The 230,686-nt window shown below is 55.7% G+C and carries 192 protein-coding genes, 2 tRNA genes, 1 riboswitch and 1 other annotated feature (1 of these 196 cut by a window edge); of the genes, 80 read left to right on the top strand and 114 right to left on the bottom strand.

Translation table 11 applies throughout. The features are described 5' to 3' along the window. The 8 genes from NIM72_RS05040 to NIM72_RS05075 all read right to left on the bottom strand — a co-directional run. Nucleotides 1-499, bottom strand: the 5' portion of a protein-coding gene (locus NIM72_RS05040) for an alpha-D-ribose 1-methylphosphonate 5-phosphate C-P-lyase PhnJ (protein WP_253419095.1). The gene continues 350 nt to the left of window position 1, outside the view; 499 of the gene's 849 nt are visible here — the first part of the coding sequence; it begins with the start codon at nt 497-499; its stop codon lies off the left edge, out of view. After that, nucleotides 492-1,568 (bottom strand): carbon-phosphorus lyase complex subunit PhnI, encoded by a 1,077-nt coding sequence (locus tag NIM72_RS05045; RefSeq protein WP_161736014.1) that lies wholly within the window; start codon nt 1,566-1,568, stop codon nt 492-494. Before NIM72_RS05045 ends, NIM72_RS05040 begins: the two co-directional genes overlap by 8 nt. Further along, the gene (gene phnH, locus NIM72_RS05050) at nt 1,568-2,143 is read right to left on the bottom strand and encodes a phosphonate C-P lyase system protein PhnH (protein WP_090959849.1); all 576 of its coding nucleotides are present in this window, start codon (nt 2,141-2,143) and stop codon (nt 1,568-1,570) included. Before phnH ends, NIM72_RS05045 begins: the two co-directional genes overlap by 1 nt. Beyond that, the gene (phnG, locus tag NIM72_RS05055) at nt 2,143-2,589 is read right to left on the bottom strand and encodes a phosphonate C-P lyase system protein PhnG (RefSeq protein ID WP_161736015.1); all 447 of its coding nucleotides are present in this window, start codon (nt 2,587-2,589) and stop codon (nt 2,143-2,145) included. Before phnG ends, phnH begins: the two co-directional genes overlap by 1 nt. Then, nucleotides 2,589-3,302 carry a phosphonate metabolism transcriptional regulator PhnF gene (gene phnF / locus NIM72_RS05060; protein ID WP_222925471.1) on the bottom strand — a complete coding sequence of 238 codons (714 nt, stop codon included), beginning with the start codon at nt 3,300-3,302 and terminating at the stop codon, nt 2,589-2,591. Before phnF ends, phnG begins: the two co-directional genes overlap by 1 nt. Nucleotides 3,303-3,538: 236 nt before the next feature. After that, on the bottom strand, nt 3,539-4,348 hold the full coding sequence (locus tag NIM72_RS05065) for a Brp/Blh family beta-carotene 15,15'-dioxygenase (RefSeq protein WP_253419097.1): 810 nt from the start codon (nt 4,346-4,348) through the stop codon (nt 3,539-3,541). Then, on the bottom strand, nt 4,345-5,058 hold the full coding sequence (locus tag NIM72_RS05070; RefSeq protein ID WP_161735922.1) for a bacteriorhodopsin: 714 nt from the start codon (nt 5,056-5,058) through the stop codon (nt 4,345-4,347). Before NIM72_RS05070 ends, NIM72_RS05065 begins: the two co-directional genes overlap by 4 nt. 659 nt (nt 5,059-5,717) lie before the next feature. Further along, nucleotides 5,718-6,818 (bottom strand): mechanosensitive ion channel family protein, encoded by a 1,101-nt coding sequence (locus NIM72_RS05075; protein WP_222925311.1) that lies wholly within the window; start codon nt 6,816-6,818, stop codon nt 5,718-5,720. 416 nt (nt 6,819-7,234) lie between these two features. Here NIM72_RS05075 and NIM72_RS05080 point away from each other — a divergent pair, with 416 nt between their 5' ends. Next, nucleotides 7,235-9,421 carry a bifunctional diguanylate cyclase/phosphodiesterase gene (locus NIM72_RS05080; RefSeq protein WP_253419113.1) on the top strand — a complete coding sequence of 729 codons (2,187 nt, stop codon included), beginning with the start codon at nt 7,235-7,237 and terminating at the stop codon, nt 9,419-9,421. 93 nt (nt 9,422-9,514) lie between these two features. Here NIM72_RS05080 and NIM72_RS05085 read toward each other — a convergent pair whose 3' ends face one another. From NIM72_RS05085 to NIM72_RS05095, 3 genes are read right to left on the bottom strand one after another with little or no spacing between them, the layout of a single operon-like run. After that, nucleotides 9,515-10,201, bottom strand: a complete 687-nt coding sequence (locus NIM72_RS05085) for a cysteine hydrolase family protein (protein WP_161735926.1) — start codon at nt 10,199-10,201, stop codon at nt 9,515-9,517. Further along, nucleotides 10,182-11,498: a cytosine permease gene (locus NIM72_RS05090; RefSeq protein ID WP_161735927.1), complete on the bottom strand. Its 1,317-nt coding sequence runs from the start codon at nt 11,496-11,498 to the stop codon at nt 10,182-10,184. The genes NIM72_RS05085 and NIM72_RS05090 overlap by 20 nt, the downstream gene beginning before the upstream one ends. Continuing rightward, a complete protein-coding gene (locus tag NIM72_RS05095; RefSeq protein WP_161735928.1) occupies nt 11,495-12,931 on the bottom strand; it encodes an amidase in 1,437 nt (478 codons plus the stop codon). Before NIM72_RS05095 ends, NIM72_RS05090 begins: the two co-directional genes overlap by 4 nt. A 366-nt stretch (nt 12,932-13,297) precedes the next feature. On the opposite strand from NIM72_RS05095, the gene NIM72_RS05100 reads away from it, so the two are divergent. Together NIM72_RS05100 and NIM72_RS05105 are read left to right on the top strand one after the other, a co-directional pair. Next, on the top strand, nt 13,298-13,867 hold the full coding sequence (locus NIM72_RS05100; protein ID WP_161735929.1) for a hypothetical protein: 570 nt from the start codon (nt 13,298-13,300) through the stop codon (nt 13,865-13,867). Next, nucleotides 13,851-14,072, top strand: a complete 222-nt coding sequence (locus NIM72_RS05105) for a hypothetical protein (RefSeq protein ID WP_010670899.1) — start codon at nt 13,851-13,853, stop codon at nt 14,070-14,072. Before NIM72_RS05100 ends, NIM72_RS05105 begins: the two co-directional genes overlap by 17 nt. A 92-nt stretch (nt 14,073-14,164) precedes the next feature. Here NIM72_RS05105 and NIM72_RS05110 read toward each other — a convergent pair whose 3' ends face one another. The 24 genes from NIM72_RS05110 to NIM72_RS05225 form a co-directional block, all read right to left on the bottom strand. Further along, nucleotides 14,165-15,007, bottom strand: coding sequence for an oxidoreductase (locus tag NIM72_RS05110; protein WP_161735930.1), 843 nt, complete (start codon nt 15,005-15,007; stop codon nt 14,165-14,167). 98 nt (nt 15,008-15,105) lie between these two features. Then, nucleotides 15,106-16,887: a thiamine pyrophosphate-requiring protein gene (locus NIM72_RS05115; protein ID WP_253419116.1), complete on the bottom strand. Its 1,782-nt coding sequence runs from the start codon at nt 16,885-16,887 to the stop codon at nt 15,106-15,108. Between the two features lie 62 nt (nt 16,888-16,949). Further along, nucleotides 16,950-18,908, bottom strand: a complete 1,959-nt coding sequence (locus NIM72_RS05120) for a hydantoinase B/oxoprolinase family protein (protein ID WP_222925304.1) — start codon at nt 18,906-18,908, stop codon at nt 16,950-16,952. A 1-nt stretch (nt 18,909) separates the two neighbouring features. Then, nucleotides 18,910-20,955: a hydantoinase/oxoprolinase family protein gene (locus tag NIM72_RS05125; RefSeq protein WP_253419132.1), complete on the bottom strand. Its 2,046-nt coding sequence runs from the start codon at nt 20,953-20,955 to the stop codon at nt 18,910-18,912. An 18-nt stretch (nt 20,956-20,973) separates the two neighbouring features. Further along, nucleotides 20,974-21,420: a GNAT family N-acetyltransferase gene (locus NIM72_RS05130; protein WP_253419135.1), complete on the bottom strand. Its 447-nt coding sequence runs from the start codon at nt 21,418-21,420 to the stop codon at nt 20,974-20,976. A 252-nt stretch (nt 21,421-21,672) separates the two neighbouring features. After that, complete coding sequence (locus NIM72_RS05135; protein ID WP_010247853.1) at nt 21,673-22,185, bottom strand: Lrp/AsnC family transcriptional regulator; 513 nt, start codon at nt 22,183-22,185, stop codon at nt 21,673-21,675. Nucleotides 22,186-22,350: 165 nt separating this feature from the next. Continuing rightward, entirely contained in the window at nt 22,351-23,667 is a 1,317-nt protein-coding gene (gabT, locus tag NIM72_RS05140) for a 4-aminobutyrate--2-oxoglutarate transaminase (protein ID WP_161735935.1), read from the bottom strand. Between the two features lie 113 nt (nt 23,668-23,780). Next, a complete protein-coding gene (locus tag NIM72_RS05145) occupies nt 23,781-24,914 on the bottom strand; it encodes a M20 aminoacylase family protein (protein ID WP_253419138.1) in 1,134 nt (377 codons plus the stop codon). A 1-nt stretch (nt 24,915) separates the two neighbouring features. Next, nucleotides 24,916-25,842: a glyoxylate/hydroxypyruvate reductase A gene (locus tag NIM72_RS05150; protein ID WP_253419141.1), complete on the bottom strand. Its 927-nt coding sequence runs from the start codon at nt 25,840-25,842 to the stop codon at nt 24,916-24,918. Beyond that, complete coding sequence (locus NIM72_RS05155) at nt 25,842-26,684, bottom strand: GNAT family N-acetyltransferase (RefSeq protein WP_253419145.1); 843 nt, start codon at nt 26,682-26,684, stop codon at nt 25,842-25,844. Before NIM72_RS05155 ends, NIM72_RS05150 begins: the two co-directional genes overlap by 1 nt. Nucleotides 26,685-26,695: 11 nt before the next feature. Beyond that, on the bottom strand, nt 26,696-28,027 hold the full coding sequence (locus tag NIM72_RS05160) for an FAD-binding oxidoreductase (protein ID WP_161735948.1): 1,332 nt from the start codon (nt 28,025-28,027) through the stop codon (nt 26,696-26,698). Between the two features lie 138 nt (nt 28,028-28,165). After that, complete coding sequence (locus NIM72_RS05165; protein WP_253419148.1) at nt 28,166-29,830, bottom strand: ABC transporter ATP-binding protein; 1,665 nt, start codon at nt 29,828-29,830, stop codon at nt 28,166-28,168. Continuing rightward, nucleotides 29,827-30,678: an ABC transporter permease gene (locus NIM72_RS05170; RefSeq protein ID WP_161735940.1), complete on the bottom strand. Its 852-nt coding sequence runs from the start codon at nt 30,676-30,678 to the stop codon at nt 29,827-29,829. Before NIM72_RS05170 ends, NIM72_RS05165 begins: the two co-directional genes overlap by 4 nt. After that, nucleotides 30,675-31,631 carry an ABC transporter permease gene (locus NIM72_RS05175; protein WP_010247875.1) on the bottom strand — a complete coding sequence of 319 codons (957 nt, stop codon included), beginning with the start codon at nt 31,629-31,631 and terminating at the stop codon, nt 30,675-30,677. The genes NIM72_RS05170 and NIM72_RS05175 overlap by 4 nt, the downstream gene beginning before the upstream one ends. A gap of 41 nt (nt 31,632-31,672) precedes the next feature. Beyond that, complete coding sequence (locus NIM72_RS05180) at nt 31,673-33,280, bottom strand: ABC transporter substrate-binding protein (protein ID WP_161735942.1); 1,608 nt, start codon at nt 33,278-33,280, stop codon at nt 31,673-31,675. Nucleotides 33,281-33,361: 81 nt separating this feature from the next. After that, complete coding sequence (locus NIM72_RS05185; protein WP_161735943.1) at nt 33,362-34,639, bottom strand: FAD-binding oxidoreductase; 1,278 nt, start codon at nt 34,637-34,639, stop codon at nt 33,362-33,364. A gap of 10 nt (nt 34,640-34,649) precedes the next feature. After that, entirely contained in the window at nt 34,650-35,318 is a 669-nt protein-coding gene (locus tag NIM72_RS05190; protein ID WP_161735944.1) for a haloacid dehalogenase type II, read from the bottom strand. A gap of 27 nt (nt 35,319-35,345) precedes the next feature. After that, nucleotides 35,346-36,815, bottom strand: a complete 1,470-nt coding sequence (locus tag NIM72_RS05195; RefSeq protein ID WP_161735945.1) for an aldehyde dehydrogenase — start codon at nt 36,813-36,815, stop codon at nt 35,346-35,348. Nucleotides 36,816-37,262: 447 nt separating this feature from the next. Beyond that, nucleotides 37,263-38,720, bottom strand: coding sequence for an NAD-dependent succinate-semialdehyde dehydrogenase (locus NIM72_RS05200; protein WP_161735946.1), 1,458 nt, complete (start codon nt 38,718-38,720; stop codon nt 37,263-37,265). Between the two features lie 160 nt (nt 38,721-38,880). After that, complete coding sequence (cbl, locus tag NIM72_RS05205; RefSeq protein ID WP_013358380.1) at nt 38,881-39,840, bottom strand: HTH-type transcriptional regulator Cbl; 960 nt, start codon at nt 39,838-39,840, stop codon at nt 38,881-38,883. A 943-nt stretch (nt 39,841-40,783) separates the two neighbouring features. After that, nucleotides 40,784-41,701 (bottom strand): nitrogen assimilation transcriptional regulator NAC, encoded by a 918-nt coding sequence (gene nac / locus NIM72_RS05210; RefSeq protein WP_161736886.1) that lies wholly within the window; start codon nt 41,699-41,701, stop codon nt 40,784-40,786. Nucleotides 41,702-42,154: 453 nt separating this feature from the next. Beyond that, nucleotides 42,155-43,180 (bottom strand): ABC transporter permease, encoded by a 1,026-nt coding sequence (locus tag NIM72_RS05215; RefSeq protein WP_190285965.1) that lies wholly within the window; start codon nt 43,178-43,180, stop codon nt 42,155-42,157. Nucleotides 43,181-43,203: 23 nt separating this feature from the next. Beyond that, on the bottom strand, nt 43,204-44,688 hold the full coding sequence (locus tag NIM72_RS05220; RefSeq protein WP_098052921.1) for a sugar ABC transporter ATP-binding protein: 1,485 nt from the start codon (nt 44,686-44,688) through the stop codon (nt 43,204-43,206). Between the two features lie 32 nt (nt 44,689-44,720). Then, nucleotides 44,721-45,644, bottom strand: coding sequence for a sugar ABC transporter substrate-binding protein (locus NIM72_RS05225; protein ID WP_033733168.1), 924 nt, complete (start codon nt 45,642-45,644; stop codon nt 44,721-44,723). Between the two features lie 505 nt (nt 45,645-46,149). On the opposite strand from NIM72_RS05225, the gene NIM72_RS05230 reads away from it, so the two are divergent. Further along, nucleotides 46,150-46,225: transfer RNA gene (locus tag NIM72_RS05230), tRNA-Asn, on the top strand. 88 nt (nt 46,226-46,313) lie between these two features. Here the strand turns inward: NIM72_RS05230 and NIM72_RS05235 are convergent. The 3 genes from NIM72_RS05235 to NIM72_RS05245 form a co-directional block, all read right to left on the bottom strand. Then, entirely contained in the window at nt 46,314-46,616 is a 303-nt protein-coding gene (locus NIM72_RS05235; protein ID WP_033733169.1) for a helix-turn-helix domain-containing protein, read from the bottom strand. Nucleotides 46,617-46,620: 4 nt separating this feature from the next. Then, on the bottom strand, nt 46,621-46,974 hold the full coding sequence (locus tag NIM72_RS05240; protein ID WP_253419151.1) for a type II toxin-antitoxin system RelE/ParE family toxin: 354 nt from the start codon (nt 46,972-46,974) through the stop codon (nt 46,621-46,623). Nucleotides 46,975-47,259: 285 nt separating this feature from the next. After that, nucleotides 47,260-48,348 (bottom strand): YncE family protein, encoded by a 1,089-nt coding sequence (locus NIM72_RS05245; RefSeq protein ID WP_253419154.1) that lies wholly within the window; start codon nt 48,346-48,348, stop codon nt 47,260-47,262. Between the two features lie 425 nt (nt 48,349-48,773). Here NIM72_RS05245 and fhuE point away from each other — a divergent pair, with 425 nt between their 5' ends. After that, nucleotides 48,774-50,936, top strand: coding sequence for a ferric-rhodotorulic acid/ferric-coprogen receptor FhuE (gene fhuE / locus NIM72_RS05250; RefSeq protein WP_253419157.1), 2,163 nt, complete (start codon nt 48,774-48,776; stop codon nt 50,934-50,936). A gap of 153 nt (nt 50,937-51,089) precedes the next feature. Here fhuE and NIM72_RS21550 read toward each other — a convergent pair whose 3' ends face one another. From NIM72_RS21550 to NIM72_RS05265, 3 genes are all read right to left on the bottom strand, one after another. Next, nucleotides 51,090-51,257, bottom strand: coding sequence for a hypothetical protein (locus NIM72_RS21550; RefSeq protein WP_371876272.1), 168 nt, complete (start codon nt 51,255-51,257; stop codon nt 51,090-51,092). Between the two features lie 303 nt (nt 51,258-51,560). Then, nucleotides 51,561-52,862, bottom strand: a complete 1,302-nt coding sequence (locus NIM72_RS05260; protein ID WP_253419160.1) for an LLM class flavin-dependent oxidoreductase — start codon at nt 52,860-52,862, stop codon at nt 51,561-51,563. 45 nt (nt 52,863-52,907) lie between these two features. Then, complete coding sequence (locus NIM72_RS05265; protein ID WP_253419163.1) at nt 52,908-53,978, bottom strand: iron-containing alcohol dehydrogenase; 1,071 nt, start codon at nt 53,976-53,978, stop codon at nt 52,908-52,910. A 255-nt stretch (nt 53,979-54,233) separates the two neighbouring features. Here NIM72_RS05265 and NIM72_RS05270 point away from each other — a divergent pair, with 255 nt between their 5' ends. The 3 genes from NIM72_RS05270 to NIM72_RS05280 are packed head-to-tail and all read left to right on the top strand — an operon-like array spanning nt 54,234 to nt 57,234. Then, nucleotides 54,234-54,776 (top strand): GNAT family N-acetyltransferase, encoded by a 543-nt coding sequence (locus tag NIM72_RS05270; protein WP_253419166.1) that lies wholly within the window; start codon nt 54,234-54,236, stop codon nt 54,774-54,776. Next, on the top strand, nt 54,776-55,930 hold the full coding sequence (locus NIM72_RS05275) for an amidohydrolase (protein WP_253419169.1): 1,155 nt from the start codon (nt 54,776-54,778) through the stop codon (nt 55,928-55,930). Before NIM72_RS05270 ends, NIM72_RS05275 begins: the two co-directional genes overlap by 1 nt. Further along, on the top strand, nt 55,927-57,234 hold the full coding sequence (locus NIM72_RS05280) for an MmgE/PrpD family protein (protein WP_253419172.1): 1,308 nt from the start codon (nt 55,927-55,929) through the stop codon (nt 57,232-57,234). The genes NIM72_RS05275 and NIM72_RS05280 overlap by 4 nt, the downstream gene beginning before the upstream one ends. On the opposite strand, the gene NIM72_RS05285 is transcribed toward NIM72_RS05280, so the two are convergent. From NIM72_RS05285 to NIM72_RS05300, 4 genes are read right to left on the bottom strand one after another with little or no spacing between them, the layout of a single operon-like run. Continuing rightward, nucleotides 57,231-59,516: a molybdopterin-dependent oxidoreductase gene (locus NIM72_RS05285; RefSeq protein ID WP_253419175.1), complete on the bottom strand. Its 2,286-nt coding sequence runs from the start codon at nt 59,514-59,516 to the stop codon at nt 57,231-57,233. The two genes, NIM72_RS05280 and NIM72_RS05285, sit on opposite strands and share 4 nt — an antisense overlap. A 31-nt stretch (nt 59,517-59,547) precedes the next feature. Further along, entirely contained in the window at nt 59,548-60,309 is a 762-nt protein-coding gene (locus NIM72_RS05290; RefSeq protein ID WP_253419178.1) for an amino acid ABC transporter ATP-binding protein, read from the bottom strand. Next, nucleotides 60,302-61,225, bottom strand: a complete 924-nt coding sequence (locus NIM72_RS05295; protein WP_253419181.1) for an amino acid ABC transporter permease — start codon at nt 61,223-61,225, stop codon at nt 60,302-60,304. The genes NIM72_RS05290 and NIM72_RS05295 overlap by 8 nt, the downstream gene beginning before the upstream one ends. Then, nucleotides 61,222-62,118 (bottom strand): ABC transporter substrate-binding protein, encoded by an 897-nt coding sequence (locus tag NIM72_RS05300; RefSeq protein WP_161736724.1) that lies wholly within the window; start codon nt 62,116-62,118, stop codon nt 61,222-61,224. Before NIM72_RS05300 ends, NIM72_RS05295 begins: the two co-directional genes overlap by 4 nt. 678 nt (nt 62,119-62,796) lie before the next feature. Here NIM72_RS05300 and NIM72_RS05305 point away from each other — a divergent pair. Further along, entirely contained in the window at nt 62,797-64,719 is a 1,923-nt protein-coding gene (locus NIM72_RS05305) for a methyl-accepting chemotaxis protein (RefSeq protein ID WP_253419184.1), read from the top strand. Between the two features lie 337 nt (nt 64,720-65,056). Here the strand turns inward: NIM72_RS05305 and NIM72_RS05310 are convergent, their stop codons facing one another. After that, on the bottom strand, nt 65,057-65,323 hold the full coding sequence (locus NIM72_RS05310; protein WP_161736853.1) for a hypothetical protein: 267 nt from the start codon (nt 65,321-65,323) through the stop codon (nt 65,057-65,059). A gap of 405 nt (nt 65,324-65,728) precedes the next feature. Between NIM72_RS05310 and NIM72_RS05315 the strand changes: the two genes are divergently transcribed. After that, nucleotides 65,729-66,427 (top strand): RluA family pseudouridine synthase, encoded by a 699-nt coding sequence (locus tag NIM72_RS05315; RefSeq protein ID WP_161736851.1) that lies wholly within the window; start codon nt 65,729-65,731, stop codon nt 66,425-66,427. A 16-nt stretch (nt 66,428-66,443) separates the two neighbouring features. Here the strand turns inward: NIM72_RS05315 and NIM72_RS05320 are convergent, their stop codons facing one another. Beyond that, a complete protein-coding gene (locus tag NIM72_RS05320; RefSeq protein ID WP_161736850.1) occupies nt 66,444-66,983 on the bottom strand; it encodes a DUF2058 domain-containing protein in 540 nt (179 codons plus the stop codon). A 151-nt stretch (nt 66,984-67,134) separates the two neighbouring features. Between NIM72_RS05320 and NIM72_RS05325 the strand changes: the two genes are divergently transcribed. The 3 genes from NIM72_RS05325 to NIM72_RS05335 all read left to right on the top strand — a co-directional run bounded on the left by NIM72_RS05325 (nt 67,135) and on the right by NIM72_RS05335 (nt 70,076). Continuing rightward, nucleotides 67,135-67,767 carry a TetR family transcriptional regulator gene (locus NIM72_RS05325; protein ID WP_161736849.1) on the top strand — a complete coding sequence of 211 codons (633 nt, stop codon included), beginning with the start codon at nt 67,135-67,137 and terminating at the stop codon, nt 67,765-67,767. A gap of 83 nt (nt 67,768-67,850) precedes the next feature. After that, a complete protein-coding gene (locus tag NIM72_RS05330; protein WP_253419192.1) occupies nt 67,851-69,233 on the top strand; it encodes a D-arabinono-1,4-lactone oxidase in 1,383 nt (460 codons plus the stop codon). Nucleotides 69,234-69,245: 12 nt separating this feature from the next. Next, nucleotides 69,246-70,076 (top strand): glycosyltransferase family 8 protein, encoded by an 831-nt coding sequence (locus NIM72_RS05335; RefSeq protein WP_253419195.1) that lies wholly within the window; start codon nt 69,246-69,248, stop codon nt 70,074-70,076. Between the two features lie 93 nt (nt 70,077-70,169). Here the strand turns inward: NIM72_RS05335 and NIM72_RS05340 are convergent, their stop codons facing one another. Then, the gene (locus tag NIM72_RS05340; RefSeq protein WP_253419198.1) at nt 70,170-71,291 is read right to left on the bottom strand and encodes a Gfo/Idh/MocA family protein; all 1,122 of its coding nucleotides are present in this window, start codon (nt 71,289-71,291) and stop codon (nt 70,170-70,172) included. A 333-nt stretch (nt 71,292-71,624) separates the two neighbouring features. Between NIM72_RS05340 and NIM72_RS05345 the strand changes: the two genes are divergently transcribed. From NIM72_RS05345 to NIM72_RS05390, 10 genes are all read left to right on the top strand, one after another. Continuing rightward, a tRNA-Asn gene (locus NIM72_RS05345) sits at nt 71,625-71,700 on the top strand. 532 nt (nt 71,701-72,232) lie between these two features. Then, entirely contained in the window at nt 72,233-73,366 is a 1,134-nt protein-coding gene (locus NIM72_RS05350) for an LLM class flavin-dependent oxidoreductase (protein ID WP_253419201.1), read from the top strand. Further along, nucleotides 73,363-74,217 (top strand): ABC transporter substrate-binding protein, encoded by an 855-nt coding sequence (locus NIM72_RS05355; protein ID WP_253419204.1) that lies wholly within the window; start codon nt 73,363-73,365, stop codon nt 74,215-74,217. The genes NIM72_RS05350 and NIM72_RS05355 overlap by 4 nt, the downstream gene beginning before the upstream one ends. Beyond that, on the top strand, nt 74,214-75,164 hold the full coding sequence (locus NIM72_RS05360; RefSeq protein WP_253419224.1) for an aliphatic sulfonate ABC transporter substrate-binding protein: 951 nt from the start codon (nt 74,214-74,216) through the stop codon (nt 75,162-75,164). The genes NIM72_RS05355 and NIM72_RS05360 overlap by 4 nt, the downstream gene beginning before the upstream one ends. A 22-nt stretch (nt 75,165-75,186) precedes the next feature. After that, a complete protein-coding gene (locus NIM72_RS05365; RefSeq protein WP_253419227.1) occupies nt 75,187-76,236 on the top strand; it encodes an LLM class flavin-dependent oxidoreductase in 1,050 nt (349 codons plus the stop codon). A 315-nt stretch (nt 76,237-76,551) separates the two neighbouring features. Then, nucleotides 76,552-78,213, top strand: a complete 1,662-nt coding sequence (locus NIM72_RS05370; RefSeq protein WP_161734391.1) for an ABC transporter substrate-binding protein — start codon at nt 76,552-76,554, stop codon at nt 78,211-78,213. Nucleotides 78,214-78,266: 53 nt separating this feature from the next. Further along, on the top strand, nt 78,267-79,226 hold the full coding sequence (locus NIM72_RS05375) for an ABC transporter permease (RefSeq protein WP_161734393.1): 960 nt from the start codon (nt 78,267-78,269) through the stop codon (nt 79,224-79,226). Then, nucleotides 79,226-80,173: an oligopeptide ABC transporter permease gene (gene opp4C, locus NIM72_RS05380; protein WP_167493445.1), complete on the top strand. Its 948-nt coding sequence runs from the start codon at nt 79,226-79,228 to the stop codon at nt 80,171-80,173. The genes NIM72_RS05375 and opp4C overlap by 1 nt, the downstream gene beginning before the upstream one ends. Continuing rightward, complete coding sequence (locus NIM72_RS05385; protein WP_253419230.1) at nt 80,170-81,150, top strand: ABC transporter ATP-binding protein; 981 nt, start codon at nt 80,170-80,172, stop codon at nt 81,148-81,150. Before opp4C ends, NIM72_RS05385 begins: the two co-directional genes overlap by 4 nt. Beyond that, the gene (locus tag NIM72_RS05390; protein WP_253419233.1) at nt 81,147-82,217 is read left to right on the top strand and encodes an ABC transporter ATP-binding protein; all 1,071 of its coding nucleotides are present in this window, start codon (nt 81,147-81,149) and stop codon (nt 82,215-82,217) included. Before NIM72_RS05385 ends, NIM72_RS05390 begins: the two co-directional genes overlap by 4 nt. Before the next feature lie 130 nt (nt 82,218-82,347). On the opposite strand, the gene NIM72_RS05395 is transcribed toward NIM72_RS05390, so the two are convergent. The 3 genes from NIM72_RS05395 to NIM72_RS05405 form a co-directional block, all read right to left on the bottom strand. Beyond that, a complete protein-coding gene (locus NIM72_RS05395; protein ID WP_253419236.1) occupies nt 82,348-83,559 on the bottom strand; it encodes an MFS transporter in 1,212 nt (403 codons plus the stop codon). Nucleotides 83,560-83,796: 237 nt separating this feature from the next. Next, nucleotides 83,797-86,016 carry a catalase/peroxidase HPI gene (katG, locus tag NIM72_RS05400; protein WP_253419239.1) on the bottom strand — a complete coding sequence of 740 codons (2,220 nt, stop codon included), beginning with the start codon at nt 86,014-86,016 and terminating at the stop codon, nt 83,797-83,799. A 444-nt stretch (nt 86,017-86,460) separates the two neighbouring features. Then, nucleotides 86,461-87,483, bottom strand: coding sequence for an LLM class flavin-dependent oxidoreductase (locus NIM72_RS05405; protein ID WP_253419241.1), 1,023 nt, complete (start codon nt 87,481-87,483; stop codon nt 86,461-86,463). A 208-nt stretch (nt 87,484-87,691) separates the two neighbouring features. Here NIM72_RS05405 and NIM72_RS05410 point away from each other — a divergent pair, with 208 nt between their 5' ends. From NIM72_RS05410 to NIM72_RS05425, 4 genes are all read left to right on the top strand, one after another. After that, nucleotides 87,692-88,654 (top strand): fatty acid desaturase, encoded by a 963-nt coding sequence (locus NIM72_RS05410; protein WP_253421995.1) that lies wholly within the window; start codon nt 87,692-87,694, stop codon nt 88,652-88,654. After that, complete coding sequence (locus tag NIM72_RS05415) at nt 88,647-89,420, top strand: phosphate/phosphite/phosphonate ABC transporter substrate-binding protein (protein WP_253419244.1); 774 nt, start codon at nt 88,647-88,649, stop codon at nt 89,418-89,420. Before NIM72_RS05410 ends, NIM72_RS05415 begins: the two co-directional genes overlap by 8 nt. A gap of 180 nt (nt 89,421-89,600) precedes the next feature. After that, nucleotides 89,601-90,515 carry a ketopantoate reductase family protein gene (locus NIM72_RS05420; protein ID WP_161734405.1) on the top strand — a complete coding sequence of 305 codons (915 nt, stop codon included), beginning with the start codon at nt 89,601-89,603 and terminating at the stop codon, nt 90,513-90,515. Between the two features lie 126 nt (nt 90,516-90,641). Beyond that, nucleotides 90,642-91,703, top strand: coding sequence for a LacI family DNA-binding transcriptional regulator (locus NIM72_RS05425; RefSeq protein WP_253419246.1), 1,062 nt, complete (start codon nt 90,642-90,644; stop codon nt 91,701-91,703). Nucleotides 91,704-91,791: 88 nt separating this feature from the next. Here the strand turns inward: NIM72_RS05425 and tmaR are convergent, their stop codons facing one another. The 3 genes from tmaR to dacD all read right to left on the bottom strand — a co-directional run bounded on the left by tmaR (nt 91,792) and on the right by dacD (nt 94,759). Next, nucleotides 91,792-92,118: a PTS system regulator TmaR gene (tmaR, locus tag NIM72_RS05430; protein WP_004571340.1), complete on the bottom strand. Its 327-nt coding sequence runs from the start codon at nt 92,116-92,118 to the stop codon at nt 91,792-91,794. A 160-nt stretch (nt 92,119-92,278) separates the two neighbouring features. Next, a complete protein-coding gene (locus tag NIM72_RS05435) occupies nt 92,279-93,337 on the bottom strand; it encodes an FUSC family protein (protein ID WP_161734409.1) in 1,059 nt (352 codons plus the stop codon). 258 nt (nt 93,338-93,595) lie between these two features. Then, the gene (gene dacD, locus NIM72_RS05440) at nt 93,596-94,759 is read right to left on the bottom strand and encodes a serine-type D-Ala-D-Ala carboxypeptidase DacD (RefSeq protein WP_202604973.1); all 1,164 of its coding nucleotides are present in this window, start codon (nt 94,757-94,759) and stop codon (nt 93,596-93,598) included. Between the two features lie 569 nt (nt 94,760-95,328). Here dacD and sbcB point away from each other — a divergent pair. Beyond that, nucleotides 95,329-96,756, top strand: coding sequence for an exodeoxyribonuclease I (sbcB, locus tag NIM72_RS05445; RefSeq protein ID WP_161734413.1), 1,428 nt, complete (start codon nt 95,329-95,331; stop codon nt 96,754-96,756). Between the two features lie 60 nt (nt 96,757-96,816). Here the strand turns inward: sbcB and NIM72_RS05450 are convergent, their stop codons facing one another. The 5 genes from NIM72_RS05450 to ltnD form a co-directional block, all read right to left on the bottom strand. Next, nucleotides 96,817-98,172, bottom strand: coding sequence for a GntP family transporter (locus NIM72_RS05450; RefSeq protein WP_161734415.1), 1,356 nt, complete (start codon nt 98,170-98,172; stop codon nt 96,817-96,819). A 124-nt stretch (nt 98,173-98,296) separates the two neighbouring features. Then, on the bottom strand, nt 98,297-99,082 hold the full coding sequence (locus NIM72_RS05455; protein ID WP_161734417.1) for an HPr family phosphocarrier protein: 786 nt from the start codon (nt 99,080-99,082) through the stop codon (nt 98,297-98,299). After that, complete coding sequence (locus NIM72_RS05460; RefSeq protein ID WP_161734419.1) at nt 99,082-99,726, bottom strand: aldolase; 645 nt, start codon at nt 99,724-99,726, stop codon at nt 99,082-99,084. The genes NIM72_RS05455 and NIM72_RS05460 overlap by 1 nt, the downstream gene beginning before the upstream one ends. Further along, a complete protein-coding gene (otnK, locus tag NIM72_RS05465) occupies nt 99,719-100,981 on the bottom strand; it encodes a 3-oxo-tetronate kinase (protein ID WP_161734421.1) in 1,263 nt (420 codons plus the stop codon). The genes NIM72_RS05460 and otnK overlap by 8 nt, the downstream gene beginning before the upstream one ends. Beyond that, on the bottom strand, nt 100,981-101,886 hold the full coding sequence (ltnD, locus tag NIM72_RS05470) for an L-threonate dehydrogenase (RefSeq protein WP_253419249.1): 906 nt from the start codon (nt 101,884-101,886) through the stop codon (nt 100,981-100,983). The genes otnK and ltnD overlap by 1 nt, the downstream gene beginning before the upstream one ends. 267 nt (nt 101,887-102,153) lie before the next feature. Here ltnD and ygbI point away from each other — a divergent pair, with 267 nt between their 5' ends. Then, on the top strand, nt 102,154-102,915 hold the full coding sequence (gene ygbI, locus NIM72_RS05475; RefSeq protein ID WP_253419251.1) for a DNA-binding transcriptional repressor YgbI: 762 nt from the start codon (nt 102,154-102,156) through the stop codon (nt 102,913-102,915). Between the two features lie 49 nt (nt 102,916-102,964). Here the strand turns inward: ygbI and NIM72_RS05480 are convergent, their stop codons facing one another. Together NIM72_RS05480 and NIM72_RS05485 are read right to left on the bottom strand one after the other, a co-directional pair. Beyond that, nucleotides 102,965-104,323 carry an APC family permease gene (locus tag NIM72_RS05480; protein WP_161734426.1) on the bottom strand — a complete coding sequence of 453 codons (1,359 nt, stop codon included), beginning with the start codon at nt 104,321-104,323 and terminating at the stop codon, nt 102,965-102,967. A gap of 403 nt (nt 104,324-104,726) precedes the next feature. Further along, on the bottom strand, nt 104,727-106,142 hold the full coding sequence (locus NIM72_RS05485) for a glutamine synthetase family protein (protein WP_161734428.1): 1,416 nt from the start codon (nt 106,140-106,142) through the stop codon (nt 104,727-104,729). A 204-nt stretch (nt 106,143-106,346) separates the two neighbouring features. On the opposite strand from NIM72_RS05485, the gene puuD reads away from it, so the two are divergent. Genes puuD through NIM72_RS05500 form a run of 3 tightly spaced genes read left to right on the top strand, consistent with a single transcriptional unit; the run spans nt 106,347 to nt 108,961 of the window. After that, complete coding sequence (gene puuD / locus NIM72_RS05490; RefSeq protein ID WP_253419254.1) at nt 106,347-107,114, top strand: gamma-glutamyl-gamma-aminobutyrate hydrolase; 768 nt, start codon at nt 106,347-106,349, stop codon at nt 107,112-107,114. Then, complete coding sequence (gene puuR / locus NIM72_RS05495; RefSeq protein ID WP_161734432.1) at nt 107,107-107,664, top strand: HTH-type transcriptional regulator PuuR; 558 nt, start codon at nt 107,107-107,109, stop codon at nt 107,662-107,664. The genes puuD and puuR overlap by 8 nt, the downstream gene beginning before the upstream one ends. Nucleotides 107,665-107,683: 19 nt before the next feature. Further along, nucleotides 107,684-108,961, top strand: a complete 1,278-nt coding sequence (locus NIM72_RS05500; protein WP_161734434.1) for an FAD-binding oxidoreductase — start codon at nt 107,684-107,686, stop codon at nt 108,959-108,961. A 168-nt stretch (nt 108,962-109,129) separates the two neighbouring features. On the opposite strand, the gene NIM72_RS05505 is transcribed toward NIM72_RS05500, so the two are convergent. Continuing rightward, on the bottom strand, nt 109,130-109,957 hold the full coding sequence (locus tag NIM72_RS05505; RefSeq protein WP_253419257.1) for an SDR family oxidoreductase: 828 nt from the start codon (nt 109,955-109,957) through the stop codon (nt 109,130-109,132). A gap of 179 nt (nt 109,958-110,136) precedes the next feature. Here NIM72_RS05505 and hisL point away from each other — a divergent pair, with 179 nt between their 5' ends. The 13 genes from hisL (at nt 110,137) to NIM72_RS05570 (ending at nt 120,671) form a co-directional block, all read left to right on the top strand. After that, on the top strand, nt 110,137-110,184 hold the full coding sequence (gene hisL / locus NIM72_RS05510; RefSeq protein ID WP_100396937.1) for a his operon leader peptide: 48 nt from the start codon (nt 110,137-110,139) through the stop codon (nt 110,182-110,184). Further along, nucleotides 110,160-110,280: a sequence feature (His leader region), on the top strand. It overlaps the preceding gene by 25 nt. A gap of 48 nt (nt 110,281-110,328) precedes the next feature. Beyond that, entirely contained in the window at nt 110,329-111,228 is a 900-nt protein-coding gene (gene hisG, locus NIM72_RS05515) for an ATP phosphoribosyltransferase (RefSeq protein ID WP_061062857.1), read from the top strand. A 3-nt stretch (nt 111,229-111,231) separates the two neighbouring features. After that, nucleotides 111,232-112,536, top strand: a complete 1,305-nt coding sequence (gene hisD, locus NIM72_RS05520) for a histidinol dehydrogenase (RefSeq protein ID WP_253419260.1) — start codon at nt 111,232-111,234, stop codon at nt 112,534-112,536. Continuing rightward, the gene (gene hisC, locus NIM72_RS05525) at nt 112,533-113,609 is read left to right on the top strand and encodes a histidinol-phosphate transaminase (protein ID WP_253419262.1); all 1,077 of its coding nucleotides are present in this window, start codon (nt 112,533-112,535) and stop codon (nt 113,607-113,609) included. The genes hisD and hisC overlap by 4 nt, the downstream gene beginning before the upstream one ends. Continuing rightward, on the top strand, nt 113,606-114,673 hold the full coding sequence (hisB, locus tag NIM72_RS05530) for a bifunctional histidinol-phosphatase/imidazoleglycerol-phosphate dehydratase HisB (protein WP_253419265.1): 1,068 nt from the start codon (nt 113,606-113,608) through the stop codon (nt 114,671-114,673). The genes hisC and hisB overlap by 4 nt, the downstream gene beginning before the upstream one ends. Then, nucleotides 114,673-115,263, top strand: coding sequence for an imidazole glycerol phosphate synthase subunit HisH (hisH, locus tag NIM72_RS05535; protein WP_161734444.1), 591 nt, complete (start codon nt 114,673-114,675; stop codon nt 115,261-115,263). The genes hisB and hisH overlap by 1 nt, the downstream gene beginning before the upstream one ends. Further along, a complete protein-coding gene (hisA, locus tag NIM72_RS05540; RefSeq protein WP_161734446.1) occupies nt 115,263-116,000 on the top strand; it encodes a 1-(5-phosphoribosyl)-5-[(5-phosphoribosylamino)methylideneamino]imidazole-4-carboxamide isomerase in 738 nt (245 codons plus the stop codon). Before hisH ends, hisA begins: the two co-directional genes overlap by 1 nt. Next, the gene (gene hisF / locus NIM72_RS05545) at nt 115,982-116,758 is read left to right on the top strand and encodes an imidazole glycerol phosphate synthase subunit HisF (protein WP_033783632.1); all 777 of its coding nucleotides are present in this window, start codon (nt 115,982-115,984) and stop codon (nt 116,756-116,758) included. The genes hisA and hisF overlap by 19 nt, the downstream gene beginning before the upstream one ends. Further along, a complete protein-coding gene (gene hisIE / locus NIM72_RS05550) occupies nt 116,752-117,363 on the top strand; it encodes a bifunctional phosphoribosyl-AMP cyclohydrolase/phosphoribosyl-ATP diphosphatase HisIE (RefSeq protein ID WP_161734447.1) in 612 nt (203 codons plus the stop codon). Before hisF ends, hisIE begins: the two co-directional genes overlap by 7 nt. Before the next feature lie 249 nt (nt 117,364-117,612). Next, nucleotides 117,613-117,945 (top strand): helix-turn-helix domain-containing protein, encoded by a 333-nt coding sequence (locus NIM72_RS05555; RefSeq protein WP_161734449.1) that lies wholly within the window; start codon nt 117,613-117,615, stop codon nt 117,943-117,945. Beyond that, nucleotides 117,932-118,408, top strand: coding sequence for a YbaK/prolyl-tRNA synthetase associated domain-containing protein (locus tag NIM72_RS05560; RefSeq protein ID WP_285088317.1), 477 nt, complete (start codon nt 117,932-117,934; stop codon nt 118,406-118,408). Before NIM72_RS05555 ends, NIM72_RS05560 begins: the two co-directional genes overlap by 14 nt. A 66-nt stretch (nt 118,409-118,474) precedes the next feature. Then, on the top strand, nt 118,475-119,266 hold the full coding sequence (locus NIM72_RS05565) for an ABC transporter substrate-binding protein (RefSeq protein ID WP_161734453.1): 792 nt from the start codon (nt 118,475-118,477) through the stop codon (nt 119,264-119,266). 106 nt (nt 119,267-119,372) lie between these two features. Then, the gene (locus NIM72_RS05570) at nt 119,373-120,671 is read left to right on the top strand and encodes a succinylglutamate desuccinylase/aspartoacylase family protein (RefSeq protein ID WP_253419268.1); all 1,299 of its coding nucleotides are present in this window, start codon (nt 119,373-119,375) and stop codon (nt 120,669-120,671) included. 35 nt (nt 120,672-120,706) lie between these two features. Here the strand turns inward: NIM72_RS05570 and gndA are convergent, their stop codons facing one another. The 26 genes from gndA to wbaP form a co-directional block, all read right to left on the bottom strand. Beyond that, nucleotides 120,707-122,116, bottom strand: a complete 1,410-nt coding sequence (gene gndA, locus NIM72_RS05575; protein WP_033733220.1) for an NADP-dependent phosphogluconate dehydrogenase — start codon at nt 122,114-122,116, stop codon at nt 120,707-120,709. A 252-nt stretch (nt 122,117-122,368) separates the two neighbouring features. Then, complete coding sequence (locus NIM72_RS05580; RefSeq protein ID WP_222925256.1) at nt 122,369-124,516, bottom strand: glycoside hydrolase family 99-like domain-containing protein; 2,148 nt, start codon at nt 124,514-124,516, stop codon at nt 122,369-122,371. Nucleotides 124,517-124,550: 34 nt separating this feature from the next. Further along, nucleotides 124,551-126,569 carry a methyltransferase domain-containing protein gene (locus NIM72_RS05585; protein WP_253419271.1) on the bottom strand — a complete coding sequence of 673 codons (2,019 nt, stop codon included), beginning with the start codon at nt 126,567-126,569 and terminating at the stop codon, nt 124,551-124,553. After that, nucleotides 126,562-127,935, bottom strand: a complete 1,374-nt coding sequence (locus NIM72_RS05590; RefSeq protein ID WP_222925254.1) for an ABC transporter ATP-binding protein — start codon at nt 127,933-127,935, stop codon at nt 126,562-126,564. The genes NIM72_RS05585 and NIM72_RS05590 overlap by 8 nt, the downstream gene beginning before the upstream one ends. Next, entirely contained in the window at nt 127,925-128,758 is an 834-nt protein-coding gene (locus NIM72_RS05595; RefSeq protein ID WP_222925253.1) for an ABC transporter permease, read from the bottom strand. The genes NIM72_RS05590 and NIM72_RS05595 overlap by 11 nt, the downstream gene beginning before the upstream one ends. Before the next feature lie 35 nt (nt 128,759-128,793). After that, the gene (locus NIM72_RS05600) at nt 128,794-129,723 is read right to left on the bottom strand and encodes a glycosyltransferase family 2 protein (protein WP_222925950.1); all 930 of its coding nucleotides are present in this window, start codon (nt 129,721-129,723) and stop codon (nt 128,794-128,796) included. Nucleotide 129,724: 1 nt separating this feature from the next. After that, entirely contained in the window at nt 129,725-130,273 is a 549-nt protein-coding gene (rfbC, locus tag NIM72_RS05605; protein ID WP_253419274.1) for a dTDP-4-dehydrorhamnose 3,5-epimerase, read from the bottom strand. Beyond that, on the bottom strand, nt 130,273-131,154 hold the full coding sequence (rfbA, locus tag NIM72_RS05610) for a glucose-1-phosphate thymidylyltransferase RfbA (RefSeq protein WP_222925949.1): 882 nt from the start codon (nt 131,152-131,154) through the stop codon (nt 130,273-130,275). The genes rfbC and rfbA overlap by 1 nt, the downstream gene beginning before the upstream one ends. Before the next feature lie 44 nt (nt 131,155-131,198). Continuing rightward, nucleotides 131,199-132,086 carry a dTDP-4-dehydrorhamnose reductase gene (gene rfbD, locus NIM72_RS05615; RefSeq protein WP_253419277.1) on the bottom strand — a complete coding sequence of 296 codons (888 nt, stop codon included), beginning with the start codon at nt 132,084-132,086 and terminating at the stop codon, nt 131,199-131,201. Next, nucleotides 132,086-133,165 carry a dTDP-glucose 4,6-dehydratase gene (rfbB, locus tag NIM72_RS05620; protein ID WP_253419280.1) on the bottom strand — a complete coding sequence of 360 codons (1,080 nt, stop codon included), beginning with the start codon at nt 133,163-133,165 and terminating at the stop codon, nt 132,086-132,088. Before rfbB ends, rfbD begins: the two co-directional genes overlap by 1 nt. A gap of 434 nt (nt 133,166-133,599) precedes the next feature. Further along, entirely contained in the window at nt 133,600-134,613 is a 1,014-nt protein-coding gene (galE, locus tag NIM72_RS05625; RefSeq protein ID WP_161732306.1) for a UDP-glucose 4-epimerase GalE, read from the bottom strand. A gap of 42 nt (nt 134,614-134,655) precedes the next feature. Then, nucleotides 134,656-135,558, bottom strand: a complete 903-nt coding sequence (galF, locus tag NIM72_RS05630) for a UTP--glucose-1-phosphate uridylyltransferase GalF (protein WP_161732304.1) — start codon at nt 135,556-135,558, stop codon at nt 134,656-134,658. Between the two features lie 277 nt (nt 135,559-135,835). Next, nucleotides 135,836-137,176, bottom strand: coding sequence for a lipopolysaccharide biosynthesis protein (locus NIM72_RS05635; protein ID WP_033733234.1), 1,341 nt, complete (start codon nt 137,174-137,176; stop codon nt 135,836-135,838). Continuing rightward, a complete protein-coding gene (locus NIM72_RS05640; RefSeq protein WP_161732302.1) occupies nt 137,173-138,396 on the bottom strand; it encodes a glycosyltransferase in 1,224 nt (407 codons plus the stop codon). Before NIM72_RS05640 ends, NIM72_RS05635 begins: the two co-directional genes overlap by 4 nt. A gap of 4 nt (nt 138,397-138,400) precedes the next feature. Next, nucleotides 138,401-139,663: a colanic acid biosynthesis pyruvyl transferase WcaK gene (gene wcaK, locus NIM72_RS05645; protein ID WP_253419283.1), complete on the bottom strand. Its 1,263-nt coding sequence runs from the start codon at nt 139,661-139,663 to the stop codon at nt 138,401-138,403. Between the two features lie 158 nt (nt 139,664-139,821). Further along, complete coding sequence (locus NIM72_RS05650; RefSeq protein ID WP_161732298.1) at nt 139,822-142,038, bottom strand: phage tailspike protein; 2,217 nt, start codon at nt 142,036-142,038, stop codon at nt 139,822-139,824. A gap of 82 nt (nt 142,039-142,120) precedes the next feature. After that, entirely contained in the window at nt 142,121-143,155 is a 1,035-nt protein-coding gene (locus tag NIM72_RS05655; protein WP_161732296.1) for a glycosyltransferase, read from the bottom strand. Between the two features lie 46 nt (nt 143,156-143,201). After that, complete coding sequence (locus NIM72_RS05660) at nt 143,202-143,954, bottom strand: glycosyltransferase family 2 protein (protein WP_150010351.1); 753 nt, start codon at nt 143,952-143,954, stop codon at nt 143,202-143,204. A 69-nt stretch (nt 143,955-144,023) separates the two neighbouring features. Continuing rightward, complete coding sequence (locus NIM72_RS05665; RefSeq protein ID WP_253419287.1) at nt 144,024-144,941, bottom strand: glycosyltransferase; 918 nt, start codon at nt 144,939-144,941, stop codon at nt 144,024-144,026. 74 nt (nt 144,942-145,015) lie between these two features. Next, on the bottom strand, nt 145,016-146,194 hold the full coding sequence (locus tag NIM72_RS05670; protein ID WP_161732292.1) for an acyltransferase: 1,179 nt from the start codon (nt 146,192-146,194) through the stop codon (nt 145,016-145,018). A gap of 34 nt (nt 146,195-146,228) precedes the next feature. Further along, nucleotides 146,229-146,933: an SGNH/GDSL hydrolase family protein gene (locus NIM72_RS05675; protein WP_253419290.1), complete on the bottom strand. Its 705-nt coding sequence runs from the start codon at nt 146,931-146,933 to the stop codon at nt 146,229-146,231. 14 nt (nt 146,934-146,947) lie between these two features. Continuing rightward, nucleotides 146,948-148,087 carry an EpsG family protein gene (locus tag NIM72_RS05680; protein WP_161732288.1) on the bottom strand — a complete coding sequence of 380 codons (1,140 nt, stop codon included), beginning with the start codon at nt 148,085-148,087 and terminating at the stop codon, nt 146,948-146,950. Between the two features lie 275 nt (nt 148,088-148,362). Then, nucleotides 148,363-150,540, bottom strand: coding sequence for a tyrosine-protein kinase Wzc (gene wzc / locus NIM72_RS05685; protein WP_161732286.1), 2,178 nt, complete (start codon nt 150,538-150,540; stop codon nt 148,363-148,365). Nucleotides 150,541-150,552: 12 nt separating this feature from the next. Continuing rightward, nucleotides 150,553-150,987 carry a protein-tyrosine-phosphatase gene (locus tag NIM72_RS05690; protein ID WP_013358465.1) on the bottom strand — a complete coding sequence of 145 codons (435 nt, stop codon included), beginning with the start codon at nt 150,985-150,987 and terminating at the stop codon, nt 150,553-150,555. A gap of 9 nt (nt 150,988-150,996) precedes the next feature. Next, a complete protein-coding gene (locus NIM72_RS05695; RefSeq protein WP_033733244.1) occupies nt 150,997-152,136 on the bottom strand; it encodes a polysaccharide export protein in 1,140 nt (379 codons plus the stop codon). A gap of 294 nt (nt 152,137-152,430) precedes the next feature. Next, the gene (gene wbaP, locus NIM72_RS05700) at nt 152,431-153,864 is read right to left on the bottom strand and encodes an undecaprenyl-phosphate galactose phosphotransferase WbaP (protein WP_222925241.1); all 1,434 of its coding nucleotides are present in this window, start codon (nt 153,862-153,864) and stop codon (nt 152,431-152,433) included. 796 nt (nt 153,865-154,660) lie between these two features. Between wbaP and NIM72_RS05705 the strand changes: the two genes are divergently transcribed. After that, complete coding sequence (locus NIM72_RS05705) at nt 154,661-156,232, top strand: TerC family protein (protein ID WP_161732282.1); 1,572 nt, start codon at nt 154,661-154,663, stop codon at nt 156,230-156,232. A gap of 30 nt (nt 156,233-156,262) precedes the next feature. Here NIM72_RS05705 and asmA read toward each other — a convergent pair whose 3' ends face one another. From asmA to udk, 3 genes are all read right to left on the bottom strand, one after another. Beyond that, on the bottom strand, nt 156,263-158,086 hold the full coding sequence (gene asmA, locus NIM72_RS05710; protein WP_253419292.1) for an outer membrane assembly protein AsmA: 1,824 nt from the start codon (nt 158,084-158,086) through the stop codon (nt 156,263-156,265). 12 nt (nt 158,087-158,098) lie between these two features. Beyond that, nucleotides 158,099-158,680 (bottom strand): dCTP deaminase, encoded by a 582-nt coding sequence (gene dcd / locus NIM72_RS05715; protein WP_004571280.1) that lies wholly within the window; start codon nt 158,678-158,680, stop codon nt 158,099-158,101. 81 nt (nt 158,681-158,761) lie between these two features. Beyond that, the gene (udk, locus tag NIM72_RS05720; RefSeq protein WP_004571279.1) at nt 158,762-159,403 is read right to left on the bottom strand and encodes a uridine kinase; all 642 of its coding nucleotides are present in this window, start codon (nt 159,401-159,403) and stop codon (nt 158,762-158,764) included. A 284-nt stretch (nt 159,404-159,687) separates the two neighbouring features. On the opposite strand from udk, the gene NIM72_RS05725 reads away from it, so the two are divergent. The 3 genes from NIM72_RS05725 to yegD all read left to right on the top strand — a co-directional run bounded on the left by NIM72_RS05725 (nt 159,688) and on the right by yegD (nt 165,229). Continuing rightward, nucleotides 159,688-160,302 carry a phosphatase PAP2 family protein gene (locus tag NIM72_RS05725; protein WP_161732278.1) on the top strand — a complete coding sequence of 205 codons (615 nt, stop codon included), beginning with the start codon at nt 159,688-159,690 and terminating at the stop codon, nt 160,300-160,302. 163 nt (nt 160,303-160,465) lie between these two features. Then, complete coding sequence (locus NIM72_RS05730; RefSeq protein WP_222925237.1) at nt 160,466-163,801, top strand: diguanylate cyclase; 3,336 nt, start codon at nt 160,466-160,468, stop codon at nt 163,799-163,801. Nucleotides 163,802-163,876: 75 nt separating this feature from the next. Beyond that, nucleotides 163,877-165,229 (top strand): molecular chaperone, encoded by a 1,353-nt coding sequence (yegD, locus tag NIM72_RS05735; protein WP_253419295.1) that lies wholly within the window; start codon nt 163,877-163,879, stop codon nt 165,227-165,229. Between the two features lie 232 nt (nt 165,230-165,461). Here yegD and NIM72_RS05740 read toward each other — a convergent pair whose 3' ends face one another. Continuing rightward, a complete protein-coding gene (locus NIM72_RS05740; protein ID WP_253419298.1) occupies nt 165,462-166,805 on the bottom strand; it encodes a carbohydrate porin in 1,344 nt (447 codons plus the stop codon). Between the two features lie 209 nt (nt 166,806-167,014). Next, nucleotides 167,015-167,974 (bottom strand): aldo/keto reductase, encoded by a 960-nt coding sequence (locus tag NIM72_RS05745; RefSeq protein WP_253419301.1) that lies wholly within the window; start codon nt 167,972-167,974, stop codon nt 167,015-167,017. A 238-nt stretch (nt 167,975-168,212) separates the two neighbouring features. Here NIM72_RS05745 and NIM72_RS05750 point away from each other — a divergent pair, with 238 nt between their 5' ends. From NIM72_RS05750 to NIM72_RS05810, 13 genes are all read left to right on the top strand, one after another. Beyond that, entirely contained in the window at nt 168,213-169,451 is a 1,239-nt protein-coding gene (locus NIM72_RS05750) for an MdtA/MuxA family multidrug efflux RND transporter periplasmic adaptor subunit (protein ID WP_161732268.1), read from the top strand. Continuing rightward, the gene (locus NIM72_RS05755; protein ID WP_253419307.1) at nt 169,451-172,573 is read left to right on the top strand and encodes an MdtB/MuxB family multidrug efflux RND transporter permease subunit; all 3,123 of its coding nucleotides are present in this window, start codon (nt 169,451-169,453) and stop codon (nt 172,571-172,573) included. Before NIM72_RS05750 ends, NIM72_RS05755 begins: the two co-directional genes overlap by 1 nt. Continuing rightward, entirely contained in the window at nt 172,570-175,644 is a 3,075-nt protein-coding gene (mdtC, locus tag NIM72_RS05760) for a multidrug efflux RND transporter permease subunit MdtC (RefSeq protein ID WP_253419310.1), read from the top strand. The genes NIM72_RS05755 and mdtC overlap by 4 nt, the downstream gene beginning before the upstream one ends. A gap of 51 nt (nt 175,645-175,695) precedes the next feature. Next, nucleotides 175,696-177,102 (top strand): MFS transporter, encoded by a 1,407-nt coding sequence (locus tag NIM72_RS05765; protein WP_222925230.1) that lies wholly within the window; start codon nt 175,696-175,698, stop codon nt 177,100-177,102. After that, entirely contained in the window at nt 177,099-178,487 is a 1,389-nt protein-coding gene (gene baeS / locus NIM72_RS05770) for a two-component system sensor histidine kinase BaeS (RefSeq protein ID WP_161732260.1), read from the top strand. The genes NIM72_RS05765 and baeS overlap by 4 nt, the downstream gene beginning before the upstream one ends. A gap of 6 nt (nt 178,488-178,493) precedes the next feature. After that, nucleotides 178,494-179,201: a two-component system response regulator BaeR gene (baeR, locus tag NIM72_RS05775; protein WP_161732258.1), complete on the top strand. Its 708-nt coding sequence runs from the start codon at nt 178,494-178,496 to the stop codon at nt 179,199-179,201. A gap of 120 nt (nt 179,202-179,321) precedes the next feature. Further along, nucleotides 179,322-180,704 (top strand): tRNA 5-hydroxyuridine modification protein YegQ, encoded by a 1,383-nt coding sequence (gene yegQ, locus NIM72_RS05780; RefSeq protein ID WP_222925464.1) that lies wholly within the window; start codon nt 179,322-179,324, stop codon nt 180,702-180,704. Between the two features lie 220 nt (nt 180,705-180,924). Further along, nucleotides 180,925-181,824, top strand: coding sequence for a lipid kinase YegS (yegS, locus tag NIM72_RS05785; protein WP_161732256.1), 900 nt, complete (start codon nt 180,925-180,927; stop codon nt 181,822-181,824). 452 nt (nt 181,825-182,276) lie between these two features. Then, nucleotides 182,277-183,491: a D-mannonate dehydratase ManD gene (gene manD, locus NIM72_RS05790; protein ID WP_161732254.1), complete on the top strand. Its 1,215-nt coding sequence runs from the start codon at nt 182,277-182,279 to the stop codon at nt 183,489-183,491. Nucleotides 183,492-183,501: 10 nt separating this feature from the next. Next, entirely contained in the window at nt 183,502-184,512 is a 1,011-nt protein-coding gene (locus tag NIM72_RS05795) for a Zn-dependent oxidoreductase (protein WP_222925229.1), read from the top strand. An 82-nt stretch (nt 184,513-184,594) separates the two neighbouring features. Further along, nucleotides 184,595-185,878 (top strand): MFS transporter, encoded by a 1,284-nt coding sequence (locus NIM72_RS05800; RefSeq protein ID WP_222925228.1) that lies wholly within the window; start codon nt 184,595-184,597, stop codon nt 185,876-185,878. Nucleotides 185,879-185,944: 66 nt separating this feature from the next. After that, nucleotides 185,945-187,405: a mannitol dehydrogenase family protein gene (locus NIM72_RS05805; RefSeq protein WP_161732249.1), complete on the top strand. Its 1,461-nt coding sequence runs from the start codon at nt 185,945-185,947 to the stop codon at nt 187,403-187,405. Nucleotides 187,406-187,492: 87 nt separating this feature from the next. Beyond that, the gene (locus tag NIM72_RS05810; RefSeq protein ID WP_161732247.1) at nt 187,493-188,179 is read left to right on the top strand and encodes a GntR family transcriptional regulator; all 687 of its coding nucleotides are present in this window, start codon (nt 187,493-187,495) and stop codon (nt 188,177-188,179) included. Between the two features lie 52 nt (nt 188,180-188,231). Here the strand turns inward: NIM72_RS05810 and thiD are convergent, their stop codons facing one another. Together thiD and thiM are read right to left on the bottom strand one after the other, a co-directional pair. Beyond that, nucleotides 188,232-189,032 carry a bifunctional hydroxymethylpyrimidine kinase/phosphomethylpyrimidine kinase gene (gene thiD / locus NIM72_RS05815; RefSeq protein ID WP_222925226.1) on the bottom strand — a complete coding sequence of 267 codons (801 nt, stop codon included), beginning with the start codon at nt 189,030-189,032 and terminating at the stop codon, nt 188,232-188,234. Further along, nucleotides 189,019-189,816, bottom strand: coding sequence for a hydroxyethylthiazole kinase (thiM, locus tag NIM72_RS05820; RefSeq protein WP_253419313.1), 798 nt, complete (start codon nt 189,814-189,816; stop codon nt 189,019-189,021). Before thiM ends, thiD begins: the two co-directional genes overlap by 14 nt. Nucleotides 189,817-189,850: 34 nt before the next feature. Beyond that, nucleotides 189,851-189,948: riboswitch (TPP riboswitch) on the bottom strand. Between the two features lie 298 nt (nt 189,949-190,246). Here thiM and NIM72_RS05825 point away from each other — a divergent pair. Next, nucleotides 190,247-190,444, top strand: a complete 198-nt coding sequence (locus NIM72_RS05825; RefSeq protein WP_222925463.1) for a hypothetical protein — start codon at nt 190,247-190,249, stop codon at nt 190,442-190,444. A 97-nt stretch (nt 190,445-190,541) separates the two neighbouring features. After that, entirely contained in the window at nt 190,542-191,501 is a 960-nt protein-coding gene (locus tag NIM72_RS05830; RefSeq protein WP_222925225.1) for an AEC family transporter, read from the top strand. 62 nt (nt 191,502-191,563) lie between these two features. Here NIM72_RS05830 and ahpF read toward each other — a convergent pair whose 3' ends face one another. Continuing rightward, nucleotides 191,564-193,132 carry an alkyl hydroperoxide reductase subunit F gene (ahpF, locus tag NIM72_RS05835; RefSeq protein WP_253419316.1) on the bottom strand — a complete coding sequence of 523 codons (1,569 nt, stop codon included), beginning with the start codon at nt 193,130-193,132 and terminating at the stop codon, nt 191,564-191,566. Nucleotides 193,133-193,203: 71 nt separating this feature from the next. After that, the gene (gene ahpC, locus NIM72_RS05840; protein ID WP_013358496.1) at nt 193,204-193,767 is read right to left on the bottom strand and encodes an alkyl hydroperoxide reductase subunit C; all 564 of its coding nucleotides are present in this window, start codon (nt 193,765-193,767) and stop codon (nt 193,204-193,206) included. Nucleotides 193,768-194,001: 234 nt separating this feature from the next. Between ahpC and NIM72_RS05845 the strand changes: the two genes are divergently transcribed. Further along, a complete protein-coding gene (locus NIM72_RS05845) occupies nt 194,002-194,457 on the top strand; it encodes a GNAT family N-acetyltransferase (RefSeq protein WP_161732239.1) in 456 nt (151 codons plus the stop codon). Here NIM72_RS05845 and apbC read toward each other — a convergent pair. After that, nucleotides 194,454-195,566 carry an iron-sulfur cluster carrier protein ApbC gene (gene apbC / locus NIM72_RS05850; protein ID WP_253419319.1) on the bottom strand — a complete coding sequence of 371 codons (1,113 nt, stop codon included), beginning with the start codon at nt 195,564-195,566 and terminating at the stop codon, nt 194,454-194,456. The genes NIM72_RS05845 and apbC overlap by 4 nt on opposite strands. A gap of 176 nt (nt 195,567-195,742) precedes the next feature. Between apbC and metG the strand changes: the two genes are divergently transcribed. From metG to sanA, 6 genes are all read left to right on the top strand, one after another. Then, nucleotides 195,743-197,776: a methionine--tRNA ligase gene (gene metG, locus NIM72_RS05855; RefSeq protein ID WP_253419322.1), complete on the top strand. Its 2,034-nt coding sequence runs from the start codon at nt 195,743-195,745 to the stop codon at nt 197,774-197,776. Between the two features lie 228 nt (nt 197,777-198,004). Beyond that, nucleotides 198,005-198,397, top strand: coding sequence for a CidA/LrgA family protein (locus NIM72_RS05860; RefSeq protein ID WP_222925223.1), 393 nt, complete (start codon nt 198,005-198,007; stop codon nt 198,395-198,397). After that, nucleotides 198,390-199,082, top strand: coding sequence for a CidB/LrgB family autolysis modulator (locus NIM72_RS05865; RefSeq protein WP_222925222.1), 693 nt, complete (start codon nt 198,390-198,392; stop codon nt 199,080-199,082). Before NIM72_RS05860 ends, NIM72_RS05865 begins: the two co-directional genes overlap by 8 nt. Before the next feature lie 120 nt (nt 199,083-199,202). Continuing rightward, nucleotides 199,203-200,093 carry a cytidine deaminase gene (cdd, locus tag NIM72_RS05870; RefSeq protein WP_253419325.1) on the top strand — a complete coding sequence of 297 codons (891 nt, stop codon included), beginning with the start codon at nt 199,203-199,205 and terminating at the stop codon, nt 200,091-200,093. A 269-nt stretch (nt 200,094-200,362) separates the two neighbouring features. Then, nucleotides 200,363-202,060: an NAD-dependent malic enzyme gene (locus tag NIM72_RS05875; protein ID WP_253419328.1), complete on the top strand. Its 1,698-nt coding sequence runs from the start codon at nt 200,363-200,365 to the stop codon at nt 202,058-202,060. A gap of 135 nt (nt 202,061-202,195) precedes the next feature. Then, a complete protein-coding gene (sanA, locus tag NIM72_RS05880; protein WP_013358504.1) occupies nt 202,196-202,915 on the top strand; it encodes an outer membrane permeability protein SanA in 720 nt (239 codons plus the stop codon). A gap of 638 nt (nt 202,916-203,553) precedes the next feature. Here the strand turns inward: sanA and mglC are convergent. The 7 genes from mglC to NIM72_RS05915 form a co-directional block, all read right to left on the bottom strand. After that, nucleotides 203,554-204,564, bottom strand: coding sequence for a galactose/methyl galactoside ABC transporter permease MglC (gene mglC, locus NIM72_RS05885; protein ID WP_161732226.1), 1,011 nt, complete (start codon nt 204,562-204,564; stop codon nt 203,554-203,556). 19 nt (nt 204,565-204,583) lie between these two features. Beyond that, nucleotides 204,584-206,104, bottom strand: coding sequence for a galactose/methyl galactoside ABC transporter ATP-binding protein MglA (gene mglA / locus NIM72_RS05890; RefSeq protein WP_013358507.1), 1,521 nt, complete (start codon nt 206,102-206,104; stop codon nt 204,584-204,586). Nucleotides 206,105-206,172: 68 nt separating this feature from the next. Then, nucleotides 206,173-207,168, bottom strand: coding sequence for a galactose/glucose ABC transporter substrate-binding protein MglB (gene mglB / locus NIM72_RS05895; RefSeq protein WP_222925220.1), 996 nt, complete (start codon nt 207,166-207,168; stop codon nt 206,173-206,175). A gap of 309 nt (nt 207,169-207,477) precedes the next feature. Continuing rightward, on the bottom strand, nt 207,478-208,518 hold the full coding sequence (galS, locus tag NIM72_RS05900; protein ID WP_013358509.1) for an HTH-type transcriptional regulator GalS: 1,041 nt from the start codon (nt 208,516-208,518) through the stop codon (nt 207,478-207,480). A 147-nt stretch (nt 208,519-208,665) separates the two neighbouring features. Then, nucleotides 208,666-209,826 carry a DUF418 domain-containing protein YeiB gene (gene yeiB / locus NIM72_RS05905; protein ID WP_161732220.1) on the bottom strand — a complete coding sequence of 387 codons (1,161 nt, stop codon included), beginning with the start codon at nt 209,824-209,826 and terminating at the stop codon, nt 208,666-208,668. A gap of 50 nt (nt 209,827-209,876) precedes the next feature. After that, entirely contained in the window at nt 209,877-210,542 is a 666-nt protein-coding gene (folE, locus tag NIM72_RS05910) for a GTP cyclohydrolase I FolE (protein ID WP_061062924.1), read from the bottom strand. 124 nt (nt 210,543-210,666) lie between these two features. Then, entirely contained in the window at nt 210,667-211,794 is a 1,128-nt protein-coding gene (locus NIM72_RS05915; RefSeq protein ID WP_253419331.1) for a YbfB/YjiJ family MFS transporter, read from the bottom strand. Between the two features lie 117 nt (nt 211,795-211,911). Here NIM72_RS05915 and NIM72_RS05920 point away from each other — a divergent pair, with 117 nt between their 5' ends. The 3 genes from NIM72_RS05920 to fghA all read left to right on the top strand — a co-directional run bounded on the left by NIM72_RS05920 (nt 211,912) and on the right by fghA (nt 214,877). Beyond that, nucleotides 211,912-212,823, top strand: coding sequence for a LysR family transcriptional regulator (locus NIM72_RS05920; RefSeq protein ID WP_161732216.1), 912 nt, complete (start codon nt 211,912-211,914; stop codon nt 212,821-212,823). A gap of 74 nt (nt 212,824-212,897) precedes the next feature. After that, a complete protein-coding gene (locus tag NIM72_RS05925) occupies nt 212,898-214,022 on the top strand; it encodes an S-(hydroxymethyl)glutathione dehydrogenase/class III alcohol dehydrogenase (protein ID WP_161732214.1) in 1,125 nt (374 codons plus the stop codon). A 12-nt stretch (nt 214,023-214,034) separates the two neighbouring features. Next, nucleotides 214,035-214,877 (top strand): S-formylglutathione hydrolase, encoded by an 843-nt coding sequence (gene fghA, locus NIM72_RS05930; RefSeq protein WP_161732212.1) that lies wholly within the window; start codon nt 214,035-214,037, stop codon nt 214,875-214,877. A gap of 92 nt (nt 214,878-214,969) precedes the next feature. Here fghA and NIM72_RS05935 read toward each other — a convergent pair whose 3' ends face one another. From NIM72_RS05935 to NIM72_RS05955, 5 genes are all read right to left on the bottom strand, one after another. After that, on the bottom strand, nt 214,970-215,758 hold the full coding sequence (locus tag NIM72_RS05935) for an ABC transporter ATP-binding protein (RefSeq protein ID WP_033783692.1): 789 nt from the start codon (nt 215,756-215,758) through the stop codon (nt 214,970-214,972). Then, the gene (locus NIM72_RS05940; RefSeq protein WP_222925217.1) at nt 215,758-216,834 is read right to left on the bottom strand and encodes an iron ABC transporter permease; all 1,077 of its coding nucleotides are present in this window, start codon (nt 216,832-216,834) and stop codon (nt 215,758-215,760) included. Before NIM72_RS05940 ends, NIM72_RS05935 begins: the two co-directional genes overlap by 1 nt. 373 nt (nt 216,835-217,207) lie before the next feature. After that, nucleotides 217,208-218,674 carry an amino acid permease gene (locus tag NIM72_RS05945; RefSeq protein WP_161732210.1) on the bottom strand — a complete coding sequence of 489 codons (1,467 nt, stop codon included), beginning with the start codon at nt 218,672-218,674 and terminating at the stop codon, nt 217,208-217,210. A 117-nt stretch (nt 218,675-218,791) separates the two neighbouring features. Continuing rightward, complete coding sequence (gene yieE, locus NIM72_RS05950; protein WP_222925215.1) at nt 218,792-219,658, bottom strand: DNA-binding transcriptional regulator YeiE; 867 nt, start codon at nt 219,656-219,658, stop codon at nt 218,792-218,794. Between the two features lie 9 nt (nt 219,659-219,667). Beyond that, nucleotides 219,668-220,042 carry a YkvA family protein gene (locus tag NIM72_RS05955; RefSeq protein WP_161732208.1) on the bottom strand — a complete coding sequence of 125 codons (375 nt, stop codon included), beginning with the start codon at nt 220,040-220,042 and terminating at the stop codon, nt 219,668-219,670. Nucleotides 220,043-220,148: 106 nt separating this feature from the next. Here NIM72_RS05955 and NIM72_RS05960 point away from each other — a divergent pair, with 106 nt between their 5' ends. Then, nucleotides 220,149-221,204: a YeiH family protein gene (locus tag NIM72_RS05960; protein ID WP_161732206.1), complete on the top strand. Its 1,056-nt coding sequence runs from the start codon at nt 220,149-220,151 to the stop codon at nt 221,202-221,204. A 51-nt stretch (nt 221,205-221,255) separates the two neighbouring features. Further along, nucleotides 221,256-222,101: a deoxyribonuclease IV gene (gene nfo / locus NIM72_RS05965; protein WP_253419334.1), complete on the top strand. Its 846-nt coding sequence runs from the start codon at nt 221,256-221,258 to the stop codon at nt 222,099-222,101. Nucleotides 222,102-222,563: 462 nt separating this feature from the next. On the opposite strand, the gene fruA is transcribed toward nfo, so the two are convergent. The 4 genes from fruA to NIM72_RS05985 form a co-directional block, all read right to left on the bottom strand. Continuing rightward, complete coding sequence (gene fruA, locus NIM72_RS05970) at nt 222,564-224,276, bottom strand: PTS fructose transporter subunit IIBC (RefSeq protein ID WP_253419337.1); 1,713 nt, start codon at nt 224,274-224,276, stop codon at nt 222,564-222,566. Nucleotides 224,277-224,292: 16 nt separating this feature from the next. Further along, nucleotides 224,293-225,231 (bottom strand): 1-phosphofructokinase, encoded by a 939-nt coding sequence (gene fruK, locus NIM72_RS05975; protein WP_161732200.1) that lies wholly within the window; start codon nt 225,229-225,231, stop codon nt 224,293-224,295. Next, nucleotides 225,228-226,358 (bottom strand): fused PTS fructose transporter subunit IIA/HPr protein, encoded by a 1,131-nt coding sequence (fruB, locus tag NIM72_RS05980; RefSeq protein WP_222925210.1) that lies wholly within the window; start codon nt 226,356-226,358, stop codon nt 225,228-225,230. Before fruB ends, fruK begins: the two co-directional genes overlap by 4 nt. Nucleotides 226,359-226,630: 272 nt before the next feature. Beyond that, nucleotides 226,631-226,885 (bottom strand): YkgJ family cysteine cluster protein, encoded by a 255-nt coding sequence (locus NIM72_RS05985; protein ID WP_090959387.1) that lies wholly within the window; start codon nt 226,883-226,885, stop codon nt 226,631-226,633. Between the two features lie 163 nt (nt 226,886-227,048). Between NIM72_RS05985 and yeiP the strand changes: the two genes are divergently transcribed. From yeiP to mepS, 4 genes are all read left to right on the top strand, one after another. Further along, nucleotides 227,049-227,621: an elongation factor P-like protein YeiP gene (yeiP, locus tag NIM72_RS05990; protein WP_253419340.1), complete on the top strand. Its 573-nt coding sequence runs from the start codon at nt 227,049-227,051 to the stop codon at nt 227,619-227,621. A 75-nt stretch (nt 227,622-227,696) separates the two neighbouring features. Continuing rightward, entirely contained in the window at nt 227,697-228,665 is a 969-nt protein-coding gene (locus NIM72_RS05995; protein ID WP_253419343.1) for a GTP-binding protein, read from the top strand. A gap of 45 nt (nt 228,666-228,710) precedes the next feature. After that, nucleotides 228,711-229,418, top strand: coding sequence for a phosphatase PAP2 family protein (locus NIM72_RS06000; RefSeq protein ID WP_161732194.1), 708 nt, complete (start codon nt 228,711-228,713; stop codon nt 229,416-229,418). 513 nt (nt 229,419-229,931) lie between these two features. Beyond that, a complete protein-coding gene (gene mepS, locus NIM72_RS06005; RefSeq protein WP_013358530.1) occupies nt 229,932-230,507 on the top strand; it encodes a bifunctional murein DD-endopeptidase/murein LD-carboxypeptidase in 576 nt (191 codons plus the stop codon). Nucleotides 230,508-230,686 lie beyond the last annotated feature (179 nt).

Genomic DNA, 230,686 nt, shown 5'->3' on the forward strand with positions numbered 1-230,686 from the left:
TATGCCCGTAGCGGGCGATATCTTCATACAGCTTCACCTGCATGATGCCGTACTCCTCCAGCGCGTGCATAGTGCGGGTCTCGGTTTCGCGCGGCTCAATAAAACGCAGTGGCTCCGGGATCGGCACCTGAAAAATCAGGATCTGATCCTCCTCCAGTGGCGTTTCCGGGATGCGATGGCGGGTCTGGATCAGCGTGGCATCGGCGGTGCGCTCGGTAGTGGCCGCGCCGCTGACCCGCTTAAAGAACTGGCGGATCGATACCGCATTCGTGGTGTCATCTGCGCCCTGATCGATCACCTTGAGCACATCCTGATCGCCAATCACGCTGGCGGTGATCTGGATGCCGCCAGTGCCCCAGCCGTAAGGCATCGGCATCTCGCGTCCGGCGAATGGCACCTGATAGCCGGGGATCGCCACCGCTTTCAGGATGGCGCGACGGAGGGTGCGTTTGGTCTGCTCGTCGAGATAGCCGTTGTTATAGCCGGTGAGTTCAGCCATGGTTGCGTTCCTGATAATCGTTCTGGAGCTGTTTCAGCAATTCCAGCTCGGCCTGAAAATCGACGTAGTGCGGCAGCTTGAGGTGCGAGACAAAGCCCGCCGCTTCGACGTTGTCGGCGTGCGACAGCACAAACTCTTCATCCTGCGCCGGGCTGGTCACACGCTCATTCTGCTCGCGGCTTTGCAGCGCGCGGTCTACCAGCGCCATCGCCATCGCTTTGCGTTCGGCACGGCCAAACACCAGCCCGTAACCCCGGGTAAACTGCGGCGCAGCATCATCGCTGTGGGCGACGCCGTTGACCATTTCACACTCCGTCAGCAGCAGTTCCCCGATCTCCAGCTCAAAACCCAGCTCTTCGGGACAGATGCTGACGCTGAGAGTGCCGGTGCGGATCTCACCGGCAAACGGATGGGTACGGCCATAGCCGCGCTGGGTCGAATAGCCCAGCGCCAGCAGAAACCCTTCGTCGCCGCGCACCAGCTGTTGCAGCCGCGCGGCGCGTGAGGCGGGAAAACTCACTGGCTCGCGGGTGATATCGACCGGCTCGCTGCCGTCATCCACCTCGCCAGCAGCCAGCCCTTCCTCGCTCATCATGCTGAACATATGGGGGCACTGGTCTGGCACCGGGCAATCGTCACGCGGCGCAGCGGGCGTTTCACCGTTAGCCAGCAGCGTGAAGTCGAGCAGCCGGTGGCTGTAGTCATAGGTTGGGCCCAGCACCTGGCCGCCCGGCAGATCTTTGTAGACCGCCGAGATGCGGCGTTCGATACGCATCGCACCGGTCGCCAGCGGCGTGCTCTCCGCCAGCCGTGGCAATGTGGTTCGATAAGCGCGCAGCAGAAAGATCGCCTCGACCAGATCGCCGCTGGCCTGCTTGATAGCCAGCGCCGCCAGTTGCGGATCGTAAATTCCGCCTTCGGTCATCACCCGGTCCACCGCCAGGCCCAGCTGCTGCGCCACCTGGTCACAGCCGAGTTCCGCTACTGCCCGATCCCCGCGTCGCAGATCGGCCTGCAGCTGGTGGGCATTAGAGATGGCTTTTTCGCCCCCTTTCACCGCGACATACATCAGCACACCTCCACAACGGTGGTGCGCGGCACGGCCATGATCGCTTCGCCACAGGTGAAGATCAGATCCACGCCCTGTGGAAACGGATGCGGACGGGTGCGCAGATATTCCAGTACGCTTTCCGGCAGCTGCGGCGCAATGGCGCGGGTTTCCCGCAGGCCGGGACCGGAGAGACGCAGCGTTAATCCGCCATTCAGCGACGGTACCTCGATAATCAGCGTGGTGCTTTTTTCCGGCGACATGTTGTCACCCGCCGCGAACTGCGTCGGATCCGGCTGCGCCGCCGCATGGCTCAGCGCGAAAGGGGCGTCCTGCTGCGTGGTGATGGGCGCGCCGGTGTGGAAGCGCAGATTGTTGCGCAGCTGTTCGTTGTCGATTTGCGCATCCAGCCAGACCGGACTTTCCTGGTCAACCAGCGTCAGCAGCAGCGCCGTGGCCGCCGGGGACAGTGCGCCCCAGCCCTGTTGCAGCGGCAGCGAGACCATTACGCCCGGTTCGCTCATCGCTTTCAGAATGCGGCGAAACGCGCGCTGTGCATCCGCGACCGGATGGTTAAAACTTGCCAGTAAAGTCATCAGTTATCTCCGCGAACCAGCGTAAAGAAATCCACTTTGCTGCTGGCGATTTCACGGGCGCGCAGCTGTCGCTGCTCATCGCGCCACGCTGCCAGCGGCGTAATAATCTTCTCTTCCAGCAAAAGCCGGGTTTCCGGCTGCTGCAACAGCGCATCCAGCAGGGCGCAGCGTTCGGCATGGGCTTTGTCGCGCCCTAACAGGTAGCTGTAGCCCAGGGTGCCGTCGCCCAGCTGCACCACTGCGCGCGTTACCGTTGCATCACCCATCACGAAGCGTTTTCCGGTAGCCCCCATCCGCGCCTGTAACCGCGTCAGCCCGATCTCTGCCGGACGAACCAGCGTGAATTCGGGCTGGAGATTAAGCGCCTGCCAGTGCGCTTCAAGCAGGGTGGCGCTGCTGTGTGCCAGCACCGACAGCCAGCGCTGGCGATCCGTTTGCTGTTCCATTAGTGCTCCAGAGTCAGTTCGATCATGTCGCCGCGCGTCAGGCTGACGGAGTATTCCGCCACCGCGCCATCACTGGTTTTGTTCAGGGTCCGCACGCAGAGCAGCGGCGCATGCAGCGCGATATCCAGCTGCCGACACTCCTTTGCCTGCGCCCGGCGGGTGCTGATACGCGTCTGGGTGCGCACCAGCTGTTTGCCGGTGTGCTCCACTAAGAAATCGTGCAGCGACCCGCTGTTAAATTGCTGCAGCTGTGGCCACCAGCTGAGGTCGGCGAGGAAATGGTTGATCAGGCAGAGCGGCACGCCGTTGGCGCGGCGCAGGGTGCGCAGGTGAATGACGTTTTCGCCCTCTTTTACGCCCAGCGCACTGGCGACGTCGTTGCTGGCCGGACGCAGCACCGCCAGCAGCCGTTCGCTGGTCGGGTGACTGCCCTGCTCCATCAGGTTCTGGCTAAAGCGCGCCTGCGCATGCAGCGGATAGTCATACGGGCGCATCAGCACCAGGATGCCGACGCCATGACGGCGCTGCAGCAGCCCTTTGTGCACCAGCTCATCGACAGCGCGGCGCAGGGTGTGGCGGTTCACCTCATAGTGATCGGCCAGCTGTTGTTCGGAAGGAAGATAGTCGCCGCAGCGGTAGCGCTCTTTCAGCGCCTGCTCCAGTTGTGCGGCAACAGCCTGATAGACAGTGGTCGGATGTCTGGATAACTCCATCACGATGAAATCCTCACGGGTTACAGAGTGGGAACGCAGTGATAAGACGCTGCGGGATGGGGTTAGCCTGAGGGACGCAGATGACAGAATAGTGACGCAGGGGTGAAGGTGGGGTGAATGTGAAAGTCGGGACAGAAGCCAGTTAAGGATAAAGAGGCGTCATGGGAATAGAGCTCAGGCCTGAAACCCTCTGCTCTGTTTGTCCGGGAACACTTTCAGGGTGCTGCACGATGGCTTTACGCTTCTTGCCGTGTTTCAAACCAGGGCGTAATGAGCATATGCGGAATCGCCAGTGCGGCCAGTGCCGCAAAAAGTGACTGAATTCCCGCTTTATCCGTGGGATGCATCATCGCGACGGTTCCCGCCGCCAGCAGAATGGCTGCCGTCAGTACCGGCCATGTGGCATGCAGGTAGCCTGTGTAGCTTTTGCATCCCAGCAGATCGCGCCGCTGCCGGGTTTGCGGGAGCGCATGCAAAATCAGAAAGCCCATTGAAAAACCGACGAAAGGCGGAAGGAGTAATAATGCCAGTGTACCGGCCAGAAGACGTCTGTCCCGGCGGAGTAAGCCCACAAAAATAAGGCCTGCTGCACAAACTCCCCCTGTGAGGGCAATGCCTGCAGCAAAAGAGTGTGGCAATGAAAATCCCAGCCCCGCCTCATGCAGAATTGTACTGAACGCCTGCAGATGCAAAGCAGCTGGCGTCGCTATCATGCTTATTCCCCGCGCCAGACGTTCAATGCTGCATCCATGAGGGGCATCCTCAAGTGCAAAGTGTATGGCTGAGGCCAGGAGAAAAACGGGCAGCGCCAGTGCCGGCGCACCGTGCCACCAGAACAGACAGAGCACAATGACCAGCCCATAGGCGGCAAGAAATGGAAACTGACGCTCGCGTTTCACGACGTCAAGATCGCTGGCACCGTGCGCCATGCCGATAAGGCCAATCGCTCCGGTCGCAAACAGCACCTGCCCGGCAAGAGGGCTGAAAGAGGCCGCCAGCGCTGCCCCCCACAGTCCTGCCCAGCCGAGCCGCACCTGGCCTCTCATCTCCTGACTGCACCAACAGGCACGGCATGAGAAAGGGCTTTCTTCATGTTAGCCGCGGCGTAGAAGGCATAGAAAACTTTTGCGATGATATCCAGAATCAGGAATGCCCAGACCGATGTCGCATCAGTAATGATGTTGAGCCCTTCCGGACCCACCAGAAAAACGATCGGATAGATAAACCATACGATGGTCAGCAAGGCCACATTTCTGTTATATGCACCTGCCAGCGCACTACCCCGCGTAGCGGCTATAGCACGCAGCGGTCCCCAGAGCAGATAAACAACGCCCAGAAATGCCGCGCATGACCACAGATACCAGACCCATTTCGCGACAGCATTTTCAGCCAGCGAAGAGACCAGACCGGTGACGATCATCATCACATCCAGCACAATGATGGCCGTGAGAAAGCCCGCCATTTCGCCCGGCTTACCCTGTTCATGGAAAGCCAGCATGACCAGCCCGGCCAGTAAAAGAGGCGTGGTGACAGACCAGTCAGCATAACGTGCCAGATACACTACCGTGCCACTGTCCAGCGTGAGGTTGCCAAATTCAAACGCCATGGCCAGATAAGCCGTGGCCGCAATAAACGGGACTGACGCGTGCACGAGTGTATGGTGGCCAAAAGGATATTTTTTGTCACCCGTCACGTAGATAATCAGTGATGCGATGGCCATGACCGAAAACCCAATCATGAATGCGGATTGATCCATTTTTCTCTCTCCTGTACTAAAACGCCGGTATCGCGCCAGCAATGCAGCGACAAATTATCGTTAATCAAGCAGGTTTATATTCATTCAACGAATATGCTGAAAGTATATGGTGATATTCGTCATCTGCTCAGGATGATTAACTCACAAGTTCTTATTTTTAAATAAACGGTTAAATTAACCTCTTTTATCAACCTGGTAAGCGTCTGATAAAAAATTCAATGTAAAGTTATGTTTCTCAGCGTTTCGCTTTACTTCCATAACCTCAAAAAAAGAGAAAGCAATCCTGCAAATAACCTATTGATTTAAGTCATATTTTTCATCATGGCGGTGGGTCAGACCTCTTATTTGCATAAACTGACAAAAGAGCAATAATTTTATTTTTCAGTGGTAAATATGAAATCGGGCGCTATGAGAATAGCGTGGTGAGGCGTTTCACATGGGTTCAATGGCATAAATAAAAACTGAATTCTGATGTCTGCCGATTAAACGTAAAACGATAAAAAGAAATAATGTCTAAAAGTTGCCCCCATCCTGCCCGTTATCTTATGCCCAATCCATAAGTGGGGAAAGAATGCGCAAACTTAATTTCTGGCTTATAAAATCGAAACGACAGCTGTATTTTTCTGCAAACCCAATTAAACTGCCGTTTCTCTCCTTCTCTAAATATTTTCTTCCATTACTGCTCTCCCCACCTTCTCCGACCCACTATCCGTCAGCGACGCCCTCACCTGTGGCAGGCTTTCCGGGTAATTCTGCTGAATAAACTCAATCATCTTTTCACGCACATAACAGCGCAAATCAAAGGCGATCGGGGAGTTCTGGGCGGTCATCAGCATCCTGATGGTCATGGTTTTCTCGGTGGTGTCGGTCACCTGAAGCACCGAGGTTTCCTGGTCCCAGAGTTTGGTTTCACTCAGGATTTTGTCGAAATGCTTACGCAATGGCTCCAGCGGCATCGAGTAATCCACATAGAGAAATACCGAGCCTAAAATCTGCGCGTTGTTGCGCGTCCAGTTCTGAAACGGATTCTCGGTGAAGTAAGTAATCGGCAGCACCAGACGGCGTAGATCCCAGATGCGCACCACCACATAGGTCAGGTTGATCTCTTCAATCCAGCCCCACTCCTTTTCCACCACCACTGCATCATCAATCTTAATCGGCTGGGTAAAGGCGATCTGAATACCGGCGAACAGGTTAACCAGCGACTTCTGTAAAGCGAAACCAATAATGATACCGGCCACACCCGCACCGGCCAGAATAGTGGTGCCGAATTTACGCACGCCGGGAAAACTCAGCAGAATCAGCGAAACACAGAACAGCACCAGGATGACAATAACGACTTTCTTGACATAGATAATCTGAGTACGGATTTTTCGCGCACGCAGGTTATTGGAAATATTAATGTCGTAGCGGATATAAAGCATATCCTGCGCCACGTTGGTCAGCCGGATTAAGACCGAGCAGAATGACATGATGATAAAAACGTTGATGATATTGGTGATGAGTTCAAGTGATTCAGGATGGAAATCGATGTAGTTAATCCCGACATTGATCATCAATAACGGCACGAAAAAGAACATCGAACCGCTAAGGTGCTTTTCCAGAGATTTGAACAGCTTTCTGTCACGGCCCTGCCAGTAGCGGATAAACGCGAGCAGGATAAGGCGGGCCAGGAAACCCAGAATAAAAGAAAGCGAGACGAGTAATACAACAGGTACCCATGACGGGAAACCAGATAACTCACCGAATAACAATGGCATTATTTTCCCTTTTCGTTAGCTGTCAGGCGCAGGCTGTCAGATAAGTGACCCACTCAGTAACCGTTGTCTGCACGGTTATCCATTCGTAACACAATCAGCGCTCATGAGTATGAACCATAGCAGCGAAGTTGGCAGGAAATGCGCGGTGATGGACTTGCGGCCGAATTCAGCCTGTCAGCCTTACCGCACAGGTCAGGGTTTACCATCCTGACCTTTATGCCCTCGGCATGACTGCCGCGCTCATTAAAATAACTGATAAAACGTACTCACTTTCTTTCCCTGACTGTCAGCCTGCCCCCGCCGCTCGTTAACAGAAAAACGCTCGCCTGCTCACTATCCATCAAGCTTTTCATGGAAGATCTGTTCCTATCTGCTAATTTTTAAGCTGTTCCCCTGCTGCTGAGAAAAACAACAATATGATTAACACCCTTAAACTTTCCTCTGATTTTCGCCACAGTTTTCTGCGCGAAGTGTTGGTGCCGCTGGTGGCTATCCTTGTGCTGACGTTTGCCGGTGCGGGTGCGGCACTATTTATTGGCACGTCACTGACCAATACTGAGGCCCGGCATCAGCAGCAGCGGATGATTGAGGCCTCTTTTTCGCAGAGTCTGAATGAGCATCTGCGCCAGTTGCATAGCCTGTCACGCTGGCGGCCCTTTGAGGAGCATCTGGCTGAGGGGAACAGCGACAGGTGGCTGGATGAGAACATCGGGCAGTGGCTGTATGAGATGTTCGGCCATCAGCTGATTATGGTGCTGGATGCGCAAAACCAGATCGTCAGAGTCTGGCGTGAAGGCCAGCCGGTTATGGAAGCGGACAACGGTCCGCTGATCGCCGAGGTGCTGCAAAACACGCTGATCCAGGATCCCAGGCGTCAGGATAACGCCGATTATGCCCGTGTTACCCAGCGAGCTGCGGCGCTGGCCGTGGGTAGCATCCAGCGGGATAGCAACGACCTGCCGCGTTTCCGGCTGGTGAGCCTGAAATTTCTCGACGACGGTTATCTGGCGAGCCTGGCGGAACGCAATCAGCTGGAGGGACTGCACTTTTCTGATGGCACATCTCAGTCCGGCACCAGCGCACGCTATCTGCTGATCGCGCAGGCGGGCGAGCCGGTTGGCTATCTCAACTGGATCCCCGCCCGCCCGGGTGCGCAGATGCTGCGCACCATCGGGCCGTCTACCGGGCTGGCGGTGCTGGCGATATCGCTGCTTTGTCTTTATATGGTACGGCGACTCTGGAACTCGTCAGTTAACCTCTCGCAATCGATGCTCAGGCTGGGCGCATCGGAAGCGCAGGCACAACATCTGGCATTTCATGACGTGCTGACCGGCCTGCCGAACCGCGCGCTGGTTGAAGACCGCTTAACCCAGGCGCTGGCCCTGGCGACGCGCAACGATCAGCGGGTAGCCTTGCTGCTGATCGATCTTGACCGCTTCAAGGCCGTCAACGATACCCACGGTCATCATGCTGGCGATGAGCTGATCATCGCGGTGGCGCAGCGCCTGAGTCGTATCGTGCGGGCCAGCGATACCGTGGGACGCATCGGGGGCGATGAATTTATCGTGGTGATGCCGGAGGTCGATAATATTGGTCAGGTGAATAGCCTGGCGCAGCGCATGATTGACGAGCTGGCTCAGCCGTTTACCCTGTTCGGCAGCGATGTCTGGAGCGGGGCCAGTATCGGACTGGCGCTGGCACCTAAAGACGGCATTGATCGGCTGGAGCTGATGCGCAAAGCCGATATCGCGCTGTATGAAGCCAAAAGCGGCGGGCGCGGCCGGTTTCGTCAGTTTGAACGGGCAATGGATGAGTCAGTGCAAACCCGGCAGACCATCGCCGCCGATCTGCGTACGGCGCTGCAAACCCGACAGGGACTGGAGGTATGGTATCAGCCACTGATGGACGTTGGCGGTCAGCAGATGGTCGGCATTGAAGCGCTGCTGCGCTGGCATCACCCGACGCGCGGCCTGATCGCACCCGGTGAATTTATCGCGATTGCCGAAGAGACCGGCCTGATTATCCCGCTGGGCGAATGGGTGCTGGCTGAAGCCTGTGCCACTCAGCAGCGCTTTCCCGATTTGCTGGTGGCTGTCAATGTCTCGCCCGTGCAGTTCCGCTCTACCGGCTTTGTTGACCGTGTAATGGCGATTGTCAGCCAGCACGGCGGTAACCCAAAGCGGCTGGAGCTGGAAATCACTGAGGGCGTATTAATCGAGGATGAACGCGAAGCACGCGAGATTATTGTGTCGCTGCGGGAAGCAGGCTTCCGCATCGCGCTGGATGACTTCGGCACCGGCTACTCCAGCCTCAACTACCTCAGCACCTTCCCGGTGGACAAAATCAAAATTGACCGCTCGTTCACCCAGTCGCTGGGCGTGGCGGAAAATTCCGTGGCGATTGTTGAATCCGTGGTGAAACTGGGCCATGCCATGGGGCTGATAGTGACGGCGGAGGGTGTCGAGACCGCCGGGCAGATGTCTGCACTGGCAGATGCAGGCTGTAATCAGCTGCAGGGCTATCTGTTCAGTCAGGCGGTACCCGCCGATCAGCTTGAAGCGCTGATGAGATTACCTGCGCCAGAGGATACGCAGCGCGAATAGTGCTGCGGATGGCCTGAGCGCATAACGGCGCTCAGGCCAGGCGGAATCGCCCTGAGAATCAGGGCAGCACCTCTTACTGTGGGATGCAAAACGCTACACGCCCAGGCTATCCAGCAGCGCGGCCGACGTAGCGACCGCGCCAAAGATGCCGCCCTGCATAGGGATCATGCTCAGCGCCGCCTCATGATGCCGCTGCTCGGTCGCAGCACAGCAATCGGAGAGCACCAGGCACTCAAAGCCGCGATCGTTGGCTTCGCGCAGCGTGGTATGGACGCAGACGTCGGTGGTAATACCGGTCAGGATCAGGTTACGGATGCCGCGACTGCGCAGAATCAGCTCCAGATCGGTGGCGTAAAACGATCCCTTCCCCGGTTTATCAATCACCACTTCCTCCGGCAACGGAGCCAGCTCCGGGATGATTTCCCAGCCCGGTTCACCGCGCACCAGAATACGGCCACAGGGTCCCACATCGCCGATCCCGGCGTTCATCCGTCGCGAGCGCCAGCGCTTGTTGGCGGGCAGATCGCTGAGGTCGGGCCGGTGTCCTTCACGGGTATGGATAATCGGAAACTGCCGGGCGCGCATCGCCGCCAGCACCTGCTGCAAAGGGACGATGGGCGCGCGGGTCAGGCTCACATCATAGCCCATGCTGTGGACATAGCCGCCGACACCACAGAAATCGGTCTGCATATCAATCACGATCAGCGCCGTGTCAGCCGGGCTAAAGCTGCCGTCAAACGGCCAGGCGTAGGGGGTCGAATTAACGCTGTAGTCGGGCATTGCTGTTCTCCATTACCGGGCGCGGCATGCGCATTTTACTGATCAGGGTGTAGCTGATGGCGGCGGTCATCAAACCGATCACCGCTTCACCGAACTGCGGGAAAGCCACATGGGCGATGACTGCACACAGGCTGCCAATCGCCCATGCGGCAAACGCGGTGCCACGGAAACGCTGCGCCGGACGCTGCTCGCTGATGCGCGCCATGAAAATCAAATCCACAATCATTACCGCACCAAACGGCGGCACCACAATGCCCAGCAGGCTGAGCCACTCCAGGAAGTAAGACCAGACTCCCGCCAGCGCCAGCACGCCGCCAATGGCACCGAGGATCAGCGTCCAGAGGCGCATTTTGCTGCTGAACAGATGGCTGAAACCCACCGCACCGTTGTAGAGACAGTGGGTGCAAACTGACCCCAGATTGATAAAGACAAACAGACAGGCCACCACCGACAGGAAGGCGCTGTGTCCCATCAGCATCGGCAGAAAGTTACCGCCGTTGGTCAGCGGATCAACCGCCGCGCCCACTGCCACAATCACCACGCCAAACAGATAGGAGATCACATTGGCGATCGGGAACGCAGAGAACGCGGCAATCACCGCCGAGCGGCCATTCTTCGACCAGCGGGTGAAGTCAGCGGTCATGGTGCCGGAGTCAGCAAAACCGGCCACCACCATAGTGACGGCGGTGCCCATGCTCATGGCACCGGCGGCGCTGGCGCTGCCCTTCCACTGCGTCACGATGGAGAAGTCGTGCTGTTTGCTGATCAGCCACAACGCCACCATCCCCAGCACCACAAACAGCGGCGCGGCGATCATCCCCAGTACCGACAGCGCCCGCACGCCCAGGAACGTAATACCTGTGTAAAGGATCATGGCAAAGGCGGTCACCGCCAGCGCATTCCAGCCAAAGGTCTGATTAATCACCGTGCCGGTGAGACCGGTCTGGAAGGCATACCAGCCGATCACCACCGTCGAGAGAAAACCGGAAACCAGGATGTAGCCTTTGCTGCCAAAGGTGCGTCTGGCCTGCAGAGCGAAGTTCATCCCGCTGTTACCGGCGTACCAGCTCAGCGCACCGACATAGGCGAACAGCACCAGGTTGCCCAGCAGAATGGCGATCAGCGCGGGCCAGAATCCCAGATGCCAGGTGATGATGCCGCCAAACAGCGCGTTGGTGAGGATCATCGGAAAGCCAAACCAGACCGCCGAGACGGAGCGGGTGGAATGACGGTGCGACAGCGGCACCGGCTCATGTTCAAACTCCTGCTCCAGCGCAGGTGTATCAGATGTTTTCATTGGGCGATTCCGGGTTGAAGGTGATTCCACGGCTGAATGCGCTCGAAAGCGGCACTGGCAGCCAGCACTAACGCATCATCAAGATGACGTCCGACAATCTGCATCCCGACGGGCAGGCCGCTGGCGGTAAAACCGGCGGGCACAGACGCAGCAGGCTGTCCGGTGAAGTTGAACGGGAAGCAGAACGAGAGCCAGTGATCGCTGCGGACCATGCGGCCATCAATGATCTCTGGTCCCTGCATCCCCAGCGGAAATGGCGGCACTGCCAGCGTCGGCGTGATCAGCAGATCAAAGCGCTGCATAAAGCGCCACAGGCTGTTGCTGACCGCTTTTCGGGTGGTGATGGCATCGGTGAAGTTTTCCGCCCGCCAGTCGCGCTGCAGCATGGCGACCAGATGCGGCGACATCTTGCTGTCCTGCTCCGCCATCATCTGGCGCATGCCGGTGAGATCGCTCTCCATCGCCACCAGCGCGCCAAAGGCGGCAGCCGGATCAGGGAAGCCGGGATCGGCCAGCTCCAGTTCAGCCCCGATTTCAGCGGCAAAACGCTGCACCGCCGCGCTGACCAGCGCCCGCACCTCCGGGTCAACAGCCACATAACCAAAATCTGCGCTAAAGGCGATGCGCAGTTTGCCAGGCAAATGCTCTGGTGCGCCCAGCCAGTCAACGTCGCAGCAAGGGATCGAGTGGCGGTCACGCATATCCGGCCCGGCCATCAGCGACATCATCAGGGCGGCATCGCGCACGCTGCGCGTCATCGGCCCGATATGCTCCAGTGACTCCCAGCTCGACACGCCGGGATAGCGCTCATCGCGGCAGCCGGGCCACAATGGCACCCGGCCCATTGACGCCTTAAAGCCAAAAATGCCGCAGTGCGCTGCCGGAATGCGTACCGAGCCGCCACCGTCGCTGCCCAGTGCAATCGGGCAGAGCCGCGCCGCTACCGCTGCGCCGGAACCTGCGCTGGAACCGCCTGGCGTCATTGCCCGATCCCAGGGATTGCGTGGTGACGGGAACAGCGGATTGTGTCCGACGCCGCTGTAACCAAACTCCGGCGCAGTCGTTTTGCCCAGCAGGACGGCGTCGGCGGCCAGCAACCGTTCCACCGTGATGTCGTCATCTTCCGGTACGAAATCTTTGTATGCCGCCGATCCGGAGGTGGTTCTGACGTTTGCGGTGCAGATTAAATCCTTCACCGCCAGCGGTACGCCCGCCAGCGCGCCCAGCGTTTCCCCGCGCACCCGTCGGGCATCCACTTCTCTGGCCTGTGCCATTGCCCGTTCAGGCGTCGGGGTACAAAAAGCCTGTATCGCCGGTTCCCGCTGTTCCATCCGCGCCAGCGCCGCCCCGGTCAGCTCGCACGCCGACACGTCCCCGCTGCGAATCAGAGCGGCCATCGTGGTGGCATCTTCGTCTAATAAGGAGTCAAACATGGGTTACCTCGCCAGAATTGTACCTGTCAGCGAGTGCATGAAGCGTGCCAGTTAGCGGTGATGCATCCGGTCTGAAACGGGGATGCCAGATGGAATACGGGCTGGGATACAAGATCGAATTCTTATGATGTTGGGGATGGGTGGCTGTTTATTTTTTCAGCACGATGATGGCGCAGGCCTGCGCGATAAAGGGGCGTAATAGCTGAATGGTTTGCGGGCTGGCTTACAAAACGATGTCGATAATCAGCAACAGCGGCCGATATGCTGGAATCAATAACCACATCTTTACCAGTGATGTTTGAGGTTACTGAGCAGGAGAGCAAAAATCGAGTTTCAGGGATTCATAAGCTGCGGCAGGGATGAGAAGTGCGCTTTGAAGAAGATATTTATCTTGAAAACTACGAAATCAGGCGAAAAAAATTCATTTACGATCGGCGTATTCATTACAGTTACGCGTTTGTTGCCGGTAATGAGAATTACACTGTCATCGTGGGCACGCTAATGGATGAACAGACCTTTACCCGCATCAAATACCAGTTGCCACCCGGTATCGCTTTTCCGGTTAACGGGCTGGCTGAAGTCTGTTTTGACGTGTTCGATGGTCTGGAGTGTCTGGGCGATTTCCGCCATATCAGCTTTGCAGGATTAGGGGGTGCTGTCGTTTTCAAAAGCGTACTCCTGGCGTTAATGGCACACCATGAAAGCTTCTTTATAGGCGGTTTTGTTTTCCAGGCTGCATCAGGAGAGATCGTCGACCGCAATCGCCCGACACCCCTTGAGGAGATCTATGACGCTTTGCTTGGGTTAAAAAATGAACTACGCTACAATCGCCGAACAGGGTTGCCGAAGAAAGCACCGCAACCTTTAATCCCGAAATATTTCCGGGCTTATAAAGTAGTGACTACAGGGAGAGCTTGCTATGTCGTTTTACGATAAATACGATGGCATCACAGATGCGGCTGATGCCGAGAACAGGGAGTTAAGGGCACTATTGATAGCTGAGTGGCTGGCCAGACCCGATCTGCCCGCCATTAAAGCCCAGTTAGCTCAGAGGAAAAAACGCTCCTCATCTGCCCTGTTGCGCCGCAAGCTGAAAGAGCTGAATGCGCGCGAAATGCAGAAAGCTAAGATCAGTGCTTAACGCTTAAAGGCCCGATAAACGGGCCTTTCGTATTTTTATCAGCTTCTGGCTCACACGCGGGCGGCTTTCCGCCACCCACAGCGCACTCACCTCTACTCCGGAAAATCCGTCTCCACTGACGTCTGTTTCCACGCTTCTATCTCAGCCAGACGCTCTTTGAGCTTGCTGGTAACGGCGTCATGGCCCCAGGCCCCCATCACCAGATGGCGTGGCGGGTTGTCATGTTCGGTGATGGCGATCATCGCCGCGGCGGCCCGTGCCGGATCGCCTTTCTGAGTACCGCTGTATTCGGCGGTGGCTTTCATCCGTGCGGCTGCAGTCTCTGCATAGTCCGGCAAGTTACTCGGCGTCTGATGCAGTGAGCGTCCGGCCCAGTCGGTGCGGAACGGACCGGGTTCGACGCAGGTAACGTGAATCCCCAACGGCCCCGCTTCCAGCGCCAGCGAGTCGGACCAGCCTTCCACCGCATGTTTGCTGGCAGAGTAGTAGCCTGAGCTGGCAAAGCCAATTAAGCCAGCCACAGAGGTGATGTTGATAACATGACCGCTGCGCGCTTTGCGCATCGCAGGCAGCACCGCGCGCGTCAGGGCGAACAGGCCAAAAACGTTGGCATCAAACTGGGCGCGAATTTCACTTTCCACACCCTCTTCCACCGAACTCTGGTAGCCGTAACCGGCGTTGTTTACCAGCACATCAATGGTGCCGAAGGTGTCTAAAGCTGCTTTGACGGCCTGGTCGATGCTCGCCTGCCGGGTCACATCCAGCGCCAACGCCAGTGCGTTGTCGTGTCCTTCAACCAGATCGGCGATGGACGACGTATCACGCGCCGTTACGACGACCTTAAAACCACGCGCGATGGTCTGCTGCGCCAGTTCACGACCAAAACCGGTTGAACATCCCGAGATTAACCAGACAGGGCTGGAATGAGCAGTCATGTTAAGACTCCCGTTAAGTATGATGAAGGGGTTTACGACCCGGACGCGAGTGCATCCGGGGATCAAGGTTAGCGAGGCGGAACCGCCCCACTTAGCCCTTAATGCTTTTTATGGAACAGCTGGCTGGCGGTGTCGCTGATGATCTGCGCCGCCCCGCGATCGCCTTTCACCATCGACGCCATAAAGGCTTTCGCCTGCTTAAAGGTGATATGCGGCGGTAACGGCGCAACTTCCGGATCGGTTTTCACCTCCAGCAAGACCGGGCGATCGGCGCTGAGCGCACGCTGCCATGCACCGGCCAGATCGTCAGGATTATCGACATAAATTCCGACCATCCCCAGCGACTGCGCAAACTCGGCATACTTCACGTCCGGCAACTGCTGCGAGGCGTCAAAGCGCGGATTACCCTCCATCACGCGTTGCTCCCAGGTGACCTGATTGAGATCCTGATTGTTGAACACGCAGACGATCAGGCGCGGATCGGCCCATTGTTGCCAGTATTTCTGGATGGTGATCAGCTCGGCCATGTTGTTCATCTGCATCGCGCCGTCACCTACCAGCGCCACCACCGGTTTCTCCGGGTGAGCAAATTTCGCGGCAATGGCGTAGGGCACCGCCGCGCCCATACAGGCCAGGCCGCCGGAGAGCGAAGCGCGCTGCCCCTGTTTCACCCGATAGTCGCGGGCGAACCAATTGGCGCAGGAGCCGGAATCCGAGGTAACAATGGCGTTGTCCGGCAACTGAGGCGACATCTCCCACACTACCCGCTGCGGATTGACCGGATTAGCGGGTGCCATGGCGCGCTCTTCCATCAGCGTCCACCAGTCACGTACCTGAACCGCGATAGCTTCCTGCCAGCTGCGATCCTCTTTGTGGGTTAGCAGCGGCAGCAGCGCACGCAGGGTTTCAGCCGCATCGCCATGCAGATTGACTTCGCTGGGATAGCGCAGGCCGAGCATGGCCGGGTCGATGTCAATCTGTACCGCACGCGCCTTGCCCTCTTCCGGCAGGAATTCTGTCCACGGGAAGCCGCTGCCGATCATTAGCAGGGTATCGCAGTTCTGCATTAAATCAGATGAGGGCTTCGTGCCCAGCAGGCCAATCGAACCGGTCACAAACGGCGCATCGTCCGGCAGCACATCTTTGCCCAGCAGCGCTTTTGCCACGCCCGCACCCAGCACATTGGCGACCTGAACCACTTCCACGGCGGCGTCGCGTGCGCCTGCCCCGATCAGAATCGCCACTTTTTTACCGGCGTTAAGCACCTCAGCGGCGCGTTGCAGATCCGCTTCGTAAGGAATGACTTTAGGACGTTGATAGCCGCTGCCGGAATGGGTAAAACCGTGCAGATGCTGCGGCGGCTGCCACTCTTCATCCTGAATATCTTTAGGGATGATGATCACCGCCACGCCATTTTGCGCTTTGGCGATGCGCACGCCACGGTCCAGCAGATGGCGCACCTGCGTTGAGGTCGAGGCTTCCTGAACAAAGTTGGCGACGTCCGAGAAGATGCGATCCAGATTCATCTCCTGCTGGTGACTGGCACCCCGCGCAGTCGCCTCTGCCTGTCCGGCAATGGCCAGCACGGGGGCATGGTCCATTTTGGCGTCATAGAGTCCGGTCAACAGATGGGTTGCGCCCGGTCCGCCAGTCGACAGGCAGACGCCCAGCTCACCGGTAAATTTTGCGTGTCCGGCCGCCATAAAGGCCGCCATCTCTTCATGACGCACCTGAATAAATTCGATGCCGTCCCCTTTGGCGTTTGCGCGCTGAATCGCCCCCAGCACGCCGTTAATCCCGTCTCCCGGATAGCCGTAAATGCGTGTGACGCCCCACTCTTTCAGGCGCTGGACAAAAAAATCACTGGTTTTCATGCTCATCGTCGCGTTTCCCCTCGTTGTCCTTACAGACTTAAAGCGTAGTAGACGATGAGCCATCACCGTTAACTGTTCGCCATTGCCGGGTATCGCTGACGCAAATCACTGAATATTTGCGCCATATCCGCCGTTTCGCCTGTCTCCTCCACCGCCCGGAATACCTGGGTTTTCAGGAAGTGACGCCAGCTCACCGGCGCGTTTGCCAGAAAGGCGGTCAGCAACTGATAACGCTGAGGCGTCCAGCACGTTTCGAAGCGACTCCGTGCTTCGCCGTGCTCAAAATGGTGTGCGACCTGCTGCGGCATGTCGGCGCGCAACCTTTCTGTCGCCGCCTGATCCACGCGGTTATCCACTACCACCACGCCATACTGCGCTCTGGCCGCCGCGACGCTGAGATACCCACAGCGCACATCCTGCATGACCGCCTCAACATCGCGCTGTGACGGCAGGCCGTAACCGCCTGCACCGGGTCCGCGCACGTCGACCACATCACCTGGCTGGCAGTGGATCACATCGGTGTTACCGTGATTAATGACTTCACCGTTGCGCCGGGTACGGAAGGTCGACAGCGCACCGCTCTGTCCGCCCACTACACCCGCCGAGGCAAACACTGACCGGTTACGGTTGCGCGCGGTAATGGTGGTGTTGGGCGAGAAAATCTCGAACGCCATTTCGGTCGCCAGGCCGCCGCGATAGCGACCGGCGCCGGCGCTGTCCTGCGCCAGTCCGTAGCGATGGAAGCGAATCGGCACTTCCGCTTCGTTGATCTCAATCGGGGTGTTTTTCAGAAAGGCGGAAAGCCCGCCAGAACCATCGGGTCCGTCATGATGCGGCGTGCCGCCCGCCCCACCGCCCACCGGCCCCAGTGAGGCGACTACGCTGCGGTTCTGCGTCTGAGTGCGGATGTTCATAATCGAGTTGCCGCCCGGTGAGTTCGCGGGCAGTCGGTCCGGCATCGCCAGCGAGAAGACGCCAATCGTCGCAATCTGCGACAGTGCACAGGTCAGCGAACGCATCCCCACTGCTGCAGGTGCTTCACAGTTCATCACCGTGCCTGGCGGCAGAATTGCCCGGGTTGGCCGCAGCGTACCGGCGTTAAGCAGCAGCGAACGGTCCAGCGTTGATAGCACATAGGTGACGCCCACCAGCGCCAGCGGATGCCGCTCGCGCCCGCCAGTCGGCATGTTCAGCGACGACGCCAGCTGCGGATCGCTGCCGGTGTAGTCCAGCTCCAGCCGGTCGCCCTGCACCCGCAGCGTAATGGCGATGCGACAGGGATAGCCGCCCTCGCCATCTTCATCGGCGTAGTCGGCGTAAAAGTATTCACCGTCGGGAATGGTACTGATAATCGTGCGCGCCTGCGCTTCGGCATAATCGAGAATGCCCTCAATGCCCTGCAAAAAATCATCAATGCCAAAGCGGGCAATGATGTCGTGGATTTTGCGCTCGCCCACGTTCACCGACGCCAGCTGCGCCTTGAAATCGCCCCAGTTCTGATCAGGCACCCGGACGTTGAGCCGCATAATGCTGGCGACCTCTTCGTTGAGCTGACCCTGTTGTATGATCTTCAGCGGCGGGATGCGAATACCCTCCTGCACGATATCGGTCAGCGAGCGCGACAGCGAGGCAGGCACTGCGCCGCCGACGTCGGTGTTGTGAATGTGACCGACCACGAAGCAGACAATTTCGCCCTGATGGAATACCGGCTTCCAGATGTGGATATCGGGCGAGTGAGTTGCCACGTTACCGGCGTAGGCGTCGTTGGTAATACAGATGTCGCCCTCGGCGTACTCCTCTATCAGCGCCAGCACCGGCGCATAGTCGATGCCGCTGTACCAGGGCGCGCCAAAGCTGCGCGGCGAGGCAAATGCCAGCCCGCTGCGGCTGACAATCTGGCAGGAGAAATCTTCCGTCTCTTTCACGAAAGTGGAGTGCGCGGTACGCATCAGCGTAAAGGCCATCGCATCAGCCGCAGCGGCGCAGTAGTTCGCCAGGATCTGTAAGTTACGTCCGTCAATCGCCATGTTATGCCTCGTTCGCCGTGATGAGCAGATTACCGAATGAATCGACCGTGACGCTCATGCCGGGCGGCACGCAGGTGGTGCAGTCGTCCTGGGCGATGATGACCGGGCCACTGAGCTGATGTCCGGCACGCAGCACTGAACGCAGCACTAAATCGATCTGATGCCAGCCGCCGTCGATCCAGGCTCTGGTCTGTTTCAGGACCGGCACGGGTGCTGTGGCGGGGGGAAGTGTGATGAGCACCGGTTTCGGCGTCGGTGAGGTCATCACCAGCCGCAGGGTGATCAGCTGCACTGGCGCCTCCGGGTCACAGTGACCAAACAGCTGCTGGTGCTGCCGGTCAAAGGCGTCATGCAGCGCAGCGAAGTCCGCCTGCACCAGCCAGCTCGCCTCCAGCGGCACGTCGATTTCAAACGACTGACCGCGATAGCGCATATCCGCGCTGAACTGCAGGCTGTATGGCATGTCGCTGCCGTGCTCCTGCGCCAGCCAGCCGCAGGCGCGCTGCTGCAAGGCGTCGGCTTCACTGGCTAAGGTGTCGGCCAGCGCAGGCGTCAGATCGCCGTAGAGCGTACGGATAAAGTCGTTGCGGATGTCCGCCACCAGCCCGCCCAGCGCGGAGAGCACGCCCGGCGTCGGCGGCACGATCACCCCTTTCATGTTCAGTTCGCGGGCGAGAAAACAGCCCATCATCGGTCCCGCGCCGCCAAAGGCGAGGAACCAGAATTCACGTGGATCGAGGCCAAAGCGCGACAGCAGGCCGCTGGTGTCGCTGTACATGCTGGAGATCGCCAGCTGGATAGCGGTCTCGGCGGTTTCTTCAACCGAAATTGCGAGCGCATCCGCCAGCGGCTGCCAGGCCGCACAGGCGGCGGCAACATCCACCGTCACCGCGTCATAACCCAGCGCACCGTGGCCCATCATGCCGCAGGCGGCAAAGGCATCGGTAGCGGTCGGCTGCGTGCCGCCGCGCTGGAAGCAGACCGGCCCGGGTAGCGAACCGGCGCTGTCCGGCCCCATCTGCAATACGCCCTGCCCATCAATCCACGCCAGCGAGCCGCCGCCCTGACCCACCGAGGTCACAGCGACGGAAGGAATAAAGATCGGGAAATCCCCGATGATTTCGCCATTGCCCTGCGCCACCTTGCCGTCGATGATCACCGCCACGTCGGCGCTGGTGCCGCCGATATCCAGGCTGAGGATTTTGTCAAAACCGCAGGCGCTGGCGAGGTAACTGGCGCCAATCACGCCGGATGCGGTGCCGGAGAGCACCATCTGCACACATTCGCGCTTCGCCTGGTCAACGCCCATTACCCCGCCGTTGGATTTGGTGATGCGCGGCGGTGGCTTAACGCCAAGCCGTTGCAGTGCCTGCTCAAAGGATTCCAGGTAGTGAATGACCATCGGCTGCACGTAGGCGTTGATGGTGGCGGTGATGGTGCGTTCATATTCGCGGATGATCGGCCAGATGTCGGCGGAACAGGAGGTCAGCAGTTCAGGTGCCACCTCATCGATAATCGCCTTCACCGCCGCTTCATTGTGTCGGTTGCGATAGCTGTGCAGCAGCGACACCACAATGCCCTGACAGCCGGCAGCGCGTGCCTGATGGATTGCGTCGAGCACACTCTGGCGATCCACGGGTTGCAGTATGTTGCCCTGCGCGTCGCTGCGTTCGCGGATGGCAAACACCCTGTCACGGGTAATCAGCGGCGCTGCATGCCGTGAGAAAAGGTCATGGATATGCGGGATTTTCAGCCGGGCCAGCTCCAGTACATCGCAGAAGCCCTCGGTGGCAAACAGCGCCAGCCGCACGCCGCGCCGCTGGATCACCGCATTGATGCCTACCGTGGTGCCGTGAGTGAAGTAGCCAATTTCAGCGGGATCAATGCCCTGCTGCTGCTGAAACTGCGCCAGCCCGGTTAAGATTTCGCTGCCGGGCTTATCCGGTCGCGACAGGACCTTCAGGGTGTGGATCTGGTTCGTTTGCTGATCGAGCACGGCGAAATCGGTAAAGGAACCACCAATATCCACGCCAACGCGGTATCGCATATCGGGTTAACTCCAGTGTCAGGAAGGGGGAAATTCCATCAGCGCCTCGGGATGCTGCACCACACGCCAGCCGAGCCGTTGGTAGACCTGATGCGCATCCTGGGTTGAGAGCATCCAGCGATGCACCGTTTGCAGCTCCGGGTGTTCACGAACACAGGTCGCCAGCCAGCTACCCAGCCCGTGACCACGCCAGTTTTCATCAATTATCACGTCGCACAGCCAGCCAAAGCGGGTGTAGTCGGTGATTAGTCGGGCAAAGCCAATCTGTGCCTGCTGGTGATAGAGGCCAAACGGCAGCGAACCGGCAATCGCCCGCCGGGTTTTCGCTTCCGGCTGGCCTTTGGCCCAGTACGACTTCTCCGCCAGCTGGATGTGGATCCAGGCCAGATCGAGCCGCTGGCGATCGGTAGAGACAGTGAACGCATCGCGCTGCCACTGCTGGTCAGCAATCAGTAGTGAGTCCATCACAACTCCTTGTATCGGTTGAATTCAGTGTAAAAGGGTTCGCTCAACGATTGAGGCCGTAGCACGCGACAAAACCGGACAGAGCGACTGAATTTTGGGCAGGGAAAAAATTTTATGCTGAGGGAAAAATCGCAAAGGTTAAAGGGGAAAGGAAGCCCGTCTGTGAACAAAGGTGGGTGGGGGGAACAGCAGACAGAGACAATGCGTGTGGCCGCCCTCTCCACCGGGGAGGTGGCGAGAGGCGACCGCCCGTTATACGCCGAATTCGACTGAGTTATGTTTGCCGATGAGCGAGCGTAATGGCACGCTGCTTTTCATGATCGGGGATTTGATGACGATATAGCTGAAGTACTTATCGATGCCGATCTGCGCGTCGAGCATCTTCTCAATCACTTCCTGGTAATGTTCAATGCTGCGGGTAATAAAGCGCAGCAGATAGTCATAGCCGCCGGTGATCAGATGGCACTCCATCAGTTCATCGACGTCGCGCATCGCACTTTCAAATTTCATAAAATCTTCGCGGCGATGGCCGGACAGGGTGACTTCGGTAAAGACAGTCACTGAATCAGTGATGCGGGTGAGATTAATGTGCGCTTCATAACCGGTGATAAAACCGGCCTGTTCCAGACGTTTGACCCGTTGCAGACAGGGGCTGGGCGAGAGGCCTACGGCGTCGGCGAGGTTAACGTTGCTGATACGGCCATCTTTCTGGAGTTGCACCAGGATGTTGATGTCGATGCGGTCGAGTTTCATTAAGCCGTTCATAGCACCCCCCTCATTGTCAGAGCCTGTTGGGCCAGGCGCGCAATCAAATGTTCAGAACCTCCCGAAGATATAACATGCTTTACCGTAAACGCGCCAGCGCTTCGCAGTGGTTATACCAGCGGGAGATTTTCAAATTACTCTAACAAAATCAATGAGGAATACGGTTTAACCCAGCCGGCCGGTGGCACGTGCCAGCGCAATATCGAAAATATGCAGCGCCTCTTCCAGCTGTGAGTCGGTAGTGACCAGCGGTGCCAGGAAACGGATGGTGTTGCGATGCAGGCCGCACTTAATCAGCAGCAGTCCTTCCTGACAGGCGCTGTCGAGGATCTTCTGGGTCAGCGCCGCATCGGGACGACCGGTTTCGAAATCAAGAATTTCTACCGCCTGCATGAAGCCCACACCGCGCACGTCACCGATGCAGGCATATTTATCCGCCAGCTGTCGCAGACGGGCATTGAGCTGTTCGCCGAGCTGACAGGAACGCTGCAGCAGGTTCTCATGCTCAAACAGATCCAGCACCGCCAGTGCCGCCGCACAGGCCAGTGCGTTGCCGCCATAAGTACCGCCTAACCCGCCAGGCGTCGGTGCCTCCATGATCTCCGCACGCCCCACCACGCCAGAAATCGGCAGCCCCCCGCCCAGGCTTTTCGCCAGCGTGACTAAATCGGGTGTGATACCCAGTTGCTGGAAGGCGAACATCGTGCCGGTACGCCCGAAGCCGGACTGGATTTCATCACAAATCAGCAGAATGCCGTGCTGGCTGGTAATGCGACGCAACGCCTGCATAAATGCCGGGCCAGCGGGCAGGAAGCCGCCGTCGCCCTGAACCGGCTCAATGATAATCGCCGCCACACGCTCCGGCAGGATCTGCACCGCGAATAGCTGATCCAGCGCCTTCAGGCAGTCCGCTTCCGTCACGCCGTGCAGTGGATTCGGGAAGGGAAGACGATAGATGTCGCCGGGGAACGGGCCAAAGTTCTGTTTGTATGGCGCGGACATGCCGGTCAGGGTGACGCCCAGCAGGGTGCGGCCATGAAACGCGCCATCAAACGCGATAATGCCGGGGCGCTGAGTGTGTGAGCGGGCAATCTTCACCGCATTTTCCACCGCTTCGGCGCCGCTGGTGAAGAAGACACTTTTGTACGCCTCATCGCCACCCACCAGTCTATTCAGCCGCTGCGCCAGCTCAATGTAGCCCGGATAGGCCACCACCTGAAAACAGGCGTGTGACACCAGACCAAGCTGGCGGGTCACCGCATTGACTACCGCCGGGTGATTGTGACCGACATTCAGCACGCCGATGCCGCCAACAAAGTCGAGATAGCGATTGCCCTCAACGTCCCACACTTCACTGCCTCTGGCGCGTTCAATCACCAGCGGATGGGCGGTCACTACACCGCGCGGCACGTTCTGCTCGCGTGCATCCAGTAACAGGCTGTTATCGGAGTATGCTTGCTGCTCTGCCATGACATTCTGCATTTTAAACCCTCATCCACGTAACGTTCGGTTGGCTCAAGTATCGCAACCCGCTGGTTTCTCACGCTGCCGTAATTTTCGAGGCAGCGGCATTTCCTGTCAAAATCCCGCTGCATTCAGCAGGGAAATTTCTCTGCCAGCGCCTGGCGTACCAGCGCGACAAAAACGTTAACGCCATGCGGGATCAGCGCATCGTTGAAGTCATAAGCGGCATGGTGCAATGGCTTGCAGGGTGCCGATCCCAGCCACAGATAGGCACCGGGACACGCCTGTAACATAAAAGCGAAATCTTCCGAGGTGAGCGCGGGTCTGGCCGCGGTGTCAACCGGTATGCCCGCCTGCGTCAGCGCCTCCAGACAAAACTGCGCTTCCGTCGCGCTGTTAATCGTCGCCGGGTAGTAACGCTGATAGTTCACTTCTGCGCGCAGGCCATGAGCCGCCGTGACGTGCTCCGCCATCTGGCGCAGCCGCACTTCAATCGTATCCTGCGCCGCCGGGCTGAAGGTACGCACCGTGCCGGTGATACTCGCCTCGGCCGGGATCATGTTGTGTGAAAAGCCACCCTGCATCCGTGTGACGGTGAGCAGCGCGGTTTCACACGGGTCGAGTGCGCGTGAAACCAGCGTATTGAGCTGCACCACCAGCTCGCTGGCCGCCAGCAGGGTGTCGCGTGTAAGGTGTGGCTGCGCGGCGTGGCCGCCGCCGCCCAGCACCCTGATATCAAAGCGGTCGGCCGCTGCCATAATCGGGCCAGGGCGGGTCTGTACCTGACCGAGCGGCAGTTCCGGCCAGTTGTGAATGGCGTAGACCGCCTCACAGGGAAAGCGGCTGAAGAGGCCGTCGTCGATCATCGCTTTTGCACCCGCCAGTCCCTCTTCAGCAGGCTGGAAGATAAAGCAGACGCTGCCGTCAAAGCTGACGACCCGCGCCAGTTTTTCAGCGGCACCCAGCAGCATCACGGTGTGACCATCGTGGCCGCAGGCGTGACTCACCTGCTCTGCCTGACTTTGCCATTCCGTGCCGCCTTGATCCTGCATCGGCAGCGCATCCATATCGGCGCGCAGGCCAATCATGCGTTCACTGGTGCCCTTTTTCAGTATCCCGACCACGCCGGTTTTACCGATGCCGCGATGCACCTCGATGCCCAGCTGGTGCAGGAAGTTCGCCACGATGTCGCTGGTGCGCTGCTCCTGAAAACCCAGCTCCGGGTGCACATGCAGGTCGCGGCGCAGTACCACTAAATGTTCCATCTTAATATCCTCGCGAACGGTCAATCTCACCGTGCAGCGGCTCACCACGCTGGTAGCGCCGCAGATTCTCCAGCAGGGCCGCAATGGCACTCTCATTCTGCGTCTGGCTGGCAATGTGCGGCGTCAGCCAGATGGCGGGATGGTGCCAGAAGGGATGGCCCGGCGGTAACGGCTCCGGATCGGTGACGTCAATGACGGCGGCGCGGAGCTGACCGCTCTCCAGCGCCTGCAGCAGATCATCATGATTCAGCTGCGGGCCGCGTCCGGCCTGTACCAGCGCCGCGCCGTGCGGTAGCTGGCTGAACAGGGACTGATTCAGCAAACCCTGGGTGGTGTCGGTCAGCGGCAGCAGGCAGACCAGAATCTCGCTGTGCGCCAGGAAGTCAGCGAGTTGATCCGCGCCGTGCCAGCAGCGCACACCGGGGCACTCGCGCGGTGTGCGGCTCCAGCCTGCGCAGTCAAAGCCCAGCGCCACCAGCCAGGCTAACGCGGCCTGCCCCAGTTCGCCAAGCCCCATCACGCCGACCCGACGCTGCCCGGCAGGTATGGCTGCATGAGGCTGCCACTGTTGCTGGCGTTGCTGATGGAAATAGCGCGGCATGTCGCGATGCAGACCGAGCACCGCGAAGGTGACATATTCCACCATGCCCTGCGTCAGGCCTGGCTCGATCATTCTGATTACCGGCAGGTCGGGCGGCAGCGTGCTGAAGTCAAACTGATCGGCACCGGCCCCCACCGAGAACAGCAGTTTCAGGCGGGGAAACAGCGCCGGAATGTCAGCTGGTGGCTGCCAGGCGACCAGAGCCTCAACCTGCTCCGGATCACCGGTCTCCGGCCAGAGATGCAGCTGAATATCAGGCGCATGTTCCGCCAGCCAGCGCTGCCAGATCCGGCCTCGTTCCGGCTCCGATTTATAGACGATATGCATCAGGCCATCGCCTGCGTCATCAGTCCAAATGCGTGCATACCCTGCGGCGTCCAGGGCGTGCCGCGCACCATGGTGGTGGGCGCATCGACCTGAGGGATACCAAGACGTTCAAGCCAGGCTGCCATCGGCAGCGCGGCATCGGTGTCGATGCGCAGAAACTCACCCTGCAGCGACTGCATCAGCGAGGCGACCAGCGCCTGAGCCATCGGGAAATCCGCCGCTATCACCGGGCCAATCGCCCAGCCGTGACCAAAGCGGCGCAGGCTGGCGAAGCCCTGAATCCGCTGTGCCGCGTCCTCTAAGAGCACCGTCTGGCAGTCGCGCACTAAATGCTCAATCAGCGCCGGACGATGCATGCCGTGTGCCTGCTGATCCAGCGTGACCAGCGTGTCACGATCGGCTACTGTCGCCGGGCGCAGTTTCAGCCCCGCGGGGATCACCACCTCTGGCAGCGTGGTAACTGCACGCGTCTGGTGCTGACGGATCTCACCACAGCTGACAAAGCCAAGTTTTTCATACAGCCCTTTGCCCATTTCGGTGGCGTGCAGACGCACGTTAACGTCGGGCAGTTTTTCCAGCTGCGCCAGCATCAGCTGCTTGCCGAGGCCGCGTCCCTGCTGCTGGTTATCGATAATCACCAGTCCCACCGTGGCGGCACGGTCACCCCAGCGCCAGAGCACAGCGCTGCCCATCAGTTTGCCCTGCTCTTCTATTACTATGCCTTCGCCCAGTTGTAACGCCAGCTGCCAGTCTTCACGTCGGTGGGGCCATTTCAGCGCCTGCGTTAAGGCGAAACATGGGTCGAGATCGTCTGGCGTCATTGCGCGTATTGTCAGGCTCATTCGCGTTCTCCTTACATCATGCCTGGCGTGTCAAGTCCGCTGCCGTCAACCAGACGGCTGTAGCGGTAAGGGGTCGGATCGACGATGGGTGTGGCGTCGGTCGCCAGATCGGCGGCCAGTCGTCCGGCACCCGGTCCGATACCGAAACCGTGGGCGCTATAACCCGCCGAGAGCACCAGCCCCGGCAGTTTCGCCACGGTGGAGATAACCGGAATGGCGTCCGGGGTGCTGTCAATCATGCCGCCCCATGACTGCGCCAGCCGGAGATTCGCCAGCGCCGGGTATTCACGCCGCATTGCCGCCAGTCCTTCTTCCACGATTTTTGCATCCGCTGCCGGATCGAGAATGCGCATCCGCTCAAACGGCGACTCGCGGTCGAATGACCAGCCCCCCATCGCCTCAGGGCCGTTGAAGAACGGTGACAGGCCGAGATTCAGGGTCAGATTCTTGCGGCGGCTCTTAAAGGTCGGATAGAACTGACGGGCATAGCGCAGCCCCTGTGCGCCCGGCTCCAGACGACCACGACCAGATACTGACACGGTATAGCTGCCATCCATTTGTGGGCGACAGGCGAAGCCCGGTGTGTAGAGCGGCATGGCGATCGCCTGCTCAATGGGCTGCGTGCGGAAGGCCGTGCCAATCACGTTGCCCAGCGGCAGGTCGATGCCGTGACGACGGCAGAACATGGAGGTCCAGGCCCCGGCGGCACAGATAACCCGGCTGGTTTTGATCAGACCGCGCTCGGTCCAGACGCCGCTGACCCGTCCGGCGGCGATATCCAGTCCCCGCACGGCGCACTGCTGAAACAGCAGTGCACCCTTTTTCTGCGCGCCAGCCACCAGCCCAGGCGCCGCCAGGCGCGGCTCGGCGTGACCATCGGTGGGCGACGAGAGACCGCCCAGCCAGTTTGTGGTGCTGCCGGGCGTCATCGCTTTAGCCTGCTCTGCGGTGAGAATCGAACTGCGCATGCCATAGCCTTTCGCCATCTGGTTCCACTTATCCCAGGCCGCGATATCCGACTCTGCCTGCGTGGCGTAAACCAGCCCGCTGCGGCGGAAACCCAGCTCTTCGCCGGTTTCTTCACTGAGCTCCCCCCAGCGTTGCAGCGCATAGATAATCAGCGGCAGCTCACGCTCATCACGGTTTTGCTGGCGGCACCAGCCCCAGTTGCGGCTTGACTGCTCAGCGCCGACCAGTCCTTTTTCAATCAGCACCACCTTCACTCCCTGCTTCGCCAGCTCCCAGGTGGCGGCGGCACCGGCGATACCGGCGCCAATCACCACCACATCGGCGGAATCGGGAAAGTCAGCACTGTCCTGTACATAACGAATCGGTGCGGGCATAACAAGATGACCTCTGTTGTCAGTATCGGGTCTGGCGCAGAGCGACGTCGCCGCTGTACGCTGACCCACGCCGCCTGCCTTGCACATCAGTACTATGCAGACGGATAAATTCAGTTGCCCGTAAGGCTCAGCGGCAACTCACTCCGCTTTTAAAATCTCTTCATGCTCATCCAGCCAGCCCTGCCGCAGCTCCGGCACTGCGCGCTTCAGCCGCTCGAAATACAACTCGCTGGTCGGCTTGTCGTAGTCGTTGCGTGCCAGCTGGGTGACGATGCGACCGCTTTTCATCACCACAATTTCGTCGCACACCGCGCGCACCGCATGCATGTCGTGGCTGATGAAGATCACGGAAAGCCCCAGTTCGCGGCGCAGTTCGCTGATTAAGTCGAGGACGGCGGCGGCGACCACAGTATCCAGCGCTGAGGTCACTTCATCACACAAAATCAGATCCGGCTCCGCTGCCAGCGCACGCGCCAGGTTGACGCGCTGCTTCTGACCGCCGGAGAGTGCCCAGGGACGCCGCCACAGTACGCTGCGTGGCAGCTGCACCAGATCCAGCAGCTGATAAAGTCGCTGCTGTCGGGCTGCGCCGCTCAGGCCGTGAAACAGCGTTAGCGGGCGCGACAGGATGCGCTCAACGCTATGGGCCGGATTCAGCGCGGTATCTGCCATCTGGAACACATACTGAATGCGCCGCAGCTCGTTGTCAGGACGTTTCTGCATATCGCCGGCAATATAGTGGCCGTTAAACAGGATATGCCCGTGGCTCGGCGCGTTGAGACCAGCAATGGCATGAGCCAGCGTCGTTTTGCCTGAACCTGACTCGCCGATGATGCCAATCGCCTGCCCTTTCCACAGCTTAAGGTTAATCTCCTCCAGAATGCGTATTTTTGGCTGGCCGTCGCTGCCGCGCGGACCGTAACCGGCATAGAGATCGCGCACTTCCAGCAGCGGCTGAATATCGGCGGCAGCCGGACACCAGTTGCTGGGCCGCTCTTTCTGCCGCGCTGCGTCCATCAGCAGCCGCGTGTACTCTGCCTGCGGCGCGCCAATCAGGTGCGCGGTGCTGCCATACTCCGCCATTTTACCGCGCAGCAGCACCAGAATCCGGTCAGCCATCTGTGCCACCACGGCCAGATCGTGACTGACGTAAATCGCGGTGACGCCGCGCTGCACCACCACGCGGCGAAACGCCTTCAGCACTTCCACCTGCGTGGTGACATCCAGTGCGGTCGTAGGCTCATCAAGGATCACGACGTCGGGATCGCCAATCAGCGCCATCGCCGTCATCAGACGCTGTAACTGACCACCCGACACCTGGTGCGGGAACCGGTCACCAATGGTCCCGGGATTGGGCAGCGCCAGCTCACGGAACAGGCCGATCGCTTTCGCTTTCGCGTCTTTATGGGTCATCGTGCCGTGAATAACCACCGGCTCAATCACCTGGTCGAGGATCTTCATGCCCGGATTAAATGACGCCGCCGCGCTCTGGGCGATATAGGCGACTTTATTGCCGCGAAACGCGCGCAGCTGGCCCGGTGTCAGACTGTTAATGTCGGTGCCGGCAACGTGAATATTGCCCTCGGCGATGCGGCAGCCGCTGCGGGCATAGCCCATCAGCGCCATCGCGATAGTGGTTTTCCCGGAGCCGGATTCGCCAATCAGCGCCAGCACCTCGCCCTTCTGCACCGTGAAGTGAATGTCGGAAACGAGGTCGATCTCTTCGCCGCGATCGGTCTGCGCGGTAACGCGCAGTTTATCCACCGAAATCACCGGCATGGCGGTATGTGGTGTCACGTTCATGCTCCCTCCTTCGCCAGCGTCATCGGACGCATCGCCTGCAGGCTGTCTATAAACAGGTTGGCGCCAATGGTCAGGCTGGCAATCGCCAGCGCGGGCATCAGTACCGCGGGCGAGCCATCAAACAGCCCCTGCATATTTTCACGAACCAGCGTGCCCCAGTCAGCGTACGGCGGCTGCACTCCCAGGCCAAGGAAGCTCAGGCCGCTCAGCAGCAGCACGATGTAGACAAAGCGCAGGCCAAAGTCCGTCAGCATCGGGTGCACCATGTTAGGCAGGATATCGTGAAGGGCGATATACCAGCGGCTTTCGCCCCGCAGCCGTGATGCCCGGACGTAGTCCATGCTGCGCAGCGAACTGGCCATGGCAAACGCGATGCGGAATGCGCCCGGCCAGTAGGTGAACACCGCCGTGAGGATCAGCATGGGCAGCGAGGAGCCAAACACCGCGACAATCATCAGCGACAGCACTTTGCCCGGCAGCACCAGCAGGGCATCGTTGACGCGGCCCAGCAGCTCCTCCAGCCAGCGTCCCGTTACCGCCGCCAGCAGCGCCAGCAGCGTGCCGATCAGGCTGGCCAGCAGTGCCGCACTCAGCGCCAGACCGATGGAGAACTTCGCGCCGTAGAGAATACGGCTCAGCATGTCGCGTCCCAGGTAGTCGGTCCCCAGCAGGTTATCCGCCGTCATGCCGCCCATCAGCGGACCGCCGCCGATGTCATCAATGCTGTGCGGAGCCAGTGGCGTGCCAAACACCGCCATCAGCAGCCAGAACAGCGACATGATGAGACCCAGCCGGCCTGACCAGGAGAGCGACTGTAAGAAACGCCAGGGCAACAAGAGAGTATTCATGCGCTTCTCCATTTCGGGTTAAAGGCGATAGTCAGAATGTCGGCCGCCAGCAGCAGAACCAGGTAGCAGGCGGCGAACAACATCACGCAGAGCTGCACCACCGGCAGGTCGCGATTACTGACCGCATCCACCAGCTGGCTGGCCAGACCGGGATAGCTGAAGATGGTTTCGATGATGATCACGCCGCCAAACAGGTAGGAGAGGCTGAGTGAAATCGCATTGGCGATCGGGCCAACCGCGTTGGGTAGCGCATGACGCAGCACGGCGCGGAGCGGCGATACCCCTTTCAGCAGCGCCATCTCCAGGTAGGGGCTGTCGAGCTGGTTGATAATGGCGGCTCGCGTCATACGCGCCATCTGCGCCACCAGCACGCAGCAGAGCGTCAGCACCGGCAGCGCATAGGCTTTGAGGTAACTCAGCAGGTCGCTATCCGGACTGCCGAACGACATCGCCGACACCCAGTGCAGCTTCACGGCAAAAATCAGCACCGCTACCGTCGCCACCAGAAACTCCGGCACGGCCACCGTCGCCATGGTGCCGATAACCAGGGCCCGGTCGAGCCGGGAACCGCGATTCATCGCCGCAATAATGCCGATAATCAGCGCCAGCGGCACGCAGATCAGCGTGGTGATGCCCGCCAGTTCAAAGGTGGCGGGAATGCGCTGCGCCACCAGCTGCGAGACCGGCAAATGGCTGGCAAACGAGGTGCCAAAGTCGCCCTGCACCATGCCTGTCAGCCAGTGGAAGTAGCGCATCAGCAAAGGCTGATCGAGACCCAGTTGCTGCCGTAACGCCGCCACCGTTTCCGGTGTGGCATTCTGGCCAAGGATCATCTGCGCCGCGTCACCCGGCAGCAGGCTGGTGATGAAAAACACCACCGCCGAGACGATAAGCAACGTCAGGATGCCAGCACCAATGCGCCGGGCAATCAGGAACAGCATGTATCGGTTCATCGGCGAACTCCTTATGAATAGCCTGATGGGACAGGCTGAGATCAGGCGGTCAGCCAGGCAAACTCATGGAAGCGATAGCCCATCATCATGCCTGACGGCCAGGCTTCGACCCCTTTAACCTTTTTGTTGTAGCCATCGGTGGAGCTGATAAAGGTCGGGATGATCGTGCCGCAGTGGTCATAAATCAGCGTCTGCATATCGCCATACATCTGCTTGCGCTTTGCCTGATCGCGTTCCCCTCGCGCGGCGACCACCAGCTGATCAAACTGGGGATTTTTCCAGCCCGATTCATTATTCGGTGCGGTAGAGAGATAAAACTGTGAGAAGAGCATGTCGAGCGTCGGACGCGGATTTATCGAGCCATATCCCACCGGATCTTTCATCCAGTGCGAAGACCAGTAACCGTCATACGGCACACGTCGCACTTTTACATTCAGCCCTGCCCCGCGCGCCATCTGCTGGATCATCTGCCCGCCTTCGTTCGCCCCTTCAATGTTGGGCGTCGTGATGATCTCTACTGTCGCGCCAGCCATACCCGCTTTTTTAATGTGGAACTTCGCTTTTTCTATGTCGAGCGGACGCGGTTTGAGGTCGGCGTTGTAGAGCGGATGCCACGGCGGCACCGGCGTGTCATTACTGACGTCGCCATAACCCTGCAGTACCGTTTTCACCAGCATGTCGCGCGGCTGCAGATATTTCATCGCCAGCACAAAGTCTTCGTTGTTACCCGGTTTCACGTCGGTGCGGATAATCAGGTTGGTGTACATGCCTGATTTGCTCTCCAGTATGCCAAACTCGCTGCTGGCTTTAATGCGTTTGCAGTCTGCGGCTGTCAGGGTGGAGACCATCTGCAGATCGCCCGACATCAGGGCATTGACGCGTGCTGCACCGTCGGTAACGCCAATCAGCTCCACCTCATCCAGGTGCGGCAAGCCGGGCTTGTAGTAATGGGGATTTTTGGTGCCGATGGTGCGTGTGCCTGGCATAAAGGTTTTGCAGACAAACGGACCGGTGCCGATGCCTTTGCTGAAGTCGGTGGTGCCGTCTTTGACAATCAAAAAAGGCGGCGTCGCCAGCATGTAAGGGACGTCAAAGTTGGCGCTATTCAGCTCCAGCTGCACCTCGTTATCATTGACTGCGCTGAAGGTTTTGAACTGATCGGCCAGCTTAAAGGCGATTGAGGCGATAGCCGGATCTTTGTGTCGGCTGAGCGAGAAGATCACATCTTTAGCGGTCAGCGGTTTGCCATCATGGAAGGTGACGCCCTTCCGCAGTTTAATATGCCAGGTGATGCCGTCGCTGGACTCCAGTGATTCGGCCAGCGCCGGTTGCGCCATCAGGTTTTTGTCCAGTTCGGTCAGGCCGCTGTAGAACATGAACTGACGGGTGTAGTCCGCGCTGTTGTTACTTTTAGCCGGATCGAGCGTGTCGGTAGCGGAAGCATTCGACATTGCCGCCCGCACTTTACCGCCTTTGACCGGCTTGTCGTCCGCCAGTGCCGCCCCGGAAAAGCCCACCAGCCCGCTGCTCATCACCGCACCAGCGGAAAGCATTTTCATCAGGCTGCGACGTGACAGCGATCCTTCGGTGATCATGCGCGTCAGTGCCGGATTTACCGCATCAGCGTCGTTATTATCAAATTTACTCATCTCTCTACCCTCAATAGTCAGGCGAACCGGGATCATGTTCTGGCGGTGCTGGCAACCTGGCGGCCAGCACCCGACGGGACGTTAAGAAAGGCGATCCTTTGCTTTGTAATAGAGTCCTGCGAGCGGTAAAAACCATGGCTTGCCGTGATAACCGGGCAGCGCGGGCCATGCATCACGCTGCCAGGGATTTTCAGTGCGCTTTTCGGCCAGCAAATCGGCCATTACCCGTCCCATCCACACCGACATCTGCGTGCCGTGGCCGCTGTAGCCCAGTGAATAGAACAGGCCATCCTGTTCACCCGCGTGCGGCAGACGGTCGGCCGTCATATCGACCATGCCTCCCCAGCAGTACTCCACCTCTGCCTGGCCGAGCTGTGGCAGCATCTGCGTCATCGCGTGGCGCAGGATCTCGCCGCTGCGCGAATCAGAGGTTGGGTTACTGACCGCAAACCGCGCCCGCCCGCCAAACACCAGTCGGCTGTCGGCAGTGGTGCGGAAGTAGTTGCCGATATTCAGCGATGTCACATAGGTCCGATTATGGGGCAGCGCCTGGCGCAGCAGCGCCGGGTCGAGCGCTTCCGTCACCACAATAAAGCTGCCGACCGGCACGATGCGGCGCTGAAACCAGGGGAAAGGGCCGCTGTTGGAGCAGCCCGTCGCCATCAGCACTTTATCCGCCAGAAGGGTGCCCTGCGCGGTGTGAATCCGGTGCTGATAGCCCTTCAGACGTTCCAGCTTCGTCACGGCGTGGTGCGGGTAAATTTTCGCCCCGCTGCGGGCGGCGGCTTCAGCCAGCCCAATGCCAAACTTGCCCATGTGCATCTGACCGCCACGCTTCTGCAGCAGGCCGCCGTGGAATTTGTCACTGGCGATTTCGTCGCGCACTGCCGTTTTGTCGAGCAGTTCGATCTCGGGGTCCACAGTGCGACGCATCAGTTCATAGGCTTCCCGTAGCCCGGCGACATGCGATGCTTTGCTGGCGAGCTTGAGTTTGCCGCACAGACGGAAGTCGCAGTCGATCGCTTCAGCCTGAATCAGTTGCTGGACGTAGCTCACCGCGTCGTCAAATGCCCGGTAGAAGCGGCTGGCCTGCTCCAGACCCTGACTCGCCACCAGCGAGGCGAAGTTCTGCGCCACACCGGTATTGCAGTGACCGCCGTTGCGGGCCGATGCCTGGCTCATGACGTCGCCACTCTCCAGCAGCACCACGCTGATGCCGCTGCGCGCCAGGTTAAGTGCTGCCGAAACGCCGGTGAAGCCGCCGCCAATCACCACCACGTCCGCCTGGGCGGGCAGCGGTTCGCGGGCAGCACCGGTAAAGGCCGGTGCCGTGGCCTGCCAGAACGATTCCAGTTTCATGGGGAGTTCCTCAGAGTCCGACGACGCCAGGCAGGCCGCCGATATCTTTGATTTCGGTGTACTGGTAGTACGGGTTCGCCGGTTCATGACCACGGTTGACCCAGACTTTGTTTTTGATGCCGAGATCGTAGGCGGTCATCAGGTCATAGCGGAAGCTGGAGGAGACGTGCAGGATCTCTTCCGGACCACAGCCAAGCTTATCCAGCATGTACTCGAAGCCCTTCATCTGGGGTTTATAAGCGCCTGCCTCTTCTGCCGTGATGGTCATGTGAATGGGCGCGCCCAGACGCGGTACATGGTGCGGGATGAGGTCTTTCATCGAATTGGTCAGCAGCACCAGCGGAAACGCCTTAGCGACTTTTGCCAGTCCGGCCGGCACATCGGGGTGCGGACCCCAGCTGGCGCAGTCGGTGTAGATAAAGTCGCTGTCGGCTTTGTCCCACTTAATGCCCCACTTTTTGCAGGTGCGCTGTATCGCATTACTGACCACGTCGTAATAGGGTTTCCATGCGCCGAGCACCTCATCCAGCCGGTAGCTGGCAAAGTCGGCGGTAAACGCGTTCATCGCATCCGGGTCGACGCGGTCGCTGAAACAGCGTTGTGCCGCACCGGCCATATCGAAGCGAATCAGCGTGCCGTAACAGTCAAACGTGATGAATTTCGGTTTAAACAGTGCCATGTAACACCCCTGTCTTGTCAGTTGCGCTTAGAAATCGATGAGTACGCTTTTCTGGCGCTGGCAGGCCTGAAACGCCTGACGCCCTAAATCTTTACCAATGCCGGAGCCGAGAAAACCGCCTGTGGGAATGATGAAGTCGCCGGAGCGACCATAGCGATTGATCCAGACAGTGCCCGCGTCGATGGCGCGCATCGCCCGCAGCGCGCGCGGCAGGCTTAGGGTGTGAACACCGGCGCAGAGGCCATAGGTGTCGTGCGCAGCCATCGCCAGGCCCTGCTCTTCATCATCAAACGTCTGTACCGTCAGCACCGGACCAAAAATTTCCTGCTGTACCGCCGGGTTATCCTGCGCCACATGGCTCAGCAGCGTCGGCTGCCAGAACCAGCCGCCTTGGGTGTCGGCAAAGCGCTCTCCACCCACCAGCACCTCTGCGCCCTGCGCTTTTGCGGCTTCAATGACCGAGCAGACTTTATTGCCCTGGCGTTCATCGATCAGCGGCGCGTAGCGGCTGCCTTCCTGCCAGGTGACGCCCGGTTTCACTTCCCGGCAAAGCTGGGCCAGTCGCTCAACCAGCGGATCGGCAATGTTGCGCTGCACAATAAGACGGGTGCCCGCTACACAGGCCTGACCACCGTTGGCGGTGAAGCCGCGCAGAATGCGCTGAGCCAGCACCTCAAGGTCACCCGCATCATCAAACACCAGTTGCGGGCTTTTGCCGCCCAGCTCCAGCGTCACCGGTTTCATGCCGTGCTGCGCGGCATCACTCATGATGCGCGCGCCGGTCAGGGTCGAGCCGGTAAACGAGACTTTGCGCACCAGCGGATGTTTCACCAGCGCGCTGCCGGTCACCGCGCCACTGCCCTGCACAATGTTCAGCACGCCCGCTGGCAGGCCCGCCTGAATCGCCAGTTCGGCCATGCGCACCGTTGAAAACGGGGTCAGTTCAGAGGGTTTCAGCACGACCGCATTGCCTGCTGCCAGCGCGGGTCCGCATTTCCACGACGCCATCGACAGCGGGAAATTCCACGGGGTAATCGCGGCGATGACGCCATAGGGTTCCGCAATCAGCATGCCGAGGCTGCTGTCCCGGGTGGGAAAGAGATCGCCACTGTATTTGTCGGCGCATTCGGCATAGAAGCGAATCGCCTCGGCGGTAAATGGAATTTCGTGCAGCACCACGTCGCTGATGGGTCGCGTTGAGCCCAGCGCTTCCAGTTGAGCCAGTAGCGTATCCTGCTCGATCAAATCGGCCCAACGGCGTAAGACGCGACCACGTTCACGCGGCGGACAGCCTGACCAGCCGCTGGTTTTTAGCGCCTGATGCGCGACGGTGACGGCACGATCAACATCCTGCGGCATGGCGTCCTGCAGCGTGGCATAGACGCTGCCATCAGAGGGACGTTTAACCTCGAAGGCTGCGCCCTGGCTCTGGCAATGCTGGCCGCCAATATAATGGCCAACCGGAAGAGAAACTTTTTCAGGGTCGAAACTTAACATGGAAGAATTCCTTATTTGTAACACCCATCAGTTGCTGGCTTATTAGCGTTTTTAACTGGCATTTTCTGCGCTGTTAATAAGCTAATGCAGAAAGTATGCCAGCCGGGCAAAAAATAAAAATGCGTTTAAAACAGCGCAAAAAAATTTTCTGCCGTATTACCGGGATAATTTTTGTGGATTTGCCGAACAATTAAACAGATGATTTACTTCACAAAATTTATGCGCCCTGCTGGTGCAACCTGCACGGAAATTGCACCAAAGCGGATATTCCGGGTCAGGCTGCCCACTTTTGCGCTCATGCCCCGCCAATTTACCGACCCGCCTCACATCCCTGATAAATTCTTTACTTTTTAAAGAGGATTATTTGACGCAGCAGAATTTATTCTGTGCGCCAGGCGAAAAAAAACGCCAGCCGGATTTTCCGGCTGGCGTTGGGGTCATATTTAATTACAGACTGCCAATGTGAAACGTTTTCTGTTCCAGATATTCATCCATTCCGTAGCGGGATCCTTCCCGGCCAATACCGGAAAGTTTCACGCCACCAAACGGCGCAACCTCAAGAGAAATCGCGCCGGTATTGAAGCCGACCATGCCAAACTCCAGCGCTTCCGCCACCCGCCAGGCGCGCCGGATATTTTCGGTAAAGAAGTAGGCGCCCAGGCCGTATGGCGTGTCGTTCGCCATCGCGATCGCCTGCTCTTCATCATCAAAAATAAACAGCGGCGCGACCGGGCCGAACGTCTCTTCATGGGCGATGCGCATGCTGGACGTGACCTCGCCGAGCACCGTGGGCTGAACAAAAGTGCCGTTGCCCTGGCTGATGCCGCCGGTCAACAGCGTAGCTCCCTGACTCAGCGCATCATCAATGTGACCGTTCACTTTCTCCACCGCGCGGCTGTTGATCAGCGGGCCAATGGTACTGTCGGGTGCAAAGCCATCGCCCACTTTCAGGGTGGCGACCGCCTCCAGCAGTCTTGCGGTAAAGCGTGGATAGATGTTGCGCTGCACCAGAATGCGGTTGGCGCAGACGCAGGTCTGCCCGGCATTGCGGAACTTGCTGAGCATGACGCCCGCGACCGCAATCTCAATGTCGGCATCATCGAACACGATCAGCGGGGCGTTGCCGCCCAGTTCCAGGCTCAGACGTTTGATGCTGTCAGCGCTCTGCTGCATTAATAACTGCCCGATGCGGGTCGAGCCGGTAAAGGAGATTTTACGCACCGTACGGCTACTGGTCAGTGCCGCGCCAATCTCCGTGGGCAGGCCGGTCAGCACCTGCAATACGCCTGACGGAAAACCGGCACGCTCTGCCAGTACCGCCAGCGCCAGTGCCGAGAGCGGCGTTAACTCAGAGGGTTTGACAACAATCGGGCATCCGGCGGCCAGTGCGGGAGCCACCTTGCGGGTGATCATCGCAATCGGGAAGTTCCAGGGTGTGATGGCGGCGGCAACGCCTACCGGCTGTTTCAGCACCAGAATGCGCCGGTCGTCGCTGGGCGCGGGAATAGTGTCGCCATAGATACGGCGCGCCTCTTCCGCGAACCATTTCACAAAACTGGCCCCGTAGAGCACTTCACCTCTGGCTTCCGCCAGCGGTTTTCCCTGCTCGGCAGTCATGATGATTGCCAGGTCGTCAGCATGTTCAATAATCAGCTGATGCCATTTTTCCAGCAGTGCGGCACGGCTGGCGTTAGGGGTTTTGCCCCAGCTGATGCGTACCGTTTCCGCATAGGCTATCGCCTGCTCTGTTTCCGCACGGCCCAGCGCCGGAATAGTCGCCAGCGTTTCGCCCGTGGCGGGATCGGTAACCGGCAGCGTGGCACCCTGATGCGCATCCTGCCAGCGTCCGGCAAACAGCGCCTGCTGGCGCAGCAGATCGCTGTCTTTAAGTTGTAATCGCGACATAACATCCCCTTGTGGTCAGCTGATTCCACTTTATCGCGCCGTGTCAGCGCAGGATGTTGTTGTGCGGGGTCAGAAAGGTCGCTAAGCGAGTTTTTCGCGGTGATTTGAAATTTTATGCTGTGCGGAAATGGGCGCGCATCCGGCGGGATGCGCACGCGCTTTAAATCTGGAAGTCGATAACCGGTTCGTCGTCATTACTGTAGGAGAGCGCCTGCCGTTTGATCTCCTCCAGCGACAGGTTAGCGTTGCAGAGCTCCAGGAACTGCCAGACGTAATTACGCTGCAGCTGACCCCGCTTGAGGCCGAGCCAGACGGTGCTGGCATCAAACAGATGTGTGGCGTCGATGCGTACCAGCTCTTCACTCTCTTCGGTTTCACACGCCTGATCGGCCAGTATCCCGACGCCCAGACCAAGTTTAACGTAGGTTTTCACCACGTCGGAGTCCTGGGCGCTGAGCACGATATCCGGTTTTAAGCCCGCCGACTGGAAGGCACGGTCAACCCGCGAACGGCCGGTGATACCCTGGCGGTAAGTAATAAGAGGATAACGGCTGAGGGTGCTCAGTGAAACCGGTTGATTCTGCACCAGTTCATGATCTTTCGGCACCAGCAATGCGTGATGCCAGCTGAACCAGGGGAATGCCGCCAGACTGCTGTTATTAACCAGCATTTCACTGGCGATGCCGATATCCGCTTCACCCGCCAGCAGCATGGTGACAATTTCCTGTGGCGATCCCTGATTGAGTTCCAGCCGGACGTTGGGGTAGAGCTGACGAAACGCTTTGATGATTTTCGGCAGGCTGTAGCGCGCCTGAGTGTGGGTAGTGGCGATGGTCAGAATGCCGCTGGTTTCATTGGTAAAAACATCGGCCAGACGTCGTACCTTCCCCGCTTCATCGAGGATGCGTTCGGCGATGGTCAGCAGCGCTTTACCCGGTTCGGTCATTCCCAGCAGGCGCTTACCGCGACGGATAAAGATCTCAACACCCAGTTCATCTTCCAGGTCACGAATATGCCGACTGACACCTGACTGAGAGGTAAACAGCGTATTAGCGACTTCCGTTAAATTAAACTCACAGCGGGCCGCCTCGCGGATGATTTTAAGCTGCTGGAAATTCACGGTATTTACCTCCCTTTACATAATCTGATTCCCCGATGTTAAGAACTATTATTGATAACAGGAAATACTAAAAAATTTGGCTTTATGAATTTAGGGAATAACGGGGTGGGGCTGAGGTTGTGCGAACATGCTGAGATGATTGGCCTGGCAGCCCGGGCTTAACAGGTGTTCGCTGCGCGAATGGCTGCTGCAGAGCTGAAGCTGGAGTGTTCGCTGCGCGAACGGGCTGGCAGCAGAGCTGATGCTGCGGTTTGTTCGCTGCGCGAACGGGCTATGAGAGGGGTTTCGTTCGCCTGAGAAGTTGGGCAGTTTCAGACCCGCCTCTGCAGGCGACCGACAAGGGGCCGCCAGTCGCCGCGCCCCCTTGCCCCCCGGCTCCGGCGTGCTTCACCGCCGCTTCGCGGTCCCTTCGCTTCTTCCGGATTTCTGACGGACCAGCAGGACGCGCCATCCCTGGCGCGAACCCGCCTCTTCGCGACATCCCTGTCGCTCGTCCTGAAATCCCTTATCCGCTCAGCGGTTCTGACGGCCTCCCCACCCCCTCGCTGTTATCTCTTCTCTCAACGTTAAGTACTTAACTGCGGTTAGTTTCAATGATGGTCTTTGGCTCTCATGCGAGCAGACAACTCCTCATTCAGGAAAAACAAAAATTTTACAGGCGGGGGTTTTGGAGAGGCATCCGGAGCGCTGAGGAACAACCGGAGGCGAAGATGAGCCGACAGGACGTCGGCGAAAGGACGGTCCGCTGGCCGCAGGGCGTGACGAAGGTACCCCGCGAAGCGGGGCGCGCAGGCTGCCGGACGCCGGGATTGTTAAGGGGCGGGCGTCCGCCCCTTGACGCGTCCGCCTGCTCGGGCAACCTGAAACTCCCATACGCCTGGCGGGCGTCACCTTCTCAGGTGAACGCGCTGCAAAGCTTAACCTCAGCCCGCTGCAAGCGCCCCTACCCCACTAGCATCAACTCCCGCTCCTCATTCAGCGGCTTATTCAGCAGTGACAGCAGGATATTTTTCACGGCCTGTGCAGAAGGCGATAGCGGCAACCGGGCGGAGATGTTCAGCGACAAAGGCAGACTCAGTGACGGGCTGTTGATGCGTGACATCCAGGCATCCGTCGAACCCACCAGCGCCCGGGCAGCGGATTCAGGTAATACGGTGACGCCCATACCGCTGGAAATCGCTGCGGTCAGGGTTGAAATCGATTCGATCTCACCAATGATGCGCGCACTCAGGCGACGCAGTGAAAATGCCTCATCAACCCGTTTGCGCACTGCGCTGTAGTCGCGTGGTAAAAACAGGCTCATCTGCGCCACATCGGCCAGATCGACGCTGGCACCTGGGTAATCGGATGCACCGACCAGGAAGAGATCTTCTTTCATCAGCGGCACGCTGTTGATTCCGGCAGTCGGTGCGCGATCGTACAGCACTGCCATATCCAGTTGACCGTTCATCACCTTCTCATTCAGTACGCTGCCGCTGTTTTCGTGCAGGTAGACCAGGATTTCAGGAAACTGATCGCGGACGGTCTGCAGCAGCGGCATGGTCAGTGAAGAGGCTGCCGTGCCCGGTGCCAGTCCAATCGACACCTGGCCGCTCAGCACCTGACCAGCATTGATCACCGCCGTCTGGGCCTGCTCGCACTGGCGCAGAATAGTACGCGCATGGCCATAGAGAATCTTTCCGGCTTCCGTTGGCGTGACGCCGCGCTTGGTGCGGATCAGCAGTTGCTGATCCAGCTCATTCTCCAGCGTTGCCACCTGCTGACTGAGTGCAGGCTGTGCGATGTGCAGCACTTCGGCTGCCTGCGTCAGACTGCCGATATCGACGATTTTCACAAAGTACTTCAGTCGTCTTAAATTCATCTTGCCTCCGTCACTTACCCCGAATAGCGAAATAGGTCTGATCCTATCGCCCTGATAACAGAGATTTTGCAAGATGCAGGCCAGGTTTAAATTGTACACCTCACCCGTCGGCCAGATTTTTCCTAACGGCCCGGAAAATAAGCGTTTCTGATTACCTCTTAAGGGTTAATAAGGATCAGGAATGTGTAATTGCAATGAAGGAGAGGGGTGGGCGCACTGTGGCAGTGCAGACGCTGCGAGTCAGACGTGCAGAAAAGTGATGGCGGGCTGTACAGTTTAAGTGCAGTGGAAACGCATTGCACCTGATTAAAGCTTGCCGGGCTTACAGGAAAGCATTAACGAACACCATAAGAATGTAACCGGTATCAGCAGGAATTCTTATCTCTGGCGAATCACTGAGGCTAAAAGCAACCGTTGCCCTCTCCCGTTACGGAAGAAGGCAACGCCTGTTGATTAACGTTTTTTGCGGTTACGGTGCATGTCGATAGAAACCGCGGCCACGATGATTATCCCTTTAATAATGTCCTGAATGTAGGCGTCAACACCCACGAAGGTGAAGCCGCTTTTGATCAGACCGAGGATAACCGCGCCGATTAATGTGCCGGTGATACGACCTACACCACCCATCAGGCTGCTGCCGCCGATAACAGCTGCGGCAATCGCATCCAGCTCGTAGGACATTCCCATGCTCGACTGGCCGCTGCTGACACGCGCCGCCAGTACCACACCCGCCAGGCCAGAGAGCGCACCGGCAATGGTGTAGACGATGATCAGATACTTATTAACGTTGATACCGGAGACTTTCGCCGAGGTCATGTTGCCGCCGATGGCGTAAACATATTTACCGTAACGGGTATGTTTCAGGGCGATATGGAACAGCAGTGCCACCACCAGGAAAATCACGACCGGCATGGCACCCTGACCGATTGAGGTAAAGCCGTCAGACAGGAAGCTGATCGGATTACCCTGGGTGTAATACTGCGCCAGACCACGTGCCGACACCATCATGCCCAGCGTGGCAATGAAGGGCGGAATGCCGGTGCGGGTAATCAGTACACCATTGACCGCACCCGCCAGCAGACCCACACCGATACCAGCCGCGATAGGGATCACCGCAGGCATATTGACCAGCGAGGGATACATCGGCGACAGGCTGTCAGAGGTCTGCGCCAGACTGGCCGCTACCACCGCCGCCAGGGCGATGACGGAACCGGACGAGAGATCGATACCGGTGGTGATGATGACCTGGGTCACGCCAACGGCGATAATCCCGATAATCGCCACCTGCAGGACAATCAGGATCAGACGGTTGGTGTTGAGCAGGAAAGACTGGTCACGCACGTACCAGCCGAACATTTCAAAAATCAACGCAATCCCCACCATCACCACAAAAATGCCGGTATCTTTCGGCAGTTTATGGCGCAGGCTGGCAAAAAAAGAGGGTTGCTGCGGGGCTGCCGGGGTAGCAGTAGCTTTCATATTGCTCATAGTGGTCTCGCGCCTCACTCGGATGCCAACGACAGAATGGTTTCCTGATCGGCTTCTTCTTTATCGAGGATGCCGGTTATACGCCCGCCGTGCATCACCATCACCCGGTCGCTCATGCCAAGGATTTCCGGCAGTTCAGAGGAGACCATGATGATAGCCACGCCACGGTTGGCGAGTTCACTGATTAAGCGGTAAATCTCCGCTTTTGCACCGACGTCAATGCCGCGCGTCGGTTCGTCCAGAATCAGAATCTTCGGTTGCGCCAGCAACCAGCGGGCAATAAGAACCTTCTGCTGATTACCGCCGCTGAGGTTATTGATGATTTGATCCATGGTCGGCGTTTTGATATTGAGCCGACGGATCTGGTCCATGCAGTCCTGCGCCATCTTCACATGGCTGACAAAACCGCTTTTGCCGCTGTACTCCGGCATGTTGACGATGCTCATGTTCTCCATCACCGACAGCACCAGAAACAGCCCGGACTTTTTACGGTCCTCGGTCAGGAACGCCATGCCCTTTTCAATCGCGGTTGAGGGCGAGTCGATCGTCACCGGCACGCCATCAATCAGGATCTCACCGCTGTCGAAACTCTCCATGCCGAACAGGCTTTCCATCACTTCACTGCGACCGGCCCCCACCAGCCCGGCGACGCCGAGGATTTCACCCCGGCGCACGCTGAAACTGACGTCGGTGAAACGATCTTTGCAGGTGAGGTTACGCACCGTCAGCACCTCTTCGCCAATGGCGCTGTTGAATTTCGGGAACAACTGCGTCAGCTCGCGCCCTACCATCTGTGTGATCAGCGACTGACGGGTGTATTTAGCCGTCTGATCGCTGGCGATCCAGCTGCCGTCGCGGAAGATACTGACCTCATCGGTGATGTTAAAGATCTCATCCATCTTGTGGCTGATGTAGATGATTGCTTTGCCCTGCTCCCGCAGATCGCGAATGATGGTAAACAGATGCGCGACTTCGGTTTCCGTGAGCGCGGAGGTCGGTTCATCCATAATGACGATGTCTGAATCCCAGGAGACCGCTTTGGCAATCTCGACCATCTGCTGCGACGCAATGCTCAGCTCGCCAACCATCCGATCGGCTTTCAGGCGGATGTTGAGGCGGTTAAGCAGTTCCTGCGTCTTCTGATTAAGTCTGGCATGATCGACAAAGCCAAACTTCATCGGTTCGCGGCCAAGCCAGATATTCTCGGCGACGGTCATGTAAGGCACCAGATTGAGTTCCTGGTGGATCATTGAAATGCCGGAACGCAACGCGTCCATGGTGTCCTGAAACTGCACCGGCTCCCCTTTAATTTTGATGGTGCCCTTATCGGGACGATACATCCCGATAAGGCACTTCATTAAAGTGGATTTGCCCGCGCCATTTTCGCCCATCAAGGCATGTACCGTACCCGGACGCACCCGCAACGATACGTTGTCGAGGGCTTTGACACCGGGGAAGAACTTGCTGATGCCTTCGGCTTCAAGCGCAAACGCGTTCATACATCACCTCCGTACAGCTGGGTCGGGAACGATTATTTCAGGTTACGCTTGGTAAACTGTTCCATGTTTTCTTTGGTAATCAGCTGGTAAGGGATGTTGATGACTTTCTGGACTTTTTCGCCTTTCACCAGCTTGATTGCTGTCTGTACCGCGCCTTCCCCCTGGCCCTGCGCATCCTGGAATACCGTGGCGACCATTTTGCCCTGCTTCAGCATCTGCAGCGCATCGGGAGTGCCATCGACGCCAGCGATCAGGATTTTGTCCGGGTTTTTACCCAGCGCCTGCAGCGCACCGATCGCCATTTCATCGTTGTTCGACGCGATGGCATTGATTTCATCACCCGCCGTCATCCAGTTACTGACCACATCCACCGCGTCGTTTCGGGTAAATTTGGCGGTCTGTTTCTGAACGATTTTGATACCAGGGAATTTAGCGGCAACTTCTTCCACACCTTTGGTACGGTCGCGGGTCGCTTCGTTCGCCAAATCACCCATCAGGATGGCGACATTGCCTTTGCCGTTCATCGCTTTAGCCAGCGCTTCCATCTGTAAGCGCCCGGCCAGTTCTGAATCGGAACCCACATAGGCCATTTTGCCGGTCAGTTCCGCCTGTGGACGGCGGTTGACAAAGATCAACGGGATACCCGCTTTGCTCGCCTGATCCATAATCGGTTTAACCGCATTGGTGTCGACCGGGTTGACGATCAGGGCATCCACACCCTGACCGATAAAGTTCTGAACCTGCTGAAGCTGCTGTGAAACGTCACCTTTTGCATCCTCAACCTGGCCTTTAACGCCATCCTTCTGCATCTCCTTCTGCATTGACGTACGCAGAATCGTCAGGAAGTTGTCATCAAACAGCGCCATTGAGACGCCCACCGAGACATCTTTTGCCATAACCGCGGCAGGTAACATGCAGGCTAACAGTGAGGCGACAATCGTTTTTTTAATGTTCATAGGGACCCTTCTTATTTGTTAACTTGCTCAGGGGCTGAACCCGCGAATGAAAAATATCTTTTACATTCACCCAGCCTGTCTGGCGTCTGTTTCGGGAAATTTGAGGTAAGACTTCAGGTTATGGCTATTTTTGTGATCGACCACTCCTTTTCACAATCACTTGATCTGCAAACAGTTAGTTTAAAAATGCCGTTTCATTTCCGGATGATAATCACGACCGTGATGATAAGCAGTTTATTTGTTCCATATAGTTTCGTTTTGAAATTTTTATCATAAAAGCACTGAAACGGTTGTTTTAACATCGGCAAACAACAAAACTTTGACATGCCTCTAACATCTGCCGAGAAATGCCCGCAAAGTGAGATCCTGTTGGCAGTTTGAAAAGCCAGCAGATTTACGTAAAAACCGCCAATCCGCTGCTTTTACGAGCATCTGAACGCAATTCAGTAAACAGGGCTTTGACAAGCGGGATCAGCGCCGTTAATATTCGCCCCGTTCAAGCGATTCCTCTGTAGTTCAGTCGGTAGAACGGCGGACTGTTAATCCGTATGTCACTGGTTCGAGTCCAGTCAGAGGAGCCAGAATTAGAAAAGCCCGCTCAGGGAAACCTGAGCGGGCTTTTTGCATTGATGTTTTTAATCACGGCGACGTGGTTTTCACGCCAGAGGCTTACACCACGAACCCGTAGTGGGAACCATCCGGCAGTTCCACCACCAGCCGCAGTTTCCCCCCTGCCGCATCGACGTAGCGTTTGAGCGTGGAAAGCTTCAGGTCACGCCCCGGCTTTTCCATGCCCGCCACGGTCGGCTGTGTGATGCCCAGCGCCTGCGCCATTTCCACTTGCGTTTTCTGCACTTTCTCACGCAGCTCGGCAAGGTGAATGTTGAGCAGGATTTCGGTCGCCATAGCCTGTGCGTCGGCAACGACTTCCGGTTTTTCATCCGCAATAAGCTGTTCCAGCGTTCTGCCCATCACGTTACTCCTTATGGTTAAAGCTTTTTAGCCAGTGTGTGAATTCCCGATCGGCAACCGGAAGCATCTCCCGATAAAATCGCTTTTCATTGCCCGCCTTATTACCGGCACACAGCACAATTGCCGTGCGGTTCGGGTCAAAAGCAAAGAAAGCCCTTATTGGGTCGCCGCGGCTCTGGATACGTAACTCTTTCATGTTGATATAAGCGGAACCTTTAATCGTATCCGCATAGGGTCGGCTTAATCCCGGCCCCTTTTCCCGCAGCACCATCAATGCAGCCAGCACGCAGGCGCGATCGCTGTCATTAAGCAACGTAAACCAGCGATCAAACCGCTCTGTCGTTTTAATCATCCACACGAGATCTCCTTATCAATATAGGTCAGATGCTATATAGGTGTAAAGCGATAACCGAGTGTGATGTCGCGGCATGTCAAAATCATGGGTCTTAAATGAAATGCGAGAGAAGTATTCAGTTATGTCAGTGAAAACCGCACAAGATCTGCACACATTCGCGAGCTGTATCTGATTTGCTGCGGGTTGTGGTGATCTCATGGCGGTCAGACGAAAGCCCACTCAGGCTTCACTGAGTGGGCTTTAAGAAGGTTAGCGGCTAAACGCTAAGAGGTAACGCCTGGCGCGTGCTTATGGCAACACGATACGAGCAATCTCGTCAGTGCCTTTAGTGGAGGAATCTTTGTTAAATTCCGCTTTAAGGGTGACAAACAGGGTATTGTTATCCGGACCTATCAGCAGGCTGTTGGGATTTTTTTCGAACGACCAGCTGTTTTTCACCGCATAGGTGATGGCATCCAGTTGCAGTACTCTCTTCGATTCGCGCTGGCTGATGTAAAGCTCATTGCGCTTAGCGTTGAACTTAATGCCCATCGCATCACCTTCAATGCGTTTGATTACCTTGCCGGTGCGCTCATCAAAGATCAGCGTGGCTTTGCCTTTGGAATCGTCGGTCACGAACAGGCGACCGGTTTCAGGATCTTCTGCCATGTTCAGGAACAGATATGCTTTGCCATCGCCTGGCGTCCAGCGCTTCTCGATTTTATGGCTGCGCGGATTAATCACCAGAATTTCACCCGAGCCATTAGCAGCATAGATGCGATCAGTCAGCGGTGAGTAGATGATACCCGTCACCCATTTACCGGCATTCTTAATTTCGGTTTTAAGCGTAAAGGTTTTGGTGTCGACTACCGAGATATAGCCTGGTTCAGCCACGCGGCCCACATAGAGTTCGTTGCCATGCCATAACACTTCACGTGCACCTGCCGGATAGCCCTCTTTACTGATTTTGCCCGGGAAGACCAGACGCTGCAGCACTTTGCCACTCTTCGCATCCACTCTGGAGATTGCGCCATCCAGCGAGTTGGTGGTGTAGAAGACCTCACCCGCTTCATCGATAGCGGTGCCGAAATTTTTCATGTCGGTATGTGTTTCACCCTGAGTAGTTAGTGTGGCGGGATCAAGACGGTAGATCATGCCGCCGTTCACATCCTTAAACGCCTGCGCACTGGCAACAAATAACGCTTTTGCTGCAGGAGAATAAGCCATTTCATACAGACCATCCCCCAGGGCGCGCTGAGTTACCGCGCTGTCGACTGGTTTAGAGGCTTCTGCAGCAGGCGCATCAACTTTTTTAGCAGGTGCCTGACACGCTGTCAGGCTAATGGCAGCGGCGGCAGCCATGGCAACAGCGGCTTTGCGCGGGCTTAACGATTTCATGCAGAACTCCATCAGGGAATAAAGGGTGCCGGGCCATTCTGATCGGCCAGAATAAAGAATGCGAATCATACTCATTAACAGTCGCTAAGCAAACTACGGCTCAGATTCCTGTAGCGCTCCAGTGCGTTCTCACGACATAAACCTTCAACTTCCGCTTTTTATTAGGGTCAATTCGCCCTTTTTCAGCACCAGAATAATGTAAACGCCAGCAAGTATGAGGCTTTTATCGCGCTTATTTATCTGATTTATTTGAAATTAATATAATGTTACATCTTCAATTGAATCTCACAGGGAATTTATAAAGCAAATGATTATCATTGGCATTCTCACAACTAATTCAGCTTCTCTCTTTCTGTGATGGGCTGAGAAATATAACGATCAAAGCGTAATGACTTAACGCAATACCAACATTTAATGGAAAATTTATGGCTCGTAGTGGCAGGGAATCAGATTTCAAAAACGTTTTCAGCGTTTCATTACTGGCACTGACGGTGCATGCCCTTCTCAACCCCGCTCTGGCGGCTGCGGAAACATCGCAGGATATGGTAGTCAGCGCGGCCCCCGCCGATAACAGTGAAAGTGATAAGCAGAATTACGCAGTCCAGACCACCCGCGCGGGCACTAAACTAATGCTGACACCACGCGATGTGCCGCAATCCCTTAGCGTGGTGACGCAGCAGCGGATGCAGGATCAGGATCTGCAATCCGTTAGCGATGTGCTGACCAATGCCACCGGTATCTCCACCAATCTGATCGACAGTGAACGCTCCGAGTACTATTCACGCGGCTTTAAGGTCAGTAACTTCACCTTCGATGGCATTCCGACGTCGGTCAACGATAACTGGAATTACGGCGATGCGGCGTCTGACACTGCCATCTATGACCGCATTGAGATCGTGCGTGGGGCAACCGGGCTGATGACCGGCGCGGGCAGCCCGTCAGCCTCTATCAACATGGTGCGTAAACATGCCGACAGCAAAACCGCCACCGGTACGCTGAGCGCCAGCTATGGCAGCTGGAATAAACAGCGGTATGTGGCGGATCTCTCCTCTCCGCTGAACGGCGACGGCAGCCTGCGTGGCCGCGTGGTAACCGGCTATACCGATCAGCAGAGCTGGCTGGACCGCTATCAGAAAACCCAAAAGTTTATCTACGGTGTGATGGATGCCGATCTCTCTGAGAAGACCACGCTGTCACTGGGTTACGACTATGAAGATAACAATACCGGCAATCCGACCTGGGGTGGCCTGCCGATGTTTTACAGCAACAACGCCACCACACATTACGATCGCAGCCTGAATTCGTCAGCCAACTGGACACGTTACAACACTAACTCGCGCAAAGTCTTTGCGGACATCGAGCATAACTTTGACAACGGCTGGAATATTCATGTCAACGGCACGCACGCCGAAAACACCTTCAGCGATAAGCTTCTCTATGTGATGGGCAATCCCGACCAAGAGAGCGGTGAAGGCACCACCGGCTACGGCAGCATGGATCGCGGCAAGCGTAAAATGGATTCCATTGATGGTTTCGCCAGCGGCCCGTTTGACTTACTGGGCCGTCAGCACCTGTTAATGGCGGGTGCGAACTACAGTCGGCAGCATAATGCCGCTTACAGTCAGGATGGTTTCAGCGATGCAGAGGCTCGTGAGATCGCCACTGCTGATATGGGTATTTTCAATAATCACTGGAGCGGTAACGTCGCGGAGCCTGAGTGGCAGGGCTGGTATCTCAACGATGATGACACGGTTCGTCAGAAATCGGTGTACAGTGCTGCACGTCTTTCGCTGGCCGATCCGCTGTCACTGATCGTTGGCGCACGCTATACCCAGTGGAGCACGAACGGCAGCAGCGGAGAGATGACCAAAAACAACACCACGCCTTACGCCGGGCTGGTCTATGACATCGATGACACCTGGTCCGCCTATGGCAGTTACACCGCCATTTTCCTGCCGCAGACCTATCGTGATACTCATGGCAGTTATCTCTCGCCTGTCACCGGAAAAAACTACGAAACCGGTCTGAAATCGGCCTGGAACGACGGACTGCTGACGGCCAGCGTGGCGATTTTCCGCATTGAGCAGGATAACGTCGGTCAGGCGCTTGATGGTGTCTACCTGAGCGGCAGTGAGCAGGCCTATGTTGCAGCCAAAGGTGCTGTGAGTAAAGGTGCTGAGTTCGAACTGAATGGTGCGCTGAATGATAATCTGCAACTTACCTTTGGCGCAACCCGCTATGTGGCACGTGACCAGAGTGGCCGCTTTAACAGCTATCAGCCACAAACCTCATTTAAGCTTTTTACCCGTTATCAACTGGCCGCAATCCCCGACCTGACTGTCGGCGGCGGCATCAACTGGCAGAACCGGGTATTTAAAGATGTCACTAATGCCAGCGGCGACAGCGTACGGGTTTATCAGGGCAGTAATCCCCTGGCGTCGTTGTTTGCCCGCTATCAGGTGAATAAGCAGGTCGCGGTGCAGGCCAACGTCGATAACCTCTTCGACCGCGAGTATTACAGCTATATGAACAGTTACGTATACGGTGAGCCACGTAATGTGAACGTCAGCGTTTCGTATCAGTTCTGAATGGCCTGCCAGAGATATCAAAAAGCCCGCGATGAATATCGCGGGCTTTTTTGTTTTTCAGCAACGAGGGCGGTGACTCCTGTGCAGCTGACTATCCTTTTAAAAGGGTTAATGAAAAGAGTCATACGTGAATATGTCTGAATTGTAGCTGGCTTATTTTATCGATTTATTACGCCAGAAAACAAAAGCAACCACCGCGGTTAACACACCAATCAGCGGCATGGTCGCTGCGCCCGCCAGAAAGTTGTGCTGGTCGATACGCTGGTTCCTGCGGATATCCGCGAAGCGTGCCAGCGCCTCTGTTTCATCTGATGCACGCACTTCCTCAAACTCTTTTTTATACCCCTGCTCTGTCAGATCTGAAGCCCGGTTTACGTCTGATCTTTTCAATGCAACGGTGTGTTTGCCTCTGGAATAGAATCTGTAGTCTGACATTCAGTGAGCTCGCGGTCAGTAGAGTGAATGTCTGTTATATCGGGCAGGCAGTGATTTGCAAAATGGTTTTAGTAAAGCGTGAGGCACGATAAAGATTTCGTGCTGGTTAAACTAACCGCACGTCATCTTCTGGCAGACTCCGTGCGGTACAGGCGACAACATTCCACGCGATGAGAGTGAACCAGGCTCTTAGATCACGTCCAGCCCCAGATTTTCACGCAGCGTGGCAAACTCATACTCCTCACGAAACAGCCCGCGACGGCGCAGTTCCGGAATCACCAGTTCCACAAACAGATCGAGCTGTTCCGGCATGATGGCGGGCATGATGTTGAAGCCATCCGCACCGCCCTGCTCCAGCCACAGCTGGAAATCATCGGCGATATCTTCAGCCGTACCGACAATCACGCGGTGCCCGCGTGAACCGGCGGCGACGGCGGCCAGTTCGCGCAGCGTCAGGTTTTCGCGTTTTGCCATATCGGTCATCAGCTTAACGCGGCTCTGGTTCCCTTCGCCCAGCGGCACCTCCGGCACCGGGCCATCCAGCGGATACTGACTGAGATCCATGCTGAACCGCAGTGAGAGCTGACGCAGCCCATTCTCAATATCCACCAGCGTATTCAGCTCTTTCCACAGCGCCTTAGCGTCTTCGCGCGTGCGGCCGATAATCGGCATGACGCCAGGCATGATCACCACCTGATCCGGGTTGCGCCCGGCGGCCACCACCTGCGCCTTCTGCGCGCGATAGAAAGATTGCGCCTCCTCCAGACTGGCAGAGGCGGTAAAAATCACTTCCGCCGTCTCCGCCGCCAGCTTCTGACCATCCGCCGAAGAACCCGCTTCGATAATCACCGGACGGCCCTGCGGCGAGCGGGTGATATTCAGTGGACCCTGCACCTGAAAATGTTCGCCCTGATGATTAATCGGCTGGATTTTCTCATCAACAAAATAGTTTCCGGTCGCTTTATCCGGCTGCACGGCGCCCTCTTCCCACCCCGCCCACAGTTTACAGGCCACCTCGAGGAACTCACGCGCTCGGGCGTAGCGTGAAGCATGATCGGGCATATCACTGCGGCTGAAGTTTCTTGCAACGTCTGCGGAAAACGAGGTCACCACATTCCACGCGGCACGGCCCCGGCTGATGTGATCCAGTGATGAGAAGCTGCGCGCCAGCGTAAAGGGATCGCTGAAGGTGGTGGAGGCCGTCGCGGCCAAGCCAATGCGCCGGGTATTGACTGCCAGCGCCGCCAGCATCGTCAGAGGTTCAAGACGGGCCATGGTGGACGGCAGACGATACATGCTGGTTGCCAGGGCATCACCCACAAAAAAGAGGTCGAACTTACCCGCTTCGGCTTTTTTTGCCAGGGCGATCAGCCAGTCAATATCGGTGGGATCGCCCAGTTGTTCGGTCAGACGCCAGCCACTGACGTGCTGACCCACAGGTTGAACAAACAGGCCGAGCCGCAGGCGACGTGGTGAAGTTGCAGAGTTCATAAACGATTCCTGGTCTGAAAGATGAAAAAGCGCGCCGCAGCGCGCTTAAAGAAGGGTGTCGGTCGCCAGCAGGGCCTGTTCCAGTGTGCTGGCAGAGACGGTAAACGGCAGGCGTTCTGCGCAGGCTTTGGGAAATGTAATCTGCTGTGCGATGTGACGCAGCGCGGTGTCACGATTGCCCGGCAACGCGGGAAGCTTTAGTGGCATGCCGTAATAGCGCAGCAGCGCCAGCAGTTCTGCATCCGGTTCCCCGTCATGCTCAATCAGCGACTGCACCAGCAGGCTGAAGCCCACTTTTTCGCCATGAAGCCAGTGATGGAGTTCCGGCTGGTGGGTCAGACGATTATGGATGGCATGCGCCAGCCCCGGCGTCGGCAGCGCGTCGCGCACGCTGTTCGCCAGCCCTGCCAGCACGATACTGGCATCGATGACTTTGACCAGTTCGGGTGTGACCCGCTGCTGCTGGCAGGCGGCTAGCGCGGCCTCACCATATTGCAGAAACACATCTGCCGCCTGCCGCGCGGTCATCACCTTTAAATCCAGCGCCAGATCGTTGGGGTTATGCCGCTGGTAAGGGCGGAATTCGTAATATTTTGCCAGCGCATCCACAATACCCGCTTTCAGAAAGCGCACGTCGCTTCGGGCAATGACCTCACTGTCTACCAGCAACAGTTCCGGCATTTTGCCCAGAGGCTGGCTGCGCAGATGCCCGCCCGCTTCGTTATAGATGATGGCAATCGGTGACCAGGCGGCACAGGTCGCTGCCTGAGTAGCAAAGTTAATCAGCGTAAGTGCCGGTAACTGGCTGGCGGCGGCTTTGGCGGCATCCAGCACCCGTCCACCGCCAATCGCCAGCAGTAACTCTGCGCCCTGCTGTTCGGTTTGCTGTTTTACGCGGGCAATCGCCTCTTCAGTACATTCACCCGCTAAATAATCCAGCTGCCAGTGAATGCCCGATGCCTCAAGACTCTGGCTTAATTCCGGATTAACCGCCTGCCACGCGTGCGGCGAGGTCAATATCCGGATATGGCTGGCGTAGGGTTTAATAAACTCACCGACGCGTGCACGCAGGCCCGTCTCATGTGCATAGGCTCGCGGAGAAGTAATCGCTAACACAGCGGCATCCTGATTATAAGAATTAGGCCAAAAAGGCTTTAATTACATTTATTTATTAACGAAAGAGCAGCGTTATTTCTTTTTTAAATACTACGACAACCAGCAATTTAAGCAATTGAAAACCGGCCATTCTTTATTCACAAATCTGCATGAGGATAGTTATTTTTCACATATAGCGACCCGGCTTTTTACTGTTAACCTGCCCCTCTGGCTGAATTAATTAACTGCTTATCAGGCAGTGTTCCGGGAAAGAATATGCAACTCGATTTTCGTCAGGTCAGAGAAGATGAAACAGATGTTTATCTGGCGCTGATGCATGCGGCTTATGCGCCAGTGAAAGCGCTGGGCATTAAGTTTGATGCCGCCACCGCAGACCGCGCTATGGCCCTGCGTCACCTGCAGAGCCACGGGGTGTATGCGCTCTATGCTGATGAGAAGATGGTTTCGTCAGTGACCGTCCGCTATCCCTGGGGGCCGCTGCCCGGCCCGTTTGGTCTGCCGCATATTGGCTGGTTCGGCGCGCACCCTGACTATCCCGGCCAGCAGTTTGGTCGTCAGGTGCTGGAACGGGTCGAACAGGCGATTCTGATCGGTCAGCTGCGTGCCCCTGCGGTCTCGCTGGGAACAGCCACCCGTCACCCCTGGCTGCAGGCGATGTACCTGAAGCGCGGCTTCCAGCCAATGCATACCCACGATCTCGGTAAAGGTCATCTCACCCTTTATATGAAGAAAGTACTGGACCCGGTGGCACACGATGCCTGGCTGAGCCGTCAGACAGCAGCACAAGGAAACCCCTAATGAGCATCACTATCCCCACGACATTAGGCGAATCGCTGATCGCCTTCCGTCACGAACTGCATCAGTTCCCGGAGCTGTCGAATCAGGAGTTTGAGACCACGCACCGACTGCGCGAGCAGCTGGAACAGCATCAGATCCGTATTCTCGATCTGCCGCTGAAAACCGGCCTGGTGGCGGAGATTGGGGCGTCAGCGGGGCCGCTGATTGTACTGCGGGCCGATATCGACGCGCTGCCGATTGAAGAGCAGTCTGGCGTCAGCTATCGCTCGCAGCGTCCGGGCGTGATGCACGCCTGCGGTCATGATTTTCACAGCGCCGCGGCACTGGGCGCAGCGATCCTGTTAAAGCAGCAGGAAGCGAACCTGCCGGGCCGGGTGCGGATTCTGTTTCAGGCGGCAGAGGAGACCGGCCAGGGCGCGCCCGAGGTGATGGCCAGCGGCGCATTAACTGACGCGCTGGCGATTTTCGGTATTCACAACGATCCTTCACTGCCCGCAGGCGTCATCGGTTCCAGAGCCGGGCCGCTCACTGCCGCCGTCGACCGTTTTGAAATTGCGATTACCGGTATCGGCAGCCATGCCGCCAGACCCGATCAGGGCAACGATCCGATTGTCATCGCGGCACAGATTGTCTCGGCGGCGCAGACGCTGATCAGCCGCAATGCCCCTTCTGCCGATAACGCGGTGGTCTCTATCACCCAGATCCACAGCGGCAGCACCTGGAACGTCATTCCGGACAGCGCCTGGCTGGAGGGCACGGTGCGCTCGTTTTCATCATCCACCCGCCAGCGTCTTGAGCAGCGCTTCCGGGCGATTGTCGCGGGTATCGCTGCGGCCTTTGATGCGCAGGTGAGCTTTACCTGGCACGCCGGGCCACCCTCGGTAGTCAATGATGCGCACTGGGCGGACTTTGCTTTGCAGCAGGCGGAAAGCAGCGGACTGGAAGCACGCGTGGTCGAGGCGAGTCCGATTGGTGAAGATTTTGCCTTCTATCAGCAACAGTTGCCCGGTGCCTTTATGATGGTGGGCACCGGTGAACCCTATGCGCTGCATCACCCTGCTTTTCGCATTAATGATGAGGTGCTGCTGCCAACGGCGCGCTATCTGGCCGACCTGGCACGGGCGGCACTCCTTTCTCCGGAGCAGCCACAATGACCCTGACTGCCGCGCTGGCTGAAGCGATCCTGTACAGCCAGCCGGATGCTCCGGCACGTGAGCATGCGCGCGAAGGCATCCGGGATTTTATGGCGGTGAGCTGGCCGGTGCTGCAGGGCACCGTACCGGATAGCGGTTTACCGGCTCTGCGCACCCTTTACAGCGACGGCAGCGTGCGTTCACAGGCGCTGCTGCTGGGCTATGCGGGACATGCGCTGGACTACGACGACTTTCATGCCGATTTTCGCGGTCATCCCAGCGTAGTGATCCTGCCTGCACTTTTCGCCTGCCAACGGGTTCAGCCCAGAAGCCTGGAGCCGTTTCTGGATGCTTACGTCACGGGGATAGAGATGGCCGGTCGTCTGGGGCTGGCGATCAGCCAGCAACACTACGCACTGGGCTACCACAACACGGCGACGCTGGGGACCATTGCGGCAGCTGCGGCGCTGGCGCGTCTGCTGGGGATGGAGAGTCAGACTACCGCGACCCTCCTTGGGATAGCAGCCACCCAGGCCAGCGGTTTACGCGCTCAGTTTGGTTCGGCGGTGAAACCGCTGCACGCGGGCTTTGCCGCCGAACGGGCCGTAACCGCGGCTCAGCTGACCCTGGCCGGAATCGATGGCCGCCAGCAGGGGGTCATTGAGGCCTTTGTTGCCGCCAGCAGCGCGGGCCAGGCACAGCCGGAGAAAGTGCTGGAAAACTGGGGCAGCCCGTGGCGGATCAGCACGCCGGGACTGGAATTCAAACCCTTCCCGACCTGCGCCGGTACGCATAGTGCGGCAGAAGCGGCTCGCATCCTGCGCCAGCAGTGGCTGGCTGCGGGTAAACCGCTGGATGCGCTGCTGAGCCAGATTGTTGATATCACCGTCGCCTTCCCGCCAGGCGGTGACATCGCTGCCTCGATACGGGTGCCGGTTAACGGTATTGAAGCGCGCTTCAGCCTGGAGTATGTGATTGCCGCCATGCTGATTTATGGCGATTTGCGCCTGCAGGATTTTGCGGAAGGCGATCTCAATCATCAGGTTATGCCGCTGGCCGCCCGTGTGCGACGGACACCGGATGAGAGTGCGCCGCCCGATGCGATCAATCCCGCGCTGCGCTTTCACGTCGTTACGCTGACGCTCGCGGATGGCACAACGCTGCATCAGCGCCGTACGCGCCAGCACTCGCTGGCGGAGGGGGTAAATGTGAGCAGCAAACTTCAACGGGCGCTGGGTGATGCGTCGCCAGAACTGCTTGCTGCCACTGCGCTGCATTCCACGGCAGAATTGCAGAGGCTGACCGGGGCGCTGACCCGACATTAGCGCGGGGGAACGAAAGCCTGAACCGGCGTGACCTCGCCGGCAAACTTCCGCACCTGCACCACCGTAATCTGGCCGCTGCACCCCTGCGTCAGCGACGAGGAGCCGATATCCATGGTCAACACATTGGGATTACCGTGGCGGCATAACGGACGGGCGGCAGCAGGCTCGACCGGATCGTACCAGGCACCGGTTGGCAGCTGAACCACGCCAGGCATGATGGTGTCAGTGAGACGCGCGCTGGCGAGCACATGGCCGCGCGCGTTATAGAGTTCGATGATGTCGCCATCCGCGATCGCCTGTGCTGCCGCATCGTCCCGGTTCAGACTGCAGACTTCCCGCCCGCCCCGCTTGCTGCGCTGGCTGTAATCACCAAAATCGAGCTGGCTGTGCAGACGCGTCGCGGGCTGATTGGCAATCAGCCAGAACGGATAGTCGGCACTGGGTTTTTGCTGCGGTTCACGCCATACCGGATGGCCGGGACAATTTTCATAGCCAAAGCTGGCGATAGTGGCGGAGAAAATTTCAATTTTTCCGCCTGGCGTCGGCAGTGGCGCGGCGTCGGGGTCGGCGCGAAACGCATTGATCATCCGCCCACCATCCTTTAACTGCGGCAGCTCCAGCACGCCCTCCTGCCAGAACTGACTGAAATCGGGTGTCTGCACCTGATGAGCGGCCAGTTTTTCCTGCAGCTGGCCGTAAAGATGCTGCAGCCAGCCACGCGCATCACGCCCTTCGCTGAATGCCGCTTCCCTGCCCAGCCGCCGGGCCAGGTCACGAAAAATCGTGTAATCATCCCGGGCTTCGGCGTAAGGCGCCGCCACCGGCTGCATGGCGATTAAATGGCGATCGGTCGGCGAACCGCCGATATCCTCACGCTCCAGCGTCATGGTGGCGGGCAGGACGATATCCGCATGACGCGCCGTGGCGGTCCAGGCGCTTTCATGCACGATCAGCGTATCCAGCTGGCAGAAAGCCTGACGCAGCCGGGCCAGATCCTGGTGATGGTGAAACGGATTACCTCCCGCCCAGTAAGCCAGACGAATATGGGGATAGGTCAGCTGGCGGCCATTATAGTCAAACTTTGTGCCGGGATTGAGCAGCATGTCGGCGATACGCGCCACCGGAATAAAGCGGTCAATGCCATTTTTACCCTGCGGCAGGGCCGGAAAGCTGACCAGATTATGATGCTTGCCATAATGGCCCAGCGCGCCCAGTGCATACGTATATCCACCGCCGGGCAGCCCTGGCTGTCCGAGCGCCGCCGCCAGCACCAGGCCGAGCCACACTGGCTGTTCGCCATGCTCGGCACGCTGCAAAGCATGAGCCACGGTCACCAGTACGCGCTTACCGTGCAACTGCCGTGCAAACTGACCGATCAGATCGCTGCTGACGCCGCAGATTTCAGCCGCCCAGTGCGCGTCACGGACTACGCCATCCTCTTCACCGCGAATGTAAGCGACCATCTGCGGCCAGCCGACACAGTAGCGCGCCAGAAACGCCTCGTCGGTTAACGCTTCCGCAATCAGCACCGCCAGCAGACCCAGCATAAACGCCGCATCCGTGCCGGGCCGCAGCGCCAGCCACTCGCCCTGCGCCTCTTCAGGCAGATCGCTTTTCAGCGGGCTCACTGAGATAAACCGGGTACCGCGCTGTGCCGCTCGCTGCATAAAACCGCGCTCGGTGTGTTCGCTCAGGCCGCCGCTGGCCACCTGCGCATTTTTCAGCGCCAGGCCGCCAAACGCCAGCACCACCTCGCTGTGCGCGGCGATCTCCTCCCAGCTCACGCCGCGTCGGGCGATCTCGTTCATATCACCGACAATGTGTGGCAGCAGGACAGATGCCGCGCCGGAACTGTAGCTGTTGACCGAACGGACATAACCGCCCAGCGTGGTGTTCAGAAATCGGTGCACCTGGCTTTGCGCATGATGAAAACGGCCTGCGCTTGACCAGCCGTACGATCCGCCAAAGATGCCTTCCGGGCCGTATGCTTCACCAACCCGCTTGAGTTCCTGCGCCACCCGCTGACTGGCCTCTTCCCAGCTGACCGCGACATACTCATCAGCACCACGACGCTGATCCGGGCCTGGCCCGTTTTCCAGCCAGCCACGCCGTATCATCGGCTGCGCGACACGCGCCGGATGATTGAGTGCATGACGGAAGTTTTGCAACAGCGGGCTGGGATCGGGATCGCGGTGGAACGGCTCAATCAGCAGTTGATCGTCCCTGTGCTGGACGTGAAAAGCGCCCCAGTGGGCGCTGTGCATTACCGGTTTCTGGGTCATGCTGATTCCTGGTTACAGAAAAAAACGGTGCCTAAAGCACCGTTGCAATAAAGTTTCTGACACGTCCGTTGTCCGGATTGTCGAGGACCTGCTGCGTCGGACCCGCTGCGACAATTCTGCCGCTCTCCATAAATACGATGTTGTCGGCAACCTCGCGGGCAAAGCCGATCTCATGCGTGACCACCACCATAGTGATACCGGAGTGCGCCAGCTGCTTAATCACCTGCAGCACTTCCCCTACCAGCTCCGGGTCAAGTGCCGAGGTCGGTTCATCAAACAGCATGACGCTGGGATCCATCGCCAGCGCGCGGGCAATGGCCACCCGCTGCTGCTGACCACCAGAGAGGTTCTGCGGCCACTCATCTTCGCGGCCAGACAGCCCCACCAGCTTCAGCAGCGCCAGCGCTTTGGTCGTGGCCTGATGACGGCTCTGCTTTTTTACCCGCATCGGTGCATCCGTAATGTTCTGCAGTACGGTGCGGTGTGGAAACAGGTTGAACTGCTGAAACACCATGCCAATTTCTGCCCGCTGGCGTGCAATAGCGCTGTTGTTAAGTTCGTGCAGCGCCTGGCCTTTTTGCTGATATCCCACCATCTGGCCGCCGATGCGGATCGTGCCGCCATCCAGTTTTTCAAGATGATTAATACAGCGCAGCAGCGTGGATTTACCGGAACCCGATGGCCCCAGAATTACGGTCACCGATCCGGCAGGAATATCGAGATTAACCTCGTCGAGAATGGTGACGCCGGAGAAGCGCTTGGTGACTTTGCGTAGCGCGATTGCTTCAGCCATTGCTCACGCTCCTTTGCGTTTTCGGCAGCGAAAAGCGCGGTAACGATGACAGCAGGCTGCGCTTTTCTCGCCGCGCCACACCGCGACCAAAGTAGCGCTCGACATAGTACTGGCCGACAGAGAGCACGGAGGTCATCAGCAGATACCACAAGGTTGCGACCAGCAGCAGCGGGATTACTTCATAGGTGCGCTGATAAATAATCTGCGCCGAAAACAGCACATCCTGCAGAGAAATCACCGACACCACTGCGGTGGTTTTCAGCTGACCAATAATCTCATTACCCGCTGGCGGCATAATGGCGCGCATCGCCTGCGGTAAGACGGTGTGACGGAAAATCTGCGCCGGGCGATATCCCAGGGCGCGAGCCGCTTCTATCTGTCCATTACCCACGCTCTGGATACCGGCGCGCACAATTTCTGCGGCGTAGGCGGACTGATGCATCACCAGCGCGATCACCGCCGCACTAAATGGACTCACCAGCGCATTAGACTGCGCGCTCCAGAGTTCGCCTAATCCTGGGATCGACAGCGCGATTCGGGGATAGAGCGCGGCGATGTTGTACCAGAGAAACAGCTGCACCAGCATCGGCACACCGCGGAAAAACCAGGTATACGCCCAGCTAACCGCCACCAGCACCGGGTTAGAAGAGAGGCGCATCAGCGCCAGCACCGTGCCAAAAGCGAATCCCAGCACCACCGAGATGGCCGTGAGCTGCAGCGTCATTAACACACCCTGCAGAATAGAGGGCGCAGTGAAGTTCTCTGCAATCACCTGCCATTCAAAGCGCGGATTGTTAATCATCGAATGCGCCATCGCCACCACGCATAACAGCACCACCAGCGCACTCAGCCAGCGACCATAGTAGCGTTTACCGACGATTTTCAGGTCGTCGGTGTGGTCCGGAGTTTCTCTCATTTAAAGATCTCTTCGTTGCGTCGGGCTTCGGTCACGGCACCAAAACCGATTCCCCAGTTATCGAGGATTTTCCGGTAGCTGCCATCTTTGATTAACGAATTCAGTGCCGCCTGTACGGCTGGCTCCAGCGGCGAGTCTTTCGGGAACGCGACCGAGACCGGTGCATCATTCACGGTGATTTCACCGCTCATGGTCAGCGGTTTGATCACTTTGGTCTGCCACAGCAGTCCTTCATAAGGACCGAGGAACAAGGGAACGCGACCGCTGACTACAGCCTGCACGCCCGCCGGACGATCCGGGAATATCGCTACCTTGATCGGTTGTTTACCGGCGGCTTCACAGGCTTTGCTGGCCTCTTCCAGCCGCGTCACCTGAGTCGTACCGGAGCCAGCGCCCACCTCTTTGCCACACACATCGCTGAGTGATTTAAAGGGGGCGATATTAGCGTCTTTGCGGGAAATAATGCCCAGCAGGCTGGCATTGTAGTAACCGACAAAGTCGATCTGTTTCAGGCGGGTCGGCGTGGCATTGATGTTTGACAGCGCCACGTCGTAACGTCCGGTCTTCAGGCCAGGAATAATATTGTCGAAGCCGCCGGTGTCGCGCCACTGAACGGTGATGCCCAGACGCTCACCGACCGCATTCATGATGTCGATTTCACGACCCGCCAGCGTTTTGTTGTCTTCTTTATAGAAGGTGGTGGGCGGCGTATTCGGGTTAGTACCCGCCACAATATAGCCACGCTTAAGGATATCCGCGGGTATCAGGCTTTTCAGCGCCGGATCGGCTTTGACATGTAAGCTGCTTTCAGCAGGCACTGACGGTTCGGCTGCAAAACTGGCGTGCGCACTGAGCGCGAGGGCAAAAAGGGGCATTCCTTTTATATATTTCACTGGAACCTTTCTCCTGATAATTAAAATGTTCCCCCCAGAGGGAAAAGTTATCGCGATCTGTTGTCCGCACCGGAAGCCAGCGAAGCTGCGGGCTTCAGTGCTTTTATCATCCTCGTCACGTTCTGTTGTCATTCTCAGTGAAGACCGACGGCGATCACAAATGCTAAAACCGGGATTATTTAGCCGGAATATGGCAATGAAGAGGTTTCTCCGCTTTTTGATCAGGAAATGAGATGTTGCAGGGCAAGAACAGGGGGCAGGTCTGCAGGCGCTGGTGAAAGAGTAATAGTTTCCGTAGTAGTTTGTTAGCGGCCGGAGAACCTCTGAAAGCGTCATTTTATTGATAAGTTTATTTTTAAAATCGCTGAAATCTTTTCAGGCGAATTTTTAACAGTCATTTAATTGATCAAGATCAATAAATAATGATTGAGTTAGTGCAAACACCCTTGAATGAAAACTATCAACCTCAATTAATTATATTAATCATTAACTTAAACAAAAACCCATCAATTAGCATGAAAATAATTACATCGTAAAACAATGGAGCTCTAATTAATAAGATTACTGAATAAATGATAAATACCTTTAAAGGATTATCAGAAGCTGACGATAAAAAGATCAGTATTGAATTATGTGAATTTCTTTCGTCTGCTTTGAACCTCAATAAAGGTGAACCTCATGGGCCTTGCTCAACGCATCTCCAGTATCAAAATCGGGAAAAAACTTGGCGTCGGTTTTATCGTCGTCATCGCGGCGTCTCTCGCCATAACCTTTATCGCTTTTGATTGTTTTCGCAGTATTAAAGACAACTCTGCACGCCGCACAACAACCGTGGAAATGGTGAATACGTTAAGCAAGGCACGTCTTAATCGCACGCTTTACCAGTACACCAAAAATCCTGAATTTGCCGCGAAGAACGTTCAGGCTCTTAAGGAGCTGGATACCCTTTATCAACGACTGAGTGGATTTAAGTGGGATGATGAAGGTCAGCAAAAAATTACGCTGATGGGCCAGTTACTTAATGATTATCAAAATCAGCGCCAGAAGTTCGTGGCATCTGCGGAGGTGACCTCTGTCGCCTTTGCTGCCATTAAACCGGACATGCTAATCGGTCTTGCTCATCAGTCTGAATTACTTGATATGGCTATGGCACCCGACGCAGCGCTGCCGGTCATGAAACTGGCCGCCGCGCTGTTTGATGCCGCGAATATCGAAAAAGCGTTTCTTGATAAGCCAACAGCGGCCAGCAGAGATGCGGTTATTGAGGAGTACACCGCCATCAATACGCTGAGTGAACAACTGGACAGTTTTAATCAGCCAGCGATCAATGCCGTCACGCAAAATGTCATCACTATCCTTACGCAGCAACGTCAGGCATTGACGCGTTATGTTGATGCTTCAGAGAAAGAAAAAAGCGAATCTGCGGACCTGACCACAGCTGCAGAGCGGCTCAATGCGGCAGTTTCTGATACTTTTGCCTTCCAGTCCCGGCTGTCTGCTGAATTTATCAAACAGGCAGAGTGGCGCATCGCCTTTGCTGCGCTGATTTGTGTCGTCCTGAGCCTGCTGATTGCCTGGCGGATTACACGCAACATTACGCTGCCATTGAAAGAGACCCTGAATGCAGCGCAGCGTATTGCCAGCGGTGATTTAACGACCTCACTGAACACCACCCGGGGTGATGAGCTGGGCCAACTGATGCAGGCCGTCGATGCGATGAACCTCAGCCTGCAGAACATCATTACCAATGTGCGCGATGGCGTCAGCAGCGTAGCGCGTGCCTCGGCAGAGATTGCAGCAGGTAATACCGATCTGTCATCCCGCACCGAACAACAGTCTGCGGCAGTGGTTCAGACGGCGGCCAGTATGGAAGAGCTCTCATCCACGGTGAAACAGAATGCGGAAAATGCTCACCATGCGAGCCAGCTGGCGACAGATGCGTCGGTGAATGCCGGACGCGGTGGCGAGATTATCCGTGATGTTATCGTCACCATGAATAACATCAGCCAGAGTTCAGGCAAAATTGGTGAAATCATTCACGTCATCAACAGCATCTCCTTCCAGACCAATATACTGGCATTAAATGCCGCGGTTGAAGCGGCTCGCGCCGGTGAACAGGGTCGTGGGTTTGCGGTGGTGGCCGGTGAAGTCAGAAATCTGGCCCAGCGCAGTTCGCTGGCTGCCAAAGAGATTGAAACGCTGATTCGCGAGTCACTTGACCGGGTTCATGATGGTTCGGAGTTTGTGGAACGCGCCGGAAGCACGATGGATGATATCGTCCGCTCGGTCAGCCAGGTCAAAGACATCATGGGCGAGATTGCTGCCGCATCCGACGAGCAGAATCGCGGTATTTCCCAGATTGCGACAGCAATGTCCGAAATGGATACCACCACGCAGCAGAACGCCGCGCTGGTTGAAGAGTCTTCTGCCGCAGCCAGTTCCCTGGAAGCGCAGGCAGACGAGCTGGAAAAAACGGTGGCGGTATTCCGCTTATCAGACGGGCAAAGTGCCCCCAGCCGGACTGCACATGCCCTGGCGCCGCGTTTAGTGCCCGCGATGCCGGTTAAAGCATCAGCCGAATCCAGCTGGGAAAGCTTCTGATACACAGCGCCGCTTTGACTTAAGCGTCATGCTAATACAGCCAGCCTGATTTAATGAGGCTGGCTGAAGTATGAATTGGCCACAGACAAGGCATCACAGTAATCACAGAAAAAAGCCGGCGCGGGAGCGTATTCGTCCGGGTCAGTTATTGTTTCAGGGCCGGCAGGGTTGTGGCTTCAGGAAAGCCTTCTTAAAGATGGGTATCAAATCGCGGTGGCAGGAGAAGTATCGTCCATGACAGTTTCTCCGGCCGGTATACGCTTCGCGCAACCGATGAGGTCGTCCGCTTCGTCGTTTTCCGGCCGGAGCCGGACTACGTCCACTGGCGTCAGTTCAGTTAATGCTGCTTCAGTTCTTCGTTCAGGGCTGCAAGGGTCTGCAGGTACGGCACCTGCTGTTGGGCAACCGACGGTGACTTAAAACTACTCAGCCAGCGCCTGGCTTCGGAGATTTGCGTCAGCCGATCGGGGTTGCTTTCAGATTTCGCCATAAAACCCAGCTGAGTAAAGAGTGATGCGATACTGATTTCTTTCTCGCCCAGGGCAAGGCTTAGTGCCGCTTCGCCAATAATGACGTGGCCTTTCTCGTCGATTTGAATTAACACAGAAAATCCTCCATTAGTACGAATTGATGACAACCTCACCAGAGACTGTAGTCGTAAAAGCAGGACCTGCCCGAATAAATCACTAAGAATCTCGCAACCTTCTGATAGAATACACTTAATGTTTTTTCCGGATTGTTCTGTTTGTCTCTGCCGTCCATCCTGCCAGACTGGCTGGCCTTATCAGCGACGGATGCACCTATGAAACTCTCTGTTCTTCTCACGTTGTTAGCCGCAACGGTTTGCTCAGTTTTTGCTGCCCATGGTGGATTCGGCACGCATCAGGCCAGCCATTCGCTTCCCACACAAAGTGGCGAAACGGTTACGGAAGAATAAGGGTGAAGTCCGGCGTCGTCAGTGAACCGGCAATCGGTTATGATCCCCTGCCATTCTGCTGCCGGTTGCCCGATGTCTGCCATTATCGATACGTTTATCGCCCCACCCTGCTTTGATGAGATTACTCTCCTGTTTCAGGACGATCATCTGCTGGTGATCAACAAACCCAGCGGGCTGCTGAGCCTGTCAGGCAAAAATCTGCAAAATCTCGACTCCGTGCATCATCGGCTGGTAACGCGTTTTCCCGGCTGCACGCTGGTTCATCGGCTCGATTTTGGCACCTCCGGGCTGATGGTGGTGGCACGAACCAAAGCGATTAATGCCGCCCTCTGTCAGCAGTTCAGCCAGCGCACGGTGAGCAAAACCTATCAGGCACTGCTGTGCGGACACCTTGCCGATGATGAAGGTGTGATTGATGCCGCAATAGCCAAAGATCCGGCGCTGTTTCCCCGCATGGTGATATGCGCTATTCAGGGCAAGCCGGCGCGCTCACGCTATCGGGTCATCGAACGCATTGATTATCAGGGTAAAGAGGGAAAGGCGTTGCCGGTTACGCGGGTTGAGCTGACACCAGAAACCGGACGCACCCACCAGCTGCGCATTCACTGTCAGCATCTGGGGCATCCGATTCTGGGCTGTGATCTTTACGGCGGGTTGTTACTGCCGGGTGCTGAGCAGGCAGAGAGGCTGATGTTGCACGCCAGCGGATTAACGTTTTTGCATCCTGTCAGCGGCGAGACAGTGCAGCTCTCTGCCGCCAGCCCCTTCTGACTGCATCAACGCGCCATTACCACATCAGATCATCTGGCACTTTGAAATCAGCATAAGGATCATCTTCGTCCTGAGCTTCTTCGCTTAATGCGCTGTTTAAGACGATGGCGCTGGCATCACGCTGGGCAATTTTATCCGCCACGCTGGCCGGGATGATGGCGTACTGGCTTTCACCATTCGCGTCAGCCGCCAGGCGGGCAATGGCGAGACGGCCATTGATCAGCTGAGCCTGCGTCGGCTTATCCACCATAATCTTTTTGATCAGATTATTGTCGGTGAAGTTGAAGCTGATATTGCCCCTCTCCACGGCAATTTTGTTCATTTCGATCAGCTGCTTGACCTGCGCTTTATACTCTTTCGACAGCACAGCCAGCTTCTGCTGCTCGTTCAGCTGCTTATCCCGCTCAAGCTGCGCTTTTTTGTTATCTTCCACTGCTGCTCTGGCTTCGCGCGCCTGAACCCGGGATTTCTTGGCGGTCCGCTGAACCTTGTCCATCTTCTTGCTGGATACTAATCCCGCTTTCAGCATCTGCTCTTGCAAGGTGAGTTTTGTCATTGTCGTCTCTGAACCTGTGAAATAATGCCCGGGATTATACCTGCAATCGTCCGGAGTGTGCCAGGTTGCCGCATTTGCCGCGCCCGTGGTTGCGCGCAGCCTCTCAACACTGTGCTAACATTCCCCGGTCAGAATCACCTTATTGAGCACCATGTCAGAACTCACAAAACGTAAAAATGACCCTGAAGGGCTGAAGAAACGCATTATTGCAGGCGCACTGAAAACCTTCGCTGAATTTGGTATGCAGGGTGCCAGGCTGGAGCAGATTGCTGAGCATGCGCAAACCACGAAACGCATGGTGGTCTATCACTTTGGCACTAAAGAACAGCTTTATATCGCCGTACTTGAGCAGGTTTATCAGCAGATACGTCAGCATGAAACCGGCCTGAATCTGGCGGCGATGGCGCCGGAACTGGCCATGACCCGACTGGTGGAAGCCAGTTTTGACTATCACGTCGAGCATCCCGATTTTATCCGGCTGGTCTGCAGTGAAAACCTGCTGCGCGGTCGCTACATCACCCAGTCGCCGCAGATTAAAGCGCTGAACCGCAGCGCACTGGATCTGCTGGATGACATCCTGGCGCGCGGTCAGCAACAGGGGGTATTTACTGGTGATGTGCAGACCATCGATGTCCATCGCCTGATCAGCAGTATCTGCGTGCATCACGTCTCAAACCGCTACACCTTCAACGCCCTGTTCAGTCCTGACAACAGCGAAGCCGAGAGTATCCGCCGCAATCGTCAGCTCGCTGTCACTGCAACGTTACGCTATGTCCGCAAATAAATGTCCGCCGCCCCGGCTCCGCTTAGCAATAGTCTACGCTTAGTTAAACTTGTCATTAAAATGCGATTATAAGGAATGCTGTTGTGAGCAGAGACGCACGCCTCTATCCGCTTCGCCAGACCCATGTTGAACCCAATGATGATGCGCTGTGGAACTGGGCGCAGAATGCGCAAATTGGCACTCATCATCAGGTTCAGCGTCCCGCCAGCGAAGCAGAACTACAGAAACTGATCAGCGAATCACACGGCAAAATCCGGGTGATCGGCAGCAAGCTGTCGCCCGGCCGGATGCTGCATGTCGCCGATAACGATGTACTGCTCGATCTCAGCGCACTGAGCGGTCAGCTCGCCAGTGATGAGCAGAGCGTGACCTTTGGTGGTGCCACCCCGCTTGAGCAGGTTTATCGCAGCCTGACCGACATGAACCGGATGCTGGCGTCATCGCCGGGTGTGATTGCGATTCAGACGCTGGCAGGCGCGATGGCGACCGGTACGCACGGTCAGGGTTTGCAGCAGAGTTCCATTGCCGATGAAGCGCTGGCCATACGGATGGTGCTGGCCGATGGCAGCGTGCGGGAATTTGTCCGCGGCGACGCTGACTTTCCGGCGGCGCAGGTCTCGCTGGGGGCGCTGGGCATTGTCACTGCCGTTACCCTGCGCACCCAGCCGTTTAAGATCTTTACCTGCCACAAAAATGCTGTCTCTGCCGATACGCTGGAAGAGGATCTGCTGCAGTGGAACAACGACTATCCGCTGAGCAAGGCCTGGTGGTTTGTTGACGACAACCTGATGCACGTCTGGAACGCCCATGAGGCGAGCGATGAAGAGCGTCAGCGCTATGAAGCGCAGGGTCGCCAGGTGGTCGAGCATGAGGGTGACGTTGATGACAGCCTCAACGACACCATCGACCAGACGCTGGCGCATATGCACCGCGACACGCAGATTCAGGGCAAAGGCGGAAAACAATTCCGTACCGTCACCCGTTTTCGCGACTTCACCGATGTTACCGGTGACATCTACCAGCTCTTCTGTCGCGGCATTGCGGTGCCACAGATTAATGTGGAAATCGGCGTGCCGCTGGCAAAAACCCCGGCCATCATCCGCCGGATTAAGCAGTGGTATGCGGAGAATCGTCCGCACATGCACTACCCGATTATTCTGCGCTGTACCGGCGCCTCGTCGGCCTGGCTCAGCCCGGCTGCTGGCCAGCCGACCTGCTTTTTCGGCTTTGTGGTCTATTACGCCGACGATGGCTCGCTGTCCCAGGAAGGGCTGCACTTCCTGACCGAAGTGGAAAAACTGCTCGCCGAAGAGGGCGGACGCCCGCACTGGGGCAAGTATTACGACGAAGAACGCTACAACTGGCGTGAGATCTATCCGCAGTGGGACGCCTTCCGCACCCTGCGCAGCCAGCTCGACCCGCAGGGCCGACTGGGGAACGACTACATCACGCCACTTTTTGACTGATTGAGGAAAGCTATGTTTGCCTGGGTAACGCTGTTAACACAACCCGATTATCTGGTGGGCGTGAAAGCGCTGCACCGTTCGCTGCAGGAGAGCCAGAGCCAGTGGCCACTGGTGGTGATGACCACGCCAGCCATTTCAGACGCTGACTGTCAGAGTCTGCAGGATGAGGGCTGTGTGATTAAACCGGTTGAACCACTCTATCCGCGCGACGATCTCGATCAGCATTACGCCTCGGCGCAGTTCGGCGAAGTCTGGACCAAGCTGCGCGCCTGGCAGCTCACCGATTATGAGCGTGTGGTGTTCCTGGATGCCGATATGCTGGTACTGCAGAACATGGATGAGCTGTTTACCCTGGATCTGGGCGATAACCCGCTGGCCGCCTGTCACGCCTGCCGCTGTAATCCGAACCAGATTGCCTCTTATCCGCCAGAATGGCAGCCCGAGCAGTGCCACTACACCTGGCAGGCACGCGGTGAGCAGGCTCCGGACAGCGTTGACTACTACCTGAACGGCGGTTTTCTGGTGCTTAAGCCCGACAATGCGATGTTCGATGTACTGGAAAAACGGATTGCGGCGATTGACGATCTCAGCGCTTATCCTTTCTCCGAGCAGGATCTGCTGAATGAAGTCTTTGCCGAACGCTGGAAACCGCTCTCGTATATCTACAATGCGTTAAAAACGCTGCCATTCCAGCACAGCGGTCTGTGGCAGGGGGATGAGGTGAAGAACCTGCACTACATTCTGGCGAAGCCCTGGAAGCGCGACCTCAGCCAGCCCGAGAGCCAGCGCGACCGCTTCTATGCGCTGGATAAACTGTGGTGGGAAAAAAGCGGTCTGATCTGACTGGATACGGGCGGGACACTCCCGCCCTTCGCGCCTGTTCACTCAACTCCGTAGTCTGCCACTCGCTATATCTTCTCTTTCTCAGATTCTGCCTTACACCTCGACCCAGCGGCGCTGCTCTGCGGAGTGGGCAATCGCTTCCAGCACCCTCTGCACCTGCAATCCCTCGGCAAAATCGGGCCACATGCGATCGCCCGCCGCGATACCGTTGATCAGGTCGCGGATCTCCACCGTTTTCTGATCGTTAAACCCGATGCCGTGTCCGGCTGAAACGCAGAAGTTCGCGTAGTCAGGATGGGCCGGTCCGGTCAGGATGGTTTTAAATCCCTGTCGCCCGGCAGGTTCGTCATGCAGATAAAGCTCCAGTTCCGCCATGCGCTCCTGGGTGTAGCGCAGCGTGCCTTTGGTGCCGGTGACAACATAGGTCAGGCCCATTTTTGCGCCACAGGCGATACGCGAGGTTTCAATCACGCCGTGTGCGCCATTGCGGAAGCGCAGCAGCGCGCTGGCCTGATCTTCGTTTTCTACCGGTAACTGCCGGGCAGGTTCTTTTGGATCAGGCCGTGAGGTGATCACCGTCATCATATCGCCACTCACCTCAGCAATATCGCCGACCAGATAGTGCGCCATATTCACGATGTGCGCCGCCAGATCGCCCAGCGCGCCGAGCCCTGCAAGCGCTTTCTGGCAGTGCCAGTCGAGCGGCGTTTCCGGTCTGGCGAGATAATCTTCGTTATGGGTGCCGTAGAAATGCACCACGTCACCAATCTCGCCTCTGGCAATGATCTCTTTTGCCAGCTGGCTGGTCGGGTTTTTCATGTAGTTAAAGCCGACCAGCGTTTTCACCCCTGCCGCTTCGGCGGCCGCCACCATCTCCTGCGCATCCGCCACGCTCAGCGACAGCGGCTTTTCTGAATAGACGTGCTTGCCATGGCGTATCGCCTCCAGCGCCATCTCTTTGTGCAGGAAGTTGGGTGCGCAGATATCTACCACATCAATCGCCGGATCGCTGACCAGCGCGCGCCAGTCGCCGGTGGAGCGCGCAAAACCAAAGGTCGCCGCCTGACGCGCCGCCAGCTCAGGATTCACTTCGGCCAGCATCTCCCGCACGATTTCGCCTTTCAGCGCGAATACAGTGGGGGCCTGGGCATAGGCAATGGCGTGGCAGCGCCCGATATAGCCGCTGCCAATCATGCCGATTCTGACTTTATTCATTTCAACTCCGGATATTCAGTTCAGGGTTGAAATGGAATCTACGTTTCATATTTGTTGCTGACAAAGTCAGAATCGAGACTTTGTGACGCCTGTAAAAAACTATCCGGTTAAATCATGCGTAGTGCGGTCTGACAAGGGCTTTGCCGCGTCAGAATACCTCATAAACACCTCAGATTTACGTGCCGCTTTTTGCCGCGTGAAGCCGTAGTGCAGACCCTTCTTCTATGACGTAAATCGCCATTGTGGCGACTATTTCAGCAGTCGCACGAATTTATGAAAAAGAGCTTTGACATGATCCGGCGTGGCCGTTACTATGCGCCCCGTTCAAACGATTCCTCTGTAGTTCAGTCGGTAGAACGGCGGACTGTTAATCCGTATGTCACTGGTTCGAGTCCAGTCAGAGGAGCCAAATTCGAGAAGCCCGCTCAGGGAAACCTGAGCGGGCTTTTTGCTTTTCTGATGTTCGTTCAAATGTTCCACAACAAATATTCAATGACAGACAACGCCACAGAGAATAACGCGCAGGGAAAACAATCCGCGACGCGTCATCATTCCCTTATCAGGCGAAGCCTGTTTCTGTTTAATAAACTCTGATTGTGATGATGCCAGCCTGAAATGGGCAAGCGGGTAACTCATACCAACCCCGGACCACATAGCCTGACAAAAAAAGCGCCATCACTATCTCCTGCCAATGATATCCACCTGTTGATGCGTTATTTGACGCCTTAAAGCGTCAAAATATGACGTGAAAGCGAATCACTATTAGTAACGGATAAATAACGGCCCAGCAGGGTCGCGTTTATTTTAACAACCTTCCTGACCCGGCTTGATAAATAACCTTAAGCCTGGATATAGATAAACTTTGCCATAATTAGTATTTCCCCTCACAATAACCCTTTGTTATTCCTTTGGTTCCTGTTTGTATTACTTTGAGAACCACCGTGGAAATTTACTGGTATCTGACCGCGCCAGACGGTCATCAACCCTGGACCGCCTCCGGCAGCCGGCAGGTCAACTACGCCTATTTCCAGCAGGTCGCCCGAGCGGTAGATCATCTGGGTTTTACCGGCGCGCTGCTGGCGACCGGTGCACATGATCCCTGGATTCTGGGGGCGGCACTTATTCCCTATACCGAACGCATGAAGTTCCTGATTGCAATCCAGCCGGGTCTGATCTCACCCACCCTGCTTGCCAAAATGGCCGTGACGTTTAACCAGTTTTCGAAAGGCCGGGTGCTGCTCAACGTGGTCAGCGGTGATAAAAATACGCTGGGCGCTTACGGCATGCATCTGGATCACGATGCCCGATATGATCTCAGTGACGAATTTTTGCAGGTATTACGCCCCCTGCTTAATGAAGAAAATGTCAGCTTCAAAGGGGAACACCTGGATATTGAGAACGCCAGGCTGGCATTGAGCAACGGCGGATATCCCCCGCCACCGCTGTGGTTTGGTGGCTCCTCTGAAGCGGCACAGGAAGTCGCGGCAAAGCACATCGACACCTATCTCTCCTGGGGGGAAACACCGCCGCAGGCCGCAGAGAAAATCGCCCGGGTGAAAGCCAGAGCCGATAAATACCATCGCCAGTTACGCTACGGCATTCGTCTTTATGTGATCGTGCGCGAAACCGATGAACTTGCGTGGCAGGCGGTAGACGCGCTTTATGCCTCGATGGACGACAGCGCCATTGCCGCCCGGCAGCACCTGGCCCGCGGTTCAGACTCCGTAGGTCAGTCCCGTATGAGTGCACTGCACAATGACCAGAAACCCGCCGATCCGCGCGAGCTGGAGATCTACCCTGGACTGTGGGCAGGCATAGGCCTGGTGCGTCCCGGACCTGGCACCACTATCGTCGGCAGTCCGGAAACGGTCGAACGGACCCTGCGAGCCTATCAGCAGGCGGGGGTTGAGGTGTTTATCCTGTCCGGTTTCCCCTTGCTGGAGGAAGCCTATCGCTTTAGCGAACTGGTGATGCCACGACTGTCACTCACCCCGCCGGATGACGCGGCAAAGAATACCTTTACCTGGGGAAATCTATGGGATCGTCCGGTCGGAAGTAGAGATCCAGCACAATGAAAATCCGTCTGGGAAGCCATCCCAGTAATCTCTCGCTGTTTATTCTGCGCCATCGCGGAGTCATCGAACCTGCCGCCAGAGACCGGGGCTGGCAGCTGGAATGGTTCGACTATACCCTGGGCGCACGCAGCGGCGAGTGGCTGGCTGATGAACAGGTCGATGTGGTTGGCACCGGGTCAACCCCGCCGATAAGTGCGCAGGCCACCGGGCTGGACGTCGCTTATCTCGCCAGCTCGCCGCCACGTAATAACAACTGCGCGTTGCTGACATTGCAAAGCAACACTATCTCCTCGCTGCGTGGTAAACGACTGACGGGCATGCCCGGTTCTTTCACCGATCATTTTCTGGCGCGTCTGCTGCAAAAACAAAACCTGCGCCGCACCGATGTCACCCTGCTGGACCTGCAGGGGCAGGATGCCATGACTGCGTTACGCAATGGCGACATTGATGGCTGGCTGGCAATCGATCCCTGGCTGACTCGCGCGTTACAGATAAAGGATGTCGTTGCGCGCTCCACCGTCGGCAATGAAATCATTAACCGTTCACTGTTCTGGACGCGTGCCGCGTGGCAGCAACGTTACCCCGAAGTCGCAGCCTGGATCGTGAAACAGTTGCGCGTAAATGATGCCTGGATTGAGCAGCATCCGGTAGCCGCCGCGCAGATCCTTGCCGACAAGCTCAACCCAACCACCCTGCCCGATGAGTGGCTGGAAACAATACGCGGGCGTCCCTGGGGGATCACCCCTGCCAATGACGCTCTGTTAGCCGAACAGCAGCAGCAGGCTGACGATCTTTTTGCCGTGGGGTTCATCCCGATGGCTTTATCCCTGAACGCCAGGAGACAGATATGACCCGCTGGATACCCCGTACCGCTGTTGCTGCACTGATACTGTGTGCCGGGATGGCCATGGCGACTGAACCGCTCACGCTGCGCATTGGTTTTCTGCGTGGCCCCACGGACTTAGCACTGGCTAAAGAGAAAGGAACGCTGGAAAAAGCGCTGGCCGCGCATCAGGTGAACGTCGTCTGGTCGGGCCCTTTTGCGGCTGCCGCCCCGGCTTATGAAGCGTTAAATGCCGGTTCAATTGACATGACCACCGGCAGCTCCACAGCGTTTGTTACCGCCATCGCTGCGGGTTTGCCGTTGCGTTTCTTCGCTTATCAGGCCATGCCCGCTGAAGGTGAAGGGATTGTGGTGCGCAATAGCAGCGATATCCATTCATTGCAGGATCTGCGCGGCAAAAAGGTGGCGGTGAACAAAGGCGGGACCGGCGAGTATCTGCTCTCACGCGCGCTGGATCGTGCCGGAATTCCGGAGCAGGAGGTGACCAAAGTTTATCTCAGCCCTTCCGACACCGGTACGGCATTTGTAGGGGGACATGTCGATGCCTGGGCGACCTGGGATCCTTTCCTCTCTCTGGCCAGGCAGAGTTATGACGCCCGCCAGCTGAGTACGGGTCAGCAGATTGGTTCGGAAAATGCAGCAGGTTATTTCGTCAGCGAGGCGTTTTATAAGGCGCACCCTGAAGTGCTTAACTGGGTTTATGACGTGTTGCAGCAAGAGAACCACTGGGCCAAAGTCCATCCGCTTGAGGCAGGTAAGATCTGGGCTTCACAGATGGGGCAGCAGGGAAGCACACTGGCGGCACTGCTGGGCAAGGTCAACACCGTTCCTGTTACGCCGGTCGATGACGCCGCAATAACCCATATCGGGCATATAGCCGACTGGTATCAGCAACAGGGTCTGATCGCCAGCCATCCGGATATTCGCCAGCATGTCGTCACGCTGACGCCTTAAGCCCCGGTATGAGTAAAACAGAATGACGCAACCGGCTATCTCGCATATCTCGTTTCTGACACCGGGGAATTATCCTGATGACGCTCCGCTTCAGGGGCTTGAACAGACGTTACAGCTGTTCGAACGCGGTGAACAGCTGGGTTTTAATGGTGCCTGGGTACGCCAGCGACATCTGGAACATGGCGTATCGTCAGCCAGCACCTTTCTCGCGGCCGCCACGCAACGTACCCGCCAGATAGAACTGGGCAGCGCCGTAATTCAGATGGGTTATGAGAGTCCATTTCGTCTGGCTGAAGACCTGGCGACAGTGGATATTCTCGCCAGAGGACGGTTGAATGTCGGCCTGAGCGCAGGCGCGCCTAATCATCTTGAGTTAATCGGTCATTCTGTCTGGGGTGATGCCTGGCAGCAGCAGGATTTTTCTTACCAGCGCGTCCTGACTCTGCGCGATAACCTGAGTGGCCGCTTCTTCGGTGATGACAATACGGTCATTCTCTCACCCGGCAATACGCAACGCCCGCGTGTTCAGCCCTTTGCAGCCGGTCTGGTCGACAGATTGTGGTACGGCGGAGGATCACTTCGCTCGGCGCGCTGGGCAGGCAGCCACGGGTTTAATCTGCTCGCGGGCAATCTCACCTCCGGTGAAGAAACGGATGATTTTTACCAGGCACAGCGGACACAAATCCAGCTATATCGTGAAAATCTCGCGGCTGCCGGTCGGCGTGCGGCGCGCATCGCCCTGGGACGCATCATCATTCCCACCGACAGTGCGGATGCCACCACCCGCAGACATTATCAGCAGTTTGCCGCCAGCCGCCACTCGCGCACTCTGGCACCCCAGGGCTCCCGACGCACCCTGTTCTCTCAGGATATCGTGGGCAGTGCGGAGCAGATTCTCGAACGGCTGTTTCACGATCCCGTCTTACGTCTGGTGAATGAGCTGAGAATTGAATTGCCTTATGAATTGCATTATGCGGAGTACAGCCAGATTATCAGCGATTTTGCGACGCTGATTGCGCCGGAGTTGGGCTGGACAGCACTGCCGCATGTCTCACACGTTGGGCCCGAATGAAATCCACAATGACAGTCAGCGGCAAATGTCCTTACCGCGGCATTCCGTCTTAACGCGTTAAAAATAGCGCAGACGTCCGGATTCGTAACCGATCTTTTTAATGTGCCGTAACGTTGATCTGAGTCGCATTCTTATAATAAAGACAATTATTCCCAAGCTTATCCATAAATAACATAAGGACATTTCGTTATTTGTTATAGCGTTTGATTGTTAGACACCGGATCAGGGGAAGATTAATTTTCATTTTTTGTAAATGAACATTGTCATTATATTTTTGAGGGATCTCTTTTGGTCAGTTTAATAAACAAACAAAGCATGCAGTTCAGACTTAAAATAGCACTCTTCAGCAGCCTTGCAGCCTTCAGCTCTATGACGTTTGCCGACGATGCCCTTAAAGAAGGTATCACCCCGGCCACCGATTCCAGCCAGATTCCGGCAGCGGCGAAATTGCGCAAAGATACGGTGGTGGCGGGCATTTCTGAACCTCAGGGAATTTTTAACCCTTACTTTTTTGTCAACGGCTGGGATGAAAATGTCACCAACGTCATTTTTTCACGCCTGATTGACTGGGACAGCCACGGCAATCTGGTGCCGGGTCTGGCGGAAAGCTGGACGGTAAGCCCGGATAACAAAGTCTATACCATTAAGCTGCGCCCCGATCTGACGTTCAGCGACGGCTCCCCACTCACTGCCAAAGACGTCGCCTTTACCCTAACCGTCCTGTACGACCCGAAATATGATGGTGACACCGACATCACCCTCGCGAATATTGCCGGGGGCGCGGAATATAAAGCAGGTAAAGCCGACAGCGTCAGTGGCCTGAAAGTGATCGATCCCCTCACGCTCCAGATCACCACCACACAACCTGGCGCAACCACACTGGCAAAAATTGGCGGGCCGGTGCTGTCGGAAGCTTATTACGGCAAAGGCTATAAGCGTGGCAATCTTGACTATCTGCGCACTCTGCATGGCAAACCGCTGGGCAATGGCCCCTATGTCTATGACAAATACATCCCCGGGCAGGAAATTCGTTTTCATGCCAATAGCCACTTTTATCGTGGCACACCGCCAACGCCTCGTTTTATTTATCGCGTCACTAACCCCTCAACCAATTTCCAGTTGTTCCAGACCGGTGAAACGGATTACGACGCCTTCACTTCACGACCGGATGATATTGAACAGCTGAAACTGCTCGGCTTTGCCAATATCAACCTCTACGGGTCCAGTGATTACAGCAAAGTCGAGTTCAACGTTCGCCGCCCGGCGTTGCAGGATGCGAAAGTGCGTCAGGCGCTGATTTACGGGCTGGATCGTCAGAAGCTAATCGATGTGGTGTACCAAGGGTATGGCAAGGTTGCTGTCGAACCTATCGCGCCTATCTCCTGGGCATATAACCCGGATGGCGTGAATCCCTACAAATACGATCCGGCACAGGCGAAAAAATTGCTTGATGAGGCGGGCTGGAAACCCGGAGCCGATGGTATTCGCGTAAAGGACGGCAAACGTCTTGAACTGACCTTACTGGCGAGCAAAAAAGTGCTGAACGACGCGCTTATCCCGATCGCCAAAGAGGACTGGCAGCAAATTGGTGTGCTGCTGAAACCTCAGGTGGTGGACTTCAATGCCCTGATGGCGCAGCGCAAAGCGGGCAATTACGACCTGGCGTCCTTTAGTACCAGCACGTTAAACGATCCGCATGACGGGGTATGGGATTACTACAGCACCGAGGCTAAGGAGTCCGGCTATAACAATCCTCAGGTGGATAAGCTGATTAATGAAGGCAATGCCGTGCTGGATGTGGCACAGCGCAAACCGATTTATCACCAGCTGTATAAAGTGCTGGCAGATGACCCACCGGTGATCCTGCTCGGCTATCGCCAGATCCTCTCCGCCAGCAGCGCCCGCGTGACCGGCTTTAAACCGGATATCTATAACGGCCTGACCGGCAGTCTGCCGGACGTCAAAATCGTTAAGTAACCTTGCCCACTGTTCAGCCGTCGGGACTTCCTGACGGCTGATATGAGAAGACCATGAGAAATTTTATCCTGAGGCGGCTGCTGAACACCCTGCCCATGCTGCTGTTTGCCTCTTTTATCATCTTTATGTTGTTTGCAAAGACACCCGGTGACTTTATTGATGGCAACGTGACGCTGACCGCCGCGCGCGCGGCTGAGCTGAAGGCGATTTACGGCCTTGATCAGCCGCTGCTCACCCGCTATCTGCACTGGCTCGGCCAGCTGGTGCGGGGTGATTTGGGTTTCTCACTGCAATACCAGATTCCTGTCACTCAGTTGCTCAATCAATACGTCTGGAATTCCTTCCTGCTCGCCAGTGTCGCACTGGTATTTTACTGGGGAATTGGCCTGGCCGCCGGTATCGCGTCGGCAATCAAACCCAACTCGTGGTTCGATCATCTGGTCAGCGTGCTGGTGTTTGCCGCAATGTCTTTTCCAACCTTTTTTCTCTGCCTGCTGTTAATCAAATGGTTTGCGGTAGATCTGCACTGGTTGCCGGTCGGCGGCATGACCAACACCGGCAGTGATGACAGCGGCTGGGCCTATATTGTCCAGGTGGCGGCCCACCTGATGCTGCCAGTGCTGGCACTGGTAATGTTGCAGGCGGGCAGCCTGACGCGCTATTTTCGCGCCAGCATGCTCGACGTCATCAAAATGGATTTCATCCGCACTGCCCGGGCAAAAGGTTTACGCGAACGCACGGTGATCATGAAACATGCATTGCGCAATGCGCTGCTGCCGATCATTACCCTGCTCGGCTTTGAGCTGCCGGGCCTGTTCTCGGGTGCTCTCATCACCGAAAAAGTCTTCAACTGGCCGGGTGCAGGACATATCCACATCGATTCGCTCGCTGCCCGTGACTATCCGGTGCTGATGGGTTTCACGCTGTTCCTGGCGGTATTAACTATCCTCGGCAATCTGCTGGCCGACGTGCTTTACGCGTGGGCTGACCCGCGTATTCGGGTGAGTTCATGATGATCAGTTCACTTTTTTCTACGCAACGCCGCCTGCGCAAAGCGGTGATCCCGGCGCTTGCCCAGGCCACGCCCTCACCGTGGCGTCAGGCGTGGCAGGCATTACGGCGCAATCCGCTGGCGATGGTGTGCCTGGTTTTACTGATTGTCATGGCGATCTGGTGCGTGCTGGGGCCGATCTGGTCGCCGTGGCAGGATGACGCCACGGATGCCCTGATGATCAATAAACCGCCAGGGGCACAGCACTGGCTGGGAACCGATTTTCTGGGGCGGGACGTCTACACCCGTTTGCTCCTTGCCGGGCGCATTTCGCTGACCATTGGCCTGCTGACGATGTTGCTGTCGGTGGCGCTGGGTTATCTGCTCGGTGCCGTGTCGGGCTACGCGGGTGGCCTGACCGACAAGCTGATTATGCGTCTGGCCGATCTGGTCATGACCATTCCCAGCCTGCCGCTGCTGATTGTCGCCGGCGCCATGCTGTCGGAACTCGATTTCTCAGCGGATGCGCGCATCTATATGGTGGTCATCATGCTGAGCCTGCTGGAGTGGCCTAAACTGGCGCGGCTGGTGCGCGGGCAAATCCTTTCGCTGCGCGAGCGTGATTTTATGCTGGCAACGCAGGTACTGGGCCTGTCATCACGTCGCCGCCTGTTTGGTCATCTGCTGCCCAATACCATCCCGATTCTGGTGGTCATGGCGACGATGGCTGTGGCGAACGCCATTCTGAGCGAGTCGGCGCTGAGCTATCTCGGTCTTGGCGTCGTCCCGCCGACCCCCTCCTGGGGCAATATGATGGATGCCGCCAATAGCCTGATCGACTTTCAACGTCGCCCGTGGCTGTGGATGCCACCAGGCATCGCCATCTTTATCACCGTGGTTGCCATTAACGTACTGGGCGACGGCTTGCGTGATGCGCTCGATCCCCGCATGAAACGGAGCCAGAAATGAGCCAGCCACTGATCACCTTTGAACAGTTATCCGTCTCCTTTGCCGCCGAACAGGGGCGTGTGCAGGCCGTGCAGGAGGTCTCCTTTACTATTCATGCCGGACAGACCCTGGGTATTGTCGGCGAATCCGGCTGTGGCAAAAGCGTTACCGCCATGTCGTTGATGGGACTGTTGCCGCCTCAGGCGGCGCGTATTGACGGCGGAGCTATCCGCTTCCAGGGGCAGGATCTGCTGACACTCAATCCCGCCAGGATGGCCGACCTGCGAGGCAACCAGCTGGCGATGATTTTTCAGGAACCGATGAGCGCCCTGAATCCGGTGCTGACCATTGGCGAGCAGCTGTGTGAGCCATTGATTCGCCATCGGGCGGAATCGCCTAAAGCCGCCTGGCAGCAGGCGATCGCGCTGATTAGCCAGGTCGGACTGGCGCGCGCGGAGAGTCTGATGACCCGCTACCCGCACCAGCTTTCCGGCGGCATGCTGCAACGCATCATGATTGCGATGGCACTCAGCTGCCAGCCGAAACTGCTGATTGCCGACGAGCCAACCACGGCGCTGGACGTCACCGTTCAGGCCCAGATTCTGCGTCTGCTGCGCGAACAGGCCCGTGCCAGCCAGATGGCGCTGATGCTGATCACCCATGATCTGGGCGTCATTGCCCGGATGGCGGAGCAGGTAGTCGTGATGTATGCCGGGCGGGTTGTTGAATACGGCCCCACCGCAGAGGTACTGCGTAATCCGCTGCATCCCTATACCCAGGGGTTGATTGCCTCCCGACCGGTTCCCGGCGAGCGGCGACGTCGGCTCTACTCCATCCCCGGTCAGGTGCCGGATCTTGCCGCGCTGCCCGCATTCTGCGCTTTTTTTGACCGCTGCGAACGCGCCAGCGAAATCTGCCGGGCAGGCATACCGCCGCTGGTGGGTACAACGCGGCAGGCCGCCTGTTTTCACCGTGAAAAAGTGGAATCTTTCGCATGAGTTCTGAATACATCATTGAAGTGGACGCGCTGAAGAAGCACTTCCCAATACGCGACGGCCTGTTTGGTCAGGAAACCGGGCTGCTTCGTGCCGTTGACGGTGTCAGCTTTCGCATCCGCCCGGGCACCATCTTCGGTCTGGTAGGCGAATCCGGCAGCGGCAAAACCACCGTAGGCCGCACTCTGCTGGGCTTATATGATAAAACCGCTGGCACGATTAAGTATCGGGGACAGGACCTGTCGACGCTGACGGCGCGGGAAATGCAGGCGCTGCGGCCCAGAATCCAGCTGGTGTTTCAGGATCCCTACAGCTCTCTCAATCCGCGTATGCGTATCGGCGATGCGATTGGTGAGGCGTTACTGGCACACAAACTCTGCACCCGAGCGGAGTTGTACGACAGGGTGATCGCGGTGATGAAGATCTGCGGGCTGGCTCCGCAGCATTACCCGCGTTTCCCGCACGAATTCTCGGGGGGACAACGCCAGCGCATTGGCATTGCCCGGGCACTGATTCTCAATCCGGACTTTATTGTCGCCGATGAGCCCATCTCGGCGCTGGATGTCTCCATTCAGGCGCAGATCATCAACCTGTTTTCCGACCTGCGCGATGACCTCGGCGTTACCTTCCTGTTTATTTCGCATGATCTCGGCGTGGTGGAACATCTTTGCGATGACGTGGCAGTGATGTATCTCGGGCAACTGGTGGAAACTGCCAGCCGCGACGCCCTGTTCAGTCAGCCGCTGCATCCCTACACGCAGGCCCTACTGGCCGCCGTACCGACGCTCGACCCACAGCATGAACCCATCGCGGTGATTAAGGGAGAGATTCCGGATCCGTCACACCCGCCATCCGGCTGCCGCTTCTCGTCACGCTGCCCGCTGGCGGAAACGCAGTGCCGCGAGGCAGTACCGGAATTACGTGAAGCGTCGCCAGGGCACCATGTAGCGTGTCATTTGGTCCAGCAAAACAGAGTGGGAGTTTCACCAGACAGAGCAACCAGATTTGTGAAACCCGCAACTATTAGTGGTCATCAGGGCGGTCCTGGCAGAGATATCATTCAGGTTTAGCGTGATGAGTAGTCAGTTACTGGCAAAGACGTGCCCGGTCAGATGAGCCAGATTCGTAAACCCGCTCAGGGAAACCTGAGCGGGTTTTTTGTTGGGTTATTTCACTTCTCTTATCCCGTCCGGGCAGCGCTCAGGACTCTCTGGCCGGCACCACCCTGTTTTTCTGGCGAATGCCAATAAGGTATAAAGCACATCCCAGCAGGGCAAACAAAATCAGTAAATAGAAGATGGATGATGGCGGGATAAGATGGCTGTTAAGCAGGTAACCGAAGAGAATAGCGTTGGCTCCGCCGCCTGACATCGCAATATTCTGCACACCGAAGTAGGCCCCTTTCATATCATCACGGGCAATAGAATCGATAAAAAGAAACTCCGACGGAACAAGAATGACCTCGCCTAACGAGAAGAGTATGGTGGCGATAATCCAGAACAGGGTCAGTTCAGAGACATGGTAGAAATATAATCCCATCACCAGTAATCCGGTTCCGGCCATCACACTGAGCACCCTATTTTTCTGGGTGATCCTTTTGCCAATAACGTACTGCAACAGAATGACCGTTGCTGCGTTGATACTGACAATCAACGTAATCAACCTCAGTGCTTCTGACTCGCTGACCACATATCCCAGATACTGCGATAAATACGTTGCAAAACGGGCATAGACCAGCGCGCTGAACAACCCCCCAAGGGTAAAAAGCTGCAACCGATAATCGCTGATTAATACGCTGAACGTCTGCTTCAGGCTGGTTTTCGGCCCGTTAACGGGAGAGTCTACCTGCAGATGAGCATCGTAACGTCGGTAGTACAGGCTGAGTATGCAGAGTGAAATAAAACTTAATCCTGCGGACAACCACATCGGCGCATGTACGGCATAGTGACTGGCGAGAATACCGAGAATCGGCGCACTGCAAAAAGCGATATTAATCAGGGTATAGGTAACCGAAAAGGCAGCACCTCGTTGGTCAGCAGGCAACAAGCCTGACAGAAGCGATTTTACTGCGAGGTGCATGGTGGTAAAAGCGACCTCAATCATGATCAATAAAATAAAAACCTGAATGAAGTGTTGGACGTGTGTTAATAAGCCATAGACAACAACCGAGAGGAGAATCGCCAGAAAAAGGGACCGCAGAGGGGTGAAGCGATCAATTAACACGCCACACCAGACACCCGCCACCGTCGCTATCACCAGACTGCCTCCCAGCGCATAGCCTGTCATCAGCGGATTAAACTGCAGTGTCTGTGAAAGGTAGATGGGAAAGAACGTGAAAGTGAGTGCTCTGCTGAAATGTAAGATGAAATCGAGCGTAAAAAGGGGCCATAAAAAAGAGAATCTGATCATCATAGCCAGTCCGTCAGTCAGAATAATAAAATGACTTTATCTGGTGACAGAGCGCATCCGAAATGCCAATTAAGCAATAACATTTATGTTTTAAGCGTCATCGCTGAAGAGGTAATTGAGCTTTTATACCCGACAGGAACAGATTTTCTGAACATGCCTTTACACCCCTGAGGCTTTCAGACACGCAAAAAAAACCCGCTGACATCAGCGGGTTTCTGGTTTTTACAACGTCAACAGCAATCAGATATCAAACCGATCCAGATTCATCACTTTTGTCCAGGCGGCGACAAAGTCTTTGACGAATTTTTCACGGGCATCGCTGCTGGCATAGACTTCTGCCGAGGCGCGTAACACCGCGTTGGAACCAAACACCAGATCGGCGCGGGTAGCGGTGAAACGGGTTTCACCACTGACGCGATCGCGTCCGATGAATTTCTCATTGCTGCCATCAGTCGCTTTCCACTCGGTACGCATATCCAGCAGATTCACGAAGAAGTCCGTGTTCAGCGATCCTACATGGTGCGTGAAGATACCGTGCTGGCTGCCATCGAAGTTAGTGCCAAGCGCACGCATCCCGCCCACCAGCACCGTCAACTCTGGCACGGTCAGGGTCAGCTGCTGTGCCTTGTCGATCAGCAGGCTTTCGGTGGTGGTTTTGCCGAAACCGGTGCCGAAGTTACGGAAACCATCCGCACGCGGTTTAAGCAGATCGAATGACTCGATGTCGGTCTGATCCTGACGCGCATCGACACGGCCCGGGGTAAAGGGCACGTCGATCGAGACGCCAGCCGCTTTCGCCGCCTGCTCAACACCAACCACACCCGCCAGAACGATGACATCCGCCAGTGAAGCCTTGTGGGCTTCGCGCTGAATCGCTTCCAGCGCAGGCAGAACACGTGCTGCGACGGCATTGACGTCCCACTCACGCTGCGGCAGCAACGCCAGTCGGGCACCGTTGGCACCACCGCGCTTGTCGCCACCACGGAACGTCGATGCCGAAGCCCAGGCAACGGAAACCAGCTCGCTGACGCTGAGGCCGGATGCCGCAATCTTCTCTTTCAGCTGGGCGATATCGGCCACGGTTGGGTGATAAACCGGTGCAGGCAGCGGATCCTGCCAGATCAGATCTTCCTGTGGCACTTCAGGTCCGATGTAGCGCGCTTTTGGCCCCATATCACGGTGGGTCAGCTTAAACCACGCACGGGCAAAGGCTTCGTTGAACGCCTGCGGATCGTTGTGGAAACGACGCGAAATTTTTTCAAACTCCGGGTCAAAACGCAGCGTCAGGTCGGTGACCAGCATGGTCGGCTTGTGTTTCTTAGTGGAATCAAACGCATCCGGGATGATATCCGGTGCATCAGCCGCTACAAACTGGATGGCTCCCGCGGGGCTGCGCGTCTGAACCCACTCATATTTGAACAGGTTCTCGAAGAAGTAGTTGCTCCACTGGGTCGGTGTCTGCGACCAGATCACTTCCAGGCCAGAGGTAATCGCATCTGCGCCGACGCCCGTACCGTGGCTGTTGACCCAGCCCAGACCCTGCGCTTCAATCGGTGCGGTTTCCGGATCGACGCCCACGTGGCTGGCCGGTGCGGCACCGTGGGTTTTACCCAGGGTATGGCCACCGGCAATCAGTGCCACGATCTCTTCGTCGTTCATGCCCATGTTGCCAAAGGTGGCGCGAATCGCCGGGGCCGCAGAGGCAGGATCGCCGCTGTGTTCCGGACCTTCCGGGTTGACGTAGATCAGACCCATTTCGGTGGCACCCAGAGGCGACTGTGCCAGGGATTCCGGGTGACGGTGTTCCAGCCAGGCGGCTTCTTCGCCCCAGTTCACATCCATATCCGGTTCCCAGACATCTTCACGTCCGGCACCAAAGCCGAAGGTACGGAAGCCGGAGTTTTCCAACGCAACGTTACCCGCCAGGATGTAGAGGTCAGCCCAGGAGATTTTCTGGCCATATTTCTGTTTAATCGGCCACAGCAGGCGGCGCGCTTTATCCAGACTGACGTTGTCCGGCCAGGAGTTTAAGGGGGCGAAACGTTGCTGACCACGGCCTGAACCACCGCGTCCGTCTACGGAGCGATAGGTTCCGGCGCTGTGCCAGGCCATGCGAATAAACAGTCCGATATAGCTGCCCCAGTCAGCGGGCCACCAGGCCTGTGACTCGGTGAGCAGCCCTTTAATGTCAGCTTTCAGCGCAGAGTAATCTAATCTGGCAAATTCTTTACGGTAGTCGAAGGATGCATCAAGCGGATTCGAACGGGATGAGTGCTGGTTCAGCAGGTCAACGCGGAGCTGGTTAGGCCACCAGTCACGGTTAGTTGTTCCGCCACCCGGCGCCTGATTTGGCTGCGCTGGCTTGCCTGCATGAAAAGGGCATTTGCTTTCAGGCGCTTCGCGATCGGCTTCAACAATAGGCTTTGCATCTTTTGCATCTTCATCAATGGAATTGCTCATGGTCACACCTCTTTTTGTATTTTCATCGCTACTCTATAGAGGATCTTCAGGAACTCACACCTGTCTCATCCTATAAGATTGATAGCTTATCCCTTTGAATAAGGTTTATTTCAACAGCTTCCAGCAATGGCGCAACGGATGTTACTACCCGGAATCATCAACGAAGCGGCACCGACCTGCATCAGACTATTCCGACACAACCGGTTGCACAACCGTCTTATTCATGGCTGGCTGAGCAGCGGCCAGACCTGCTATGGCCGCGTTCGCTGGCTAAACCGGTGTAGTTGCAGGAATGGACGGAACTGATGCGAAACAGAAATGGCAGAAATACGAGAAGAGAAAATGATTAAATAGCGTTAACGATCGCAGAGGTGAATGGCAGGTAATACAGGTTTATGAAGAAACAACTGAGCGCCCGGCTTGCGCGGGCGCTCGACTTCAGACTTAACGCCAGCCGAGTTCCGGGGCGACGTACTTCAGAATCGCCTCAATCACATGGGCGTTGTAGGCGACACCAAGCTGATTAGGCACGGTCAGCAGCAGCGTGTCCGCTTCGGCAATCGCCTCATCCTGCGCCAGCTGCTTAATCAGTACTTCTGGCTCTGCGGCATAGCTGCGGCCAAAGATGGCGCGTGTTTTCTCATCCAGGAAACCAACGGAATCCTGATCGTTACCGCTGCGGCCAAAGTAGGCGCGGTCCATATCATTCACCAGCGCAAAGATGCTGCGACTGACGGAAACGCGTGGCGCATGCTGATGCCCCGCCGCTTTCCAGGCCTCGCGGTAGGCGCGGATCTGTTTCGCCTGCTGAATGTGGAACGGCTCGCCGGTTTCATCATCTTTCAGGGTTGAACTTTGCAGGTTCATGCCCATTTTTGCTGCCCATTCTGCGGTGGCATTGGAACCGGAGCCCCACCAGATGCGATCACGCAGCCCTTCCGAAAGCGGCTCTGGTCGCAGCAGGCCCGGCGGGTTCGGGAACATTGGCTGTGGATTCGGCTTTGCAAACCCTTCGCCGCGCAGCACGTCCAGGAACTCTTCGGTGTGACGACGGCCCATATCCGCATCGCTTTCACCCGCTTTCGGTTCAAAACCAAAGTAGCGCCAGCCATCGATCACCTGCTCAGGTGAACCGCGGCTCAGGCCCAGCTGCAGACGCCCGTTGGAGATGAGGTCTGCCGCGCTGGCATCTTCCACCATGTAAAGCGGGTTTTCGTAACGCATGTCAATAACACCGGTACCGATCTCAATTTTGCTGGTCCGCGCTGCCACGGCAGCCAGCAGCGGAAACGGCGAGCTGAGCTGACGGGCAAAATGGTGGACACGGAAGTAAGCGCCATCTGCGCCCAGCTCCTCAGCAGCGACCGCTAAGTCGATCGATTGCAGTAACACATCCTGCGCGGTGCGGGTGGCGGACTGCGACGAAGGCGTCCAGTGACCAAAGGATAAGAAGCCAATATTTTTCATCTGTATTTCTCCTGACAGGCGGTAAGCGCCTGTGGGCTATAGGCGATTTTTGATAAGGAAAGGTTACGCCCTCCACGCGGCGACTGATAGTGAATATCTTTAAGCGCCATATTCAGGAATTTCGACATAGCTAAGCAGATTATCCACTTTGTCTTTGTTCGTCCTTTCTTTCACTCTCCAGACTCTTGCTTCCGCTGTCAGGTGAATGATGCACAACGGCTATCTCTCTTTACAGCAGCGCGCCTGGCTGAAACAACGCGCGCGCAGCTGGCTCTGGCGCAGCGAACTGCCGACCTGGCTGCTGATGGGCGTGATTTACGGCGGCTGGTTCCCGGTGATGCTGAACTGGCAGACGCTGGGACGACTGCCCGCTACCCTGCTGCTGATCGTTTTCACCACCTGGTATATGTCACTGCAGCATGAGCTGATCCACGGTCATCCCACACGCTGGCCGCGGGTGAATCAGCTGTTCGGCACTCTGCCGCTGGCGGTCTGGTATCCCTATGGTCTGTATCGCGACTCTCATCTGGCCCATCATCGCAATCACACCCTGACTGAGCCGGACGAAGACCCGGAAACCTACTATTTTTCCGCTGCACGCTGGGCGCAGTTGCCGCGCTGGCAGCAGCGGCTGATTCATCTGCGCAACACGTTTCCGGGACGGTTGCTGCTCGGCCCGCTAATGGATATCGCGTCGACCGTTGGCGGGATGTGGCAGGCATTGCGCCGTGGCGATCGCTCTGCGACAGGCATGTGGCTGCTGCATGGCGCGCTGCTGGCTCTGCTGTTTTACTGGATGGCGGAGCTCGGGTTTTCGCCGCTGTGGTATCTGCTGGCGGTAAGTTATCCGGCGCTGGCGCTGACAAAGGTACGGTCCTTTTACGAGCATCGTGCAGCGGACGATCCGCTGGCACGTTCGGTGAATAATGAAGCGGCCTGGCCCTGGCGCATACTGTTTCTGAATCTGAACTACCATTCAGTGCATCACGATCTGCCTGGCGTTCCGTGGTATGGCCTGCGCCCGCTCTATCTGCGCGACCGCGAGCAATACTATCAGCGCAACCACGGTTTTCGGGTGGCGGGCTACCGGGTCTGGCTGCGTCAGTTCTGGGCCAGACCGGTTGGGGTCAATGCCCATCCGGGCCGCTCAGTGGAGAAAACCCATGAATAATCTGCTCGCCTGGCCCATGTATGCCCTCCATCCGCCTGCCACGCGGACATTAATGCAGGCTGTGGTTACGCTGCTGGCGCAGCATGACACTGAGGCGCAGCCGGTCTGGCCTGACGATCTGCTGGCCCACTGGCGGGATGCGCGGTTGCTGCTGAGCCAGACCTGCGGCTATCCGCTGGTCAGTCAGTTACCGGCGGTTCAGCTGGTTGGCACCTTTCACTATCAGGCACCGGGCTGTAGCGGGCGCCATTATCGCAGCTGGCTGGTAGCGCGAAATAAACAGGCGACGCTGGCCGATTTCAACGGTCAGCGGGCCGTAGCTAATAGTACGAACTCGCACTCCGGCTATAACGCGCTGCGGTTTGTGGCGGCGCTCCAGGGCGTGACGTTTTCACAGCTACTGCTAAGTGGCGGACATCGTCAGTCGCTGGCGGCGCTGCGTGATTCACAGGCAGATATTGCGGCCGTCGACTGCGTCAGCTGGGCGCTGCTGGCGCGCTATGCGCCGGATGAACTGTGTGGCCTGCATATCATCGGTGAGACGCCCGCCACAACCGGATTGCCGCTGATCACGGCCGCCTCAACGTCAGCCGCCCGGCTGGCGACATTACGCACGGCGCTGCATCAGCTGGTAAACGATCCCGCCTTTCGCAGCGTCTGCAACGACAATCTCATCAGTGGATTCAGCCCGGTGCAGCGAGACGATTATCAGGACGTGCTGGCGTGGGAACAGCAGGCTGCCGAGCTGGGCGTCACCCGGCTTTAACGCCGCACGCTAATTCGCCCTGCTGACCGGGAAAATCTGATTTTTCTGCATTCTCGCCTCACTGCTCATGCTTTCCCTGCCTATTTTTTCACGCACCCCGAAACGCTACGCCGGAGGCTAACGCTGGTAAGCACGCTCGCGGCGTTCTAAGGTAAAGGTTTTCAGCAAAGGGAGAGTGGAATGCGGATTCTGATGGCAGGCGCCGGCGCGACCGGTGGATACTTTGGTGCACGACTGGCTCAGGCAGGTCAGGACGTGACTTTTCTGGTGCGTGAACGCCGTTATCAGCAGCTGCAAAACAACGGGCTGGTGCTGCAGACGCCGCAGGGTACCGAAACGTTACAGCCGCAGCTGACGCAGGTCAGCACCCTGACGGGCCACTATGATCTGATTATTGTGACGGTGAAGAGCTTTGCCCTTGAACAGGTGATGGAGGACATTGCACCTGCGGTCGGCCCGGACACGCTGATTATGCCGATTCTTAACGGAATGCGGCACATCGCGACGCTGCAACAGCGCTTCGGCGAAGATAAGGTGATTGGCGGCCTGTGCAAGATCAACGCTACGCTGGGCGAACAGGGCGAAATCATCCAGATGACACCGCTGCATCAGATCTTTTACGGCGCGCTGGACGGCAATAATGATGAACGGCTGCAACGGGTTGATGCCGCGCTGCGCGACTGTCAGGTTGATACCCTGTTCAGCGATAACATCATGGATGAGCTGTGGGAGAAGTGGCTGCTGCTCAGCACGCTCGGCGCGGTCTGCTGCCTGGCACGCGGCGATACCCGGCAGATCCTCACCTCGCGCGGCGGCGAAGCGCTGCTACAGGGGATCTTTACGGAGATTCTGTCCGTCATTACTGCCGAAGGCTATCAGCCGCGCCCGGCGGTGACGGCCCGCATTTTTGAGCTGTTAAACAATCCCGCGACCCCGATGACCTCCTCAATGTACCGCGATCTCACTCAAGGTTATGATATTGAAGCCGATCAGATCATCGGTGACCTGCTGCTGCGGGCGAAACGAAACGGGCTTGCCACGCCGCTGCTGAACGCGGTGGATGTGAACCTGCAGGTCTATCTGCAGCAGCGTTAACAACCGGCAACGTCCGCGGGTCGGGTGCCGCCATTTTCCCCCGCTGGCATGGTGGTGAACAGGTGGCCGGCAGCAGCACAGCATGAAAATTTGTTACACTCGTCGCTTCATCTTTTGGAGAGTTCAATGACTTCCCGCTCCGTGACCCTTGATGATGTCGCTCAACTGGCCGGCGTCTCATATCAAACTGTTTCACGTGTTTTAAATCGTTCTGAACAGGTTTCAGCCCGCACGCGGGAAAGGGTTGAGGCGGCGATGCAGCAGCTCAATTATGTGCCCAATCGGGTGGCGCAGCAGCTGGCGGGCAAGGCGACGCGCACGTTAGGTCTCGCGACCAGCGACCTGGCCCTGATGGCACCGGCGCAGATCGCCTCGGCGATTCAGCAGCGTGCTGCACAGGCGGGTTATCATCTGGTGATTGCGATGGACAGCGGTCACGATGCGGCTGCCACCGTGAATGAACTGCTGGCTCAGCGGGTCGATGGGCTGCTGATTAACCTGCCGCTGGATGCCGATGAAGCGCAGCAGATTCAGTTACTGTGCGGCGGCAAGCCGGTGCTGTTTCTGGATGTCGAACCGCAGGCGGCGGTGGCACAGTGTCAGTATCCCAGTGAGTCCGGCGCACGTGCCGCCGTTGAACATCTGGTGGCGCTGGGGCATCGTCAGATTGGCCTGTTAAACGGGCCGCTGCGCTCGGTGTCAGCCCGTCAGCGCGAAAAGGTATGGCGTCAGGCGCTGGCCGATCATCAGTTAACGCCGCATTGCGCGCTGCGCGGTGACTGGAGCGCGCAGTCGGGTTATCAGGCGCTGCTGACGCAGTTGCCCGATGACCTGCCGCAGGCGCTGCTGGTGGCTAACGATCAGATGGCGCTGGGTGCAATGCGGGCGCTGCATCAGTATGGCGTCGCCATTCCTGCCGGGATCTCCGTGATTGGTTATGACGATACCGCCGAGAGCGCGTGGTATCAGCCGCCGCTGACCACGGTGCGGCAGGATTTACACTATCTTGGCGCACAAAGTGTTGAGCGAATGCTGGCGCGGCTTCAGGGTGAAGAGGCACCAGCCAACGCGCTGAAAACCACGCTGGTAATTCGTGAGACCACCGCCCCGCCCGCGGATAAGCGGGTCGATGTAGTGGCGCTCTCTCGTCAGCTACAGGAGATTGCCCGCAGGCTGGCGGGTAAATAATTCTGCGCTGAGACAGATAATAAAAAACCCGCACCACCGGAGTGAATGCGGGTTCACAGGGAACACAGAACGCATAAGCGCTCTGTTCTTAGGCTTTCGGGTGTTCGCCCACGCCCATCGCTTTGATTTTTTTCGACAGCTCGCGACGCTCTTTAGACAGGTCGGCGTTTTTGATGATGTACTCATCCACGCGGTCTTCATAATCCACACGCATGCTGGCGATGATTTCCTGAATGGCCTCAACGCTCATGCCGGGTTTGATATATTCGCTCAGGTTGTCGAGCAGCAGTACGCGCTTCTGGTTATCGCGGATTTTCTTCTCATTATCGACAATTTCACGCTGCAGTTTGTTTTTGCGGCGGAACATACGCACGAACTCCAGTACGTCCTGAAATGACTGCTTGGCATTTTCCATGATGGCACCTTTCTTTAAGCCTGCTGACGCAGGGAGAGAGTCAAAACGATCAGCTTAGCGGCTAGCCCGCCAGGTAAGCAATTTTCACAGCTAAATTCAGACTGGCTCTTATCTTAGCGCAAAGAAACCCGGTTTCACATTAAGTCCTTGTCTGAGGTGATTATTTGCGCAGCGCCATCCGCATCAGATCGGTCATCCGCTCCAGCTGTTTCGCCAGTTCCAGCGTCAGCCAGACGTAGCCGTAGATTGGCGTCTCTTCCAGCCCGTCGCTGCCCGCTTCGGCGATCAGTCTGCGCAGTTCGCCACTGATTTCGGTCAGCTCATGGCTGTTGGCAATCACCTCTTCTGTTTCACCCTCAATCGCCATCACCGACAGCGCCCGTAGCGTATTCTCGGTCATCTGCTGCGTGCGGCGGAGTGCAGGCGCGTTAAGCATAATCAGGTGGCTCTCACGCGAGGCCCACCAGGCATTAATCTGCATCTCAATGGTGTAAACCATATTACGGTTTATGGTCTGAATCGCTTCAAGCACCGACTTCGGAATGCGCGTCTCTTTGCTCGACGGCTCCAGCAGCGCCCGCATTTTGATCACGCTGGTCAGCAATTTGCCCAGCGGCTTATTGAGACGCGGCTTTTCAACCAGGTTAGGCGAGAAGCCGGCGTGATAGATTTTTGCCATGCCCGCCAGCGTGTCGGAGAGCTGAATGCGCCAGTGTGTGTAGGCGCGCTGCGCCCAGATAGCGGTAAACAGCAGCGCCATCAGCGATCCCAGAATGACATCACCACCGCGCCACAGTGCCACGGTGAAATCGCCGGTTGGCGCACCCACCACCACGCTCAGCGTAATCCCGATCAGCAGCGCCATGTAGGGATGTTTGCCCAGCGTCAGGTAGCCGCTGATCACCATGATGATGCCGCACCAGGCCAGCATCACCGGCATGGAAATAAGCTCCAGCTTCAGGGCAATCAGCCCGGAAATCGAGCCCGCCACCGTGCCGCAGATGCGCTGCAGGGCGCGTGGAAAGACATTTCCCCAGGTGGAAATCGGCCCCATCACCACCACCAGCGTGATCAGCGGCCAGGTGCCTTCCGGAATACCGGTTGCCCGGACAAAAATAAAGCAGAGCAAAAAGGCGATGGCAATGCGCACGCCGTGGACGTATCGGTAATGGCGATAAAACCAGAACTCCAGTTTCGAGATGGGCTTGTCAGGACGCAAAGTGACTTTCCGGTTACGGGAACATGATGGGGCTATCTTAACCCTGAACGCGGCCTGGACTTAGCGCGGGCCGGATATTTCAAAACAGTTTTGACGTTCGCTTACAATTATCAACATCCGCCTCACATACCTGACCGGAAGTCATGAACAACTTAATACGGCTTTTTAACCTTTATCAGGTATCGGTAACAGGCTCAGGGTATAAATGTGAAAACGGGCAGCCCGCAGGCTACCCGTTTCTGTACTGCCCGGCGACAATCAGAACTTCTGTTTAAGATAGTCCGTCAGGCGAGTAATCACGCCTGCTGGCTCGACCGCACTCAGTGCCACCAGCGGATAGTGAGCAATCTGCTGATCTTTATCCATCACCTGAATCTCGCCGATCACTTCATTGGCTTTCAGCGGTGCTTCCAGATCTTTACGATCGATGACGTATTTCGCCTTCACGTTCTGCACTTCACTGCGCGGCAGAGACAGATAAACATCTTCTGCCGTTCCCACCTCTACCTGATGCGGATTGCCGTACCAGACATTTTCGCTGCCAATCTTCTTACCCGCATGGAACAGCTGAACGGTATCGAAGGTGTTCTGGCCCCAGACCAGCAGTTTACGCGCCTGCTCTTCGCGGCCTTTCGAACTTTTCCCCCCCATGACGACAGCGATCAGGCGATGTTTGCCCACCACATTTGACGCGATGATATTAAAGCCCGCTGTTTCAGTGTGACCGGTTTTCAGCCCATCAACGTGGAGATTATTATCCCATAGCAGACCATTACGGTTATTCTGGGTAATGCCATTCCAGGTCAGGGTCTTTTCACTGTACATGGCATAAAAATCAGGCTCGCCATCGATGATGGCGCGTGACAGCTTCGCCATATCCAGCGCGCTGGAGTACTGACCTGGCGCATCCAGACCATGAACCGTTTCAAAATGCGTATTCTGCAGGCCGAGCTTCTCAACATAATGATTCATCATACCGACGAAGTTCGCTTCGCTGCCCGCCACGTAATCCGCCAGCGCAACGCAGGCGTCATTGCCGGAGTCGATGATCACGCCGCGGCTTAGATCCCGGACGCTCAGCTTATCACCTGGCTTCAGGAACATCAGGGAGGACCCTTTAAACACCGGATTCCCTGCACCCCAGGCATCTTTTCCAACCGTGACCATGTCGTCCCGGCTGATTTTCTTCTGGTCGATAGCGCGATCGACCACGTAGCCGGTCATCAGTTTGGTCAGGCTGGCGGGATTGCGGCGTTCATCGGGATTGCCCGCGGTCAGCACCTGCCCGGTAGTGGCATCCATCAATACCCAGGAAGCCGCATCAATCGCCGGAGGCGTCACAGGAAAGGGAATCGCATCAGCCTGTGCCAGCGAGGCCCAAAAAACAGTAGCGGTAACGGTGAACAACAGACGCCTTTTCAACACTTCATCCTTAATTGCACGGGAGAGAAAATTTCTAAAAACGAAACGGAAACAGCCGCACGTTGTACGGCAAAAGCGTTGTGAAGGTTTGAATAAATTGAAAAAAAGTATGAACCGGGCGCCAGGCGGGTGCGCGTCTGACGAAGTAACGCGGTTCGCCCGCCAGGGCAGAACAGAGGAAGCGCAGGCGTCATTTCATACGCTGCGCTGAGAGCGGCATACATAGGCTGCGAAAATGCGTAGCGGATTCCGCTTTTGAGATGAAAATGGCGTCCGCTGATACAGGCTCGCACGCCTGCTGCAGTGATTGCAGAGGTCTGACGGTTGCAGAGAAGCATCAGGCCGACTGAACCCTTAACTTCAGACGTACCGGAATATGGTTTACCATATGGGAGAGCGTCAGACGATCCCCTGATCCGCTATAATAGCTCTGTGGCAGAACGCACAGTCAGCGCGCACCAGACGCAACGATTACCCTCCTCTGTGGCGCAAAAATTCAGAGCGGACAGAGAGCGGTCTTTACGCTTTCTGTTCTCTACGCCAGTAAACGCAATGAACGGATATGAAATTTGAATAACGACCGCGTACAGCCCACTTTTCTGTTTCACGATTATGAGACCTTCGGTACCAGCCCCTCTCGTGACCGGCCCGCCCAGTTTGCCGGCCTGCGCACCGACAGTGAGTTTAATCCGGTCGGCGAGCCTGAAGTGTTCTACTGCCGTCCGCCTGATGACTATCTGCCACAGCCCGAAGCGGTAATGATTACCGGCATCACCCCGCAGATAGCGATGAGCCGCGGCGTCATCGAAGCAGAGTTTGCCGAACGCATTCATAAGCTGTTCACCACCGAACAAACCTGCGTGGTGGGCTACAACAACGTGCGTTTCGATGATGAAGTGACACGTAATATCTTCTATCGCAACTTTTATGACCCTTATGGCTGGGCCTGGCAAAACGGCAACTCACGCTGGGACCTGCTCGACGTGATGCGTGCCTGCTATGCGCTGCGGCCTGACGGGATCAACTGGCCGGAAAATGAAGAAGGCTTTCCCAGCTTCCGGCTGGAGCATCTGACCAAAGCCAACGGCGTGGCCCATGAAAATGCGCACGATGCAATGTCCGATGTTTACGCCACGCTGGCGATGGCAAAGCTGGTAAAAGAGAAGCAGCCGAAACTGTTTGAGTTTTTGTTTACCCATCGCAACAAAAACAAGCTGATGAACCTGATCGACATCCCGCAGATGAAACCGCTGGTCCATGTCTCTGGCATGTTCGGCGCCGCGCGCGGCAACACCAGCTGGATCGTGCCGCTGGCCTGGCATCCCGATAACCGGAATGCGCTGATCGTGGTGGATCTGGCAGGCGATATGTCACCGCTGCTGCAACTGGATGCTGACACGCTGCGTGAACGTCTTTACACGCCGAAAAACGACCTCGGCGATCTGCCTGCGGTACCGGTTAAACTGGTGCATATCAACAAGTGTCCGGTGCTGGCACCTGCCAGTACGCTGCGTCCGGAAGATGCGGCCCGTCTGGGTATTGATCGTCAGCACTGTCTGACGAATCTGGCGCTGTTGCGTCAGCAGCCTGACGTGCGGGAAAAACTGGTTACGCTGTTTGCCGAAGCCGAGCCGTTTACACCGTCAGAGGATGTGGACACGCAGCTCTACGATGGATTCTTCAGCGATGCCGATCGCGCCGGGATGAACATTATTCGTCAGACCGCGCCGGCCAATCTGCCTGCGCTTGACCTGAGCTTTGAGAGTGCGCGGGTGGCGAAACTGCTGTTCCGCTATCGGGCGCGTAATTTCCCCGGCACGCTGGATGATGCCGAGCAACAGCGCTGGCTGGAGCATCGCCGTGACGTGCTGAACGGTGATCGGGTGCAGGCGTTTATGCAGGAACTGGAAGGACTGGCTAATCTGCATGAAGCTGATGCAGAAAAGGTTGGGCAGCTCAAAGCGCTCTATCTTTATGCGCAGGAGCTGGTTTCCTGAACCCATGAGAAAGCCTGATCCGGCATCCCCTGCCGGGTCAGGCTTTCCTGTCTTGCTCAATCAGAGCACCATCCACGCCAGCCAGGTCAGCACAAAACCGCTTAATCCCATTATCGTCGTCAGCACCGTCCAGGTGCGTAAACCGTCGGCCACGGAAAGTCCGAGATAACGGGTGACCACCCAGAAGCCCGCATCATTGACATGTGAAAGCCCCAGGCCGCCAAAACAGGCTGCCAGGGTAACCAGTACCCGTTGCATATCCGTCACGCCGGTTACCGCCTGCGTCAGCAGACCGCTGGTGGTCAGAATGGCTACCGTGGCGGAACCCTGTGACGCCCTCAGCGCCAGTGACAGGATAAACGCAGCAGGTACCAGCGGCAGATGCAGTGTTTCCAGCGTCACCGCCAGCGCTTTGCCGACCCCTGATTCCACCAGGACTTTGCCAAATGCCCCACCCGCACCGGCCACCAGAATCACACTGGCGGAGGTGGGAATTGCCCGGCCGGTCAGATCTTCAAGCTTGTCTTTGCTCCAGCCACGACGGACGCCCAGCAGCCAGGCCGCCAGTCCTAAGGCAATCAGCAGGGCAATCGGCGGCGTGCCAATCACAGTCATGACGTTACGCAGCAGACTGCCTTCAGCCAGCAGGGTGTGGGACAGCGTTCCCAGCACGATCAATACAATCGGGACCACAATCAGACCGCTGATGGTCAGCGCGCCCGGTGGGGCAGGTTCATGCTTCTTTTCCTGCCCCTCTGGCTTCGCCATCTGCAACTGCTCCAGCACCTCGACCGACAGATGATAATGGCGACGGTTCATCACTTTCGCCACGTAGTAGCCAATGATCCCGACCGGCACGGAAATCGCGATACCCAGCATCATCAGCCAGCCCATGTCCGTGTGCAGGATCCCGGCGGCGGCCGCGGCCCCCGGATGGGTTGGCAGCGCCACGTGCACCGTCAGCATGACGCCCGCCATCGGCAGGCCAAACTTCAGCGGTGAGACACGCGCTACCTTAGTGAAGCCATAAATCAGCGGGATGACGATGATAAAGCCCACTTCGAAAAACACCGGAATACCCAGGATAAAAGCCGCCATGGTTAAAGCGGCGACGGTCCGCTTCAGACCCAGCGTTTTACTGAAGCGTTGCGCCAGCGATTCAGCGCCCCCTGAGGCTTCAATAATTGCCCCGAGCATAGCACCCAGCACGATGATGATGGTGATATGACCGAGCAACCCGCCCATTCCGGTGATAATCGTCTCCATGATTTTCTCAGCCGGAATGCCGGTCGCGATAGCCACCAGCAGGCTGACAATCAGCAGGGCGACAAACGGATGAACTTTGGCTTTGATGACCAGCAGCAGCAGGATCACGATGCTGGCGGTCGCTATGGCTAACAGCAGTGCGGTGGACATAGTAAACCTCAGAAATTGTTATATTTTTTGGGTTATCGGCGTACAGGGTCAGCAGGTGTAGGGCCAGATAAAGGGCGAGCCTGACCCAACCGGTGCTGAAACACCGGTTTAAGAGCACGTTAAATCAGGCTTTTAATTTCCAGGGAGCAAACCAGCCCAGGCCCGCGTTGGTGTCACCACGCGGGATATATTCGCAGCCGACCCAGCCGGAATAGCCAACCTCATCCAGTAGTGAGAAGAGCCAGGGATAGTTAACTTCTCCCTCATCCGGCTCATGGCGATCCGGCGCTGACGCAATCTGTACGTGTCGATAACGTCCCGCATAGTGTCGAATCAGATGGCTGAGGTTGCCGTCTACCCGCTGTGCATGAAACAGGTCGAGCTGAGTGAACACGTTCGGCCGGTCGATCTGTTCAACCATCTCCAGCGTCTGATACTGACTGGCGTAGAGATAGTTGGGCTTGGTTACAGGGTTAAGCGCTTCTATCAGCAGGTTGATGCCGTGCGGCGCAAAGCGCTCAGCCGCATAGCGCATGTTGCTGATAAAGGTCTCAACGTAACGCTGACGATCGGCACCGGGCGGCACCGTCGCCGCCATGATGTGAACCTGCGGGCAGTTCAGCGCCAGCGCATAACTCAGGGCGCGGTCGATATCCGCCTTTGCTTCCGCTTCCCGTCCGGGGATGGCGGAAACACCCCACTCACCCGCGGCGACATTGCCCGGCGCGGTATTGAACAGCACCAGTTGCAGCAGGTTTACATCGAGCCACTGTTTTATCTGCGTGGCGGGATAGTCATAAGGAAACAGAAATTCGACCGCCGTGAAACCGGCTTTCGCCGCTGCAGCAAAGCGTTCAGCAAAGGGATATTCTGTAAACTGCGTCGAGAGGTTAGCAGCAAACTTCGGCATTATCGGCTCCTGAGTTCTGCCACTTCGGCATCGCTGAGATAACGGATCGGGCGGTCGCCCAGGGTAAAGATCAGACGAGCAGTCTCTTCCAGCTCTTCGGTGTTGTCTGCCGCTTCCTGTAAGGATTTCCCCACCACCACCGGGCCGTGATTCGCCAGCAGGAAGGCGCGGTAGCGCGGCGCCAGCGCCGCCAGATCTTCGGCCAGACGCCCATCGCCCGGCTTGTAGTAAGGCACAACAGGCACATCACCGACGCGCATGACCACATAGGGGGTAAACGGACGGATGCAGTTGTCCGTATCCAGCCCCTGTAAACAGGAGAGCGCCGTCAGGTAGTGGCTATGCAAATGCACCACTGCGCGGCAGTCGGGGTTATTCAGGTAGAGCGCGCGGTGAAACGCAATCTCTTTGGAGGGCTTATCGCCGGAGAGCCATTCCCCCTCAGGCGTCACTTTCGACAGCCGGTCACCCTGTAATTCCCCGAGGCAGGAGCCGGTAGGGGTCGCCAGCAGGTTGCCATCCGCCAGCAACATTGAGAGGTTGCCCGCTGAGCCGGTGGCATAGCCGCGCTGAAAGAACGAGGCACCGAGACGTACCATTTCGTCACGCGCCTGCTGCTCCGCTAAAAGTAAAGATTCAGACATAGGTAAACTCCGTTTGCGCGCGGCGGAAGAAATCTTCGTCGCCAAAATTGCCCGATTTCAGAGCCAGGGAGAGCGGCTGATGAATGTCGCGCACCCAGGGCACGCCGGGCGAGATGGTCGGGCCGATGTGAAAGGCAGTTACGCCCAGGCTCTGCGCCACCACGCCGGAGGTTTCCCCTCCCGCCACAATAAAACGTTGCCAGCCACGCTGTTTCAGCTCACGGGTGACGGCGGCGAACAGCTGCTCAACGGCTTCGCTGCTGCGCTGCGCACCATAGCGCTGCTGAATCACCTGCAGTTGCTGCGCGTCAGCGGTGGCAAAAAGCAGCGGGGCCATCGTCTGATGGCTGTTGGCTTCCACCCAGTCGCACAGCTGCCGGGCATACCCTTCTGCATCTTCCAGACAATGCTCAATCTCTACTTCGCAGGCCGGTGCCAGCTGGCGGTACGCGGCAACCTGACGATTGGTCATCTGCGAACAGGAACCGGAGAGCACTACAGCGCGATCGCCGTGCGGACGGCCTGCCCGCTCCGCCTCTGCATCCGTCCCGGCCGTCGTCCACTGTCGTGCCAGACCGATAGCCAGCCCGGAACCGCCGGTCACCAGCCGCCTGTCACTGAGTGCTTCACCCAGGGTCAACAGATGCCCCTGATGCAGGGTGTCAGTAACGACGTAGCTGATGCCCTGCTCCGCCAGCTGGTCCAGCGCCTGACGTACTGACTCCGCGCCCTGATCGATCTGTGCTGCGGCGATTAGCCCGGCTTTGCCGGTTGCCTGCGAGGTCATCAGACGCATCAGGTTGCTGTCCTGCATCGGTGTAACCGGATGGTGCCGCATGCCGGAATCGGACAGCAGTTGATCGCCGACAAACAGATAGCCCTGATAGACGGTGCGCCCGTTCACCGGCAATGCCGGGCAGATGACCGTCTGCGTCTCACCAAGCGCATTCAGCAGCGCATCGGTCACCGGACCGATATTGCCCTGCGCGGTACTGTCGAAGGTGGAGCAATATTTGAAGTAGAAGCGCTCGCAGCCCTGCTTTTGCAGCCACGCCAGCGCGGCCAGCGACTGCGAAACCGCCTGATCTGCCGGGCAGGAACGGCTTTTCAGGCTGATCACAATCGCCTGCGCCTCTGTCATCTCTTCGCTGGCGGGAATGCCGTTGAACTGAATGGTCGTCAGGCCGTTCTGCACCAGAAAACTGGCGATATCCGTTGCGCCGGTAAAATCGTCCGCTATGACACCAAGACGCATCAGCTGCTCTCCCCTGCCTGCGGCAGCGTGATGCCGCTGAAGATCTTAATCACCGCACTGTCATCTTCCCGGCCATAACCGGCGTTGCTGGCTTCGGTAAACATGTTGAGGGCGGTCGAGGCCAGCGGCAGCGGGATGTGCAGTGACTTCGCGGTATCGGCCACCAGGTTGAGATCTTTCACAAAGATATCGACGGCTGATTTCGGGCTGTAGTCGCCGTCTACCACATGCCTCATACGGTTCTCGAACATCCACGAGTTACCCGCAGCATTGGTGACCACTTCATACATGGTTTCCAGCGGAATACCGGCTCGCGCCGCCAGCGCCATCGCTTCTGCACCCACCGCGATGTGAACGCCCGCCAGCAGCTGATGGATAATTTTGACGGTTGACCCGAGGCCAATTTCCTTGCCCACGCGATAGACTTTGGCGGCGACCGCATCCAGCACCGGCTGCAGTTGTGCAAAGACTGCATCACTGCCGGATGCCATCACCGTCATTTCACCGCTGGCCGCTTTGGCCGCGCCGCCCGACACCGGCGCATCCAGCATCAGCAACTGATGTTCAGCCAGCCGCTGTTCAATCAGCTGTGCATCCTGCGCTGAGAGTGTGGATGAGACCATCACCACCGTGCCCGGACGCAGTTTTGCGGCCAGGCCCTCTTCACCGAACAGGATGGCGTTAACCTGCTTTGCATTGACCACCAGCAGCAAAACGGCATCGAGCTGGTCTGCAAAGGCAGAGGCGGAAGTCTGCGCATCACGTGCGCCGGCCTGACGTAAGCTCTCCAGGGCTGCAGAATTCAAATCGACCCCCCAGGTGTTGAGTCCGGCGCGCAGACAGGACTTTGCCGCACCCATACCCATGGAACCTAACCCGATAACGCAGATGTTTTCAGCTGGCACGTTACGCCTCCACTGTTAAATTAAGTGATTATTTGTTTGTTACTGTTAATCCTGCCAGCTTCCGGTCGGTAAAAATGTGCCACTCCTCACAAAAAAACATCCATCATGTGAACGTGAACAATTTTTAACATCGCGCATTTTACTGTCTGCACCTTGTATCAGCCCGGTAACTCCCGTTCTCCGCCCTGTATCAGCTGTTATTTTTTGTTCTGGTTGACTGGGAGATACTTTATAATGTGAAAAAATGGTAATTATCAGGGAGCAGATATGATTCCGGTTGAACGTCATCAACAGATTCTGGCACTGGTGGCCGATCGTGGCGTGGTGAGCATTGCTGAGTTAACTGAGCGGCTTGGCGTGTCACACATGACCATCCGCCGGGATGTGCAAAAACTGGAGGAACAAGGTGCTGTGCTGTCGGTTTCCGGCGGCGTGCGTTCTGCCGATCGACTGGCAGCTGAACCGTCACATCTGACGAAAAGCACCCTGTACAACGATGAAAAGCGCGCTATTGGCCGCACTGCTGCCCGTCACATTCCCCGTAACAGCTGCATCTATCTGGATGCCGGGACCACGACGCTAGCACTGGCACAGGAAGTGGTTGATCGTGATGATTTACTGGTGGTGACCAATGATTTCATGGTGGCGAATCTGCTGATGGAGGCGAGTCAGTGCCGGGTGATCCACACGGGCGGCACCGTATGCCGGGAGAACCGCTCCTGCGTCGGCGAGTCGGCAGCACGCAGCCTGCGCAATCTGGCGATTGATATCGCCTTTATCTCCGCCTCCTGCTGGGGGCCACGTGGCTTGTTTACACCGGATGAAGATAAAGTGATGGTGAAGCAGGCAGTAAGCGAAGTAAGCAGCAAACGGGTTTTACTGAGTGACAGTTCGAAGTACAACAGAATAGCGACGTTTCTGGCGTTACCGCTGGAGAGGTTTGATCAGGTGGTGACGGACAACAAACTGAGTGATGCGGCGTGGGATCTGTTAAGTGGGGGCAACCTGGAACTGGTGCTGGCCGGTTAACAGTTGCCGCCTTCCCGATAAAGCCCGGAAGGCGGCAACGTGAGCACGATTAAACTTCTTCGCTGAACTGCGGCACCGGATTACGGAAGCTGCGGGTCACGAATGCCAGGTAGATAATGCCGATGGCGGCCCAGATCAGGCCCAGAACCATAGAGCTCTCTTCCAGATTCACCCACAACGCACCGACCGTTATCGCGCCGAGCAGCGGCAGCAGCAGATACTGAACGTGATCTTTCAGCGTGCGGTTACGCTTCTCACGGATCCAGAACTGTGCGATCACCGACAGGTTCACGAAGGTAAACGCCACCAGCGCACCGAAGTTAATCAGCGCGGTCGCGGTGACCAGGTCAAAGTTAATCGCCATCAGCGCAATCGCACCGACCAGCAGCACGTTGAGCGACGGGGTACGCCATTTTGGATGGATGTAACCGAAGAAACGCTCCGGGAATACACCATCACGGCCCATCACATACATCAGACGCGATACGCCTGCGTGCGCCGCCATACCGGATGCCAGTACCGTGACCACCGAGAAGATCAGGATACCGACCTGCAGCGCTTTACCGGCTACGAACAGCATAATCTCAGGCTGTGAGGAGTCCGGATCCTGGAAACGGGTGATGTCCGGGAAGTAGAGCTGCAGGAAGTAAGATGCCGCGATAAAGATCACACCGCCAATCAGCGCCGTCAGGAAAATAGCGCGTGGAATGGTGCGTTCTGCATCTTTGGTCTCTTCCGACAGCGAACTGATGCCATCAAAGCCGAGGAACGAGAAGCAGAGTATGGTCGCACCGGTAATCATCGGCACCACGTGCGCATTCTCAGACCAGAACGGACGGCTGCTCACCAGGGTACCGGAACCGACGCCGCTTGCCACACCGTAGATCACCATGCCGGTGATCCCGACCATGACAATGACCTGCAGCACTACAATGACACTATTGAAGTTGGCGACGGTTTTGATGCCCTTGAGGTTAGAGAGCGTCATAAAGCCGACCAGCAACACCACGAAGATCCACGACGGGATGCCCGGCACCAGCGATTCGAAATAGTTTTTAGCCAGCAGGATGTTGATCATCGGCATGAACAGGTAGTCCAGCAGTGATGACCAGCCGACCATAAAGCCGACGTGCGGACTGATCGCCTTCTGAGCGTAGGTATAAGCGGAGCCCGCAGAGGGGAAGCGGCGTACCAGCTTACCGTAACTCACGGCAGTGAACAGAATCGCAATCAGTGCGAAAGCATAAGCGGTGGCGACGTGACCATCGGTCAGACCGGAAACGATGCCAAAGGTATCGAACAGGGTCATAGGCTGCATGTAGGCTAAGCCCATCATGACGACCGGAAGTAACGTAAGCGTCTTTTTGAGTTGCGCACGCTGCGGTGCGGCGGAGGTATTAAGCGACATGCTTCAGTCCCCCCTGTGCGACAACCTGGCTGGGCTGGGTCACAGGGCAACTGCGCATTAAGCGACAGGGAGTAAGGTTAGCGGTTGACGCGGCGCCGTAGTCATCACGAAAACGCGTACCAGCGTTGGCTGGCAGAGTGAAAAACATCCCCATCTTTGTAATCCTCAATCTCACGCTTACGCGTGTTTTCAGTGTTTATCTATCCGGGTGCGTGCCCGGCCTCGGTTAAGTCAGCAAAAACGCTCTGTTAAAACTGGATGCAAAAAAATAACCGGCGCGTTAAGCGTCGGTTATCATCTGATTTTGCAGGCCGCGTATTCTGCCCTAACCCGTGGCAGTATTACAAGCCGTCGGGGCACCTTATGCAAAAAAAAGCGCGACAGAGTAACGCTGAAAAGCTCATCAGGCGTTTTTCAGCATCCAGTCTATTTCCGTAGACGTAATCAGTCGTTCAAACTGCATCAGTTCATGATGCTTGCAGCTGTGCCAGACACTGGCAAAGCGTTCGCCCAGTAACTTCTGCAGCGGATAGCTGCTGTCAAACTCATACAGCGCATCACTCTGCCGGATCGGCAGTGCCAGCCCCTCGGCATGGTGTCCGTTGCCGGTGACCGGATGCGGCAATGGCAGCTGCGTATCCAGCCCATGCAGCATCCCGGCCAGGATAGCCGAGACGACCAGATAGGGATTAGCATCAGCGCCTGCCACCCGATACTCAATACGGTGGTTGTCGATATCTCCGCACGGCACGCGCAGCGCAACGGTACGGTTGTTATGCCCCCACGAAGCCTGTAACGGCACATAGGCTTCAGGGACAAAGCGGCGATAGGCATTCACATTGGGTGCCAGCAGCGCCATTGAGGCGGGCATCAGATCGATCATCCCGGCCAGCGCCCGTTTCATCAGCGGAGAATCGCTGCCGTCATCGCAGGCAAAGGCGTTGTGATCGGCGGCATCCAGCATGCTGATATGCACATGCATGCCGCTGCCCGCGTACTCCTCATAGGGCTTCGCCATAAACGTCGCGGTCATACCGTGGTTTTCTGCCACCTGACGAATCAGGCGCTTCAGCTGCACCGCATGGTCGCAGGCGCGCAGCACGTCACGGGTATGATGCAGGTTGATCTCAAACTGTCCGGGCGAGGCTTCCGCCAGCGCGCCATCGGCCGGTATGCCCTGCTGACGGGCCAAATCGTCAATATCGCGCAGGACATCAGCGAAATGATCGAGATTATCGACCGAGTAGACCTGGCTCTGCATATTGCGTTCATCGCTGCCAGGCGAACAGGGCGGCTGGATAAAGCCTTCAGCATCGCGCTTTTTGTCCACCAGATAGAACTCCAGCTCTACCGCTACCACCGGAAACAGACCTCGGTTGCGCAACTGTTGCCACAGTCGGTTGAGGACATTTCGGGGTTCAACGTCAAAGGGAGTGCCATCTTGGTTGCACATGGTTAACAGCAGCTGTGCAATGTGTTGAGGGTCAGAGGCGGAGGGAACTAACGTGCCGCTAACGGGCAGACAGAGATTATCGGGTTCACCAAGAGACTGGCCGAGTCCCGCTTCTTCCACCGTGTTGCCGAGGATATCCATGGCAAACACTGAGGCGGGGAAATAACATCCTTTTTCCAGCTTAGGTAGCGCAGAGACCGGAATACGCTTACCGCGGAACACACCATTTAAATCATTTAACAGGATGTCGACATACTGCGTTTCAGGATGGCGCTCCAGCCAGGTTTTCACCTCAAGCTGGAACGCGCTGGTTCGTTTCTCTTCACTGTGAAGCGTGAAGTCTTCCACTTCTACCAGGTTAGTCATGATCTCACCCGCCCCTATTAGGTTTGCGTAATGCTCAAAATAACAGCCACACCACTAACATAGCGCCAACATAAAAAGTGTGCAAATGTAACAAATCTGTTTGAAGAACAAACAGCACATTGCTAGATTGAAAAAATATTGCACACTTAACCGCCAGACGTGCCCTTTCGGTAGATATTTCGACCAGTAATGCGAGGACGTAAGATGGGCATTATTTTTGACAAGCCGTTGATTGGCGTAGTGATGTGCCAGAAGGATCTGGGCGGCCATCCGACTCAGACGGTGCATAACAAGTATATTGATGCGGTCGTCCTGGCGGGTGGCGTGCCTCTCGCCCTGCCCCAAAGTCTTACTAATGCGCCTCATCTATCAGAAAACGCTATGGCTGTGCTGGATGGCCTGCTCCTCACCGGCAGTCCCAGCAACATCGAACCCTGGCATTATGGCGAAGCCGGTGAAGAGCCGCATGCCGATCCGGGCCGCGACCGTCTCGCCTTTCAGCTGATCACCTGGGCCATCAGCCACAAAATGCCGATGTTTGGCATCTGCCGTGGACTGCAGGAGCTGGTGGTGGCCAATGGTGGCGCGCTGTGGCGGAATCTCAGTGAGCAGGCAAAATTTCAGCGTCATCATGAAGATGAGACACTGCCATTTGATGACCAGTATGCGCCAGCGCATACCATCACTATCGAACCGGATGGCCTGCTGGCAACGCTGCTGGACAGCAATATGCCGCTTGCGGTCAATTCACTGCATCATCAGGGCGTGCGCGAACCGGGGCCGCAGCTGCGCGTTGAGGCACGCGCGCCGGATGGCCTGATTGAGGCGGTGAGCCTGCGTCATCATCCCTTCGCCCTGGCGGTACAGTGGCATCCCGAATGGCAACCGGAAAACACGGCGGGATCGCAGGCGCTGTTCAGCGGCTTTATTCAGGCCGCGAGTCGTTACCACAGGGGAAAAGCAGATGAGTGATGCCACGCTGGCACCGGGACGACGGCTGGCGCAGATCCGGCAGACGATGGGATTGTCGCAACGTCGCGTTGCTGAACTGGCCGGACTGACCCACAGCGCTATCAGCACCATTGAGCAGGATAAGGTCAGCCCGGCGGTCAGCACCCTGCAGAAGCTGCTAAAGGTCTATGGGCTGTCGCTGTCGGAATTCTTCTCCGACCCCAAACCGGATGCGGAGCCGAAAGTGATTGTCCGACCCAGCGATCTGCTGGAGATTGGCAGCCAGGGTGTGTCGCTGAAGCTGATCGACAATGGCCGTGCGCAGCGCACGCTGGGCATGCTGCTGGAAACCTATCAACCCGGTGCCAGCACTGGCGAGAAGCTCCGTCATCCAGGCGAAGAGACCGGTACGCTGCTGGAAGGCGAAATTACGCTGATCATCAACGGACAACAGTTTCATCTCTCCGCTGGCGAGAGCTATGTGATTGACACCGGTTTACCGCACAGCTTCACCAACAGGGCTGAAATCCCCTGCCGCATTGTCAGTGCCCACACGCCAGCCAACTTTTAGGCGCTTCCCGGAGGTTGTTATGAATTATGTGGAGAGTTATTACGCAGCGACCGCCAATCCGCATGCGCCCTGGCCGACCCTGCAGGAGAGCATTCAGTGTGACGTCTGCATAATTGGTGGCGGTTTCACCGGTCTTTCAGCGGCGCTGCATCTGACCGAGGTCGGCTATGACGTGGTCGTGCTGGAAGCGGCGCGGGTCGGCTTCGGTGCCAGCGGGCGAAACGGCGGTCAGGTGGTGAACTCCTACAGCCGCGACGTGGATGTGATTGAGCAGCGCTACGGTAAAGAGAGCGCCCGCATGCTGGGCAGTATGATGTTTGAAGGCGCTGAGATTATCCGCGATCGCATTAAGCGGTATGCCATTGACTGTGACTACCGGCCCGGCGGCATTTTTGCAGCGCTGAATGCACGTCAGATGGCACATCTGCAAAAACAGAAAACGCTATGGCAGCAGTACGGCAATTACGATCTGGAGTTGCTGGACGAACGGGGTATTCGCCGCGAAGTTGCCACCGAACGTTATGTCGGCGGGCTACTGGATCGACGTGGCGGCCATCTGCATCCGCTGAATCTGGCGCTGGGAGAAGCGGAAGCCATTCGTCGACATGGTGGACGCATTTATGAGCAGTCCGCGGCGACAGATGTGGTTTATGGCACACCTAACCGGGTGAAGACCGCTCAGGGCGAAGTCAGTGCGACATTTGTGATCTTCGCCGGTAATGCCTATCTGTCACCCCAGCTGGAGCCACGCCTGAGCAGGAAAAGCATGCCATGCGGCTCGCAGATTGTGGCAACCGAACCGCTGACACCCGACCAGGCACTGTCGCTGATGCCGAACAATTACTGTGTGGAGGATTGTAACTATCTGCTGGATTACTTCCGTCTGACCGCCGACAACCGGCTGCTCTATGGCGGCGGCGTGGTCTACGGCGCGCGGGAACCAGCCGATATTGAAGCGCTGATCCGGCCCAAGCTGCGCCGTACTTTCCCGCAATTGCAGAACGTGAAGCTGGACTTCAGCTGGAGCGGCAATTTCCTGCTAACGCTGTCGCGTATGCCGCAGTTTGGCCGGATGGAGAAGAATGTCTATTTTATGCAGGGCGACAGCGGCCATGGCGTCACCAGTACCCATCTCTCCGGCAAGCTGATTAGCGAAGTGTTACGCGGCGATGCGGAGCGGTTTGACGCCTTTGCTCGTCTGCCTCACCTGCCGTTTCCCGGCGGGCGGCGGTTTAAGGTGCCGCTGACGGCGATGGGGGCGGTGTGGTATGCGTTGAGGGATCGGCTGGGGGTGTGAGGCTGAGGGCCAGACCTGGCTGCCTGGCCTGATGAAAACAGGTCCTGCAGCAGGGCACATTCTGCCCTGTTGTTTAAAATTCTTTTGTATGTTGTAACTATATGAAGAGCAGACTTCTCATATATCAGAGCGGGAGCACTCAGCCCCCGCAACAGCGCCAGCCGCGTATCACTCCAGCGGCATCTTCACCGGGTCGTCATAGCGGTACTCAAACCCGAGTTCACTACAGATGCGTGACCCATCAATCAGCTTGCCGCTGTTTTTTACGGCCTCTGGCGCGAACTGCGGCGGCTGCAGACCAAGCTGGCGCGTAACGGCGGGATAGAAGGTGTCGCGCGTCGGATGTTTCGGCGCACTAAGGTTATAAACCCGGCCCCCTTTTGGCGACTGCAGCAGCAGCGTAATCGCCTCAACCACGTCATCCAGATGCACCAGATTGACGCCCTGCGAGCCATTTGCCACATCCTGCTTACCGGCGAGGAAGCGTCCCGGATGACGCTTTGGCCCGACCAGACCGGACAAACGCACAATATCCACGCTGGTTCCTGGCAGATCGTGCAGCCAGCTCTCCAGCTTAACCAGGGTTTTACCGGCTACCGTTTCGGCGGTCAGCGGGCTGTTTTCCCGTTTAATGCCAGAGCTGCCACCATAGACTGACGTTGAGCTGGTAAAGATGATGCGCGGCACTTTATACACCAGCGCGGTATCGACCACATTCTGCACCGCCTGCAGATAAGCTTCACCGCCTTCCGCTGTACGGCTGGCAGGTAACGTGACAATCAATGCATCGACGTTAAAGAGCGGCTCGATATCGGCAGCATCACACAGCAGTTCGGGCGTCAGTTCCAGCTGGAACGCCTCAATGCCGCAGCGGCGTGCGGCTTCAACTCCGTCTGGCGTGGTTTTGCTGCCGGTGACCTGCCAGCCTCGCGCCGTTAACGCCGTGGCCAGCGGCATACCCAGCCAGCCCAGTCCCACAATCGCGACCTTTTTCATTTTGACTCCTGACGTGAAACATCAATCCTGACTTCACCGTAGTTTGCCCCCGGATTGCAAACAAGAACAACCTGTTTCAGCGCTTTCCGAAGCGCCTGTTTAAAAAAGTGTTGCCAAGTGCTGCCATCTTCGCTAGGTTAAACCCCACAAATGAATACTCATTCATCGACGAGATTATTATGACACGCGTTCAGTTTAACCATCATCACCACCATCATCCTGACTAGTCTTTCAGGCGATTGGTGCTGGAAGACTTTCAAGATCTTCCAGTGGTGTGAACGCAAGAAAACCCCCGGAAGATCGTCTTCCGGGGGTTTTTTTATGGGCTGACGCAACCACACTTTCAGGACAGGATTAAGAGGACAGGAACCATGTTAGATAACACCCGTTTACGCATAGCTATGCAGAAATCTGGCCGTTTAAGTGATGATTCACGCGAACTGCTGGCGCGCTGCGGCGTTAAAATCAACCTTCAGCAACAGCGCCTGATTGCGTTTGCGGAGAACATGCCGATCGACATCCTGCGCGTGCGCGATGACGATATCCCTGGCCTGGTGATGGACGGTGTGGTCGATCTCGGCATCATCGGTGAAAACGTGCTGGAAGAGGAATTACTCTCGCGCCGTGCCCAGGGCGAAGACCCGCGCTATTTTACGCTGCGTCGCCTGGATTTCGGCGGTTGCCGTCTGTCACTGGCGATGGCGACAGACGCCGAGTACACCGGCCCGGAATGCCTCGATAAATCCCGCATCGCTACCTCTTATCCGCACCTGCTCAAACAGTACCTCGACAAAAAAGGCGTCAGCTTTAAAACCTGTATGCTGAATGGCTCTGTTGAAGTGGCGACCCGCGCCGGTCTGGCGGATGCCATCTGCGATCTGGTCTCCACCGGTGCCACGCTGGAAGCGAATGGCCTGCGTGAAGTGGAAGTCATCTATCGCTCAAAAGCCGTCCTGATCCAGCGCGACGGCGAGATGCCAGCCGCCAAGCAGGAGCTGATCGACAAGATGATGACCCGTATTCAGGGCGTGATTAAAGCGCGTGAATCGAAGTACATCATGCTGCACGCGCCGAGTGAGCGGCTGGAAGAAGTAATCAGCCTGCTGCCTGGCGCGGAGCGTCCGACCGTTCTGCCGCTGGCAGGCGATGTCAGCCGCGTGGCAATGCATATGGTCAGCAGCGAAACCCTGTTCTGGGAAACCATGGAAAAACTGAAAGCGTTGGGTGCCAGTTCAATTCTGGTGCTGCCTATTGAGAAGATGATGGAGTAAGCCATGGCCTTTTCTACCCCGATTGAGTGGCAGCAGTGCACCTCCGAACAGCAGCAGGCGCTGCTGTTGCGTCCTGCCATCGCCGCCTCTGAAAACGTCACGCTGACAGTGCGTAACGTGCTGGAGCAGGTAAAGCTGAACGGTGATGACGCGCTGCGCGAGTTCAGCGCCCGCTTCGACAAGGTGCAGGTTGAAAAGCTGCGTGTGACGCCGCAGCAAATCGCAGACGCCAGCGCCCAACTGAGTGACGAGCTGAAGCAGGCGATGGCCGTCGCGGTGGGCAATATCGAAACCTTCCACAACGCGCAGATTTTGCCGCCGGTAGATGTGGAAACCCAGCCCGGCGTGCGCTGCCAGCAGATCACCCGCCCGGTGAAATCGGTCGGACTTTATATTCCTGGTGGTTCCGCCCCGCTCTTCTCCACCGTGCTGATGCTGGCGACTCCGGCCCGTATCGCCGGTTGTGGCCGCGTGGTGCTCTGTTCGCCGCCGCCGATTGCCGATGAGATCCTCTATGCCGCGCAGCTGTGCGGCGTAGAAGAGGTGTTCCAGGTGGGCGGCGCGCAGGCTATCGCCGCGCTGGCCTTCGGCACTGAAACCGTGCCGCGCGTGGACAAGATTTTTGGCCCGGGCAACGCCTGGGTGACCGAAGCGAAACGTCAGGTAAGTCAGCGACTCGATGGCGCGGCGATTGATATGCCTGCCGGGCCGTCAGAAGTGCTGGTGATTGCCGATGAAGGCGCCACGCCCGCGTTTGTCGCGTCTGATTTACTCTCACAGGCAGAGCATGGGCCCGACTCGCAGGTTATTCTGCTGACGCCTTCATTAAAGCTGGCCGAGGCGGTCGCGGTCGCGGTTGAGCAGCAACTGGCACAGTTGCCGCGTGCGGCCACGGCGCGTCAGGCGCTGGAGAGCAGCCGCCTGATCGTGGCGCGCGACCTTGAGCAATGCGTTGAGATTTCCAATCTCTACGGCCCTGAGCACCTGATTCTGCAGACCCGTCAGCCGCGCGATCTGGTGGAGTCGATCACCAGCGCCGGTTCAGTCTTCTTAGGCGACTGGTCGCCGGAGTCCGCGGGCGATTACGCTTCGGGCACCAATCACGTGTTACCGACCTACGGTTATACGTCGACCTGTTCCAGCCTGGGCCTGGCCGACTTCCAGAAACGCATGACGGTGCAGGAGCTGACGCCGCAGGGCTTCCTGAATCTGGCCGCCACGATTGAAACCCTGGCCGCTGCTGAGCAGTTGGATGCCCACAAGAATGCCGTCACCCTGCGCGTTGCCGCACTGAAGGAGCAAGCATGAGTCAGGATATTGAGCAGCTGGCGCGCGCGAATGTGCGCGCTCTGACGCCTTATATGTCGGCGCGTCGTCTGGGTGGCAACGGTGATGTCTGGCTCAATGCCAACGAATTCCCGCTGCCGGTGCCGTTTGAGCTGTCGCAACAGACGCTGAACCGCTATCCCGAATGTCAGCCAAAGCTGGTTATTGAGCGCTATGCGGCTTACGCAGGTTTAACGCCGGAGCAGGTGCTGGTCAGCCGTGGCGCGGATGAAGCCATCGAACTAATCATGCGCGCCTTTTGTGAGCCGGGACAGGATGCGATTCTGTTCTGTCCGCCGACCTATGGCATGTACAGCGTCAGCGCCGAAACCATCGGCATTGAATATCGCACCGTTCCGGCGCTTAGCGACTGGCAGCTCAACCTGCCCGCTATCGCGGAACAGCTTGATGGCGTCAAAGTCGTTTACCTTTGCAGCCCGAACAACCCGACCGGCAACCTGATTAATCAGGACGACATCCGCCAGTTACTGGCGATGACCGCCGGTAAAGCGCTGGTGGTAGCCGATGAAGCCTATATTGAATTCTGCCCGCAGGCGACGCTGACCGGCTGGCTGAAGGATTATCCGCATCTGGTCATTCTGCGTACCCTTTCAAAAGCCTTTGCGCTGGCGGGCCTGCGTTGTGGGTTTGCGCTGGCGAATAAGCCGGTGATCGACCTGCTGATGAAGGTGATTGCGCCCTACCCGCTGGCGACGCCGGTAGCGGACGTGGCGGGTCAGGCGCTGAGCGAGCAAGGCATTGCGCTGATGCGTGAGCATGTGGTCCAGCTGAACGACAATCGCAGCTGGCTGCTGGTTGAACTGGCGCAGCTGGCCTGCGTTGAGCAGGTTTTTCCCAGCGAAACCAACTATGTGCTGGCGCGCTTTACCGATTCCCCAAAAGTCTTCAAAACCTTATGGGATCAGGGCATTATCCTGCGTGATCAGAACAAAAATCCGGGCCTGTCGGGATGCCTGCGCATCTCCATCGGCACGCGTGAAGAGTGCGAACGAGCGATCGCCGCGCTGCAAGCCTTTTCTCTGGAGCAAGCATGAGTCAGAAGACCCTTTTTATTGACCGCGACGGTACGTTAATCTCTGAGCCGCCTGAGGATTACCAGGTGGATAGACTGGATAAACTGGCATTTGAGCCAGACGTTATCCCGGCGCTGCTGGCGCTGCAGGCCGCCGGTTATCGCCTGGTGATGATTACCAACCAGGATGGTCTTGGCACCGCCAGTTTCCCGCAGGCGGATTTTGATGGGCCGCACAATCTGATGATGCAGGTCCTGACCTCGCAGGGCATCGCGTTTGACGATGTGCTGATCTGCCCGCACATGCCGGACGATCATTGCGACTGCCGCAAGCCGAAAACGAAAATGGTAGAAGCCTGGCTGGCAGAAGGCGCGCTGGATACCGCCAACAGTTATGTGATTGGCGATCGTCTGACCGACGTGCAGCTGGCGGAGAACATGGGCATTCAGCCTATCCGCTACGGCGCTGACGGCGAGAACTGGCAGACCATTCAGCAGCGTCTGACCCAGCGTGACCGCCATGCGCTGGTGCAGCGCAACACGAAAGAGACGCAGGTTCGGGTCGAACTCTGGCTGGATCGCGAAGGCGGCAGCAAGATTAATACCGGCGTGGGTTTCTTCGACCACATGCTGGACCAGATTGCCGTACACGGCGGCTTCCGCATGAACATTGAAGTGAAAGGCGATCTCTATATTGACGATCACCACACGGTGGAAGATACCGGTCTGGCACTGGGCGAAGCGCTGCTGAAGGCGCTGGGCGACAAGCGTGGCATTGGCCGTTTCGGCTTTGTGCTGCCGATGGATGAATGCCTGGCGCGCTGCGCGCTGGATATCTCCGGCCGTCCGCACATCGAGTTCAAAGCAGAGTTCAACTATCAACGCGTGGGCGACCTCAGCACTGAGATGGTCGAGCACTTCTTCAGCTCGCTCTCTTACGCCATGATGAGCACCCTGCATCTGAAAACCAAAGGCAAGAATGACCATCATCGCGTCGAGAGCCTGTTTAAAGCCTTTGGTCGTACGCTGCGCCAGGCGATCCGCGTTGAGGGTAATACCCTGCCGAGTTCGAAGGGAGTGCTGTGATGAACGTGGTGATCATGGATACCGGTTGCGCCAATCTCTCGTCGGTGAAATGGGCAATTGAACGTCTGGGCTATACCCCGGAAGTGAGCCGCGATTCCGATGTGGTGCTGCGCGCCGACAAACTGTTTCTGCCAGGCGTAGGCACCGCGCAGGCGGCAATGAAGCAACTGGAAGAGCGTGACCTGATCGATCTGGTAAAAGCCTGTACCCAGCCGGTGCTGGGGATCTGTCTGGGTATGCAGCTGCTGGGACGCGGCAGCGATGAAAACGGCGGCGTGCCGACGCTGGGCATTATCGATGAGCCGGTGTCACTCATGGACACCCACGGCCTGCCGCTGCCGCACATGGGCTGGAACCAGATTACCGCGCAGGCGGGCAATCATCTGTTCCGCGGCATTGATGAAGGATCCTATTTCTACTTCGTCCACAGCTATGCCATGCCGGTCAACGCCAGCACCATCGCCCAGTGTCACTACGGTGAAGCGTTCACCGCCGCGGTGCAGAAAGATAACTTCTTCGGCGTCCAGTTCCATCCGGAACGCTCGGGCAAAGCGGGCGCGCAGTTGCTGAAAAACTTCCTGGAGATGTAATGATTATCCCCGCGTTAGATTTAATTGACGGCAAAGTGGTTCGTCTGCATCAGGGCGATTATGGTCAGCAGCGTGATTACGGCAGTGAGCCGCTGCCACGTCTGAAGGATTACGTAAGCCAGGGCGCGACTGTGCTGCATCTGGTGGATTTAACCGGCGCGAAAGATCCGGCGAAACGCCAGATTACGCTGCTGAAATCCCTGCTGGACGGCGTTGATGTGACGGTGCAGGTGGGTGGCGGCATTCGCAGCCGTGACGATGTGCACGCGCTGCTGGAAGCGGGTGCGAGTCGTGTGGTGGTCGGTTCCACTGCTGTGAAAGAGCCTGAAGAGGTCAAACGGTGGTTCGCGGAGTTTGGCGCAGAGGCGATTGTGCTGGCGTTAGATGTGCGCATTGACGCCAGTAACCGCAAAGAAGTGGCGATCAGTGGCTGGCAGGAAGCGGCGGGTGTTACCCTGGAAGAGGTGGTTACCGACTTTCAGCAGGTGGGCCTGAAGCATGTGCTGTGCACCGATATTTCCCGCGACGGCACCCTGAGCGGTTCCAATGTTGCGCTCTATCAGGAAGTCACGGCGCGCTTCCCGACGATCGCTTTCCAGTCCTCGGGTGGCATTGGCGACCTCAATGATATCGCCGCCCTGCGCGGCAGCGGCGTTCAGGGCGTGATTGTCGGACGTGCGCTGCTGGAAAATAAATTCACAGTTTCGGAGGCGATCGCATGCTGGCAAAACGGATAATTCCCTGTCTGGACGTACGTGACGGTCAGGTGGTCAAAGGCGTACAGTTTCGCAATCACGAAATCATCGGCGACATCGTGCCGCTGGCGCAGCGCTACGCCGCTGAAGGAGCAGACGAACTGGTCTTCTATGACATCACCGCCTCATCTGATGGCCGCGTCGTCGACAAAAGCTGGGTATCACGCGTTGCGGAAGTGATCGATATTCCATTCTGCGTCGCGGGCGGCATCAAAACCCCTGAAGACGCGGCACGTATTCTGGAGTTTGGTGCGGATAAGATCTCGATTAACTCCCCGGCGCTTGCCGATCCCACGCTCATCACCCGCCTCGCAGACCGGTTTGGCGTGCAGTGTATCGTGGTCGGCATCGATACCTGGTTTGACGAGGCCAGCGGCAAGTATCAGGTGAATCAGTATACCGGTGACGAAGCACGCACCCGCGTGACGCAGTGGGAAACGCTGGAGTGGGTGCAGGAAGTGCAGAAACTGGGCGCAGGCGAGATCGTGCTGAACATGATGAATCAGGATGGCGTGCGTAACGGCTATGACCTGGTGCAGCTGAAGAAAATGCGTGAAGTCTGCAACGTGCCCCTGATCGCCTCTGGCGGCGCAGGCACCATGCAGCACTTCCTGGAGGCGTTTACCGAGGCGAATGTCGATGGTGCTTTAGCCGCCTCGGTATTCCATAAGCAGATTATTAATATTGGTGAGCTGAAGAGCTTTCTGATCGACAACGGAGTGGAGATTCGCGCGTGCTAACTCAACAACAACAGGCCCTTCTCGACTGGGATAAAACACAGGGCATGATGCCGGTCATCGTTCAGCACAACGTCTCAGGCGAAGTGCTGATGCATGGCTACATGAACCCGGCAGCGCTGGAAAAAACCCTGGCAGAAGGCAATGTCACCTTTTTCTCCCGCACCAAAAACCGTCTGTGGACCAAAGGCGAGACCTCCGGCAACTTTCTGCAGGTGGTAAGCATCACGCCTGACTGCGACAACGACACACTGCTGGTACTGGCGAACCCGATTGGCCCGACCTGCCATCTCGGCACCACCAGCTGCTTCTCTCCGGCTGTGCCTGAATGGACCTTCCTCTATCAGCTGGAAGAGCTGCTGGCGTCGCGCAAAACGGCTGACCCTGAAAGCTCTTACACTGCACGGCTCTACGCCAGCGGCACGAAGCGCATCGCGCAGAAAGTGGGTGAAGAAGGCGTTGAGACCGCGCTGGCGGCGACCGTCAACGATCGGGATGAACTGACCAATGAAGCTTCAGACCTTGTCTATCACCTGATGGTGTTGTTACAGGATCAGAATCTCGACTTCAGCGCGGTGATTAACAACCTGCGCAACCGCCATAAGTAATTGTGCAATATGCTGCTCAGAATTTCGTTTTACAGGCGGATTCTGAGCAGAATCCTTCTCAAAAATTAAACGCTATTGTTGAGCATAATATTGCTCAACAGGTGTTGCCATGCGCACACTCCAGCTATTTATTAAGGGCCGCTGGTATAATGCCGCCCAACTCAATATTCAGCATCCCCTCCAGGGCCGTGAAAGCGCCGCCTTACTTGCGTACGATTATCTTGATCAGCGTATTAAAGGCTGGCAACTATGAAAAAAACGCTGTCACCTTTGGAACGCGAAGCGATGCTGCTGAACCTTACTCAGCAGTTTCCTGAAGAGAAACTGTCACAGGGCGAGCTCCTGATGCAGCTTCGCAAAAACGTGCTGGGATTCTCTCAGGAACGTTATGCCGCGCTGGCCGGGATTAGCCGCCGCACACTGTCAGATATTGAACAGGACAGGGACAATACCACGCTGAGCACCCTCAACCGGGCGCTTAAACCGCTGGGTCTGAAAACCGGCATATTGCCACGTCAGCCGCATATGCTGCAGACACTGATGCTGCAACTGACCGCAGGAGAGCACCGTGACCACCCATGAAAAGTTAATCGCTCTGCTCGAGCAACACCAGGCGCGTTATCGCCTGATGGAGCATGAGGCGACCGGCAAATGTGAAGCGGTCGCGGCGATACGCGGCACCGAAATCGGTCAGGGCGCGAAAGCGCTGGTCTGTCATGTGAAAGGCAATGGCATTAAGCAGCATGTGCTGGCGGTATTACCGGCCGACCGGCAGGCCGATCTGGGCAAAGTCGCGGCAGCAGTAGGCGGTCGACGCGCTTCACTCGCCAGCCCGGCGGAGACCGCTCTGCTGACCGGCTGCGTATTCGGGGCGATACCACCGTTCAGCTTTCATCCTGACCTCAGGCTGATTGTGGACCCCGCGCTGTTTGAACGTTATCCGGCGATCGCGTTTAACGCCGGTCTGCTGGAACGCTCAGTGATCCTGAATACCGAAGATTATCGCGCGTTATGCGCGGCTGACGTGGTGGAGATTACGCAGTAATTGCCATCCCGGCAGCCCGGCGATACTCTGCATAATCACTCATCACGACAGAATAAGAGCAAAATCATGAACATTTTCACTCAACGCCTGCGTCAGACGCTGGCTGTGGCGGTTATGGCAGGCTGCGCTTTTAGCGCGCAGGCAAAAATCGAACAGGTGCGTTTCGCGGTCGATCCGACCTATCCGCCCTTCGAATCGAAAACGCCACAGGGCAAGCTGGTCGGCTTTGATATTGATCTGGGCAATGCGCTCTGTACTCAGATGCAGGCAAAATGTGTCTGGGTTGAAAGCCAGTTTGACGGCATGATCCCGGCCCTTAAAGCGCGTAAATTTGATGCCATTCTGTCTGACATGGGCATTACCGAAGAGCGCCTGAAGCAGATCGATTTCACTGTTCCACTCTATGACACCCACACCCAGCTGATTGCCCGTAAAGGCGCTGGCATCCTGCCCACCGTTGAATCCCTGAAAGGAAAAACGGTCGGCGTAGAACAGGGAACGGTTCAGGAGCGCTATGCGCTGGCAAAATGGCAGCCTCACGGTGTGACCGTAGTGCCTTATGGCGATCAGGCACAGGTTGAAAGCGATCTGGTTTCAGGCCGACTGGATGCGGTATTCACCGATGCGGCACAGGCGGCCATCGGCTTCCTGAAGCATCCGCAGGGCAAAGATTTTGAACTGGCTGGACCGATTATTCAGGATCCGATTATCGGCCCCGGCACGGCTATTGGCCTGCGCAAAGGCGATACCGAACTGAAAACCGCACTGGATAATGCCTTTGCCGAAATCAAAAAGAACGGCACCTTTGACCAGATTCAGAAGCGCTACTTCGCCACGGATATCTCTATCCAGCAGTAACCTCGCGGTCATCCTTTTTCGTCCTCACCGCGATCCGGCACTATACTCTAACTTTTTCGGGACGGCGCGCTGTCGTCCTTTGCCGATTAAAGGACATTAACACGGTATGCATCAACAACATCATCCACTGTTAAGCGCCTCTTTAGGCACCCAGCGTGAAATCATCAGTTTCCATTTCGGTGAAGATTACCAGCGTCAGGTTTATATCCAGGCTGCCCTGCATGGCGACGAACTGCCCGGTATGGCGGTGGCGTGGTTTTTAAAGCAGCGACTACAGGCGCTGGAGTCCGCCGGTCAACTTAAAGCCGCCTTTACCCTGGTGCCAGTTGCCAATCCACTGGCGCTGGGACAGCACTGGCATGGCACCCATCTGGGCCGATTCCATACGCTCTCTGGCCAGGACTTCAACCGCCGTTTCCCGTCACTGGGCGCAACCCTGGCGGCCGGGCTGGCTGAAAGTCTGACCCAGAGTGAAACGCAGAATAAGAGTCTGATCCGCGAGGCAATTGATCGCCACTATCGCGATACCGTGCCAAAAACCGAGCTGGATGCGCAGCGCTTTACGCTGATGCGGATGGCCAGTCAGGCCGATCTGATGATTGACCTGCACTGTGACTGGGAAGCCGTGCCGCACCTCTACACGACGCCGCACGCCTGGCCGGACATTGAGCCGCTGGCGCGCTGGTTAGGCAGTGAAGTACAGCTGCTGGCGCAGATCTCCGGTGGAGAGCCGTTTGATGAAGCCTGCTGCGAACCCTGGCTGACGCTGGCAGAGCGATTTGGTAAGGATTACCCGATGCCACGCGGACTGCTGCCAGTGACACTGGAGTTGCGAGGCATGCGTGATGTGTCGCCTGAACAGGCCGAGAAAGACGCGGAGGCGATTATTTCAGCGCTGCAGGAAGGCGGCTATATCGGCTACAGCGAACCTTCAATTTCCGTAGAGGTGGCCGCGCCCGTCATTGGTGGCGATGAACTGGTCCCGGCGAGCGCGGGCGGCGATGATGTGGTAGCAATCAATGACGGGCCGATTGGTTTGAACGTACCTGACGTTGCTGAAGCACCGGGAGAGACGAGCGTGATTAAAGAACGTCACAGCGAAGGATCGTCGGCGGCCTCCCCTTCCCTGAAAAATCCGCCAACGCCGTTAGCGGGCTGTGAATATATTCATTCGCCGGTTTCAGGGTTGATTTTGCATCGCAAACCGCTGGGCGCACTGATTCGTCCGGGAGAAGTGGTGGCTGAGATTGTTGATCCGCTGACCGACCATATTACGCCGCTGGTCGCAGAGTATGGCGGTATTCTCTATGCAAGGCACTGGGTAAGGTTTGCGACAGCGGGCATGCTGGTGGTGCGGCTGGCAGGTGAGCGAGAGATTCGGAGCGGGGATTTGCTGGTAGGATAAAAAAAGGGCTTCCCTCGGGAAGCCCTTTTTAGTGATTAGTCTAACCACTCGGTGTGGAACACACCGTCTTTATCAATGCGCTTGTAGGTATGCGCACCAAAGTAGTCACGCTGCGCCTGAATCAGGTTAGCAGGCAGCACTTCTGAACGATAGCTGTCATAGTAAGCGATCGCCGCAGAGAAGGTTGGCGTCGGGATACCGTTCTGAATCGCATAAGAAACGACATCACGCAGCGCCTGCTGATACTGATCCGCGATATCTTTGAAGTACGGAGCCAGCAACAGGTTAGCGATGCCTGCATCGGCTTCATAAGCATCAGTGATCTTCTGCAGGAACTGGGCACGGATGATGCAGCCAGCGCGGAAGATCTTTGCGATTTCCCCGTAGTGCAGATCCCAGTTGTTCTCTTCTGACGCGGCACGCAGCTGTGAGAAGCCCTGCGCATAAGAGACGATTTTACCGAGGTACAGCGCGCGACGAACTTTCTCGATGAACTCCGCTTTGTCGCCAGTGAAGGCTTTCGCCTGTGGACCGCTCAGTACTTTAGAGGCCGCAACACGCTGCGTTTTCAGCGAGGAGAGATAACGGGCGAAGACAGACTCGGTGATCAGTGACAGAGGCTCACCGAGATCCAGTGAACTCTGGCTGGTCCATTTACCGGTGCCTTTGTTTGCTGCTTCATCCAGAATCACATCAACCAGGTATTTACCGTCTTCGTCTTTCTTGGTGAAGATATCTTTGGTGATGTCAATCAGGTAGCTGCTCAGCTCGCCGTTGTTCCAGTCGGTGAAGGTCTCAGCCAGCTCTTCGTTGTTCAGGCCCAGTGCGCCTTTCAGCAGCGCATAGGCTTCTGCGATCAGCTGCATGTCGCCATATTCGATGCCGTTGTGAACCATCTTCACGTAGTGGCCCGCGCCGTCCGGACCGATATAGGCCACACAGGCTTCGCCATCTTCCGCACGCGCCGCGATCTTATCCAGAATCGGCGCAACCAGCTCGTAGGCTTCTTTCTGGCCACCAGGCATGATGGATGGACCTTTCAGTGCGCCCTCTTCACCGCCGGAAACGCCGGTACCGATGAAGTTGAAGCCCTGGTCAGAAAGCTCTTTGTTACGACGGATGGTATCTTTGTAGAAGGTGTTACCGCCATCAATCAGGATGTCGCCTTTATCCAGGTGTGGAGTCAGTGAGGCGATAGTCTTGTCAGTCGCTTCACCCGCCTGAACCATCAGCAGGATACGACGAGGTTTTTCCAGCGATTCAACAAACTCTTCAACGGTGTAAAAAGGAGCAAGCTTCTTGCCCTGGTTCTCGGCGATGACTTCATCAGTCTTTTCGCGTGAACGGTTGAAGATTGAAACAGTGTAACCGCGGCTCTCAATGTTAAGAGCCAGATTGCGGCCCATCACTGCCATACCTACAACGCCGATCTGTTGCTTGGACATTACATACTCCTGTCTGTGGTCTCGCATGGTGTTACCCGTAACACCACTTCGTAAGTGATCACTATGTTAACTCAGGATAGCGGATTAAAGGTAATGAATGGTGCGGTAGCACCATTAAATTATGTTAATAAAAATCAACCAGATAGGTTGTTTTGCTAAATAATGCTTCCCAGACTGAAATACACATGAATTTAATAAACACAATCGATAACCTGGCATCAACCTTTGTGAGCATTGATGCCTGACTGAGAGTTAAAGTGATGTGATATCGACTACTTTAAAACCTTGTGAATTAGCTACTGCTCCAGTGACCCTTTCGACACTGTGAGCAAGAGTGCCGTCCAGTTGACCCGCCTCAAGTTCGAACTCTTCTTCGTCTAGCAAGTTGCTGGCCAATGGATCGAGGGCATCTTTTCTAAACCAGAACATGGAACCAGCCGGGAAACTGGTTTTGAATGTCTTGAACAATTCGGGAGAATCCATCCGTGCAAAGAGTTTTTCAAGCCAGTATCTGTTACCCAGATTTATTTCAGGAATTGAAAGATCCGTGATTGAATTTCTCGGTGCAATTATTCCGACATCTTCATGTAGCTCAAAATAGTTGATGATTTTTGCAACATGTTCGCGTGCTCCAAGAAGATCCGCGAAAAGGCTTTCACGCCATTGTTGACCATCAACACGATGCGGTGACTTTTTAGTATGAACCTTACAGATATATTTATAACCAAAGCCATCAGCAACTTTGAGCGCCTTAATGAAAGGCCGAATATCTCGCCCCCTATTATCTACCATCACAAAGAAAACATTTTTAAAGGAAGCTTTTATTTTCTCGAGCGTGCTCAGTTTAACATCGCTGCGCATAGTAATGATTAGGTCAAGCTTATCCTGATATTGAGCGATATATTTTTCGACTAATTCGCAAGCCAGGTCTTCATAATAGGCATGTAAAATAACTGCAGACTTAAATCTGGGTTTAAATTCTTGATTCATATCTGAAATAAGCTGGTTATCACAATCATATTTTAAAAGTGAATTACGAAGAATATTAGCTGTAGCATGTAAATAGGCATAGCCATTGTGACGGTCCGGCTCAAGATGCGCACCTTCAGCCCATTCGTTCCAGGCATTGACAAAGACAAGACGCTCTTCAGGTCTGCGATTCATTGTCGTTTTAATTGCGCTATCAAGCCATTTAGCATAGAGCTCAGGTTTTGCATTATAGAAAGAGAAACCCTGAGTAGGTTTTCGGGCTTCATTATCCCATGATGGCATGACTGCTTTGAAACAGGTAAAATTGTCGTTATCAATTTTACCTGCTCTCAACGCCAGCTCTTCATAATCATAAACCCGCCCTGTAAAGTTTTTATTTAACGGCGTAATACTGTCAGTAATATCTTTAGCACCAATCTGATGCGGTGGGAACTCAACAATAGCGTCAAAGTCATAAGGCTGCGGACTTGAAACATCGAATGCATTAACGACAACAAGGTAAAGACCTGGTAATCCATTTTTAATGGCATGCTCACGCCAGCGTTTACCCGTCTCTTTAGCATCTGGAAGTGAACTTGCACGATAAAGAATAAGCAGTGGCTTACCATCTACTCTGATATAGCGCTCATCCTTAAGTGCAGGCATGATGTCATCTAAAAAGGCAATATCATCTTCTGGAGAATGCTTTTGAGAAATCAAAACATCATTTTCCAGACCGTCCCAGCGACGCGTCCAGTTCTCATTAGCCCAGCATAAACAAAAATCAATATCGAGCGATTTATCTTTAAGGAAATTTTGTACAGGCGTTTCCATCAGACGTTTGCCACCAAACCAGTAATGGTGGAAGCAAAAACCATTGACCCCATACTGTTTTGCTAGATCAATTTGCTGGCGCATGACCTGAGGTAAACGTAAATCATAAAAACCGAGTTCGCCGGGTAAGCGTGGCTGTTGATGCCCAAGATATTGCGGCCTTGCTTTAGTCACGTTTGTCCATTCAGTGAAACCTTCACCCCACCACTCATTATTCTCTTTAAATGGATGAAATTGCGGGAGATAGTAGGCGATGACTTTTACCGGTAAATCAACGCCTTCAAGACTATCGAGCGCCTTAGGTACATAATGACTTTGTTCGTTAACTTTCAGTGAAGCTTTTTTAAAATCAGTTTTTAGCCAAGCCTCAATCAGCGAAGACCTATCATTGATAGATGTTTCATTAAAGGTATCTGTTGAAGCAGGATTATGAGCATAAATGCCAGGGTTATTATTCTTATAGGCTGACTGTAATCTGCTATAGACAGCTTTAACTCCCTCTTCTTTATAAAGCCTGGAGACCAGTTTAATACGATATTTCAAAAGATCGCGATCTCCGGAAGATAACATCTTTTTTGCAAAACGATAGATTTTCAACGTCAATACCCTTATCTGATTTCAGATTGCCAGTTTAGTATTTATTCAGCGATTTAGCAGACCGACTGAAAAATGAAGCTAATTTCCATGCTCTTGATGAAGTAATTTTCTGTAATTTATCCGTTTTGACTTTAACCTCTTCCGTAAGTTTTTCTTCTCTGAATTTTTGTTCAGCGGCAACGCTAAGAAGGTCGTCGATTTGCTCCTGCAACCTCGAACAGGATTCTTGCGCATCGATCAACTCTTTCTCTTTAATATCTAATAAAGTATTTTTACCAAATATCTCCTCACCTTTCTCCTTGATCTGCTTTTCAACATCTTTAATTTGATTTTCAACATTGGTCACAGTTGAGGAGAGATCCTGATTTGTATGATAAACTCTGGCAAGTTCACTTTTATAATCATTTAAGAAGTCACGAACAACGAAAAACGAATTTTTATAGCGTTCAAAAAGATCGTTAGTGTCAACGTTTACTACTTGCGAAACTAGAGCAACCTCTTGTTTTAAGTATTCGTTAAAATGCTCTTCAGTCAGTTCTGGGAAGATTTCTGTTACTATAATTTTAGTAGTGGTAAATATATTAGAATCTGATAGCTCTTTTGTAGGAGCAATGGAGGTTACTCGCAATAGAGAGTTGAATACGCCTCTGAAAACCAGATAGGAAAGCATTAATGGCTTATCAGAGCTTAGTTCTAAATCGAAAATCTCGTAGCCTTGCTCAGTTTTAATAATATTAAATGGAGTTGCGTCCAGGTATTCTGGTGGAAGCTCAGTGTTCCATTTCCAGGAATCCGCATCCTTTCCAGTGACGAGTGCTTTACTGATCCACAGCCTTACCCATTCAGTCACGCTGCTTAATTGCCACCCATGTTTATTAATAATATTTACCAAGCTTAGCCACAGACTTTCGCCTTGATAGAATGGCTCTTCATTAATAAATTCACCTGATATTTTGTAACTTTCAATCTTATAATTACCATTAACCTCAAGAAACTTAATTTTCTTTTGGCTGTCATTAATTCTGGCATCAGAATAATACCAAGCCAACGTATTATCGCTTTCGTGACTTAACTCTGATGCCGAAGCAATCATAAGAAATGAATTTGACAAATCTGAAGCAAGCTTATTATTCCAGATTGTTTTTGTTGACTCTTCTAATGAGAATGTATACGAATCTGGTGCCTGTGCATCTTTATGATGTACTTCACTCACCAAAGGATAAATTATTGAACTGCGCTCTTGATGACCATATGGAGTAATAACTAAAGTTGGCAGTTTGTAGTCAGGAAAAGGAAGAAATTCCTCAATATTGCTGAATCCTACTTTTTTCATCATTTGGATAAGTTCAACTCTACCAAAGGTGCGTACACCATTATTATGGTAAGCATTATTAATACCTACCATTGGTATTCCCAAATGATCTTCCTTGGCTCCAGCTAAATATTTCATGCCGAGTTGGTTTTCGATTGCTACAAATAAAGAACCATCGGATTTCAATCTTTTCTTGCAGAACGACAAAAGTGATAATTGTCCTTCATGGCCCAGGAAACACTGGGCATATTCGAGAACGCCAATCAATAATACGTAATCAAATTCACCTATATCCGGAATTTTATCGCTAGGACAATTGATTACAGTAACATTTGATAGATCCTTGCAACGGTTGCGTGTTATAGATGCTCTTCTTTTACTACCTTCTATGGCAATAACTTCTGCGCCAGCTTCAGCTATGAAACGCGTTATCGCACCACAACCACATCCAATCTCCAGAACACGTTTGCCTTTGAACTTTTTCCCAAATGGCCTCAGTAAGTTAGATCTTTTTGAAGTTAAATGATACTGTGAAGGCCAGTCTTTTATATATCCAGCAAGTTCCTGCGAAAGTACGGAACAGTCCTGAGACTTTGTGACAACGTCCAGAATATAGTTTTCATGATAATCGCCGTCATTATAATTGAATTCCTGCTGATCTTTTTCGGCCCAGATATTGATTTCAGAGTCATAAACGAAATCAGATGATAACAATACTGTTGAAAGTTTTTCTTTATTCACAGTTAATCGAAGCCTCTAAATTTACCAGACCTAAAAACTCTGGGGTAGGTTCTACTGTAATATGAATTGAATCATATCTCCGATCGTGCGGAACTACCTCTCCTGATGTATCATAACTGGCAAGGCCAATCGAAATAAAATAGTCACCCTGGAAAAGACGCATTGGCATTTCAGTATTAACGGTATATGACTTTCCTTCCTCTCCAGCTTCAATGAAAGGCGCTTCTAATATATTGGTATTAGTGTTATAAATTGTTACCCCATCTTTAGTTTTTACAGCAAAACCAAAAATAGGCCTGAAAATAGTTGAGTTGAACTTAATAAGAAACTTAAGCTTGATATTTCCATTGCCCGATACGCTGAAGGGATAAAGATTCTCACCCTGAACAAGTGAAAAGTCCTGAATCTCGGCAGCTCTGTCGCCCCAGCGAAATTCATTAGGATTATAGTTATTGCGATTTTCGAATCCGTTTTCTTCTAGAGTAACGACAGGCTCAATCTCCTGACTTACGTTAAACCTTTCAGTCTGGTCTTTTTCAATTTTACTAGCTGATTTAAGATGGTTATCCTCTTTAATTCGCTTCGCATTTGCTGAGGATGACTTTCCAAAGAGTAGATCCAGATATTTATTAACAATATCTTTTGGGGCACCGTTGCCTACAATCGAACCATCATTAAGTAGTATAGCTTTATCACAATGCGTAATAATCTGTTCAGTAGCATGGGATACAAAAAGAATGGATGTACCATCATTTTTAAGTTGTTTCAATCTGGCAAAACATTTTGCCTGAAATTTAGCATCTCCAACAGCTAATGCCTCATCAACGATTAATATCTCAGGATCTATTTGCGCCTGTACAGCAAATGCAAGACGAACCATCATTCCGCTTGAATAAGTCTTCACCGGATTATTAATAAAGTGACCAATATCGGCAAAAGACAAGATATCATCTAACTTACTATCGATCTCTTCTTTAGTCAGACCTAAAAGCGCGCCGTTCAGATAAACATTTTCACGTCCGGTAAAGTCACCATTAAAACCAGCACCTAATTCAAGTAAGGCAGCAACGCGACCTTGAATATTGACTGATCCCTGGGTAGGGGATAATGTACCTGCAATAATCTGCAATAAGGTTGATTTACCAGAGCCATTCCGTCCGACCACACCCAGCGTTTCGCCTTTAGGTAAATTAAAACTTATATCCTGAAGTGCCCAAAATTCTTCATGGTATACACGAGGTACTTTGCCTAGTTTACGTTCAATATTAGGTACGATAAATTGCTTAAGTCTTCTGACAGGACTATCGAAGACCTGATAGCATTTGCTAACATCGATTATTTCTAATGCATTGTCTTTAGATAACATCAGCAAATCCCTTACGTGTTTTCTGGAACCAGAAGTAGCTTAGCCATAATATTACTGTTGAAACACAACCATATATTAGCAATCCGTTAAAATCTGGCATTCTACCCCAGATAACAACTTCCCGAGTTTGCTCAATTATGAATGTCAATGGATTAGATAATATGATGACCTGATATTTCTGAGGTACAGAAGACAGTGGATAAAACACAGGGGAAAGGAAAAGTATTACCGTAATTAACAACGTTATAAACTGTCCTAGATCCCGAATAAATACGCCCAGCGAAGAAATCAAAAAACTCAAAGCCAGTACTAAAATCAATACGGGAATAAATACAACAGGAAGCAGCACCACAGTCCAGTGGATATAACCATTCGCAAAAGTAAATGCAAGTAATAGCACAAAAATATTGATTAACGCCTGAAAGCAAGCGGACAACAATGCTATTACCGGAAAAGAATCAAGTGGGAAAACCACTTTTTTGACATAATTAGCATTATTAAGTATTAATGTGGGTGATTTAGTCAACACTTCACCAAATATCCCATGCACAATAAGTCCCGCGAAAAGAATAATAGCAAACTGTGCTTTTGACTCATTTGCGGCAGCGTTTCCCCAGCGAGCATTAAATACTTCGGAAAAAACAAGCGTATAAACAGCCAACATAAAAACAGGGTTTATGAAAGACCAGAAAATGCCCATTACTGAGCCTTTATATCTGCTTATCACATCGCGCTTGGTCATTTCGAAAATAATATGTCTATTAATATAGGTATTCTTGCATAACGACCACAGCGAAGTATCGTGTTTAGTATTCTGCTGCAAAATTTCACCTTTTTACGAATAAATTTATCTATCGATTATAATTTCTTCAGGACAATGGCAACATATAGACCTAACGTACCTAATAAAGTCTGACGGTACATGCCTAACTTTCTGAATAAATACAGTCTTTTAAATAAATTACTATTCCTGGCCTCATTAAAGCTTTCAAGAATAAATCTATTCTCCGGGGTGATATTTACGTCTGCTTTATTCAAAGCGTAGATATTGGAATCTATCCACATCTTAAAATGCCCGTCCATAAGACCCGAAATGCGTTTAAATCTGGCCAGCCAGCCTAGATTCGAGCCAACAATATTATTAGTATGTTGCCGATAATTAATTGATGGTTTCGGATCGTAGAAAATATTACCACCTATTGCTGTAATAACTATATATATCCACCAATCGTGAGATATAATTCTTACATCTATGGGGGTTTTATTAATAATATTTCTACCTGCCCGATTTAAGATCATCGTATTGCCGCCAGCTATACTTTGGATAAGGGCATTTTTGAACGATGGCGGCTTACTGAATAGGGGAGACTCACCCAAATGATGACCATTCTCATCGACCAATGAAGTTCGTCCACAATAAACTGAAGGAACATTATGTTTATAACCAGATAAAACTGATATGCTCCTTGATAATTTGTCTGGCATCCATTCATCATCTTGATCGCTGAATGCATAATAATCAAAAGCATCACCACATTTTTCCAGCAACGATATAAAATTCCAGGCAAATCCTTTGCCTGGACCATCGATTATGACAAAACGCTCACGGCCTAACTTCTCCTGATAATATTTCAATATATCAAGAGTTCCGTCAGTTGATCCATCATCCGAAACAAATACCGTCCATTCGGTTTCAGTCTGATTTATAATTGAATCAATTTGCTGTCTTATATATTGACTGCCATTGTAAGAGCATAAAAGGACTGCGGTACGCGTTTTTTTATCCATCTCAATTGAAAGTTTCTGCGTTATTGAGCAATACGCCATCTTTATCTTTGCCAGACAAAGTCATTTCTTCAACTTCAGGCCATTCAATATTTATCTGCGGATCATTCCACAAAATGCTTCTTTCTGACTGTGGGGCATAATAATTTGTGGTTTTATAAATAAACTGTACACGATCCGAAAGTGTGATGAAACCATGAGCAAAGCCTTCTGGAATCCAGAGCTGACGGTTGTTTTCAGCGCTTAAATGTACGCCGACCCATTGTCCAAATGTTTCTGATGAACGTCTGATATCTACAGCTACATCAAATACTTCCCCTTCAACGCAGCGCACAAGTTTACCCTGGGCATGAGGGGCAAGTTGGTAATGAAGGCCTCTCAACACGCCTTTTTTGGACATTGAGTGATTGTCCTGAACAAAGTCGACATGTCGACCAACGGCATTATCAAAAATTGACTGATTGAAGCTTTCCAGGAAAAAACCACGCTCATCACCAAATACTTTAGGCTCAATGATCTTTACATCAGGAATTTTAGTATCAACAATATTCATTATAAACGTCCTTCAACCAGCGCCATCAGATATTTGCCGTATTCATTTTTAAGATATGGCTTAGCGAGTTCCTGCAATTGCTCTTTATTAATGAAACCCATTCTGAATGCGATCTCTTCCGGGCAGGCAACTTTTAAACCCTGACGTGATTCAATCGTCTGGATAAAATTGTTCGCTTCCATCAGGCTCTGGTGCGTTCCGGTATCAAGCCAGGCATGCCCGCGGCCCATGATGGAAACAGAAAGCTTACCCTGCTCCATGTAGATACGGTTGATGTCCGTAATCTCAAGTTCACCACGTGGTGATGGCGCAAGATTTTTAGCCATTTCTACAACACTGTTGTCATAGAAATAAAGACCGGTCACCGCATAGTTGCTGCGTGGATGTTCAGGTTTTTCTACCAATGAAATTGCTTTGCCTTCGCTGTCGAATTCCACAACGCCATAACGCTCAGGATCGGTAACATGATAAGCAAATACGGTTGCCCCATCATCTTTCATCGATGCGGCTTCAAGTTGCTTGTAGAGGTCGTGACCATAGAAAATATTGTCGCCAAGGATGAGCGCGACTGAGTCGTCACCTATAAACTCTTCACCAATGATAAACGCCTGCGCCAGGCCATCCGGGCTTGGTTGTACTTTATACTGAATTGAGATGCCCCATTGGGAACCATCACCTAACAGGCTCTCAAAGCGCGGTGTGTCCTGCGGTGTACTAATGATCAGGATATCGTTGATTCCTGCCAGCATTAGCGTACTGAGCGGATAGTAAATCATTGGCTTGTCGTAAACCGGCAGCAACTGCTTGCTGACTGCCATCGTTACCGGATAGAGGCGTGTTCCTGAGCCACCAGCGAGAATAATGCCTTTATTCTTTTTCACAATTTCACCTTAAATGGTCAGGTCGCTATTGCGGCCTGTTTCGATTAAATAAGCGTTTCGAGCAGCATACGTTCAACGCCGACCGTCCAGTCGGGCAGGTTCAGACCAAAGGTCTGCTGAAATTTCTCTGTATTGAGTCTTGAGTTTGCAGGACGTTTAGCCGGTGTAGGGAATGCACTGGTTGGAACAGCATTGATCGTCTGCACCTGCAGTTCGACACCCTGTGCTTTCGCAAACTCTATGACTTTAGTGGCATAGGCATGCCAGGTCGTCTCACCTGCTGCAATGAGGTGATACAGGCCTGCGACATTGCTATTTTCCAGAGCCACTCTGATTGCATGAGCCGTGCAGTCAGCAATAAGCTCAGCGCCGGTAGGTGCACCAAACTGATCGTTTATTACTGACAGGGATTCCCGGTCTTTTGCCAGTTTCAGCATTGTTTTGGCAAAGTTGTTACCCTTCGCGGCATAGACCCAACTGGTGCGGAAAATCAGGTATTTCGTCATATTGCTGACAATAGCCTGCTCTCCTTCCAGCTTGGTCTGACCGTAGGTGTTAAGCGGCGCAGTAGCATCGTCTTCGCGCCATGGTTGATTACCAGAGCCGTCAAAAACATAGTCGGTAGAGTAATGGATTAACCATGCCCCTGTCTCTTCGGCGACTGCAGCCAAAGCTTCAATAGAAGTAGCGTTAATCAGCCGAGCTTTATTCTGCTCTGATTCCGCTTTATCCACCGCAGTGTAAGCGGTGGCATTAACGATAACCGCTGGCTTAATTTTGCGAACCGTTTCAGCAACGCCTTCAGGATTTTCAAAATCACCGCAGTAGTCACGGGAATGACGATCGACCACGATTAAATTGCCTAACGGCGCAAGCGCACGCTGCAATTCCCAGCCGACCTGTCCGTTTTTACCAAACAGCAAAATATCCATTAGCTACGCTTCTCGTAGTTCTGTTCGATCCAGTTCTGATAGGCACCGCTCTTCACATGCTCAACCCACTGAGAATTATTGAGGTACCATTCAACGGTTTTCTTCAGACCCGTTTCAAAGGTCTCTTCCGGTTTCCAGCCAAGATCTTTCTCAATCTTAGCGGCATCAATCGCGTAGCGGCGATCGTGTCCCGGACGGTCCTGAACATAGGTAATCTGAGCGCTGTAAGGTGTGTCTTTTGGACGCAGCTCATCAAGCAGTTCGCAGACTTTCAACACAACATCGATATTTTTCTTTTCGTTATGACCACCGATGTTATAGGTAGTGCCCGTCTCTGCATTTTTAACCACGGTATAGAGCGCGCGCGCGTGATCTTCAACATAGAGCCAGTCACGGATCTGGTCGCCCTTGCCATAGATTGGCAGTGGTTTACCTTCCAGCGCATTGCTGATGATCAGTGGAATGAGTTTTTCCGGGAAATGATAAGGACCGTAGTTGTTTGAGCAGTTGGTTACAATAACCGGCAATTTATAGGTGCGGCCCCAGGCGCGAACCAGATGATCGCTGGCTGCTTTTGTTGAGGAGTAGGGACTGCTCGGGGCATAAGGGGTCTCTTCGGTAAACAGCGGTAAATCGCCGTCCATCTCATCCGGATGCGGTAGATCACCATACACTTCGTCAGTAGAAATATGGTGGAAACGAAATGCCGCTTTACGTTCTTCAGGCAATGCGCTCCAGTACTGGCGGCTCGCCTCTAACAGAGCATAGGTGCCTACCACGTTAGTCTGAACAAACTCAGCCGGACCGGTGATCGAGCGGTCTACATGACTTTCAGCGGCCAGATGCATGATAGCATCAGGCTGAAATTCATTTAACGCTTCAGTGATAGCCTGACCATCGCAGATATCGATCTGCTTAAAAGTGTAGCGAGGATGGCCGCTCACCTCTTTCAATGATTCAAGATTGCCTGCATAGGTAAGTTTATCAACGTTTATGACTTCATCATTTGTATTGTTGATAACATGACGCACAACCGCTGAACCGATAAAACCTGCACCACCAGTGATAAGTATCTTCATAACGTGTTTATTCCTGACAAGCTATCTGAGGCATGGGCGCCCGAATAAAAAGCAGACAATCATAGGCGTTTTAAGAGCACGCTACCGCCCCTGGGTTACAGCTCCCACGATGCTGATTATCTTTGACCGAATGAGTATGCTGACAACAAGAATCCGCCAGATGTTCAGCATTCAGTTGATTGATATCACTTTATTAATGAAATTGTTTAAGTGGGTTTATCATTCAACAATCGTAAATTCTATCACTGAGGTATAGCTATTACGAATAAAATGCGTTTATGCCGCAGGTGTTAGTTCAACTAATGAGCACTTTTCTGGCGTAGGGGATGGTTGCTGATGCCTCAGGATGATGCAATCAGAATTATGAGAAAGGTCTGATAAGATATTTCAAATCAAATATAAGAAAGGCGAACCGGAGTTCGCCTTTTTTTCAACTACCTGAACCCATCCGGGTTCTTACTCTGCCAGTTCCACGTATCGCGCATCATCTCATCGATGCCGCGCGTCACGCGCCAGTCGAGCTCACTGTTTGCCAGTGATGCATCGGCCCAGAACGCAGGCAGGTCACCGTCACGGCGTGGCTTGATCTCAAACGGGATCGCCTTACCGGACGCCTTCTCGAATGCCTTAATCATCTCCAGCACGGAGAAGCCTTTGCCGCCGCCCAGGTTGAAGGCGGTGTAGCCTTCCACTTTGCTCAGGTGATCCAGCGCTTTCAGGTGCCCTTCCGCCAGGTCAACCACGTGGATGTAGTCACGCAGGCAGGTTCCGTCTGGCGTATCGTAATCGCCACCAAACACGCCCAGCTTCTCCAGACGACCAATCGCGACCTGCGCGATATAGGGCAGCAGGTTGTTCGGGATGCCGGTCGGGTCTTCACCGATTTCACCAGACTCATGCGCGCCGACCGGATTGAAATAACGCAGGGCAATCGCCTTGAACTTCGGCTCCGCTTTGGCGAAGTCGCGCATGACGAATTCGGTCATCAGCTTGGAGGTGCCGTACGGACTGGTGGTGCCGCCAATTGGCGTAGTCTCAACGTAAGGAACCGGTGCATCTGCGCCGTAGACGGTCGCTGATGAGCTGAAGATAAAGTTCCAGACGCCGGCATCACGCATCTCTTCCAGCAGTACCACTGTGCCCGCGACGTTGTTCTCGTAGTACTCCAGCGGCATACGCGTAGATTCACCGACTGCTTTAAGCGCAGCGAAGTGGATTACGGCTGAAATGCTGTTGGCTGCGAACAGGTCACGCAGACAGGCGCGGTCACGGATATCGCCCTCGACGAAGGTCGCTTTCTTACCCGCCAGTTTCTCCACGCGGTTAATGGCTTCGCGTGAGGCGTTGCAGAGGTTATCCAGAACCACAACATCATCACCGCGCTGCAACAGCGCCAGTACCGTATGGGAGCCGATATAGCCTGCTCCACCCGTTACTAAAATTGCCATGTGAGCTCCTTTCAATCTGCCGCGCATGACGCGGCGATTTAATTACTTTTGTTTTGCGAGAATCGTCTGGATAGCTTCGCGGAAATCGCGACCCTGCGCATTGTTGCGCAGTCCGTAAGAGACGAACGCCTGCATGTAACCCAGTTTACGACCGCAGTCGAAACTGTGACCGGTCAGCAGAGAGACATCAACCGTTTTGTGCTTACTCAGGCTGGCGATCGCATCGGTCAGCTGGATACGGCCCCAGGCGCCTGGCTCCGTGCGTTCCAGTTCTGCCCAGATATCAGCAGAAAGGACATAGCGGCCAACCGCGGCCAGGTCAGAGTTCAGTCCGGTGGTATCTTCAGGCTTCTCAACGAAATCGGTAATGGTGCTGATGTCGCCAGGGTGATCAATCGGCTCTGCAGTGGTGATTACCGAGTACTCAGTGAGATTGGACGCGGGCATATGTTGCGCCAGGACCTGGCTGTGGCCGGTCTCTTCAAAACGGGCAACCATCGCAGCGAGGTTATAACGCATGTGGTCAGCCGTTGAGTCATCCAGCAGAACGTCTGGCAGTACGACCACGAACGGGTTATCACCGATCATCGGACGGGCACAGAGAATCGAGTGGCCCAGGCCCAGCGGCTGTGCCTGACGCACGTTCATGATGGTGACGCCTGGCGGGCAGATAGACTGCACTTCGCTCAGCAGCTGACGCTTCACGCGCGCTTCCAGCAGCGCTTCGAGTTCATAAGTGGTGTCGAAGTGGTTTTCTACGGCATTTTTCGATGCATGCGTGACCAGCACAATCTCTTTAATACCCGCGGCAACACACTCGTCAATGATGTACTGAATCATCGGTTTGTCGACGACAGGCAGCATCTCTTTCGGAATGGCTTTAGTCGCAGGGAGCATATGCATACCGAGGCCCGCAACCGGGATTACTGCTTTAAGCTTGGTCATATTTATTCCGTTTAATAAAATGAAGATGTGGGTCGATTATGCAGGATCGGCCGGAAGAGCAAGTATAATCTTTATCTGAAAAGCGGACAGTAACTCTCTGTCATAACTTGGAAATTCGGCATTTTGCCCATTGCCAGCAACACCATAAACTGAATAAAGACAATCAGTAATCGAATATTGCCACTGTGACCTACAGCACTCTTCGTTGCATGGCTGAGACCAGCTATAAATGAAAACGGGCGACCCTGAGGCCGCCCGTTGATATAACGCTTTGTAATCAGAGCCAGCCTTCAAACCACTCTGGCATCACAAACAGATTAAAGTGATTTACCAGCAGCATCACGCCAACAAATACCACCGACACGGCCACCCACTGCCGGGCATAAGGAATAAACCGAATGCCAATCACCGGCTTGATAAAGAATGGATGCGCCAGTGCCGAGATCAGAATCTGCGAGATGGAGAGCGTCAGCGCGACGTAGAGCACGTTTGGCCAGATAAAGGTGGTCGCCAGTACCGCCAGGACCACAATGCTCGCCACGATGTTCCAGTAGAACTCAACGTTGGTCCGTCCGTTGGCCTGGGAAATTGCCCCGGTCAGCCCCCCCATCGGCCGCAGCATACCAAACAGCAGCATCAGCGGGATCAGGTGATAGACCTGCTCATGTGATGCGCCATAGAGCACACGCACAATAACCGGCGAGAAGATACCAATGGCCAGATACATGGCGCTGCTGAACAGCATGATCCCCAGCGTACCTTTCAGGAACAGCTTTTTCAGCTGCTCGGCATCGTGCTGTTTCTCAGCAAAGCGCGGCAGTGCCAGACGATTAATCACCGGCGTGACAAGCTTCAGCGGTTGCAGCACCAGCTCTTTCGCCAGCGAGTAAACGCCCAGCATCTCAGCACCCATGACTTTACCGACCACCAGCGCATCCGCCTGGGTACGTAACTGGTTAATGGTCTGCGAACCGAGCTGATAGCTGCCGTAGCGAATCGCGCCGAAGAAGGTCGCTTTGTCGAACTCCCAGGTCGGACGCCAAGACTTCTCACCCAGTGCAATCATGCAAAGGATGCGCGTAAAGGCGTTGATGAACAGACCCAGAATTGCCGCCGCCACCGTCAGCGAGGTGAACTCCAGCATCGCCACGACACAGAGGAAGGCAAACAGTTTGGTGCCCATCTCAATCTTCGCCAGCGAGACCATCCGCTTGGTTTTGATGTAGTGCGCCTGATATTGCGACAGGTGCCCCAGCACCAGGAAGTTCAGGCTGGTCAGCATGATCAGCCCGGTCAGCTCCGGCAGGTGATAGAACCAGGAGACCGGGAAGGCGATCAGCAACATGATTAACCCGGTACACAGGCTGAGCGAGACGTTCACCCAGTAGATGGTGCTCTGCTCACGACGGGTAATGTTCTGGCGATGCACCAGATAACTGCTCATCCCCATATCCTGCAACACACCCGCCACCGCCAGGATGGCGTTGATGATGGCTAACAGGCCCAGCTCGTGGGTTTCCAGTTTGCGGGCGAGAAAGCTCAGCTGTGCAACCTGCAGCACCGCAGAAAAGCAGGTACTGCCGAACAGCCAAATCGCCTGTGACTTAAATCCACTCACACCAGTCGCTCCAGAATCTGTGCCAGTTCGCCGTAGGCGATATGCTGATTAAATTCAGTCTCAACTTTGTGACGGGCGGCCGCGACCACGGGCGCCACATCGACTTCGCCCTGAGACAACTTCAGCAGCGTTTCCGCCAGCGCCTCGGGGTCGTCCTCTTCCACCAGCCAGCCAGAAACGTTGTTCTCAATCAGCTCCGGAATGCCGCTGTGGAAGGTAGAGACCACAGGCAGGCCAACCGCCATCGCTTCCATCAGTGCGACCGGAATACCCTCCATATCGCCATCTGCGGCGGTTTTGGACGGCAGCAGGAAGATGTCAGCCTCGCTTAGCGCACGACGGATCTCCTCCTGCGGCTTAAAGCCCGGCATGCTGACACAATCTTCCATCCCCTCACGGGCGATGAAATCACGCATCATCTCATCCTGATCGCCGTTGCCGATAATGGTGTACTGAAACTGACCGCCACGCTGCTTCAGGATGGCGCTGGCTTTCACCGCCACATCCAGGCCTTTTTTCTCGGTCAGACGCGCCACCGAAACGATACGGAGCGGCGTATGGAACGCCTGGCGCGGCTGGAAGTTAAACTTCTCCGGCTCAATGCCCATACGCGTCACGTGAATTTTATCCGGCGGGCACCCCATCTCAATCAGCTTGTTCTCCCACAGATGGCTGATGGGCAGCATCAGCTCACTCTGGCGGAACAGATTCACGTAGTCGAGTTTGTGCTCTTCCAGAATGTGACGGCGGGAAATATCAGCGCCATGAAACACGGTCGCCTGTTTACCCTTAAGCACGCCCAGTTCACGCAGTTTGTTTGCCAGTGCGCCGGCATAGCCGAAATGCACCAGAAACACATCTGCGGTAAAGGTCTGCTTAGCATTCGCTACAATCGACGGCAGCAGCAGTTTGCTGGACTGCGCGCCATAACGGCGTACATTCAGCGAACGCAGCAGCGACGGCTTCGTTACTTTTGGCAGCACCAGTTTGATACGCTGGTTCAGCTTATCAACAATCGAGACTTTCTCTTCCGGCAGCAGATAGTGCGTCTTCGCCGCCAGACCATACTCATCAAACGCCGCATGCCGGTTCACTAAATCGCCGGGAAAGACTGAAATAATCTCCACCTCGTAACCGGCATCAATAAAATGGGTCACCTGATTTAGAACGAATGTCTCAGAGGCAACCGGGAAACGCATGGTGAAAAAAGTCAGTTTCATCACATTACCCTAATACTTTGAGAATCTCTTCAGTGATCCGGTTGCCAATTTCCCTTTCATTCGCAACGGCCGTATTGACCTTAAGCTTAATGTTGTCGTAATCGGCAAGAACCGTTTTCACCTTGTCGATCAGCGAGCCGTCCATCAGGCTTTTCACATCGGTTGCCATCTGCGGCAGACCCAACTGGTTCATTACACCCATCGACTTGTGCTCATAGTTGATTGCCACAGCCGGGGTGCCAAAGTTCATGGAGATAATCGCCGAGTGCAGGCGGGTACCGATGGTCAGATGGCAGTGACTCAGCAGAATGCCCAGCTCCAGGTCATTAAACTCGTCCATGATGACATGGTAATGTTCCGGCTGCGCCACGTGGTCACGCAGCGTCAGTGCCACCATGCGGTCATCTTTGGCATAGCTGTCGATGCCGGTACAGGTGGAGAACGCCACAACCTGATAGCCTTCAGCAATCATGGCATTAATCACCCGGCCAAACGCCGCTTCATACTCTTTCTGTGTGACACCCAGACGTTTATCAAACGGCGCCAGTTCACGCACGGTAATCGCGATGGTTTTACGGGCATCGATAATGCCCTGCCAGTAAAGCAGGTTATGGCTCGGGTTTTCGACTTCACGCGCACGCACCAGGAAAGCGGTATCCACACCCGATGCCACTTTAGAGCTGGTCACGCCATCGCGTTTCATCAGATCAAGGCTGACCGATTCACGCAGCACCAGGCTGTCGACCCGATCAAAAACAAAATTTGCCAGCGCATTGACGCGCGGGTTCTGGAAAGGTCCCACTGAGTGGCCGATCAGATAGATCGGTTTTTTCGCCATCAGCGCACAGAGCGCATGGTCAAACTGGGTCACGCCATAGAGATCGACGAAGAAGGATCCGCCAACCTGAATAATCGCATCATATTTTGCCAGGCTTTCGGTAAAGGCCTTCAGGTGAGGCGGCACAGAGAACGACTTAAAGATCCCGCCCTTGCCCAGATGCGCCATCATGATATCGGGCATCAGACGATTCGCCACTTTACGCTTAAACGAACCGACCAGACCTTTACCTGATTTGCTGTTGTGCAGATACAGCGCATCCTGCTGAATATCCTGCTGGAGCAGATAACCGGAGCTGGTTGGATAACGGCTAATAACATCAATGTCTAAATCACTGCGTGCAGACTTCATTGAATCGATTAGTCCACGAAGAATCGCGCCATCCCCGCGATTCCCACACGTATGGTTACCCACCAATAAAATTTTCATAACAACTCCGAATAAATTTTTTTAATTCTGTAAGCCGCCCAGATCCGAAATGGGCAAAATGAACGCTGTTTAAAGTCATGCTTTACGGGATAACGCACCCAAAGGTACTGCTCCTGTTAAACCGGCCGCCTCCATTCTGGCGGCCCTGATACAAGGGGTTATGACTTAATCGCGAAGTAAGGCAACGCAACCTGTTTACCGTTGATCACCACGGAAACAAAGCCTTCCGGCTTACTGGTATCGACCTGCCCGGCGGAGAGCGGACGGGAAGCCATCAGCAGATCGCCCTGCTCGTTGGCACCCACGCCCGCTTTGCCGTTGTGCAGGCTGAAACGCTGCGGCGCGCGTTTGGCCGCGTCACCCGATGGCGGATTGCCCTTCTCCATCTTTGCATTGACCCGCGCACAGCGACCGGTCACAAAGCGATCTTTACCGGTGGTTTTCACCAGCACGGCCGCCGACGGCGTCCAGCCCGCCAGTTTGACGAAGATACGGACATCGGTGTCATGCTCAGCCACATAGCGCACATCCACAATCGGGCTGCTGCCTTCGGCCGACCAGCTCGCTTCCGACAGGTCTTTCTTGCGCTGCACGTGGATCACTGCGCGGCCGCCGGTGGTCTTGTCGCCAATCAGGTTCATCAGCGGCTTATCGCCACTGCCGTTACTGAACTGCGACTGACCGAAGATTTCGATCTCCCACGAATCACCCACCGTCGGTGAGTAGAGGCTGCCAAGGTCAAACCAGGTCTCCTGGTTCGTATTGTTCTCTAAACGCCAGCGCGAGGTGATGTAGTTATAATTCAGGCTGCCATCCAGCGCGACGCCATAAGACTCCACACGGGTCGAGCCCATTTCCCAGATACTGAGCAGACGATCGCCCTGCATGGAGTTATCTATCCAGCTGCCCGACTGCAGGCTGGTCTGACGCATATTCAGGCGGCTGTTATGGGCGATAAGCGGATTCTTACAATCTTCCAGGCTTAATGCATCGATAATCCACTGGCCGTTGGAGATATCGCCTGGATTATCACAGTGCTCAATCCAGCCATTGTGAATAATCGACTGGGCGCAGCGCGCCAGGTTAAGAACCTTGCCGCCGCGACAGTGCTGCGCATTGAAGTTTGACAGCTCGATTGCGGTACTGTGATCCCAGTTGCCCTGCTTCTGACCAGACCAGCCTGCTTTGATCACATCACCGCTGCAGCGTGAGGCGTACCACTGATCGATTTTGCAATCGAGCGTATCCTGCAGACTGATGGCCGTGCCACCTACTGCGGTAAAGCGCAGGCAGGCCCCACGGAAAAATTGTCCGCCAGGACACGTGTTATGGAAAAAGCCCTGCTGATTCGGGCTTTTATCGCTATTACCGTTAAAAATCAGGTTAGAAAGCTCGACCCGACGGGCATTCATCTCAAAAACAAAATCTGACTTACCATCAGAGACAATCGTGGTCGCCGGGAAGTAGCCGAAGTTAACCATCGCCCCTGAGATGCGGAATAGATTGAGATTCTTCTCGCCCAGATTACAGGCGGAAACCATAAAGGTCCCGGCCGGGAACTGGACACAGATCTGCTGGTTAGCCTGCTGTGACCAATTGAACATTGCCATAATGGCAGGGGCTGTATCGGTCTGGCCATCGGCAATCGCACCGAAATCAAACAGCGTCAGACGGTTGAAATCGTCTACCACACGACGCCATGAGAAGCCCTCACCGGCAATGTTTACGCCGCCATCATTCTGAGTGGACTGGAAGCTACCGACAAACTCACCGCCGCCGACTTCCCGTCCTTCATGCCAGCTTTTGAGCTTAACCTTGGCCCCTTCAAACAGCGGACGGGTTTTGCGTAACTCCGCGACAGACGCGATCTCGCCAATCAGCTGATAACCCGCCGGCTGAGCCAGACGCTGACTGAAATCAGCGGCGCCCGGACGGCTGACATCGGCGATATTAAACAGGGTCTGACCGTTGTTGTCCTCGACCGTCATCGAATGAGAAGGATCGGCAATCAGCGCAGCGTTGTCCTGAATAAACTGGGTAAAATTGCCCTTGTTCAGCGCGATAGGCTGAGCAATCTCAGACACTTTACCGCTGGCATCGCGCAGGAAGACCGGAATCTGGTTACCCGGTTTGCTGGCATCCACACCCGCTTTACCAATCCAGAGTTTGCCCTCAAAGCCCTGCCAGAACTGTGGTGGCATGGCGTAGACATTCTCTGGCGTCAGGATAGGCACGTCGCCTTTAGGGATAGCAGCCGCATCAACCGGCTTCAGGGCAATGCCGTTACTTTTTGCAGCGTAGCTGGAAAAGGTGCTCACGGAGAGAGCCCCCACCAGAGCGGAGGCGGCGGTCTGTAAAACTTCTCTTCTTTTCATGCATCAATTCCCGTAGTCAATAAGGCCATTGGCCATGGCGGTGTCCCTGAGGCACGTCGCAAGTGAGCTTTTCCAGCTTCTGTTAAACCAATGACAGCCAGCTTTGCTTAATCTGGTTACCGTCAAATTTCAGCGCGGTTTGTCTGGTTTTTTCGCTCATGGCATAGAACAGCGCGTCATCGGTGGCAAGCTGCTCCATTCGGGCCAGAAACGTGGCTTTGTCATTCATCGGGACCAGGAATCCATCTTCACCGTGGTTGATGATCTCCTGCGGCCCGGTCGGGCAGTCATACGCGACGACCGGCAGTGACCAGGATTTCGCTTCCAGCAGCACCAGTGGCAAACCTTCATAGCGCGACGTCATCAGCGCCATGTCGCTGTCGCGATAATAGTCATTGATATTGCTGACCTTGCCGACAAACTTCACGCTGTCGGTAATGCCCAGCACGGCCGCCTGGTCATGCAGTTGCTGACGCAGTTCGCCGTCACCGGCAATCACCAGCGTCCAGTCGGCATGAGTGCGGGAGAAGTCGCGCCAGATATCCAGCAGCAGATCAAAGCCCTTCTGGTTATCCAGACGGCCCACCGCCAGCGCCTGGCGATGACGGGTCTGACGCTGATAGCCTTTGTATACCACCGGGTTGGGGATTGGCTTGCTGGGAATGCGCCAGCGGCTGAACACCTGATGATCTTTTTCGGTCAGAACAATCACGCGATCGTAGTAGCGCAGCAGCAGAAACTTGAGGAACTTAATCGGTTTGCTGAAGGAGTTAATGGCGATATGTTCGCAGGCGTAGGCTTTGCCTCGCTTCTTCTTCATGGCCAGCAGATTCCAGAAGGCGAACATCACGCTCAGGCGACCCATGCTGATCAGGAAGACGGTATCGAAACCCTCTTCGTTAATTCGCGCTACCGCGCTTTTAATCGGGTTGCTCTGCCCTTCGAAGCTGACGATTTCTCTGACATGCTCAAACGGATAAAAGGTTTTACCGCTACCTTCCAGCGAGTAGATGGTGACGTCATGCGTTTCGCCAAGACACTCTGACATAAAGTTACAGATGTTCTCGGTGCCCGCATACGAATAAGCATCTTTGATCACCAGGACAATTTTTTTCATGAAACGCTATCCACCTCAAATTTTAAAGACAATCCTGCCGACAGGCTTAACGATGCTTAAGGGTAAATAGCACACCATTCACCATATACCAGGCGTAATAGTAATAGATTTTTAACGGATTGTTTTTATAGATAATTCTTAATAGTTCAAGGTGCCACTGGGCCGCTTTGTTCTTATTACGCGAAAGGGAATCGCCTAACTCGTAATAGTTGACCAGAATCGTCTGAATTACGCGTGCCTGCTTATAGCGGGTGAATAATTCATACAAAAACAGGAAATCTTCGTGTCCTTTTCGCTGGAAGAACAGACCCTGCGGTGGACGGCGGAAACAGACAGAAGAGAAACAGACGCGATACTGCTTCTTCACAAAGTTTTCCTGCTGCAGGTAAGGTTTGCTGTAGGTGATGTCGTGCTCAGCTTTGCGGGTTTTATAGTGATATTCGGTAATCACAAAATCATCACCCGCCGCGATGGCCGCAACCTGCTGGGTCAGTTTATCGGCGTGCCACTCATCGTCGCTGTCGAGAAACGCGATAATCTCTTCAGTCGCCGCGCGCAGCCCGACGTTGCGGGTCTCTGCTGCACCCATGTTGACGGCGTTATCCAGAATAGTAATGCGCGGGTCCTGACAATGCTCGCGCACAAATTCCAGCGAGTCATCGGTGGACTTATCATTAACCAGATAGAGGTGCCAGTCGGTATAGCGCTGATTGATAACCGATTGCACAGCGCGTAATACCGTCTGACGTGCATTATACATAGGCATGACAATGCCAACGGTTCCAACAGAAGTATTCATCTTCAACCCTGAATTAAACGAAAAGAGAGGTGCTCCTGGCGTCAGGAGCAGAACGAGGCGCGGCGTGCGTCAGGAGTGTGCTTTCTCACCGCCGAAACGTGCTTTGACCTTGTCTTTAACCCGGTTCATAAAATAAGCACGGTTGTCTTTATTGGTGAGGAAGAAGTAACGCGCAAAGCTCAGGCTCGCCATCAGCGACTTGCCATCCATTTTGTAGCGCAGCGGCAGCTTAAAGGCTTTGTAGGTGTGGATATCACGCGGGGTAAGATGCGGCTTCATGCTATCAAGCCAGAACATCGAGTAGTTCACCGATTCGCCTTTGTGTTTCGAGCCAAATTTCGTGACCAGGTGGTAGTTCGCCAGCGGTGCGGCGATCATGACAAAGTCATAGCCCATGCGGTCGGCACGAATGCAGAAATCATAATCCTGATGACGGATGTAGCGGGTATCGAACTGAATCTTCGCCGCGTCTTCGCGCTTCAGCACAATCGTGCTGGTCTGGATAAAGCCGTAACAGCCGAACAGATATTCCGCAACGGTTTCATTTTTACCCGGTGGCTGCATCGGCATCACTTTCAGGAAGGTCCCATCCTGGTAGATATTCACCTGGCTGAAAATGACGACGTTCTTTTTGCCCTGGGCTTCCAGCTGCGCAATTTTTTCGTTCACCTGCTGCAGTTTGTCCGCGGCCCACTCATCATCGGCGTCAAGGAAGCTGACATAATCACCGGTCGCCAGCTCTATACCTTTATTACGCGCACCGGCTCCGTTGAGCTTAACCTCAGAGAGCACAAGATTGATGTCGAGATCCTGGTAGCGTTCGCTGCGAACCACCTCCGCCAGCGCGGCGGCATCCGCCGATTTATCATCCACGATGATGACTTCAAAATTGCGATACGTCTGCGCCTTAACGCAATCCAGCGTAGTTACAATCGATTCTGACGCATTGTAAGCGGGGATCACGATAGAGAAGCGAATGTCCTTCATTGCCAGCACCTCATTAAAAACATTTACAATTCAAATATATAACGTTTGGACGTGGCAGGGTAACCGGTGATGTCCTAAATTGTTGCCGAAGCGTTGGCCGCCTCTTTTTTCTTCTGACTGCTGGTGATAAAGGGCTTCTCAACGCAGAGATAGGTCAGTCTGGCAACATAGAAGGAGGCCACAAAGAACAGCGTGGAAAGCAAGGTGTAGAAGACAAAGTTATGCTGAATCAATGATTCTGGAATCATCTTGATGAAATAGAGCACGATGCCGTGGATCAGATAGAGGCTGTAGCTGACCTCACCGACCGACATCAGGGTTTTACTTTCCAGCAGGCCGAACAGCGAATTGCCGCTGCTGATAATGAAAAACACCACGGCCAGCAGGCAGAGGAAAATCAGGTAGTAGAACGTACTACTGGTAAAGAACAGCGCGATAACGGCCAGAGCAATGGCCATTGCCGCCGCCAGACCTGAGGAGCGGAAAGCCATAAAGCGGTCGCGGTAATGCCATGCCAGATACCCGGTTGCAAAGCCCAGCACCGGACGGGGATCGGTATAGGCGGTGCCCCAGAGACGCAGCGCGATAGCGACGGCCAGAATTCCGCCAATCGATCCCATGATCAGCAGCATCTTAAAGCGGCCACCGGTGGCACGATTCAGCAGGTAGATGAACGGAATTGACAGATAGAGCAGCCATTCCAGTCGCAACGTCCACTCGACACCCGCGTTGATATTAGCCGTCGGAATTGAACCGATATGGTAATTGCCGATAAACAGGAACCAGCGCAGACCGTCCACCAGCATTGCGCCGCTCGCCACCACATCCCCACTGAACCAGCCAATGACCACGATCAGCAGTGCAGAGAACCAGAACATCGGCACAATGCGCCGCACGCGTGACTTCAGCAATTTGCGTGTCAGTTCAGCGGTGGTCAGCTTGTCGTTGTCCAGCCAGCGATAGAACAGAAAAGCTGAGATCATGAAAAACAGGGCGACACCGAATTTACCGGAGTTGGCAAAAAAGTTTCCCTGCGACACCCATGCAAAATAGTCTTTATCAAAGATCCACTCATGGTCGAGTGAATAGACGTAATGCGCAAAGTGTGAAAAGGCGACGATGCTGGCCAGCAGCGCACGCAATCCCGAGATACTTTTAATACCGCTGCCGTTATAAACGCCGCGATGGAATGAAAATAACCGTAATACCATCAGTGCCATGACTAATGACAGCACCATCATGAGTACGTACATACCGCCCTGCTCCTTCTGTTTTTAAATAACTTAATTAGTGAGTCGATTTAAAAACGGCATCAAAATCGTGGCTCAGCAGCGCGAACGTCTGCTGCGCTTTTAACTGATAAAGATCTTTCGTCGGGTGAATACAGTCAGGAGACATCTGACTGTTCCACGTTTTCTGCTGCTTAATCAGTTCATACTGTCTTACTACCGGGACCTGCTGTTCGCGGGCCACCGCATTTATCTGATAGACATAAGGCCAGACATTCCATTGCTCTGCACGGCCACACAGCGGATTAGGCTGCTGCAGCACCACCTGTTTGCCATGCGCTTTCGCCGTTTTCACCAGGCCCGTCAGGATACGGTTAAAATCCTGCGGGCTTTCTGCGCCATGAGAGTGGTTTTTACCTGAAAAGACGCGCGCATCATTGATGCCATAGTTGATGAGAATGATGCTGGCATCGGATTGCGCCATACGCTGTTCCCAGCTCTCTTTCGCGTTAATCAGTTCTGAAACCTGTGCGCCTGGCGAACCATGATTCTCAATACGGATGTCCGGGCCATATTTTTCCTGCAGCATCTGCTGCAGATAAGTCATTTCATTCTCTTTGCTGATGACATTACGTCCGCCAGAAGAGGTCACACCGGCGGTCGTCGAGTCGCCATAGGCTGCGATAACAACCGCAGCCGGAGCATCGGCTGCCTGCACCATTAACGGCGCAGCAATCACTAACAGGGGGAGGAATCGAATCATTTTCAGCTCTCGTCTTAGTGAACTAACTTGAATTCACGCGCCACTTCATACCCCACAACCGCCTGTTTAAGCGAGATGGTGTTGTAGTAGAGGTAGTACATCTGGAAGAAGACAAACATCGCAAACATCGCGGGCTTCCAGGCTCTCTTAGACTGGTAGATCAACAGCGTCAGCACTATTGGCTCTACCTGCAGCAGGTAGTTTGAGAGACGAGCGCCCGATGAGTAGTTGTAGAAAAAGATCCTGATAGCCCCCCCGATTGCGAAGGTAATAATCAGCAGGTAATTCAGTCGCCAGACATCATAATTGTCACGCTTCAGGCGGTTCGACAGCATGAAGTAGACAAAAATAAAGACCAGCGCCACGTTTTTCAGGTTCGAAACCGAGAAAACACTGCCGGTACTGGCTGTCGCTGCGTTGTCATTGTTGTAGCCAGCGGCCCTCTCCCCTAATCCCCCCAGATGGCCGGCAATGGCTGTAACGAAGCCCATCCCACCCACTTTCGAAGCCGGAATACTCAACACAATAATCGCAATCGGGAACCAGCGACGTTCACGCAGGAACAGGAAGGGGATCAGCGTGACCACCATGACCGCAGTATTGTGGCTGATAAATGAGAGAACAAAGAAGCCAAACGCCAGCCAGTAACGCTTCAGATAAAGCGTCCAGATTACTCCCAGGAAAAAGGCCGAGCTCAGACCAAAACGGATCTGGTTAACATCTTTGTTAATAAAGATATGGGCCGAATAGAGCGCCAGTGCCAGCACCGGATAAGGTGACATCTTTTTAAAGAAGATGGCGTTCGTCCCCACCGCGAGGATCGAGAAGACAAACAGAAAGGCGCTGGCATTATGGGAAACCAGGCTGGTCAGCCAGGCAATGGCAAAGATCAGCGGTTCATAGCGGAAAAATGCTACGGTATTGAAGAAGCCGTTGACCTCGATGCGCCGGACGAAATCTTCAAAGAAGCTGCGGTACTGATAATCATCCATGCCCGTGCCAAGTCCGCGGATACCGCCGAACACAATCAGCGTCACGGTCGCGATGCAGAGCAGATAAGTCAGAATATGGGAGGTGCGTTCGTCTTTTTTTAGCAATATTTCAAACAGCGAAAGCAGCAGTAAAAAGCCTGATACATACCAATATGGAGCCATGGTGTGATTCCTTAATTCCACAAGTTCTCATGCCAGCAATAATCACGCTTCGCCTTCCCGGCTTGCTTTTCCGGGTCTGATAGCACGGTCACAAGTTGCGTGCAGGCGATGCCATGCTGGTGATGAATTCTGTTGAGTGACGCTCGCCATGCGATTTATAGAGGTATCGCTTTCGTGGGTTTGGACAGAATAACCTGTGTAAATTGATGCGTGTCGTCATTCAAAGGGACGATAAAAAGGGGCGGTCAGACCGCCCCCTGTTTATTACTCAATGATCAGCTTTTTTCGGGCTTGCTGTAGTCATAGGCATAGTAGTCATAACCATGGCCATATGAATTAGCAGCTTTACGCACCACGGCGTTGAGGATCACACCTTTAATCTCAATACCGTTCTGGGCAAAGCGCTTGAAGCTGACGTCCACTTCTTTGGTGGTGTTGGCTTCGAAACGCGCCACCATCAGTGAGGTGCCGGCCAGCTTACCGATAATGGAGGCATCGGTGACGGCCAGGATGGGTGGCGTATCGATTAACACCAGGTCGTAGTTCTTGCTCGCCCATTCCAGCAGCTCACCCATGCGACGATGCATCAGCAGCTCAGACGGGTTTGGCGGAACCTGACCACGTGGCAGGAAGTCGAAACCGTACACGCCCTGCTGAATCAGCGCCGGACTGAACTCAGTTTTGCCAGACAGCACGTTTGACAGGCCAGATTTGTTATCCGCGCCCAGCAGTTCGTGGGTATAACCACGACGCATGTCGCCATCGATAAACAGAACACGCTGACCTGCTTTCGCGACCAGAGTCGCCAGGTTGGCACAGATAAAGGTTTTACCGATACCCGGGCTGGCACCGGTGATCATCAGGATGTTGTTTTTCGCTTCCATCATGGCGAAGTGCAGGCTGGTACGCAGACTACGAATCGCTTCAATGGAGAGGTCAGTCGGATTACCCAATGCCAGCAGCGTTTCGTGCGGATCGGTTTTCACCTTGCTGCCACGGCGCGCCAGTGCTTCGGTATCCTTCTTACGCTGCCAGTCAGACAGTGGAACGCTGGCATAGACATTCATACCCAGCTCTTCCAGCTGATCCGGATTCTCAATGCCGTGATGCAGCAGTGCTTTGAGCAGAACCAGACCTACTGATACGAACAGACCCAGAATCAGGCTCGCAGCAATGATCAGCAGCTTCTTCGGTGCAACCGGTGAGTTAGCGGTCTGCGCGCTGTCAATGATGCGGACATCACCCACGGTGCTCGCCTTGCTAATGCCCAGCTCCTGCTGACGGTTCAGCAACTGCATGTAGATCTCCTGACCAGACTGAACGTCACGGGTCAGACGCAGGATTTCCTGCTGAGTCTGTGGCATGCCAGAAATTTTCTTGTTCAGCTGAGCCTGCTCACCTTCCAGCGTTTTGCGTTTTTCCAGCAGCGCGCGGTAAGTCGGGTGATCTTTGGTGAACAGCTGGGAGACTTCTGCTTCACGGAAGGTCAGTTCGTTCAACTGACTCTGCACGCTGACAGAGGAGTCCAGGGCAGATTTCGCTTCCAGTGACAGGTCAACAGATTCGTTCTGACGACGGAAGGTATTCAGCTTGTTCTCTGCTTCATCCAGCTTGCTGCGAACGGCAGGCAGCTGCGTGCGTAAGAACTCCAGGCTTTTCTCGGCCTGCTCTGACTTGCGTTCAACGTTCTGTAACAGATAGTTGTTCACAATCTGGTTCAGCACTTTGCTGATCTGCTCCGGATCTTCACCCAGATACTCCAGACCCAGTACGCCGGTATCTTTACCTTTGTCTGCCACGGTCAGGTTAGAGAGCACAGAACGGATCGCCTGCAGGTCATTCAGCTTGGTCACGGTGAAGCTGGTGCCTTCATCGGCATGAATCTCGCTTACCAGCATGCTGATGTCGCCGTGCGACTCCAGCTGGCCGACTTTACCTTTGAACAGCTCATCGCCATCTTTAGAGACGGTGTAGCTATCCGGACCGGTCACTTCCAGTTCAACGTTACGTTTGTCGATAGTGCGTGGGATTTCCAGACGCGAAATCGCGATACTGGCGGGTTTGTTGCCCATCAGGCGCGACAGACCCTTGCCGATGACCGGTAAGTAGTTCTGCTCAACCACGGTATCCAGACCCAGATCGTCAACGGTTTTGCCGATGACCATACGGGATTCCAGAATCTCGATTTCCGTATCAGAGGCAGGTGTCGGTGGCAGAATGCTGTCAATCTCGTTCAGAACGGTGCTGGCATTCTTCTGCTCAACCTGAACTAATGCATCAGCGCTATAAATCGGTGTCGCAAACAGTGTGTAGAGTGTTCCCGCCAGCATGAAAAATGCAGTAACGGCAACAATGATCCAGCGATGGTCAATGAGCTGTCCCACAAGATGTGCCAGATCCCATCCATTCGACTCCTCGCCCGGCGCGGTTCTGACCTTATTTTTTATATTCATGGATAATCCCAACTATCGGCTTAATACGTTGACCCATTTCTGGGTAGCGTTTTCCAGTAATCCGTAAATCTCTTCAAAGGCCTCACGGCTTTTTCGGTACGGATCCGCAATTTCTTTCTGATTGAGCCAGTGCCCAAGCAACATGGTTTTGCCACGTGCGGCGGGGTCGATGCGATTCACCTGTTCAATATGTCGCTTCTCCATGACCAGAATCAGGTCAGTGTTGCGGCACATTTCGGCTGTTAACTGTTGTGCCTGATGGCCTTCCAGCGACAGACCCTGCGCTTCGGCAACAGAGGATGCCATTTTGTCGGCCGGGTGGCCGACAAGCGCCCCCAGGCCGGCAGAGCGAACATCTAAATCGGGCAGCGCACGTTTAAACAGGCGCTCTCCGGTCGGAGAGCGGCAGATGTTGCCAACGCAAACGACTAACACGGACGTAATCATGGTCAGACCTTAGTTCGACCAGTTGCGGATACGCAGTGCGCTCTCGCTCACATCGTTGATACCCGCAATGGTTGGCAGTAATTGCGAGATCACACGGTTCCAGCGCGTCAGCGGCGTTGAGGTGACATACACGATGTCATATGGCTGAAGCTGGAATTCGGTTCCCATCACCATGGATGCCGCATCTTTGGTGTTCAACTGATAGATGTTGGCAATCTTATTGCGATCGGTGCCGCGCAGTGGACGGATAACGAAGACGCCGGTGGCGTCAGAGGTGGTTTGATCCATCCCGGCCGCGTTGCCCAGTGCTTCCGCCAGCGTCATGCCGCTACGGTCCATTTTCAGGGTCGCCTGCTGCTTCACTTCACCCATCACGAAGATTTTCAGATCATCGTTACGCGGAACGTAAAGGATATCGCCCGGATAGAGGAGGTGGTTCTGGCTCAGGTCGCCATTCTGCATCAGTGCCTGCAGAGAGACGCGCTGTTCACGACCGTTGTGCGTCAGCACGACGTTACGCCAGTCAGCATCAGGGGCCAGGCCGCCAGCAGCGTTAATCGCGTCCAGAATCGTCAATGGCACGTTAGTGATCGGCTGCTGACCTGAAGTCGTGACCGAACCGGTGACATAGGTTTTCTGTGATTTGAACGAGGCGATGCTCACATCAACCTGTGGGCTTTCAATGTACTGTGCCAGGCGGCGTGCTACTTCGTTACGCACTTCGCCAACAGTACGGCCCGCTACACGCACACGGCCAATGTAAGGATAGAAGATAGTGCCGTCAGAATGTACCCAGTTGCCGGTGTCGCTGGCGCTACGGTACTGGCCCGCAGGTGTCGTCAGTTCCGGGTGATCCCAGACCGTCACGGTCAGGACATCGCCCACACCGATACGGTATTCATAGTTCTGAATTTCGTTCTGCAGTGAAGGGTTCGCCTGAGCCACCAGAGGCTTAGGACGCATTTTCTCAACCAGTGAAGGCGTTAACGGGAAGACGTTGACATATTTATCGATGTCAAAGTTGCTATCCTGTTGCTCAATAACATCTTTTCCTGATGTAGAAAGACGAGAACCGGGTTCGACAGTACACCCGACAAGGAATGTGGCGGATACCAGCAAGGGTATCAATTTCATTTTGATTGTAATCATTTAGATCTTCGCTATCAGTTATTTATTGATAGAGGCGAAACCGCCGCTGTGTAAGCGTCCAACAAAAAGTAAATCCTGGCTGACTTAAGCCTTAAGCTCTGAACCTGTCGTTCATTATCCTTGCTCCACTTGTTATAAGTAGTGGCCATCAACCAGGGTGTACCCGAAACGCCTTGCATCATAGCGGACTATAGATGCACTGCGATATCCCTGATGATGGCCGCTATTAACGACACGCCTGACAACGGCATAACACCTCGGAGCGCGCGTGAGCACGCTCATTCCGACTCACGATTAATAGGCACCGTCGCGTTTCAACACCACGCCCACTGTTTTAAACAGAATGGCGATGTCATTCCACAGTGACCAGTTTTTCACGTACCACGAGTCGAAATAGACGCGGGTTTCATAGTCAACATCATTACGACCGCTGACCTGCCACAATCCCGTCATGCCTGGTTTAGCCATCAGGTAATAATCAACATCACCAGCATAACGACAGAGTTCATCTTCAATGACCGGACGAGGCCCGACCAGACTCATATCACCGCGCACCACGTTCCAGAGCTGAGGCAACTCATCGAGGCTTGTTTTACGGATGAAGTGGCCCACTTTAGTAATACGTGGATCATTTTTGAGTTTGAAATCTTTATCCCATTCCGCACGCGCAATCGGATCAGTACGAAGCACTTCTTCCAGCACTTCTTTTGAATTAATCACCATTGAACGGAATTTCAGACATTTGAATTTACGGCCATTCATGCCGACACGTTCGTGACCATAAATCGGTGGTCCGCCATCACGGCCAACCAGGAAGCCCAGGACCAGCAGTGCCGGCATCAGCATCAGAATAATCGACAGCGCACCGACGATATCAAAGGCTCGCTTCAGGAAACGCGAAGTGCGTTTTGCCAGGTTATTCTGAACCCGCAGGATCATCACTTCGTGGCTGAAGATATAGGCCATATCAGTACCGTAAAGCGGTACACCGCGTAGCGTCGGGATGACAGAAACTGAACGACAGTTGTGCATCGCCAGCGATTTCAGCCACACATCGCGATACTGACTCTGCTCATATTCTACTGCCACGATAAACTGGGTTTCGCTGTTAGTCAGGCTCCACAGCTCCTGCTCGTCGCGCAGAACCGGTACGCCGTTCATGATCTCCTGAGGACAGGTTCCGTCAACGTCATAGAAGGCGATGACGTCAAATCCCATGACCTCTTCACTTTGCAGCGCCTGCCAGGCTTCGTGCGCATTTTTGCTGCTGCCGATAATAATGGTCTGTTTTTTCCACAAGCCATTTTTATTCAGCAGACGCTTAGCCAGTGCGCGACAGGTCGGAATTAAAATCAGCGCCAGAATCCAGGTCAGTAACCAGACGAAACGCGACATCTGCCACTGTGACAGCGCGGTAATCGACAGGTCGATAACAGAAAATATAAGAATGGTACGAAAAACTTCTTTTAATTCGAACCAGAAAGGTTTGCGGTAAGTGTAGTGACGCAGCCTTACCCAGAACCAGCCAATACAAATTACCGACAGGCAAATGTGTGTGGCAATTTTTAAATTCATTTCTTTTTCAGAAATATCTGCCAGCGGCGAACCTGACTGAGCATTAATTAGCATCATCGCCACAAATAACGCTGCGTTGAAACAAATTAAATCTGAACATGCCAGCATTAATTTGGTAATAAGACTTTTAAACGTAAATTCAGTATCGCGCATATTTAACTCTTTATTTTATTTCCTTAAACCCGCAACGGCTATCGCCTGTTTAATCGTTAAGCGATGAAACCTTTCCAGACTGAGCCGTTTCTAAGGGGAGCTCCTGCGGCGTTTACGCCAGTGATCTTAACCATGACACCAATAATATTGTGATGAATACCAACAGATTACTCTGACTTTACGCACCGCCAGCACTGCTCATTTTATCAACGAAAAACGCGATTCAGGCACGCTACCGCCCTTGGCTGTCGCTGCCAATATCGCTGTCATCATTCATATTGCTCCCCGTAATGCGTTTACGTTACCGCAGCGCATCATACAGACGTTTTTTAGCGAATAACTCATTCGTCACATTTCGATTAATGTCGAATAGGCACGCAAATTACGACTCTGGGACAGAGTTTGCTAACTTGTTGCTATACTAGTTATTACTGGCTTGTTTACAAGCAGGTCCCGCCATCCCTGGACTATTTTAGGAAAAAGACTACCAGCAATTAGTATTGATGCCTGACAGGCAGTGCAATCCTTTCTGTACAATTCGGATTAATGCCATACTCCCGGTGAGATAAATCTCATAAGCCCGGCAGGTGAATATCACTTTCCCGTGACAAAATGACTCAGAATAGTCTTCCCTGCACCCTGTGAATTTAATCAAAGCGTCACACTGTTATGTTCATATTTTGCACGATATATCGCGCTGTGCTGGTTATCCCTCCCTGCCCTGCCATTTGTACGCGGCTTCGCACTCCACTATCATCAGAGAAAACCCAATTTAAGACATTCAGGTGAACAACACATGCTGGAGGTAATTGCAGATCCCTCGCTTTGGGCGGGATTAGTAACGCTAATCGTTCTGGAACTGGTTTTAGGCATCGACAATCTGATCTTCATTGCCATCCTGGTTGAGAAGCTTCCCGGCCCCCTTCGCGACCGCGCGCGCGTAATCGGACTGCTGCTGGCATTAGTGTGCCGCTTATTGCTGCTGGCTTCGCTTTCCTGGCTGGTTACGCTGAAAGAACCCTGGGTTACGCTGGCCGGTCACCCCTTTAGTGCGCGCGACTTACTGCTGTTGTCCGGCGGGATTTTCCTGTTATTTAAAGCCACAACAGAGCTGAACGCGCGCCTTGAAGGCCATGATGACGATGCTGGTCAACAAAAAGGCGGCGCTAAATTCTGGCCGGTGGTGGCGCAAATTGTGGTGCTGGATGCCATCTTTTCGCTGGATGCGGTAATTACCGCCGTCGGCATGGTGAATGAATTGCCGGTCATGATGATTGCGGTCACCATCGCCATTCTGCTGATGCTGCTCGCCAGCAAGCCGCTGACCCGCTTTGTGAATAACCATCCTACGATTGTCATCCTCTGCTTAAGCTTCCTGCTGATGATTGGCTTCAGCCTGGTGGCGGAGGGCTTTGGCTTTGTCATTCCCAAAGGCTATCTCTACGCGGCTATCGGCTTCTCGGTAATCATTGAGGCACTCAACCAGCTGGCCCACTTTAACCGTCGGCGTGTGCTGTCGGCGGGTCGCCCGTTGCGCCAGCGCACGGCGGAAGCGGTGTTACGGATGCTGCGCGGTGCAGCGGAACCGGCGGAACTGGATGCAAAAACCTCGTCGCTGATTGCTGACAGCGACGCCAGCATGCTGTTCAACCGCCAGGAGCGGGTGATGATTGCCCGGGTGCTGGGCATGGGTCAGCGCCACGTTAACAGCATCATGACCTCACGCCATGATGTCGAACATATCGATCTCAGTGATGACCCGGCAGAGATCATGTCACGCCTCGACCGCAACCAGCACACACGCATTCTGATAACGGACAATTCCAGCGAACCGCTGGGCGTGGTGCATGTCATCGATTTGCTGCACCAGTCGCTGCACCATAATTCACTCGATCTGCGCGCCCTGATTCGGCAGCCGCTGGTCTTTCCTGAACGTCTGACGCTGCTGCAGGCGCTGGAACAGTTCCGGCAGGCCCATACTCACTTTGCTTTTGTGGTGGATGAGTTTGGTTCAGTGGAGGGCGTGGTGACCCTGAGTGATGTGATGGAAACCATCGCGGGCAATCTGCCGAATGAGGCGGGAGAGATTGATGCCCGCTACGATATTCAGATTCAGGGAGAGGGACACTGGATTGCCAACGGCCACATGCCGCTGGAAGACCTGGCGCTCTATGTGAAATTGCCGCTGGACGAGCAGCGTGATTATCATACGCTGGCAGGATTACTGATGGATAAGCTGCAACATATCCCTCAGGAAGGGGAAGTGTTGCAGCTGGGGGATTATCTGCTGCGAACCCTGCAGGTGGAAAATCATCGGGTTCAGAAAGTCGACATTCTGCTGCAGCCCGATAGCGATTACGAGGTGTAAGCATTCACCCGGTTTGACAGCATGCGCCCGCTATGGGCGCATGATTTTCTTCAGGTTCTCTTTGTTCTCGCCCTCTTTCTGACGATCGATCCACTGATTCAGTCGTGACTTCGCTTCACTCTGAAGACGGTCACGCAGCACGGCATCCACCGGCAGAGAATATTGCAGGCTGTTCCAGTCACCATACATACGCAGCGGAACCGGCTGACTGGAGAGCGTCTTCACCAGCGCCTCGTCGCCATGCCAGCCGCTGATTTTCAGCCCCAGGGTGAGGTCCAACTGTTGCTGCACCATGTCGACTTTACCCGCGCCCTGCAGGCCCAGATTCTGACCATTGCCATTGATATCGCTGAAGCTGAGAACGCCTTTATTCAGCGCGACCTGACCACTGATCGACTCAATGCCTTCATCGGCGGCTTCCTGACTGCTGACTTTATCACTGACCCGTGCCACGGCACGCTGCACCATCTGCTGCAGATTAAGCTGTGCCAGCTTCAGGTTACTGGCGCTGATGGTCGCCCTGCCCTGCCAGCGTCGTTTTGCCGCCTCAACCGTCAGCGTATTGCCCCACAGCTCGCCATCAAGGCTCAGATTTCCCTGCAGGCTTTCCGGCAGGTCAAACGCTTTAAGCAGTGGCTGAATGGCAATCAACCGGAGTTGCGGTTTCAGGCTGGCCTGCGTTTCCGGCTGACGAATATCGATGCTGCCGGGAACCGAGAAACTGCCATTGCCCAGTTTGCCGCTAAGCGTGTTCAGTGTCATCAGTCCCTGCTGGTTGCTGGCGTTTACCGCCAGTCCGGTCAGGGAGAGGCCGCGCCATATCACACTATCCGCCTGTAATTTCAGCGCCAGGTTCAGGTCATTCAGCGGAGAGTCGGCATTGCTGCGCTCCCGTGGGGCAGCAATCACCGGGGAACGGGCCACAGTGGCATGCTGCACGCCAGATGTTTCAGAGACCGGCGTGCTGGTGAGCAAATTATCAAAATTCAGCGTGCTGGCTTTCAGATCCAGCGCCAGCTGCTGTGGCGGAGTAATCTGTCCGTTGCCCTGCCCGGTCAGTGTACTGTCGTTGGCGGTGAGCTGCAGATTGCTGAAGGAGAACTGCTGGCGGTCACCATTCCATTCGCCCTGCAGGCTCAGAGAGCCTTTGATTCCCTGAACCGGAATATCGGCACCGGAGAGGGTGTAATCAAGCTGCTGCAACTGGCCGCTGAGACGATGGGGATATTGTGCGGCATCAAGCTGACCTTTGAGATTCAGGGTCGCGTTGCGCTGATTGCGCATCAGACTGGTGCTCAGCGACAGGGTCGCCAGCTTATTCGCGTCCTGTTCCATATTAATATTGAGGTCGCGAAAATTATATTCGTCGCCGCCCGGCTGCTGCCAGATAAGCAGACTGTCGGCTACCTGCAGCTTAGCAATATCAAATGACCAGCCGCTGGACGCCGCGGCTGGCTCCGCATCGCGCGGCCCCTGCGGCGCATTTTTAGCACGCTGCGCACTGCTCTCTGGCGTGACCCGCACGATCGCATTTTTCAGCAGTACCTGACTGACGCTGAGCTGATGGGATAAGAGTGGCCAGAGATCGACATCAAGCCGCATGTTTTCTGCCGAAACCAGCGGCTGGCTGGCACCCGGCGCGGTGAGACTCATCCGGCCTGCCAGGATACTGAGCTGAGGCCAGACATGCCAGCGCAGATCGCTGCTGACTTCAAGGCGATAACCACTGCGTTGTTCGACCTGTTGCACCATATAGGCACGAAAGTCGTTGGGATTGACCAGCAGCACCAGCGCGCTCATTCCCGTTACGACCACCACTAACAGGATGGCCAGCGTGGTTATCACTCTTTTCATTACATCCTCAAATCAGTCTTTATCGATACGGCTGGCATCAGCGCCCTGCTGACCGCGATATTTCGCATCTTCACGTCGGTTGTAGGGACGCGCAGCCGGGCCTGAAAGCGGTTCAAAACTTAGCGCGCCAATTAACATACCGGGACGCAGCGCCAGCGGCAGTTTACCTGAATTGTAGAACTCCAGCACGATACGGCCCTGCCAGCCTGGATCAATGCGGTGAGCCGTCACATGAACCATCAGTCCAAGACGCGCCAGCGAAGAGCGGCCATCCAGCCAGCCGACCAGATCGTCGGGCAGCGTCACGGACTCCAGCGTCACCGCCAGCGCCAGTTCACCCGGATGAAGGAAAAAGGCTTCGCCATCAGGCAGCACGATCTCATCGCTCATTACCCGGTCCAGTGCCGCGCTCACTTCCTGTTTCGGGCCGCTCAGATCGATAAAGGCCGCGGTATGACCGCTGAAGGTACGGAACTGGTTACCCAGACGCACATCGACCGTGGCACCATTAATGCGCTCGACCGGCGGGCGCGGCTCAATGGCCAGTTTGCCATTGTCCAGCCAGGCTTCGATATCGCGATCGCATAATCTCATTGCGGTAACTCCATGACATAAGTGTAGCAAACCGGCATGCGTGGCTGCCGCCGGTCTGCACCACGTCCGGACGGACGTGCATTATTCAAAAAACTGGTTGATTTTCGCCTTGAGGATATCGATGGCGATACGGTTTTTTCCGCCGCGCGGCACAATAATATCGGCGTACTGTTTTGATGGCTCGATAAACTGCAGGAACATCGGACGCACGGTCTTCTGATACTGACTCATTACCGAATCCATTGAACGGCCACGCTCATTGACGTCACGTTTCATGCGGCGCATCAGACAGATGTCGAGCGGCGTGTCCACGAAGATAGAGAAGTTGAGTTCCTGGCGCAGACGGGCATCGGTTAACAGCAGAATACCTTCAAGGATAATGACCTTTTTGGCCTTCAGGTGTTGCGTTTGCTGGGTGCGGGTGTGTTCAACATAGCTGTAAACCGGCAGCTCAATATCCTGACCGGCTTTCACCGCCTGCAGATGCTGCAACAGCAAATCATGATCCATCGCACTCGGATGGTCATAATTGGTTTTAACCCTCTCTTCCATGGTGAGGTGACTTTGATCTTTGTAATAAGCATCTTCCGGGATAACCCCGATGTGCTCGTCACCTACCTGATCACGGATTTCACGATAGAGCGTGCTGGCAATTAAACTTTTACCGGATGCGGAAGCGCCGGCAATGCCTACAATCACGCACTGATGAGACTTGTCAGTCATACTTTTTTGAGACCTGATAACTGGAGCCTGCCACTGGTCACACATTACGCGGGCAGTGGACGGGCCGAAATGGAGAGGGTGTGTTCGCGCTAAGTATAGGGATTTCGGCCTTTTGATGCCACAAAAATGGCGTCGGCGACTTTTCAGACTTTCTCCTTTGGACGCCACTCATTTCACCGATAAACTAACGTCACACCATACTATAAATAAAATGGCCTGTGCGGCACGCTGTTCTGACGACGCGTGTCGCAAACGTTCCGACCGAATGATGCATCAGGAGTGGTATGCACTGGAAGACTTTGACCTATTTTGGCGACAGCATGCTGTTGATTCCGACAGCGGTGATTATTGCGCTGATTTTGCCGTGGAAGAGTGACAATCGTCTTACGGTCTTTTACTGGATTGTGGCCTTTGGCCTGGCTGGGCTGACTGTCAGCCTCTCGAAAATCCTGTTTCTGGGATTTGGCATTGGCAGCGCCCGCTTTAATTTCACCGGTTTCAGCGGTCACAGCGCCATGTCCGCCACGCTGTGGCCGGTCATGTTATGGCTGGTTTCCGGGCGCTGGAAAGCCCTGTGGCGCATTGCGGCGATAGGCGTCGGTTACCTGATCCCCCTGATGGTCGGTTTCTCCCGCCTGGTGATCCACGCCCACTCTAAAAGTGAGGTCGCTACCGGTCTGCTGCTGGGCTTTACGCTGAGCACCGCGTTTCTGATTTCGCAGCGCCGTACCTCATTAAAAGGCTTCAGCTGGCCGCAGGTGGGTGCCGCGCTGTTAGTGCCGTTTGTATTGATGGGTCACGGTCGCGTCGCGACGACGCAGCAGTTTCTGGAGCGCTTCTCTGCCAGCCTCGCGGGCCTGGAAAAACCCTATACCCGCGCCGATCTTTTCCGCCAGTAATCAACACGCTGGCAATCAATTATACCGTGCCCGTCAATTCGCCGAATAACGGGCAATATTGATTTCACCCCTTTTTTCTTTGCCGAATGTGCTAGCATGCAGTCAGAGAATGACTGGTGCCTGATTCGCCGTTGCGGAGCCCTGCACCCTGCCGGAAGTCCGCATGACGATAGAGATCCTGTCCCCGCAAAATAACATGCCAAACCGCTGGCTCTCGGCCCTGGTGCTTGGCTGCGTGGTGTTTGTCCTGACCCTGTTCTGTCTTGAACTGATTGTTGTCAGTGGGAAGATTTCCCCGCTCTGGTTCCCGACCACCTTAATGACCGTCGTGGTTTTCCGCTGCCCGTCACGACAGTTGCCGCTGCTGTTGACCGCTTGTGTGCTGGGCACCGCGGGGGCTAATGCCATCATCATCGGACCTGCTCTCTCTAATATTAAATTCGCGCTGCTTAATCTTATTCAGGCCGGCATAGGTGGCATGCTGCTGCGCGCCCTGCTAAATCGGCGCGCGCCGCTGAATTCGCTCAACGACTGGGCCAGGATGGTGTTGTCAGTCGGCATCGTGACGCCGGTGCTTGGCGGCCTGCTCGCGATCTGGACGCTACAGGTCAGCGGTCATGCCTCGTTTCCCTTCTTCTATACCTGGGTAATCTCCGAGATCATCGGCATGCTGGTGTTAGGCCCGATGCTGCTTCTGCTGCCCTGGCCGCTGCGGCGCGCGCAGTTCAGCGATCTGCGCCTGGCCGAATCGCTGCTGACGCTGCTGCTTACCCTCGGGGCCAGTTATCTGGCACTGCGTTTCCTGCCGTGGCCCTTTACCTTTATTGTGGTAATCCTGTTCTGGTGTGCAGTTCGCCTGCCCAAGCTGCAGGCGTTTGTCCTGTTCTTCCTGAACGCCAGTTTTATCTCAATGCTGCTGGCTTTTGATTTGGTCAACGTGGTCAATAACAACAGCGCCCTCGGCCCGGTCTCCAGCTGGCTGCCATTTCTGCTGGTGTTAATCCCCAGCCATATTATGTCGCTGGTGATGGATGCGTCCCGGCGTGAAAAACTTCATATTACTGACAGCGAAACCCGCTTCCGGCATGCTATGGAGTACTCCGCCATCGGTATGGCGCTCGTCGCACCTGAGGGCAACTGGCTGCAGGTGAATCGATCTCTGTGTCAGACTCTGGGTTATCCGGCAGAAGAGCTGAAGCGTCTGACCTTTCAGCAGATTACCCATCCCGACGATCTCTCACTCGATTTGCAGCATGTGAGCCGGCTGCTGGAAGGCGAGATTGATACTTATACCTTCGAAAAGCGCTATTTCCGTAAGGATGGCGAAATTGTCTGGGCGCGGCTGACGGTCTCGCTGGTGCGCGACAGCAGTCATGCCCCGCTCTACTTTATTGCGCAGATTATCGATATCTCAGAGCTGAAGCAGAGTGAGCAGGTGAACCGCCGGCTGATGGAGCGTATTACGCTGGCCAACGAGGCGGGCGGCATCGGCGTGTGGGAGTGGAACCTGCTGACCGGCGAGATGTTGTGGGATAAGCGCATGTACGCCCTGTTTGGCCTTGCGCCGCATGAGTCGCCCAGCTATGACCTCTGGATCCATCTGCTGCACACCGCCGATCGGGAATATGCCGCGATGACGGTACAGCAGGCAATTGAACTGCGCAGCGCGTTCCACATGGAGTATCGCGTAGTCAATGCTGAAGGACAGCGCTGGGTACGTACCCAGGCTAACCGGCAACTGAGCAAAGAGGGGCGCATTGAGCGCATGCTGGGTATCTGCCAGGACATCACGCCACTCCGCAACCTGAATGAAGCACTGTTTCAGGAGAAAGAGCGCATGGCGATCACCCTGGATTCCATCGGCGAAGCGGTGATCAGCACCGATAAAGAGATGCGCGTCGCCTTTATGAACCCGGTAGCAGAAAAGATGAGTGGCCTCTCGCAGGAACAGGCAGCCGGTCAGCCGCTGAGTGAACTGCTGCATATCACTCAGGGGCGTAACGGCCCGGAAGTCGAAAATCTGCTGTTATGCCAGCTGCCGGCGGAAAAAATCACCCCTGGGCTCGCGGAAGATCTGGTGCTGCATACGCCCGAAGGCGGCCATATCGATATTCACTACAGCATCACACCGCTGCGCTCCGAAGCGGGCCTGGAACAGGGTGCCGTCATGGTTATTCAGGATGTCAGCGAATCCCGCAAACTGATGAAGCGGCTGAGCTATAGCGCGCTGCATGACACCCTGACCCGCCTGCCGAATCGTGCCAGTTTCGAGCTTCAGCTTAAACGTCTGCTGTTTGATGCCGCTGAACATCAGCATCAGCATGTGCTGGTGTTTATCGACCTGGATAAGTTTAAAGCGGTCAATGACAGCGCCGGACACGCCGCAGGCGATGCGTTATTGCGTGAGCTCTCTGATTTAATGCAGCAACATCTGCGAAGCAGCGATTTCCTGGCCCGGCTGGGCGGTGACGAGTTTGCGCTGCTGATGCCAGATTGCGAAGTCGCTCAGGCGCATGACGTGGTGCAGCGCATCGTCGCCGCGGTCAATCATTACCGGTTTCAGTGGCTGGGCCGCCTTTATCATGTGGGTGCCAGCGCGGGCGTTACGCAGATTTCAGCGGATAACTGCCAGAGCGGCGACGTGCTTTCGCAGGCGGATATCGCCTGTTACAACGCCAAACGCAGCGGGCGCGGACGGCTGGTCATCTATGAACAGCATCGGTTACCGCTGCCAGGTAATCATCAGGGCATGGATGCAGCAATGATTGATGCGCTGCAGATCGAACTGCCTGCCTGGGCCGTTGCGCCGCCCAAAACACCGCAGGCAGCCTTTATCTGGCTGCTTGAGGTTCAGCTGTTAACGGCTGACGGGCTGCTGGTGGATGAAACGTTGCTGCGCAATAACCTGTCTGACGATACGCTGCGGCGGCAGCTGGATAACACTATTCTGGATGCTTTTTTCCGTCACGATGTGCAGAGGCTGAATAACAAAGGCATTCCGGTGATCCTGCCACTCAATGCACAGGTTCTGAGCGATGCCGCCTGTGTGCAGCAACTCTGTCAGCGCTTTGTTGCCGAGGGTCTCTCCGACAGCCGCTGTGGTTTCGCTTTCCCTGCAGCCAGTGTGCTCAGCAAAGGCGATCAGCTCTATGCCGCACTAATGCAACTGCGGCAGTGTGGCTGTCGTGTCGTGTTGCAGCATTTTGGCCGTAATCTGGATGCCTTCAATCTGCTGAGCGACGAAGTAGTTGATTATCTGGTGCTGGCGCCTGAACTGGTTGCTAACGTTCATAATAATCTGATGGATGAGATGCTGCTGACCATCATTCAGGGCCAGGCAAAACAGCGCAATATCTCGGTCCTGGCCGGGCCAATTTCAGTACCCGCCGTACTCAGCACGCTGGCGACCCTTGATGTGGATGGCGTCTGGGGCAGTGCCGTAGCCGAGCGTCAGCCGTTGCGTTCTCTGGCTGAAGATCGCATCTTCGCTATCCGTTAATTCCCGCGCTGCCTGCTTGCCACCCTGCTGAAGCTGCGCTAAAGTCGCCCCCTTTTTTCCGGCATGGGGGCGAAAATGTTCATAGGATTCGATTACGGCACGGCTAACTGCGCCATTGCAGTCAGCGAAAATGGCACGCCACGTCTGTTAACGCTGGAAAATGATCAGCGCCTGCTGCCGTCAATGATCTGTGCGCCGACCCGCGAGTCGATCAGCGAATGGCTCTATCGTCATCATCAGGTGGCGACACCTGACAGCGAAACCACGGCGCTGCTGCAGCGTGCGATGCGTTATAACCGCGAAGAGGATATCGAGGTCCAGCCCAACAGCGTGCAGTTCGGCCTCACCGCGCTGCAGCATTACATGGTCGACCCCGAAGATGTCTGGTTCGTTAAATCGCCCAAATCGTTCCTCGGTGCCAGTGGCCTGAAGCCGCAGCAGATCGCCCTGTTTGAAGATCTGGTCTGCGCCATGATGCTGCACATCCGCCAGCAGGGTGAAAGCCAGCTTGATCAGCCCATCGATCAGGCGGTGATCGGGCGGCCGGTCAACTTCCAGGGCTTAGGCAGCAAAGAGTCTAACCAGCAGGCGGAAGGCATTCTGCTGCGCGCCGCCCACCGCGCCGGTTTCCGCGACGTGGAGTTTCAGTTTGAGCCGGTCGCCGCCGGGCTCGATTTCGAAGCGACGCTGAAGCAGGAGACGACGGTTCTGGTGGTGGATATCGGCGGCGGTACGACCGACTGCTCGATGTTGCTGATGGGACCAGAATGGCGTGATAAGGCGGACCGGCGGGAAAGCCTGCTGGGCCACAGCGGTTGCCGCGTGGGCGGTAACGATCTGGATATTATGCTGACGTTTAAGACTCTGATGCCGTTACTGGGCCTGGGCGGTAACACCCTGAAAGGCACCGCGTTGCCTGCCCTGCCGTGGTGGAACGCCATCGCGATTAATGATGTTCCGGCGCAAAGCGACTTTTATAGCCCCGCCTGCGGCAAGTGGCTGCGGGATTTAGTACGGGATGCGGAACAGGGTGATGTTGTGGCTCGTCTGCTGAAAGTGTGGCAGCAGAAGCTCAGTTATCGCCTGGTGCGCGCCGCGGAAGAGAGCAAGATTGCGCTGTCATCCAGCCCGGCGCAGACCGCCTCTCTCGACTTTATTGCCGCGGCATTAGAGACAGAGATTGGCGTGGATCAGCTGCAGGATGCCATCAGTCAGCCGCTGGAGAAAATTCTGGAGCAGGTGCAGCTCGCGCTGGCCACCAGCCAGATTAAGCCCGATGTGATTTATCTGACCGGCGGCAGTGCGCGCTCACCGTTGCTGCGCGCAGCGCTGCAGCAGACGCTGCCGGACACGCCGATTGCGGGAGGCGATGATTTCGCCTCCGTCACCGCAGGGCTGGCCCGCTGGGCGGAAGTGATGTTCCGTTAATTCTGCTCTACGCTGCGCTGCAATAAAAAACGGCACCTGAAGGTGCTGTTTTTGTTTGCGGATCACTGAGAGCAGGCTCAGGGAGCATACGCCTTTCGCAAAGACGCAAAACCCGCCATCCCTGGCGGGCTCAGCGCGGGCCATCCCAGGCCCGCTATGCTTTGCTACTGGCGTATACACCCATCGCTTTAAGTCTGGGAGTCGTCTGTTTAGGTGCCGTTTTTATTGTAAATCAGAATGCAATATTGGCGCTGATACCGCCGATAAACGCATCTTTCACTTCGCTCACCGCGCCTGGTGCCACCACATACTGCAGGTTAGGTCGCAGTGACATCCAGTTCGTCACTTTGGCGTTGTAGTAAACCTCATAGTTGTACTCTGAACCTTCCTGAATCGGCAGATAAGTCGGGCTGTCAAAGCGGCTCTCGCCATTGGCCTGATTTTGTTGACGCAATGAGCGGGTATAGTCGCTGTTCACGTGAATACGCGATGCGCCCACACCGATCTCATCCTGCGGACGGGCATCGAACGGTCCAGTCCAGGTAAAGGCGATAGACTGGTAGTTATCGGTCTTCGAGGTCTTGTGATCGTTCATCACCGCCTGAACCCGCACGCCCAGACCGCGATTCACATCGCCATCCTGCGCGGTCAGCTGTTGCTGCAATAACAGATAGCCGCCGTAGGAATGCGCCTGATCCTGATAGCCACCGTTGCGCCAGCTGCCATAGACATCGCCATCCACTGACGAATAGTAATAACCGATGCGGTAGTTACCCGGTAATTTCTCCGGCCCGAAGGTCGGTTTCCAGCCCAGTTCGACCGGCACCAGATTGCCTTCTGAATTGCTGGTATCCAGACGGAAGCCATCGCCGCGATCGTAGTTAGCACGGTTCTGATTATAGAAACCGACCTGGAAGAAGACATCCGGCGTGATATTGAACTTAACCCGGCCGCCCCACTGCGACACCGGCCAGTTGAACCAGCGATCGCCACGCCAGTTACCCGCCTGCCCGCTGCCCAGCGCCAGATTCTGGAACAAATTGCCATCGAAATTATCGAAATCTTCACCTACCGTTACCCGTCCGGCTTTAATATTAACCACATCGTTGAAGAGCCCTTTGCGCAACCAGAACTGCGTCAGACGCCAGGTCTGACCGCGACCATAAACTTCCTGGACTGAGGAGAGCATACCGGTGCGTTGATCCGCGACCTGATCGGAAAGATTCTGCCCGTTACGACTGGTGACGGTCATCTGAAACTCGGCATCCTGCCAGTCCAGCAGCTTCTGCAGATCGAAATTGGTGCCGAACGTCCACTGGTCGCTGTAGCGCATGGTGGTATTGGTATCGGCTCCGCCGCCTAAATTCGCGGCGCTTTCCATGGTGTAGTTAACGTCAAACTTAATGCCGTCGTCCTGCAGCTGCGTTCGGTACCCGCCCCAGTCACCAAACATCCATTCGGAGTCCGGGCTGAAAGCATCAGCGGCCAACGCCTGCGCGGAAAACATGGCCAGGATCAGGGTGCCGGTTGCCACACGGCGCAGCGGGAAACGCTGCTCTGCTTTTCTGTTTTTCATCTTGCTTATTCTTATGTAAGTTACGGAAAATGACGCGCAGAGGATAGTGCTGGATAACCTCTGTTTTTTGTAAATACGTGCGCATAATTACCCGTAACATCCGTTTATTAACGCATTTGTGATCGGGATCTCTGATTGGTTATTCTCTGGGCGAGGTGCGTATTTTTTGACAGATACAGCGTAAAAAGGGGCGCTATCGCCCCTTGTGTTTACTGGCTGGCCTGATCCAGTTGATCAATCTGTGCCGGGGTCAGCGTCAGCTGCATGGCGCCAGTCAGATCGTCGAGCTGTTTAAGTGAGGTAGCACTGACAATCGGTGCGGTAATACCGGGCCGGGCAATCTGCCAGGCCAGCGCCACCTGCGTCGGTGTCACCTGATGCGCATCGCTGATCGCATCCAGCGCGTCCAGGATCCGCAAACCGCGCGGGTTGAGGTATTTGTCTACCACGCCCTGCCCCCGCGCGCTTTTACTGGCATCCGCTGCATCACGGTATTTACCACTGAGAAAACCGCTGGCGAGTGAGTAGTAGTTGATCACACCTAAACCGTGCGCCCTGACCACCGGCTCCAGCGCCGACTCATAGGGCTGGCGGTCATAAAGGTTGTATTCCGGTTGCAGGGTTTCATAGCGCGCCAGCCCCTCCGTTTCACTGATCTTTAATGCTTCCTCAAGCCGCGCCGCGCTGTAATTCGAGGCACCAATCGCCCGCACTTTCCCCTCGCGGATCAGACTGTCAAAGGTGCTCAGCGTGTCTGCCAGTGGCGTGTCCTGATCGTCACGGTGCGCCTGGTAGAGGTCGATGTAGTCGGTCTGCAACCGGCGCAGTGAATCTTCGACCGCCTGACGGATATATTGCGGCTTCAGCCCGGTTTTCTCCGGGGACAGCTCCATACCGACTTTGGTTGCCAGCACGACCCGATCGCGCTTGCCGCTTTTTTTCAGCCACTCACCAATAATGGTTTCCGATTCACCGCCTTTATTGCCCGGCGCCCAGCGGGAATAGACATCCGCGGTGTCGATAAACCACAGCCCTCGATCCACCAGCGCATCCAGCAGAGAAAAGGAGGTGGATTGATCCACCGTCCAGCCAAACACATTGCCGCCAAACGTCAGTAACGGCACCGTAATACCACTGTCACCCAACTGCCGGGTTTGATTCTGACTCATTATCTGCTCCTGATTTGCCTGCAAACTGTCTGTTTTTCAGCATAGCAAAGTCATTTCACGCCTTTATGACGATTGTGCTGCGATTAATAAAGGAACAGGCATAATTACCCCGCCCTGACAGATATCCTTATTTCCTTCAACTTTTGCCCGTCAGAGGCGACTACACTCTGTCGTTTGCAGGCTACCCCTTTCATGCCTGCGCCTGGGACTACGTCACTGCTGGAGAGCATCAACAATCATGAGCACCCGACATCCTGTTATGAAAAAAACCCTGATCGTGCTGGCCCTGATCGCCGTGGCCGCTGGCGGCTACTATGCCTGGCAACGCAATGCCCAGCCGCAGAGCAGCAGCCAGACGGATTCGCCAGCGCCACGTGGCGGTAAAGGCGGCGGTGATGGCGCGCGTCGTCCCCTCGCACCGGTTCAGGCCGCAACCGCCACTCGCCAGAGCGTGCCGCAATTTCTCAGCGGACTGGGAACGGTGACCGCCGCTAACACCGCCACGGTGCGCAGTCGGGTCAATGGCGACCTGCTGGCGATCCACTTCACCGAAGGCCAGCAGGTGAACGCAGGCGATCTCCTGGCAGAAGTCGACCCGCGGCCTTATCAGGTGGCGTTAACCCAGGCTCAGGGCCAGCTGGCGAAAGATCAGGCGACGCTGGCGAATGCCCGTCGTGACCTGGCGCGCTTCGAGAAGCTGGCAAAAACCTCGCTGGTGTCACAACAGGAGCTGGACACTCAGCGCTCACTGGTGAGTGAAACACTCGGCACCCTGAAAGCGGATGAGGGCGGCGTTGCCAGTGCGCAGCTCAACCTGACCTACAGCCGGATCACCGCGCCGATTGCTGGCCGGGTCGGGCTGAAACAGGTGGATGTTGGCAACTATGTCACCAGCGGCGACACCTCCGGTATCGTGGTGATCACCCAGACGCACCCGATTGATGTGGTTTTTACCCTGGCAGAAAACAGCATCAGTTCCATTCTGCAGGCGCAGAAAAGCGGCCTGCCGCTATTGGTTGAGGCCTGGGATCGCAGTAATCAGAATCTGATCGCCAGCGGCAAACTGCTGAGCCTGGATAACCAGATTGATGTCACCACCGGCACCATCAAAATCAAAGCGCGTTTTGATAATCAGGACGATACGCTGTTCCCTAACCAGTTCGTCAATGTGCGGCTGAAGGTCAACACCCTGCAGGATGCAGTGGTCATTCCGCCTGCCGCATTGCAGATGGGCAACGAAGGCCACTTTGTCTGGGTGGTGAACAGTGACAATAAGGTCAGCAAAAAAAGCGTAATTGCTGGTCTGCAGGACAGTGAGAAAGTGGTGATCAGCGCCGGTCTGGAGGCGGGTGAACGCGTAGTGACAGACGGGCTGGATCGCCTGACCGAAGGCGCGAAAGTTGAGGTGGTCGCGCCGCAGAGCAATGCTCCGCGCGCCACCCGCGCGACCCTGCCGTCAAAAGGAGAGCGTGAGTAATGCAGGTCATGCCTCCCGATCACAGTGGCGGGCCGTCACGCCAGTTTATTCTGCGCCCGGTTGCCACCACGCTGTTGATGATTGCGATTTTGCTGGCCGGGATACTGGGCTACCGCTTCCTGCCGGTCTCGGCGCTGCCCGAAGTCGACTATCCGACCATCCAGGTCGTCACGCTCTATCCGGGTGCCAGCCCGGATGTGGTCACCTCATCGATTACTGCCCCGCTTGAGCGTCAGTTTGGTCAGATGTCTGGCCTGAAACAGATGGCGTCGCAAAGCTCCGGCGGTGCCTCGGTAGTGACGCTGCAGTTCCAGCTGACGCTGCCGCTGGATGTGGCAGAACAGGAGGTGCAGGCAGCCATTAACTCAGCTACCAATCTGCTGCCCAACGATCTGCCTAATCCGCCGGTCTACAGCAAAGTGAACCCTGCCGATCCGCCGATCATGACGCTGGCCGTTACCACCCGCAGCATGCCGCTGACGCAGGTGCAGGACATGGTGGAAACGCGCGTCGCACAGAAAATCTCTCAGGTCAGCGGCGTCGGACTGGTGACGCTGTCGGGCGGTCAGCGTCCGGCGGTGCGGGTGAAGATGAATGCGCAGGCGCTGGCGGCGCTGGGTCTGACCAGCGAAACGGTGCGGACCGCGATCAGCAATGCCAACGTCAATTCGGCTAAAGGGAGCCTGGATGGCCCGACCCGCTCCGTCACTCTGTCAGCCAATGACCAGATGAAGTCGGCGGAAGACTATCGCCAGCTTATCATCAGCTATAAAAATGGTGCGCCGGTACGACTGGGGGATGTGGCAACCATTGAGCAGGGAGCAGAAAACAGCTGGCTCGGTGCCTGGGCCAACCGCGATGCGGCGATTGTGCTCAACGTTCAGCGTCAGCCTGGTGCCAATATCATCGCCACGGCAGATAATATCCGTGCCATGTTGCCCGCCCTGACCGCCGCCCTGCCAAAGTCGGTAGACGTTAAACTGCTCACCGACCGCACCACCAATATTCGCGCTTCGGTCAACGACACACAGTTTGAGCTGATGCTGGCGATGGCGCTGGTCGTGATGATCATTTATCTGTTTCTGCGCAACGTACCCGCCACGCTGATCCCGGCGGTGGCCGTACCGCTTTCGCTGATCGGTACCTTTGCAGCGATGTATTTCCTTGGCTTTTCCATTAACAACCTGACGCTGATGGCGCTGACCATCGCCACCGGCTTTGTGGTCGATGATGCCATCGTGGTGATTGAGAACATCTCACGCTATATCGAGAAAGGGGAAAAACCGCTGACCGCCGCACTGAAAGGGGCCGGGGAAATTGGCTTTACCATTATCTCCCTCACCTTCTCACTGATTGCGGTGCTGATTCCGCTGCTGTTTATGGGCGACGTAATTGGCCGCCTGTTCCGTGAATTTGCCGTCACGCTGGCGGTGGCGATTCTGATTTCAGCGGTGGTGTCACTGACCCTGACGCCGATGATGTGCGCCAGGATGCTGAGCGCGGAGTCGCTGCGCAAACAGAACCGCTTTTCGCGGGCCAGTGAAGCGATGTTTGATCGTATCGTCGCCACCTACGGTCGTGGCCTGAGCCGGGTGCTGAATCACCCCTGGCTGACGCTGTCGGTGGCGCTGGGCATGCTGGTCCTGACGCTGCTGCTGTGGATGGTGATCCCGAAAGGCTTCTTCCCGCAGCAGGACAACAGCATTATTCAGGGTACGCTCCAGGCTCCGCAGTCGGTCTCCTACGCCAGTATGGCGCAGCGCACCCGCGATGTTGCCTCCATTATCATGAAAGATCCGGCGGTTGAGAGCATGACCTCGTTTGTCGGCGTAGATGGCACCAATGCCTCGCTGAACAGCGCGCGGCTGCAGATCAACCTCAAACCGCTGGATCAACGCGACGACCGCATTCCTGCCATTCAGCAGCGCCTGCAACAGCAGGTCAGTGAGGTACCGGGCGTGCAGCTGTGGCTGCAGGCGGTGCAGGATCTCACTATTGATACCCAGGCGAGCCGCACGCCTTATCAGTTCACGCTGCAATCGGGTTCACTATCGTCGCTCAGCACCTGGGTTCCGGCCCTGCTTACCCGGCTCAGCACCCTGCCACAGCTGCGCGATGTCAGCAGTGACTGGCAGGATCAGGGGCTGGAAGCCTATGTCAACGTGGACCGCGACAGTGCCAGCCGGCTTGGCATCAGCATGGCGGACGTCGATAACGCGCTCTATAACGCCTTTGGGCAGCGGCTCATCTCAACCATCTATACGCAGGCGAATCAGTATCGTGTAGTGCTGGAGCAGGATAATAACGCCACGCCAGGTCTGGCGAGTCTGGATGCTATTCGCCTGAACAGCAGCGACGGCGGCAGCGTGCCGCTAAGTGCCATTGCCCGTATCGAGCAGCGCCACACGCCGCTGAGTATTAACCATCTCGACCAGTTCCCGTCGGCGACCTTCTCGTTCAACGTGGCTGACGGCTATTCGCTGGAAGATGCGGTAAAAGCCGTCTCACAGGCAGAAGCGCAGCTTGGCATGCCTGCCGAACTGATGACCCAGTTCCAGGGCAGCACGCTGGCCTTTGAGGCGGCGCTCGGCAGCACGGTCTGGCTGATGGTGGCGGCCATTGTGGCGATGTACATCGTGCTGGGCGTGCTTTATGAGAGCTTTATTCACCCGATCACCATTCTCTCGACGCTGCCTACCGCGGGTGTTGGCGCGCTGCTGGCGCTGATGCTCAGCGGCAATGAACTGGATATTGTGGCGATTATCGGCATCATCCTGCTAATCGGCATCGTGAAAAAGAACGCCATCATGATGATCGACTTTGCGCTGGCGGCGGAGCGTGAACAGGGTATGAAGCCTGTTGATGCCATCTATCAGGCCTGCCTGCTGCGCTTTCGCCCGATTCTGATGACCACGCTGGCCGCCCTGCTCGGCGCGCTGCCGCTGATGCTCAGCACCGGCGTCGGTGCTGAGCTGCGCCATCCGCTGGGCATTGCCATGGTCGGCGGGCTGATTCTGAGCCAGGTGCTGACGCTGTTCACCACGCCGGTGATCTACCTGCTGTTTGATCGTCTGGCGCACGCCACCCGTCGCCGCTTTGGCCGCACGGAGGCCGCAGAGTGAAGTTTTTTGCCCTGTTCATCAACCGGCCCGTCGCGACGACCCTGCTGACGCTGGCCATCGCCCTGGCGGGCATGCTGGGTTTCCGGCTGCTACCGGTAGCACCGCTGCCGCAGGTCGATTTCCCGGTGATTGTCATCTCGGCATCACTGCCGGGTGCCTCACCGGAGATTATGGCGTCGTCGGTGGCCACGCCGCTGGAGCGCTCGCTGGGACGCATCGCGGGCGTCAGTGAAATGACCTCCACCAGTTCGCTGGGCAGCACCCGCATCATTCTGGTGTTCGATTTTGATCGCGATATCAATGGCGCGGCGCGCGATGTGCAGGCCGCGATCAATGCGGCGCAGAGCCTGCTGCCCACAGGCATGCCGTCGCGTCCCACCTATCGCAAAGTAAATCCTTCTGATGCGCCAATTATGATCATGACGCTGACCTCGGATACCTACAATCCTGGTCAGCTCTATGATTACGCCTCGACCCAGCTGGCACAAAAGCTGTCGCAGATCGAGGGCGTGGGCGACGTCACCGTGGGCGGCAGTTCGTTGCCTGCGGTGCGTGTGGCGCTCAATCCGCAGGCGCTGTTTAATCAGGGCGTGTCGCTGGATGCGGTGCGCACCGCGATCTCGAACGCCAACCAGCGTCGGCCGCAGGGCGCACTGGATGACGCGCAGCAGCGCTGGCAGTTGCGTACCAATGACGCGCTGCAGACCGCCCGTGAGTATCAGCCGCTGGTGGTGCATTACAAAAACGGTGCAGCGGTGAAGCTGTCCGATGTGGCGACCGTCGAGGATTCGGTGCAGGACGTGCGTAACGCCGGGATGTCGCGCGGTAAACCCGCGGTGCTGCTGCTGATCCGCAAAACGCCTGAAGCCAACGTCATCGATACGGTTGACCGGATCCGTGCCGAAATGCCGCTGCTGCATGAGGTGATCCCGGCCGCCATCGATCTGCAGATTGCTCAGGATCGATCGCCCACCATTCGCGCCTCGCTGCATGAAGTGGAGCAGTCTCTGTTAATCGCCGTGGCGCTGGTGATCCTGGTGGTGTTTGTTTTCCTGCGCTCGGGGCGTGCCACGCTGATCCCCGCCGTCGCCGTGCCGGTTTCGCTGATCGGCACCTTTGCCGCGATGTACCTGTGCGGCTTCAGCCTGAATAACCTGTCGCTGATGGCGCTCACTATCGCCACCGGCTTTGTGGTGGATGATGCAATCGTAGTGCTGGAGAACATTGCCCGCCATGTCGAAGCGGGCATGAAACCGCTGGCCGCCGCGCTGAAAGGGGTACGGGAAGTCGGCTTTACCGTGCTGTCGATGAGCCTGTCGCTGGTTGCCGTGTTCCTGCCGCTGCTGATGATCGGCGGCCTGATTGGCCGTTTCTTCTCTGAGTTTGCCATTACGCTGTCGGTGTCTATCATCATCTCGCTGTTTATCTCCATCACCCTGACACCGATGATGTGCGCGTATCTGCTGAAGCCCCACGGGCCGCGCAGCCAGCCCCGTCGCCGCGGCGCAGGCCGGCTGCTGATGGCGCTTCAGCAGGGTTATGGTCGCTCGCTTAACGTGGTATTGAACCATGCACGCTGGGTCATGCTGCTGTTTTTCGCCACCATCTTCCTGACCGGCTGGCTGTTTGTTCATATCCCGAAAACCTTTATGCCGGAACAGGATACCGGGCGACTCTCCGGCTTTATCTCTGCTGACCAGAGCATTTCGTTTCAGGCGATGCGCAGTAAACTGCAGGATTTTATGGAGATCGTCGGTGCCGATCCCGCTGTAGACAGCGTGGTGGGCTTTACCGGTGGCATGCGCACCAACAGTGGCTCCATGTTTATCTCACTGAAGCCGCTGTCAGAGCGCAAAGAGAGTGCCGTGGAGATCATCGCCCGGTTGCGTACAAAGCTGGCGAAAGAGCCGGGTGCCAGCCTCTATCTGAATGCGGTGCAGGATCTGCGCGCAGGTGGCCGGGAGTCGAATGCCGGTTATCAGTATTCGCTGCTATCGGACGATCTCGCCGCGCTGCGGACGTGGGAGCCGAAAATTCGCGAGGCGTTCTCTGCCCTGCCGCAGCTGGCGGATGTGAACTCCGATCAGCAGGATAAAGGCAGCGAGATGGCGCTGACCTATGACCGGGAAAGCATGGCGCGGCTCGGCATCGATGTCTCTCAGGCCAATGCCCTGCTGAATAACGCCTTTGGTCAGCGTCAGATCTCCACCATCTACCAGCCGCTTAACCAGTACAAAGTGGTGATGGAGGTCGATCCACGCTACACCCAGGATATCAGCGCCCTGTCGCAGATGTTCGTGATAAACAGCGAAGGTAAAGCGATTCCGCTGTCGTGGTTCGCCCACTGGCAGCCCGCGAATGCACCACTCTCGGTCAATCATGAAGGGCTGTCTGCCGCCTCGACCATCTCATTCAACCTGCCGGAAGGTGTGTCGCTGTCGCAGGCATCGGAGGCAATTGAACGCACCATGACCGCGATTGGCGTGCCCTCCAGCGTGCGCGGCAGCTTTGCCGGAACCGCGCAGGTGTTTCAGCAGTCGCAGAGCAGCCAGCTCTGGCTGATGCTGGCGGCGATAGCGGCGGTCTATATCGTGCTGGGGATCCTCTATGAGAGCTATGTCCATCCGCTGACGATCCTCTCTACCCTGCCTTCGGCGGGTGTCGGCGCGCTGCTGGCACTGGAACTGTTTGATACGCCCTTCAGCCTGATTGCGCTGATCGGGATTCTGCTGCTCATCGGCATTGTGAAAAAGAACGCCATCATGATGGTCGACTTTGCACTGGAGGCAGAGCGAAACGGCCAGCTCAGCGCGCGCGAGGCGATATTCCAGGCCTGCCTGTTACGCTTCCGGCCCATTATGATGACCACGCTGGCGGCGCTGTTTGGCGCGCTACCGCTGGTGCTGAGCAGCGGCGACGGTGCTGAACTGCGCCAGCCGCTGGGGATTACCATCGCGGGCGGACTGGTGATGAGTCAGCTGCTGACGCTCTTCACGACGCCGGTCGTCTATTTAATGATGGATAAGCTGCGGCGCAGAAAACGCCCGCTGGCCGCTGCGCAGCAGCCGTAATGGGTCTGGCGGCGACAGACGGGGAATGTGACGCCTTGATCGGGGGGATTGATGACTACGCAAAGCACTAACGTCCGCTGGCAACTGTGGATTGTTGCCATCGGTTTCTTTATGCAGACGCTGGATACCACCATCGTCAATACCGCGATCCCGTCGATGGCACACGACCTGGGCGTCAGCCCGCTGCACATGCACTCGGTGATCGTCTATTACGTGCTGACGGTGGCCGTGATGCTGCCGGTCAGCGGCTGGCTGGCGGATCGCTTTGGCGTGCGCAACATCTTCTTCTGCGCGATTGTGCTGTTCAGCCTGGGTTCGCTACTGTGCGCCCTGTCCGGCACGCTGGATCAGCTGGTGCTGTCGCGCGTGGTTCAGGGGATTGGCGGGGCCATGATGGTGCCGGTGGGTCGCCTGACGGTGATGAAAATCGTGCCGCGAGAACAGTATATGTCCGCCATGACCTTTGTGACCCTGCCTGGCCAGATTGGTCCGCTGCTGGGTCCGGCGTTGGGCGGTGTGCTGGTCGAGTACGCCAGCTGGCACTGGATCTTTCTGATTAATATTCCGGTCGGTATCGCAGGCGCTATCGCCACCCTGATGCTGATGCCCAACTACAGCATGCAGACGCGCCGCTTTGATTTCGGTGGTTTTATTCTGCTGGCCGCCGGTATGGCTACCCTGACACTGGCGCTGGATGGTCAGCGCAGCAGCGGCGGTTCGCCGTTGCTGCTGGGGGCCATGATCCTCACTGGCATTTTCTCTCTGCTGTTTTACCTGATGCATGCGCGCGGAAATGATAACGCCCTGTTCAGCCTGAAGTTGTTTGATCATCGCGTTTACTCTATTGGCCTGCTCGGCAGTTTTACCGGCCGCATCGGCAGCGGCATGCTGCCCTTTATGACGCCCATTTTTCTGCAGCTCGGCATGGGCTACAGCCCGTTTCACGCCGGTCTGATGATGATTCCGATGGTGCTGGGGAATATGGGGATGAAGCGCATTGTGGTGCGCATCGTCAATCTCTATGGCTACCGTAATGTGCTGGTGATGTCGACCGTAGCGCTGGCGCTGGTGGTCCTGTTGTTCCCGCTGGTGGCGCTCATGGGTTGGGTCTGGCTGCTGCCGCTGGTGCTGTTTCTGCAGGGTATGGTCAACGCCATCCGCTTCTCTTCGATGAATACCCTGACGCTGAAGGAGTTGCCCGATGAGCTGGCCTCCAGCGGTAACAGCCTGCTGTCGATGATTATGCAGCTGTCGATGAGTATTGGCGTCACCGTGGCCGGGCTGCTGCTGGGCGCGTTTGCCCAGCAGAGTACGGCAAACAGCCCAGCGGAACACCAGATGTTTATTTATACCTACCTTTGCATGTCGCTGATTATCATCCTGCCCGCGCTGGTGTTCTGGCGCGTTCCGCCACAGGTGAGTACCAACGTTGATCTGCGACGCCGGAGAAAAAAATGAGTGTTAACCTGCGCCTGGGAATCGGGGCCAAACTGTTTATGGCGATTTTCGCCACCTGCATGCTGGTGCTGATCACTATGCACTGGGGCGTTCGCCTCAGTTTCGAACACGGCTTTGTCGACTACATTAAGCGCGGCAATGAGCAGCGGTTAAATCTGCTCAGCGATGCGCTGGCCGATCAGTATGAGCAGCATGGGAACTGGGATTTTTTACGCCACAACGATCGGCTGGTCTTCACCATGCTGCGCTCACTGGAGCAGAATCCCGACAGCAACAGCCAGTTGCCGCCACACGGCTGGCGCACCCAGTTCTGGATCCTCGATCAACAATATAAAGTGATGGTCGGGCCGCGTGCGCCGGTGCCGCCGGAGGGGACGCGCCGCAACATTACCACCAGCACCGGCAAAGTAGTCGGCTGGGTCATCGGCTCGCCGCCGGAGCGGCTGACGCGCAGTACCGACATTAATTTTGATCAACAGCAGCGGCGCACCAGCTGGATTATCGTGGGGCTGTCAACGCTGCTGGCGGCGCTGGCGACCTGGCTGATGGCGCGTGGCCTGCTGGCGCCGGTCAAGCGGCTGGTCGATGGCACGCATCATCTGGCGGCTGGTAATTTTGCCACCCGCGTTGAGGTCAGCAGCCGGGATGAGCTTGGCCAGCTGGCCGGTGACTTTAACCTGCTGGCCAGTTCGCTGGAGAAAAACGAAAGCATGCGCCGCGCCTTTATGGCCGATATCTCCCACGAGCTGCGCACGCCCCTGGCAATCCTGCGCGGTGAACTGGAAGCGATGCAGGATGGCGTACGCAAACTGACGCCAGACGCGATCGCCTCACTCCAGAGTGAAGTGGTGGTGCTGACCAAGCTGGTCGAAGACCTGCATCAGCTGTCGCTGTCGGACGTGGGTGCCCTCGCCTACCGCAAGCAGGCGACCGATCTGGTGCAACTGCTGGAAGTAACGGCGGGCAGCTTTGCCGAGCGCTACCGCGCGCATGGCCTGACGCTGAAGCTGAATTTACCCGACAACGCTCCCTTCTTTGGCGATCCCGACCGCCTGATGCAGTTGTTCACGAATCTGCTGGAGAACAGCCTGCGCTACACTGACAGCGGTGGCCGGGTTGAAGTGACGCTGAAGTATGAAGCCCCTCACTGGCATATTGAGTTTGATGACAGCGCACCCGGCGTTGACAGAGAACATCAGGTGCAGATTTTTGAGCGCTTTTTCCGCACCGAAGGCTCGCGCAATCGCGCCAGCGGCGGTTCGGGCCTGGGCCTGGCCATCTGTAAAAATATCGCAGACGCCCACGGCGGCGATATTCATGCGACGCACTCTGATTTAGGTGGACTGAAAATCGCGCTACACTTGCGCTATGTTCCCCCTGTGTAAACGCTTATGAGCCAGGAAAACCATGACCCGCTGATTCTGGTGGTCGAAGATGAGCCGAAACTGGCGCAGCTGATGATCGATTATCTGCACGCTTCGAACTACCGTACCCATCACATCGCCGACGGCAACGCGGTACTGGATTACGTGCGCCAGACGCCACCCGACCTGATGCTGCTGGATTTAATGCTGCCAGGCACCGACGGTTTAACGCTGTGCCGTGAAATCCGTCGCCATTCCGAGCTGCCGATTATTATGGTCACCGCCCGCACCGAGGAGATTGATCGGCTGCTGGGGCTGGAGCTGGGCGCGGATGACTACATCTGTAAACCCTTCAGCCCGCGTGAAGTGGTGGCGCGGGTCAAAACAATCCTGCGCCGGATAAAACGGTCGACGGAGGAGCCGCAGAGCGCCTCGTTACTGCGGGTTGATGAGAGCCGATTCTTCGCCAGCTGGCGTGAAAAGCCGCTGGATCTTACCCCGGCGGAGTTCCGGCTGCTGAAAACCCTGTCGCTGGAGCCGGGCAAGGTCTTTTCACGCGAACAGCTGCTCAACCATCTCTATGATGACTATCGCGTGGTCACGGATCGCACCATCGACAGCCATATCAAGAATCTGCGGCGCAAGCTGGAGAATCTCGACAGCGAGCAACCCTTTATCCGTGCCGTTTACGGCATGGGCTATCGCTGGGAAGCCGATGCCTGTCATTTGATCTAGTTTGATCCCGATCAATTTACTTCCCTTTTCTCACTGCCTACAATTCCGCACCTTTTGCAGGGCTTAACGGCTCTGCTTCTGCCGCTTAAGGCGGCATACTGACCTGACATCAGTGAGAACATCATGAAACCCGAACTGCTTTCCCCCGCCGGCACGCTGAAGAACATGCGTTACGCCTTCGCTTATGGTGCCGATGCCGTCTATGCCGGCCAGCCACGCTACAGCCTGCGCGTGCGCAACAACGAATTTACCCACGAGAATCTCGCACTGGGCATTAATGAAGCGCACGCGCTGGGTAAAAAATTCTACGTGGTGGTGAACATTGCGCCCCACAACGCCAAGCTGAAAACCTTTATTCGTGACTTAACGCCGGTGGTGGCGATGCAGCCCGACGCGCTGATCATGTCCGATCCCGGCCTGATCATGCTGGTACGTGAGGCTTTCCCGACGATGCCGATTCACCTGTCGGTGCAGGCCAATGCGGTCAACTGGGCCACGGTAAAATTCTGGCAGCAGATGGGGCTGAGCCGGGTGATTCTGTCACGCGAGCTGTCACTGGAGGAGATCGCTGAGATCCGCCAGCAGGTGCCGGAGATGGAGCTGGAAGTCTTTGTTCATGGTGCGCTCTGTATGGCTTATTCCGGTCGCTGTCTGCTGTCGGGCTATATGAACAAACGCGATCCGAATCAGGGCACCTGCACCAACGCCTGCCGCTGGGAGTATAAAGTGGCGGAAGGCCAGCAGGATGAAGTGGGGAATATCGTCGGTAGTCATGAGCCTATTCCGGTACAGGATGTGACGCCCACGCTGGGCATCGGTCAGCCCACCGACAAGGTATTTCTGCTGGAAGAGAAGATGAAGCCCGGCGAGGTGATGAGTGCGTTCGAAGATGAACACGGCACCTACATCATGAACTCGCGGGATCTGCGCGCAGTGGCGCACGTGGAGCGGCTCAGCGAGATGGGCGTACATTCACTGAAGATTGAGGGACGCACCAAGTCCTACTACTACTGCGCCCGCACTGCCCAGGTTTATCGCCGGGCGATTGATGATGCCGCGGCCGGTAAGCCGTTTGATCCCTCACTGCTGTTAACGCTGGAAGGCCTGGCCCATCGTGGCTACACCGAAGGTTTCCTGCGCCGCCACACTCACGACAGTTACCAGAATTATCAGCAGGGCTTTTCGGTGTCCGACCGCCAGCAGTTTGTCGGCGAATTCACCGGCGAACGCCGGGGCGAATGGGCTGAAGTAGCGGTGAAGAATAAGTTTATGCTGCACGACAGCGTGGAGATCATGACGCCCCAAGGGAATCTGAATTGCCAGCTGGACGCGCTGCAGAATGCGCGCGGCGAACCCACTGAAGTTGCGCCGGGCGATGGCCATCGCGTCTGGCTGCGGGTGCCCGAGGAGGTGGATCTGCGTTTTGCACTGCTGCTGCGCAATTTTGATCACGGTGAAGATACCCGGGACCCTCATAATCGTTTACCAACGGAAACATTTTGAGGAAATCAGAACAGGATCACAGACCCCTGCGCAGCGCTGCTTTATAGTCCCGCCTGCTGCTAACGAGTAACAACAAACGGCAGATTTACCAGGAACCACCTCATTTACCCGCCCGGCTCCCCCGTGCGGGTTTTCTTTTTTCTCTCTTTCGCCAATAATTTACTGCTGGCAGCTGTGTTATAAATCCCTTCTTACTCTGTAGATCTTCAAGGAACGCAAAATGGATAATAAACCGCTTACGCTGCTCATCCTGAATGGGAAAGGCGCGGGTAATGATGATCTGCGCGAAGCTATTACGACTCTGCGTGAAGAAGGCTTCGACATTGCGGTGCGTGTCACGTTTGAAAAAGGTGACGGCGACAGGTACGTTAAAGAGGCCATTGCGCTGCAGGCCGCGACCGTGGTGGCCGGTGGTGGCGATGGCACCATCAATGAAATTGCGACAGCGCTGGCTTCTTCTGAAGCGGATCATCGCCCGGTGCTGGGCATCCTGCCGCTGGGTACCGCCAACGATTTTGCCACCAGCGTCGGCATCCCGGAAGAGATGGAACCGGCACTGCGACTGGCAATTCAGGGCAAAGCTAGTGCCATCGATCTGGCCAGGGTAAATCAGAGCCACTACTTCATCAATATGGCGACCGGCGGGTTTGGCACCCGTATCACGACTGAAACGCCGGAAAAGCTGAAGTCGGCGCTGGGTGGCGTCTCCTACTTTATTCACGGCCTGATGCGCATGGATACCCTGAAACCCGATACCTGCGAGATCAGCGGCCCCGATTTCGCCTGGCAGGGTGATGCGCTGGTGATCGGTATTGGTAATGGTCGTCAGGCGGGCGGCGGTCAGCGGTTATGCCCTTCTGCCCTGATCAATGATGGCCGACTGGACGTCAGTGTTGTCACCGCGCAGGAGCTGCTGCCGACGCTGCTGCACTCCCTGACCGGCGACGATGACAATCCCGGCATCGTCACCACGCAGCTGGAGTCGCTTACGATTCGCTCTCCGCACGAGATGACCTTTAACCTTGATGGCGAACCGCTCTCCGGGCGCGAATTCGTGATTCAGGTGATGGCGGGCGCGCTGAGCTGTCGCCTGCCACCACAGTGTGAACTCCTTTCCTGAGCATGGGTCAGGGGCGAAAGCCCCTTCAGATTACTGACAAACTCACAGCTGTACGAATTTAGCAGCAACGCATTAGCTTAAAGCGTAGGGAACACGGGCAGAGGAGGAAAGCGTCCCGCGTCAGGGACGACGCGGGACGAGCATGCCAGGGATGGCGGCTTTTGCGACTTTCCGATCTGACTGTGTTCCCTTCGTCGGCTGGGTCTTACAGCCAGCAGGGGCAGACGCTGTCAATAACCTTAAGAGGGCGAAAGCCCCTTTTTCACGCTGGCCGCCCGTCGTTTTACTACCACGCCGCCCTTTTTGTCGCCAAATAATACGCCAGTTCATTACCCCATTTCGTCCCAGAAAACAGTCTGTGACTGGCTTCACAACTCTGCCAGACTAACTTGTATGGTAGTATTAAAGCGCGTACTTTTTCGTCATTGAACGCTGACTGAAAGGCAACCAGGATGAAAATTGTTAAGGCGGAAGTATTTGTAACCTGCGCAGGCAGAAACTTTGTCACACTCAAAATCACCACCGATGAGGGTCTGACCGGCGTGGGTGATGCCACGCTGAATGGCCGCGAGCTGCCGGTCGCCTCCTACCTGAAAGATCATGTCTGCCCGCAGCTGATTGGCCGCGATGCGCATCAGATCGAAGACATCTGGCAATATTTCTACAAGGGCGCTTACTGGCGTCGTGGCCCGGTCACCATGTCCGCTATCTCGGCCGTCGATATGGCACTGTGGGATATCAAAGGCAAAGCCGCCAATATGCCGGTGTATCAGTTGCTGGGTGGCGCATCACGCACCGGCGTGATGGTCTATTGCCACACCACCGGCCACTCCATTGATGAAGTGATGGATGACTACGCGAAGCACAAAGAGCTGGGCTTTAAAGCGATCCGCGCGCAGTGCGGCGTCCCGGGCATGAAAACCACCTACGGCATGGCGAAAGGCAAAGGTCTGGCCTATGAGCCTGCAACTAAAGGTAACTGGCCCGAAGAGCAGCTCTGGTCAACCGAGAAATACCTCGATTTCACCCCGAAACTGTTCGCCGCCATCCGTGACAAGTTTGGTTTCGATGAGCACTTGCTGCATGACATGCATCATCGCCTGACGCCAATCGAAGCGGCGCGTTTTGGCAAGAGCGTGGAAGATTATCGCCTGTTCTGGATGGAAGATCCGACGCCTGCTGAGAATCAGGAGTGCTTCCGCCTGATCCGCCAGCATACCGTCACGCCGATTGCCGTGGGGGAAGTGTTCAACAGCATCTGGGATTGTAAGCAGCTGATTGAAGAACAGCTGATCGACTACATCCGCACCACCATTACGCATGCGGGCGGCATTACCGGTATGCGGCGTATCGCTGATTTTGCCTCGCTCTATCAGGTACGCACCGGCTCGCACGGTCCTTCTGATCTCTCCCCTATCTGCATGGCGGCTGCACTGCACTTTGACCTCTGGGTGCCGAACTTCGGTGTGCAGGAGTACATGGGCTTCTCCGAACAGATGATGGAGCTGTTTGAGGCTAACTGGACCTTTGACCAGGGCTACATGCATCCAGGCGACAAACCCGGTCTCGGCATTGAATTCAACGAGAAACTGGCGTCGAAATATCCCTATGAACCTGCCTATCTCCCGGTTGCCCGTCTTGAAGATGGCACCCTGTGGAACTGGTGAGGAGAAGCTGATGAAAAGCGTTGTTATTGAACAGCCGGGTGAACTGGTGGTGGCTGAACGTCCACGGCCACAACCCGCGGCGGGCGAAGTCCGTATTAAAGTGGCCTATGCCAGCATCTGCGGATCGGACGTGCATATCTGGCACGGTCATAACCCGTTCGCCAAATATCCGCGAGTGATTGGTCACGAGTTTTTTGGCGTGATTGACGCGGTGGGCGACGGTGTTGATCCGGCCCGGCTGGGCGACCGCGTGGCGGTGGATCCGGTGGTGAGCTGCGGCAGCTGTTATCCCTGCTCGGTAGGCCGTCCCAATGTCTGCACCACACTGCAGGTGATTGGCGTGCACCGTGATGGCGGCTTCAGCGAGTTTGCGCTGGCTCCGGCGAAAAATGCCTTTTCCCTGCCGGACAGCATCCCCGATCGGCTCGCCAGTCTGATTGAGCCTTTCACTATTGCCGCCAATATCACCGCGTTTCTCAAGCCACAGCCAGACGATGTGGCGCTGATTTACGGCGCCGGTCCGATGGGGCTTACTGCGATTCAGGTGCTGAAGGGCGTCTATAAGGTTAAAAAGGTGATGGTGGTGGATCGCCTGCCGGAAAGGCTGGCACTTGCAGAACAGAGCGGTGCCGATCAACTGTTCGATAACAGCGAAATCCCGCTGGCGGCACAACTTGAGGGCGTGCAGCCTACGCTGATTATCGACGCGGCGTGCCATCCCACCATTCTGGCTGAAGCAGCTGCCCTCGCCTCACCCGCCGCGCGCATCGGTCTGCTGGGCTTCTCCGGCGAGCCGTGCAGCATTACTCAGCAGAGCCTGACCAGTAAGGAGCTGTCGCTGTTTACCTCACGTCTTAACAGCAATCGTTTCCCACAGGTGATCGAATGGATGGAAAAAGGGTTAATCCAGCCAGAGAAGCTGGTCACTCACTACTTTCCGCTGCATGAAATTGAACGCGCGATGACCCTGTTCGAAAAAGATCCGCGCACCTGCTGCAAAGTCATACTTCAGATGGGTTAATTATCCGCTGAACACCAGGTCTCCTCAGCCGGTGCGTACCCGCCGGCATGACTATAAAGATAAAACAGATCACGGAGTTTGTATGTTCAAGAATCTGCGCTGGACCCTCGTTTTGCTGCTGTTCCTGGTTTACATGATTAACTACCTCGATCGTGTCGCCCTGTCGCTGACCGTACCGCTGGTAGAGAAAGATCTGGCGATTAATGCTGAGCAGTTTGGCATGATCTTCGGCAGCTTTTTCTTTGGCTATGCCCTGTTTAACTTCCTTGGCGGGCTTGCCACTGACCGCTATGGTCCAAAAATCGTACTGGCCGTGGCGGTGGGTGCCTGGTCCATTTTCTGCGGCATGACCGCGCTGGCCACCGGCTTCTGGTCGCTGCTGATCCTGCGTGTGCTGTTCGGCATGGCTGAAGGCCCGATCTGCTCTTCGGCTAACAAAGCGATTAATGGCTGGTTCCCGAAGAAACAGGCCGCCACGGCGATGGGTTTACTTAGTGCCGGGTCACCTTTAGGTGGCGCAGTCGCCGGCCCGATCATTGGTTATCTGGCCCTGGCCTATGGCTGGCGTCCGGCCTTTGTGATCGTCTGCTGTATCGGTCTGGTATGGATGGCGTTCTGGCTCTTCTTTGCCGCTGATAATCCGGCGAAGAGCAAACTGGTCACCGAAAAAGAGCGTCAGCTGATCGATCGCCTGAAAGCCACCAGCCCGAATGATGAGGTTGACCTGTCAGAAACGTCACATCCGTTTGGCTACTACCTGCGCCAGCCGATTATCCTGGTCACGGCATTTGCCTTCTTCTGCTACAACTACATCCTGTTCTTCTTCCTGAGCTGGTTCCCGGCCTACCTTGTGCAGGCGCACGGCCTGGATATCAAATCAATGAGCATCACCACCATGATCCCGTGGATCGTCGGTTTCGTTGGCCTGGCACTGGGTGGGTGGATCTCCGATAAAATCTTTAACATCACCGGCAAGCTGTTGTTGTCCCGCAAAATTGTGCTGGTGGTCTCACTGCTGGCCGCCGCAATTTGTGTGGCGCTGGCGGGTACGATAAAAGATGTGGTGCCTGCGGTAATTATGATGTCTGTGTCGATTTTCTTCCTCTACATCACCGGCGCGATCTACTGGGCGATTATTCAGGATGTGGTGCACAAAAGTCGTATCGGCAGCATCAGCGGCTTTATCCATCTGGTGGGGAGCCTTTCCGGCATCATCGGGCCGATCGTCACCGGCTTTATTGTTCAGCATACCGGTAAATTCGATAGCGCCTTTGTGCTGGCGGGTTGTGTCGCCGCGCTGGGGGCTTTCCTGGTGCTGTTTGTGATTCGCAGTCCGAAACCTGAGGATAAACCGGTTTCGGTCTGAGTGTTGTTCCGCTAACAGAACGATGTTTTGGGGCGCTTTGCGCCCCGTTTGCCATAAGGACGGACTATGTTACAGATTGATTGCCTCCCCGCTGAGGTCCGGCGCCCCGCTTACGACCGCAGCCAGTTAAAAACCCGCATGGTGCATATCGGTTTTGGTGCTTTTCATCGCGCTCATCAGGCACTTTGCAGCGACAGGCTGGCTGAACAGGGTAGCGACTGGGGATACTGCGAAGTGAACCTCAACAGCGGCGCGCTGATTCAGGCTCTGCGTGAGCAGCATCTGCTCTATACCCTCACCGAGATGGCTGATGATTCCCTGCATACCCGGGTAATTGGCGTTATTACCCAGGCGCTGCACGGTAAAAGTGACGGTATTGAGGCGGTGATTAACGCCATGAGTCAGCCTGAAGTGGCGATTGTCTCCATGACCGTCACTGAAAAAGGCTACTGTCATCAGCCCGCCAGTGGCAATTTAAATCCCGATCATCCCGATATCGTCCATGACCTGCAGCATCCGGATGCGCCACGCTCGCTGCCAGGTCTGATTCTGGCCGCGATCCGCCGCCGCCGTGACCAGGGGCTACCTGCCTTCAGCGTGATGTCCTGTGACAACATGCCGGAAAATGGTCATGTCACCCGCAACGTGATTGTGCAACTGGCGCGGCAGCAGGATCCGGCGCTGGCAGAGTACATTCAGCAGCACATTACCTTCCCCTCAACCATGGTCGATCGCATCGTTCCGGCGATGACCGATGCGGCGTTTGCGGCCCTGAGCGCGCGCCTGGGTTCCAGCGACCCGGTTGCGGTTGAAGCGGAACCCTTCTTCCAGTGGGTGATTGAAGATAACTTCGTCAATGGTCGTCCGGCGTGGGAAAACGCGGGCGCAGAACTGGTCAGTGACGTTCTGCCCTATGAAGAGATGAAACTGCGCATGCTGAATGGCAGCCACTCTTTCCTGGCCTATCTCGGCTTCCTTGCCGGTTATGAATACATCAGCGACTGCATGGCCGATCACCATTTCCGCGCCGCCGCCCGTTCACTGATGATCGATGAGCAGGCTCCTACTTTGCGCACTCAGGGCGTGGATCTCAACGCCTATGCCGATTCACTGATTGCGCGTTATGAAAATCGCGCCATTAAACATCGCACCGGACAGATTGCCACTGACGGCACACAGAAACTGCCACAGCGTATGCTCGATAGCCTGCGCTGGCACCTGCAGCGCGGTAGTGACTGCGACCTGCTGCTGCTGGGCGTAGCGGGCTGGATGCGCTATGTCGGCGGCGTCGATGAACAGGGTCAGCCGATCGACATCCGCGATCCGCTGAAAGCGCAGCTCGCAGAGTGCGTTGCCGCCAGTGAAGAAGGTGAGTCTCGCGTGCGGGCATTGCTCGCCATCCGCGAAGTATTCGGCGAGGATCTGGCGCAGAATAGCGACGTGGTTGCCCGACTGACTGTCTGGTATCAGCAACTCACCACCCAGGGCGCGCGTGCTACAGTGCATCAGTGTCTCAACCGCGGCTAAAAGCGCTGGCGCAGACGCAGCGCGCTGATTAGACTGACACTTTCCCATCGCGCTGGCCCCGGTCAGCCGTAATATGGATATTGCTGCATGTCGATCGCCTATACCATTACTACCAGCGAACCGGTAAATCAGCAGATTTACCGTTATCTGCGCAAAGATATTGTTACCTGCGCAATTCAGCCAGGTTCGCTGCTCTCTGAAAAAGAGGTCTCAGCACGCTTCAACGTCTCACGCCAGCCGGTGCGTGAAGCGTTCATAAAGCTGGCTGAAGCCGGACTGGTACAGGTATTGCCGCAGCGCGGCACCTTCGTGCGCAAAATCTCCGCTAAACGTGTCGCGGATGGCCGGTTTATCCGTGAGGCGGTGGAAGTGTCGGTAGTGCGGCGGGCAGCGGTGGAGATTGACGATCCCGCCCTGATGGCACTGGAACATAATCTGCAGCTGCAGCGCATGGCCGCTGAGCGGCATGACAGCCAGGCTTTCCTCACTCTGGACGATGAGTTTCATCGCCTGATCGCTGAAAGCATTGACTGCAAGCTCGCCTGGGAGACGGTGGAAAACATAAAAGCGGCTATGGACAGGGTGCGGTTTCTGACGCTGAGTGAAGTCTCACCACCGGAGAGGCTGATTGAGCAGCATGAAGAGATTTTTGCCGCGCTGAAGCGCCATGACGCCGATGCCGCCGAAGCGGCGATGCGTCGTCACCTGCAGGAGATGATCTTCTCAATCACCCCGATTGCCGAGCGTAACAGCGCCTGGTTTGAAGCGCCCTGAAACGGAAACTGCCCGCACCGCCTGATTACCAGGTCGATGCGGACCTTCGCCGTCACCACCACTGATGAAAATGGTGCACCGGTCCGATGCCGTTCCCGACCTCCAGCGAATCCGCCTGTAACAGCGCCTGCTGCAACCAGTTTTTCGCTTCCTCAATCGTCTCTGCCCAGTCAGTATGGCGCGGACGTAACGCGGCTAAGGCGGCCGACAGCGTGCAGCCGGTGCCATGGGTATGACGGGTATGCACGCGTGGCGTGCTGAATCGCTGTTCCGCTGAGTGAGTAATCAGCCAGTCCGGACTCTCCGACGCCGCCAGATGACCGCCCTTCATCAGCACGGCCTGACAGCCGAGTGCCAGCAAGGCCCGCCCCTGCTCGCGCATCTCTGCCTCATTGGTGGCGATAGCGCAATCCAGCAACGCCGCCGCTTCCGGCAGATTTGGCGTGATCAGCGACACCTGCGGTAATAACTGCTCCCGTACGCTGGCCACGGCGTCTGGCGAAAGCAGCGCATCACCACTTTTCGCGACCATGACCGTATCCAGCACGACAAACGGGATCTCAGCACGCCTCAGCCGGGCTGCAACCTGTTCCACAATGGCCGTTTCAGACAGCATGCCGATTTTTGCGCTGTCGATACGCACATCATCCAGTACCGAATCGAGCTGGGCGGCAACAAAGTCAGGCGCAATGCGATAAACCGACTGCACGCCCTGGGTGTTTTGTGCCACCAGCGCGGTAATCACACTGGTGCCGTAGGCACCCAGAGCTGAGAAGGTTTTCAGATCGGCCTGGATGCCCGCGCCGCCACTGGGATCGGTACCGGCAATCGTCAGAGCATTAATGCGCTTCATGCTCTACCCCCAGCGTCCAGAGTGCATCAATAAACGCCGTGACAAAGCTGCCGGGTCCGGCTGCCTGCGCCGCTGCCTTTTCACCCGACAGGGCCATTATCTGACAGGCCGCCGCCACGTTCATCAGCCGATCGCCTGGCAGAGCAGTGAATCCCGCCACTACAGCAGAAAGTGCGCAGCCGGTTCCGACCACGCGCGTCATTAACGGGCTTCCACCGGTTATGGCAAGGAGTCGCCGACCGTCGGTGGCGTAGTCCACTTCACCGGTGACGACCACAAGCGTGCTCCAGGTTTCCGCGAGCTGTTGGGCCGCATTGAGTGCTGCATCCGCCTGATGCAGCGTGTCGACACCGCGCCCGCCGCCGGCCTGTTGTGCCAGCGCCAGAATCTCTGACGCATTTCCCCGAATCACCGCCGGTTGCTGGCTGAGCAGTTGCTGACAGAAGTCGCTGCGCAGCGTCAGCGCGCCGACGGCAACCGGATCGAGTGTCCAGGGGGTGCCCGCCTGATTAGCCGCGATAACTGCAGCCTGCATCGCCTTCTGGCGCTCGCGGGTTAACGTGCCCACGTTAATCAGCAACGCATCGGCAAAGCGGCCGAACTGTGCCGCTTCGTCAGCATCGATCACCATTGCCGGTGAGGCATTGAGCGCGAGTAACACATTGGCAGTGAAGCTCTGGACCACGTCATTGGTCATGCAGTGCACCAGCGGTGACTGACGGCGGAAAGTGTGCAGAACGGGCGCGAAGTGCGCAGCAGAAAGGTGTTGAGATTGATGTGTCATCGTAGCTCCCAACCGGCGAACAAGAAGGCGAATGCGGTCAGGCATCAGACTTCCCTACGCTGGCATTATCCAGATCAGGTAATACGGGTATTTCTCAGCCTTCATTTAAGAAGGGCACCCCGAGTCGTGTTACGGCTTGCAGCATAGGCAAGCCGTACTGTTAAAGCAAGCCTGGAAAATAATCGGAACTGAAACAATTCACATGATCCCGATCAACTCTCAGCAGTACAAAAAAAGGCTTAATGCTGCGGGCTATCGGAATACCTCTTTATAAGTAGAAGTGTTTATTACCCTGATGAGTAATATTTCCCGCAGTGAATCTGGTGACCCCATAATAACTAACCTGCTCGCAGCATTATCGTAAAAAACACGTTATTTCATGGAGTTAAAAAACTTCTGAAGCGGAACTTCATACTATTCAGGACGTATGATGCGATTTTTAGCGCTTATTCCACACCGTCATCGATGGCAGGAGATTAATATTGAACGCAAGGGTGCCGTGGCACCCAATGGCAGACAGTACCTCTCCACCTATCTTTCCGCCCGCTGCACAGGCTGTGGCGAAATTATTCACCGGGTCTATTATCGGGATATCAGTGACAGACAGGCACGCCGCTGGTTAGGTTAGTGTCCGGGCAACGGTCATTCCAGACACAGTTCAAGTTAACAGTTAGTTAGCAATTTGTTAGTCTGGTAACTAATCATCGCCTGACCAGACTCTCTCTATGCCACTGCTGTTTGAAAGCTTAAGCCATCAAATTTATCTGTCAGCCCCGCTGTTTATCCTGATCCTGCTGGGATACTGTCTGACGCGCCTCGGAAAATGGCCCGCCAGCATCAGCGAAGGGATGAACCGCTTTGTATTTAACGTCGCACTGCCCTGCATGCTGTTTCGGGTGATGAGCACCTTCTCGCAAAGTCCGCCGGTGGATGCGCGCCTGTTGCTGGCCTTCTTCGGCAGTTGCCTGCTGGTGTTTATCGTGGGGCGACTGCTGGCAACAAGGCTGTTCAATCTGGATGGCGTAGCGGCGTCGGTTTTTGCGCTGGGCGGCATCTTTTCCAATAACGTGATGCTGGGGATCCCGGTGGCCACAGTACTGCTGGGGCCAGAAGCCCTGCCCCCGGTGGCGCTGGTTCTGGTATTTAACAGCCTGATCCTCTGGACCTTACTCACCGTTTCGGTCGAATGGGCGAAACAGGGCAGCTTCTCGCTGGAAGGCGTGTGGCGCACCCTGATTGGGGTAGTAAAGAATCCACTCATCATCGGCATTCTCAGCGGGACGGCCTGGAGTTTTCTGCAGCGTCCTTTGCCGATGCTGGCCGCAGAACCGTTAAAGATGCTGGCTTCACTGGCCGCGCCCCTGTCGCTGGTGACGCTGGGCATGAGCCTGGCGCATTATCGGGTGCGGGAAGGACTTAAAGAGAGCTATACCCTCTGCCTGCTGAAGCTGGTGCTGCAGCCGATGACGGTATGGGCTATCGCGTGGCTGACCGATTTGCCACCGCTGGAGAGTAAAGTGGTGGTACTGCTGGGATCGATGGCAGTCGGGGTTAACGTCTATCTGATGTCGCAGAAGTTCAATGTCATTACCGGCCCGGCGGCGGCGAGTATGCTGTTTTCAACGGTATTTGCGGCGGTGACGACGCCGATATGGATGATGCTGATGACACTGGCGGGCTATTAACAGGCTAAAAAAAAAGCCCCTCAGCAGGCGTGCTGAAGGGCTATTGTCTGGCTAACTAAATGTTATTCAGCCGATTTGGTACGAATCAGATAGTCAAACGCGCTCAGTGAGGCTTTAGCACCTTCACCACTGGCGATGATGATCTGTTTGTACGGCACGGTGGTGCAGTCGCCCGCAGCAAACACGCCCTTCAGGCTGGTTTCGCATTTACCATCGATGATGATCTCACCCATTTTGTTGCGCTCAACCGCGCCTTCCAGCCACGGGGTGTTCGGCAGCAGACCGATCTGAACGAAGATACCGGAGAGCGGCAGCTCGTGGGTGGTCTGCGTCGTACGGTCGATATAGTGCAGGCCGGTCACTTTGGTGCCGTCGCCTTTCACTTCAGTGGTCTGCGCGTTCAGGATCACATCAACGTTCTTCAGGCTGCGCAGCTTATCCTGCAGCACCTGATCGGCGCGCATCGCACCGGCAAACTCCAGCAGCGTAACGTGTTCAACGATACCGGCCAGATCGATGGCCGCTTCCACGCCGGAGTTACCGCCGCCGATCACCGCTGTGCGTTTGCCTTTGAACAGCGGACCATCGCAGTGTGGGCAGTAGGTCACGCCTTTGGTGCGATACTCTTCTTCACCCGGCACGCCCATGTTACGCCAGCGTGCGCCGGTCGCCAGGATGATGCTGCGGGATTTCAATACTGCGCCGGAGGCGGTTTCGATGGCGTGCATTCCGCCCTCTTTCGCTGCCGGGATCAGTTTGATGGCGCTCTGGCTTTCAATGACGTCCACGTTGTAATCATCCACGTGTGCGCGCAGTGAACCGGCCAGTTTTGCCCCTTCGGTTTTCGGTACGGAGATATAGTTTTCGATATCGACCGTGTCAAGCACCTGGCCGCCAAAACGCTCACCCAGCAGGCCGGTACGGATGCCTTTACGTGCTGAGTAGATGGCTGCCGCTGCGCCCGCCGGACCACTGCCGATAATCAGGACTTCATACGCGTCACGCTTGTTCAGCTCTTCTGCCGCACGTTTATCCGCATTGGTATCCACTTTGCTGACGATTTCCGCCAGGCTCATGCGACCCTGACCAAACTCTTTACCATTGAGGTAAACCGCTGGCACGCCCATCACGTTACGTTCCTGAATCTCGTTCTGGAACAGGCCACCGTCGATAGCGGTGTGGCTGATGCGCGGATTAATCACCGCCATAAGGTTCAGCGCCTGTACGACGTCAGGGCAGTTATGGCATGAGAGTGAATAGTAAGTTTCGAAATGGAAGTCACTGTCCAGCGCCGCGATCTGATCCAGCAGGCTCTGTGCTTCTTTCGACGGATGCCCACCGGTCTGTAACAGCGCCAGCACCAGTGAGGTAAATTCGTGACCCAGTGGGGAACCGGCAAAACGCGGGCCGCTGTTCGAACCTGGGTTAGTGATCAGAAATGAGGGCTTACGCACCTGACGATCGTTCTCTTCGCGGAAGCTGACTTTGTCAGACAGGCCGGCGATATCAACCAACAGTTCACGGATCTCGGTTGATTTTGCACCCTCATCCAGGGTGGCGATCAACTCAACAGGTTTGGTTAATTTCTCAAGGTAAGCCTTGAGCTGCGTCTTCAAATTTGTGTCGAGCATAGTGATATCCTGGTCAAAAAATCGGGTGCCGCAGCACCCGATTGGAGAATGGTCGAAAGGGCGAAGCGGAATTAGATTTTGCCAACCAGGTCCAGAGACGGAGCCAGTGTTGCATCACCTTCTTTCCATTTAGCCGGGCACACTTCACCTGGGTGAGAAGCCACGTACTGAGCCGCTTTCACTTTGCGCAGCAGGTCAGAGGCGTCACGGCCAATGCCTTCAGCAGTGATTTCGATGGCCTGGATAACGCCTTCCGGGTCAACGATGAACGTACCGCGGTCAGCCAGACCTTCGTCTTCACGCATGATTTCGAAGTTACGGGTCAGCGCGCCAGTCGGGTCACCAATCATCGCGTACTGAATTTTCGCGATGGTGTCTGAAGAACCGTGCCAGGCTTTGTGGGTAAAGTGGGTGTCGGTAGAAACGGAGTAGATATCTACGCCCAGTTTCTGGAATTCTTCGTAGTGGTCAGCCACGTCGCCCAGTTCGGTCGGGCAGACGAAGGTGAAGTCAGCTGGATAGAAGAAGAACACACTCCATTTACCTTCAACGTCTTTCTCGGTTACGTCGATGAATTCGCCGTTTTTGAATGCTGCGTTTTTGAACGGCTTGATTTTGGTATTGATAATAGACATCTGTGGCCTCCGTTAAAATATGTGATGCAGGTTACATAATTTTCGGGCCAACATCTAATACGCGGTCGTTATCAATCTGATAAACGAAAGCTATCAAACGCTGAAAGCCTGATGCTCTCTGGCCCGGCAGGCAGTGTACAGCGATTTTCGTGACATTTAACCCGCTTTATCTTTTCGCCTGTCTTCGCGAATCACTGCTAGTTTTGTAAGACCGGATTATAAGGGAGCTGACCTGTGGAGATTCGTCCGTTTACGGAAGCCGATCGTCCTTTCCTGCGCACGCTGTTTCTGGCGGCGCGACGACACAACTGGCGCTGGCTTGACGGCAGCGAGTGGCAGCTGGAAGATTTTGATGGCGTGATTCTGGGCGAAACCGTGCTGGTCGCGGAAGCAGAGGGGCAGCGTGTCGGATTTGCCGGGCTGCTGGAGAACGACAACTTCCTGCACAGTCTTTATGTCGATCCTGACTGGCAGGGACGCGGCGTGGGCAGCGCTTTACTGGAAGCAGTCGAAGCGCGCTTTACCTCAACCGGCGCGCTGAAGTGCCTGCAGAAGAACAAAGCGGCACAGGCGTTTTACCTGAAACACGGCTGGAAAATGATTTCACAGGGCGAAGGTGAGCACGGCGGCTACGTGTTGATGCATTACCCGCTGGCCTCACACTATGCCAGCGGGTCGGGTCGGGCTTAAAGCGCGCGGAAGGCGATGTCGCCGGGGATGACTTCGCCCTGCCAGTAAAGCTGAGCCGCAACGCGTCCGGCCAGCTGGCGATAGAGCGCGGTAAATTCGCTGTCGGGACGACGAATCACCGTCGGTTCACCTTCATCAAGATCTTCGCGCAGGTCAATGTGCAGCGGCAGCTGGGCCAGCAGCTGTGTCTGGTAATCCTCCACCAGTTTCTGCGCGCCGCCGGTGCCAAAGATGGGCTCGTGGAAGCCACACTGACTGCAGATATGCAGGCTCATGTTTTCCACCACGCCGAGCACCGGCACATTGACCTTTTCAAACATCACCAGCCCTTTGCGGGCATCAATCAGGGCGATGTCCTGCGGTGTCGTCACCACCAGCGCACCGGTGACCGGCACGTTCTGCGCCAGCGTCAGCTGAATGTCGCCGGTGCCGGGCGGCATATCCAGCACCAGATAATCCAGCTCCGGCCACAGCGTTTCGTTGAGCAGTTGCATCAGCGCTTTGCTGGCCATCGGCCCGCGCCACACCATCGCATTGTCATCCGTGACCAGATAACCAATGGAGTTGGTGGCCAGCCCGTGCGCCATGATCGGTGCCATATGGGTGCCATCTGGCGAGGTTGGCCGTTGATCCTGAGTGCCGAGCATGTTCGGCACAGACGGGCCGTAGATATCGGCGTCCAGAATCCCGACCCGCGCGCCTTCTGCTGCCAGCGCAAGCGCCATGTTTACGGCGGTGCTGGATTTTCCCACGCCGCCTTTGCCGGAGCTGACCGCAATAATGTTTTTGACGCCGTTAACGCCCGGCTGGTTTTTTACCCGCTTCAGGGTGGCAATATCATGGCTGAGCCGCCAGTCGATGGCGCGTGCGCCGGTCTGGCGCAGCAGTTCGGCGCTGACCTGCTCTTTCAGGTCGTCGAATCCGCTGGCCCAGGCAAACGACATCACCAGTTCCACATGCAGCGTTCCATCCAGCTGCGCCACATGGTGCAATGCCTTCAGGGCGGTGAGATTCTGCTTAAGGGTCGGATGCTCAAAGCTTCTCAATACGCCTGCCACGATGGCGCGCAGGCCTTCTGGCGTATGCGGTTCCCGGGATTGTACTGTCATCCCCTGCTCCTTATTTCTGCTGTGCTTACGCTGTGTTTCAGCGATGTATTGTCAATGATATCAGATGCTCGTGGATCTGCGGCGACTGGCAGGGTGAATCCCTTGTGTTTACGCAGGTGAAGCCTTCAGTTACCATCTAAGCCCGTTTTTTCAATCAACAGAAAGCTACGCAAACTATGACTCAAGTCGCTAAAAAAATTCTGGTAACGTGCGCACTGCCTTACGCGAACGGATCAATCCATCTCGGCCACATGCTCGAGCATATCCAGGCAGACATTTGGGTGCGTTATCAGCGAATGCGTGGCAATCAGGTTTATTTCATCTGCGCCGATGATGCGCACGGCACGCCGATCATGCTGAAAGCTCAGCAGCTGGGCATTGCACCGGAGCAGATGATTGCAGAGATGAAAAGCGAGCATGAAGCCGACTTTGCCGGTTTTAATGTCAGCTATGACAACTATCATTCGACCCACGGCGACGAGAACCGTGAGCTTTCAGCGCTGATTTACGGCCGTCTGAAAGAGAACGGTTTTATTAAAAACCGCACCATCTCCCAGCTCTACGATCCGGAAAAAGGGATGTTCCTGCCGGACCGTTTTGTGAAAGGCACCTGCCCGAAATGTAAATCACCTGATCAGTATGGCGACAACTGTGAAGTCTGCAGCGCGACCTACAGCCCGACCGAGCTGATCGATCCGAAATCGGTGGTATCCGGTGCGACGCCAGTCCTGCGCGACTCCGAGCACTTCTTCTTTGATCTGCCGTCCTTCAGCGCCATGCTGCAGGCCTGGACCCGCTCCGGTGCGCTGCAGGATCAGGTGGCGAACAAAATGCAGGAGTGGTTTGAATCGGGCCTGCAGCAGTGGGATATCTCCCGCGATGCGCCTTATTTCGGCTTTGAAATCCCGGACGCGCCAGGCAAATATTTCTACGTCTGGCTGGATGCGCCTATCGGTTACATGGGCTCGTTCAAGAACCTGTGCGACAAGCGTGGCGACATCGACTTCGACGAATTCTGGCGTAAAGACTCGACGACCGAGCTGTATCACTTCATCGGTAAAGATATCGTCTACTTCCACAGCCTGTTCTGGCCAGCGATGCTGGAAGGCAGTCACTTCCGCAAGCCAAACAACCTGTTTGTACACGGCTATGTCACCGTCAACGGTGCCAAGATGTCGAAGTCGCGCGGCACATTTATTAAAGCCAGCACCTGGCTGCAGCATCTGGATGCCGACAGCCTTCGTTACTACTACGCGGCGAAACTCTCTTCACGCATCGACGATATCGACCTGAATCTGGAAGATTTCGTCCAGCGCGTGAATGCTGACATCGTTAACAAAGTGGTTAACCTGGCGTCACGTAACGCGGGCTTCATTACCAAACGCTTTGACGGCAAACTGGCGGCAGAGCTGGCCGATCCGGTGCTCTATCAGACCTTCGTGGATGCGTCAGAGAAGATTGGTGACGCCTGGGCGGGTCGTGAATACAGCCGTGCTATCCGTGAAATCATGGCGCTGGCTGACCTGGCGAACCGTTATGTCGATGAGCAGGCTCCGTGGGTGGTGGCGAAGCAGGAAGGCCGTGATGCCGATCTGCAGGCAATCTGCTCCATGGGCATTAACCTGTTCCGCATTCTGATGACCTGGCTGAAGCCGGTACTGCCGTCACTGAGCGCCCGCGCAGAAGGCTTCCTGAACGGTGAACTGAGCTGGGATGCCATCGCGCAGCCGCTGCTGGATCATCAGGTCGCACCGTTCAAAGCGCTCTACAGCCGCATTGAAATGGCGAAAGTCGAAGGACTGATTGAGGCTTCGAAAGAGGATGCCGCTGCGGCCAGTGCATCGCCCGCCACGGGCCCGCTGGCCGATGCACCGATCGGTGAAACCATTACCATTGATGATTTCGCCAAAGTGGATATGCGCGTCGCGCTGATTGAGCAGGCGGAACTGGTGGAAGGTTCGGACAAGCTGCTGCGTCTGCAACTCGACCTGGGCGGTGAGAAGCGTCAGATCTTCTCAGGTATTCGTGCCGCCTATCCTGATCCCGCCGTGCTGGTCGGTAAAATGACCATTATTGTGGCTAACCTCGCCCCGCGTAAAATGCGTTTTGGTATCTCTGAAGGCATGGTGTTGTCAGCGGGCCCGGGCGGCAAAGATCTGTTCGTGCTCTCCGTCGACAGCGGTGCTGTGCCGGGTATGCCGGTTAAGTAATCGCCTGCCGACGCTTAACAGGTTAAGCGAAGTGCCGTCCTCAACCCTTCGCGCCGTATCACTGGCGCGAAGGGTTATTTTTCCCCCTTTGCATTCTCACCGCTACTACCCCGCTTCCTTCTGCTGAAACGCTTTGCCCGTTGCTGCTACTCTGCGGCATAAATGTGATCGCTAGCACGCTAAGCGGTTAATGCGTATGATGAAGCTCAGTGAAAACAGGAGCCTGCCATGCTCACCGTGCTGTCTGTCTGCGGACGTTATCTTCGCGCCTTTATCATCATTTATCTCTGCTTATACGCTGGCATCGGCATCGCTTCGCTGCTGCCCATTAAACTGCCAGGCAGCATCCTGGGAATGTTAATTCTGTTCGGCCTGCTGGCGTCGCAGATCCTGCCGGTCAGCTGGGTAAAACCGGGCTGCCATCTGCTGATTCGCTACATGGCGCTGCTGTTTGTGCCAATCAGCGTCGGAGTGATGAGTTACACCGATATACTCACCGCCCAGTTTGGCCCGATTGTTGTTTCCTGTGTTGTCAGTACCTTCCTGGTACTCTCCATTGTCGGCGTCAGCGCCCACCGGCTTCACAGCCGCCGTCCTGCCGGAGAGTCAGCCGATGAGTGACATGTGGTGGTCACTGCCACTGACGCTGGCAGCCTTTTTTCTGGCGCGCAAGCTGGCGATACGACTGAAAATCTCGCTGCTTAATCCGCTACTGGTCGCCATGGGGATGATTATCCCGATACTGCTGCTGTTGCAGCTTCCTTACTCGCGCTATTTCGCCGGCAGCCAGATTCTTAATCAGCTGCTGCAACCGGCTGTGGTCGCGCTGGCACTGCCGCTGTATGAGCAGATGCATCAGATTCGTGCCCGGTGGAAATCGATTATTGGCGTCTGCTTTATCGGCAGCCTGACCGCCATGATCTCAGGCACCGCTATTGCCCTGTGGATGGGTGCCACACCTGAAATTGCCGCCACCATCGTACCTAAATCCGTGACCACGCCCATCGCGATGGCCGTCTCCGGTTCGCTGCACGGCATTCCCGCCATCAGCGCCATCTGCGTGCTGATTGCCGGAGTACTGGGTGCGGTATTCGGACACACGCTGCTGAATCTGCTGGGCGTAAAATCGAAAGCGGCGCGCGGACTGGCAATTGGCAATGCATCGCATGCGCTGGGCACGGCGCGTGCCGCGGAACTGGACTATCAGGAAGGAGCATTCAGCTCACTGGCGCTGGTGATCTGCGGCATCATCACCTCTCTGCTGGCACCGTTTATTTTTCCGCTGCTGATGCACTGGTTTGGCTGAAAGTTTGCGAGAGATCTCGCAAAGTTGAAACATGCAACACATGTTACATTGTCAGAGCGATGTGGATCACATATAAACCGGTGACTGGCACATCGCCCTGCTGAATTTAATGAGGCTCACATGCATTCCCGTTTCCTTTCTGCTTTTGAGGCATTGCCGTCAACGCTGCAAACTGCACTTGCTCCCCTGTTGAACGATCCTGACTTTCATGCGGTGATCAGCGCCGACCAGGTCACCTCACTGCAACAACAGACACAAATGGAGGCCGATGCGCTGGCGCTGGCGCTGCTGCCCCTCGCGGCCTCCTGTGCCGTTCCTACCGTGTCGCATTTTAACGTTGGGGCGATAGCCCGCGGCGTCAGCGGCAACTGGTACTTCGGGGCTAACATGGAATTTGTCGGCACGCCCATGCAGCAGACCGTCCATGCTGAGCAGAGCGCTATTACCCATGCGTGGCTGCGCGGCGAGCGCCAGCTTGAGACCATCACCGTTAACTACACGCCGTGCGGTCACTGCCGTCAGTTCATGAACGAGCTGAACAGCGGCACCAACATTCGCATCAGCCTGCCACAACGCGCAATCAGCACCCTGGCCGATTATCTGCCGGATGCCTTTGGCCCGCGCGATCTGGACATTACGACCTTCCTGATGGACGAGGTGGACCACGGCTATGTGGCCGAAGGCGATGAACTGGTGCAGGCTGCGGTTGCCGCTGCCAATGCCAGCCACGCGCCTTACAGCCAGTCCCACGCGGGTGTTGCGCTGCTGACCACGGATGGCGCGATTGTCGCCGGTCGCTATGCCGAAAATGCCGCGTTTAACCCGAGCTTCCCGCCGCTTCAGGCGGCACTGGTCTTGCTGAACATGCAGGGCGGCGATGTTCGTCAGATAAAAAAAGCGGTACTGGCCGAAGTGGAAAATGCCACGTTAAGCCAGTTTGCCGCCACGCAGGCGACGCTTGAGACATTTGGTTGCGGTGAGCTGCTGCAGGTAACGCTGTACAAAGCATAACCCGCTGTCAGAGAAGCCACAGTTTTGTGAGCTTTTGTGAACAAACGCTGTACTTCTGCGGGAAATTTCATAGGATCTGGCGCCAGAATTCACGCAATTACAAATTACTCTGAATAATTCAGGTTGCAGGATAGCAGCACGGTCGTGAATGTTTCCGCAGCGGTTACCCTGCCGCTGCCTGACCTGCAGTCTGAGCTATAACGGGTGAGAAAACTGGCGCTACCTTTCCGGCGTGACGCCAGACAACACTGCAACCGGAGCATTACCGCATGGAACTCGACTACGAAAGTAAACGCCCGCTGTATATCCCTTATGCTGGCCCGATTTTGCTGGAATTTCCCCTGCTGAATAAAGGCAGCGCCTTTAGCATCGAAGAACGTAATGAATTCAACCTCAACGGTTTGCTGCCAGAAGCAGTGGAATCGATTGAAGAGCAGGCGCAGCGTGCCTGGCGTCAGTTCCAGGACTTCAAAAATAATAACGATAAGCATGTCTACCTGCGTAACATCCAGGACACCAACGAAACGCTGTTCTATCGCCTGCTGGATAATCATCTTGAAGAGATGATGCCGATTATCTACACCCCGACTGTGGGCGCAGCCTGCGAACACTTCTCTGAGATCTACCGTCGTGCGCGTGGCGTGTTCATCTCCTACCCTAACCGTGACCGCATCGAAGATATGCTGCAAAACGCCACCAAGCAGAATGTGAAGGTGATTGTAGTGACCGATGGCGAGCGCATCCTGGGCCTCGGCGATCAGGGCATCGGCGGCATGGGTATCCCGATTGGTAAGCTTTCACTCTATACCGCCTGTGGTGGCATCAGTCCGGCTTACACCTTGCCGGTGGTACTGGATGTCGGCACCAATAACCAGCAGTTGCTGAACGATCCGCTCTATATGGGCTGGCGTCATCCGCGCATTACCGGCGAAGAGTACGACGAGTTCGTCAATGAATTTATCCAGGCCGTTAAACGCCGCTGGCCGAAAGTTCTGCTGCAGTTTGAAGATTTCGCCCAGAAGAACGCCATGCCGCTGCTGAACCGCTATCGCGATGAGGTCTGCTGCTTTAACGACGATATTCAGGGCACTGCAGCCGTTACGGTAGGTACGTTGATTGCCGCCAGCCGCGCAGCCGGTAGCCGCCTGTGCGAGCAGAAAGTGGTGTTCCTGGGTGCCGGTTCCGCGGGTTGTGGTATCGCTGAACAGATCATCGCGCAGATGAAATCAGAAGGCCTGAGCGACGAGGAAGCACGTGGCCGGGTGATGATGGTCGATCGCTTTGGTCTGCTGACGGACAAGCTGCCTAACCTGCTCGATTTCCAGAGCAAGCTGGTGCAGAAGAGCGAAAACCTGCAGCAGTGGGATGTCACCAATGATTCCATCTCGCTGCTGGACGTGGTGCGCAATGCGCAGCCCGATATTCTGATTGGTGTCTCTGGCCAGCCGGGCCTGTTCACCGAAGAGATCATCCGCGAGATGCACAAGCACTGTCAGCGCCCTATTGTGATGCCACTGTCGAACCCGACATCACGCGTGGAAGCGACGCCAGCCGATATCATCGCCTGGACTGACGGTGCCGCGCTGGTCGCAACCGGAAGCCCGTTCTCGCCGGTGAGCTGGAACGGTAAAACCTATCCGATTGCGCAGTGCAACAACTCCTACATCTTCCCGGGCATTGGTCTGGGTGTGATTGCTTCGGGTGCCAGCCGCGTTACCGATACCATGCTGATGACCGCCAGCCGCGCGCTCGCTGACTGTTCTCCGCTGGTGAATGAAGGTGAAGGCCCGGTACTGCCTGAGATTAAAGATATCCAGGGCGTGTCGAAAATCATAGCGATGGAAGTGGGTAAAGCTGCTCAACTGGCGGGTGTCGCCGTGGTGACCTCTGAAGATGTGTTGTCACAGGCTATCGCCAACAACTTCTGGCTGCCGCAGTATCGTCACTATCGTCGTACCTCGATTTAATCTTCCCACTGCCGGATCGCCTCTGGTCCGGCAGTGTTCAAAAAACGTACAGCCAGCCGGCAGTCACTTGCTTCGCTGCGGCTGCTCAAGTAGCCTTGTCCCATCTCACTATTTTGACATCGAGTCTCCAGGCGCATGCTGAAACGCGTTCTCATTGGTCTGCTTTTCATCATCTTACTGATGGTGGCAACGGCGCTCGGCCTTGATCGCTGGATCAGCTGGAAAACTGCGCCTTTTATATACGAAAATGTCGCTTCATTGCCGCATCGTCAGGTAGGTGTGGTCCTGGGGACGGCGAAATATTATCGTACAGGCGTTATCAATCAGTATTACCTCTATCGTATGCAGGGCGCTCTTAATGCCTATAACAGCGGCAAGGTGAATTATCTGCTGCTGAGCGGTGACAACGCGCTGCAAAGCTATAATGAGCCGATGACGATGCGCCGCGATCTTATCAAAGCCGGTGTCGATCCGGCTGATATCGTGCTCGATTATGCCGGGTTCCGGACGCTTGATTCGATTGTGCGCACCCGCAAAGTGTTTGATACCAATGATTTCATTATTATCACGCAGCGCTTCCACTGTGAGCGCGCGCTGTTTATCGCCCTGCAGCTGGGCATTCAGGCCCAGTGCTATGCGGTGCCCTCACCGAAAAACATGCTGAGCGTGCGCTTCCGTGAGGTCGGTGCCCGGCTGGGTGCACTGGCGGACCTCTTCCTGCTTAAGCGTGAACCCCGTTTCTTAGGCCCGCTGGTGCCGATTCCTGCCGTACACGATGTTCCTGAAGACGCGCAGAGTTATCCGGCGGTGACGCCGGAGCAGCTGCTGGAGCTGGAACAGAAGCTGCGGAAATAGCTCACGCGCTGCGACTTCTTTATGCTGGTTACTGCTGTGCCGAGGTCTGGCAGTAACGTGCAGGGCTCAGGGAGCTGACGGTAATATGCTGGCTCAGGGAGCATACGTTTAGTCGCCATCTGTTACTATGCAGCGATCATTAAGCTGATTAATTACATGACTACGGTAGATAATTCAGTGCTACTTCCCCTCTGAAAGCCGACTTAGACTGCTGAGAAATCTGAAGAGGGTGAATCTTATAACAATGAATAAGCTCAACGCGCAGGGAACACGGTCAGAAGAGGAAAGCGTCCCACGCCAGGGATGGCGTGGGCCGAGCATGCCATGGATGACGGCTTTTGCGACTTTCCGATCTGACCGTGTTCCCTACGCATACTCGATCTCACAGAAACGACCCCAGCACTCTCCCCTATAAAAAGCGTTCTGCGGAGGAATGACACGGGCAGATCATTTACTGGCCTTAGCGTCTTTCCGATCTGACCGTGTTCCCTTCGCAGACTCGATCTCACAGCGACAATGCCTGCACTCCACCCACAATGCCTGCACTCCAGCGACAATGCCCGTACTCCAGCAACAATGCCTGCGCTCCCATAATAAAAAAGCGACCCGAAGGTCGCTTTTTTAGCGTTTAATAAGACTTACTTCTTACGAGAATATTTCAGGGAATCCAGCGCCACGGCGAAGATAATAATGCCGCCCTTAATGATGTACTGCCAGTAAGGGTTCACGCCGATATAGGTCAGACCGTAGTTGATAACGGTGAAGATCAGCACACCGGTGACGACACCCGCCACACTACCCACACCACCGGCGAAGGAAACGCCGCCGACCACACAGGCCGCAATCGCATCCAGCTCATACATAAAGCCAAGGTTGTTGGTGGCAGAACCGATACGACCCGCCTCCAGCATCCCGCCAAAGGCGTAGAACACACCTGACAGGGCATAAATCATGATCAGGTTCAAAGGCACGTTCACGCCTGACACTTTCGCCGCTTCCGGGTTACCGCCGATAGCAAAAATGTTTTTGCCGAAGCGGGTTTTGTTCCACAGAATCCAGACGAAAATAATGGCAATCACAGCGTAGAACGTGATGAACGAGAGTTTAAAATCACCAAAGCGTAAGAAACCCTGAGCAAATTTCGAGAACCCTGCGTCAAAGCCAGCAATCGGTGAGGCACCCACAAAGTCGTAATAGAGTGAGTTGATACCGTAAACGATAATCATGGTGCCCAGCGTGGTGATAAATGGCGTTACCTTCAGGTAAGCAATAATCACACCATTCACCAGACCAATTACACCGCCAATGATGCACACCGTCAGGATAACCAGTGGAATCGGCACGGTATCCAGCGTCGGGAAGACTTTGTTCGCGTTATCCATCGCCTGCAACAGCGTTGCGGCAACGACCGCCGCTAAGCCAACCTGACGTCCGGCTGACAGGTCAGTACCCTGGGTCACAATCAGACCCGCCACACCCAGTGCAATAATAATGCGCACCGAAGATTGGGTCAGAATATTACTCAGGTTCATCAAACTTAAAAATGTCGGATCCTGGAAAATAATAATAGCCAGCAATACCAGCAGAACGACATAAATGCCGCCCTCTTTTAACCAGGTTAGCGCATTCTTTTTTGTAGTCGCTTTCATGTTAACAGCCCTTGCTTCATTAAAGGTGTAATGACGCTAAACGCAATATTTCGTTCTGCGTGGTCGTTTTGGTATCAACTATGCCTGCTACCAGACCATTACTCATTACCAGAATACGATCGGTAATGCCTAACAGCTCCGGCATTTCGGATGAGATAATAATGATGCCCTTTTCTCTTTTCGCCAGTTCAGCAATCAGCTGGTAAATTTCGAATTTCGCACCAACATCAATACCGCGTGTTGGTTCATCAAGCATCAGGATTTCAGGCTGGGTCAATAACCAGCGGCCAATAATCACTTTTTGCTGGTTACCGCCCGAAAGCGAACCAATTTGTGTATGATGCCCTGGGGTTTTAACACGCATTGAATCGATAACCCATTGGGTATCACTCTTCATGCGTTTATTATCCAGCAGTCCCATACTGTTTTTATATTTTTTAATATTGGAAATAAGCGAGTTAAAACCAATATCCAGGTAAGCATAAATACCAGTCGAACGACGCTCTTCAGTCACCAGCGCAAAACCGTGGTTAATGGCTTCATTGGCGCTGTGATTATTAATCGGTTTGCCATGCAGTTTGATGGTGCCGCCCGATTTTTCGCGAATGCCAAACAGCGTTTCGACGATATCGGTACGTTTGGCGCCCACCAGCCCGGCAATGCCGAGTATCTCCCCTTTACGCAAATCAAATGAGATATCGCGAATAGACGGCTGACGCAGTGACGTCAGGTTGCGAACTTCAAGAATTGTCTCGCCTGGCACGTTGGTACGGTCAGGGAAACGCTGGTTCAGTGAACGGCCGACCATCATGGCGATGATCTTATCCATATCCAGCCCTTCCAGCGGCTGAGAGGTGATCCACTGACCATCACGCAGAATCGTGATCTCATCACACAACTGGAAAATCTCTTCCATCTTGTGCGAAATATAAACAATGCCACAGCCGCGATCTTTCAGCTTACGAATAATCGTGAACAGGTGATTCACCTCTTTCTCGGTTAACGAGGAAGTCGGCTCATCCATAATCACTATTTTCGCGTCGTAGGAGAACGCTTTAGCAATTTCAATCATCTGCATCTGTGACACAGAAAGATTGGCAACTTTGTCGCGTGGATCGATATCGATATCCAGCTCGTCAAAAATCGCCTTAGTGTCCTGGTACATCTTATCCTGATCGACAAAGAAGCCTTTGCGCGGATAACGCCCCAGCCACATGTTATCCATCACGGTACGCTGAAGAACCAGGTTTAATTCCTGATGCACCATCGACACGCCATTTTCCAGCGCTTCTTTGGAGCTTTTATAGTCGATCTCTTTACCCTGAAACAGGATACTGCCGGTATCTTTTTTATAAATACCAAACAGGCATTTTAATAAGGTGGATTTCCCGGCACCGTTCTCGCCCATTAATGCATGAACAGAGTGAGGCCGCACTTTCAAATTCACATTATCTAACGCTTTAACGCCGGGAAATGATTTTGAAACATTCGTCATTTCCAGCAAATATTCTCGCTGCGCGGTCGTGTTATCACTGGCCATATTTTACCTGGCTAAAAAACGGTGGTGACATAAAAAAGGCGCGACAGCTGTCGCGCCCGTAATCAATCTTACTTCGAGAACTGAGACAGATTTTCTTTATCAACCGGAACGTAAGGAACACGGACGATCTTATCGACCATCTTGAAGTTTGTTCCATCGGTTGCCGCTTTGCCGTTCGCCAGGTTGTTGGCAATATCCAGCGTCGCTTTCGCCTGGTTTTCCGCATCGTTCAGCACGGTACCGGCCAGCGCACCGGATTTCACCAGTGCCATCGCTTCTGGCAGGGCATCGACGCCGAAGACCGGGATAGAAGTCATGTTGTGCGCTTTCAGCGCTTCAACGGCACCCATCGCCATCGCATCGTTATTGGCAATCACAACTTCAATTTTCTTCGCGTTCGGGCCTGACAGCCACGCATCCATCTTATCTTTGGCCTGTGCGGTGTCCCACATCGCCGTATCCATCGCTAACTGCTGCGTCTTCAGACCATCTTTGTTCAGGGTGTCGATAACATATTTAGTACGGGCTTCAGCATCTGGATGGCCTGGCTCGCCTTTCAGCAGGACGAACTGAATGGTGCCATCTTTGTTCAGATCCCAGGCTGGGGTCGCTTTCCAGTGCTTCTCAATCAGCTGACCCTGGATGATGCCGGACTCTTTGGAGTCGGTACCCACATAGTAAGCTTTGTCATAGCCGGCCAGGACTTTAGCGTTCGGTTCTTTGTTAAAGAAGACAACCGGCACGTCGTTGGCACGTGCTTTGTCTACGATGACGGCAGCGGCAGCCGGGTCAACCAGGTTAATCGCCAGCGCTTTCACGCCTTTTGCCATCAGCACGTCCACCTGATCGTTCTGTTTGGACTGGTCGTTCTGCGAGTCATTCATCAGCAGCTGTACGCCACCGATCGTTTTCGCTTCTTTCTCGATGTCTTTGCGCACCATTGACATGAAGTTGTCATCATATTTGTAAATGGTCACGCCGATACGGGTGTCAGCTGCGTGAGCGGTTGCACCAAACATCATGCTGGCAACTAGTGCTGTAAGCGTGAAAACCTTCTTATTCATGGTATCTCCGGTTTTATTATGCAGGGTCTTTTTAGCGCTGCCGCGAAATGTGCGGAAGAGCAATTGGTAAAACAGATCGGCGCGTTGGTTAACGTAATGAGGCTGTTAAGCCATCAGACGCCGTCTAAAACCTGACTTCCCTGTGCCAGAACGCTTCCATGAAGAGGGTATGAACCCTTTAACCGGCTACTGAGACCACAACTGATGCCGTTACACTGGCGTTACATAATGTTTCAGTCCGGTAAGACGCTGCCATCATAGTGAGGGCAATGTTAATTAACTGTGAATACAATCACAGATTGAAAACGGTTACATGCCTGAATCGCCTGAATTAGTGACGGACTCCACATTTTGCCGCTGCGCCACAGAATGACGCCGCACCAGGGTTGGCATAAAGATATGCGTTGCCGTGTCATCAAGCAGTCCGGCTGCGCCCTGCAGTGCCAGCTCAGTGGCAATTTTTGCCATAGATACAATGGGATAGCGCACAGTGGTCAACTGCGGATCGGTATAACGGGAAATCGGGATATCATCAAAGCCAATGACAGAAAAATGCTGTGGCACCTGAATGCCGTTGTCTTTCAGCGCAGTAAGTGCGCCAGCCGCCATGCCGTCGTTATAAGCAAACACTGCTGTAAGGTTGAGATTGCGCCCCAGCAGCTCCACCATCGCCGCTTCGCCCCCCTGCATATCTGGCTCTGCGCTGGCGATCCAGCTCTCCTGCGGCCGGATGCCCTGTTCGGCCATCGCCTGCATCCACCCTTCACGGCGCTGCGCCACATCCTCAATGGGATGACTGGAGCAAAGATAGCCAATGCGGCTATGCCCCTGTTGCAGCAGGGTTCTTGATGCCATCAGTGCACCCGTGACGTTATCCAGACTGACGCTGCGGTGTTCGAATCCAGGGACAATGCGGTTAATCACTACCATGCCGGGCACGTGCTGCATAAAGTCCGCCAGCTCCGCGTCCGGCAGCGTTTTTGCGTGGACCACCAGGGCGCTGCAGCGCTGCCTGATCAGCACCTCGATAGCATGACGCTCTTTCTCTTCCTGATGCCAGGAGTTGCTGATTAACACATGCTTGTGCACGCGCTGCGCCACGGTATCCACTGCTTTAACCAGCGCCCCGAAGAAGGGATCAGAGACATCCATCACCACTACCCCGATCGTATCGCTGACCTGCGTCGCCAGCGCCTGGGCGTTGGCGTTAGGGCGATACCCCAGCGCTTCAACCGCCTGTAACACGGCGTCGCGGGTGTCAGAGGTCACGGCGTTGCTCTGATTGAGAACACGCGACACGGTCGCCACTGACACGCCAGCCTGACGGGCAACATCACGAATAGTTATCATGCAGCAGTTCCAGAAGGGAAAAATAGGGCTTCACGCCGGGTTATACACCGGCGCTATTCTGTCAGGGGCGGGAGGCGTGCAGCGTGAATTGCGTCACATCAATGAAAACGGTTACATACAATTCTGTAACCTTTGTGATGGCGGTCATTATCTGGCGTTGTCGGTAATGCGTGATTTGCCGGCTGAGAGCAGCGTAAACCGCCGCCACAGCCATTCCAGCGGACCCTGTGCGAAGAAATGTAACCAGATGAGTGAAAACAGGATATTGATGAGCCATATCGCAGGCACCATCAGCACCAGTTCCAGCCGGGTGAAATGCATGTAGAAGCCAAAGCGATAGAACAGCGTGGTGCAGATGAGCGTTTGCAGCAGGTAGTTGGTCAGCGCCATACGGCCCACGCACTGGATGGCGTGGCTGATATGCCAGTGAGAAATTTGTGGCCAGTAGGCCAGACAGAGCGCGGCATAGCCCAGGCTAATCAGCGGGCTGGCAAGATCGCGCGGGGCCTGCAGGTAAAAAGCCGCCCAGCGGAATTCCCAATGTAACAGCCATTGCGCGGCTACACCGGCTACCGCAATGGAGAAGCCCATTGTCAGCAGCAGGGCCGCCGCCTGACGATAGTGGCGGAGGGAAAATTCTCCAGTCAGCCAGCCGCTGCGCAGCATTGCGCCACCCATCATCATTAAGCCCGCCAGCTGCCAGCCATATTGAGCCGCCAGCGCCATCAGCCCTGATGAGAGATGATCCAGCCGGTTCTGTATCGCTTCCCAGCCGCCGCTCAGTTTCCAGTACTGCTCATATTGCAGATCGGCAGCACCCGGCAGCCAGGATCGCGTCGGTTCGGGATCGGAGATCGACCCAAACACCAGCAGCACGCCGCAGCCCACCAGATAAAGCAGAATGCCGGTATTCATCAGGCTGCGGGTTGACGGGACGTCACGCAGCACCCGCCAGACCACCAGCCCGATGATGCCGTAATCCAGCAGGATATCGCCTTCCCAGAGAAAGACACCATGCAGAAAACCGATGAGTACCAGAATGGAAAGCCGGGCAGTCAGCCAGCGACTGCCGCGCGGCAGCTGCATTTGCAGACCTGCGCCAAACAGCAGTGCAAACAGGGTGAGGAATTTGAGCTGAGCAAAGGCGTCAGAGAGTGCCCAGGTCCAGACGTCGGAGAGACTGACACTGCCCTGCCAGGCCGGATTCAGGTAAGCAGCAGAAGGCAGGCCGAAGCCCACAATATTGAGCAGCAGGATGCCGAGAATGGCACAGCCTCGAATGAAATCCAGCACGTGATAGCGTTGCATGCGGCACCCTGCCCCATTGAGGCGGGCAGCATTATGCGCCCGCCGTTAACTCAACTATGGCGTACCGCGCGCAAGAATTCCTGGCGGGTATTCTGACTGGACTTGAACAGGCCGCCCAGAGAGGTCGTGGTGGTGGCGCTGGTCGCATCTTTGACGCCACGCGCTTTCACACAGTAATGTACCGCATCAATCGAGACAGCAACGTTGTTGGTGCCCAGCAGCGTCTGCAAGGCCACCAGAACCTGCTGTGTCAGGCGCTCCTGCACCTGCGGGCGCTGGGCGAAGAACTGCACGATGCGGTTGATTTTCGACAGGCCAATCACCTTTTCCTTGGGAATATAGGCAACCGTGGCTTTACCATCAATGATCACAAAGTGATGTTCACAGGTGCTGGTCAGGGTGATATCACGCACGGTCACCATCTCATCGACCTTCATTTTATTCTCAATGACGGTGATTTTCGGGAAGTTGGCATAATCGAGACCGGAAAAGACCTCATCCACATACATTTTGGCGATGCGATGCGGCGTTTCCATCAGGCTGTCATCTTCAAGATCCAGATTCAGCAGCTGCATAATCTCGGTCATGTGCCCGGCAATCAGGCTCTTACGCGTTTCGTCATCAATGTCGCGCGTCGGTGCACGTAACGGCGTTTCCAGTCCACGCGCCAGCAGCGCTTCGTGAACCAGGGCAGCTTCCTGACTTAGGGTGCTCATTTACTCTTCTCCGGCTGGTGTTGCGCCCGCAAGCTTTTGCCTGCAGGCCCTGTAATCAGGCGCGTATTGTGAAACTTTCTTTGCGGGGAATCCAGCAATCAATCAGATTGGTGATGAAAGCTTTTCATTCAATTTTTCGCCAGACCAGCAGGCCCGCCCACACCAGGCTGAACCCGGCCACCCACAGGGCAGGCTCCAGCCGATGTAACAGAGCCGTTGAGAGAAAAGAGAGCAGCGGACCAACCAGCTGTCCGACCGCATAGCCGGTGGTCAGGAGGCCGGCCATGTAACGCAGATGATGGGGTGCCAGTTCACGGGCGCAAAGCAGCGACAGCTGTACCACGCTGAGGAAGCCGCCGCCCACCAGCAGCGCCCCGGCCAGCAGGCCACTAAAGCCGGGCAGCAGTGCCGCAGCAAAAACGCCCAGCGCCTGAGCCCAGAGCACTACCGCCAGGCGGACGTGACTATGCCCCCAGCGCCGCGTCAGGATGCCCAGCAGGATGCCGACCATCGCCGCACCGCCAAATATCGGCCAGACAAACTGCGCGAAGATGCCGTCAGGAAAACGCGTAGCGGCCATCTGCGATAAAAAGGTGGCGGGCAGGATATAACCAAAGCCCGCCAGACTGTAACTCAGCACCAGACGTTTCAGGTTGCGATCCAGCACCAGCGGCTCAGGTGCCTGATCCGGGCGATGCAGTTCGCCCCGACGCGGCAGATTACGGGTAATCAGCGCAATCAGCAGCAGTGCCAGCGTACCGTAAGCGGCCCAGGCCAGACCGGCAGAGACCTGTAGAGTATGCAGCGCCACCCCCAGCAGACCGCTGACAAAAATACCGCAGCCCGGCCCGGCAAACACGGCCGCCGACAGCCCTGCCCGGCCGTGGCGATGCAGTTGTTCGTTGCTCCAGGCCGCCACCAGCACCATCGCCCATCCACTGGCCCAGCCAATCAGAAAGCGGATCGCACCGTGCAGCCACGGTCCGGTTGCCAGTGCAGAGAGCAGCGTCAGGATCACTGCACCCCATACGCCCGCCTGCAAACGCAGCTCCACCCGCCGGTGCGCGCGCATGGCATCGAATGAGCCACACAGATAGCCAAGATAGTTGAGCGCAGCGACCAGGCTGGCACTGGTGAGCGTCAGCTGGTGCGCCTGAATCATCAGCGGCACCTGCGGCGTAAAGGCGAATCGCCCAATGCCCATCGCCACAAATAAGGTTAAAAACGCGCTGAGCGCGACGCGTAACGCCATTGCTGAACTCCTGTTGTTCTGCCTTGCGATCTCTTCTGACTTGCTAACAGCATGCAGGATGATTAAACTCACGGAAAGTGAATAATATTAACCAACTTGTTTACGGGAAAAGAAGATATGGATTTAGTTCAGCTGCGTATGTTCTGTTCCGTTGCCGAAACGGGCTCCCTGGCGCGCGCAGCCGAACAGCTGCATCGCGTTCCCTCTAATCTCACCACGCGGCTGCGTCAGCTGGAAGAAGAATTAGGTGTGGATCTCTTTATTCGTGAGAAGCAGCGCATTCGCCTGTCACCGATGGGCCATAATTTCCTGAATTATGCGCAGCGTATTCTGGCATTAAGTGAAGAAGCGATGAGCATGACCCGCACTGGTGAACCGGCAGGCAACTTTGCGCTGGGCTCAATGGAGAGTACCGCAGCGACCCGCCTGCCTGGTCTGCTCGCCGCCTATCACCAGCGCTTTCCTAAAGTGGCGCTGTCGCTGATTACCGGCACTTCGGGCGAAATCATCGATCGGGTTCGCGAAGGCACCCTGGCCGCCGCGCTGGTGGATGGCCCGGTTTCCCATGACGATCTGAATGGCTGTATCGCCTTTCGTGAGGAGATGGTGCTGATCACCGGGCTGGATCACGCGCCTATCACCACAGCGCGCGATGTGCAGGATGACACCCTGTTTGCCTTCCGCAATAGCTGCTCTTACCGGGTGAAGCTGGAGAGCTGGTATCGCGACAGCCAGACCGCGCCCGACAATGTGATGGAGATTCAGTCCTATCACGCCATGCTGGCCTGCGTGGCGGGCGGTGCGGGTGTCGCGATGATCCCGGCTTCGGTGCTGAAGCAGATGGCGGATCGGTCGCGGGTGCAGGCGCATACCTTACCTGCGGCTTATCGCGATACCGCCACCTGGCTAATGTGGCGACGCGATGCTTTTACTCCGAATGTTGAAGCGCTGAAGTATCTGATTATTGAACAGTTTGACGATCGTCCGCTCAACGATGAGTTGATCTACCCATTACAGGCGGCGCAATAAGCGTTCCACGCTATGTTTAAACCATAACCACACGACGCCATCGCGCGTCACAATCTGACTGGAAGAGGGATTGCATGAACATGATCAAAACCCGTGCCGCTGTTGCCTGGGCCGCTGGCGAACCGCTGAAAATCGAAGAAGTGGATTTGATGCCACCGCAGAAAGGCGAAGTGCTGGTGCGCATCGTCGCGACTGGCGTCTGTCATACCGACGCCTACACCCTCTCCGGCACCGATCCGGAAGGCGTTTTCCCGGCGATTCTCGGCCATGAAGGCGGCGGCATCGTAGAAGCCGTGGGCGAAGGCGTGACCAGTGTGGAAGTAGGTGACCATGTCATTCCGCTTTACACTCCGGAGTGTGGCAAATGTAAGTTCTGCCTGTCGGGCAAAACTAACCTCTGCCAGGCGATCCGTGCCACTCAGGGCAAAGGCCTGATGCCGGACGGCACCACGCGCTTCTTTAAAGATGGCAAACCGATTTTCCACTATATGGGCACGTCGACCTTCTCTGAATACACCGTGATCCCGGAAATCTCACTGGCGAAAATCAGTAAAGAAGCGCCGCTGGAAGAAGTTTGTCTGCTGGGTTGTGGCGTGACTACCGGCATGGGCGCGGTAATGAACACCGCTAAAGTAAAAGAAGGCGACACCGTCGCGATTTTCGGTCTCGGCGGTATCGGTCTTTCTGCGGTTATCGGCGCGAAAATGGCGAAGGCTGGCCGCATCATCGCAATCGACCTCAACACCAGCAAATTCGATCTGGCGCGCAAACTGGGTGCCACCGATCTGATTAATCCGAAAGATTACGATAAGCCGATTCAGGATGTGATTGTCGAGCTGACCGACGGCGGCGTGGACTTCTCATTTGAGTGTATCGGTAACGTCAACGTGATGCGTTCCGCGCTGGAGTGCTGCCACAAAGGCTGGGGTGAGTCTGTGATTATCGGCGTCGCCGGTGCCGGTGAAGAGATCTCTACCCGTCCGTTCCAGCTGGTAACTGGTCGCGTCTGGCGCGGTTCCGCCTTTGGTGGCGTGAAAGGCCGCTCACAGCTGCCGGGCATTGTGCAGGATTACCTTGATGGTAAGTTTGCCCTGAACGACTTCATCACCCACACCATGCCGCTGGAAGAGATCAACGACGCCTTTGATTTGATGCACGAAGGAAAATCGATTCGCTCGGTCGTGCACTTTAACAAGTAATCAGGAGGCGTTATGGCATCCACTCTGGAGCTACTGGAAGAACACCGCATTTTTGGCGGCTGGCAGCAGCGCTGGCGTCATCAGTCGGCCGTGCTGAACTGCCCGATGACCTTCAGCATCTACCTGCCTGAACCGCACGGTGATGCGCCGCCGCCAGTGGTCTGGTTTCTGGCCGGGCTGACCTGCAACGATGAGAACTTCACCACCAAAGCGGGCGCGCAGCGCGTGGCGGCGGAACTGGGTCTGGTAATGATTATGCCGGATACCAGCCCGCGCGGTGAAGGCGTTGCCAACGATGAGGGCTACGATCTGGGTCAGGGCGCGGGATTTTATCTCAACGCCACTCAGCACCCCTGGGCCACTCATTTCCGCATGTTCGACTATCTGAGCAGCGAGCTGCCCGCCCTGATTGCGGATAACTTCAAAGTCAGTGAACGTCAGTCGATTATGGGTCACTCCATGGGCGGACACGGCGCGCTGATGCTGGCGCTGCGTCTGGGTAACCGCTTTGCCTCAGCGTCTGCGTTTGCGCCGATTGTAAACCCTATGCAGGTGCCGTGGGGCCAGAAAGCGTTTAAGGCCTATCTAGGCGACGACCAGGCGGCGTGGCGGGAATATGACAGCTGCCAGCTGATGGCAGAGGTGTCGCATCGTCTGCCAGTCCTGATCGATCAGGGCGACAGCGATCAGTTCCTGGCCGATCAGCTGCAACCGGAGCGGTTAGAAGAGATTGCTAAAGCAGTCGGTTTCCCGCTGACGCTGCGTATTCAGCCGGGTTATGACCATAGCTACTTTTTTATAGCCAGCTTTGTGGAAGATCATCTGCGCTTCCATGCACAACATCTGCTAACGTAAAACATCAGGGCCGCAATTGCGGCCCTGAACTTTTCTGCATCCTGTACTGCTACTGCCGCAAACGCTGGCTCAAGGCCAGGCCTGCCCGACTTTCAGACCAGTGCCGGTCCGGTCAGCCCGTCGATCATTACCTGCGGAATGCCGCGTGAGCAGTGTTCGATACGGCCATTCACGCCATACACTTTTGCCAGCGTAGCCGGCGTAATCACCTTATCCGGTTGCCCTTCCGCTACCAGTGCGCCCTGCTTCAGCATCAGCGCGTGTTGCGCATGACGCAGCGCGATGTTGATGTCATGCACCACCACCACCGTCACGATGTTGCGCTGGGCTGTTTCGCGGCGTACCAGATCCATCACGTGGAACTGATAGTTGAGATCGAGCGCGCTCAGCGGTTCATCCAGCAGCAGCAGCTTAGGGCGACGGATCAGGGACTGCGCCAGCCCGACCAGCTGCTTCTGACCGCCGGAGAGCTGATCGAGGTAACGCATCGCGAGATGCGCTATCCCCAGTTGTTCAAGCAGATGCATGATTTCGGCTTCGCTGCTGGCGCTGTGCAGTCCACCAGAGGCACGCTGCGCCACAATGATCGACTCCAGCACGTGCAGATGCACGCCCGCAGGCAACGACTGCGGCAGATAGACCACGTTCTTCGCGCGGCGGGCAAACGGCTGAGTCATCAGATCTTCACCGTTGAGCCACATCTCACCCTGACCTTTATTCAGCCCGGCCAGTGCACGCAGCAGCGTCGATTTACCACAGCCATTCGGCCCGAGCAGCACGGTGATCTCACCGCGTGGCAGCGGTGCCACGTTGAGATTTTCAATGACTTTATGTTTGGGATAACCGGCACTGAAGCCGCGTAACGTCAGACCCTGTTCCATCATACCGTCCCCCGATGACGCAGAATAATACTCAGGAAGAACGGCACGCCAATCAGTGAGGTGACGATGCCGACAGGGATGATCACGCCGGGGAGCAGGTTTTTCGAGGCGACTGATGCCAGCGACAGCACCAGCGCGCCAACCAGCGCACTGGCGGGCAGATAGAAGCGGTGATCTTCACCAAACATCATGCGGGCAATATGCGGCGCGACCAGCCCGATGAAGCCGATCGGGCCAACAAACGCCACCGCCAGCGCCGAGAGAATACTGATACGCAGCAGGGTGGTCAGGCGCAGACGACGTACATCAATACCAAAGCTCACCGCGCGATCTTCACCCAGACGCAGCGCCGTCAGCTTCCAGCTGCTCATCATTGAGAACGGCACCAGAATGGCCAGCGCTACGGTCAGTACACCCAGCTTTTCCCAGGAAGCACGCGCCAGGCTGCCCATGGTCCAGAACACCAGACCCTGCAGGGTATCTTCGCTGGCGATGAACTGCATCATTGAAACTAACGCGTTAAAGGTGAAGACCAGTGCAATACCGAACAGCACCACGCCCGCCGACGAAACCTGCGTCCAGCGGGTCACGGCATCCAGCATCAGCGCGGCAAACAGCGCAAAGACAAAGGCATTGGCAGAGATTAACCACTGATCAGGAATGCCGGGAATACCGATGCCGAGAATGATCGCCAGCGCGGCACCAAACGCTGCCGCCGAGGAGACACCGAGTGTAAACGGGCTGGCCAGCGGGTTATTCAGGATGGTCTGCATCTCTGCACCTGCCAGGCCCAGCGACAGCCCTACCACCAGCGCCATCAGCGCATAGGGCAGACGAATGTCCCAGACAATCACGCGGGTGCCGGCATCGACGCTGTCGGGGCTGAGCAGCGTATTCCACAGCGTATCAAGTGAGAGTCCGGCCGGACCCAGCGTGAAGTCGAGGATCAGCGAGGCGACAATAGCCACCAGTAATACGCCAATCCAGATCAGGCGGCGGCGCAGCACCTGATGGTAGTTTTGCATGGTGTGGTGAAGCGTCTCTTCCCCCGCCAGCAGCGAAGTTTCAGTAGTCATGTTTGAACCCTGTGTGGCTATCACGTCAGAAAACGCAGCCACAATAGTGCAGGTGATAATAATTATCAATTCGTGAAGATAAGCGAGACGTGAAAAAAGGGTAAAAAACGGTGTTGTTATGGGCAGGATACCGGCAGACACAGCGCGTTGAGGCTGTTCCCGGACTTAAAGCGATGGGAGCATACGTCTGGAGCAAAGCATCGCGGGCCAGCGATGGCCCGCCCTGAGCTTGCCAGGGATGGCCCGCCCTGAGCTTGCCAGGGATGGCGTTTTTGCGTCTTTGCGAAAGACGTATGCTCCCTGAGCATGTGCCCCATCTGCAGCCTCAACGCGCTGTGTCAGGCACCTGACTCAACAGAGCAAGCGCACAGAACTACTCTTTATGAACCGGGAACTCCATCTCGCTGTACTTCACGAAACGGCTGCCGCGCGTCAGTTTGTAGCCGAACCAGATAATCAGGAACAGCGGAAGACCAATATAGGTTGCCGCTACGCCATACCAGTCGATGCTGTCGTTGAGGAAGGCCTGATAGTTCTGACCCAGCGTAATGATCAGGCAGAGCACGAAAGCAAAAATCGGTCCCAGCGGGAAGAAGCCGGAACGGTATGGCAGATCGTTCAGATCACGTCCCTGGGCGACATAGCCGCGACGGAAGCGATAGTGACTGATGGCAATACCCAGCCAGGCGATAAAACCGGTCATGCCTGAGGTGTTCAGCAGCCACAGATAAACCTCCTGGTTGCCAAATTTTGAGGTCAGGAAGCACAGCCCGGCCACGACGGTCGTCGCCCATAAGGCATTGCGCGGCACGCCGCCCTTAGACAGTTTCGCGAAAATACGCGGTGCCTTGCCTTCGGAGGCCAGGTTATACAGCATGCGCGTTGAGGCATACATACCGGAGTTACCGGCTGACAGCACCGCCGTCAGGATAACCGCATTCATCACTGCTGCCGCAGAGAGCAGACCGGCGTTGCGGAACACCAGGGTGAACGGGCTGACGCTGATATCATCAATGTCGTTATGCAGTAATTGCGGATCGGTGTACGGCAGGATCAGACTGATAATGAGAATGGCGAACACATAGAACAGCAGGATACGCCAGAAAATCTGCCGCACGGCGCGCGGGATATTTTTTGCCGGGTCTTCAGATTCGCCCGCCGCGATACCGATCAGCTCGGTGCCCTGGAAGGAGAATCCCACAATCATCGCCACGCCGATCATCGCCGCAAAGCCGCCCGCAAACGGCGCATCGCCCACCTGCCAGTTCTGCCAGCCCGCATGCTCTGCACCGCGCATGATGCCCGTGATCATCAGCACACCCACGATGATAAAGATAATGACGGTGGCCACTTTGATCAGCGAGAACCAGTACTCCGCCTCGCCAAAGCCTTTTACTGAGATGTAGTTGAGCAGGAATATCAGTCCCAGGAACAGCGCGCTCCAGATCCAGCCCGGCGTGTCTGGGAACCAGTAGGTCATCACCAGCTGCGACGCCACCAGGTCAACCGCGATGGTCACCGCCCAGTTGTACCAGTAGTTCCAGCCGAGTGCGAAACCAAAGCCCTCCTCGACATATTTTGCGCCGTAGGTGGCGAAAGAACCGGATACGGGCATGAAGGCTGCCAGCTCACCGAGACTGGTCATCAGGAAGTAGACCATCAGGCCGATCAGCATGTAGGAGAGCAGTGCCCCGCCAGGACCAGCCTGAGCAATCGTTGCGCCGGAAGCGACAAACAGGCCGGTACCGATGGAGCCGCCGATGGCGATCATCGTCAGATGACGGGCTTTTAACGCACGTCGTAATGCAGGTTGTTGTGTTGTTTTTGAGTCATTATGCATGTGTTAACGCTACGCTGGGTAAAAATGAGGCGCGATTGTAGCAGCCAGACCGCCTCTGTATAGCTGATGCCATGCTGTTATAAGTTAAGTTCATGATCGCGCCCGAATTATTAGCAATCACTCACGGCAATAGGACAAAAAGCGCGTCAGTGCCTTTGAAATATGCTTCTGCCGGTGATGGATGCGATAGAGCGTCCGGGTCAGACGCGGCAACGGAATCGTCAGTTCTGTCAGCGTGCCCGCCTCCAGCAGATCGGCAATTACCCGGCGCGACAGGCAGCTGATCCCCATGCCGTGCCGCACTGCATGCTTGATCGCTTCTGAGTTGCCGAGCTCCATACCCAGCTGAAAACTCGGCAGGTGTGACAGCAGCAGATAATCGACGATTTCCCGGGTGCCGGAGCCACGTTCACGCAGAATCCACGGCGCTTCTGCCAGGGTTTTCAGCGTCACCGACTGTTGCAGAATCGCGGCATCGGGCGCGGCAAATACCACCAGCTCATCTTCCAGCCAGGGTTCGCTGACCAGTTCGGTCATATGGCACGGCCCTTCAATCAGGCCGACATCCACGCGGAAATCGGAAACCGCCTGAATCACATCCTGACTGTTACCGACGCTCAGCTCCAGCGGCAGACCAGGAAAGTCACGACGATAGGCCGCCATCATGCCCGGCAGCAGATAGTTACCAATAGTGCTGCTGGCGAAGATGCGGATCGCGCCGTTATCCTCTTTGAATAGCTGCTCAATTTCGCCCGCCTGCTCCAGCAGACCGACCGCACGCGGATAGAGCAGTCGCCCATGCTCATTCAGCACCAGCCGTTTGCCGACCCGATCAAACAACTGCACCCCGAGCTGACTTTCCAGATCGGCCAGCGCCGCGCTGACCGCCGACTGTGACAGCGCCAGCAGTTGCGACGCCTGAGTAGTGGAACCGCTTTTCAGCACTTCGGTAAACACTTCGATTTGCCGTAGCGTAATGTGCATCGTCGCCTCTTAACTCAGTGAATGCCTGACAAGGTAAATAATTAACGCCAGCCAGATCAGCCCAACCACGACCAGCCAGCCTGCCATCTTTTTGCCGCGCGAACGCTGAGACTGTGCGCGTTCGCTGCTGCTGATGCGCACCTCTTGTGGCAGCAGCCGCAACAGAATCATGACGCCCGTGGGAATAATCACCGCGTCATCCAGCAGACCAACAAACGGGATCACATCCGGGATGAGATCGATCGGGCTGACCCCATAAGCAACCAGTCCCAGCATGCCCAGCTTGTTCCACCAGGGTGTGCGCGGATCGCGAAAGGCGAACCACAGCACGAACACATCTCTTTTGATCAGCGTCGCCCAGCGGCGCAGACGCGAAACTATCATGATCACTGCCTTATCGTTTATTCTGGTCAATTATAAATATATTATCAATTTCACTTTTAAGCCAGTCGCCTTCATGATCATGACTCAACGACGAGGAGTGACCATCATGACCGAACTGAGCATCCCTAAAACGCATCATCCCGTTACGCTCTGGTTCCCTGGTCTGCTGCTGACGGCTGCGATTGCCGGGGCAGCCAGCTGGCTGGCGCAGCAACCGGCGATTGCAGCAGCAGGGCTGGGTTCACTGACCCTGGCGATTATGCTGGGGATTCTGGTTGGCAACAGCGTCTATACACCGCTGGCGTCGCGCTGCGACAGTGGCGTGGTGCTGGCTAAACAGAAGCTGCTGCGACTGGGGATCATCCTGTTTGGCTTCCGCATTACCTTACAACAGATTGCTGACGTCGGTTTAAGCGGCATCCTGATTGATGCGCTGACGCTGAGCAGCACCTTTTTTGTGACCTGCCTGCTGGGCATCCGGCTGCTGAAGCTGGATCGCGATACCGTCTGGCTGATTGGCGCAGGCAGCAGTATCTGTGGGGCTGCGGCCGTACTGGCGACCGAGCCGGTGGTGAAAGCGGCGTCGTCAAAAGTTGCCGTGGCTATCGCGACCGTGGTGCTGTTCGGCACCCTGGCCATCTTTATCTATCCGCTGATGTGGCCGCTGGCGCATCACCTGTTTCCGGGGCTGAGTGCCGCGCAGTTTGGGGTCTTCACCGGTTCCACTATTCATGAAGTCGCGCAGGTGGTAGCCGCCGGGCACAGCATCAGCCCGGAGGCTGAGAACAGCGCCGTGATTGCCAAAATGCTGCGGGTAATGATGCTGGCGCCGTTCCTGCTCTGCCTGAGTGCGGTAATCCGCGGCAAACGCAACGCGAGCAAAGCGCGTCAGCCAGTGACCTTTCCCTGGTTCGCCCTGCTGTTTATCGCGGTCGCGCTGTTTAACTCGCTGCAGCTGTTGCCTGCGGCGTTGGTGGCCACGCTGAATGAGCTGGCGGGTCTGCTGCTGGCGATGGCGATGGCCGCGCTGGGCTTAACCACCCGTTTCGGGGCATTGCGTGAGGCGGGCGTTAAACCGCTATTGCTGGGCGCGCTGGTGTTTGTCTGGTTGATTGCGGGCGGCGGCACCATCAATCTGCTGGTGCAACATTTCATGGGCTAGCGGCATCGGGTATCATGCCGTTTCACCCGTGCATAGCCCCAGGAGAAAGGCATGAAATATATTGGCGCACACGTGAGTGCGGCAGGTGGTGTGGATCAGGCCGTGATCCGCGCCCATGAAATAGAAGCCACCGCCTTCGCCCTCTTTACTAAAAATCAGCGTCAGTGGAAGGCCGCCCCGCTCTCCACAGAGGTGATTGATGCTTTTCGCGCCGCCTGCGAGACGTACAAATTCAGTTCGCAGCAAATCCTGCCGCACGACAGTTTTCTGATTAACCTCGGTCACCCGGTTGAAGAGGCGCTGGAGAAATCCCGCGCGGCCTTTATTGATGAACTGCAACGTTGTGACCAGCTCGGCCTGACACTCCTGAACTTCCATCCCGGCAGCCATCTGCAACAGATTGATGAAGAAGCGTGCCTGAAGCGGATTGCGGAGTCGATCAACATCGCGCTCGATCAGACACAGAACGTGACTGCCGTCATTGAGAATACCGCGGGTCAGGGCAGTAACCTGGGTTTCCGCTTCGAGCATCTCGCCACTATTATTGAGCATGTCGAAGATAAGTCGCGCGTCGGCGTCTGCATTGATACCTGCCATGCGTTTGCCGGCGGTTATGACCTGCGCACCGAAGCGGACTGCGAAGCGACCTTTGCAGAGTTTGATCGCATTGTCGGCTTTAACTATCTGCGCGGCATGCACCTGAACGATGCCAAAAGCGCCTTTGACAGTCGCGTTGACCGCCATCACAGTCTGGGTGAAGGGAATATCGGTAAAACGGCGTTTAGCTGGCTGATGAAAGATCCGCGGTTTGATGGTATCCCGTTGATTCTTGAAACTATTAATCCTGATATCTGGAAAGATGAGATTGCCTGGCTGAAAGCCGAACAGCAGGGATAGAAAAAGGGAGCCAGCTGGCTCCCTGAGATTTTTGACAGAGTCTGGCCTGGTTGCTGTAAGACTGAGCTTGCACAGGGAACACGGTCAGACCGGAAAGACGCAAAATCCGTCATCCATGACACGCTCGGCCCGCGCGATTACGCACCTCATCCCTGAGGTGCGCCCGTTGCCGGACCAACGCGTTGCGTTGTTCAAAAACGCCTGGCGTTTTTATCCGGGCGGCGGGACGCTTTCCTCCTCTGACCGTGTTCCCTGAGTTTTAGCTAATTCATCGCTGCCAGATGCACCCTGATAAGAATTTGTGAGTAGTCTGAGGAAGCCAGCTGGCTCCCTGGCCCGCGATGCTTTACTCCAGTCGTATGCTCCCGTCGCTTTAATTTCGGGAACCGTCTGTAAAAACAAACAGGGAGCCATCCGGCTCCCTGTTTGTTTTTACTTCAGCAGATTATGCACTTCAGCACATCAGGCTTTCGCCAGCTGCTCTTCCGGACGTTTCAGAACCGCATAGCTCAGACCTGCAATCGCGGTGCCGATGATAATCGCCATCAGATAACCGATAACCGGCGTAATTGCGCCAGGGATCAGCAGGACGAACAGTCCACCGTGCGGTGCCATCAGTTTTGCGCCAATCGCCATGGAGATCGCGCCGGTAACCGCGCCGCCGACGATGCAGCAAGGCAGTACGCGCATCGGGTCACGGGCAGCGAACGGAATCGCACCTTCAGAGATAAAGCAGAGACCCAGAACCAGTGCCGCTTTACCGCCTTCCTGCTGACCTTTGTTGAATTTACGACGGGCAACCAGCGTAGCCAGACCCATCGCCAGCGGTGGCACCATACCGGCGGCCATGATGGCGGCCATCGGTGCATACGTCTGCGAACTCAGTAAGCCGACACCAAATGCGTAAGCCACCTTGTTCACCGGCCCACCCATATCGGTACACATCATGCCGCCCAGAATGGCACCCAGCAGGACTGCATTCGCCGTACCCATGTTGGCCAGCCAGTGCGTCAGGCCATTCATGATGCCCGCAACCGGTTTGCCCACTACGTAGATCATCAGCAGGCCGGTGATCAGGCTGGCGAACAGCGGAATAATCAGTATCGGTTTCAGCGCTTCCATACTCTGCGGCAGTTTAACTTTGCCGCTGATCAGCTTCGCCGCATAACCTGCAATGAAGCCCGCGATGATACCGCCTAAGAAGCCCGCATTGATGCTGGTGGCGATCATACCGCCAATCAGACCAGGCGTCAGACCCGGACGGTCAGCGATGGAGAAGGCGATAAAGCCGGCCAGCACCGGAACCATCAGGGCGAAGGCGCTGCCACCACCGATTTGCATCAGTGCAGCGGCAAGGGTGCCCTGCTCTTTAAAGGCTGTGATACCAAAAGCGAACGACAGGGCGATGCTCAGACCACCCGCGACCACCATCGGCAGCATGTAAGAAACACCGGTCAGCAGGTGACGATAAGCCCCTGCTCCGCCTTTCTTCTCTTCTTCACTGCTATTGCTCTGCCCGGCCGCTGCCGCTTTGTACGGCTTCGCTTCTGCTACTGCTTTATCCAGTTCCTGCGCGGTTTTCTTCAGCGCCAGACCGGTTGAGGTGCGGTACATTGGCTTACCAGCAAATTTCGCCAGATCGACTTCGATATCAGCAGCGACGATCACCAGATCGGCAGCTGCCACTTCTTCCGGGGTAATCGCATTACCGGCACCCACGGAACCGCGCGTTTCAACTTTCACCCACCAGCCGCGACGGGTCGCTTCAGCCTGAATGGCTTCGGCAGCCATAAAGGTGTGTGCCACGCCGGTCGGACAGGCGGTAACGGCAACCACGCGTTTCGGCGCGCCATTCTGAGCCGGTGCCGCAGCCGATACGCCAGCCGGTGTGGCCACCGCAGCGGTTGCCTGCCAGGTTTTGGCTTCGGCTTTCGCCCGGTTCAGGAAAGTTTCCGGCTCGCGAACTGCCAGCTGGATATCGCCCAGCCAGACCGCTTTGCCGTTCAGCGCCGCATCGTCCGGCACGTTTTTGCCCAGCACGATCGCCAGTTCCGCGTCGGCAGGGTTATCAGTCAGAGTCAGGCCCGCAGCAGGTGCGGCAGCAGCCAGACGTTGTTGCGCCATATAAGCGGAAGCCAGTCCCAGTACAGGGTCTTTAATCAGCAGCGTTTTCATTATCGCTCTCCTGCTGTCAGTTAACGGGTTGTAAGTCGACGCGCGCCATCATTGCGGCCAACTGAGTACGATCGGAAACGCCAACATTGCTCTGGCTGACGGCCATCGCCGCCACGGCCGTCGCAAGACGCAGCGTGTGTTCGCTGGATTCGCGCATCAGCAGGCCATAAATCAGGCCGCCAACCATGGAATCACCTGCACCCACGGTGCTGACGACTTCACACACCGGCGGTTTAGCAATCCATTCACCAGAGGCGTTGACCCACAGCGCACCTTCTGCGCCCAGCGAAATCACCACATGGGCGATGCCCTGCTCGCGCAGTTCGTGCGCCGCACCAATCACATCCTGCAGCGTTGGCAGTTTGCGACCAGCCCAGATTTCCAGCTCACGACGGTTAGGTTTAACCAGCCACGGTGCGGCTTTCAGGCCTGCCACCAGCGCCTCGCGGCTGCTGTCAAAGATGATGCATGGGCAGTGGGTGCGCAGTTCGGTCATCCAGCGGGTAAAGGCATCGTGATCGACACCTTCCGGCAGGCTGCCGCTGACGCAGACCATATCGAACTGGCCCAGCCAGGTCAGCGAGTCGCTCGTAAAACGATCCCAGTCCTGAGCGGTGACCTGAAAACCGGAGAAATTCAGATCGGTCACGTCGCCGGTCTGTTCAGTGAGTTTAACGTTGATACGGGTACGGCCTGGCACCACCTGGAAACGGTTAGCAATGCCCAGCTCGCTGAACAGTTGCTGGAAGCCATCCTGATTCTCTTTACCCAGGAAGCCACCCACGGTGACATCGATACCCAGATCTTTCAGGACCTTCGCAACGTTGATGCCCTTGCCCGCAGCATGCAGCCCGGTGGTTTTCACCAGGTTGACTTCGCCGCGTTCAATTTCAGGGGTATATCCCACCAGATCATATGCCGGATTCAGCGTGATGGTGGCGACGCGTCTGCTCATGATGCCCCCTCACCCAGACCGCTGGTGATCGCTTCTTCAATCGCGTTCAGCGCCTGCTGTGCATCGTCACCGCTGGCGGTGAAGCGCAGGCGATGGCCTTTTTTCACGCCCAGCGCAACCACTTTCATCAGGCTGCGGCCATTGGCAGGTTTACCGCTGCCGTCGAGGTTGGTCACAGTGATGTCGCTGTTGAACTGCTTGATTACGCTAACCAGTGCGGTACCCGGACGGGCATGCAGGCCATGTTCGTTACGGATGGTGTATTCGGCGGTCAGTACCTCAGCCTGCTCATCGACTTCGCTGGTCAGCAGCGCGTAGACGCCTGCCGCATCGGCTTTCAGCAGACGATCGGCTTTGCCCTGCTGTAGTAATGCGCTGAGGTAACCCAGCACTTCCAGCGGACGCTCATCGGTTGCCGACACGCTGATTAGCAGCGCAGCCTGTTCGCCCTGATGCTCGAAGGCATGTTCAGCGCGGCTGATGGCCACGCCACTGCGCAGGTTGCCGAGGCTGCTGTCGCTGAGCCAGATGCCCTGTCCCAGGTTCAGCGGCGTCGTTGAGACCACGTCTGCGACGTAGCTGGCATCCACCACGCCCGCGGACTGCAGCCGACCGGCGTTCATCGCCTGGAGGGTGATCAGATCGCTGGCGGCGACGTTGAGCGTAATTAATGAAGTGTCGAAGCTGAATTCAGCGGCTTGTTTCTCGCCCATCAGCAACGCACGAAGGTCTTCAGCAGAGGCAGTTTTAAGCTGTTCGGCAATGGAGTCATCGCTCAGAACGTGCGTCAGCTGACGCAGCAGCGCCAGATGTTCATCTGACTTAGCAGCAATACCGATAGCGACATAGGCGGTCTGATCGTCGCCCCAGGCAATGCCCTGCGGGAACTGGAACACCTGAACACCGGTTTTCAGCACCAGATCGCGGGTATCGGTGGTGCCATGCGGGATAGCGATGCCGTTGCCAAGGAAGGTGGAGGTCTGCTGTTCGCGCGCCAGCATGCCGTTGACGTAGCCTTCCGTCACATTGCCAGCCGCGGTTAACGCGGCAGCAACCTGACGAATGGCCTCTTCTTTGTTCTGGGCGCTGGCTCCGGTATGGATGGCCTGCAATTCGAGCTGGAACATAATTCTCCTCGCTTGCTGAGATTGAATCGTTTCAGCCAGTGGGGATTTTTTTACGCCATGCTGTTGAAAACAGGTGGCGCAGTCACCGCTGAAACGTTTCAGGGATTGTGGTACAGCAACTTTCCCGAGGCAAGAAAATGCGCAAATGGCGTAACAGATTTTTGACGTTACGCACATTTCGGGGTGGTTAAGGGGAATAAAAAGTGAACAGGCTGACGCAGATGCTGTAAACCAGAGATGAGTGGACCAGAAAGTTCAGCAGCGTCAGCGCCTCAGGGCGCGGTATCTGCTTCGAGTTGCAGCAGATAGGTCATCGCCTGATGGCGCGAATCGCCGCACATGCTGTGTGCAGGTTGCAGACCTGCGCAGACGGCTGGACGCAGGGGTGAGCCAAACAGTTTGCAGCGAAGTGTGTCATCAAGCTGAACACAGGGCGTGTTGGCGGGCTTGCCGTCAGGCATGCCAGGAATCGGCGAGGAGATCGAAGGTGCTGTGCAACAGGCACCGCACTGGCTACGGCATTGCATGCTGTGCTCCGGCAGAGAAAGTCGCGGCGACAATAGCAGTCCACCACACTAATTGCCATGAAAGCCGCGGTCTGACACAAAATTTCGCATCCACGATATTGCCAGTTTTCACCGGCGCGAGTAACGTTGCGCGCACTTCACTCTCAAGATAGCGAGAACAGCAATGCCAAAAGCCAACGAAATTAAAAAAGGGATGGCCGTCACGCACAACGGTAAACTGCTGCTGGTTAAGGATATTGATGTCCAGAGCCCCAGCACACGCGGTGCCGCCACCCTGTATAAAATGCGCTTTACCGATGTCCGCACCGGTTTAAAAGTCGAAGAGCGCTTCAAGGGCGACGAGATTATTGATGCGATTTCGCTCAGCCGCCGCAGCGTGACCTTCTCTTATATAGATGGTGACGAATACATCTTTATGGATGATGAGGATTACACCCCTTACTCCTTTAAACAGGAGCAGATTGAAGAAGAGCTCCTGTTTATCCCTGAAGGCGGCATCCCAGGCATTCACGTACTGACGATGGAAGGTCAGGTGCTGGCGCTGGAACTGCCACAAACCGTAGACATGGAAATCGTGGATACCTCACCCGGCATTAAAGGCGCTTCCGCCAGCGCCCGAACGAAACCGGCCGGTATGAGCACGGGTCTCTCTATCCAGGTGCCGGAATACCTCAGCAACGGTGATCGCATCCGCATTCATATTGCTGAACGCCGCTACATGGGCCGTGCAGACTAACCACTCAACTGCTGCCAGTCGTGATAGTGTTATAGTATTACATTACCACGCTATTCTCAGGCAGGAGCAGGCCCCATGACGCGCGTTAATCTGATTACCGGTTTTCTGGGCAGCGGCAAAACCACGCTGCTCTGCCATCTGCTGGCAGCCAGACCGCCCGAAGAGAAGTGGGCGGTGCTGGTCAATGAGTTTGGCGAGATTGGGATCGACGGTGCACTGCTGGCCGATCGCGGTGCCACCCTGAAAGAGATCCCCGGCGGCTGTCTCTGTTGCGTTAATGGCCTGCCGATGCAGGTCGGGCTGAATATTTTGCTGAAGAGCAAGCCGGATCGGCTGCTGATTGAGCCAACCGGCCTGGGTCATCCGCGTCAGGTGTTGCAGATGTTAAGTGCGCCGGTTTATCAGGCGTGGCTGCAACTTAATGCGACCCTGACGCTGCTGGATGCCCGTCAGCTGTCCGATCCTCGCATCCTTGCCAATGAAAACTTCCGCGATCAGCTCGCTGCTGCCGATATGATTATCGCCAACAAGCGCGATTGCTGGGGTGAGGAGGACCGTCAGCGCCTGGCTGACTGGCAGCAGCAGATGCAGCCTCTGCGTCCATTAATACAGACAGAATTTGGTCAGATCCCCCTTTCCCTGCTTGATACGCCTTATCAGCCACGCGATCTTCCCCTGCCGCATCATCATCATCCGTCTAACCCGACCAGCGGCCTCGCGGCGTTACGACTGGACGGCGAAGCGCGCTGGCGCCGGGCGCTGAACCACGGTCAGGGTTACAGCGCCTGCGGCTGGATTTTTGATGCTGATACGCGGTTTGACAGCAGTGCGCTGCTGGAATGGGTACGCCAGGCACCGGTTGATCGCATTAAAGGTGTGATGCGCACGAAAGAAGGCACTCTGCGTATCAATCGTCAGGCAAATGAGCTGCAGAGTGAAACACTCCCCTCACCGCCATCCGATAGCCGCATTGAGATCATTCATTTTCAACAGGCTGACTGGAATCGACTACAATCGGCATTGTTGAAGTGCCGTTTACGCTGACAGAGGTATTGTCGGCGGTTATTTTTAATAATAATGAGTTTAACTATGCGCGTAACTCGCCTTATTACTATCCTGCTGCTTAATGCACTGGGCGTGATGCTATTTCTGTCATGGTATCTGCCGCCAGAACATGGCTTCTGGTTCGGCGTCGATAAATCTATATTCTATGGCTTCAACAATCAGATGGTGAGCCATCCGCTGTTCGCACTGATCGTCGCTATCACCAATTTTCGTGGATTTGATGCGGTGTCATTGCTGGCAATGGGCCTGCTTTATCTGTCGATCTGGCGACGTGAAACGCCACACGCGCGGCGGCGGATGCTGGCTATCGGTATCACTATGCTGCTTACCGCTGTAGTACTTAATCAGCTGGGCCACCTGTTGCCGGTGAAGCACTCCAGTCCGACGCTGTTCTTCGAGAATGTGCATCGCGTCAGCGAACTCACCGGTATTCCCGCTAAAGATGCCTCGAAAGACAGCTTCCCTGGCGACCACGGTATGATGCTGATTATTTTCGCCTGCTTTATCTGGCGTTATTTTGGTTTTAGCCGCTTCTTAATTGCCACGGCTATTGTGGTGATATTTTCACTGCCGCGCGTCATGGCGGGTGCACACTGGTTTACCGATATTGCCGTCGGTTCAATGTCAGTGATATTAGTGGGTCTGAGCTGGTGGCTATTAACGCCAGCCAGTGACGTGCTGGTAAACTGGTTTTATCGCAAATTACCGGGTAAATATAAGCCCGTGACGTAAATGTTAAGCGCGGACGATTTAATCGGCCTGGTCCTGACCGTCCGCGCTTATAAAAAACAGCCCACCACTATTAGCCTGCTAATTAAATTGACGAAAAGAAAAGGTTATGACCCTGCTGGCTGGTTAAACAGTCACCAATATTCTCTGTCAATAAAGAAAACGCTAAAAACAGAAGCTATGCCCTGAATTGACGCCCCTTTCGCTGCCTGTTCTCATCATCATTTCACCACAATTGTTGTTAAAGTAGTCAGGGTGTTACGGTTTGATTTCACATCAAAAAAACCTATATAAAATTGATTAAAAGCACTCGCCACGGCGTCTGTAATCAGTTAACCTCAGTCGCAGTGAGGCTACAGCGGCAGAAAATTCGGATTTTTTACCGTAAAAATGTGTCCATTAACACATTTTAGTAATTAAGGATTTGTCTTAGGCTGTTTCGCTTATTAATCTCCCTGTTTTGTCATCTGGCTGGCGACAATTTTGTCGTAAGGAAATCGAAGGAAAACCCGAATAATGGTCAAGTCTCAACCAATACTGAGATATATTTTGCGGATCGTGCCCGCACTGGCGCTGGCCACACTCCTCTCAGCTTGTAGCAGTACCCATAGCAGTCAAAACGCGAATAACGAGAATCATGAAGTTAACAACCACAATGGTTTTTTACTTCAGGCGTCTCAGGATGAGTTTGAAGAAATGGTGCGTAACGTCGACGTTAAGTCGCGCATCATGGAACAATACGCCGTCTGGAAAGGTGTGCGCTATCGCCTCGGTGGCGATACCAAACGCGGAATCGATTGTTCCGCCTTTGTACAACGCACCTTCCGCGATCAGTTTGGCTTAGAATTACCGCGCTCGACCTCTGAGCAGCAGGACACCGGTAAAGAGATTACCCGCAGTAAACTGCGTCCTGGCGATCTGGTAATGTTCCGTGCCGGCTCAACAGGCCGTCATGTGGGTATTTATCTGGGTAACGACAATTTTGTTCATGCCTCCACCAGCAGTGGCGTCATGATCTCCAGTCTCAATGATGACTACTGGAAAAAGCGTTACCGTGAAGGACGCCGTGTATTAAGTCGTAACCCGACCTGATTATCACTTTCGATCTTCTCTCAGCCAGAGAACATGAAACGCTGCTTACGCAGCGTTTTTTTTCGTGCCTTATTCTTAGCACCAGCCGCTATATAAGATAAAAGCATTGTATTTCAGATTAATAACGAGACATTTCGGACACTCTCGTTATATTCTCGGTCGCTTAAACCGAAGCAGTC

Origin of the sequence: Pantoea sp. B550, from assembly GCF_024158165.1 — a bacterium.
In the GTDB taxonomy this organism is placed as follows: Bacteria; Pseudomonadota; Gammaproteobacteria; order Enterobacterales; family Enterobacteriaceae; genus Pantoea; species Pantoea alfalfae.

Excerpts from the sequence above, each read along its gene's own strand:
- NIM72_RS05120 (WP_222925304.1), bottom strand. The coding sequence starts at position 18,908 with ATGGCGATTGACGGACGTAACTTACAGATCCTGGCGAACTACTGCGCC.
- hisB (WP_253419265.1), top strand. The coding sequence starts at position 113,606 with ATGAGTCAGAAGACCCTTTTTATTGACCGCGACGGTACGTTAATCTCT.
- galE (WP_161732306.1), bottom strand. The coding sequence starts at position 134,613 with ATGGCAATTTTAGTAACGGGTGGAGCAGGCTATATCGGCTCCCATACG.
- NIM72_RS05360 (WP_253419224.1), top strand. The coding sequence starts at position 74,214 with ATGACCCGCTGGATACCCCGTACCGCTGTTGCTGCACTGATACTGTGT.
- NIM72_RS05295 (WP_253419181.1), bottom strand. The coding sequence starts at position 61,225 with ATGAGAGAAACTCCGGACCACACCGACGACCTGAAAATCGTCGGTAAA.
- hisA (WP_161734446.1), top strand. The coding sequence starts at position 115,263 with ATGATTATCCCCGCGTTAGATTTAATTGACGGCAAAGTGGTTCGTCTG.
- NIM72_RS05405 (WP_253419241.1), bottom strand. The coding sequence starts at position 87,483 with ATGAAAAATATTGGCTTCTTATCCTTTGGTCACTGGACGCCTTCGTCG.
- NIM72_RS05165 (WP_253419148.1), bottom strand. The coding sequence starts at position 29,830 with ATGAACGTGACACCACATACCGCCATGCCGGTGATTTCGGTGGATAAA.
- NIM72_RS05655 (WP_161732296.1), bottom strand. The coding sequence starts at position 143,155 with ATGAAAAAAATTGTCCTGGTGATCAAAGATGCTTATTCGTATGCGGGC.
- hisH (WP_161734444.1), top strand. The coding sequence starts at position 114,673 with ATGAACGTGGTGATCATGGATACCGGTTGCGCCAATCTCTCGTCGGTG.
- galS (WP_013358509.1), bottom strand. The coding sequence starts at position 208,518 with ATGATAACTATTCGTGATGTTGCCCGTCAGGCTGGCGTGTCAGTGGCG.
- NIM72_RS05095 (WP_161735928.1), bottom strand. The coding sequence starts at position 12,931 with ATGTTTGACTCCTTATTAGACGAAGATGCCACCACGATGGCCGCTCTG.
- NIM72_RS05070 (WP_161735922.1), bottom strand. The coding sequence starts at position 5,058 with ATGGATCAATCCGCATTCATGATTGGGTTTTCGGTCATGGCCATCGCA.
- NIM72_RS05320 (WP_161736850.1), bottom strand. The coding sequence starts at position 66,983 with ATGACAAAACTCACCTTGCAAGAGCAGATGCTGAAAGCGGGATTAGTA.
- NIM72_RS05370 (WP_161734391.1), top strand. The coding sequence starts at position 76,552 with ATGCAGTTCAGACTTAAAATAGCACTCTTCAGCAGCCTTGCAGCCTTC.
- NIM72_RS05705 (WP_161732282.1), top strand. The coding sequence starts at position 154,661 with ATGCTGGAGGTAATTGCAGATCCCTCGCTTTGGGCGGGATTAGTAACG.
- NIM72_RS05215 (WP_190285965.1), bottom strand. The coding sequence starts at position 43,180 with ATGAAAGCTACTGCTACCCCGGCAGCCCCGCAGCAACCCTCTTTTTTT.
- hisF (WP_033783632.1), top strand. The coding sequence starts at position 115,982 with ATGCTGGCAAAACGGATAATTCCCTGTCTGGACGTACGTGACGGTCAG.
- NIM72_RS05665 (WP_253419287.1), bottom strand. The coding sequence starts at position 144,941 with ATGAAGGACATTCGCTTCTCTATCGTGATCCCCGCTTACAATGCGTCA.
- NIM72_RS05425 (WP_253419246.1), top strand. The coding sequence starts at position 90,642 with ATGACTTCCCGCTCCGTGACCCTTGATGATGTCGCTCAACTGGCCGGC.
- NIM72_RS05680 (WP_161732288.1), bottom strand. The coding sequence starts at position 148,087 with ATGGCTCCATATTGGTATGTATCAGGCTTTTTACTGCTGCTTTCGCTG.
- NIM72_RS05960 (WP_161732206.1), top strand. The coding sequence starts at position 220,149 with ATGACCGAACTGAGCATCCCTAAAACGCATCATCCCGTTACGCTCTGG.
- NIM72_RS05650 (WP_161732298.1), bottom strand. The coding sequence starts at position 142,038 with ATGAAAAGAAGAGAAGTTTTACAGACCGCCGCCTCCGCTCTGGTGGGG.
- gabT (WP_161735935.1), bottom strand. The coding sequence starts at position 23,667 with ATGCAGAATGTCATGGCAGAGCAGCAAGCATACTCCGATAACAGCCTG.
- sanA (WP_013358504.1), top strand. The coding sequence starts at position 202,196 with ATGCTGAAACGCGTTCTCATTGGTCTGCTTTTCATCATCTTACTGATG.
- NIM72_RS05985 (WP_090959387.1), bottom strand. The coding sequence starts at position 226,885 with ATGCAATGCCGTAGCCAGTGCGGTGCCTGTTGCACAGCACCTTCGATC.
- NIM72_RS05740 (WP_253419298.1), bottom strand. The coding sequence starts at position 166,805 with ATGAAAAACAGAAAAGCAGAGCAGCGTTTCCCGCTGCGCCGTGTGGCA.
- NIM72_RS05290 (WP_253419178.1), bottom strand. The coding sequence starts at position 60,309 with ATGGCTGAAGCAATCGCGCTACGCAAAGTCACCAAGCGCTTCTCCGGC.
- NIM72_RS05285 (WP_253419175.1), bottom strand. The coding sequence starts at position 59,516 with ATGACCCAGAAACCGGTAATGCACAGCGCCCACTGGGGCGCTTTTCAC.
- NIM72_RS05485 (WP_161734428.1), bottom strand. The coding sequence starts at position 106,142 with ATGACTAACCTGGTAGAAGTGGAAGACTTCACGCTTCACAGTGAAGAG.
- NIM72_RS05105 (WP_010670899.1), top strand. The coding sequence starts at position 13,851 with ATGTCGTTTTACGATAAATACGATGGCATCACAGATGCGGCTGATGCC.
- NIM72_RS05500 (WP_161734434.1), top strand. The coding sequence starts at position 107,684 with ATGAATTATGTGGAGAGTTATTACGCAGCGACCGCCAATCCGCATGCG.
- NIM72_RS05395 (WP_253419236.1), bottom strand. The coding sequence starts at position 83,559 with ATGATGATCAGATTCTCTTTTTTATGGCCCCTTTTTACGCTCGATTTC.
- phnH (WP_090959849.1), bottom strand. The coding sequence starts at position 2,143 with ATGACTTTACTGGCAAGTTTTAACCATCCGGTCGCGGATGCACAGCGC.
- gndA (WP_033733220.1), bottom strand. The coding sequence starts at position 122,116 with ATGTCCAAGCAACAGATCGGCGTTGTAGGTATGGCAGTGATGGGCCGC.
- NIM72_RS05220 (WP_098052921.1), bottom strand. The coding sequence starts at position 44,688 with ATGAACGCGTTTGCGCTTGAAGCCGAAGGCATCAGCAAGTTCTTCCCC.
- NIM72_RS05415 (WP_253419244.1), top strand. The coding sequence starts at position 88,647 with ATGAATAATCTGCTCGCCTGGCCCATGTATGCCCTCCATCCGCCTGCC.
- NIM72_RS05390 (WP_253419233.1), top strand. The coding sequence starts at position 81,147 with ATGAGTTCTGAATACATCATTGAAGTGGACGCGCTGAAGAAGCACTTC.
- NIM72_RS05640 (WP_161732302.1), bottom strand. The coding sequence starts at position 138,396 with ATGAAACTGACTTTTTTCACCATGCGTTTCCCGGTTGCCTCTGAGACA.
- NIM72_RS05325 (WP_161736849.1), top strand. The coding sequence starts at position 67,135 with ATGTCAGAACTCACAAAACGTAAAAATGACCCTGAAGGGCTGAAGAAA.
- NIM72_RS05170 (WP_161735940.1), bottom strand. The coding sequence starts at position 30,678 with ATGAATACTCTCTTGTTGCCCTGGCGTTTCTTACAGTCGCTCTCCTGG.
- opp4C (WP_167493445.1), top strand. The coding sequence starts at position 79,226 with ATGATCAGTTCACTTTTTTCTACGCAACGCCGCCTGCGCAAAGCGGTG.
- asmA (WP_253419292.1), bottom strand. The coding sequence starts at position 158,086 with ATGAAAAGAGTGATAACCACGCTGGCCATCCTGTTAGTGGTGGTCGTA.
- NIM72_RS05745 (WP_253419301.1), bottom strand. The coding sequence starts at position 167,974 with ATGAGTCAGAATCAAACCCGGCAGTTGGGTGACAGTGGTATTACGGTG.
- NIM72_RS06000 (WP_161732194.1), top strand. The coding sequence starts at position 228,711 with ATGCGCGTAACTCGCCTTATTACTATCCTGCTGCTTAATGCACTGGGC.
- galF (WP_161732304.1), bottom strand. The coding sequence starts at position 135,558 with ATGACCAAGCTTAAAGCAGTAATCCCGGTTGCGGGCCTCGGTATGCAT.
- NIM72_RS05865 (WP_222925222.1), top strand. The coding sequence starts at position 198,390 with ATGAGTGACATGTGGTGGTCACTGCCACTGACGCTGGCAGCCTTTTTT.
- yegD (WP_253419295.1), top strand. The coding sequence starts at position 163,877 with ATGTTCATAGGATTCGATTACGGCACGGCTAACTGCGCCATTGCAGTC.
- fhuE (WP_253419157.1), top strand. The coding sequence starts at position 48,774 with ATGGCTCGTAGTGGCAGGGAATCAGATTTCAAAAACGTTTTCAGCGTT.
- wzc (WP_161732286.1), bottom strand. The coding sequence starts at position 150,540 with ATGAATATAAAAAATAAGGTCAGAACCGCGCCGGGCGAGGAGTCGAAT.
- NIM72_RS05455 (WP_161734417.1), bottom strand. The coding sequence starts at position 99,082 with ATGCCGAAGTTTGCTGCTAACCTCTCGACGCAGTTTACAGAATATCCC.
- NIM72_RS05340 (WP_253419198.1), bottom strand. The coding sequence starts at position 71,291 with ATGAATAAAGTCAGAATCGGCATGATTGGCAGCGGCTATATCGGGCGC.
- baeS (WP_161732260.1), top strand. The coding sequence starts at position 177,099 with ATGAGTGTTAACCTGCGCCTGGGAATCGGGGCCAAACTGTTTATGGCG.
- katG (WP_253419239.1), bottom strand. The coding sequence starts at position 86,016 with ATGAGCAATTCCATTGATGAAGATGCAAAAGATGCAAAGCCTATTGTT.
- hisC (WP_253419262.1), top strand. The coding sequence starts at position 112,533 with ATGAGTCAGGATATTGAGCAGCTGGCGCGCGCGAATGTGCGCGCTCTG.
- yeiB (WP_161732220.1), bottom strand. The coding sequence starts at position 209,826 with ATGCAACGCTATCACGTGCTGGATTTCATTCGAGGCTGTGCCATTCTC.
- rfbC (WP_253419274.1), bottom strand. The coding sequence starts at position 130,273 with ATGAATATTGTTGATACTAAAATTCCTGATGTAAAGATCATTGAGCCT.
- NIM72_RS05200 (WP_161735946.1), bottom strand. The coding sequence starts at position 38,720 with ATGTCGCGATTACAACTTAAAGACAGCGATCTGCTGCGCCAGCAGGCG.
- yeiP (WP_253419340.1), top strand. The coding sequence starts at position 227,049 with ATGCCAAAAGCCAACGAAATTAAAAAAGGGATGGCCGTCACGCACAAC.
- wbaP (WP_222925241.1), bottom strand. The coding sequence starts at position 153,864 with ATGCGCGATACTGAATTTACGTTTAAAAGTCTTATTACCAAATTAATG.
- ahpC (WP_013358496.1), bottom strand. The coding sequence starts at position 193,767 with ATGTCTATTATCAATACCAAAATCAAGCCGTTCAAAAACGCAGCATTC.
- mglC (WP_161732226.1), bottom strand. The coding sequence starts at position 204,564 with ATGAAAGCGACTACAAAAAAGAATGCGCTAACCTGGTTAAAAGAGGGC.
- NIM72_RS05755 (WP_253419307.1), top strand. The coding sequence starts at position 169,451 with ATGCAGGTCATGCCTCCCGATCACAGTGGCGGGCCGTCACGCCAGTTT.
- ahpF (WP_253419316.1), bottom strand. The coding sequence starts at position 193,132 with ATGCTCGACACAAATTTGAAGACGCAGCTCAAGGCTTACCTTGAGAAA.
- NIM72_RS05570 (WP_253419268.1), top strand. The coding sequence starts at position 119,373 with ATGCATCAACAACATCATCCACTGTTAAGCGCCTCTTTAGGCACCCAG.
- NIM72_RS05565 (WP_161734453.1), top strand. The coding sequence starts at position 118,475 with ATGAACATTTTCACTCAACGCCTGCGTCAGACGCTGGCTGTGGCGGTT.
- NIM72_RS05245 (WP_253419154.1), bottom strand. The coding sequence starts at position 48,348 with ATGAAATCGTTAAGCCCGCGCAAAGCCGCTGTTGCCATGGCTGCCGCC.
- NIM72_RS05925 (WP_161732214.1), top strand. The coding sequence starts at position 212,898 with ATGAACATGATCAAAACCCGTGCCGCTGTTGCCTGGGCCGCTGGCGAA.
- NIM72_RS05945 (WP_161732210.1), bottom strand. The coding sequence starts at position 218,674 with ATGCATAATGACTCAAAAACAACACAACAACCTGCATTACGACGTGCG.
- cdd (WP_253419325.1), top strand. The coding sequence starts at position 199,203 with ATGCATTCCCGTTTCCTTTCTGCTTTTGAGGCATTGCCGTCAACGCTG.
- nfo (WP_253419334.1), top strand. The coding sequence starts at position 221,256 with ATGAAATATATTGGCGCACACGTGAGTGCGGCAGGTGGTGTGGATCAG.
- NIM72_RS05110 (WP_161735930.1), bottom strand. The coding sequence starts at position 15,007 with ATGACTGCTCATTCCAGCCCTGTCTGGTTAATCTCGGGATGTTCAACC.
- NIM72_RS05795 (WP_222925229.1), top strand. The coding sequence starts at position 183,502 with ATGAAAAGCGTTGTTATTGAACAGCCGGGTGAACTGGTGGTGGCTGAA.
- yegS (WP_161732256.1), top strand. The coding sequence starts at position 180,925 with ATGGATAATAAACCGCTTACGCTGCTCATCCTGAATGGGAAAGGCGCG.
- NIM72_RS05085 (WP_161735926.1), bottom strand. The coding sequence starts at position 10,201 with ATGCCCGACTACAGCGTTAATTCGACCCCCTACGCCTGGCCGTTTGAC.
- NIM72_RS05935 (WP_033783692.1), bottom strand. The coding sequence starts at position 215,758 with ATGGAACAGGGTCTGACGTTACGCGGCTTCAGTGCCGGTTATCCCAAA.
- NIM72_RS05365 (WP_253419227.1), top strand. The coding sequence starts at position 75,187 with ATGACGCAACCGGCTATCTCGCATATCTCGTTTCTGACACCGGGGAAT.
- rfbD (WP_253419277.1), bottom strand. The coding sequence starts at position 132,086 with ATGGATATTTTGCTGTTTGGTAAAAACGGACAGGTCGGCTGGGAATTG.
- NIM72_RS05410 (WP_253421995.1), top strand. The coding sequence starts at position 87,692 with ATGCACAACGGCTATCTCTCTTTACAGCAGCGCGCCTGGCTGAAACAA.
- NIM72_RS05135 (WP_010247853.1), bottom strand. The coding sequence starts at position 22,185 with ATGAACGGCTTAATGAAACTCGACCGCATCGACATCAACATCCTGGTG.
- NIM72_RS05860 (WP_222925223.1), top strand. The coding sequence starts at position 198,005 with ATGCTCACCGTGCTGTCTGTCTGCGGACGTTATCTTCGCGCCTTTATC.
- NIM72_RS05185 (WP_161735943.1), bottom strand. The coding sequence starts at position 34,639 with ATGAAACTGGAATCGTTCTGGCAGGCCACGGCACCGGCCTTTACCGGT.
- fghA (WP_161732212.1), top strand. The coding sequence starts at position 214,035 with ATGGCATCCACTCTGGAGCTACTGGAAGAACACCGCATTTTTGGCGGC.
- metG (WP_253419322.1), top strand. The coding sequence starts at position 195,743 with ATGACTCAAGTCGCTAAAAAAATTCTGGTAACGTGCGCACTGCCTTAC.
- rfbB (WP_253419280.1), bottom strand. The coding sequence starts at position 133,165 with ATGAAGATACTTATCACTGGTGGTGCAGGTTTTATCGGTTCAGCGGTT.
- NIM72_RS05145 (WP_253419138.1), bottom strand. The coding sequence starts at position 24,914 with ATGGAACATTTAGTGGTACTGCGCCGCGACCTGCATGTGCACCCGGAG.
- puuR (WP_161734432.1), top strand. The coding sequence starts at position 107,107 with ATGAGTGATGCCACGCTGGCACCGGGACGACGGCTGGCGCAGATCCGG.
- NIM72_RS05270 (WP_253419166.1), top strand. The coding sequence starts at position 54,234 with ATGCAACTCGATTTTCGTCAGGTCAGAGAAGATGAAACAGATGTTTAT.
- ygbI (WP_253419251.1), top strand. The coding sequence starts at position 102,154 with ATGATTCCGGTTGAACGTCATCAACAGATTCTGGCACTGGTGGCCGAT.
- NIM72_RS05235 (WP_033733169.1), bottom strand. The coding sequence starts at position 46,616 with ATGGGCAGAACGCTGGAACAGCTTATTGCGGATGAAAAACCGGAAGTC.
- NIM72_RS05675 (WP_253419290.1), bottom strand. The coding sequence starts at position 146,933 with ATGATTCGATTCCTCCCCCTGTTAGTGATTGCTGCGCCGTTAATGGTG.
- NIM72_RS05225 (WP_033733168.1), bottom strand. The coding sequence starts at position 45,644 with ATGAACATTAAAAAAACGATTGTCGCCTCACTGTTAGCCTGCATGTTA.
- fruA (WP_253419337.1), bottom strand. The coding sequence starts at position 224,276 with ATGAAAACGCTGCTGATTAAAGACCCTGTACTGGGACTGGCTTCCGCT.
- nac (WP_161736886.1), bottom strand. The coding sequence starts at position 41,701 with ATGAATTTAAGACGACTGAAGTACTTTGTGAAAATCGTCGATATCGGC.
- phnF (WP_222925471.1), bottom strand. The coding sequence starts at position 3,302 with ATGGAGTTATCCAGACATCCGACCACTGTCTATCAGGCTGTTGCCGCA.
- NIM72_RS05045 (WP_161736014.1), bottom strand. The coding sequence starts at position 1,568 with ATGTATGTCGCGGTGAAAGGGGGCGAAAAAGCCATCTCTAATGCCCAC.
- mepS (WP_013358530.1), top strand. The coding sequence starts at position 229,932 with ATGGTCAAGTCTCAACCAATACTGAGATATATTTTGCGGATCGTGCCC.
- NIM72_RS05800 (WP_222925228.1), top strand. The coding sequence starts at position 184,595 with ATGTTCAAGAATCTGCGCTGGACCCTCGTTTTGCTGCTGTTCCTGGTT.
- mglB (WP_222925220.1), bottom strand. The coding sequence starts at position 207,168 with ATGAATAAGAAGGTTTTCACGCTTACAGCACTAGTTGCCAGCATGATG.
- NIM72_RS05915 (WP_253419331.1), bottom strand. The coding sequence starts at position 211,794 with ATGGCGTTACGCGTCGCGCTCAGCGCGTTTTTAACCTTATTTGTGGCG.
- NIM72_RS05590 (WP_222925254.1), bottom strand. The coding sequence starts at position 127,935 with ATGTTATCTAAAGACAATGCATTAGAAATAATCGATGTTAGCAAATGC.
- NIM72_RS05670 (WP_161732292.1), bottom strand. The coding sequence starts at position 146,194 with ATGTACGTACTCATGATGGTGCTGTCATTAGTCATGGCACTGATGGTA.
- NIM72_RS05280 (WP_253419172.1), top strand. The coding sequence starts at position 55,927 with ATGACCCTGACTGCCGCGCTGGCTGAAGCGATCCTGTACAGCCAGCCG.
- NIM72_RS05695 (WP_033733244.1), bottom strand. The coding sequence starts at position 152,136 with ATGATTACAATCAAAATGAAATTGATACCCTTGCTGGTATCCGCCACA.
- NIM72_RS05875 (WP_253419328.1), top strand. The coding sequence starts at position 200,363 with ATGGAACTCGACTACGAAAGTAAACGCCCGCTGTATATCCCTTATGCT.
- tmaR (WP_004571340.1), bottom strand. The coding sequence starts at position 92,118 with ATGGAAAATGCCAAGCAGTCATTTCAGGACGTACTGGAGTTCGTGCGT.
- NIM72_RS05940 (WP_222925217.1), bottom strand. The coding sequence starts at position 216,834 with ATGACTACTGAAACTTCGCTGCTGGCGGGGGAAGAGACGCTTCACCAC.
- NIM72_RS05125 (WP_253419132.1), bottom strand. The coding sequence starts at position 20,955 with ATGCGATACCGCGTTGGCGTGGATATTGGTGGTTCCTTTACCGATTTC.
- hisG (WP_061062857.1), top strand. The coding sequence starts at position 110,329 with ATGTTAGATAACACCCGTTTACGCATAGCTATGCAGAAATCTGGCCGT.
- folE (WP_061062924.1), bottom strand. The coding sequence starts at position 210,542 with ATGAGCACCCTAAGTCAGGAAGCTGCCCTGGTTCACGAAGCGCTGCTG.
- NIM72_RS05375 (WP_161734393.1), top strand. The coding sequence starts at position 78,267 with ATGAGAAATTTTATCCTGAGGCGGCTGCTGAACACCCTGCCCATGCTG.
- yieE (WP_222925215.1), bottom strand. The coding sequence starts at position 219,658 with ATGCACATTACGCTACGGCAAATCGAAGTGTTTACCGAAGTGCTGAAA.
- NIM72_RS05830 (WP_222925225.1), top strand. The coding sequence starts at position 190,542 with ATGCCACTGCTGTTTGAAAGCTTAAGCCATCAAATTTATCTGTCAGCC.
- thiM (WP_253419313.1), bottom strand. The coding sequence starts at position 189,816 with ATGACACATCAATCTCAACACCTTTCTGCTGCGCACTTCGCGCCCGTT.
- NIM72_RS05090 (WP_161735927.1), bottom strand. The coding sequence starts at position 11,498 with ATGAAAACATCTGATACACCTGCGCTGGAGCAGGAGTTTGAACATGAG.
- NIM72_RS05505 (WP_253419257.1), bottom strand. The coding sequence starts at position 109,957 with ATGAAAAAGGTCGCGATTGTGGGACTGGGCTGGCTGGGTATGCCGCTG.
- NIM72_RS05275 (WP_253419169.1), top strand. The coding sequence starts at position 54,776 with ATGAGCATCACTATCCCCACGACATTAGGCGAATCGCTGATCGCCTTC.
- NIM72_RS05730 (WP_222925237.1), top strand. The coding sequence starts at position 160,466 with ATGACGATAGAGATCCTGTCCCCGCAAAATAACATGCCAAACCGCTGG.
- NIM72_RS05725 (WP_161732278.1), top strand. The coding sequence starts at position 159,688 with ATGCACTGGAAGACTTTGACCTATTTTGGCGACAGCATGCTGTTGATT.
- NIM72_RS05555 (WP_161734449.1), top strand. The coding sequence starts at position 117,613 with ATGAAAAAAACGCTGTCACCTTTGGAACGCGAAGCGATGCTGCTGAAC.
- NIM72_RS05160 (WP_161735948.1), bottom strand. The coding sequence starts at position 28,027 with ATGCCCGCACCGATTCGTTATGTACAGGACAGTGCTGACTTTCCCGAT.
- NIM72_RS05130 (WP_253419135.1), bottom strand. The coding sequence starts at position 21,420 with ATGGACTCACTACTGATTGCTGACCAGCAGTGGCAGCGCGATGCGTTC.
- NIM72_RS05385 (WP_253419230.1), top strand. The coding sequence starts at position 80,170 with ATGAGCCAGCCACTGATCACCTTTGAACAGTTATCCGTCTCCTTTGCC.
- NIM72_RS05260 (WP_253419160.1), bottom strand. The coding sequence starts at position 52,862 with ATGAACTCTGCAACTTCACCACGTCGCCTGCGGCTCGGCCTGTTTGTT.
- NIM72_RS05750 (WP_161732268.1), top strand. The coding sequence starts at position 168,213 with ATGAGCACCCGACATCCTGTTATGAAAAAAACCCTGATCGTGCTGGCC.
- wcaK (WP_253419283.1), bottom strand. The coding sequence starts at position 139,663 with ATGAAAATTTTATTGGTGGGTAACCATACGTGTGGGAATCGCGGGGAT.
- NIM72_RS05150 (WP_253419141.1), bottom strand. The coding sequence starts at position 25,842 with ATGCATATCGTCTATAAATCGGAGCCGGAACGAGGCCGGATCTGGCAG.
- fruB (WP_222925210.1), bottom strand. The coding sequence starts at position 226,358 with ATGTTCCAGCTCGAATTGCAGGCCATCCATACCGGAGCCAGCGCCCAG.
- NIM72_RS05355 (WP_253419204.1), top strand. The coding sequence starts at position 73,363 with ATGAAAATCCGTCTGGGAAGCCATCCCAGTAATCTCTCGCTGTTTATT.
- dcd (WP_004571280.1), bottom strand. The coding sequence starts at position 158,680 with ATGAGATTATGCGATCGCGATATCGAAGCCTGGCTGGACAATGGCAAA.
- NIM72_RS05600 (WP_222925950.1), bottom strand. The coding sequence starts at position 129,723 with ATGGATAAAAAAACGCGTACCGCAGTCCTTTTATGCTCTTACAATGGC.
- NIM72_RS05080 (WP_253419113.1), top strand. The coding sequence starts at position 7,235 with ATGATTAACACCCTTAAACTTTCCTCTGATTTTCGCCACAGTTTTCTG.
- thiD (WP_222925226.1), bottom strand. The coding sequence starts at position 189,032 with ATGAAGCGCATTAATGCTCTGACGATTGCCGGTACCGATCCCAGTGGC.
- NIM72_RS05480 (WP_161734426.1), bottom strand. The coding sequence starts at position 104,323 with ATGTCGCTTAATACCTCCGCCGCACCGCAGCGTGCGCAACTCAAAAAG.
- otnK (WP_161734421.1), bottom strand. The coding sequence starts at position 100,981 with ATGCGTCTTGGTGTCATAGCGGACGATTTTACCGGCGCAACGGATATC.
- NIM72_RS05195 (WP_161735945.1), bottom strand. The coding sequence starts at position 36,815 with ATGTTAAGTTTCGACCCTGAAAAAGTTTCTCTTCCGGTTGGCCATTAT.
- mglA (WP_013358507.1), bottom strand. The coding sequence starts at position 206,104 with ATGGCCAGTGATAACACGACCGCGCAGCGAGAATATTTGCTGGAAATG.
- NIM72_RS05920 (WP_161732216.1), top strand. The coding sequence starts at position 211,912 with ATGGATTTAGTTCAGCTGCGTATGTTCTGTTCCGTTGCCGAAACGGGC.
- NIM72_RS05955 (WP_161732208.1), bottom strand. The coding sequence starts at position 220,042 with ATGATAGTTTCGCGTCTGCGCCGCTGGGCGACGCTGATCAAAAGAGAT.
- NIM72_RS05690 (WP_013358465.1), bottom strand. The coding sequence starts at position 150,987 with ATGATTACGTCCGTGTTAGTCGTTTGCGTTGGCAACATCTGCCGCTCT.
- fruK (WP_161732200.1), bottom strand. The coding sequence starts at position 225,231 with ATGAGCAGACGCGTCGCCACCATCACGCTGAATCCGGCATATGATCTG.
- NIM72_RS05305 (WP_253419184.1), top strand. The coding sequence starts at position 62,797 with ATGGGCCTTGCTCAACGCATCTCCAGTATCAAAATCGGGAAAAAACTT.
- apbC (WP_253419319.1), bottom strand. The coding sequence starts at position 195,566 with ATGACAGTACAATCCCGGGAACCGCATACGCCAGAAGGCCTGCGCGCC.
- udk (WP_004571279.1), bottom strand. The coding sequence starts at position 159,403 with ATGACTGACAAGTCTCATCAGTGCGTGATTGTAGGCATTGCCGGCGCT.
- manD (WP_161732254.1), top strand. The coding sequence starts at position 182,277 with ATGAAAATTGTTAAGGCGGAAGTATTTGTAACCTGCGCAGGCAGAAAC.
- NIM72_RS05450 (WP_161734415.1), bottom strand. The coding sequence starts at position 98,172 with ATGTCCACCGCACTGCTGTTAGCCATAGCGACCGCCAGCATCGTGATC.
- NIM72_RS05460 (WP_161734419.1), bottom strand. The coding sequence starts at position 99,726 with ATGTCTGAATCTTTACTTTTAGCGGAGCAGCAGGCGCGTGACGAAATG.
- NIM72_RS05190 (WP_161735944.1), bottom strand. The coding sequence starts at position 35,318 with ATGGCACTGTTTAAACCGAAATTCATCACGTTTGACTGTTACGGCACG.
- NIM72_RS05765 (WP_222925230.1), top strand. The coding sequence starts at position 175,696 with ATGACTACGCAAAGCACTAACGTCCGCTGGCAACTGTGGATTGTTGCC.
- NIM72_RS05155 (WP_253419145.1), bottom strand. The coding sequence starts at position 26,684 with ATGAGCCTGACAATACGCGCAATGACGCCAGACGATCTCGACCCATGT.
- NIM72_RS05420 (WP_161734405.1), top strand. The coding sequence starts at position 89,601 with ATGCGGATTCTGATGGCAGGCGCCGGCGCGACCGGTGGATACTTTGGT.
- NIM72_RS05335 (WP_253419195.1), top strand. The coding sequence starts at position 69,246 with ATGTTTGCCTGGGTAACGCTGTTAACACAACCCGATTATCTGGTGGGC.
- baeR (WP_161732258.1), top strand. The coding sequence starts at position 178,494 with ATGAGCCAGGAAAACCATGACCCGCTGATTCTGGTGGTCGAAGATGAG.
- NIM72_RS05810 (WP_161732247.1), top strand. The coding sequence starts at position 187,493 with ATGTCGATCGCCTATACCATTACTACCAGCGAACCGGTAAATCAGCAG.
- NIM72_RS05315 (WP_161736851.1), top strand. The coding sequence starts at position 65,729 with ATGTCTGCCATTATCGATACGTTTATCGCCCCACCCTGCTTTGATGAG.
- NIM72_RS05115 (WP_253419116.1), bottom strand. The coding sequence starts at position 16,887 with ATGAGCATGAAAACCAGTGATTTTTTTGTCCAGCGCCTGAAAGAGTGG.
- NIM72_RS05175 (WP_010247875.1), bottom strand. The coding sequence starts at position 31,631 with ATGAACCGATACATGCTGTTCCTGATTGCCCGGCGCATTGGTGCTGGC.
- NIM72_RS05180 (WP_161735942.1), bottom strand. The coding sequence starts at position 33,280 with ATGAGTAAATTTGATAATAACGACGCTGATGCGGTAAATCCGGCACTG.
- NIM72_RS05660 (WP_150010351.1), bottom strand. The coding sequence starts at position 143,954 with ATGAATACTTCTGTTGGAACCGTTGGCATTGTCATGCCTATGTATAAT.
- phnG (WP_161736015.1), bottom strand. The coding sequence starts at position 2,589 with ATGGAACAGCAAACGGATCGCCAGCGCTGGCTGTCGGTGCTGGCACAC.
- NIM72_RS05805 (WP_161732249.1), top strand. The coding sequence starts at position 185,945 with ATGTTACAGATTGATTGCCTCCCCGCTGAGGTCCGGCGCCCCGCTTAC.
- NIM72_RS05825 (WP_222925463.1), top strand. The coding sequence starts at position 190,247 with ATGCGATTTTTAGCGCTTATTCCACACCGTCATCGATGGCAGGAGATT.
- puuD (WP_253419254.1), top strand. The coding sequence starts at position 106,347 with ATGGGCATTATTTTTGACAAGCCGTTGATTGGCGTAGTGATGTGCCAG.
- NIM72_RS05065 (WP_253419097.1), bottom strand. The coding sequence starts at position 4,348 with ATGAGAGGCCAGGTGCGGCTCGGCTGGGCAGGACTGTGGGGGGCAGCG.
- NIM72_RS05075 (WP_222925311.1), bottom strand. The coding sequence starts at position 6,818 with ATGCCATTGTTATTCGGTGAGTTATCTGGTTTCCCGTCATGGGTACCT.
- hisD (WP_253419260.1), top strand. The coding sequence starts at position 111,232 with ATGGCCTTTTCTACCCCGATTGAGTGGCAGCAGTGCACCTCCGAACAG.
- NIM72_RS05995 (WP_253419343.1), top strand. The coding sequence starts at position 227,697 with ATGACGCGCGTTAATCTGATTACCGGTTTTCTGGGCAGCGGCAAAACC.